160 protein-coding genes, 2 pseudogenes and 1 riboswitch (2 of these 163 only partly in view) are annotated in these 230686 nt (G+C 51.3%); of the genes and pseudogenes, 34 read left to right on the top strand and 128 right to left on the bottom strand.

Features of this window, described 5'->3' with window-relative positions; all coding sequences use genetic code 11:
* Positions 1-537, bottom strand: the 5' portion of a protein-coding gene (locus EV294_RS08280; RefSeq protein WP_132305713.1) for a S16 family serine protease. The gene continues 264 nt to the left of window position 1, outside the view; 537 of the gene's 801 nt are visible here — the first part of the coding sequence; the start codon lies at positions 535-537; its stop codon lies beyond the left edge, outside the window.
* A 124-nt stretch (positions 538-661) separates the two neighbouring features.
* On the opposite strand from EV294_RS08280, the gene EV294_RS08285 reads away from it, so the two are divergent.
* Positions 662-1885: a nucleoside recognition domain-containing protein gene (locus tag EV294_RS08285; protein ID WP_132305715.1), complete on the top strand. Its 1224-nt coding sequence runs from the start codon at positions 662-664 to the stop codon at positions 1883-1885.
* A gap of 6 nt (positions 1886-1891) precedes the next feature.
* On the opposite strand, the gene coaD is transcribed toward EV294_RS08285, so the two are convergent.
* Both coaD and rsmD read right to left on the bottom strand, forming a co-directional pair.
* Positions 1892-2407, bottom strand: a complete 516-nt coding sequence (coaD, locus tag EV294_RS08290; RefSeq protein ID WP_132305717.1) for a pantetheine-phosphate adenylyltransferase — start codon at positions 2405-2407, stop codon at positions 1892-1894.
* Positions 2394-2984 carry a 16S rRNA (guanine(966)-N(2))-methyltransferase RsmD gene (gene rsmD, locus EV294_RS08295; RefSeq protein WP_132305719.1) on the bottom strand — a complete coding sequence of 197 codons (591 nt, stop codon included), beginning with the start codon at positions 2982-2984 and terminating at the stop codon, positions 2394-2396. The genes coaD and rsmD overlap by 14 nt, the downstream gene beginning before the upstream one ends.
* 357 nt (positions 2985-3341) lie before the next feature.
* On the opposite strand from rsmD, the gene EV294_RS08305 reads away from it, so the two are divergent.
* Both EV294_RS08305 and EV294_RS08310 read left to right on the top strand, forming a co-directional pair.
* The gene (locus EV294_RS08305; protein ID WP_165930613.1) at positions 3342-3872 is read left to right on the top strand and encodes a CcdC protein domain-containing protein; all 531 of its coding nucleotides are present in this window, start codon (positions 3342-3344) and stop codon (positions 3870-3872) included.
* Positions 3873-4001: 129 nt separating this feature from the next.
* Positions 4002-4340 (top strand): L,D-transpeptidase, encoded by a 339-nt coding sequence (locus tag EV294_RS08310; RefSeq protein ID WP_132305725.1) that lies wholly within the window; start codon positions 4002-4004, stop codon positions 4338-4340.
* Between the two features lie 92 nt (positions 4341-4432).
* Here the strand turns inward: EV294_RS08310 and EV294_RS08315 are convergent, their stop codons facing one another.
* The 6 genes from EV294_RS08315 to EV294_RS08340 form a co-directional block, all read right to left on the bottom strand.
* Positions 4433-5149: a glycoside hydrolase family 73 protein gene (locus EV294_RS08315; protein ID WP_132305727.1), complete on the bottom strand. Its 717-nt coding sequence runs from the start codon at positions 5147-5149 to the stop codon at positions 4433-4435.
* 144 nt (positions 5150-5293) lie between these two features.
* A complete protein-coding gene (locus EV294_RS08320) occupies positions 5294-6094 on the bottom strand; it encodes a TatD family hydrolase (RefSeq protein ID WP_132305729.1) in 801 nt (266 codons plus the stop codon).
* Between the two features lie 21 nt (positions 6095-6115).
* The gene (locus tag EV294_RS08325; RefSeq protein ID WP_132305731.1) at positions 6116-6865 is read right to left on the bottom strand and encodes an ABC transporter ATP-binding protein; all 750 of its coding nucleotides are present in this window, start codon (positions 6863-6865) and stop codon (positions 6116-6118) included.
* Positions 6862-7638: an ABC transporter permease gene (locus EV294_RS08330; RefSeq protein WP_132305733.1), complete on the bottom strand. Its 777-nt coding sequence runs from the start codon at positions 7636-7638 to the stop codon at positions 6862-6864. Before EV294_RS08330 ends, EV294_RS08325 begins: the two co-directional genes overlap by 4 nt.
* Positions 7628-7930, bottom strand: a complete 303-nt coding sequence (locus tag EV294_RS08335) for a thiamine-binding protein (RefSeq protein ID WP_132305735.1) — start codon at positions 7928-7930, stop codon at positions 7628-7630. Before EV294_RS08335 ends, EV294_RS08330 begins: the two co-directional genes overlap by 11 nt.
* A 33-nt stretch (positions 7931-7963) precedes the next feature.
* On the bottom strand, positions 7964-8998 hold the full coding sequence (locus EV294_RS08340; protein ID WP_132305737.1) for an ABC transporter substrate-binding protein: 1035 nt from the start codon (positions 8996-8998) through the stop codon (positions 7964-7966).
* Positions 8999-9141: 143 nt separating this feature from the next.
* A riboswitch (TPP riboswitch) is annotated at positions 9142-9254 on the bottom strand.
* A 191-nt stretch (positions 9255-9445) separates the two neighbouring features.
* On the opposite strand from EV294_RS08340, the gene EV294_RS08345 reads away from it, so the two are divergent.
* Entirely contained in the window at positions 9446-10759 is a 1314-nt protein-coding gene (locus EV294_RS08345; protein WP_243711600.1) for a glycosyltransferase, read from the top strand.
* A 59-nt stretch (positions 10760-10818) separates the two neighbouring features.
* Here EV294_RS08345 and EV294_RS08350 read toward each other — a convergent pair whose 3' ends face one another.
* Positions 10819-11772 carry a GDP-mannose 4,6-dehydratase gene (locus tag EV294_RS08350; protein ID WP_132305739.1) on the bottom strand — a complete coding sequence of 318 codons (954 nt, stop codon included), beginning with the start codon at positions 11770-11772 and terminating at the stop codon, positions 10819-10821.
* Entirely contained in the window at positions 11769-12821 is a 1053-nt protein-coding gene (locus EV294_RS08355; protein ID WP_132305741.1) for a mannose-1-phosphate guanylyltransferase, read from the bottom strand. Before EV294_RS08355 ends, EV294_RS08350 begins: the two co-directional genes overlap by 4 nt.
* A 299-nt stretch (positions 12822-13120) precedes the next feature.
* Here EV294_RS08355 and EV294_RS08360 point away from each other — a divergent pair, with 299 nt between their 5' ends.
* Positions 13121-13699, top strand: coding sequence for a hypothetical protein (locus EV294_RS08360; protein WP_132305743.1), 579 nt, complete (start codon positions 13121-13123; stop codon positions 13697-13699).
* Positions 13700-13754: 55 nt separating this feature from the next.
* Here the strand turns inward: EV294_RS08360 and EV294_RS08365 are convergent, their stop codons facing one another.
* The 3 genes from EV294_RS08365 to EV294_RS08375 are packed head-to-tail and all read right to left on the bottom strand — an operon-like array spanning position 13755 to position 16480.
* Positions 13755-14774 (bottom strand): GT-D fold domain-containing protein, encoded by a 1020-nt coding sequence (locus tag EV294_RS08365; RefSeq protein ID WP_132305745.1) that lies wholly within the window; start codon positions 14772-14774, stop codon positions 13755-13757.
* Entirely contained in the window at positions 14743-15519 is a 777-nt protein-coding gene (locus tag EV294_RS08370) for a glycosyltransferase family 2 protein (RefSeq protein ID WP_132305747.1), read from the bottom strand. Before EV294_RS08370 ends, EV294_RS08365 begins: the two co-directional genes overlap by 32 nt.
* Positions 15488-16480 carry a glycosyltransferase family 2 protein gene (locus tag EV294_RS08375; protein WP_165930614.1) on the bottom strand — a complete coding sequence of 331 codons (993 nt, stop codon included), beginning with the start codon at positions 16478-16480 and terminating at the stop codon, positions 15488-15490. Before EV294_RS08375 ends, EV294_RS08370 begins: the two co-directional genes overlap by 32 nt.
* A 350-nt stretch (positions 16481-16830) precedes the next feature.
* On the opposite strand from EV294_RS08375, the gene EV294_RS08380 reads away from it, so the two are divergent.
* The 3 genes from EV294_RS08380 to EV294_RS08390 are packed head-to-tail and all read left to right on the top strand — an operon-like array spanning position 16831 to position 19817.
* Positions 16831-17514 carry a class I SAM-dependent methyltransferase gene (locus EV294_RS08380; protein WP_132305751.1) on the top strand — a complete coding sequence of 228 codons (684 nt, stop codon included), beginning with the start codon at positions 16831-16833 and terminating at the stop codon, positions 17512-17514.
* Between the two features lie 5 nt (positions 17515-17519).
* Positions 17520-18614, top strand: coding sequence for a glycosyltransferase family 61 protein (locus EV294_RS08385; protein WP_132305753.1), 1095 nt, complete (start codon positions 17520-17522; stop codon positions 18612-18614).
* Positions 18615-18644: 30 nt separating this feature from the next.
* A complete protein-coding gene (locus EV294_RS08390) occupies positions 18645-19817 on the top strand; it encodes a glycosyltransferase family 4 protein (protein WP_132305755.1) in 1173 nt (390 codons plus the stop codon).
* Between the two features lie 3 nt (positions 19818-19820).
* Here the strand turns inward: EV294_RS08390 and EV294_RS08395 are convergent, their stop codons facing one another.
* Positions 19821-21725, bottom strand: coding sequence for a DUF4214 domain-containing protein (locus tag EV294_RS08395; protein ID WP_165930615.1), 1905 nt, complete (start codon positions 21723-21725; stop codon positions 19821-19823).
* 188 nt (positions 21726-21913) lie between these two features.
* Here EV294_RS08395 and EV294_RS08400 point away from each other — a divergent pair, with 188 nt between their 5' ends.
* Positions 21914-22561 (top strand): acetyltransferase, encoded by a 648-nt coding sequence (locus tag EV294_RS08400; RefSeq protein WP_132305759.1) that lies wholly within the window; start codon positions 21914-21916, stop codon positions 22559-22561.
* Between the two features lie 32 nt (positions 22562-22593).
* Entirely contained in the window at positions 22594-23712 is a 1119-nt protein-coding gene (locus EV294_RS08405) for a DegT/DnrJ/EryC1/StrS family aminotransferase (protein WP_132305761.1), read from the top strand.
* Positions 23713-23963: 251 nt separating this feature from the next.
* Here EV294_RS08405 and gmd read toward each other — a convergent pair whose 3' ends face one another.
* Positions 23964-25079, bottom strand: a complete 1116-nt coding sequence (gene gmd / locus EV294_RS08410; RefSeq protein ID WP_132305763.1) for a GDP-mannose 4,6-dehydratase — start codon at positions 25077-25079, stop codon at positions 23964-23966.
* A gap of 369 nt (positions 25080-25448) precedes the next feature.
* Between gmd and EV294_RS08415 the strand changes: the two genes are divergently transcribed.
* Entirely contained in the window at positions 25449-27017 is a 1569-nt protein-coding gene (locus EV294_RS08415) for an FMN-binding glutamate synthase family protein (protein ID WP_132305765.1), read from the top strand.
* A 128-nt stretch (positions 27018-27145) separates the two neighbouring features.
* Here EV294_RS08415 and EV294_RS08420 read toward each other — a convergent pair whose 3' ends face one another.
* Positions 27146-27640, bottom strand: coding sequence for a GNAT family N-acetyltransferase (locus EV294_RS08420; protein WP_347813052.1), 495 nt, complete (start codon positions 27638-27640; stop codon positions 27146-27148).
* A 200-nt stretch (positions 27641-27840) separates the two neighbouring features.
* On the opposite strand from EV294_RS08420, the gene kduI reads away from it, so the two are divergent.
* Genes kduI through kduD form a run of 3 tightly spaced genes read left to right on the top strand, consistent with a single transcriptional unit; the run spans position 27841 to position 30197 of the window.
* A complete protein-coding gene (gene kduI / locus EV294_RS08425) occupies positions 27841-28674 on the top strand; it encodes a 5-dehydro-4-deoxy-D-glucuronate isomerase (protein ID WP_132305767.1) in 834 nt (277 codons plus the stop codon).
* 2 nt (positions 28675-28676) lie between these two features.
* Positions 28677-29444, top strand: coding sequence for a DeoR/GlpR family DNA-binding transcription regulator (locus EV294_RS08430; protein WP_132305769.1), 768 nt, complete (start codon positions 28677-28679; stop codon positions 29442-29444).
* Between the two features lie 3 nt (positions 29445-29447).
* Positions 29448-30197 carry a 2-dehydro-3-deoxy-D-gluconate 5-dehydrogenase KduD gene (kduD, locus tag EV294_RS08435; RefSeq protein ID WP_132305771.1) on the top strand — a complete coding sequence of 250 codons (750 nt, stop codon included), beginning with the start codon at positions 29448-29450 and terminating at the stop codon, positions 30195-30197.
* A gap of 190 nt (positions 30198-30387) precedes the next feature.
* Here kduD and EV294_RS08440 read toward each other — a convergent pair whose 3' ends face one another.
* Positions 30388-31407 carry a YheC/YheD family endospore coat-associated protein gene (locus EV294_RS08440; RefSeq protein WP_132305773.1) on the bottom strand — a complete coding sequence of 340 codons (1020 nt, stop codon included), beginning with the start codon at positions 31405-31407 and terminating at the stop codon, positions 30388-30390.
* Between the two features lie 239 nt (positions 31408-31646).
* Between EV294_RS08440 and EV294_RS30260 the strand changes: the two genes are divergently transcribed.
* Complete coding sequence (locus EV294_RS30260) at positions 31647-32204, top strand: hypothetical protein (protein ID WP_165930616.1); 558 nt, start codon at positions 31647-31649, stop codon at positions 32202-32204.
* Positions 32205-32378: 174 nt separating this feature from the next.
* Here the strand turns inward: EV294_RS30260 and EV294_RS08450 are convergent, their stop codons facing one another.
* The 10 genes from EV294_RS08450 to EV294_RS08495 form a co-directional block, all read right to left on the bottom strand.
* Positions 32379-33215: a carbohydrate ABC transporter permease gene (locus tag EV294_RS08450; RefSeq protein ID WP_132305775.1), complete on the bottom strand. Its 837-nt coding sequence runs from the start codon at positions 33213-33215 to the stop codon at positions 32379-32381.
* Positions 33216-33219: 4 nt separating this feature from the next.
* Positions 33220-34113 (bottom strand): carbohydrate ABC transporter permease, encoded by an 894-nt coding sequence (locus tag EV294_RS08455; protein WP_132305777.1) that lies wholly within the window; start codon positions 34111-34113, stop codon positions 33220-33222.
* A 143-nt stretch (positions 34114-34256) separates the two neighbouring features.
* Entirely contained in the window at positions 34257-35591 is a 1335-nt protein-coding gene (locus EV294_RS08460) for an ABC transporter substrate-binding protein (protein WP_132305779.1), read from the bottom strand.
* Positions 35592-35708: 117 nt separating this feature from the next.
* Positions 35709-37268, bottom strand: coding sequence for a response regulator transcription factor (locus tag EV294_RS08465; RefSeq protein WP_132305781.1), 1560 nt, complete (start codon positions 37266-37268; stop codon positions 35709-35711).
* On the bottom strand, positions 37265-39025 hold the full coding sequence (locus EV294_RS08470) for a cache domain-containing sensor histidine kinase (protein WP_165930617.1): 1761 nt from the start codon (positions 39023-39025) through the stop codon (positions 37265-37267). The genes EV294_RS08465 and EV294_RS08470 overlap by 4 nt, the downstream gene beginning before the upstream one ends.
* 132 nt (positions 39026-39157) lie before the next feature.
* Complete coding sequence (locus tag EV294_RS08475; protein WP_132305785.1) at positions 39158-40630, bottom strand: rhamnulokinase; 1473 nt, start codon at positions 40628-40630, stop codon at positions 39158-39160.
* A gap of 12 nt (positions 40631-40642) precedes the next feature.
* Positions 40643-41902 (bottom strand): L-rhamnose isomerase, encoded by a 1260-nt coding sequence (gene rhaA, locus EV294_RS08480; RefSeq protein ID WP_132305787.1) that lies wholly within the window; start codon positions 41900-41902, stop codon positions 40643-40645.
* Positions 41903-41921: 19 nt separating this feature from the next.
* Positions 41922-43991: a bifunctional aldolase/short-chain dehydrogenase gene (locus EV294_RS08485; RefSeq protein ID WP_132305789.1), complete on the bottom strand. Its 2070-nt coding sequence runs from the start codon at positions 43989-43991 to the stop codon at positions 41922-41924.
* 150 nt (positions 43992-44141) lie between these two features.
* On the bottom strand, positions 44142-45194 hold the full coding sequence (locus EV294_RS08490) for a Gfo/Idh/MocA family protein (protein WP_132305791.1): 1053 nt from the start codon (positions 45192-45194) through the stop codon (positions 44142-44144).
* Positions 45195-45207: 13 nt separating this feature from the next.
* Positions 45208-46095, bottom strand: a complete 888-nt coding sequence (locus tag EV294_RS08495; protein ID WP_132305793.1) for a sugar phosphate isomerase/epimerase family protein — start codon at positions 46093-46095, stop codon at positions 45208-45210.
* A gap of 123 nt (positions 46096-46218) precedes the next feature.
* On the opposite strand from EV294_RS08495, the gene EV294_RS08500 reads away from it, so the two are divergent.
* Positions 46219-47148 (top strand): helix-turn-helix domain-containing protein, encoded by a 930-nt coding sequence (locus tag EV294_RS08500; RefSeq protein ID WP_132305795.1) that lies wholly within the window; start codon positions 46219-46221, stop codon positions 47146-47148.
* Positions 47149-47164: 16 nt separating this feature from the next.
* Here EV294_RS08500 and EV294_RS08505 read toward each other — a convergent pair whose 3' ends face one another.
* The gene (locus tag EV294_RS08505) at positions 47165-47812 is read right to left on the bottom strand and encodes an SGNH/GDSL hydrolase family protein (RefSeq protein ID WP_132305797.1); all 648 of its coding nucleotides are present in this window, start codon (positions 47810-47812) and stop codon (positions 47165-47167) included.
* A 62-nt stretch (positions 47813-47874) separates the two neighbouring features.
* Positions 47875-48612, bottom strand: coding sequence for a DUF4184 family protein (locus EV294_RS08510; protein ID WP_132305799.1), 738 nt, complete (start codon positions 48610-48612; stop codon positions 47875-47877).
* Positions 48613-48723: 111 nt separating this feature from the next.
* Between EV294_RS08510 and argC the strand changes: the two genes are divergently transcribed.
* Positions 48724-49728 carry an N-acetyl-gamma-glutamyl-phosphate reductase gene (gene argC / locus EV294_RS08515; RefSeq protein WP_243711601.1) on the top strand — a complete coding sequence of 335 codons (1005 nt, stop codon included), beginning with the start codon at positions 48724-48726 and terminating at the stop codon, positions 49726-49728.
* A gap of 45 nt (positions 49729-49773) precedes the next feature.
* Here argC and EV294_RS08520 read toward each other — a convergent pair whose 3' ends face one another.
* From EV294_RS08520 to EV294_RS08570, 11 genes are all read right to left on the bottom strand, one after another.
* Entirely contained in the window at positions 49774-54699 is a 4926-nt protein-coding gene (locus EV294_RS08520; protein WP_243711602.1) for an S-layer homology domain-containing protein, read from the bottom strand.
* Positions 54700-55024: 325 nt separating this feature from the next.
* A complete protein-coding gene (locus EV294_RS08525) occupies positions 55025-57415 on the bottom strand; it encodes a WD40/YVTN/BNR-like repeat-containing protein (protein WP_132305801.1) in 2391 nt (796 codons plus the stop codon).
* 203 nt (positions 57416-57618) lie between these two features.
* On the bottom strand, positions 57619-59814 hold the full coding sequence (locus EV294_RS08530) for a cadherin-like beta sandwich domain-containing protein (protein WP_165930618.1): 2196 nt from the start codon (positions 59812-59814) through the stop codon (positions 57619-57621).
* A 146-nt stretch (positions 59815-59960) separates the two neighbouring features.
* A complete protein-coding gene (locus EV294_RS08535) occupies positions 59961-60461 on the bottom strand; it encodes an LURP-one-related family protein (protein WP_132305805.1) in 501 nt (166 codons plus the stop codon).
* A gap of 183 nt (positions 60462-60644) precedes the next feature.
* Positions 60645-61100, bottom strand: a complete 456-nt coding sequence (locus tag EV294_RS08540; RefSeq protein WP_165930619.1) for a GyrI-like domain-containing protein — start codon at positions 61098-61100, stop codon at positions 60645-60647.
* 15 nt (positions 61101-61115) lie between these two features.
* Entirely contained in the window at positions 61116-61913 is a 798-nt protein-coding gene (locus EV294_RS08545; RefSeq protein WP_132305809.1) for a class I SAM-dependent methyltransferase, read from the bottom strand.
* 135 nt (positions 61914-62048) lie between these two features.
* Positions 62049-63098, bottom strand: a complete 1050-nt coding sequence (locus EV294_RS08550; RefSeq protein WP_132305811.1) for an ABC transporter substrate-binding protein — start codon at positions 63096-63098, stop codon at positions 62049-62051.
* A 39-nt stretch (positions 63099-63137) separates the two neighbouring features.
* Positions 63138-64100 (bottom strand): galactofuranose ABC transporter, permease protein YjfF, encoded by a 963-nt coding sequence (gene yjfF, locus EV294_RS08555; protein ID WP_132305813.1) that lies wholly within the window; start codon positions 64098-64100, stop codon positions 63138-63140.
* Entirely contained in the window at positions 64093-65133 is a 1041-nt protein-coding gene (locus tag EV294_RS08560) for an ABC transporter permease (RefSeq protein ID WP_132305815.1), read from the bottom strand. The genes yjfF and EV294_RS08560 overlap by 8 nt, the downstream gene beginning before the upstream one ends.
* Positions 65134-65137: 4 nt before the next feature.
* Positions 65138-66643: a sugar ABC transporter ATP-binding protein gene (locus EV294_RS08565; RefSeq protein WP_132305817.1), complete on the bottom strand. Its 1506-nt coding sequence runs from the start codon at positions 66641-66643 to the stop codon at positions 65138-65140.
* A gap of 75 nt (positions 66644-66718) precedes the next feature.
* Positions 66719-67780 carry an ABC transporter substrate-binding protein gene (locus EV294_RS08570; protein WP_207918117.1) on the bottom strand — a complete coding sequence of 354 codons (1062 nt, stop codon included), beginning with the start codon at positions 67778-67780 and terminating at the stop codon, positions 66719-66721.
* A gap of 245 nt (positions 67781-68025) precedes the next feature.
* Between EV294_RS08570 and EV294_RS08575 the strand changes: the two genes are divergently transcribed.
* From EV294_RS08575 to EV294_RS08585, 3 genes are read left to right on the top strand one after another with little or no spacing between them, the layout of a single operon-like run.
* Entirely contained in the window at positions 68026-69819 is a 1794-nt protein-coding gene (locus tag EV294_RS08575) for a sensor histidine kinase (RefSeq protein WP_132305819.1), read from the top strand.
* Between the two features lie 14 nt (positions 69820-69833).
* The gene (locus tag EV294_RS08580; protein WP_165930620.1) at positions 69834-71381 is read left to right on the top strand and encodes a response regulator; all 1548 of its coding nucleotides are present in this window, start codon (positions 69834-69836) and stop codon (positions 71379-71381) included.
* A complete protein-coding gene (locus tag EV294_RS08585) occupies positions 71378-72331 on the top strand; it encodes a sugar ABC transporter substrate-binding protein (RefSeq protein ID WP_132305823.1) in 954 nt (317 codons plus the stop codon). Before EV294_RS08580 ends, EV294_RS08585 begins: the two co-directional genes overlap by 4 nt.
* A 44-nt stretch (positions 72332-72375) precedes the next feature.
* Here the strand turns inward: EV294_RS08585 and EV294_RS08590 are convergent, their stop codons facing one another.
* The 9 genes from EV294_RS08590 to EV294_RS08630 all read right to left on the bottom strand — a co-directional run bounded on the left by EV294_RS08590 (position 72376) and on the right by EV294_RS08630 (position 90679).
* Positions 72376-73656 carry a glycoside hydrolase family 27 protein gene (locus EV294_RS08590; protein WP_132305825.1) on the bottom strand — a complete coding sequence of 427 codons (1281 nt, stop codon included), beginning with the start codon at positions 73654-73656 and terminating at the stop codon, positions 72376-72378.
* Between the two features lie 138 nt (positions 73657-73794).
* Positions 73795-74685 (bottom strand): helix-turn-helix transcriptional regulator, encoded by an 891-nt coding sequence (locus EV294_RS08595; RefSeq protein ID WP_132305827.1) that lies wholly within the window; start codon positions 74683-74685, stop codon positions 73795-73797.
* A gap of 14 nt (positions 74686-74699) precedes the next feature.
* On the bottom strand, positions 74700-77291 hold the full coding sequence (locus tag EV294_RS08600) for a winged helix-turn-helix domain-containing protein (protein WP_165930621.1): 2592 nt from the start codon (positions 77289-77291) through the stop codon (positions 74700-74702).
* A gap of 114 nt (positions 77292-77405) precedes the next feature.
* Positions 77406-83960, bottom strand: coding sequence for an OmpL47-type beta-barrel domain-containing protein (locus EV294_RS08605; protein ID WP_132305831.1), 6555 nt, complete (start codon positions 83958-83960; stop codon positions 77406-77408).
* 228 nt (positions 83961-84188) lie between these two features.
* Positions 84189-85361, bottom strand: coding sequence for a serine hydrolase domain-containing protein (locus EV294_RS08610; protein WP_132305833.1), 1173 nt, complete (start codon positions 85359-85361; stop codon positions 84189-84191).
* An 86-nt stretch (positions 85362-85447) separates the two neighbouring features.
* Positions 85448-87820 (bottom strand): glycoside hydrolase family 95 protein, encoded by a 2373-nt coding sequence (locus tag EV294_RS08615; RefSeq protein ID WP_132305835.1) that lies wholly within the window; start codon positions 87818-87820, stop codon positions 85448-85450.
* Between the two features lie 41 nt (positions 87821-87861).
* Positions 87862-88695 (bottom strand): amidohydrolase family protein, encoded by an 834-nt coding sequence (locus EV294_RS08620; RefSeq protein WP_132305837.1) that lies wholly within the window; start codon positions 88693-88695, stop codon positions 87862-87864.
* Positions 88696-88712: 17 nt separating this feature from the next.
* A complete protein-coding gene (locus EV294_RS08625; RefSeq protein WP_132305839.1) occupies positions 88713-89729 on the bottom strand; it encodes a zinc-binding alcohol dehydrogenase family protein in 1017 nt (338 codons plus the stop codon).
* Positions 89730-89743: 14 nt separating this feature from the next.
* Complete coding sequence (locus tag EV294_RS08630) at positions 89744-90679, bottom strand: aldo/keto reductase (RefSeq protein WP_132305841.1); 936 nt, start codon at positions 90677-90679, stop codon at positions 89744-89746.
* 136 nt (positions 90680-90815) lie between these two features.
* On the opposite strand from EV294_RS08630, the gene EV294_RS08635 reads away from it, so the two are divergent.
* Positions 90816-91679 carry a helix-turn-helix domain-containing protein gene (locus EV294_RS08635; RefSeq protein WP_132305843.1) on the top strand — a complete coding sequence of 288 codons (864 nt, stop codon included), beginning with the start codon at positions 90816-90818 and terminating at the stop codon, positions 91677-91679.
* A gap of 260 nt (positions 91680-91939) precedes the next feature.
* Here the strand turns inward: EV294_RS08635 and EV294_RS08640 are convergent, their stop codons facing one another.
* Both EV294_RS08640 and EV294_RS08645 read right to left on the bottom strand, forming a co-directional pair.
* On the bottom strand, positions 91940-92857 hold the full coding sequence (locus EV294_RS08640) for a nucleoside hydrolase (protein WP_132305845.1): 918 nt from the start codon (positions 92855-92857) through the stop codon (positions 91940-91942).
* An 87-nt stretch (positions 92858-92944) separates the two neighbouring features.
* Complete coding sequence (locus tag EV294_RS08645; RefSeq protein WP_132305847.1) at positions 92945-93769, bottom strand: AraC family transcriptional regulator; 825 nt, start codon at positions 93767-93769, stop codon at positions 92945-92947.
* Positions 93770-93886: 117 nt separating this feature from the next.
* On the opposite strand from EV294_RS08645, the gene lacZ reads away from it, so the two are divergent.
* Positions 93887-97000 carry a beta-galactosidase, LacZ type gene (gene lacZ, locus EV294_RS08650; RefSeq protein ID WP_132305849.1) on the top strand — a complete coding sequence of 1038 codons (3114 nt, stop codon included), beginning with the start codon at positions 93887-93889 and terminating at the stop codon, positions 96998-97000.
* Between the two features lie 44 nt (positions 97001-97044).
* Here the strand turns inward: lacZ and EV294_RS08655 are convergent, their stop codons facing one another.
* Both EV294_RS08655 and EV294_RS08660 read right to left on the bottom strand, forming a co-directional pair.
* Positions 97045-97728, bottom strand: coding sequence for an HAD family hydrolase (locus EV294_RS08655; RefSeq protein ID WP_165930622.1), 684 nt, complete (start codon positions 97726-97728; stop codon positions 97045-97047).
* Positions 97725-98528 carry an excinuclease ABC subunit UvrA gene (locus EV294_RS08660; protein ID WP_132305853.1) on the bottom strand — a complete coding sequence of 268 codons (804 nt, stop codon included), beginning with the start codon at positions 98526-98528 and terminating at the stop codon, positions 97725-97727. The genes EV294_RS08655 and EV294_RS08660 overlap by 4 nt, the downstream gene beginning before the upstream one ends.
* Positions 98529-98667: 139 nt before the next feature.
* Here EV294_RS08660 and EV294_RS08665 point away from each other — a divergent pair, with 139 nt between their 5' ends.
* Complete coding sequence (locus tag EV294_RS08665) at positions 98668-99540, top strand: dihydrodipicolinate synthase family protein (protein WP_132305855.1); 873 nt, start codon at positions 98668-98670, stop codon at positions 99538-99540.
* A gap of 44 nt (positions 99541-99584) precedes the next feature.
* Here EV294_RS08665 and EV294_RS08670 read toward each other — a convergent pair whose 3' ends face one another.
* The 20 genes and pseudogenes from EV294_RS08670 to EV294_RS08760 form a co-directional block, all read right to left on the bottom strand.
* Positions 99585-101555 carry a glycoside hydrolase family 127 protein gene (locus EV294_RS08670; RefSeq protein WP_165930623.1) on the bottom strand — a complete coding sequence of 657 codons (1971 nt, stop codon included), beginning with the start codon at positions 101553-101555 and terminating at the stop codon, positions 99585-99587.
* A gap of 42 nt (positions 101556-101597) precedes the next feature.
* Positions 101598-102380 carry an HAD family hydrolase gene (locus tag EV294_RS08675; RefSeq protein ID WP_132305859.1) on the bottom strand — a complete coding sequence of 261 codons (783 nt, stop codon included), beginning with the start codon at positions 102378-102380 and terminating at the stop codon, positions 101598-101600.
* 22 nt (positions 102381-102402) lie between these two features.
* On the bottom strand, positions 102403-103443 hold the full coding sequence (locus EV294_RS08680) for a Gfo/Idh/MocA family protein (protein WP_132305861.1): 1041 nt from the start codon (positions 103441-103443) through the stop codon (positions 102403-102405).
* Positions 103440-104477 carry a zinc-dependent alcohol dehydrogenase family protein gene (locus EV294_RS08685; protein ID WP_132305863.1) on the bottom strand — a complete coding sequence of 346 codons (1038 nt, stop codon included), beginning with the start codon at positions 104475-104477 and terminating at the stop codon, positions 103440-103442. The genes EV294_RS08680 and EV294_RS08685 overlap by 4 nt, the downstream gene beginning before the upstream one ends.
* Before the next feature lie 63 nt (positions 104478-104540).
* Positions 104541-105551: a LacI family DNA-binding transcriptional regulator gene (locus EV294_RS08690; RefSeq protein WP_132305865.1), complete on the bottom strand. Its 1011-nt coding sequence runs from the start codon at positions 105549-105551 to the stop codon at positions 104541-104543.
* 105 nt (positions 105552-105656) lie between these two features.
* Positions 105657-106490, bottom strand: a complete 834-nt coding sequence (locus tag EV294_RS08695; protein WP_132305867.1) for a carbohydrate ABC transporter permease — start codon at positions 106488-106490, stop codon at positions 105657-105659.
* Positions 106487-107392, bottom strand: coding sequence for a carbohydrate ABC transporter permease (locus tag EV294_RS08700; protein ID WP_132305869.1), 906 nt, complete (start codon positions 107390-107392; stop codon positions 106487-106489). The genes EV294_RS08695 and EV294_RS08700 overlap by 4 nt, the downstream gene beginning before the upstream one ends.
* Positions 107389-108846 (bottom strand): ABC transporter substrate-binding protein, encoded by a 1458-nt coding sequence (locus EV294_RS08705; protein ID WP_132305871.1) that lies wholly within the window; start codon positions 108844-108846, stop codon positions 107389-107391. The genes EV294_RS08700 and EV294_RS08705 overlap by 4 nt, the downstream gene beginning before the upstream one ends.
* Positions 108847-109149: 303 nt before the next feature.
* Positions 109150-110310, bottom strand: coding sequence for a MalY/PatB family protein (locus tag EV294_RS08710; RefSeq protein WP_132305873.1), 1161 nt, complete (start codon positions 110308-110310; stop codon positions 109150-109152).
* 150 nt (positions 110311-110460) lie between these two features.
* Positions 110461-111420 (bottom strand): chitinase N-terminal domain-containing protein, encoded by a 960-nt coding sequence (locus EV294_RS31085; protein ID WP_481856068.1) that lies wholly within the window; start codon positions 111418-111420, stop codon positions 110461-110463.
* A gap of 12 nt (positions 111421-111432) precedes the next feature.
* A pseudogene (locus EV294_RS08715) lies at positions 111433-115089 on the bottom strand (Ig-like domain-containing protein); the annotation flags it as partial.
* Positions 115090-115416: 327 nt separating this feature from the next.
* The gene (gntK, locus tag EV294_RS08720; protein WP_132305877.1) at positions 115417-116955 is read right to left on the bottom strand and encodes a gluconokinase; all 1539 of its coding nucleotides are present in this window, start codon (positions 116953-116955) and stop codon (positions 115417-115419) included.
* Between the two features lie 50 nt (positions 116956-117005).
* The gene (locus EV294_RS08725; protein ID WP_132305879.1) at positions 117006-118367 is read right to left on the bottom strand and encodes a GntP family permease; all 1362 of its coding nucleotides are present in this window, start codon (positions 118365-118367) and stop codon (positions 117006-117008) included.
* Positions 118368-118394: 27 nt separating this feature from the next.
* Positions 118395-120014 (bottom strand): response regulator transcription factor, encoded by a 1620-nt coding sequence (locus EV294_RS08730; RefSeq protein WP_132305881.1) that lies wholly within the window; start codon positions 120012-120014, stop codon positions 118395-118397.
* Positions 119999-121789 (bottom strand): sensor histidine kinase, encoded by a 1791-nt coding sequence (locus EV294_RS08735; protein WP_132305883.1) that lies wholly within the window; start codon positions 121787-121789, stop codon positions 119999-120001. The genes EV294_RS08730 and EV294_RS08735 overlap by 16 nt, the downstream gene beginning before the upstream one ends.
* A gap of 5 nt (positions 121790-121794) precedes the next feature.
* Positions 121795-123117, bottom strand: a complete 1323-nt coding sequence (locus EV294_RS08740; RefSeq protein ID WP_132305885.1) for an ABC transporter substrate-binding protein — start codon at positions 123115-123117, stop codon at positions 121795-121797.
* Between the two features lie 271 nt (positions 123118-123388).
* Positions 123389-124504, bottom strand: a complete 1116-nt coding sequence (locus EV294_RS08745) for a GerAB/ArcD/ProY family transporter (protein ID WP_132305887.1) — start codon at positions 124502-124504, stop codon at positions 123389-123391.
* Between the two features lie 243 nt (positions 124505-124747).
* On the bottom strand, positions 124748-125998 hold the full coding sequence (locus EV294_RS08750) for a Ger(x)C family spore germination protein (protein WP_132305889.1): 1251 nt from the start codon (positions 125996-125998) through the stop codon (positions 124748-124750).
* Complete coding sequence (locus tag EV294_RS08755) at positions 125955-127469, bottom strand: spore germination protein (protein ID WP_243711603.1); 1515 nt, start codon at positions 127467-127469, stop codon at positions 125955-125957. Before EV294_RS08755 ends, EV294_RS08750 begins: the two co-directional genes overlap by 44 nt.
* Positions 127470-127607: 138 nt before the next feature.
* Positions 127608-128507 carry an ArsR/SmtB family transcription factor gene (locus tag EV294_RS08760; RefSeq protein WP_132305893.1) on the bottom strand — a complete coding sequence of 300 codons (900 nt, stop codon included), beginning with the start codon at positions 128505-128507 and terminating at the stop codon, positions 127608-127610.
* 139 nt (positions 128508-128646) lie between these two features.
* Here EV294_RS08760 and arfA point away from each other — a divergent pair, with 139 nt between their 5' ends.
* Positions 128647-130158 carry an arabinosylfuranosidase ArfA gene (gene arfA, locus EV294_RS08765; RefSeq protein ID WP_132305895.1) on the top strand — a complete coding sequence of 504 codons (1512 nt, stop codon included), beginning with the start codon at positions 128647-128649 and terminating at the stop codon, positions 130156-130158.
* 30 nt (positions 130159-130188) lie between these two features.
* Here the strand turns inward: arfA and EV294_RS08770 are convergent, their stop codons facing one another.
* Genes EV294_RS08770 through EV294_RS08780 form a run of 3 tightly spaced genes read right to left on the bottom strand, consistent with a single transcriptional unit; the run spans position 130189 to position 133969 of the window.
* Entirely contained in the window at positions 130189-131280 is a 1092-nt protein-coding gene (locus tag EV294_RS08770; protein ID WP_132305897.1) for a GerAB/ArcD/ProY family transporter, read from the bottom strand.
* Complete coding sequence (locus EV294_RS08775; protein WP_132305899.1) at positions 131277-132446, bottom strand: Ger(x)C family spore germination protein; 1170 nt, start codon at positions 132444-132446, stop codon at positions 131277-131279. The genes EV294_RS08770 and EV294_RS08775 overlap by 4 nt, the downstream gene beginning before the upstream one ends.
* Complete coding sequence (locus tag EV294_RS08780) at positions 132443-133969, bottom strand: spore germination protein (RefSeq protein WP_132305901.1); 1527 nt, start codon at positions 133967-133969, stop codon at positions 132443-132445. Before EV294_RS08780 ends, EV294_RS08775 begins: the two co-directional genes overlap by 4 nt.
* A 199-nt stretch (positions 133970-134168) precedes the next feature.
* Here EV294_RS08780 and EV294_RS08785 point away from each other — a divergent pair, with 199 nt between their 5' ends.
* Complete coding sequence (locus tag EV294_RS08785; RefSeq protein WP_132305903.1) at positions 134169-135446, top strand: epoxide hydrolase family protein; 1278 nt, start codon at positions 134169-134171, stop codon at positions 135444-135446.
* A gap of 75 nt (positions 135447-135521) precedes the next feature.
* On the opposite strand, the gene EV294_RS08790 is transcribed toward EV294_RS08785, so the two are convergent.
* From EV294_RS08790 to EV294_RS08855, 14 genes are all read right to left on the bottom strand, one after another.
* On the bottom strand, positions 135522-136100 hold the full coding sequence (locus tag EV294_RS08790) for a hypothetical protein (protein WP_132305905.1): 579 nt from the start codon (positions 136098-136100) through the stop codon (positions 135522-135524).
* A 33-nt stretch (positions 136101-136133) separates the two neighbouring features.
* Positions 136134-138308 (bottom strand): Hint domain-containing protein, encoded by a 2175-nt coding sequence (locus EV294_RS08795; protein ID WP_243711604.1) that lies wholly within the window; start codon positions 138306-138308, stop codon positions 136134-136136.
* Positions 138309-138327: 19 nt separating this feature from the next.
* Positions 138328-146529 (bottom strand): Tc toxin subunit A-related protein, encoded by an 8202-nt coding sequence (locus EV294_RS08800; protein ID WP_132305907.1) that lies wholly within the window; start codon positions 146527-146529, stop codon positions 138328-138330.
* 34 nt (positions 146530-146563) lie between these two features.
* Positions 146564-153997 (bottom strand): SpvB/TcaC N-terminal domain-containing protein, encoded by a 7434-nt coding sequence (locus EV294_RS08805; RefSeq protein WP_132305909.1) that lies wholly within the window; start codon positions 153995-153997, stop codon positions 146564-146566.
* Between the two features lie 172 nt (positions 153998-154169).
* On the bottom strand, positions 154170-155093 hold the full coding sequence (locus EV294_RS08810; protein WP_132305911.1) for a glycoside hydrolase family protein: 924 nt from the start codon (positions 155091-155093) through the stop codon (positions 154170-154172).
* Positions 155094-155124: 31 nt separating this feature from the next.
* On the bottom strand, positions 155125-156048 hold the full coding sequence (locus EV294_RS08815) for a carbohydrate ABC transporter permease (protein ID WP_132305913.1): 924 nt from the start codon (positions 156046-156048) through the stop codon (positions 155125-155127).
* Between the two features lie 14 nt (positions 156049-156062).
* The gene (locus tag EV294_RS08820) at positions 156063-157019 is read right to left on the bottom strand and encodes an ABC transporter permease (RefSeq protein ID WP_132307149.1); all 957 of its coding nucleotides are present in this window, start codon (positions 157017-157019) and stop codon (positions 156063-156065) included.
* 74 nt (positions 157020-157093) lie between these two features.
* Positions 157094-158833: an extracellular solute-binding protein gene (locus EV294_RS08825; RefSeq protein ID WP_132305915.1), complete on the bottom strand. Its 1740-nt coding sequence runs from the start codon at positions 158831-158833 to the stop codon at positions 157094-157096.
* Positions 158834-158949: 116 nt separating this feature from the next.
* Positions 158950-160401: a response regulator transcription factor gene (locus tag EV294_RS08830; RefSeq protein ID WP_165930625.1), complete on the bottom strand. Its 1452-nt coding sequence runs from the start codon at positions 160399-160401 to the stop codon at positions 158950-158952.
* Positions 160376-162139 (bottom strand): cache domain-containing sensor histidine kinase, encoded by a 1764-nt coding sequence (locus EV294_RS08835; RefSeq protein ID WP_132305919.1) that lies wholly within the window; start codon positions 162137-162139, stop codon positions 160376-160378. Before EV294_RS08835 ends, EV294_RS08830 begins: the two co-directional genes overlap by 26 nt.
* Positions 162140-162234: 95 nt before the next feature.
* On the bottom strand, positions 162235-164619 hold the full coding sequence (locus EV294_RS08840; protein WP_132305921.1) for an alpha-L-arabinofuranosidase C-terminal domain-containing protein: 2385 nt from the start codon (positions 164617-164619) through the stop codon (positions 162235-162237).
* 320 nt (positions 164620-164939) lie between these two features.
* On the bottom strand, positions 164940-165479 hold the full coding sequence (locus EV294_RS08845; protein WP_132305923.1) for a GNAT family N-acetyltransferase: 540 nt from the start codon (positions 165477-165479) through the stop codon (positions 164940-164942).
* A 142-nt stretch (positions 165480-165621) separates the two neighbouring features.
* Positions 165622-169497, bottom strand: a complete 3876-nt coding sequence (locus tag EV294_RS08850) for a discoidin domain-containing protein (protein WP_132305925.1) — start codon at positions 169495-169497, stop codon at positions 165622-165624.
* Positions 169498-169794: 297 nt separating this feature from the next.
* Positions 169795-172614, bottom strand: a complete 2820-nt coding sequence (locus EV294_RS08855) for a GxGYxYP domain-containing protein (protein WP_132305927.1) — start codon at positions 172612-172614, stop codon at positions 169795-169797.
* A gap of 318 nt (positions 172615-172932) precedes the next feature.
* On the opposite strand from EV294_RS08855, the gene EV294_RS08860 reads away from it, so the two are divergent.
* Positions 172933-174447, top strand: a complete 1515-nt coding sequence (locus EV294_RS08860; RefSeq protein ID WP_132305929.1) for a cobyric acid synthase — start codon at positions 172933-172935, stop codon at positions 174445-174447.
* 249 nt (positions 174448-174696) lie between these two features.
* Here EV294_RS08860 and EV294_RS08865 read toward each other — a convergent pair whose 3' ends face one another.
* Complete coding sequence (locus tag EV294_RS08865) at positions 174697-175668, bottom strand: AraC family transcriptional regulator (RefSeq protein WP_132305931.1); 972 nt, start codon at positions 175666-175668, stop codon at positions 174697-174699.
* Between the two features lie 182 nt (positions 175669-175850).
* On the opposite strand from EV294_RS08865, the gene EV294_RS08870 reads away from it, so the two are divergent.
* Entirely contained in the window at positions 175851-177260 is a 1410-nt protein-coding gene (locus tag EV294_RS08870) for an MFS transporter (protein ID WP_132305933.1), read from the top strand.
* A 54-nt stretch (positions 177261-177314) separates the two neighbouring features.
* Here EV294_RS08870 and EV294_RS08875 read toward each other — a convergent pair whose 3' ends face one another.
* The gene (locus EV294_RS08875) at positions 177315-177542 is read right to left on the bottom strand and encodes an alpha/beta-type small acid-soluble spore protein (RefSeq protein ID WP_132305935.1); all 228 of its coding nucleotides are present in this window, start codon (positions 177540-177542) and stop codon (positions 177315-177317) included.
* 100 nt (positions 177543-177642) lie between these two features.
* Positions 177643-179580, bottom strand: coding sequence for a glycoside hydrolase family 127 protein (locus EV294_RS08880; RefSeq protein WP_132305937.1), 1938 nt, complete (start codon positions 179578-179580; stop codon positions 177643-177645).
* A gap of 153 nt (positions 179581-179733) precedes the next feature.
* Between EV294_RS08880 and EV294_RS08885 the strand changes: the two genes are divergently transcribed.
* A complete protein-coding gene (locus EV294_RS08885) occupies positions 179734-180570 on the top strand; it encodes an AraC family transcriptional regulator (protein WP_132305939.1) in 837 nt (278 codons plus the stop codon).
* A 28-nt stretch (positions 180571-180598) separates the two neighbouring features.
* Here EV294_RS08885 and EV294_RS08890 read toward each other — a convergent pair whose 3' ends face one another.
* Together EV294_RS08890 and EV294_RS08895 are read right to left on the bottom strand one after the other, a co-directional pair.
* Positions 180599-181198, bottom strand: coding sequence for a hypothetical protein (locus EV294_RS08890; RefSeq protein WP_132305941.1), 600 nt, complete (start codon positions 181196-181198; stop codon positions 180599-180601).
* A 110-nt stretch (positions 181199-181308) separates the two neighbouring features.
* Positions 181309-181554, bottom strand: coding sequence for a hypothetical protein (locus tag EV294_RS08895; protein ID WP_132305943.1), 246 nt, complete (start codon positions 181552-181554; stop codon positions 181309-181311).
* A gap of 348 nt (positions 181555-181902) precedes the next feature.
* Here EV294_RS08895 and EV294_RS08900 point away from each other — a divergent pair, with 348 nt between their 5' ends.
* Entirely contained in the window at positions 181903-182493 is a 591-nt protein-coding gene (locus EV294_RS08900) for a YjgB family protein (RefSeq protein WP_132305945.1), read from the top strand.
* Between the two features lie 61 nt (positions 182494-182554).
* Here EV294_RS08900 and EV294_RS08905 read toward each other — a convergent pair whose 3' ends face one another.
* The 12 genes from EV294_RS08905 to EV294_RS08960 form a co-directional block, all read right to left on the bottom strand.
* On the bottom strand, positions 182555-182740 hold the full coding sequence (locus EV294_RS08905; protein ID WP_207918118.1) for a hypothetical protein: 186 nt from the start codon (positions 182738-182740) through the stop codon (positions 182555-182557).
* 2 nt (positions 182741-182742) lie between these two features.
* A complete protein-coding gene (locus EV294_RS08910) occupies positions 182743-183423 on the bottom strand; it encodes a serine/threonine protein kinase (protein WP_132305947.1) in 681 nt (226 codons plus the stop codon).
* A gap of 583 nt (positions 183424-184006) precedes the next feature.
* Positions 184007-184528, bottom strand: a complete 522-nt coding sequence (locus EV294_RS08915) for a hypothetical protein (protein ID WP_132305949.1) — start codon at positions 184526-184528, stop codon at positions 184007-184009.
* Positions 184529-184552: 24 nt separating this feature from the next.
* Positions 184553-184810, bottom strand: coding sequence for a hypothetical protein (locus EV294_RS08920; RefSeq protein ID WP_132305951.1), 258 nt, complete (start codon positions 184808-184810; stop codon positions 184553-184555).
* A 156-nt stretch (positions 184811-184966) separates the two neighbouring features.
* Positions 184967-186007 carry an AI-2E family transporter gene (locus tag EV294_RS08925; RefSeq protein ID WP_132305953.1) on the bottom strand — a complete coding sequence of 347 codons (1041 nt, stop codon included), beginning with the start codon at positions 186005-186007 and terminating at the stop codon, positions 184967-184969.
* 245 nt (positions 186008-186252) lie between these two features.
* Positions 186253-187395: a GNAT family N-acetyltransferase gene (locus tag EV294_RS08930; RefSeq protein ID WP_132305955.1), complete on the bottom strand. Its 1143-nt coding sequence runs from the start codon at positions 187393-187395 to the stop codon at positions 186253-186255.
* A gap of 177 nt (positions 187396-187572) precedes the next feature.
* Positions 187573-190695 carry a glycosyl hydrolase family 95 catalytic domain-containing protein gene (locus EV294_RS08935; RefSeq protein ID WP_132305957.1) on the bottom strand — a complete coding sequence of 1041 codons (3123 nt, stop codon included), beginning with the start codon at positions 190693-190695 and terminating at the stop codon, positions 187573-187575.
* A gap of 11 nt (positions 190696-190706) precedes the next feature.
* Entirely contained in the window at positions 190707-191582 is an 876-nt protein-coding gene (locus EV294_RS08940) for a carbohydrate ABC transporter permease (RefSeq protein ID WP_132305959.1), read from the bottom strand.
* A gap of 15 nt (positions 191583-191597) precedes the next feature.
* Positions 191598-192530 (bottom strand): ABC transporter permease, encoded by a 933-nt coding sequence (locus tag EV294_RS08945; protein ID WP_132305961.1) that lies wholly within the window; start codon positions 192528-192530, stop codon positions 191598-191600.
* Positions 192531-192615: 85 nt separating this feature from the next.
* Entirely contained in the window at positions 192616-194256 is a 1641-nt protein-coding gene (locus tag EV294_RS08950) for a type 2 periplasmic-binding domain-containing protein (protein ID WP_132305963.1), read from the bottom strand.
* A gap of 217 nt (positions 194257-194473) precedes the next feature.
* Complete coding sequence (locus tag EV294_RS08955) at positions 194474-196864, bottom strand: helix-turn-helix domain-containing protein (RefSeq protein ID WP_132305965.1); 2391 nt, start codon at positions 196862-196864, stop codon at positions 194474-194476.
* Between the two features lie 168 nt (positions 196865-197032).
* Positions 197033-197620: a spore coat protein gene (locus EV294_RS08960; protein WP_132305967.1), complete on the bottom strand. Its 588-nt coding sequence runs from the start codon at positions 197618-197620 to the stop codon at positions 197033-197035.
* A gap of 212 nt (positions 197621-197832) precedes the next feature.
* On the opposite strand from EV294_RS08960, the gene EV294_RS08965 reads away from it, so the two are divergent.
* On the top strand, positions 197833-198744 hold the full coding sequence (locus tag EV294_RS08965) for an ArsR/SmtB family transcription factor (RefSeq protein ID WP_132305969.1): 912 nt from the start codon (positions 197833-197835) through the stop codon (positions 198742-198744).
* A gap of 136 nt (positions 198745-198880) precedes the next feature.
* Complete coding sequence (locus EV294_RS08970) at positions 198881-200383, top strand: glycoside hydrolase family 43 protein (RefSeq protein ID WP_132305971.1); 1503 nt, start codon at positions 198881-198883, stop codon at positions 200381-200383.
* 44 nt (positions 200384-200427) lie between these two features.
* Here the strand turns inward: EV294_RS08970 and EV294_RS08975 are convergent, their stop codons facing one another.
* The 3 genes from EV294_RS08975 to EV294_RS08985 all read right to left on the bottom strand — a co-directional run bounded on the left by EV294_RS08975 (position 200428) and on the right by EV294_RS08985 (position 204502).
* The gene (locus EV294_RS08975; protein ID WP_132305973.1) at positions 200428-200904 is read right to left on the bottom strand and encodes a GNAT family N-acetyltransferase; all 477 of its coding nucleotides are present in this window, start codon (positions 200902-200904) and stop codon (positions 200428-200430) included.
* 124 nt (positions 200905-201028) lie between these two features.
* On the bottom strand, positions 201029-202258 hold the full coding sequence (locus EV294_RS08980; protein ID WP_132305975.1) for a multidrug effflux MFS transporter: 1230 nt from the start codon (positions 202256-202258) through the stop codon (positions 201029-201031).
* Positions 202259-202417: 159 nt separating this feature from the next.
* Complete coding sequence (locus EV294_RS08985) at positions 202418-204502, bottom strand: alpha-L-rhamnosidase-related protein (protein ID WP_132305977.1); 2085 nt, start codon at positions 204500-204502, stop codon at positions 202418-202420.
* A gap of 99 nt (positions 204503-204601) precedes the next feature.
* On the opposite strand from EV294_RS08985, the gene EV294_RS08990 reads away from it, so the two are divergent.
* On the top strand, positions 204602-205501 hold the full coding sequence (locus EV294_RS08990) for an AraC family transcriptional regulator (protein ID WP_132305979.1): 900 nt from the start codon (positions 204602-204604) through the stop codon (positions 205499-205501).
* Positions 205502-205593: 92 nt separating this feature from the next.
* On the opposite strand, the gene EV294_RS08995 is transcribed toward EV294_RS08990, so the two are convergent.
* Genes EV294_RS08995 through EV294_RS09005 form a run of 3 tightly spaced genes read right to left on the bottom strand, consistent with a single transcriptional unit; the run spans position 205594 to position 208266 of the window.
* Positions 205594-206757 carry an MFS transporter gene (locus tag EV294_RS08995; protein ID WP_132305981.1) on the bottom strand — a complete coding sequence of 388 codons (1164 nt, stop codon included), beginning with the start codon at positions 206755-206757 and terminating at the stop codon, positions 205594-205596.
* Positions 206758-206783: 26 nt separating this feature from the next.
* The gene (locus EV294_RS09000) at positions 206784-207179 is read right to left on the bottom strand and encodes a (R)-mandelonitrile lyase (protein WP_132305983.1); all 396 of its coding nucleotides are present in this window, start codon (positions 207177-207179) and stop codon (positions 206784-206786) included.
* Between the two features lie 37 nt (positions 207180-207216).
* Positions 207217-208266, bottom strand: coding sequence for an NAD(P)-dependent alcohol dehydrogenase (locus tag EV294_RS09005; protein WP_132305985.1), 1050 nt, complete (start codon positions 208264-208266; stop codon positions 207217-207219).
* A 220-nt stretch (positions 208267-208486) separates the two neighbouring features.
* On the opposite strand from EV294_RS09005, the gene EV294_RS09010 reads away from it, so the two are divergent.
* Positions 208487-209044, top strand: coding sequence for a TetR/AcrR family transcriptional regulator (locus EV294_RS09010; protein ID WP_132305987.1), 558 nt, complete (start codon positions 208487-208489; stop codon positions 209042-209044).
* Positions 209045-209113: 69 nt separating this feature from the next.
* Here EV294_RS09010 and EV294_RS09015 read toward each other — a convergent pair whose 3' ends face one another.
* The 9 genes and pseudogenes from EV294_RS09015 to EV294_RS09055 all read right to left on the bottom strand — a co-directional run bounded on the left by EV294_RS09015 (position 209114) and on the right by EV294_RS09055 (position 223677).
* Entirely contained in the window at positions 209114-209830 is a 717-nt protein-coding gene (locus EV294_RS09015; RefSeq protein WP_132305989.1) for a 3-ketoacyl-ACP reductase, read from the bottom strand.
* A gap of 201 nt (positions 209831-210031) precedes the next feature.
* On the bottom strand, positions 210032-210985 hold the full coding sequence (gene mraY, locus EV294_RS09020) for a phospho-N-acetylmuramoyl-pentapeptide-transferase (RefSeq protein ID WP_132305991.1): 954 nt from the start codon (positions 210983-210985) through the stop codon (positions 210032-210034).
* 209 nt (positions 210986-211194) lie between these two features.
* Complete coding sequence (locus EV294_RS09025) at positions 211195-211665, bottom strand: NTTRR-F1 domain (protein WP_165930627.1); 471 nt, start codon at positions 211663-211665, stop codon at positions 211195-211197.
* A gap of 175 nt (positions 211666-211840) precedes the next feature.
* Complete coding sequence (locus EV294_RS09030) at positions 211841-212665, bottom strand: carbohydrate ABC transporter permease (RefSeq protein WP_132305995.1); 825 nt, start codon at positions 212663-212665, stop codon at positions 211841-211843.
* Positions 212662-213552 (bottom strand): carbohydrate ABC transporter permease, encoded by an 891-nt coding sequence (locus tag EV294_RS09035; RefSeq protein ID WP_132305997.1) that lies wholly within the window; start codon positions 213550-213552, stop codon positions 212662-212664. The genes EV294_RS09030 and EV294_RS09035 overlap by 4 nt, the downstream gene beginning before the upstream one ends.
* A gap of 96 nt (positions 213553-213648) precedes the next feature.
* Positions 213649-214996: pseudogene (locus EV294_RS09040) on the bottom strand (ABC transporter substrate-binding protein).
* Positions 214997-215155: 159 nt separating this feature from the next.
* Positions 215156-216226 carry a helix-turn-helix domain-containing protein gene (locus EV294_RS09045; protein WP_132305999.1) on the bottom strand — a complete coding sequence of 357 codons (1071 nt, stop codon included), beginning with the start codon at positions 216224-216226 and terminating at the stop codon, positions 215156-215158.
* Complete coding sequence (locus tag EV294_RS09050; RefSeq protein ID WP_165930628.1) at positions 216223-218016, bottom strand: sensor histidine kinase; 1794 nt, start codon at positions 218014-218016, stop codon at positions 216223-216225. Before EV294_RS09050 ends, EV294_RS09045 begins: the two co-directional genes overlap by 4 nt.
* 342 nt (positions 218017-218358) lie before the next feature.
* Positions 218359-223677 (bottom strand): S-layer homology domain-containing protein, encoded by a 5319-nt coding sequence (locus tag EV294_RS09055; RefSeq protein ID WP_132306003.1) that lies wholly within the window; start codon positions 223675-223677, stop codon positions 218359-218361.
* Between the two features lie 319 nt (positions 223678-223996).
* Between EV294_RS09055 and EV294_RS09060 the strand changes: the two genes are divergently transcribed.
* On the top strand, positions 223997-224881 hold the full coding sequence (locus EV294_RS09060; protein WP_132306005.1) for a M15 family metallopeptidase: 885 nt from the start codon (positions 223997-223999) through the stop codon (positions 224879-224881).
* Between the two features lie 152 nt (positions 224882-225033).
* Here the strand turns inward: EV294_RS09060 and EV294_RS09065 are convergent, their stop codons facing one another.
* The 5 genes from EV294_RS09065 to EV294_RS09085 all read right to left on the bottom strand — a co-directional run.
* The gene (locus EV294_RS09065) at positions 225034-226734 is read right to left on the bottom strand and encodes a sensor histidine kinase (RefSeq protein ID WP_132306007.1); all 1701 of its coding nucleotides are present in this window, start codon (positions 226732-226734) and stop codon (positions 225034-225036) included.
* A 110-nt stretch (positions 226735-226844) separates the two neighbouring features.
* Positions 226845-227726, bottom strand: coding sequence for a carbohydrate ABC transporter permease (locus EV294_RS09070; RefSeq protein WP_132306009.1), 882 nt, complete (start codon positions 227724-227726; stop codon positions 226845-226847).
* A gap of 15 nt (positions 227727-227741) precedes the next feature.
* Positions 227742-228632, bottom strand: a complete 891-nt coding sequence (locus EV294_RS09075) for an ABC transporter permease (protein ID WP_132306012.1) — start codon at positions 228630-228632, stop codon at positions 227742-227744.
* A 95-nt stretch (positions 228633-228727) separates the two neighbouring features.
* Positions 228728-230407, bottom strand: coding sequence for an extracellular solute-binding protein (locus EV294_RS09080; protein WP_132306014.1), 1680 nt, complete (start codon positions 230405-230407; stop codon positions 228728-228730).
* 96 nt (positions 230408-230503) lie between these two features.
* On the bottom strand, positions 230504-230686 hold the final stretch of the coding sequence (locus tag EV294_RS09085) for a response regulator (RefSeq protein ID WP_132306016.1). 1362 nt of this gene lie beyond the right edge of the window; the window shows 183 of its 1545 coding nt (coding positions 1363-1545); its start codon lies beyond the right edge, outside the window; its stop codon occupies positions 230504-230506.

Below are 230686 nucleotides of genomic sequence, written 5' to 3' on the forward strand. Positions count from 1 at the left end.
CAATAGGAGATTAAGAGACTGCAGCGCAAACATCAGACCGGCAGACGGTCCTCCGACGTCGTTTGCTGCGATCATGATTTTCTTTCTGTCATCGTCCGGCTGAAGCCCCGCAGGCGATAATTTGTACGGTATGCCCGCATAGCGATAGGCAGCCTCAACCGCGCTGCTCTGCGAAGCAAGCATGTCCTTGGACATCCGAGCCAGATAATCCTTCTGCGACAACCCCTTCATGACCGAGTCTCTGCTAACTACTTGGAAGTCCTTGTTCCAGACCGATTGGATAGCCTGCCAATACTTCGCGTCCGTCAATTTAACGGTTGTGACCAAAAAAGCGCCCCGATTGCCCGCTTCCGAAGTGGTCTGCCGGATTCCTGAGCTGCCGCTGCCATCCTGCACGAACGGCTCAGTCTCGAACGCAAGACCCGGCTCATAGACAACAAGCGGTGTCGGAGCATACACAATGACCCACAGCATTACGGCTATCAAAAAAATCCCCGCCGCCTGCCTGGCCCTGCCGCTCAGCCTAAGCTTGCTCATTGAACTCCCTCCCTTCGCAAGGGCTTGGTCTATCCCGCCCGAGTCGAGCGTACAATGGAATAGACCCCGGTTCGTCCGGCCTCTTGCTTAATCGATAATCCTATTTTCAATGGAGTTGATAGATATGGCACGAACGATTCTGTACGCAGCAATCTCGATCCTGATGGTTGCCGCTATCATACGCCAGCCGGATGAAGCGTTCCAAGCTTCCCTTCAGGGGTTGACCATCTGGTGGAATATCGTATTCCCCGGTCTGCTGCCCTTCCTCGTCTTGTTTGAGCTCATAGCCGCCTTTGGGCTAATTCACGGAATTGGCGCGCTTCTCCGTCCACTGATGCGAGGCTTGTTCAAGCTGCCCGGCGAAGCTGCGCTGCCATTGCTTTTTGGGTGGCTGTCGGGGCATCAGGCAGGCGCCGAAGCAACGGCTGCTCTCCGCCGGGATCAGCTGGTCAGCAGACGCGAAGGACAAAGACTGCTGGCCTTGTCCCATATGCCCAACCCGCTTTTTATGCTGGTCGTCATAGGTGCCGGCTTCCTGCATCGGCCTGAGCTTGGCTTATTTATCGCCCTAATGGTCTGGCTATCCGCGCTTTGTACGGCGGGATGGATCTCGTTGTTCAGCCGGCGGAGGTCCCCTTCGCATCAGCCGATCCCCCCTCATGCAGCGGTTGCATCCAGAGGATTGATGGAGAATGTGGCAAATGCGATCACCACAAGCCGCGACCGTGACGGCCGCAGCTTTGGCAAGGTGCTTGGCGATGCGGTCTCTTCAGGCGTTCAAAAGCTGCTTGTCGTTGGCGGGTTCATGATTTTCGCGGCCGTAGCAGCCCGGCTGGCGTTACCGCTCATCCAATTCGCGATGCCAAACGGTATTGCCGAATTGCTGCTGCCGGCCTTGCTCGAGAGCCATATCGGCGCCTACGGAGCTGCCGTATGGCAGGGTCCCGGCATCACTACAGCGATAAGCGCCGCCGCTGTTGCGGCCATCCTTGCCTGGAGCGGCTTAAGCGCGCTGCTGCAGTCAGGCTATGCCATTACCGGCACGGATTTGAAGCTGCTGCCGCTGATCGGCGTGAGATTACTGCATGCGCTGCATGCCGCTGCGTTAGCCTTGCTGCTGTGGAAGCCGGCGCAGGCTGTTCTTGCGCTGCTGCCAAGCCGTTTAACCGGCGCAACGGCAGCCATGCTGCAGAACGGCGCCGACTGGCAGCGCCCTTCCAACGCATACGAGGCCGTCACCGCACTTGGCCTCCCGTCGCTGTGGCCGTATGCGCTGACGGCCGTCGCCGTTCTTGCTATTGCGCTGCTGTTGATGCGGGCAGCCGCCCCCCGTACCCCCAACCTGTAGGAGCGTTTATTGTCCGCTCGACTGCCTCGCTTTATATTTTTCATCGAGGCGAGTCTCGACGGGAGCCGGAACAAGCTCATGAACCGGTCCGCCAAACATCGCGATTTCCTTCACTATGCTGGAGCTGAGGTACGAATATTTCGGGTTCGTCATCATAAAGATCGTCTCGATCTCTTCATCGAGCAATTGATTCGTCGAGGCAAGCGTCAGCTCGTATTCGAAGTCCGTCACCGATCGGATGCCGCGGACAATAACGCTGGCCCGGCGCGATTTCATGAACCGTACGAGCAGGTCGCGGAAGCTGTCGATCGAAACGTTCGGAATATCGGCCGTTATTTCGCGAAGCATCTCCTTCCGCTCGTCAAGCGTAAACATCGGACTTTTGCTTGTATTGTTCAGCACCGCCACAATGACGTGGTCGAATTGCTTGGCCGAACGGCGGATAATATCGAGATGGCCCAGTGTCGGAGGGTCGAAGCTCCCTGGATAAACCGCTACTCTTCCGTTCTCATTCATCTGCATCGCTTGTTCCTCCATCTGTGCTGCCGGGCGAATAGCGGTAGATTGTTACCGCCGTATCGCCATATTTTTGTTTTCGCAGTAAAATAAAATGTTCCATTTCGTCCGGATACTCATGCCCGGCATCATGCTCAACCACAATGGTCGCCCCGTTGGCAAGCAGCGACCGCTGAGCCAGATCGGCCATCAGCTCGTCCATATGGGTCAAGCGGTAAGGCGGGTCGAGGAAGACGATCGAGAACGCGATTCCCCGCTTCTCCAGCAGCTTCAGCGCGCGCTCCGCGTCGTTGCGGTAAATTTCCGCATGCCGGCCCATCCCTGCCGCTTCGGTATTTAATTTAATGATATCAATGCTTATTTTTTCCCGGTCGATAAAGATCGTCCGCTCGATGCCTCTGCTCCAAGCTTCTATACCGAGTCCGCCGGTGCCCGCGAATAAATCGAGTGCCAGTCCACCGTCGAAAAACGGCCCAATCATGCTGAATATCGCTTCCTTCACCTTATCGGTCGTCGGGCGAGTATTCATTCCTGGAACCGCCTTCAGCGTGCGGCCTTTTGCCGCTCCCGCAATGACTCTCACTGCTTATTGCTCCCTTCGTCTACTGTCGATGCCTATAGTACCACACTTTCCCTTGGATTATAAAGGCACCTGAAATAGATGAAGAAGATCCGAAATATTTTTTTTGGCGTAAAATGTATAATCGCCCACAAACCGGACAAGATAAAATCATCGGCGTCGGAAGATGCCGTAGACAACCGCGGAGAAGACTTACGTTTCCCCATAAGCTCTTCGTCCGGTTTCTCCTCTCCCATGAAAGGACGCTCAGAAATGAGCGTCCGATTTTTTTGTAAACAAGCTATTTCCCCACTGCTAATTCCAGTCCATTTGGTATATAGTTACAGTACCACTTTTAATAGACGGGAGGTTTATGTCCCTATGAATCAGATCGGCAGCTATATCATTCCCCTGCTTATTATTCTATTTGTCGTGTATCGGCGCTTGAAGCGTTCGGTAGGCTTTCAGCCTTTCAAGCCGAGAAGGCTGAGAATGCGCATAGGCATCTTCGGCGTCATTGGCATTTTGCTGCTGGCCTCCGGCTTCCCGCATCCCGCCATCTACATCTCCGATGCCCTCGGTGTCGCCTGCGGCGCTGTAATCGCTTATTACGCCATCAAGCACAGCCGTTTCGAACAGCGCGAGGATACGTTGTATTACCGGACGCATGTCGGCATCGAGACCCTGGTCGTCCTGCTGTTCATCGGAAGAATCGCCTTCCGAATCATCGAGATGTTCGGCACAGGAGGCGTTACGGCCATGAATCCGGCGTTAAACAACGAAACGGCCCAGATGCAGCAGTATACGAATGATCCGCTTACCGCGGCAACATTCTTCCTGCTTGTCGCTTATTATATAGGCTACTATACGTTTATCCTTCGCAAGAGCGACGAGAAAACGGCGGTATCCTAGCTTATCATTTCAATGCGGCATTCAGCGTTCCTTAGGGAGCGCTTTTTCATTTTCCCGTATTCGTAACCTCGCGGCTTGTCAGGAATATCATGGCATATGCAATAAAATTGATGACGAGGGGATTGCAACATGGCCGTTTACCGCATAATCGTCGATTTGTCGGACCGGATGCTTCATCTGCTTGATGGAAATGTTGTCGTGAACTCTTATCCCGTTGGCATAGGCAAGATGGTTACGCAGACTCCTTCGGGAGAATACAAGATAATCAATAAACAGGAAAATCCGGGCGGGCCGTTTGGCGTCTTGTGGATGGGATTGTCCAAGCCTCATTACGGCATCCACGGTACGAACGACCCTTCCTCGATCGGAAGAATGGTCTCGCATGGCTGCATCCGGATGTACAACGAGGACGTGCTTGCTTTATCCGCTCTAGTACCGGTTGGAACCCGGGTCACGATCCGCCCCTAATAGCAGGGAAAAGCGGCAGTCTCTTAAGGGAGAACTGCCGCTTTCAAAGTGACCGTCTGGGTTGCCTGGTCCCAAACAGCCTTCCGGTTTAATCAAGCCGCGAGGTCTCTTACCGTTACATAGCCGGTGGAAATATCGAGCCGGGAATCAAGCGGTTGGCCATTAACCGTTACCTTACCTCCCGTCCAGCCAATGGCTGCTCCCAGCGATTCTCCAAGCACCCGGGCTGCAACCCAGGTTGTTCCTCCGTCTAAGTATCCGACCGCGATAACAAGACCGTCTGCCAGAATGGGAACCGTCTGCGCGGAACGGAACATCGTCGTCGAAGGCGCGGAGGCGAAAGCCGTATCGTACTGCTTCAAGGAATATTGGTTAATAAGCGCTACCAGCTTACCGGGATAAGCGGGATCGGTCGCATAACCGCTTACATACAGCATGGAAGCCTGCTGCTCCGGCGTTACGGCGGCTCGGACCCGGACATAGCGCGGCGTTGCAAACAGCAGATCCTGATCCTTCATGAAATGATACACGCTGGTATAAGCGCGGAATGAGGAGTTCATGCTGATCAATGTTCCGTCAACCACTTCCCATGTTCCCTTCACTACCGCTTCGCCATGCCAATAAGCATTGGGAGTGCCCGAGCCTACTTTAATCCCTCCGAGGTTGTACCAAGGATGAATCACTCCGCCAGTTTCCAGCATACACTGCGCAAGCCGCACGGAAGGAAACATCGTTGATCCTTCGCGTCTGACCTGAAGCACGGTCGGGACAAGCGCCGCAATAAATTGCGATCTTGTAAGAGTCGCCATCCTAATTTCCTCCTTTCCTGTCCAGAAATCATACAAGCTCCTCCCTAATGTATGGGGTTCCGATCCGGTTCGTAACGGTGCCTGTCATGCGACAACAAAAAAACTCCGTTACGCCCATCTTCGGGACTAACGGAGTTCCTCTGCTTACAAGTTGTAAAATTCGCGCGTATTCAATAGCAGCCGCTCCCGCGTATCCCGCTCCGGAAGCTGCTTGATCGCGGCGATATGCGCGCAAACATCATGAACCATCTGAGGCACGGTCGCACGGCCTTCGTAAGGCCCTTCAAATGGCCACGGCCCGTCGGTTTCCACCATCATTTGCTCCAAAGGATATTGCTCCACCAGCCGCCTGATCTCTTGCTCGTAGGCCACGTCCGGCGTCACCGAAATCATATAGCCCAGGGAGATCATGCGGCCGATCGTCGCCTCATCTCCCTTAAACCAATGGAAATGGACCTTCTTTACCCGATGCCGCTCCATGATCCGGCAAGCCTTGGCTCCATCTTCATATACCGCATGCAAAATAATGGGACGGCCCAATTCCGCTGCAAGCGCGGCAAACCGGTCCAGTATATCTAGATAAGGCGCCTCGTCAAAAGGCTGCCCTTCCGCTTCCGCGGAGGTTCGGGAATAATAAGGCAAACCAACCTCGCCAATGGCGAACGCTTCTCCGTTCCCATGTCTGGATCTTATCCAGGCAAACAGTTCATCTTGTTCGCGTTCCGAAGGAACCGGCTGTTCGGGATGATAGCCGTACGCGGGAAACACCCGGCCCGGGAACGACTCGGCGAGCGCTGCGTTTGTCTTGCTGGAATCCAAATGCATCGACACCGCCACAACCGCTTCGATCCCCTCTTCAAAAGCCTGTTCAAGCAGAGCTTGGCGATCCGCTTCCTCATAGGAATCCAAATGAATATGCGCATCGATCGCCTTTTTCCGTTCCATGATGATTGTCCTCCTTCCCGCTTAATGAAGCAGCTCGTGAATCTTCTGCTTCAGCTCGTTAAACAACGGTTCCCGCCATAGCTGCGGGGAGCGTGGTCTTTCGAAAGGCACTTTAATCTCTTCCAAAATAACTGCCGGCGCCGCCGACAATACGATGATCCGGTCAGACAGGAGCAAAGCTTCCTCGATACTATGCGTAACGAGGAGAACCGACCGCTTGTTCTGCTCCCAGATCGACATCAGCCATTGCTGCATCTGTTGTCTCGTTAACGCGTCAAGCGCGCCAAACGGCTCGTCGAGCAGCATTAAGGTCTGGGGGGATAGCAGCGCCCGCAGAAAGGATACCCGCTGCTGCATGCCGCCGGATAGCACATGGGGATAAGAGTCCGCGTACTCCGCAAGGCCGATGCGCTCCAGCCATTCACGCGCCTGGCGGCCCGCCTCCTTGCGCTCCGCTCCCGCAATTTCAAGTGCAAGCTCAATATTGGCCGAAACCGAACGCCACGGCATCAAAGAGGCTTGCTGAGGCATATACGAAATATGCCCCCGGCTGCCGGTTACCGGCTTGCCTCCGATCCAGACTTCACCGGCCGACGGCTTTTCCAATCCGCCAATCAGCTGGAACAACGTTGTTTTCCCGCTGCCGGAGGGACCGATAATGGAGACGAATTCGTTCTCGGCGACGGTGAGCGACAAGCCGTTCAGAACGTTTTTCCGGCCGGATTCAAAGCTTTTGCTGATCTCTTTTAGTTCAAGCGCCGGAGCTGTCATGCCATTCCCCCTCCTTTCGACGGACGCCACCGGATGACAAGCCTTTCGATGAGAGCAACCAGTCCAAATAAAGCGAGGCTCAGCGCCACGATCAGAAAGACGGATGCAAACACCCTTGCCGGCTCATAGCCCTTGGATGACAGAATCATATAATGGCCTAATCCTTTGTCCGCCCCAAGCCATTCGGCAACTACTGCGCTAAGAACGGCATAAGAAGAAGCGATTTTGAGGCCCGAGAATAAATGCGTAACGGCATTGGGCAATTCGAGCCGGATAAACAGCTGCCAGTCACCCGCTCCTATCATCCGCATATAATTGCGAAGAGTCGGATCGGTGTCCTTGAAGCCGTTCAGCATGGCAACGGATACCGGGAAGAAGCATACGATCCAGACCAGAATAAGCTTCGGCAGAACGCCGTAACCAAGCCATATCGTTAGAATCGGGCCAATCGCGATAACCGGAACGTTTTGCGTGACGACTAGCAGCGGGTAGACGGCCCTCCGGACAAAAGGGATAAGATGCAGAATGGCGGCTAGAACGATTCCGGCAGCCGCGCCACCGCCGAATCCGATAAGCGCAAGCTCTACCGTTGCCCAGGCATTGTCCATTAGGCGAGGCCAGACGTCAAACGTTTCTTGTACAATCGTCGTTGGCGAAGGCAGCTCCCATTCGGGAACAACCCCTCCGTCAACCGACAGCTGCCATGCGGCAAGGATTAGAATGACGAGCAGCAGAGAAGGCCAGACCGCATGATACCAGCCTTTATTGCCCATCCGGATACTTCTCCAACAGCCGGCCCATGGAAGCTCCGTTCGCCGGATTGAAATAGACTTTCACCTGCGAAATGACGGACGGACAGCCCATCTCGGTCATGGCTTCATTCATGGCCTGCACGATTTGAAATAGTTGAGGGAGTTCGCCCTCCATCGTAGTCTCCAGCGGAGCTACCCGGTAAGGAACGCCGGATGCCTTTATAATCTCGATAGCGCGGTCCACATACGGAATAACGCTTTCCCCGTTTGGCGTCGTTGGCAGAATTTGAATACTTAAAAGCGCGTTAGCCATCATCGTCAGCTCCTTTTCTCCTATGGTTTGATCCTAAGCTTTCGGCAGGAAGTCGTTCGTGAAGGCCTTATCCGCGTCGAGCTCCTTCTCCAGCAGCTTGTGCTCGAACATCCACTGTGAATAATTAACCCATACTTCCTTCTTCTGCACGCCCCACTGCGAAGCGTCATCCGTATATTTCGGGCTGAGCCACTTCTGGCTTGCGCGAACGAGATCGGCATTCAGATCCGGCTCAGCCTTGATCAGCACCTCCGCCGCATCCTCCGGATGGTCAATCGCAAACTGATAACCTTCAGCGGCGCCGGCAACAAACGCCTTTACGATCTCAGGCTTCTCGGCGATCATTTTTTCGCTGGTTTCCAGAAGAGGCGTATAGTAATCTAGCTTGTCGCTGTAATCGGTCAAATAAACCATATTCAGCTTCTCGCCGCGCAGCTCCGCTTCAACGCCGGTCCAAGCGTAATAGATCCAGGCAAAATCAATGTCCCGCTTCACCGCCGTGAAGAAATCCGTGTCGCCGATGCTGAGCATTTTCACCTTCTTCACATCCGCTTTCTCCTCCTGCATGAGAGAGCCGATAACCGCCTCTTCTACCGGAGCACCCCAGCCGCCGTAGGTTTTGCCTTCGAATTTTTTCGGAGAGTCGATTCCTTTGGACGCCGGCGAAGCGAAGCCCGAAGTATTATGCTGGATCACTGCGGCAACGGATACGAGGGGCACGCCCGCGATACGCGCCATAGTGAGCGACTCCTGGTATCCGACGCCAAACTCCGCTCCGCCGGAAGCGACCATTTTATCCGCGCCGTCCTGACCGGGTTGAATAATCTCGACATCAAGACCCTGCTCCTTGAAGTAACCTTTATCCCGCGCCACGTACAATCCGGTATGATTCGTGTTAGGCGTCCAATCCAGAACGACCTTCACTTTGGTCAACGGCTTGTCCGCTCCGTTACCCGCCGGCTCGCTCCCCGCATTCTTATTGTTGTTCGAGCCGCATGCGGACAGCAGCACGACAACCGACAGCATGGCTGCGGCAATAGCGCTCCTTCTCTTTGCACCTGATCTCATCTTTCTCTCCCTCTCTCTTTTTGACTATGACGCTTGCTATTATGGCCGGACTACCTTCTGAACATAAAAAAAGCCCTCCGATGTCCGGAGAGCCATACAATTCGTCAGCTTTATTACAGGTCTGCCCCACCCTTGCATGGAAGGCACACCTAAATAACAATTCCTACGCTGGCATTATCCAGATCAGGTATAAGGGTCGGAATTTTCTTCGGAATTCCCTCTCAGCTAGCCTCAACCAGCTCCCCGGTGCTATTCACTTACGTCAGTAACCCCCATTATACCCTTTCTGCCCGAAAAAGCCAGCCTCGTTTTTAAGAATAACAAGGATTAGGGTTAGTCATACGCCGTTTTTGCGGCTCGTAGGTTGTTGTCCTTATAGCCATGTGACGGGGATGAATAGTATGTAGTCGAGTGCATATCCGCTAATATCGAGAGGATTGAACCGGGGTGAAAAAACGACACAAGACGGGCAGGAAGTCCAAACAGCCGAGAAAGGCGAAATCTAGAACACGCAAATCCGGAGCCCGCTCCAGACCATCCGGCAAACGAACCGCTAAGCGCAAGTCAAGGCGAAAGCATCGTCGGCTCTTCAAAAAACGCAGAACCCGGCAGCCTGCTGCGGAGCGGGCGACGCTTCAATCCGAAGCTTCCCTTCGGGAACCAGGCGTGAATATTATCGGCTTCGTTCATGCGGAGATGGGAATCGGGGAATCCTCGCGGCTTGCAGCGAAAGCGATCGATACGGCGGCCATTCCGTTTGGCCTTCTTAACTTTCCGCTTGCCGTAGCCTCGAGAATGTCGGATTACAGCTGGTCTCACAAGCTGCTGGACAAAGCCCGGTACAACACCAATATCTTTCATATGAACGCCGACTTTATGCGTCCTGCCCGAGAGCATTTCGGAAACGAGTTGTTCAACGGCCGTTACAACATCGGGTATTGGCATTGGGAGCTGCCGGAGTTTCCGGATGAGCATGTGGAGGGTTTCAGCCATGTCAACGAGGTCTGGGTCAGCAGCAAATTTGTTGCCGAGTCCGTCTCCAAACGGGCATCCGTTCCCGTTATAACGATTCCGCACTGTATCCAGGTACAAGTCGCGCCGAATATTAACCGCTCTTCCTTTGGTCTGCCGGAGAACCGGTTTCTTTTTCTAATGATGTACGACGTGCAGAGCTCTACCCTGCGCAAAAATCCCCGCGCGGTAATTGAAGCCTTCAAGCTGGCCTTTGACAAGAACGATCAGCGTGTCGGTCTTGTCCTGAAGGTAAACAATCCGGACTTTCGTCCAAACGAGCTTGCCGAGCTGAAGAAGCTGATTGCCGAACGGAGCAATGTGCATTTAATGGATAAAGTGTTAACCAGGTACGAAGTAAATGCCCTGCTGCAGTGCACGGACAGCTATGTCTCCCTTCACCGAGCAGAGGGATTTGGACTCGGTCTCGCGGAAGCGATGTATTTAGGCAAGCCCGTTATCGCTACGAACTGGTCCGGCAATACGGAGTTTATGAATGCGTCGAATTCTTGTCCGGTATCCTACCAGCTCGTTAATATCGGACAGGATTGGGGACCTTACAAGAGTCATCAGATTTGGGCGGAGCCTAATATCCGCCATGCATCGGAATACATGCAGCGTCTCGTTACCGATACGCGCTGGCGGGAGTCGATTGCGGCAAGCGGCATGAGGACGATTCACAACGAGTTCTCTCCTGCCGTCATCGGCCAAAGGATCAAGAACCGGTTAAGGGAGCTTCGTCTGATCTAGACAAATACAAAAGCCTGACCCGGCATCGGGATGGATCTCCCCTGCCGGGTCAGGCCTTGTTAAGCCAGCTCATTGCGCCAATAATCCAATAAATCCTTCATTGTTTGCTCAAACGGAATTTCCGGCTTCCATCCGGTCCGCTCGTAAAACTTGCCGTAATCCCCCACAAGCACCTTCACATCGGAGGGCCGAAGCCTTGTTTTGTCTTCCTCTATCGTAATATCCACGGTGCTATAGCTAAGCAGGATTTGGATCACTTCGCGGATTTCATGGCACTGGCCGGATGCGATATTATAGATTTCCCCAGCCTCGCAATCGTTCAACGCCATCCGGTATGCTCTAACCACGTCGCGGACATCCGTGAAATCCCGTTTGGCTTCCAGATTCCCGACATGCAGAACCGGGGGTTTCAGCCCTTTCTCGATTTCCGCGATTTGCTTGGCAAAATTCGAGCTGACGAACTGCGCGCCTCTGCGGGGACCGTGATGGTTAAAGGTTCGTGTTCGGACGATATGCTGCCCGTACGTTTTGAAATATTGGTAGCCCAAGTAATCCTGGGCGATCTTGCTCACAGCGTACGGACTGATCGGGCGAAGCGGATTGGTTTCCTTAACCGGCACCTCGTCCTCTTCCACATGCCCGTATTCCTCGCTGGAGCAGGCAATCAGCACTTTGGAGGCTAAACCTAGCTTCCTGACCGCTTCCAGCAGGTGAACCTGCCCAATAATATTGTTCGTCATGGTCTCGGCAGGCGATTCCCAGGACAGCGGCACAAAGCTTTGCGCCGCCAAATGAAAAATCAGATCCGGCCGAATGTCCGCCATCATACGCTCAACCGCTTGAGGGTCCATCAGCTCGCACTCATACAGGCACATATCCGGCAGCAGATGGCGAATATGGCGCAGCGAACTGTGACTCCTCATGGTTCCTGTCACTTCAATCCCCTCGCCGAGCAGATGCTCGGCAAGATGACTGCCTACAAAACCGGTTATCCCTGTAATCAATGCTTTCATCCCTGCCGGCCTTCTTGATCGGCAGTGAGCACGGCGATGGCATGCTTGACGTTTTGTTCGTCCGCTTTGCGGCAAATAAGAAGGCCCTCTTCGGTCGAAACGATAATCAGATCTTCAATGCCGATTGTAACAACCTGCTGCTGCTCCGAATAAATAATCGTGTTGCGGGTAGCAAACGGAAATACTTGGCCCAGCAGCAAATTTCCGTCGCCGTCCGTCGTGAATATCCTTTCAAGCGAGGTCCACGTGCCAACATCGTCCCAAATAAATTCGATAGGGATCGTATAGAGACGCTCCAGCTTTTCTACCAAGGCGTAATCGATAGAAAGCTTTTGCAAACCGGCATACGACTGCCTGAATTCTTCATCCTTCTGATCAAAGATGGACCACATCCCCGGCTGATACTTCATCATGTAACCGGCGATGGTAGATGGCTTCCAAATAAAAATACCGCTGTTCCAATACATATTCGGAAGCTCTATGAGTTTCTCGGCATTTTCCTTGGTTGGCTTCTCGATGAAAGCTTTAACCTCTTTGATTCGTTCCCCGAACTTCTCCGCGTGATCCTCCGAATCTATCGTTTCGATGTAGCCGTAACCCGTTTCGGCTCTTGTCGGGACGATGCCAAGCGTAACGACAACCCCGTCCTTCTTGGCCGCCTGTTCCGCCGCTCGCAGCGCATCCATCAATTCCTCCGTATCCGGAATATATTGATCGGAAGGCGCCGTTACCAGCACGTCATCCTGCTCCAGCTTCATGAAATAACTGGCTGTCAATGCGATACATGGCGCAGTGTCTCTCTGCTCGGGTTCTATAATAATACGATTTTCTCCCAGCTCGGGAAGCTGTTCCTTTACCATTGGCAAATAGTTTTCGCTTACGGCGACATACACGTTTTCTTCCGGCAGACAGGAACGGAATCGAGCGTAGGTTTGCTGCAGCATCGTTGCCTCTTCCGAAGCTAATGTCAGAAACTGCTTCGGCTTGGCAACCGTGCTTCTTGGCCAAAACCGCGTTCCCTTACCTCCTGCCATAATAACAGCGATCATTGATTTTCACCTCTAAACGGCAAAACTCCTACTATTAAAAACTCTCTTCTAGTCAAGCCGGAGCTCCTTCCTTAACCGGTGCCGGATTGATAACTTACATATCTTCAACTTATGCTTTAATAGAGCAATCCTAATGGACGAATAGCCAAAAGGGACGGAAATCAGGCATATGACTCCGCCCAACTATCGCGAATGACCTATTCTAGCAAAAATAGACAATCGTTCACGGCAGATACCGTCTTCTCTATGAATCTCTGAACATATCATGTGGTATATCAATTGAAAGGAGAGGATTAGATATGGGAGAAACAGGCTTGACAGGTCTGACTGGTCTGACTGGTCTGACTGGTCTGACTGGCCCTACTGGACCTACTGGACCTACAGGACCTACTGGCCCTACGGGTCCTACTGGCGCTACCGGCCCTGCCGGTCCTGGTGCTGCGGTATACGGTGCTAACGGAGGAGTCTTCCCGCTTGGCGCAATCGGTATCATCGGAACAGTCATTCCGCCGGTTGAAATTCTTGCCGTGCCCGTTACGGTTACTACGGCTGCAGCCAATAAAGTAAAAGTTGACGGGGTTGTCGATGTTGCGCTTTCCGGTACGATCGCCGGCGTATTGCTCAACCCAACGATCACCGTGGATTTGCTTCGCGACGGCGTAGTTGTAGCTTCGGTTACAAATACAACTTTCGCAACGGTTGCTCTAGCGACAGTTCTTGATCTTGAAGTAACGATTCCGATCACTTACTTCGACACGCTGACTGTCGGCGCTCACGAATACACGCTTGAAGTTGCCGTTAACTCGATCTCGGTAGCGATCACTGGCGCTACTGCAGCAGTTCAATACTCCTCGCTTGCAGCTTCGGTCGGCGTCTAACCAAACCCAAACAGCCTTTTCGCGTCACGAAAAGGCTGTTCCTCTACATATGCGTTTAAAGAGGAGCTTCTCCCTTAATGAGCGCATTGGCAAGATGGCCGAAATCAACGGCCACCTTACCGGTTATCCGCGCAAGCTCTTCGGTAATCAACACGGCAGCAATTCCGGCGGATACAAGAGCAATGTCAAAATCATACAGTCTGGCTGCCGACACAACTCTTTCGGCATCCCGGGCGCCATTAACCGGCGCGACGACACCGGCAATGGTTATGCCGCGCTGGGCAAGAACGGCGGACAAAGGTTCCGCCATATTTCCGATTAGCAGCACGCTTCTGTTCTGAAGGACAGGCAGGAGGCAGCCTGCTTGACATAAGCTGTAATTAATAAGGGAATCAGTCCAAAGCCGCTCCGTGAATGACAAACCGTAAGCTTGAAAAACCGGCGAAACAAGCAGCTGGTAATTAGGCATCCTGGTTCTCGGCAAACCAACAATGTCGGCTCTTGCAACCGCCTCCGCCAGCTTGTTGCGGGTATCCAGATCCGGCACCTTTACGCCGGCATAGTCCAGAAACCTGCCTTCCTTTCGCACCTGATCAACCGGCATTACGATTTCTTGCGCCATGGTAAGCAGCTCACCGTCGCCTAGCCGCACAATAGACAAAGGCTGCTTCTCATCCATAGCCTGCAGAATCGTATCTCTAACCTGTTCCGGAAGCAGAAGAGGAATAGCGTGTTCCTGATACCGGCTTATCCCGGCGGCAATGATTTGCTTTATCGTAAGGTCCGGAAAAATCATGTTTGGCGGCAGCAGCTGGTCGACGACTTCATCGCCGCCCGCGTATTTCCCCTCTCGATACCCTTTCTCGTAGCCCTCCTGGTAGCCTTCCTGCTGAATGGACTCCGGCTTGTCGCCATCGGCGACTGCTTCATGAACCGAATCCACAGGGATTAATAAACCGGTGGTTGGTGGATTTCCGGAGCTTTTGGGCAGTGCAGGACTTGCTCGCCGCTTTCTGTTGACCGGCTTCTTGCGTTTCCGCTGTTTACTCTTTTTCCGGGACATCCGAATGCGCATGAAGTTCCCCCCTGTCATCCATTTCATGTATTTCGAGCGGGTCAATCCCCCATTTATCCTTAAACAGCCTCCTGTTTCTTCGGAGAAGCTCCTCCAGCTCATCGCTTGCATAACCGCCGAAGGAAGCACTGCCGCGATGATAGACAAAAGCGTCTTTGGCAATTACAACCTTGAAGCCTGCTTGGTTTGCCCGGTAGCAATAATCGTCATCCTCGTAATGCCCCGGCGAGAATCGTTCATCAAGAACGCCGATTTGCTTCATCAGACTCCGGGAAAACAGCATGCAAAACCCGATGATCCGGTTGACGGATTCGTGCTTTTTGTTCTGATCGGCTCCTAACCGCGCGGCGAACCCTTCATAATCGCCGTCCATGGCTATTTGCTGCTTGCCGCTGGCATAATTCGTCATTGGCCCCACTATTCCGACAGCAGGATCCGAATCAAGCGTCCGGTTCATTCTTCTTAGCCACCCGGCCGTAACGAGAACATCATTGTTAAGAAGAAGCAGCCGATCGCCCCTGGCCAGTCTCAATCCCCAGTTGCATGCAGCGGGAAACCCGGTATTGACCGGCAAGGAAATCGTAATAATCCGCTGCTGCCTCAAGTATTCAAGCGTTCCGTCGGTCGAGCCGTTATCAATGACAATAAGCTCGTAAGGGTCCTTCGTATGCTTCCGGATCGTTTCGACGGTCTCCCGCAGAAGGGAAAGCGCGTTACAGGTCGGGATGATGATGCTTGTTAACACCTTTCGCACGCTCCCTTTTGCGCAAATGATCGGTATATTTCAATCTTGGGCTTTCCTCCCGCATCGCCCAGCCCAGCGCTTCCAAGTGATCTCCCATAATCAGCTGCGAGACCGGATTGTTGGCGCCGACATTGTCTTTCCGATGCCTGTTTTTCTTAAATACGTTGATGCTTCCGCCCATCCCCATGCGCAAGCCTCTCTGCAGGGCAATGGCCTGCGCTTTGGGCGGTACTGCCAGATTGGCGGAGCCGATTATTTCAATCGCTCTTCGGCTTAATGCATGTGGCACCGCCGTCATGGAATTGATCTTCAGATCGTCCCTGCGATTCGAGCGGTTCAGAAAGTACTTCATGATCGTGATTTCGTCCCAATCGGAGAACACTCCAACGTAACCGGAAAGGTCGTTCAGAGCAACATCCAAGCCCCGGTTCGTCGCTTTCACAAAGCTAAGGAGCTGTTCGGCAGCAACCGGAATGTCCGCGTCAAGAAACAGCACGATGTCGGAGGTTGTAATTTTCGCTCCGATCGCTCTCCCTACATCATGACCCAAGGCTTCGTTATAATGGAGAATAATCGCCTTGCCGCTTGTTCTGGCCATCATCAGGCTGGCGTCCGTCGATCCGTTCACTACAACGATAATCTCATGCAGCGGCATCCGCTCCAGCTCCTGTATGGTGGACATGATGGACAATTCCTCATTCATGGCCATAACAACGGCTGCTACTTTTTTATCGGTAGGAAGCAGCACCCAATCGGGAATCGCGCCGCTCGGCAACACGGAGAAATAACCGTCAACAAAAGCTTTCATAACGATCATGTATTTGTTAACGGCCATTGCTTTTCTAACCAAGCCGCTTTCCCTGATCCACAGCTCCTGCACATGCTGCAAGATATCTGCGTCATCTGCAACGGGCGCCGACCGGGCAGCGCTTCTTCCAAGCTTCCAGGCCAGTATTTTCAACGGTCCTCTCTTAACGGGCCTGGATGGCCTTGTGCCAGCCGGAATCGGACGCCGCCTCTGCCGGGATGACACCGGTTTGGAAGAGTAGGCTTTTTTTCGTTTTCTGGCGAGGCTTCTCATATTCTCACCTCGTTTTCGATTGTGTCTTTCTATGTTCTTGCCAATAGAATCCTCTTAGGTCTGCCTCTGACATTGTATGTACGGACGATAGGTTCGTAACGGCTTATGTACGTGACCCCGCTTCATAAATGTGTATTTCACCTGCACGTTTGTCCCTGACCTCTTATAGCAAACGAACATAAAATATTTCAATTCTTGTGCTTCCATAACGATAGATGGGGAGTTGACATATGGATTGGAAGTTTTATAGGCCGGAATTCGCAGCCGACCACGCACCGGAAATGCCGGCGGGCATGATGACGGAAGGAGCTTGGTCCGGACACCGCCGCTTCGCTTACGACCTTGTCCGTTTTGCCAAACCGAAAGTAATCGTTGAGCTTGGCACCTTATACGGAACTTCATTTTTCAGCTTCTGCCAGGCCATTAAGGATGCCGGTCTCGATACCACCTGCTATGCCGTCGACACTTGGCAGGGCGACCCGCACACGGGGATGTACGGGCAAATCAATGACGGTATTTATCAAACGGTTCAAGCGGTCAAAAACAGGGATTTTCCGAATGTCGGCACCTTGTTACGAACCACCTTCGACGAAGCGCTGTCGAATTTCCCGAATAAAACGATCGATATTCTTCATATCGACGGCTATCACGCTTATAACGCGGTGCTTCATGATTATGCGAGCTGGCTGCCAAAGCTCGCGCCAAACGGAATCGTCCTTTTTCATGACACGGCAGTCAAAATCATGAATTTTGGCGTTCATATTTTGTGGGATCAGCTTCGTGCCATTTATCCCCACATGCAGTTTCAACATTCGAACGGCTTGGGCGTGCTCTTTCCGAAAGGCGTGCCGGACAAATTCCAGGATGTGCTTGCCCAGCAGCAGAAGCTCATTCTCCGTTATGCAAGAGGGTAATGGCCATGAAGTATACGATACCGAAAGACAGTTACAAGAAAGCCAAGGACTGGGTTAATTCGCTTCCTGCAATTGAAGCCAAAGCACGTTACCAAGTGATCTATCCGGCCGAAACAATCCAGCTGCCCGCTCCAAGGAGCGTTGATCCCCACCGCTGGGTTTCAACCTGCCATTATGAGGAAGCCTTCGTTGTCCGTATTCCTGAAGGAAGGCTGATGACAAGTCACATGTACGTGATTACGCCGGACAATAAACGGTTGGGCGATCTGGAGCTGTACGATGCCGGTTATGAAAAAATGATTCTGGATGAGCCGGAGTATTATTCCTGCACCGTTGCCTCCTTGTTCTGGGGCTGGAACTTCCCCCAGCCAAAGAGCGAAGGTACGCACACTGTATTCGGGCATTGGTTCTTTGACCTTCTGCCCCGTATTCATCTGCTTGAGAAAAGCGGGATGCCGATTGATAAATACGTGTTGCCCAAACTGACCTTACCGTTCCAATACGAGTCGTTAAAGCTTCTTGGGATCCCTTTCAGCAAAATCATTCAAGTGGACAAAACGGATTTCCATCTGAAAGCAAAAACGTTGGTTGTCCCGGCCGTACCGCTAATGATCGGGAAATGCCCGCCCTGGGCCTCGCATTATATCGCGGATCAAATGAAGAACAAGCGAAAAATCCGCAAACGCAAAGGCTACGAACGCATTTATATCACCCGTGAGGATGCGAAAGCCCGGCACGTGGTGAACGAAGACGAGGTGCTTCGTTACCTGCAGACAAAGGGATTCAGGAAAATCGTGCTTACCCCCATGACGACAGAGGAAAAAATCGAGGTTTTTGCCTCGGCCAAGGTCATCGTGGCGCCGTTTGGCAGCGGCAGCATCAATGTAGCCTTTTGCGATCCCGGGGCCTCCCTGATTGAATTGGCTCCCAAATCCTTCGTCGACAATTACTTCTGGAAGCTGTGCTGTCATGCCGGGCTTGATTATTACGAGCTGTTATGCGAGGTTGAACCGAAAGCGCATGTCGGTGCGGACGACATCATCGTAAATCTAGGAAAACTGGATCATTACATGAGGTTGAACGGCATTGTTCATGCTTAAACGCATTCTTAAATTACAGGAGGATAAAGCATGAATATCCTGATATGGTCTAATCAATTCTCGATCGGCGGAGGGATGCGCCTCTTGTTCAATCTGACGGCAGCCATTGCCCGCCAGCCGGGAGTGGAGCGGGTCAGACTAGTCGTCGCACCAGATTCGCAGCTGCGAAATTACGTCGAGCTTCAAAAAACGGGGAATATCGAAATCTGCTACAACAGCAATCCGATCAACCATCCCCAGAGCAGCCACCTGCTCGCGAACATGAACGTGGTTTATTTCTTCTGGCCGCATACCGAGCAGTTCCAATTCATTGACCGCCCTACGGTCTGCACCTTCCATGACACCACCATCTTTGATTTCGTTCCGCCGTTTATGAAGGGCGAAGAATTATCGTTTCACTGGAGGCTGTCCAAGAAGTGGATCGATCATACGGCTTCGGTTGTCGTATCCTCCCAGCATGTCAAGAACAGGCTAATCGCTCATTTCGGCAGCCGTTCGGAGCAGGCATTCGTCATCCCGCATGCGATCACTCCAATTGCTAATGTCTATAACCGCAAGGTTTCGCCTGAGCTAAGCTCCCGGATTCCAGCCGACTATATTATTTATCCGTCGAATACTTCCCCGCACAAAAACCACAACAACCTGCTTGTGGGCTTCGCCAAGTCCCGGTACAAAAGAAAATACCCGTTAGTATTAACCGGGTATTTGACCGATAAATTGCGAATCCCGTTCCCGGACAGCACGTCCGAGGTGAGCTGGATCCCAACGCTTGTATCCACCATGAAGAGGACCGGTCTTCTCCTCGACCGGCAAGTCTATCCGCTTGGCTTCGTCGGGGACCATGATATTCCCGCCTTGATCAAAAACGCAAAGGCGCTTATCATGCCCAGCCTGTCGGAAGGCGGCGGCAGCTATCCGGTGGAAGAAGCCCTTCGACTCGGCACGCCGGTGCTCTGCTCGGATATTCCGGTTATGCGGGAGCATCTGTCCAGGCATAGCGCCAAGATTGCCTGGTTTGACCCGCATAACCCGGATTCCATTGCCAAAGCGCTGGATGATTTGTTTGACGATTACGACACCTACAAATTATCGGCTTTGCACGGTGTCCATGACGCCACGCAAACCTGGGACGATATTGCCAAGCAATATATCGAAGTATTCCGGATTACCTTCTGGCGCTACTATGGCAAGACTCTTTATTAAACCTCAAATCCGGCTGATGATTGCCGCATAATCGAGGGCAACATCCGCCCATCTCCTATGCAGGAGGCCGCTTGCGGCTTCCTTCTGGGCGGGAACGACCGATTTGCCCTGCAAATACAGTCTGCCGATAGATTCCGCTATTTCAACGGGGTTATAAGGATCAAACGTTGCAAAGCTGCTCATATCCGGAATAACCTCCTGGACAATCGACAGCCGGCCAAAGGCAACCGGGGTTTCCATCAGCAACGACTCGACGATCGGGAACGGACAGCTGCCTTCGAACAAGGTTGGCACAACGACCCCTTCCGCATATTTGTACAGCGATGGCAAGTCGGCAGAGGGGATACGGCCCATAAAGATGATCGATGCGCGAATAACGGGATCGGCGACCGCGTTCAACGCTTCCGTAATTTCCTGTTGTCTCGGACGGTTATTCAAGTCATCCGTAAATATAAGCTTTAATCCGGATGCCCTTCCCAGCTCGGTAAGCCGGAATCGGTGGAACGCGTCAATGAGGCGCTCATGGTTTTTGTGCAGGCGGATGACGGACGGGAAGGTTAAATAAGGACCAAACAAGTTGTATTTCACTCGGAATTCAACCTCGGTCTTGATGCCAAAGGATGAGTATTCCTCATGAGGCGCAGCGAATCGAACCACTTCCGTCTGATGCACCGGAAGCTTCAGATACTCCAGGCCTTCATGATTGCGGATATACTCGGAATCAAAGACGACAATCGCGGCATTCCTCGTAATCTTTTCCGCCAAAGAATGAATGTATTGATAATGATCCATATCCTTTGAATACAGATCCGGAAAATGCATATAGACCAAGTCATGCAGACAAACGATATATGGCCGGTGCAGGTATTGAGCCAGACCCATGCCGACGTAAGGCACGATCCAGACATCCGCCGGCACAACCCGATTAATCGTCGCCATGCTGTCGGAATGGTAAAAGTGCATACGGCTCGGATACATGGCCTTAAGCGGCGCAAAGATCGTTTCCGTCTCTTTCACGTTGGCTCCCGTTGTCGCGATATGAAGATTGTAGCCGTTCGGCAGACCTAGCAAGCCTTCGGATAGACGGACGAAGAAACGACCGATCCCTTCTCCGTCCATTGCGATTTGGGCGCCGAAGCAAAGGAATAGGCCGATATTCTGATTACCGGCAGCCCTGGCGTTTAACGCGGCTCGAGCCATAGCGGCCGGCGGATTCGGAGAACGCAGCAAACTCTGCGCCTCTTCGGACATGAGCAGCCTTGCCATCAGCGCTTGCCTGGACACCCCTTGATGGATAGCCGCAACTTCGTTTGCCACATTCGCGTCATCCGGTTCGCGGCCTAATAATTGAGCATAGATTCCATGAATAAAGTCCAAGGTATGGGCTGGGAATAAGCCTTGTAAATTAAAGGCCGAAGTGTTGTGGTCTCCGGAAGGCTTTCTGGTGAACACCTGCTCGGCTTCGCCGCTTTGCATGACGGATGCCGCCACCGCGGCTCTTGTCATCGCGCCGGCTTCCAGCCTGCCTTTAAATTCGTAGAAACCGGCCGCATCCGGCTCGCGCTGCAGGAATTGCCGGTAGATCTCCCAAATAAAGTCCTCATTATCCAGCTTGAATGCAAAATGCAGGTAATCGATGATCCGGCTTCCCTCCGCCAGACTTGCCCGCACTATCGCATTGTTGGACCTTAATCGGGCTGCATCCTCCGCCGATATGGAAGCTTCATCGGTAACGGCTGCATGCGGTACGGCTTTCTTTTTCCTTCTGCCCGTTTTTTTGCCGCGCAGACGTTTCCTGCCTTTTCTTCTCGAAAGTCTCTTCGGCTTTCCGTTTTTCCGCCGTTTGCTTCGTGCTGTCCGGCTGCGCAGGCTGCGTCTGATCGACCTGCGCTTCTTCTTCCGCTTCATTGGCTGGCCTCCCATCACTATTCGTCTGTAGATAGAGTATTGTCACGGCCCGAAAAAGCAACGGCGTACGCCCTAGCCCTCTGGGGATTTCGACCATATTTGCCGAATTAGACGCCTGTCTAGCCGGAATTGAAGCATTTTGTTTCCGCTTGAATATGATGGGATATGCGTAAAAGGAGACGATCGTTTTGTTTCATCATGCCCTGCCTAACAAAACCGTAATAATTGGTGCCGGCGGTCATGCCAAGGTGATCGCGGATATTTTGCGCCATGATCCGCATGTCGAGCTGATTGGCTGCATCGGCCATGATTCATCGGCAACCGTTCTTGGCTTAACCGTGCTTGGCGGTGACGAGCTGCTGCCGGAGCTGCATGAGCAAGGAGTCCGTCATGCTTTTGTCGCCATCGGCAACAACGCAAGGCGGCATGCTCTTGCGAAGCATGCGGAAGCTCTCGGGTTCGAGCTCGTCAACGCGATTAGTCCGCGTGCCTATTTGGCTACCGGCGTTACTCTCGGCACGGGAGTGGCGGTTATGCCGGGATGCGTCATACAGCCGGACACTCGAATCGGCTCATATAGCATCATTAATACCGGAGCTACCGTTGACCACGACGGAAATATCGGCAATGCCTGCCATATCGCGCCGGGCTGCCATTTGTCCGGCAACGTTACGGTGGGCGACGAATCCTTTCTCGGCACCGGTACATCGGTCATCGACGGCATGCGAATCGGGGAAGGCTGCATGATCGGGGCCGGGGCGGCCGTTATTTCGCCCATTCCTTCGTTTTCGCTGGCTGTTGGCGTTCCTGCCGTTGTCAAACGGACTTTAGCTTAAGAATGAAGGTAACTCGGAGGGAGGCATAATTCATGGACAACAAATTTTATCCGGTTGCCGTACCCGTATTTAACGGAAACGAAAAGAAATACGTCATGGATTGCATCGATTCAACCTGGATTTCTTCAGCCGGAAAATATATTAACGATTTCGAGAACAATTTCGCCGCTTATTGCGGCACCAAATATGCGATCTCCTGCAGCAACGGCACTACCGCCCTTCACCTGGCGCTGCTGGCGTTTGGCGTTGGACCGGGCGATGAGGTCATTGTACCTACCGTCACTTTTATCGCTACCGCGAACGCGGTTGTGTACTGCGGGGCAACGCCAGTCTTTGTCGATTGCGAGCCCGAGACGTGGAACCTCGATCCCGATAAGCTTGAGAGTCTGATCACGCCTCGCACCAAAGGCATTATTCCCGTGCATCTCTATGGCCACCCGGCCGACATGGAGGCCGTAACCGGCATTGCCAGGAAGCATGGCTTGTTTGTCCTCGAGGATGCCGCTGAAGCGCTTGGCGCGGAATACAAAGGGAAACGAACGGGGTCGCTTGGCGATATCGCAACCTTCAGCCTTTTCGGCAACAAAATCATTACGACCGGCGAAGGCGGCATGATCACGACCGACGATGAGGAGCTGGCGAACAGGATGCGTACGCTTCGCGGCCAAGGCATCGATCCGGTACGCAAATACTGGTTCCCGGTTGTCGGTTACAATTACCGTCTCACCAATCTGCAGGCTGCTGTCGGCTGCGCCCAACTCGAGAATGTGGATTGGCATATCGGTGAAAGGAAAAGAGTCGCCGGCCTCTATTACGAGAATCTCAAAGATGAGCCTTCCCTCACGTTGCCTGTCGAAATGCCTTGGGCGAAAAACGTGTATTGGATGTTCAGCGTTGTTCTGAACGGTGCAGATGAGGCCCGGAGAAACGAAATTATGGCGCAGCTCAAGGATGACGGCATCGAGACACGGCCTTTCTTTTACCCGATGCATGTTCTTCCGCCTTATCAAGGCTTGCAGCCGCATGAGGATTTCCCCGTTGCAAACCGCATTACCGCGCAAGGCTTTAACGTCCCTACTTACGGCGGACTAACCAAGCAGGATATCCAGCATATTTGCGACCGGATTAAAGCGCGCGTTCGCGGCGTGTAACGCGTATATAGAATGAAGAAAGCCCATCTAATTATCCTTCATTACGAGGATTGTGGATGGGCTTTGTTATGGAATCAAGGTTTCACTCGGATCCGGATAAGCAATCCGGCTTGCGATGATGCTTAGCGAAGCGCCGGCAGACTTAACGCCAAGCGCCGGCAAATCGCCGGGTCGGCACCTTGAAAAGCTCCCGCAAACACAAAAAAGCTGTCTCTATGCGAGACAGCCGAGACAGCCTTCAGCGTACCTGCTTATTCCATATCCAGACTTACGTCGTAACCCAGCTTGCGCAGATCGACAACCCGCCGCGCTTCCGCCAGATCGCCCGCCACCATCTCGCCCACGAGATCCTTCAGGCTGCTTACGGGCTGCCAGTTCAGCTTGGTCCTTGCTTTGGTCGAATCCCCGATCAGAAGCTCCACTTCGGACGGCCGGTAGAATCGAGGGTCTACTTTGACAACGGTCGTGCCTTGCGGAATCTGGTAATCCGGATTGCCGCAGGCTACCACGTAGCCGTATTCCTCCGCCCCTTCTCCGTCGAAGGCTACCTCGATGCCCGCTTCCGCAAAAGCAAGGCGCACGAACTCCCTGACCTCCGTTGTTTCACCCGTGGCAATCACGTAATCCTCCGCGGTATCCTGCTGAAGAATCCGGTACATCGCATCGACATAGTCGCGCGCATGACCCCAGTCGCGTTTGGCCGACAGATTGCCCAGCGCCAGTACGTCCTGCAGACCGTGAGCGATCCGCGCGACGGCACGGGTTATTTTCCGGGTTACGAAGGTTTCTCCGCGGACCGGGCTTTCGTGGTTGAACAAAATCCCGTTGCAGGCATACATATTGTAAGCTTCCCGGTAGTTCACGGTAATCCAATACCCGTACAGCTTCGCAACCGCATAAGGACTTCTGGGGTAAAACGGCGTCGTTTCGCTTTGAGGCACAGCCTGCACCAAGCCGTAAAGCTCGGAGGTAGAGGCCTGGTATATTCTGGTCTTCTCCGTCAATCCCAGAATCCGGACCGCTTCGAGCAGCCGCAAGGTTCCGATGCCGTCCGCGTTAGCCGTATATTCCGGCGAGTCGAAGCTGACATGAACATGGCTCATTGCCGCCAAATTATAAATCTCGTCCGGCTGAATCTGCTGGACCAAACGAACCAAATTCGTGGAATCCGTCAAATCTCCGTAATGAAGCACCAGCTTCTTCCCGGTTTTATTCGCTTCATCGGCGAGGCGGTCGATCCGCCCGGTATTCGCAAGCGAGCTTCTGCGTTTAAGTCCATGCACGACGTATCCTTTGGCAAGCAGCAGCTCTGCCAGATACATCCCGTCCTGCCCGGTAATCCCTGTAATGAAGGCGACCTTATTCATGGTTCCCTCCGTCATCGTCATATTGAGCAGGTCGGTCCCCTGCTATCTTCCATATGGTATGACAGGACAAACTGCCTCGGCATCGGACAAAGAACTATTTTCAGCCAAAATGAAAAACTGCGCTTAAGATCAATACTATTGCCAGAACTACATACAAAATGAGGGATATCAGCAAAGCTGTCCGTCTGTTCATAGCATCGTCCCCTTCGGCATTGATATACGGTTCATTATATGCGGGCGGGACATTCGCTGAGATTGTACGGCGGTTAATTTCTGTACGGGTTGTATGTCCCTGGAAAGCATACCCTATTAGGCTGTGATATAATGGAGCCCTATGACGTTATTTCTCCACCGGGAGGTTTACTATTTATGCTGCTTTCCATTCTGCTTATTTTGGTTGCCGTAATCGCGCTGCCTCCAATCATCTTCTTCAGCTACATGTACGCATTGTCGAAGAAACCGAAGCATTCCATTATCCGTTCCCATCCGTTCCTGGGCTGGCTCCGCTACCTGCTTGAGAAGCTCGGGCCCGAATTCCGCCAATACTGGTTTGACAACGATACGGAGGGCAAGCCGTTCTCAAGGGCCGACTTCGTTGGCGTCGTGTACGCGGCCAAATACCGGACGGACCTGATCTCCTTCGGTGGCCGCCGGGATTACGAGAAGCCCGGCTTTTATTTGTCCAACGCCATGTTTCCGAAGCTGACGAGCGAACTCAAAATCGATAACGATACCATGCTGCCGGGCAAAAAATATGTCATTACGGGCGAAGGCGTCTTCACGCGCCAGGAAAAATTTATTTCCGAGCAAGTCAGGCCTTGGCTCCTTCATGATGATGATGCGCTAATCGTGGGAGAAAACAGAGACCAGCCGTGGAAGCTGAAGGGGTTGTTTGGCGCCTCGGCTACCTCTTTTGGCGCGGTTGGGGAGAACTACATTCAATCGACGGGCAGCGGTGCCAATATGGCCGGCGGCTCCTGGATTAATACGGGAGAAGGCGGCGTGGCCGATGTCCATCTGTCGACCGGGGTTGATGTCGTGTCCCAAATTGGGCCCGGTCTCTACGGCTTCCGGGACGAAACGGGCAAATTCTCGATAGAAGCCTTTAAACGCAAAGCCAGCCATTCCAACATCAAAGCCTTTGAGCTGAAATTCCATCAAGGCGCCAAGATCCGCGGCGGACATCTGGAAGGCTCCAAGGTGAACGAAAAGGTTGCCGCGGCTCGCTTAGTTCCGGTCGGCAAAACCGTCAATTCCCCGAACCGCTTCGAGTTTTTGACCAGACCCGAGGAAGCGCTGGAATTTATTCAAACGCTGCAGCGGGAAGGCGGCAAGCCGATTGGCGTAAAAATCGTCGTTGGCGATCCCAAGCGGCTTGAGCCGTTCTTCCAGGCCATGATCGACATGAATATCTATCCGGACTTTATTACGGTTGACGGCTCCGAAGGCGGCTCAGGCGCTACCTTTAAAGCAATGGCCGACGGCATGGGACTTCCGTTATTCGCCGGCCTTCTGATCCTCGACGACACGGCTCGCAAATTCGGCGTCCGGGACCGCTTCAAAATTTTCGCCTCCGGCAAGCTTATAACTCCGGATAAAGTCGCCATTGCGCTCGCACTTGGCGCGGATGCCGTCAATTCGGCCCGCGGCTTTATGATGGCGAACGGCTGTATCATGGCGCTGCAGTGCCATACCGGCAAATGCCCCGCAGGCGTGACAACGACGGACGATAAGTACCAGGAAGCGCTCGCGCCGGAAGAAAAACAATGGCGCGTCATGAACTATATCCTCCAGATGCGGGAAGGCCTATTCTCTTTGGCCGCCGCTTGCGGCTTGAACAGCCCGCGGGAATTCCGCCGGGAGCATGTCGTGTTTATGACCGACAACGGCCATACGGACCGGGTCGTCGATTTGTATCCGTACCCGGAAACGGTATAACGAAGAAACCCGCTGGAAGCTCTAGCGGGTTTCTTCGTTATACCGGTCTCCCATCTTCGCGAGGCCTCGGCAAAGGTTTGCTCATGTTGTAATAGTGGTAGCTCTCATCCTCGATTTTAATCTTCTTCTTAAAACGGAATCCGCTCTTCTCGATCACCCGCATGGAGGCCGCATTGCGGATATGGGCCAGCCGCGACCAAACTGTCGATTTTCGTATGCTGAAACAAGTACTCCACCATTCCTTTCACGGCTTGCGTCGTATAGCCATTATTCCGGTGCTTATGCGAAATCGCGTACATGATCTCCCGCTCAGGTACGGGCAGCTCTTCTTTTACTCCCGTGCAGCACCAGCCAATAAATTCATCGCTCGATTTCTCGATTATCCCGAGCCTTAATCGCAGGCCGCCAACGTCTCCGCCCTCGGATACGGCGTGAATGAACCTTGCGTTCTCCTCCAGCTCATAATGAACAAACCATTCTTCCCTTTGTTCCCTGGACACGTTCCAACCCGGCAGGAACTCGTAAATTTCAGGCTGCCAGGTCAAGGCATGCAGGCGGTCCAAATCATCTATCGCGTATTCCCGTAAATAAACAGCCGGACAATCGATTCGGATTTGGCTCATCGTTATCTCCCCCCAATATCTCTGCTTTCCCCACTATAGCAAGCCCGCAGTGGCTCCACAGCACCCTCTTTCATTAAAAACAAACTTTCCCGCTCAAATTTAGGGTTGCAAATCCACATTCTCCGCCTTAAAATGAACCTATACGAACTTAAATAAACTTATTTAAACAACATTACTTAAACAATGGAGGTTATTTAAACATGGAAATCCGTTACGCTTCTCATCCGCAAGAGGTAAAAGCTTTTGACACCACACGCCTTCGCCAAGAGTTCCTGCTCGAGACGCTTTTCGTTCAGGATCAGCTGACTCTTACTTATTCGCACGTTGACCGCTTTATTATCGGCGGCGCCGTACCGGTTAACCAGCCCGTCAAGCTTGAAGCCGATACCAAAACAATGGGTGCCGCAACCTTCCTGGAACGCCGCGAGATTGGCATTATTAACGTTGGCGGCCGCGGTACGGTTACCGTTGACGGTACGGCTTACGATATGGAAAACAAGGACTGCCTCTACATCGGCCTTGGCGCGGCGGAGGTTGTATTCACAAGCACGGACTCGGCTAATCCGGCGAAGTTCTATCTGAACTCGACGCCAGCTCATAAAAACTATCCTACGGTGAAAGCCTCGATCAGCGAAGCTTCCCCTAACCATCTCGGTGCTCTTAACACAAACAACGAGCGTACGATTTACCGTTACATCCATACCGGCGGCATCCAAAGCTGCCAGCTGGTAATGGGTCTAACGATGCTGAAGCCGGGCAGCAACTGGAACACGATGCCTTGCCATACGCATAACCGCCGCTCGGAGGTCTACCTGTACTTCGATATGCAAGCGGACGGCAATGTCTTCCACTTCATGGGCGAGCCGCAAGAAACACGCCATTTGGTCGTGCGCAACGAGCAAGCGATTCTGTCGCCAAGCTGGTCGATTCACAGCGGTGTTGGCACAAGCGCTTATACATTCATCTGGGGCATGGCCGGCGAGAACCAAATCTTCGAGGATATGGACGCCGTTGCGCCTCAAGATTTGAGATAACAATGAATGCGATTCGCAGGCATGAATTAATTATGGAAGCCTTGCTGGCGAGCCGCGAGGTCACCGTTCAGGAGTTAAGCGAACGACTGGACGTGACGGGCAAAACCATTCGCGAGGATCTGGCAAGGTTAGAGGAAAAAGGACTGCTCCTTCGTATTCACGGGGGAGCAGTCCTTGCCCAAACGGGCCAGCTTGGGATCTTGTCTCAGCAAGAGCCGCTTGCGCGGCATGCCTCGGAGAAGACGGAGATTGCGGAGCTGGCGCTTTCTTTTATCGAGACCGGCGACATTATCGCCCTGGACGGCGGCAGCACAACGCTTGAGATTGCGAAGAAGCTTCGCAACCAGCCTCTCACCGTCGTAACCAATGACGTGCATATTATCGCCGAGCTCTCCCGCAAGGACGAGATTCAGCTTGTTGTACCCGGAGGCTACCGTGTCCGCAATATGCTGGCAGGCGCTGAAGCCGAGGCTTACATCCGGAAGCTGAATATCAAGAAAGCCTTCCTGTCTGCAACGGGTGTTCATGCGGAATTTGGCTTTACGATTTATACGGGCGATTTGACCGCATTCAAAAGAGCTTTGCTGGATACCGCTCAATCCTCTTACGTGGTTGTTGATCATCACAAATTTGGCCAAGGCGCCTTATTTACCTTTGCCGGCTTTCATGAAATTAGAACGATCATTACCGACTCCGGGATCTCAACGGAAACGGCTGAGCAGTACCGGCAGGCCGGCGCCAATCTTACGATCTATGAAAGGATGAATTAATCCATGCTATTTGATCTGACAGGCAAAACAGCAGTTGTTACGGGTACATCTGGAGGCCTAGGCCAAGCCATGGCGCTTGGTCTTGCGGAAGCGGGCGCATCCATCGTTGCGATCTCTTCCTCGAACAGCAATGCCACTGTCGAGAAGATTCGTGCTATCGGAGGACAAGCGGAGGAAATCTCGGCTGACCTCAGCAATGCGGATATTCTTGAGGACGTGTTTAATCAAGCCAGGGGATTCTTCGGCAAAGTGGATATTCTCGTTAACAACGCGGGCATTATCCGCCGTACGCCCGCTGCCGATCATTCCGCCAAGGACTGGCATGACGTTATCGACCTGAACCTGAATTCGGTCTTCTTCCTCAGTCAGCTCGCTGGCCGTCACATGCTGGAGCGCGGCAGCGGCAAAATCATCAATATCGCTTCGATGCTCAGCTACCAGGGCGGCATTAACGTGCCCGGTTACACGGCAAGCAAGCATGCGGTTGCAGGCGTAACCAAGGCGCTTGCCAATGAATGGGCTGGCCGCGGCGTGAACGTTAACGCCATTGCACCGGGTTACATGACAACGAACAACACCGCCCCAATCCTGAAGGATGAAGCCCGCACGAACTCGATTACCGAGCGGATTCCTGCAGGCCGCTGGGGTACGCCGGATGACCTGAAGGGTCCGGTTGTATTCCTTGCTTCCGCTGCTTCCGACTACTTGAGCGGTCACGTTCTCAACGTGGACGGCGGCTGGATGGGCCGCTGATAACAAGAAAAACCTCCTGAATGCGAAACGAGCCTTAGAAGCGATTCTATAGGCTCGTTTTTTCGCAGTTTTTTCCGTTATTAGCAGTAGACTTTGAAGCGGACTCCTCTTGGAATCCAATCGTGTTGCGTCACTTACAGACGAGTAACCCTGTCAAGCCCCGCCCCATAAATTAAACCAACGGTCAGGCTCAGCGCTTGCACAAATACTTCGCATATTGAATCGGTCGCATATAGACCGCGCTTTGGTTGCGAATGCCGGCATAAAGCGATTTTTGAGGCTTTCCGTTTAGTTCAATGATCCATGCGTGCTCATTGTTGTCCAACGCAAAATCTACGCTGAATTCTCCTAAATGATAGGCGGTGTTTTCGTCCATGATTTCCGCGCTTCTTAAACTGATATCGTAAATCGAGCGAATAATACGAGCTGCTTTATCCGGTGGATACAGACGGTCGAGTATTTGTTGAGATAAACAAACTTCGTCAAAGATGCTAGTGTTAAAGCTGTCTTTCGTTGCGATTCGGCTGACAAGGTTTGTGACCGACCATAAGCCGTTTTCGTTTTTTTGTACAAGCGCCCGGATATCGAAAACTCGGTTATCTACTTGTTGAATAGGGATTCCTTCTTGCATGATATAGGGGGTGGAGCCGAGTATCGATTCTATGCTCTCTTGAAATTGCTGTGTGTCTTGAAAGATGATTTCAGGCGAAAAATAGTGATGTCCCAAATGGATTTCACCCGTAGCTTGCATTTCTGCACGAATTACACCTTTTCCTTGATGGCCATAACAAGGTTTAAAGTATACTTCTCGGTGAGCCCTTAGCAAATGAACGGCATTCTCCTTGTCGAAGGGAACGGTTGCCGGCAAATAATCGGAAAGCCATCTGTTTAAATTCGTATAAATCTCTTGTTTATTGAATTGATTAATATGATTGAAGCATTTATTGATGCCGATAACTTTCCCCAAACGTTCGATCAGTTGTTGATCGGTATTGTAACAACGGTTGTACACGACTTTGGGAAATGGAAAATCACCGATCACCCATCTGCCGTTGGATTGATGAAGCCCTATTATACGCTTTCGCTTCCAGTTGATAGATGACGGAGTAAAACAAAATAATTTCAGATTCATGGTATTGGACTGAAGATATTGCTTAAGAACGTTCTTCCGCTGCTTACGGTTTGCAACCAAAATGCCTACGAAACTCATTACTTTCCTCCAAAAATCTCATATAGAAAATCATATAAACAATGTATGTGAAGAAGCTGAACATGCATGGACAACAATACAACCGAGGAGAAAATTATTTGTGTACATGCAATTTAGTTTATCTACGGAATATTTTGTTTTGTGGCCGCTATGGAAGGAAGCATTTCGTAGTCACGCACCATCGGGCCTCATAGTCTTCATGCTCGCTAAAATAGTTAATAAGGAGTGTGCATACAAGGATGGGTAGATTACCAGGTCCACCGGGACCTCCCGGGCCTCAAGGGCCAGCAGGACCGCAGGGGCCAGCAGGTGCACAAGGGCCAGCAGGTGCGCAAGGGCCAGCAGGGCCAACAGGAGCAACAGGACCAACGGGACCAGCGGGACCACCTGGAGCACCAGGGCTATTAACTGGATTTGATTGCGCACAATATGCCGGAACGCCTCCAATTACCTTGACCTTGGCTGCGCCAACTGCCACCGTTTTAACGGTTGCGGCAACTGTAGCTGCACCTACCAACACCGTTTGGTTGACCGGCTACGTAACATGGACACCGAATTCTAACAATTTAACTTTAACGGCGGAAATCGTCCGCGATGATGGAGTTGTCATTGCAACCGCCATTGATACGGGATCGATGGCTATGAGTCCGTTTACGCTTGCTCTCACAGCCTGTGATGAAGCGCCGTTGACCGGCACTCATACCTATTCTCTGCGCGTTACGGGGAATATGGTGACTGGCGGGCAAACCATTATAATCAACTTTGCTGGCCTTACGGCAGCCGTTTTATCCACGTAATCAGAAGCCATCCGGCGGCAATACAAGTTACGATTAGGGCTAGAGTTCGAGTGCCCTTCAGACGACAACAAACCCAGTACCGTGTCGGTACTGGGTTTGTTGTAACCGATTAAAAAAAGAATACAGCGATTCATCTTCGGCATACTGCCGGACGTCCCCGCCAAGCCGATTGTATTATTTCAAACCGCTTGTACTGATTCCTTCGACAATATGCTTCTGGAAGAAGAAGAAAATCGCGAACACCGGAATCAAGCTGACAATGGACATCGCGAACATGGCGCCCCAGTTGGATAGCGTCTCGGCATCGAGATACATCTTAAGGGCCATGGATACGGTGTACATCGAAGGCTTATTCAAGTAGAGCAGCGGACCAATCAGGTCCTCCCAGCGCCAGTAAAACGAGAAGATTGCCGCGGTTGCCATGGCCGGAATAATAAGCGGCAGAATAATGCGGTAGAACAGTCTGAACTTGCCGCAGCCGTCAATGGTGGCCGCTTCGTCAAGCTCACCCGGAAGCGTCCGGATAAATTGCACCATCAGGAAGATAAAGAACGGTGCCCCGAAGTACGCCGGAATAACAATCGGCTTAATGGAATTGAGCCAATGAAGCTTGGAGAACAAAATATATTGCGGGACAAGCGTGACGTCATGCGGCAGCATGAGCGTCACCATCATTATCGCAAACCAGAATTTTTTGCCCCGGAAATTCAGCCGGCCGAAGCCAAACGCTACAAGTGCGGAAGACAATACCGCGCCGATTGTTGCGAGCACAACAAGCACTAACGTGTTGGTAATGTAAGTTCCAAACGTATGGCCGCCAATCCCTGCCCAGCCGTCCGAATAATTCGTCCAGATCCAGTGGTCCGGAATCAGTTGATTGGAAGTGGTGAAGATGGTTTCGCTTTTCTTGAAGGAGCTCATAAGGAGCCAGATCACGGGATAGATCATCAAGAAAGCGCCGCCTGCGGCTGCAATATGATAAATCGGCCATTTCCACTTTTTCGCTATCATGCGCTTATCCCTCCTTCGACTCGTAATGAACCCAGTATTTGGATGACAGGAACAAGACGGCTGTCAGTACCGATACGATGACCAGCATAATCCAGGCCATTGCCGACGCGGTACCCATATCGAAAAATTGGAAGCCCTGACGGAACAGGTAAAGCGAATACAGCAAGGTTCCGTCGAGCGGACCGCCTGTTCCTTTGGAAATAATGTAAGCTGGAACAAACGTCATGAAAGCTCCGATTGTTTGCATAATAGCGTTAAACAATATGATCGGTGTCAGCATTGGCACCGTAATTTTAAAAAATCGGTTAAACCCATTTGCGCCGTCTACGCTTGCGGCCTCGTATAAGCTGATTGGAATGTTCTTCAGTCCCGCCAGGAAGATCAGCATCGAAGAACCGAACTGCCAAGCCGACAACGTGATAAGCATCCAAAGCGCCGCCATCGGATCGGCAAACCATCTGACCGCATCCAGGCCTACGGCTTCAAGCAAACCGTTGATAATCCCTTTATCGCCGTACAGGTTGCGCCACATGATGGATACGGCTACGCTGCCGCCGATAATGGATGGAAGGTAAAACAAGGTCCGATACACGCCGACCGCTCTCGAAGCGGTATTAAGCAGCATGGCAACCATAAGGGCAAAGAACAAACGAAGCGGAACTCCGATAAAGACGTACAGGAATGTTACCTTTAACGATTTCCAGAACTTCTTGTCACTCGTGAAGAGATCATGGTAATTGTCGAAGCCAACCCAATTCGGGGTGGTAAACAGGTCATAATCGGTAAACGACAAATAAAGGGATGCTAAAATCGGAACAAACGTAAAGACAAGAAAGCCGACAACGAAAGGGCTGATAAACGCGTAACCCGTTAAATCTCTCTTAAAAACCGCTTTCATATAAGACCAACTCCTGCACAAGATTCGCTACCGGTGAAACGGCCGGCGCCCATGAGGAGCAGCACGCGTTTCGCGGTGAAATATAAGCCTTGTTATAAAGGATGGCCGGCCGTTCATGGCCAGCCATCCCTGCCTGTCATCTCTTATTTGTTCTTGGCTAATATCGCATTGGCTTCTTCGCGGAATTGCTTGGCAGCGTCTTCCGGCGTAATTTGCTGGAAGTCCATTTGCTCCGCAATCGAGCTGAACAAGGTAATAATCTCTGCCGCGCCGATTGGATCCGGCGGATCCATTGGCGAGCTATTCTCTTGTGCCCATGCCACATAATCGAATACTTGCTGCTGAGCCGGCTCAAGCGTTGGTTTGATAGCTTCAATGACTTTGCTGTTTACAGGTACGCCGCGGTCGCCTTTAATCAGCTTGTTTGCCTCGATATCATTCACGAAGAAGTTGATAAAATCGGCAGCAGCTTCTTTTTGCTTGGAGTTCTGAGCGATCGAGAAGTACATGCTTGGCTTCAGGTAGAGACCCTTCACGCGGTCAGGATTCGGCATATTCGCCATTTCAAGCGGACGGTTAGCAACCTGCTGAATGCCCACGAACTGATTGGTCCATTGCCAGATCCCCACTTGCTGTCCTTTAACAAGGAGATCGTCTTCCAAACCTTTAATTTGCGCTTTCACGTCCGGCGGAGGCGTATCCCCGTCTTTCACGAGCTGTGCCAGCGGCTTGAAGAAATCAACGAACAGCTGGTCGTCATCGTATCCGAGCGCCGTGCCTTCCGCATTGTAGAGATGCTGGCCTTTCGTACGCAGGTAGTAGCCGAAGAATACTTCCGGACGGAAGCCGTTATCGAAGTAGAGTCCCGCTTCCTTCGCTTTCGACGCAAGAGCGAAATAGTCGTCCCAAGTCCAGTCATCTGCGGGCTTGTCTACGCCAAGCTTCTTCAGCAATTCAGGATCATATTGGAAGTTTACGGTGTTTACGCCAAGGTTAAAGCCATAAAGCTTGTCGCCTAATTTACCGCCGGAGATCGCGTTCTCCGAAATATCCGTTGTGTCGATCTGTTTGTTCAGGTAAGGCGTAAGATCGGCCAGCTGGCCCTTGGAGCCGTATTGCGACAGGTAGGAGATATCCATCTGCACGATGTCCGGCAGCTCGCTTGCAGCGGCTTCGGGAGCAAGCTTCTTCCAGTAATCGTCAAAGTTGGCGTATTCGGACTCGATCTTCACGTTTGGATGAGCGGCCTCATACATTTTGATAACTTCCAGCGTGTAATCGTGTCGAGGCTGCGAACCCCACCAAGCGATACGGAGCGTAATGTTTTTCCCCGTGTCCGTTTTCCCGGCATTTGCATTTGCCGAAGTGCTTGCCCCCGTATTGGCGGCTTGATTTGCGTTGTTATTGTTGCCTCCGCCGCATGCCGTAAGAGTCGTAGCCAAGATGAGTGCGATTGCTGCTGATAGCTTCTTTCCCATGTTTCTAGCGCCCCTTCCTCAAACCATGTAAGTGTTTACATTTCCTATAGTACAGTTAAAAAGGAGAGCCCGGAATCGAATAACCAGTGATTTTTCGTCAAAAAACAGACATCTTGTTTAAGAGAATTTCTTGAAATCCGATGGTGACTTTCCGGTATATTTCTTAAAGACCTGGCTGAAATAATGAGGATTGTCGCCGAATCCAAGCTGCTCAGCCAGTTCAAATACTTTAACGTCGCTGCTTGCCTCGATTAGCTCGAGCGCTTTGTCCATTCGCGTTTTCATGACATAATTCGAAAATTTATCCCCAGTCTCTTTTTTGAACAGCTTGCCTAAGTAATCCGCATTCATGTACAATATCTCGCTTGCCGCCCACTGCAGGGAAAGCGCCGGATTGCTCAAATGCTCGCTGACGATATTCATCATTTTTTGAATGATTCCCGAATGCCTGCAGGATTGTATCTCGTAGTTCTCCTGGCAAATCCGCTTTGCGGCCTCCTCTACAAAGCTTTGCAGCGCCTGCAAGGTGCTGAGGGATTCAAGCTTGGCCAGCAGCTGCAAATATTCGTTCATCCGCTTTGGCTCCGCCTGCCGGATTAACGCTACGTACAAGGGAATCACATACGATTTGGCCGTGGAGTTATCCAGCCTAAGCTCCGCCAGAATCCGGAATGCTTCCTCAAGCTCCTTGTTCACCTCTTCCCAGTTGCCTGATTTGGCCGCCATGCAGAGCTGCGTATCGTCAAACAGAAAAGCCTGCTCCTCTTGCTCATCCTGCTGCTGGATGTCCCGAACCGTGATGAGGCTTCCCCCGCCTAAATAGAAGCGATGATTCAGACAGCTTCGCGTATCCATGTACATTTTCCGGGCTTCCGCCAGCTCGCCGGCATCACTGATCGCTATGGTTGTATCCAGCTTGAAATACCCCGTGAAAGTCCGTTTGACATCCGCCAAAATGCTCAGCAGCTCGCTTTCGGGATACTGGTCCCGAATCAGGATCAGCAGCTGACTGCCTAACGTAGTGCTGAGCAGAATGGTAGGCTTGCCGATTATGTCTTCTGCGATATTTTTCAACGCAAACAGATGATCGAACTCGAAAGGACCCTCGAGCTGACACAAAAGCAGCCGGGCTTCCAGATTCTCGAGCTGAATGCCGAACAGCCTGCCGTACTCGTCCCATTCGCGGCGCCCGTAGCGCTTGTTCGTAACATACTCCTTCAGGAATTGCTCCTTCGCGCTGGGCAGCACCTTCTTCAGCTCCTCCTGCATGCGCTGCAGGAAGGCATCGGTACTTCGTTCCTGATCAAGCTGCTCTACGACCGACACTATCGCTTCGGCAATCGTATTTTCGTTGCAGGGCTTCAGCAAATAATGCTTGACCCCGTACTGCATCGCTTGACGGGCATATTCGAAATCGCCAAAGCCGCTAAGCATAATGCACGCGATATGCGGATAAGCCTCCTTCACCCGCTTCACCAGACTAAGGCCGTCCATCCCCGGCATGCGGATATCGCTGATAATAATGTCCGGCGGCTGCGTCTCGATAAACTGCAGCGCTTCCAATCCGTTGCGCGCCGTACCGGCAAGCTGCGTCCCGTATTTATCCCAGTCCATGAGAGAAGCGATACCCTCCAGAATAATCCGTTCGTCGTCAATCAGCAGCACTTTATGCTTCATATTCTCTCCCCCATTTCGATTGGCAGATACAAGATAATCCGTGTGTCCTGCTGCGGAACGCTTTCTACCCGAATGCCATAGGCTTCTCCAAACAGCATCTTGATACGGTCCTCAATGTTGCGCAGACCGATTCCCGTTCCCCTCGGCTCGATTTCTCCGTTTCTAAGCCGTTCAATGACATCCGGCGCAAGCCCCGGACCGTTATCCGCAACGGTGATGGCAATGCCGCCTTCGTATTCTTCGGCCGTAATCGTGATGACGCAAGCTTCGATCATTTGCTCCAGCCCGTAATGGATCGCGTTCTCGACCAGCGGCTGCAGGCTGAGCTTCGGCACATAGACGCCTGACAGACGGTCGGGGATCCGGTTCTCGAAGACAAGCCGCTCTTCGAATCGGATATGCTGGATCGCAATGTAATGGCTGACCAGCCGCATTTCATCTTCGAGAGTCACGGTTGGCTGCTTGTGGCTGATCGTGCTGCGAAGCAAGTAACCCAGCGATTCGACCATAATGGAGATCTGCTTATGCCCGGCGATTTTGGCTGACCAGTTAATGGATTCCAGCGTATTGTACAAAAAATGCGGATTAATCTGCGCCTGCAGCGCTTTGAATTCCGTATCCTTGATAGTCAGCTGCTTTACGTAATTTTCGTTGATCAGCTCGTCAATTCGTCCCACCATCATCCGGAAGTTGCGCTGCAGCTGGCCGGCTTCATCCTTCGCGAGATTGCGCTCCTCCGGCTCTTCCGCAAATTCGAAATGTCCAAGCTGAATTCGCTTCATTCTCTGATTCAGCCGTTCTATAGGCCCCGTTATGGAGCGGGAGAAGCTGAGCGCGGCCCCCAAAATTAGAACCGAAAGCAGAATATACACGATAATAACGGTATTTTTAGCCGATTCCGTTGTATGGAAGATCTGATCGTAAGGCATTACGTTTACGTACACCCAATCCAAATAGCCGGAGGAATAATAAGTGATGAAATATTTTTTGCCCGACAACGATACTATCTTGAAGCCCTGCTGTCCGGTTAACGGCAAGGAGGTCAGATTCATTCCGTTAGGCTGATCATGCGGATAGACCAAATTGCCGCCCTTTTGCATGATGGCAAAATACGCTTTGGAATTGTCTGCCGAGGTTACAAGATCGCTATAAAGGCGGTCAATGTCGATTCTGACCGCCATATTGCCCAGATGATCCAGCTCCAGCCCGTCCACCCTGCGGATTTCCCGGCCCGCAATCAGCGCGTTATCTCCGTAATCCGGAAAGACGAACTGTACGCCGCCGTTTGTTTTGTTGGTTTCGTTTACCACTTGCGCGTTGCGCTCGGTTGACAAATTAATCATCTTGTAACCGTTTCCATATTGCTTCTTGAAAACATCCATCACATGAAACGACAGTATATATTTCTCGTTGCTGGTGAAGGTCAAGAGCCTCTGCCGTATATTAACCGCTGTCAGATAATTGCTGTATTCGGAGCCGCCTGCCTTGATCTCGCTCAAATAATCCTGAATATAACTGTCCGTCGCGATCTTGAAGGAGATCTTCTCCATATTGCGGAGCTCCTTCTCGACGCCTAGCGAAGCGCTGTTCAGGGCGCTGGCCGACTGCTTGTAAATTTCCTTGTCGTAGGCGTGAAAGGCATACTTCATGACCGCAAAGGTTGCAATGCCGATAACCGCCATCATAAAAGCTAGCAGGACGATTATTTTATACTTGATGCGCAAATTATAATAGAAAGCTAATATCCCCTGCCTCAAAACGTGGTCCCCCCAGTCATCATGCGCAAGCATCGGAAATGAAGAAAAGGCAGCAAATACAGCGAGTTAATCCCCGCAGTACCGCTGCCCGTAAATACTTGCTTTTACGCTAGGTCACTGGTGGATAGACTCTTAACGGAGCGCTGTAATCTCCAGGAATCGTCCGTATCCATCATACCATGCATCCCCTTGTTCAGGGTCGTAAACCGTAACCGGGAAAGAATCCCTGATAACGCGGCGGGCTTCCCATATATCCGCGAATTCGCCTCCGGCAATCCATTGAACCGCCAGATTGCCAATCGCGCTTCCTTCCGCGGGTCCAGCCCATACCGGCTTGCCGATCGCATTTGCCGTCCATTGGCACAGCAGCGTATTATGAATGCCGCCGCCTACCATATGAAGACCGTTAAACTGCTGGCCGGACAACCGTTCCGTCAACTCCAGCACGTAACGGTATTTGAAAGCCAGGCTTTCCAATACGCAGCGGACAAGCGTGCCTGCATCCTCCGGAACCGGCTGATTCGTCTTCCGGCAATAGGCCTTGATTCTCGCCGGCATATCGCCTGGCGCCATAAACACGGGATCGTCCGGGTCGATAAAGGCCGTAAACGCAGGAGCTTCGCCCGCAAGCTTAACAAGCTCGGGGAAGCTGTACTCCTGTCCGGAACGCTCCCATTCCCTCCTGCTCTCCTGCAGAATCCATAAGCCCATGATGTTCTTCAACAGACGGTAAGTACCGCCAAAGCCGCCTTCATTCGTAAAATTAAGCTGCTCCGCTTCCGCCGTCATAATCGGCTCTTGGATCTCCGTTCCGAGCAGCGACCATGTTCCGCAGCTTAAGTAAGCGAAGGAGCGTTCAAGCGCCGGTACGGCGACAACGGCCGATGCCGTATCATGCTCCGCCACGGCATGAACCGCAATCGGGCCAAGTCCAAGCTCCTCTTGAACGGATGGCTGCAAATACCCGGCTCTCGATCCGGGCTGAAGCACTTGTCCGAACAAGGACTCCGGCAAGCCAAGATGCTTAAGCAAACCCTCATCCCATTGCCGCTTGAGCGGATTGTAGAGTTGAGTGGTCGTTGCGTTGGAAAACTCGTTGTGCATTTCGCCGGTCAGGAAATACCGAAGCAGATCCGGAATCATCAGGAAACGCTTCGCTGCGGCAAGCTGCGGAGATTGATGAACTTTGGCTGCATAAAGCTGATAGATCGTATTAAACGGCAGGAACTGAATGCCCGTCCGCTTGAAGATTTCCGCAGGCGTTAATTCATCCTGAAGTCTCTCCATCATGCCGGCGCTTGAAAGGTCGCGATAATGAAGAGGATTGCCAAGCAAACTTCCGTCTGCGGCGATAAGTCCGTAGTCAACCGCCCAGGAATCAATGCCGACGCTTTGCGGCACTACCCCTTTATGCTTGGCTTTAAGCAGGCCTTGCTTGATCTCATGGTACAACCGCAGAATATCCCAGTGCAGACGGTCGCCCGTCTGCACCGGATCGTTAGGAAAGCGGTGAAGCTCTTCGGTTACGATCTTGCCGTCCTTCAGACGGCCAAGGATCGCTCTTCCGCTGCTTGCACCGAGGTCAAATGCCAATATGTCCGACAAACGGTCGCCCTCCTAATCGCGCTTTTGCAATACGTTTCGTTCGTATTCTTTCACTTCGCTGATCCACTGCTCGCGCACCGGAACGCCTTTTGTCGCGCAATAGTAATCCCAGATCGCGCCAAACGGATACGATTTGAACTCTTCGGTGAGCGCAAGGCGCGTCGTATAGTCGCCTTCCAGCTCGATTTTTTTCAGCGTTTCCACCGGCTCGAGCATCGCGCGTAGCAAAGCCTTGATAGTGTTGCGCGTGCCAACCACCCAAGCGGCTACGCGGTTAATACTGGCATCGAAGAAATCGAGACCGATATGGGTTGTGCCCAGCAGATCATGACGAACCAGCTCTCTGCCGATCTCAAGCAGCTCATCGTCCATGATGACGACATGGTCGCTGTCCCATCTCATCGGACGGCTCACGTGAAGAAGAATGCCGCTTGTGAACAGAGCAAGAGATGACAGCTTATTCGAGATGACCTCCGTCGGATGGAAATGACCCGCATCCAGACAGATCAGCTTGTTATTCTGCAAGCCGTAGCCCATATAAAATTCGTGGGAGCCAACGACATACGCTTCCGAACCAAGCCCGAACAGCTTGCTCTCCACCGCATCCAGGTTGTATTTAGGATCAAGCGGCTCCGCAAACACTTCATCAAGCGAAGCTTTCAGTCGTTTGCGCGGAGTCATCCGGTCTACGGGATTATCCTTGAAGCCGTCCGGAACCCAGACGTTGGTCACGCAGGTCTGGCCCAGCTGCTCGCCAAAGTAAGCGCCGATTCGGCGGGAAGCCTTGCAGTGGTCAATCCAGAACTGGCGGATCTCCGGATCCGGATGGCTCAGCGTAAAGCCGTCGCTCGATTTCTCGTGAGAGAAGCAGGTTGGATTAAAGTCGAGTCCAAGCCCTTGCTCCTTCGCCCAGGTTACCCAGTTTTCGTAATGACGAGGTTCAAGCTGATCCAGCTCAACCTTCTCGCTCGTATCCGTATAGATCGCGTGAAGGTTTACTTTATGCTTGCCCGGAATGAGGGAGAAGGCTTTCTCCAGATCGGAGCGAAGCTCCTCCGGCGTTCTTGCCGCGCCCGGATATTGGCCGGTAACCGAAATGCCGCCGGTTAATTCCTGGTCCGCGTTCAGGAAGCCTTTTACGTCGTCGCCTTGCCAGCAATGCATGGAGACTTTGACCGTCTCCAGCTTGCGCAGTACTTCATCCGTATCAATCCCATGCTGGGCGTACAATGCTTTCGCCGCTTCATAAGCTTGCTTTACATTTTGGTCCATCGGTATGGGGGCCTCCTTCTCAGCGTGTGAATGCAGCCGGTACGCCGCCGTCAATCGTCAGCATGCAGCCGGTTGTTTTGTCCGATTTCGAGGATGCGAAGAAAGCAATGCCTTCGGCGATATCTCTCGGATAAATATTGACGAGCAGCGTAGTCCGTTTGCGGTAGTGCTCTTCCAATTGGTCCGGCTCGATGCCGTAAGCCGCGGCGCGTTCGTTGCGCCATGCGCCATTCCAGATCGCGGAGCCCTGCAGTATCGCATCCGGCAGAATCGTATTGACGCGAATGCCGAATTCGCCGCCTTCCGCAGCGATGCAGCGTGCCAGATGAGCTTCCAGCGCTTTCGCCGAGCTGTAAGCCGTAACGCTTTTGCCTGCGAAGATCGAGTTTTTGGAGCCGATGAACACCATGTTGCCGCCAATGCCCTGCTGCTTCATCAGCTTGAACGCTTCGCGGGCAACAAGGAAATAACCGGTTCCAAGGACGTTAATATTCAGATTCCATTCTTTGAGGGAGGTTTCGTCAAACGGGCTGGATGTTGCCAGGCCAGCGTTGTTGACGATAATATCCACGCCGCCGTAGACGAGGGCTACTTCCGCATAAGCTGCCTGTACCGCTTGCTCGTCCGTAACGTCCATTTTCACGGCATAAGCGCGGTTCTCGCCGTATTTGTCGTTAATTTCCTGCGCAACCTTCTCCGCGCCTTCCAGATTCAAGTCGGCCAGCACGACATGCGCGCCTTCCGATACGAGGCGGCGGGCCGTCTCGCTGCCGATCCCGCCGGCACCGCCCGTAATAAAGGCAACCTTGCGGGAGAATTCGGCTTCAGCCGGAGCCAGCGACAGCTTGTAAAGCTCAAGCGGCCAGTATTCCACGTTGTACGACTCGTTCGCGCTCAGCGACACGAAGTTGCCAAGCGCCGTCGCGCCGCGCATAACGGAAATGGCACGGTGGTACAAAGCGCCGCTCACTTGCGACAGCGCCCAGCTCTTGCCCGTGTTGATCATGCCAATACCAGGAATCAGGATCACGCGCGGAGCCGCTTCGAACATCACGTCGCCTTCATTTTTGTTTTCCTCGAAATAAGCTTTGTATTGCTCTTTATAAGCGGCAACGCCTTCAATCAATTTCGACTTCAGGCCATCGATATCCTCCGCGTTAGGCGTCCAATCGATAAAGAGCGGAACAACCTTCGTGTGAACGAGATGGTCGGGGCAGGCTGCGCCTACTTGCGACAGCTGCGGAGCGTCCGCGCCGCCAACGAAAGCCAGCACATCGTCTTGATCGTCGAACGAGAGAATCATTTTCTTCACGTCGGATACGGCTCCGCGGATCGTAGGCATTACCTGCGATACGATTTGACGGCGAATCTCTGCCGGAAGCGCTTCATGCTTCACGCCCCCGAACAATTTGGCTTCGTTGACGCGGGCTTCGATGAAAGCTTCCGCTTCATTAATAATCTTGATGGTCTGCGCGTAGCATTCCTCGGACGTTTCGCCCCAAGTTACGAGGCCATGCTTCTCCATCAGAACAAGCTCGGCATTCGGATTAGCCAGCACGCCTTCCGCGATCATTTTCGATAGAGTAAAGCCAGGACGCACGTAAGGCACCCATACGAAGCGGTTGCCGAAAATCTCTTCCGCCAGATGGCGGCCGTTATCCGCGCAGCACAGGCTGATAATCGCATCCGGATGCGTATGGTCCACATGCTTGAATGGCAGGAAGGCATGCAGCAGCGTCTCGATCGAAGCACGCGGATGCTTCGCGTCGATCATGCAATTGCCAAGGTAAGCAACCATCTCTTCGTCTGTCATGGCATCGCGTTCGAACAATGGACGGATATCCTCCATGCGGAGACCGGTGAAGTTCGCCGCTTTCATCGAACCAAGGTCCGAACCGCTGCCTTTCACGTACATCACTTCAATATCGCGGCCGCGGAAATCTTTTACCGTTGTTTTCGTGGAAGTATTGCCGCCGTAAATGTTGCACACGCGGCGGTCTGCTCCGATCAGGTTAGAGCGATAAACCAATTGATCGAGTCCGTTCGTAAATTCAGATGCTTTAGATGATTGCCATAAGCTTTGTACCATTTTGTTTACCTCCGAATACGTTGTTTTATCTTTATGTTTTGATAGTAACATGTTTGTTTATATTTGAAAACAAAAATATTTCGGGCATAAACAAATATATTCAAAAACAAAAGAGCGGGACAGCTCCCGCTCCCCGCTCCTTGCAATCCGCTACCTTTGAATAAAATCCTCAATCGTTACTTTTTGCCCGGTCCGCGCGCTTTCCAGTGCCGCATTAACCATAGCCATGCTGTATTGGTTATCCCGGCTGTCGGTTTCCGCCCTGCGGTTTTCCTGAAGAGAAAGGAACATTTCGTCCAGACAGCCCGGATGCCCGGTTCTTTCCGAATGGGCATCCATGACTCCAGAATCGGCGTCTATCCTCACAAACGACTTGATGAATTTCCCATCCTGCGGTTCCGGCGCGACGACTTCCGCATACGGCGCATCATGCCCATTCCATATCGCCGTACCCTTCTCGCCGGTGATTCTCCAGTCCGCTTCCCAAGACGTATTCGCGCCTTCCGCACACCAGGAACCCCGGTAATTGAACACCGAGCCGTCCGACATTTCGAAGATGCAGACAGCGGCGGCTGCCCCTTCGTACCAAGAGCCCGGCGGGTTAAATTCATGGCAATAAACCGACACCGGGTCCGCTCCCAGTATAAGGCGGGCTTGGTCAAACGTATGGATCGCCATATCCAGCAGCAGCGGGCTTGCCATCGTTTCCCGGAATCCGCCGAAATGCGGCCCCAGGAAGAAATCCGCGTTCACGAATCCCGGCTTGCCAATCGTACCCGTTTCCAGCAGATGCCGCAGCGCGCGAATCCGGGGATCAAACCGCCTGTTCTGCATGACGGCATGGGATTTTCCCGTCTCCTCCGCAATCCGGATCAGATCCTTGCATTCCTCCGCCGTTTCCGCGAGCGGCTTCTCCCCAAAGATGTTGCAGCCAAGCTGCATGGCCGTGCTTGCGATTCGGTGATGGCTTGCCGGTATCGTCACGTCAAAGACGAGATTAGCGCCGGTCTGCTGAATAGCCTCTGCAAGATCGGTAAAGGTAGGGCAGCTCAGGCTCTTCTTCTCCCTCATTTTCTCGGCAAACTCCTGCTTAATATCGACTAAAGCTACAATCTCGGTATCATCGCGCTCGATGGCCGTATCGATCCAGATGTTCGACATGCCTCCGCAGCCCGCTACTACAACTTTATACGTTGCGCTCATTCGCATGCACTCCCTATTTCGGATTCGGCACAAACTGTCCGCCGCGGCATTGCTTCAAATAATTTAAGGCATGGACTTGTCCCGTCATTTCCAGCTCGTCGCGGTAAACCGGATCATGCCAGCCTTCGATATCGATCGTTCCTTGATAGCCTGCTTGTCTGAGTATCGTAATGATATCGGTCCAGTTCGTATCGCCAAAGCCCGGCGTCCGGTGCCAGACGAACGGTTTTGGACCATGAATGCCGTATTCCTTTACGATATCCCATGCGATGGTTGCGTCCTTGCCATGGACGTGGAACACTTTGTCCACCCATTTGCGTAGCTGCGGAATCGGATCGATCAGCGAGACCATCTGATGGCATGGCTCCCACTGCAGACCGATATTGTCGGACGGAATCGCGTTAAACATCATTTCCCAAGCCGTCGGGTTATGCGCGATGTTCCAATCTCCGGTCTCCCAAGTGCCGCCCATATCGCAATTCTCGAACGCAATTCGGACTCCCTTATCCGCCGCCCGCTTGCCCAGTTCTCCGAACACCTCCGCGTACCGCGGAATAGAGCTGGCAATCGACTCGCCGGTCAATCGCCCGGTAAAGCCGGACACGATGTCCGTCCCGAACAAATGCGCATGATCGATCAGCCTTTCCCAGCTGGCAAGGGTATCCGCGTTATTACCCGCACCGGTCAACGGATTGCCAAAGATGCCAACCGTCGATATAATGAAACCGTATTCATCCGACAGCTCGCGAACCCGCTTCGCCGTCTCAACCAGATCCGTGCCGCCCGTTGTTTGCCAGAACGTCAAGCTATACGATTCGAAGCCGTGAGGAGCAATCTGAGGAATAACGCGTACCGCGTCGCCTCCGCCAACCAATGTTCCGATCCGAAGTATGTTCGTCATATCATTACCACTCCTATTTTGGTGGATTAATTTTGAATGCACCCTCAGTATAGCGCGGGAAAATGGACGATTCTCGACCATTCTTGTGTTTTACTAGTCCTATATTGTGGAGTTGAGTCTTTCATGAGTTATCCGAAGGAACTGCGCGAGAATACTCGCATAGACGAGAAAATGCACCCGGTTCAATTTTTTTCGAACCGCGCTCTTCAGAAGAAGCCGGGCGAGCTGATTCTCTATTTGCATTGGCATGAGCATTTCGAAATTATCGTCATGCAGCAAGGCAGTGCCGTCTTTCATATCGACAGCGAATCGTACGAGGCATATCCGGGGGATGTTTTATTTGTGCCGGCCGGTGCGCTTCATGTCGGCTACAGTCTATGCGAAGGGGATATCTCGTATCTGGCTATCGTCTATAACAGCTCCCTCTTCCAGAATTGGATGCAGGATTCCCTTCATACGAAATATGTTCTGCCTTATTTGGAGGGCCGCGTTCAGCTCCCGGTCAAGCCAACTCTGCTCGATCCGTCCTGCGCGGACAATTATTACTTGCTGGAGCAGGCCAATTCGGAGTTTAAGGCGAAGCAGCCCGCTTATCAGCTGATGGTGAAGTCCCAGCTTCATATGCTGCTCACATTGCTGTCCCGCAAATTTCTTCCGCAGCAGCTTCCGGAGCAGGCGACCAATCGATACGTGCATAACCGCGAACAGTTCAAGGCATTAATCGAGTACATAGAAGCCAGCTTTGCGGACAAGCAGACGGTCGCCGATGCGGCAAAACGGATGAACCTGAACGTCCATCATTTCTGCAAAATGTTCAAAAAGCTGACCGGCCGCACCTTTATCGACTACGTCAATGTATGCCGGGTAAATGAAGCGGAGCGGTTGCTGCTCGCCGGCGAACTTTCCATTACCGAGATAGCGGGCCGCGTCGGCTGCGACAACTCCAATTATTTTACGAAGATGTACAAGAAGTACAAAGGCGTTGCCCCTTCCCAGCTTAGAAAACAGCTGTCCGACGCAAACAAAATCCCCTTAAGCGTGCCAATCGCCTAAGGGGATTTCCATCGGGTTAATGAATGGCAAACGGGCTGTTTTGCACCGCCTTCAGCCACTCGGATGCCATTAAATAATGGCCGGCCGCCGTTGGATGCACGCCGTCAAACAGCCAATAATCAGGCTCAGCTTTTTCCGCCGCTTGATCGAAAGCCTGCTGGAAGGGCACAAATACCGCCTGATACTCTTCGGCTAATTGCTTCACAACCTCGCTCTGCCTTTCTACTCTATCGCGCCAGCCGTTCCACTCCCGGGCGGTTACGCCTGTCCGCAGCACGAACGGTTCGCATAGAACAAGCCCGGTATGCGGCAATACTTCCTTCGTCTCCTCCAGCAGAACGCGGTAAGCCCGCTCGAAACGGTCCGTTGCGCCGCTAGGCAGCTTGTCCATGATGCGCCATGTATCGTTCACCCCGATCAAGATGCTGAGCAGGTCCGGCTTAAGCGCAATCGCATCTTCATTCCAGCGCGCATACAGATCGGATACCCGGTTCCCGCTAATGCCCCGGTTAATGAATTGATGACCGGCCTCCGCTTGCTCGCAGCCCAGCCGACCGGCGATATGATACGCGTACCCTTGCCCGAGCAGCTGGCCCGCATACCCGTCCCTAGAACGTCCGCAGTCCGTGATGGAATCGCCTTGGAACAAAATCACTTTCCCCATTCTAAAACTTCCCCTCCGCATATGAAGTAAATATAAAGCTTTCCCACCCATTTTATAGAAGACTACGATCTTCTGTAAATCATGGAAGCGGCCACGAGACCAACGCAAACTCCCGAGACAGGGGCAACAGCCAAAATACTGATAGCCGGCAGACCGCTGGCATTTAATTTCAATACCGTGAGCAGCACTACCCATAGAAACACAATCATCCAGTACAACCACTTTTGATAGGAAGGCACGGCAAAAATATCGTCATTCTTGGGGTTGCTTTTATACAGCCTGATAAGGATCGTTATCGTTATGGTTGACAATCCCAGCAGAGAGAAGCTGTACTGCAGCATTTTAAATAGAGGCAGCTTCAGAAAAACAATCCGGTTCAGAATATCCAAATGATGAACAAAATAACCCCTCTCATGCGTAAACCCGTCGACCAGGATATGCGTATAGAACCCGATAATCACGGATAGCAGATAGAAGAAGCACGCCTTAAAGCTTCCCACATCCCACCTGTCGATCAGATGATAGGCGCGTTTATCGAGATCAAACAACGACGGCAAATGGAGCGCAAGCGAGGATTTGACCACATAATGAAACAAAAGTCCAAGAACGAGGCTGAGAGGAATAACCTGCAGGAACAAGCCCGCTGCCGTATGCCCGATGGACTGATATGGCTCGAGGCGCACAAAATACTCCATGTCCGGCCCCATGCTGCCCAGCACCAGGCCCGTGACGCTCAAAAATTTTCTATTTATCATTTTTAACGGATAAGCAAATATCGGATGAGCTAACGTATAAGGCATCCCTTCGGGCTCCAATCTATACTTTATTTCTAAAGGTTATAGACGAACGGAAAAGCAAAAGGTTACAAGATTTTCATAAATTTAAAAAGACTGGTCATCCGCAAAAACTACGTGTATATTTATACAAGTAAATGTATTTATATTCTTACTTGGAGGTTGCTTATGACGCACACTATATTTGTGGATGGTCAAGAAGGGACAACTGGCCTCAAGCTGCTTGATTATTTGACCCGTTTTTCATCGATTGAAATTCTAAAAATTGATCCCGCGAAAAGAAAGGACCCCAAAGAACGGGAAAAACTACTTAATGATGCGGATCTCGCATTCCTCTGTCTTCCCGATTCGGCTGCCAAAGAATCCATCTCGCTTGTCAAAAATGACAAGACGAAATTAATCAACGCAAGCTCATTATTCAGAACGGACAAAAACTGGGCATATGGGTTGCCGGAATTGAAACACCAGCGGGAACGGATAAAATCCTCATCGAGAATTTCCGTGCCAGGCTGCCATGCCACCGGCTTTATCCTCTCGGTTAGACCCTTAATAGAATCCGGTGTCCTTCAGAAGGACTATCCCGCTTCCTGTTATTCGATCTCGGGCTATACGGGGGCCGGAAAAAGCGGAATTGACGAATACGAGCATGCAGACTCAGCTTCCATCACTAAACTCCAGGTTCCGAGACCTTATTCTTTGCTGCATAAACATAAGCATTTACCCGAAATGGCCATGTTCTCAGGACTTGAGTATGAGCCATTATTCACCCCTATCAAAGCAAATTACCCCCAAGGACTGGCAATGACGGTTCCGTTAACAGGAAGAAGCATGGCTAAAAAAGCATCCGCAAAAACAGTGCATGAAATATTGGCCGCCTATTACGAATCGGAACGATTTGTTCAGGTCATGCCCTACGATTCGGAAGCCTATTTGGAGGACGGTCATTTTCTGATTGGCGAAGGCATGAACACGAACCGGCTAGAAATTTTTGTTTTCGGACAGGACGATCATATTACGATTGTTTCGAGATACGATAATCTAGGCAAGGGAGCTTCGGGTGCTGCTATTCAAAATATGAATTTGATGCTGGGATTTGACGAAGCGTCCGGTCTGATCCTCTAACAAAAAGAAGCCGGCTATCCATGGGATAGCCGGCTCTGCTGTTTATTAAACTTGAACCGTTGAAATCAGTCTGTACAGGATCGTTGCCGCTTCCGCGCGCGTTGCCGTTTTATCCGGGTAATAGCAGCCTTCCGGCGTCCCTTTAATCAGTCCGGATTTCAGCGATAACGCCACCGCGTCGGCTGCCCAGGCTGCGATTTCGCTGCCATCCTTCAAGGCCGCAAGCTGATCTGCGCCGGCTGCTTGCGACTTGCCCGCAAAAGCAAGGGCATTAGCCGCGGTTACGGCAAGCTGCTGTCTTGTGATTTTGTCATTCGGACGAAACGTTCCGTCCGTAAAGCCTTGAATGATACCCGCTTCTGTTGCTGCCTCTACCGCGTCGGCATACCAGGCATTCGCGGTTACATCCTTAAAGCTGCTTGCCGGGCTGCCTGCTGTCAAGCCAAGAGTCCGCGTCAGCATCGCCACCCACTCCGCACGGGTTAACTGCTGCTCAGGAGCAAATCGATCGGCGGTTTCACCATGCAGAATGAAGCTCGAAGCAAGAGCGCTAATCTCTTTTTCAGCCCAATGCCCTTTCGTATCGGCAAACGATTTGTTTATTGCCAATACCGCGTAGACGCTGTTATGATTCGTGCGGATTACCGCGGTAACGTTACCGTTTGCATCGGTAACAAACGTTGTTGGCACCGGAGTTGCCGAGCCGTCCGAACCGATTACAACAGCTGCGGTTGGCTTCAAGGCGGGTTTGCCAAGCGGAATCGTACGGGTTACGTACTGCCTGCCAAAGCTCTTAACCTCCTGCCAATTCGAATGGCTGCCTGCCCATACGTTAAATTGAACGGGAGTTCCAACCAATGTACCGTTTTGCTGCTGCAAAGCCAGCTCGCCTGCATGCTTAACGGCATCGGATACCGGACTGATTCCTACGCGAAGCTGTTGTTCGTTTGTTACGGAGATGCTAAGCAGGGCCTGCAGAGGAAGCTCATACGTTCCCAGACCGGTTTTGACGGTGATTGTTAACGCCTTGTTATTCTTCAAAAGCTCGGCAAGCGCAGAGACAGGGAATTCTGCATGCCGGTTGCTTTGCCCGTTCAGTTCAGTCAAATCGACTGTAATCGAGTGCGCTTTGCCCCCTTGAGCTGCGCTTGCCAGAATTACTGCGTCTACTTTTACAACAGACGACGACTCTCCGTCAGGAGCTGTTTCCGTAATTGCCGTAAACCCGCCGATGGTGGATCCGGTGCCGGAAGTCGTGACGACTGGGCCGGTCGCTACTCCTCCGCCAGCGGATGGAGTCGTTGTTGAGCCGCCGCTTGTTACGTTCACGGTTGCTGTAGCCGTGAAGCCTCCGTCCTCCGTTGTAACGGTTATTTGAGCCGTACCGGTACCTTTTGCCGTTACCACGCCATCCGCTACCGATGCAACCGATGAATTACTGCTGCTCCAGTAAAGGTTATGGTTCTCCGCATTGTCCGGATGAATCGTTGCGGTGAGCGTGCCCGTCTTGGTGCTGGACAGATCGAGGGCAAGCTGAGCTTTATCCAGCGTTACGCCTGTTACGCTTACGGTAGCATCCGGATAACGGTAGATTTCGAAATCGTCGATCGCCGCCCAGTTGCCGGCTTTCGCATCCGAGAAGACGCCGACTTGCAGCTTGCCGCTTGTTACCTCGATACGGTCGATCGCATACGCAGTATATACGCTGCCGCTTGCGCCTCTCATGTCTTTCGTCAGCTGCGGCGCGTTCTCGCCGTAGCCCGATACCTCAAGCTGGAACTTGTTTTGTCCGCCGCCCGTCCTTACCCACACTTGAACTTTATACAAGCCGTTTGGAACGGCAAGCATCTGATAGTTCGATTGCTGGTAAGCCGAGCCGGACCAATGAGTCATTTTATATTTGCCGCGCGGGTTATCGTTGTCGATTGACGAAGCATTCGACTGCGTACCCGGATGCCACTCCTGCCATGGGGCAAGGGTAGGCTTGCCATCGCTGCCCGTTGTCTCGAAATCGAGATTGCTCTCCGGAAAAGGCACCGGAACGCTTGCTACCGTAGGCGTCTCGGTGACCGCATTGCTTGCCGCCGATTCGTTGCCAGCCTGGTCTACCGCTTTTACAGTAAAGCTATAAAGCGTGCCTGCCTTCAGGTTTGTCACCGTATAGACGGATGACGGAGCGGGATCAACCGATGCCCGTTTAAAGCCGTTGACATAAATGTTGTACTTCAGGAAATCGCTCTCGACGTTTGGCTCCCAAGCCAATTTAACCTGTTCGATTCCAGGCTCCGCTGTAAGGCCAACCGGTGCCGACGGTGCTGCGGAATCCGAACCTGCCGCTGTAGTTGCGTTTGCGGAAGAGCTTGCCGCAGACTCGCCGTTTGCGTTAAATGCCGTAACGCGGTAGGAATAGAGCGTACTGCCTCGAAGACCTTGATCCGCATAACCGGTCGCCTCTCCGGCCGCGAGTCCAATCAGACGGTAATCCGGATATACCCCGTTTGCCGAGGTTTCCGAATCAGCGGTAGAGCGGTAGACTTTATAACCGTCCACATCCGGGACTTCTGTCCAGGACAGCTTGATATTATGACCGCCGTCCAGCTCTGCCTTGACGCCTTGAGGTGCCTCCGGAGCGTTCGTGCCTTGTGCGGCAGCTGGAGCTTTTGCAATAACCGGAATCAATTCCACGTCGTCAAATGCAGCCCATTCGCCGCCCTTATTGAGAGAATGGATACCCAGCTCCACTTGTCCGTTTGTCACCTGAATTTCCGGAATAACGATTTGCGTCCACGACCCTACGTAAGCCGTTGTTGCCGCTGCCACGCTCAGATCGGCGCCGCCGTATTTCTTCGCTTCCAGGCTTACGTTCGTATCGCCGCCCTTCTGATACCAGACGGATGCTTTATACGTCCCGTTAGGAACCTTCACCGTGCGGTAAGTGGTCTGTTCATATGGCGTGCTGCCGCCTAAATAATGCGTAAGCTTGAACGACCCGGTTCTCGGATTATCCCTATCCGCTTTTTGGGCGGTTGCTTGACCTTCCGGTGTCCAGCCATTCCATCCGGCAAGTCCGCCTTCTTCAAAGCTGCCTCCGATGCTCAAATAGTTATAGCTGCTTTGCACAAAATCATAAGAGAATTGAAGCCAGTTCAGATTTACCTTGCCTCGGAATACGACATACAATTTGTGTTTGCCGCTTACGGCTTCCGCTTGAGCGGCTTTTGTAATCCATGCACCGCTTGTTTCCGTGAGATCAACGCCGCCGGCATATGCGCCGTCCGGACGGTCGAGACGGAACTCGATGCCGCCGTCGCCCTGCGATTGCGCTCTCACCTTTACGCTTGCCGTTCCATTCAGAAATTCAACGCTGTCAAATGCGATGTAGCTGCCATCCCCCGTTGCATGGACAGAAAGGCCGCCGCCGGTGTCCGTGGTCACTGCGGTTGTTACGCCGTTCATTTCACTGTAATCTTCAGCCTGCAGGGCCGCATAAGGGCTGATTGAAGCCGCGCTGTCCTGCGTTCCGTTCCATACGAAGGTGACTACGGCGCCGGCAGGAAGCGTATACACGAAGCTTTTGGACCCCCAGCGTACTTTAAAGTCCTTCGGCTGCTTCGACGAGTTCAAGGCTACCAGAACTTTGGAACCGTCCTTATTGACGAACGCAACATCCTCGATGCTGCCCGCGCCGAATGTATTGGACTTAATCCGCTGTGCTCCCGGCAGAACAAATTTGCTGGCCTGCCCAAAAGCATAAAACTCTTCATTGTATTTGACTTCATCCGTGCCGCTGTCAACCGTTACGATACCGCGGCAGTCCGAGCATCCGCCGACATACGGACCATTATTCTCGTCAAGCGCAATATTCCATTTGAGCGATGTGCGAGCCCAGTTGCGGGCAGCGCCAATAATCAGATTCTGAGTATCCCACTGCACGTTGCCGGCAAAATCGGGCGCGAATTCACCGCCGGAGCTTTCCGTAAAGTAGATATCTTTGTCCGGATGCTGGTCATGAACAAGCGATTGCGCGCTGACATTGCCCGAATAGCCATGGAAGGCGGAACCGGCAATATACTTTTTCGCGTCCGGGTCGTTCAGAACCTCGATCGGGTAGTCCGGCTCGCTCCAGTTATGATCCCAGACGACAATTTTGGTATCGATTTGAGCCTCTTCAAACGCAGGTCCCAGATAATCCTTCACGAACTTCGCTTGATCCTCCGGTTCCATTCTCATCCCCGGGTAATCGGCCGGTTCGAAATGCGGTTCGTTCTGAAGCGTGACGGCGTCAATTGGAATTCCTTCCGCTTCATAGGCTTCAATGAATTTAACGAAGTATTGCGCGTAAACCCCGTAATATTCTTCTTTCAGCTTTCCTTTAACCGATGAGTCCGTTGTTTTCATCCAGCCCGGCGCGCTCCAAGGCGTGCCCATAATTTTTAAATCCGGGTTGATTTGCAGCGCCTGCTTGAGGAACGGAATAATGTATGCGCTGTCATGAGCAATCGAGAAATGCTCCAGATCCGGATCCGTCTCTCCCGGGGGCATATCGTCGTAAGTATAGATGCTGGTTGCAAAATCGCTTGCGCCCATCGGCAGTCTCATATAACTAAAGCCTACGCCGTCGCCTTCGCGGCTGAACAGCTTATTCATCAAAGCGTCTTTCGCCTGATTATCCATTCGGGAAATGACATACGCCGAAGAATCCGTTAGAGCGCCTCCGAAGCCGTCAATCGTCTGATACTTCGTTTTCTCGTCTACGTCAATCGTCAGCTCCGCCGGCGCGCCGCTTGTTTCGAACGCGACATCCGGCTGCTTGGTTAACAAATTACTCTTGTCTCCGGTGGTCATCCATACATTCACCGGATCACCGGAATCTGCCGCTACCGCCGGCAGCGCAATGCCGGTAAAGCTGGAGACAACAAGACCGGCGACCAGGGTCTGCGCGGCCATCCGTTTCCACAGGCTTACTTCCATGCTTCAAGCCCCTCTCAAGAAAGTTTTGTAATATTGCGGTTACTAGTGGATCAACTATTGAATAAGCCTTGCTTCCTCCTCCCCTTTCTTTTTTGATTCCCATGATGTATGTCTTGCTGCTTTCCTGAATTGGATAATATCATCAATTGAAATCGATTTCAATAACTTGTTTAGATAAAATGAACCGCCTTTAAGTTAAAATCGCCATTTTATAGCGTTAAATATATTAAACTCCCTATTGCAGCATGGAGCGATATTTGAAATCGATTTCAAACTGCAAATAATAAAACATCCGGTACATCACCGTACCGGATGTTTGCGCACACTATTTCTTTCTCTTTTGATCCGCGATATCCCCTCGCACAATGCCATAACCGTTCGTACCGATATACACACGCCCGTATACGCGCGGATCGCCTGTAATGGCTTGAGTCGCATTCGCATATTGATGAAGGTCATCATTAATCCGAATCCAGCTGCGGCCCGCGTCATCCGACCGGTAGAATCCAAACTTGCCGTCGATACGCCCGTTCATGTATAACGATAAATACGATTTACCCGGTGCGGCTTTGCCAAAACCGATCATCGCCGCTTCCTGCACATTTTTCAACTTAGCAAAGGTAGCGCCCGAATCGGTAGAATGGAAAATGCCGTATTCGCTTTGCGTGTTTGTGTTATCTTTCGCCGCAACAAGCCAAATATCGCCTTCAACACCCGGTACCGCCTTGAACTTGCTGTTCAGCTTTGACGGCAGGTTAACCGCTTTGACGGATTTAGCGAAGGACTCCCCGCCATTCTTGCTCACATAAAAAGCCCCGTCTGCATAAGCGTAAAATGTGGAGGAGTTTACGCGGTCCGACGATACCGTTGCCCCATCCGGAATACCGGCCGAAGCTGTCCAGGACTTCCCTTGGTCTTTCGAGTAACTTACCGGTCTGCTTATGTCTGCCGAAGCGCTTTTTGGAGCCCATACGATCGTATTTCCGTTGGCGCTAAGGGCAACCGTTCCGCCTTGCGTTTTATCCCCGTCCGCATCTGCCCACGCATTGGAAGCAGGCGTCCAGGTTACCCCATTATCCGTAGAGAGGCCTAACCGGGCATCTTTATTCTCCGCATTGCCTACCCGAACGATCAGATTCGGATTCAGCTCGGCATAATCCAGGTCCGTGCTTGTGCCAAAGTACGGATTCGTGATCATGGTTGGCGCTTTGTCCAGATCCTCATGCCGGAAGCCGCCAATGTCGCCCATTGCGCTGATGAGGTGCGCGCCTTCCGGAGGGCTGATCAGTCCGAGAACCGCCGTTTCTTCTATTCCTTCGGCATGAACGGAAACCTTCACCTTATCACCGTTATCGCTGTCCAATGCCGTCAAATGATCCGCAGCGAATAGCGTAGCGCCCGTACCGTACAGAAGACGATCCGGATTAAACGGATCAATCTCAAGATCGCCGATCATCCAGCCCAGCTTCGGATTTTGCTCGACATCCGTTGGACTAGACGTTCTGCCCCAGTCCAGCCAAGGAGATTGCGAGTAATCCATGTCATACTTGTTCACCCTCGACCAGCCTTCCCCCATCGTCCAGAAGGAGGTCCAGGTCGCTCCACCGTCCGTGCTGCGGAAAATATGCTCAGCCGGCCACCACATATTCATCGTTGCGACCATTACCGTATTGGGATTGGACGGATCTACGGCGAGTCCCCCAAACGGATAAGATGGTACGCCGCTAACATCGGTTGGAGCAATGACAGCCGGACTGATATCCGTCCATGCTCCGGTATTCGTATCGAGCTTCCAGACCGAACCGGCCTTCGTTCCGTTCCAGGCCGGACCGTCGTAAGGGCCAATCGCGCTGTTATACGTTATATACAGCTTCCCGTCAGCCGTAAGAACGCCATGATGCGGAACAAACCCTTCCTTCGGCTGTCCGGCAACCGGTGCCCACGTAGCGCCGCCGTCCGTACTCTTGTAAATGCTCTGAACCGTGTCCGCAACGCCCACGTAAATCGTTTGTGTCGTTTGCGCCGATTTCTTATGCTTCGAGTCAGCCTTTTTCCCGGTTGCTGCATCAAAGGCGATCCATACCGGTCCGACCTCCCCGCCATAATAATCCTTTACGTTTTGCCCTGCCGTAAAAGAGGTAACTTTGCTCCAGGTCGCGCCGTAATCGGTGCTTCGCCATAATCCGTTGCCGTTACGCGCGCCAAAATACAGAACGCTGTTATTATTCGGATCAACCGTCAAGCGTTCGCCCATGGAACGGCCGGGCATATTGCCGCCGAATTTGAACGGCATAACGGTCTTTTTCCAAGTCTCGCCTTTATCCGCGGAGCGAAGCATAACCCCGTTCTGATCCGTAAAGTCATTCGAATACGTGCCTGCGGCGATGTAAACCCTGTTCGGATCTACCGGATCGGTCGCTAGGCTCTCCACGCCGGCCATATTCCAATTGTCATAGCCTACCCAATCAAGCAGCTGATTCCAAGAATTCGTCTTTTTGTCCCAGCGGTAGGCTCCGCCAATATCCGTTCTGGCATATACCAGATCCTTCTCCGAAGGATTGTAGATGATTCCGGGGACGAATCCTCCGCCAACGGTCTTTACTCTCCCCCAGTCGTAGTCCTGCGATTTGGTGCCGGTTGAAGCCATAACTCCATTGCTGAATAAACCTGCGACTAGCGCGATCATTGCAATGATTCCTGCAGCCTTTTTCCTCATTACACCTTCTCCTCTGTTGGAAGTTTGGTTTAGCACATGAATTGAAAACGCTTTCCTATGTGCCGCTGTTATCGTACAACGAAAGCAATTTCCACGGATACCCTTGGATTTATATGTAAATTCAGTTCAAAATTAGTGGTCATGAACAACTGACAGCACATAAAAAAGCTTCTTCGAATCGAAGCATTCGAAGAAGCTTTCCATTATTTCGATTTGTTGTAATCGATCAGATGAAGCACCATGGTAACAGCCTCCGCGCGCGTAGCCGTAGACATAGGCATAAATTCATTGTTGCCTCGTCCGTTTACGATTCCGGATTCGCGGGCAGCCGATACATAAGGCTTTGCCCATGCAGGAATGAGACTATCGTCCTCAAAACCGGTAGGAGCCGATACCGCCTGCTCTCCAACCGTACGCATGAGAATAACCGCCATTTCCATTCGGCTAATTTCCGCATTGGGCTGGAAGCTTCCGCCCTCATAGCCTTTAATCAATCCCTTCTGATAAGCAAGATTTACGGCATCTGCCGCAAATGGCGCAATCTCCGCTTGATCCGAGAAGGTATGGCTGCCGGCTTGCGCATCCGGCTTCAGGCCTAATGCTTTCGTTACGATAACGGCAAATTCCTGACGGGTCACCGCTTGATCCGGTCGGAAGCTTCCATCCGGAAATCCGCTTATCCAGCCTTGCTTGGCTCCGTCAACAATCAGCTTCTCTGCCCAATGCCCCGCAATATCGTTAAAGCCGACGGGCTGAGCTGGAGGATCCGGTGTTAGAACCGGAGGCGGCGTAGTTGGCGCATATCCTCTGTTGACGATAATCGAATAGAGTTGTTCAGCCCCGTTTTGGGCGGTCACCTTAATTTGTATCGTATTGCTCCCTTGATTCAAGTGAAGCGGAACACTGTTCACCCCGCTTGCAAGACTGGTATACGCACCTTGATTCAAACTTATTTCCGCGGTAGCGTGAGACTCGGCGACAACGGGCTTTAGGGTAATCGAATCAACGGTATAATCGACGCTCGTGTCGTAGGCGAAAGTATTTTCGGCAAATGCAGGGTTTAATGTCCCTGCAGATAACGTCAAGCCGCTGAGCTTGGCATTGCTGCTTTGCCGCTCGATGCGGATCGTATAGGTTTTCGCGTTGCCTTCGTCTGCCGTTACTTTGATATGAAGGATGTTTAATCCTTCCTGCAGCGGAATTTCGGGGCTGTCCGTATTGTCGGCCAGGCCGATATACGAGCCGCTGCCGATTTGCCATTCTACCGCGGCCAAGGAATCCGCAAGCTTTGGCTTAAAGGTCAAGCTGGCGGCAGCGTTTGGCACCTTAACATCGTATTCCGTCGTTGAGCTGTTAAAGGAAGGCTCCAGGTTGCCTGCCGATAGGCTCAAGCCGGACAAATCAGCATTCGAGCTGCGGCGATGAAGGCTGATGCTATAGGTTTTTACGGTGCTGCCATCCTGTGCCGTAATTTGAACTTTAATGAGGTTGTCCCCGACAGCGAGCGGCAAATTCGAGCTTGCCGTACCGCTAATAACCGATTCGCCGGTGCCACCGTTAACGCTCACCTGAATAGTAGAGTGGGCTTCCGCCGATGTTGGCGTTACGGTCGTTGACGCTACGCTGTTGGAAACCTCGGCTGCATAGGAGGTTGTGCCACTGGAAAATAACGGAAGAAGAGAACCGGCGGACAGATTCAACTGGGATAGATCGGCATTTGTGCTAGCCGCTGCACGGATTACGTTTACCGTATAGGTTGTTACCGTGCTGCCATCTGCCGATGTCGCTAGGATGGGAATATTGTTGCTTCCGACAGTAAGATTAATGGCATCACTCGCCTGACCGTTTATCGTAACTAGGCCATTTACTGTCGCTGAAGCATCCCCATCCGTGAGAGTCGGGGTAAAAGCAATGGATGAAGTCGTATAAGGAACGTTCACCGTATAGCTTGTACTGGCGGAATCAAAGCCCGGCGATAAAGCCCCTTCCGACAAGCTTAATTTCCTGACGGAAGAATCGTTTGGCTGCGGCCTATGTACATGAAGGCTGATGATTCGGGTTACCGTATTATCGGCAGAGGTAATTTTTGCCTCGATGAGGTTCAGCCCCGGGTTCATGAATAAATTTCCGCTCGAAATCCAATTAGGGATCGGATTCCAAGTACCGTTATTTACCCGGTATTCCAACTTCGTTTGGTCATCGCTTACCATAAGAGCAAGATAAGTGTTAGGATTAGAGCTATTATCCATGAATACATCATAGTCCGACACTTCATTCGAGAACGCCGGATATAGCTCTCCTCCCGTCCAAATGGCCAGGACATTGACATCATTCCCCGCGGCGGAAGCATGCCTAATGGATAATGGCAGCAGGAGACTGACAATCCATATCATTGTCATTATTTTTCTAAGCTGCATGTTGGATCATTCCTTTATGTATATGATTTTCGACATAATTCTACCAAATTATATGACAAAGATTGACGTATGGATAGAGCTAAATAACAGAAAAGACGCCCCAGATTGGAGCGTCTTCTATTTCAAGGTTAGGTTCCTGCGGTTCCCGCGCTGCTCACGGCCTTCTGCATGGCATGCATGCCGATGATTACGGCGATGAGCTCGTAGGAATCCAGAAATTCGCACTGATTATCAAGCACGAAAGCACCGGATGAGAACCAACCGTTAATTTGTTTGAACTGGGCGACAACGTTACCGGATTCATCTATCACATCATATTCTCTCGAAAAGGCGGGCGAAATAATCTCGTAATCACCGCGTCCTATCGTCTCATAGGAATATTTCTTGGAGAAAAAAGCTAGTCTGCTTCTCAGCACTCCCGCTTGCTCTCCATCGGCTCCGCTAATTTCCCATTTGCCCGAGAAGAAAGGGAACCTCCCGTTATAGAGCAGTTCTCCGTTAACGCCGTAGATATCAGTGGCAGAGCTGAACGCGCTTCTCATGTCCAACTGACCAACCTGCTGTTCTTGCTCATTTAAAATCTCCGTCACACCGGCATTCCAAAAATTCTCACGAAAATATAATTGCAATTCAGTCGCCCCTTTCGCGTGCCGTGACCTTTCCTATTTATGTTATGTATAACGCGGGTACCAGTCAAAATGTTTCATTTTTCCCGCAATTCCGACGCCTTATGGGTGTCTATCGGCAAAAAGAAGGCTGCCCGGCTGCCTTCACTCGCATTGCTATATAAATTATAAGAATGGTCTAAGCGGCTAAAGAATCGGAACAAATACGTCCGCATTGCGAACATGCTGCTCTTCCCCGAAGCGGAATACTTCAAGCGCTAGAGATCTCGTATTGTTTTTACGGTTCATCGCTTCCAGAGCGGCTTTGATTAACGCATAAGGATCCTGCTCGGTTGACCGTACCTTTGCGTAGCTCTGTCTCGGAACGGAAAAACCGATCATTCCTTCGGGAACTTCGTCATATCGCGAAACTTCCATGCTGTAGATATACGTGAACAGAAAATCATTGGCAAAATGAGGACAAACATAACAGTCTGCATTTATCACATTCGGAATCTCTTTTATCCTGGACAGAAACAGGTCATTGACCTCCCGTATGCTTTTAGGATTAACTCGCTTGAAAGCATTCGTAACCGCCACTCCCACAAAATGCTTCTCTTCCAATGTAACAATCTCAACTTGCTCCAATTGCTTATTGGTCACGCGAATCACTTCTCCTCATTTTGGATTTGGATAAAGCGGCTCCACAGCGATATCGACCTTGTCGGCAACTAACGTATAGAACTCGGGGACATTGGGGTTTGAGGATGCCGGAATCTCTTCAAAGGTACGTATGAATAAACCGGCAGTCCCAGCCGCCGTCAAAATATCGCCAATCGTCCAGCTGCAGGCCAGCACCTTGCCAAGGCCTTCTCTTTCTTCCTCCGGCAGGAGCTTGGCGAAGGCCACATCGCTTTCCTTAATCCCCTTGTCGAAGTAATTGCCGCTTGGCTCAGCGTGATTGCTCGTGGTTAACCAAGCTCTCGCAAAGGGATGGAAATCCGTCAACAGAAATCTCCCGTTCGTACGCAGCCTCCTGCGAACAACAGCGAAAATCGCATGCAGATCGGTGAAGTAATGCAAGACGCCAAACTCCATCAGTACAATGTCGAATTGTCCCAGCTCTTCCTCATCCGGTATGCTCAGGGCATCCGAGCAGACGTAATCCAGCTTAATCCCGGCGGCAGCCGCAACATCCAGCGCAAACCGCTGATTTTCCGCCGACAAATCCACGACCGTAACCTCTGCTCCCCGCATCGCAAGCGCGATTGCTTTTCTGCCATGCGAACCCAGCAAATTAAGCACCCGCTTCCCCGCAGGATCTCCTATGTACTTCAGCCAATAACGCAGATTATGGCTGCCCGTCTGTCTTAAAGTTTCGGCCAATTCAACCGGAGTGCCGTATTGCCGGACCCATGCCTCGTAAGCCTTCGTCTCCCAAGCAATCTTGTTCGCTTTCACCAACCGTTCCTGCAAACCAACCTCTCCTTCCCCGATAGACGGCTTCGAACAACTTCCAAAGATACCCAAAACTATTATATACGACACGGTACTCGGCCAAAAGAAAAAAATCCGCCTTGAGCGGATTTCCGTCTGATTAACCTATAAATGCTAGAATTTACGTTTGCTTATTTCCTGCGCCGCTCTCTCCTGCGTAAAGACATCCTCCGGCGGCACCATACGCTTGGGCAGCGTCCTTCCGGCCATTATTTCTTTGACCGTTTGCATAAGCTGAGGCCCTAGCAGCGGATTGCATTCCACCACGGCGTTTAGCTTGCCCGCCGCAAGCTGCTGCAGCGCCTTGCGGGAGCCGTCGACCGAAATGACGGTAATATCGACACCGGGTCTAAGACCTGCTTCCTCAATGGATTCAATGGCGCCAAGAGCCATATCGTCATTGTGAGCGAATAAGACTTGCGGACGATCCTTTTCCGGAACCTCCAGGAAGGTGCGCATAACCTCTCTGCCCTTCTCTTCCGTGAACTCGGCGGGAGCGCTTTGCGTAATGACCATATCCTTTCTTGCCTGAATAACGCTGCGGAACCCTTCACCCCGCTGTATGGACGGCGTGGAGCCTTTCGTTCCCTGCAGCTCCGCGATCCGGATCGGGCCGGGCTGGCTGCGCATGAAGTCGAGAAGGTACTTGCCCGCCCTTACGCCTTCTTCATACAGGTTAGAGCCAATCGTTGTAACAAATAGGGATGTATCCTTTACATCAACCGAGCGGTCCAAGATGACAACCGGAATCCCGGCCTGCTTAATCTCCAGAAGAATATCCTCCCAGCCGGATTCTACGACCGGAGCAATCGCGATGACATCTACTTTCAATTGAATGAAAGAGCGGATGGCATCGAATTGCTTGGTTTGGGACTGCTCCGCGTTTTTCATAATCAACCGAATGCCGGACTCGGCGGCCGCATCCCGGACAGAGGCCGTATTGGCGAGGCGCCATGCGCTTTCGCTTCCGAGCTGGGAGAAGCCGAGAGTAATAGGTTTTCCCGGACTGATATTGGAGGCCGAGCTCTTTAGCCATTCGCTGATGGCAGGCGGCGCTTCGCTGTCTATTGACGGCGAGGGGACAGGTGCTTCCTCCCGGGAAGAGCAGCCTTGGAGCAGCACGATGATGAACAAACCAACTAACAGATAGATTAGCTTCCTCATGCACGCCCCGCCCCCTTGAAATTTAGGTAAAATGGAAACTTATGTCTTTAACGTGACCCTCCGGTCGCTAAGCAGCCTCTGGAAGAGAATAAACACAAACAATAACAAGCCAATCACGATCTTTGTCCACCAGGAGCTGAGCGTTCCTTCGAAGCTTATTATAGTTTGGATAACCCCCTGTATCAATACGCCAATTAAGGTTCCCGCGACGTAGCCTACACCGCCGGTTAGCAGCGTTCCGCCAATAACAACAGCCGCAATCGTATCGAGCTCCAGTCCCATGGCATGCAATCCGTATCCGGATAACATGTAGAAAGTAAACACCACCCCCGCAAGAGACGAGCAAAAGCCGCTGAACGTATAGACGAATATTTTCGTTCTGGCCACCGGCAGCCCCATTAAGAGCGCGGACTGTTCGCTTCCCCCAATCGCATACACATTGCGGCCAAATCTCGTATAATGCGCCAGATAAATAGCGGCAAGAACAACGACCAACGCGATGATGACGTTAATCGATATATTGCCGCCGGGCAGCGGTACCTTGGTTTGGGCTACCCTGGTGAACAAGCCGTTTGTTACCGTAATCGTATCAATACTGATAATGTAACAGATCCCTCTGGCTAGGAACATTCCGGCAAGCGTAACGATAAACGGCTGGATTTTGAAATAATGAATAATGGCCCCAAGCAAAGTCCCGAATAAAGCCCCAAAGATAAGAACCATCGGAATAACTAGCGCCGGTGACCAGCCATGCCGCTCTACCAAAGTGGCGCAAATCATCGTGGTGAGGGCAATAACGGAGCCGACCGACAGATCGATGCCGCCGGAAATAATGACGAAGGTCATCCCTACGGCCGTAATAATTAAAAAAGAATTATCAATGAGCAGATTATACAGCACTTGTGCGGAGAAAAATCCGGTGTAGCGGAATGATCCCGCGGCGAACATGACCGCTAACAAGCCAAAGGTCACAAGAATCGGAACGTATTTACGGTTAAGCATGGCGGGTAACCTCCTGTTCTGCAGGGTAATTCCTCTTTTTCCAGCGGGTAATCAACGTCTGGCGGAACGCCTCGGATTGAATGAGACATACGGCTAGCACGACAAAGGCTTTGACGACAAGCGTAATCTCGGGCGGAACGCCAATCATATAGATCGTGGTAGTCAAAGTCTGAATGATCAATGCGCCAACAACCGTTCCCATCAAATAGAACCGTCCGCCATTCAGGGAGGTACCGCCGATTACGACAGCCAGAATGGCATCCAGCTCATACCATAGACCGGCGTTGTTTCCGTCCGCGCTGGATACATTCGAGCTTAGAATCAGTCCTGCTATTCCCGCGCATAAGCCGCAGAACACATAGACAGTCAGAATAACGGTTCTGGAGCGAAGGCCGGCAAGCCGGCTAGCCTCCGGATTACTGCCGACGGATTCAATAAACAATCCGATGGCTGTTTTTCGTGTCAGCAGCGAGGCAAACAACAGAACGGCCGCAACGATAAAAATAGAAAACGGCAAGGAAGCAAGCGAACCCGCGCCGATATATTCGTAGTTCGAATTGGATACGGTTATAATTTGCCCGCTGGTAATTAACTGCGCAATACCGCGCCCGGCAACCATTAAGATAAGAGTCGCAATAATAGGCTGAATACGCGTGACCGTAACAAGCGCGCCATTCCAGAAGCCAAGCACGATAGAAAGCGCGATGGAAGCCAACACGGCCCCAATTACAAGCAGCATGGTGCTTTGATCCGTGCCTTTGCTTATAGTCAGACAAGCCATTGCACCGGAAATCGCAACGATGGAACCAACGGAGAGGTCAATTCCTCCCGTTGCAATGACAATAGTCATTCCGATAGAGACCAGAATTAAAGGAGCCCCGAAATTAAGTATATCAATCAAGCTGCCGTATAAGTTGCCTCCTCGAATCACTAGAGAGAAGAAATCCGGCGAATAGATGAGGTTAAATAACAGCAGCGCCCCAAGCACAACTAACGGCCAGAACAAATGATGCCGGTACATTTTGCCACCCATAGCCTTATCCCCCTGCCATCGCTTGCATAATTTGCTGCTGGTTCACTTCGCCGCTGCCAAGCTCCTTGACTTTGGAACGGTCTCGCAGTACAGCCACGCGGTCGCTGACGCGGATAACTTCTTCCAGCTCCGAAGAAATAAAGAGAACCGACATTCCCTGCTTCGCAAGCGAGAGAACCAGCTTCTGAATCTCCGTCTTGGCTCCGATATCGATCCCTCTCGTTGGTTCATCCAGAATCAAAAGGTCGGGTTCCGTCAGCAGCCAGCGGGCAAGCAGTACCTTCTGCTGATTGCCGCCGCTCAGGTTCTTAATCAGATGTTCGGGGTTCGGAGGATTAATGTTAAGCATCCGGATATACCGGTCTGCGATTTCATCCTGCTTCTTGCGGGAGATCGGCCGGAGCCAGCCTCTTGTTGCCTGCAGCGCGAGAATAATATTTTCACGGACAGTCAGGTCGTCTATAATACCCTCGGTCTTCCGGTTCTCCGAGCAATAAGCAATGCCAAGATCAATAGCGCTTCTTGGCGATTTCACCGGACTGCCGGATTCCCCGGCAAGCAGCTTCCCTTGATCAGGCCGGTCTACGCCAAAGAGCAGTCTTGCCATCTCCGTCCGGCCGGAGCCCAGCAGGCCTGCTAATCCAACTACTTCTCCCTTACGGATCTCAAGATCAAACGGGTTAATCGCTCCTTTTCGGCCAAGCGAGGTTGCGGTAATCATCGTGTTCCCCACTGTATCCCCGGCCTCTTCAGACAGCTTCGGCAGCTCTTCCAGCAGCTTAAGATCCTTGCCAATCATCTTCAGAACAAGCTCTATGCGCGACAGCCCGGCTGCCAGGTACTCTCCTTCCAACTCTCCGCCCCGGAGAACGGTAATCCGGTCGGACATTTCATAGACCTGATCAAGGAAATGGGTAACGAACAAAATAGCCAGTCCGTCGTTTTTCAACTTGCGCATAATGCTGAAAAGCTGCTGTACCTCATTTTGATCCAGACTGGAGGTAGGTTCGTCGAGAATAAGCACTTTAGCCGAAATGCTTAGAGCCCTGGCAATGGCAATAAGCTGCTGGATAGCGACGGAATAGGCATGAAGCGGCAGCGTAACGTCGATGCTCAGATTCAGCCGTTCTTTCAGAAGCTGCGCGGCTTCCTTGTTCATCTTATTCCACAGAATTCTGCCGAATTTTCTTGGCTCCCTGCCTATATAAATGTTTTCCGCCACTGTCAGGTTCGGACATAAATTCACTTCCTGATAGACGGTGCTGATCCCGGCTCTCTGAGACTCTAACGGACCGCCTATCGAGACCGTCTGATTCTCGATCGTAACCGTACCTTCATCGATCGAGTAGACACCGGTTAACACCTTAATGAGGGTCGATTTGCCTGCGCCGTTCTCTCCCATCAGCGCGTGAACCTCGCCGGGGAACAGCCGAAAATCCACATTGGACAAGGCTTTTACGCCGGGGAACCGCTTGGTAATTCCGGTCATTTGAAGAATAGGTGCTTGCATGCTGCTCTCTCCTTTCCAAGAGAAAAAGCCGCCCAGCGGCAATCTGGTGCTCCAGGCGGCTTTTCATTCTTTTTGTTAGTACTGGCGGCTCGGCAAAGCTTCCTTCGCCTGCTCGGATGTAAAGGTTGTTTCGTTCGTTACGATACGCGCATCAATCTCTTTGCCGTCTACGACCGCTTGAGCAGCTTCCATCAGCTGAGGTCCAAGCAGAGGATTGCATTCCACGATAAAGTTGATCTTGCCGTCTGCCGCGGCTTGCATCCCGTCCTTAACAGCGTCTACCGAAATGATAATAATATCTTTGCCCGGCACAAGACCTGCGGCTTCAATCGCTTGAATAGCACCTAATGCCATGTCGTCGTTATGCGCGTAGAGAACGTCGATATCTTTATGCGCCTTCAGAAAAGCCTGCATAACTTCCTTTCCTTTGGCACGAGTGAAGTCGCCGGTCTGGGAAGCGATAATTTTGAGTTTGGGATTCGAAGCAATCGTATCCTGGAAGCCCGCTTTACGGTCATTCGCCGGTGCGGAGCCCGTTGTTCCTTGCAGCTCGACGATATTGACATCCTCCTGCGTATCTTTGTATTGATCGAGCAGCCATTGACCGGCTTTCTTGCCTTCTTCAATAAAGTCCGAACCGATAAAGGTCTTATACAGCGACGTGTCAGCCGAATCAACCGCACGGTCCGTCAGAATGACCGGAATGCCTGCATCCTTCGCTTCCTTCAGCACCGTATCCCAGCCCGATTCCACTACCGGGGAGAAGGCGATAACATCAACCTTTTGCTGAATGAAGGAACGAATCGCTTTAATCTGGTTTTCCTGCTTCTGCTGGGCGTCCGAGAACTTCAGATCGAACCCGGCTTCTTTCGCCGATTCCTGTATCGACTTCGTATTGGCCGTACGCCATCCGCTCTCCGCCCCTACCTGCGAGAAGCCAAGCGTAATTTTCTTATCGCCCGCTCCCGAGCCGCTGGCCGTTTCTTGAGCCGCAGCCGTCTCGGCCGGCTTATTGGTTGCATTTGCCGTATTGTTCGAGTTGTTCCCGTTGCTGCCCCCGTTACCTCCGCAAGCGGTTACAATAGACACCATGACGGCAAGCGTTACCGCAAGTCCCCATCTTTTCTTTAGCTTCATCAGGTTAATCCTCCCTTTTCGTTCACCATGTTTGGCGTGATTCAAGTATAGAACCGTTCCGGTGAGCGAAAATACGGAGTCCGTTTGGAGAATCGTTGAATCCTTTTGGCATCTTCCGGGCAACCGGGAGCGTAAAGTGTAATTTTTTACGCAAAAGGTGCACTATACCGCGAATCTCTTAAAAGCATAAAGTTTCATGCTATAATGAGAAAACAAATTTCATCCTCAATTGGAGAGAGCAGCCAATGAAGCTCATCAAATGGATTACGTCGAGCCTTAGGGCCAAATTGCTGAGCATGTTTATTATTCTTACCGCGGTTCCTTTACTGGTGGTTGGCCTCATCTCCTATCAGAAATCGTACAACACGGTCTCCGATCATAGTAAAGCCTCAACCCAGCTGGTCGCCGATCAATTAGCACGCAATATGGATATATTGTTCGGAGATACCGAGAGAATTCTCGAGATGGGGAAAGATCCGCAAGTGCTGCAATTTCTCTATTCGCAATCCGAGACGTATCAGGAAGCCAAATCCATTCTTCAGACGTTCAAGTTCTACCGCGAAACCTATAAGTACGACAAAGTGCTGAACATATCGATGGTCAATTTTTACGGAAAAGGCATCAGCGAACGGAAAGGCGTCTTCCAGCTTGACCGAAATCCTCTTCGCAATCCGTATTTTCAATATTTGACGCAATATCCCGACGCGGTCCTTCGAATTCCGGAGTCTTCCTCCTCCGATTCCAATCGGCTAGACGGTTTCACTTACCCGGGACAGAATGCCTTGTCCATTATTGCAGCGATCAAACAACGGATTACCCATGAGGTAATCGGTTTTATCGTCATTGACCTCAATGAAGCGATGATTGACGATTTTCTCCAAAATACCGTTATCGGCAAAACCGGCTTCTTCTATATTAATGACCAATACGGAGCAACCGTGTTCCAGCCTCAGTCCCCTGCGGCCTCGCCTGCCATTCTGGAACTGATCGACCGGGAGCCGATGACCGCGGCAAGCGACAGCTTTGTTCTCTCCACCAAAGCAAAGCCTCAATTCATCGTGTACAGCACTTCTCAAATAACCGGTTGGAAAATAGTCGGCGTTGTGCCGTTTCAAGAAATTATCGCGGAAGCGAACGGAATCCGTCAGCTAATTATCGTAAGCGTTGCGCTTAGCGCGGTCTTTGCGTTAACGCTGTATTTCTTCCTGACGAACCGCCTGACCCACCCGATTCAAATTCTGATGAACAAAATGCGCAAAGCCTCCAGCGGGTACCTCGATGCGAAGGTCACGCCAAGCGGAACCGATGAAATTGCCGACTTGGGCAACAGCTTTAACCGGATGATTGAAGAAATCAAAAGCCTGATGGAGAAGAACCGGCGGGAACAGGAACAGAAGCAGATAGCGGAGCTGCGGACCCTTCAAGCCCAGATTAACCCCCACTTTCTATACAACACCCTGGACTCGATTATCTGGATGGCGGAAGCGGAGAAAAAGGAAAGCGTTATCAAGCTTGTCAAGGCTTTAGCGCGGTTTTTCCGGTTAAGCTTAAACAAAGGCCGGGATTGGATTTCCGTCAAGACGGAGCTGGAGCATGCTCACACTTACCTCGTCATCCAGCAGATGAGATATCACGATATTTTGCGATACGAGATTCAGGTGGATCCCGAGCTGCAGGTCTACCCGATTCTGAAGATGAGTCTTCAGCCTTTAATCGAGAACGCCATTTATCACGGCATCAAAAACAAGCGCGGTCAAGGGATGATCCGAATCAGCGGGCATGTGGAGGAGCGCGATCTGGTTCTTACGGTCGAAGACAACGGGATTGGGATTCCCCCGGAGCGGCTTGCCGAGCTTCAAGCGGAACTGGAACAGCCGGTCGATTCGATTGCCGTCAAGCAGGATGACGGCGAAGGCGGCTTTGGCCTGCAAAACGTGCATCAACGAATCCGGTTGTATTTCGGCCAGCGGTATGGGGTTGAGATCGAAAGCGTCTACCGGGAAGGCAGCAAAATTTCCGTTCGTATTCCAAAAAAATAAGGATGGTCATAACGATGAAAAAAGTGATGATCGTTGACGATGAAATATTGATCCGCGAAAATATCCGGAGCTGCGTCGACTGGACGAAGGAAGGCTTTATCTACTGCGGAGACGCCCCGGACGGAGAACTCGCTTTGCCTCTCATCGAGCAGCAGCAGCCCGACATTCTGATTACCGACATCAAGATGCCATTTATGGACGGTCTTGAATTAACGGCCATTGTCCGCAAACAGATGCCTCATATCAAAGTCATTATTATGAGCGGCCATGATGAATTCCGTTACGCCCAGAATGCGATTCGCCTTGGCGTCGAGGACTACTGTTTGAAGCCGGTCAGCGCAGCCGAGCTGATTGAGCTTCTACGCAAGGTCAGCGTTAAAATTGATGAGGAGCAGAAAAAGCTTAAAGGCCAGGCAGTCACGAAAGAAAGGCTGCTTGCAGACTTGTGCGGCGGTTTAATGGGCGCTTCGGAGGCGATCGAAACGGCCAAAGAGCTGAATCTATCCCTCGCCTCTCGCTACTATGCCGCCGCTATTCTGGATGTCAGACCGGCTAATTCTGCCGATCAGCAGCTAGTAACCAGCGTCAGGAACGAGCTCGATCGACGGCTTGAACAACCTATCGAATGCTTATCCTATTACCGCAGCAAGACAGAGCTCGTCTATATTTTCAAGTGCAATTCCGCGGAAAGCCTGACAAGGTATCTCCATACGTTTCACACCGATGTCAGGCTGCAGCTCGAGCGGCAGTTCGGCTGCGAAATTTACGCCGGACTGGGCAGTCTACACGAGCGGATTCAGGGCATTCATATTTCCTATCTGGAAGCGGAGGAAGACAAATACATTAGCCGGCTTACCCGGCTTAACCAAGCTTCGCTCCACGGCATTCACGAACCGATGGACATTGTCATCAACCGCAATCAGTTTCTTGAGTTTGCGAAGATCGGCATTCCCTCGGAGCGGGATGCTTTTGTAAGGGAGTTTGCGGCTCCGTTAAAATCCCTTCCTTTTAAGAGCAGCTACAGCTTCTATCTGTTCAACGACCTGACCTTGGAGGCGCTTCGATGCGCGAAGCAAACCTTCCGTACCGGCGCGGATCCGGGCTGCAGCGCTCCCCGGCTTCAGCAAGAGATTAAAAAGATAGCCTCCTGGGAGGACTGCTGCTTTTATTTGAACGTTCTGCTGCAAGAGCTCTGGCAATGGCGGTCGGAATCCTCAGACAAATATGGCGATGTCATCAATCAAGTGAAGGAATACATTCAAGCCCATTACAATAATGAGCAATTATCGCTCAAGATGATAGCCGGCCAAGTGAGAATCAGCCCCAGCCATCTGAGCAAAGTTTTCAGCCAGGAAACCGGTCAGACGCTTACCGAATACTTGACGCAGATCCGGATCGGCAAGGCGATGGAGCTCCTGAAGACGACCCGCAGCAAGTCTTTCGAGATTGCATTCGAAGTGGGTTATAACGACCCTCATTATTTCTCCAACCTGTTCAAGAAAATGACGGGCATGACACCCAAGGAATACCGGAACCAGGGAGAAAAGGATGAGACGGCATGAGACGGCTCACGAGCTTGTTGATAATATTCACCCTGCTGCTAGGCGGCTGTTCCAACAATGGGACAGGAGAGCGGTCATTGCCGGCTGCACAAGGCTCCCCTTCGCCAAACGGCGGCTTTACCAAGGAAAAAACCTTTGGCATTATTTATCCGATGACCTATCCGACTTATGAGCTAATTACGCTTGACGCTAACGAAACCGCAGCAAAAAACCATGTGGCGTTAATCGTTAATGCGCCGGATGAGGCCAATACCGAGCAGCAAATCCGCATCATGGAATCGATGATCAAGCAAGGAATTGACGGCATAGCCATATCCCCCGTCGATTCCGCGGCGCTGACTCCCGTCATAAATAAAGCGGAGGCAGCAGGGATTCCCGTCGTTACCTTCGAATCGGATGCGCCGGGCAGCAAACGTACCGCTTACATCGGTGCGGACAACTTTATGACCGGTCGTCAAAGCGCCATGACGGTCAGCCGTCTTCTCGGGCATAAAGGCATGATCATTGTAGAAAACGGCATGGAGGAAATGCTGGGAATGAAGCAGCGACTGGAGGGCTTTCTCGATTATCTGGCTCAGGAATCGTCCATCGATGTGCTGGAGGTTCATCATAATAGAGGCAGCGAGGAGCAGGCGATGAGCGATATCGAGACGATGATTGATGCCCATCCCCACTTTGATGCCTTGGTGGGACTAGACTACATCTCTGCTTCCGCATCTATCCTCATCTGGAAAGCAAAAGGGTTGAACAGGCTGGCTATATCGATGGGGGTTACCTCCACAAACAACGATGCCTTGATTAACGGGCAGCTAGCCGCCGTCATCTCGCAAAACGAAACCATTTGGGGACGGACGATTGTGGAGACGCTGCTCCTAGCAAGCAATGAAATGAAGGCGGATTCCATAATAAATACGGGGATCGCTGAGCTGCGTGCAGACCAATTGCAATAATAGTGGAAGAAAAATGGCGAACCCCATTGGAGTTCGCCATTTTTTTATACCGTATCGAGTCTGTACAAAACGGCACCATGAGGTGCGATTACGGAAGAGAGCGAAGAGCTTAAGGTACCTAGAACCTCGCCGGTCCACAGGTTCTTCACGCTTGCATCTCCGTCCATCCCCAAATCGCCGAAGGATACGGATACTTCCGTTGCTTCTTCTCCGGTATTAAACATTGCCGCATATCTTTCCCCATTGCTTCCTTCCGCTGTCCAGACCACTCGATCGCCAATTCGCGATACTTGCCTTGCGCCAAAGCTGGCGCGGTGCATATGCAGCACATCCCGGTTCGTTAAGAGAGACAACGTCCATTCGTCATTATCGCGCATTTCGCCGCCCATCATGAGCGGAGAACGGAAGATCGACCACAGGGTCATCATCGTCAGCTGCTCGTCGCGGGTGAAGTTCGTCCTGCGGTCCGGGTGCGAGCAGCGTACGCCGATGCGGCCAAGTGGCAGCATATCGCAATCCGGCCAATTGCCCGGCTTTGGACGTCCCTCCCAGGTTTTGCAGCGGTCGAACATGTCGAGCAGCAGCGGCCAGCGATCCCAGAAGTCATCGGTCATTCGCCACAGATTCGCGTTTTGTTCCAGGAAATCGGCATGCTTCACGGGTGCGGGACCCGGCGACAAGCTAAGTACGATTGGACGACCAACATGATCAATCGCTTTGCGAATCAGTTCAATCTCGCCGAGATGCGCTCCGCCATGCAGCCAGGAGTCGGCGATATCATCCACTTTGATGTAATCAACGCCCCACTCGGCGTACATTTCGAATAACGAATTGTAGTATTCCTGCGCGCCCTCCTTCTTGGCGTCCACCCCGTACATATCCGTATTCCAGCCGCAGAAGGAGCAGGTATGCGCGATATCGCGGGCTGTCACCGAAGTGCCTTTGATTGGCGTGTTATCGTGAACAGCCTGGCGCGGAATCCCGCGCATGATATGAATCCCGAACTTTAAGCCAAGGCTATGCACATAGTCGGCCAGCGGCTTGAAGCCTTTTCCGCCTTCCGAGGACGGGAACCGGTTCACCGCCGGAATAAGCCGGGAGTAATCATCCATTTCGAGCCGCACGAAGGGGCGGTAGAGATCCGATACGGCTCCCGGCTCGTACCACTGAATATCGACAACGACATATTCCCAGCCGAAAGCCTTCAGATGCTCCGCCATATAGTCGGCGTTACCGCGTACTTCGTCTTCCCTAACGGTTGCGCCGTAGCAATCCCAGCTGTTCCACCCAAGCGGCGGTGTTGGGGCAAATTCAAGATGCTGCATAATGACCCTCCTGTATTTGAAGCAAGAATAGGAATGAATTGCTGCTATATTCCTATATTAATTCCTATCGGATGCGGCCATCTACAGTAATCTAACGTCATTCATAGTAAAATATTGCGCTTTTTCAAGCGAATCCATCTAATCGAAATATACGCGGTTATAGACAAGCTGGCCTTCACCCTGACGGAAATTACCGGGCGTCTCCCCCGTGATTTTTCGAAACCATTTGATGAAATAACTTCCGCCTGAATAGCCTACCTGCTCCGCGATCCGCTCCACGCTCCAGTCGGATTCCTTCAGCAGCCGGATCGCCTCCTTAATTCGGACCTGATTCAAATAATCGTTAGGCGAAACGCCTACCGTTTTGGTAAATTGACGGAGCAGATGATATTTCGACAAGCTAAGCTGATCGGCCAGTTGGTCAAGACTGATCATATTTTCGTAGTGCTTATCGATATAAGCGACGGCCTCTTTCACCTTTATCGGCCATTCCCTTGTATCGTCCTGAGGGGATAGCGCGAAGCGGCATAGCTCGGAGATGAATTGGTACACATAAGAAGAAGCCGTATAGGGCTCCTTGATCCGGCCGGCATAGGCTTCTTCGTACATGCTTTGCAGCAGCCGTATCGGCCGGCTAGCTCCCGGCAGGAACGGAGTGTCGCCGAGCTGCTTCTTCACTTCCTCCCAATTCGGGAGAATGAGGGAAGGACGAATCAATACGAATATAAAGGACCAATGCGATCCGCCGGGCGGAAAATAATAACGGTGATCACCCGGAATTTCCGTCATAAACGCTTGTCCGGCCTGAATACGGATAGTCTCCGCTCCCCTCTCGTAAATCCCTTCCCCGTCAAACGTATATTGAAACAACAGCAGCGGTCCGTCGTTCCGGGTCCAACCGTCCCATCGGTAATGCTCATCTCGAATGACATCCGTTCCGATAGCGAACAGGTTGCATAAAGCCAGATGCTCCGGCATAGTAAAACGGAAACCAAACGTGCCCGTGCCTGTTAATTGACCTGCATTCATGCTTATACCCCGCTTTATTCGGGCAGCCCGATCAACTGGCGGGCTGCCGCAAGTGCCTGCGTCCGGGAAGATACGCCAAGTTTGGCGTAGATCCTCGACAGGTATACCTTTACCGTGCCTTCCTTTAAAGCCAGCTTAGCCGCGATTTGCTTGTTAGGGGCCCCTTGCTCCAGCAGCTGCAGAATAAAGAGTTCTTGCTCGGTTAACGGCTCGATTAACGACGGTTGCGGTTGAGAGGGATTCTCCTGCTCAGGGAAGCAAGCCAACAGCTTCTCCACGTAAACAAGCGAGACATCCTGCCAAATCGCTTGAGCCGTCTCTCGCTGCCGATGCTCCGCGTACGTATGCAGAAGCTTCTTCATTTGAATCCCCTCGTCAACAAAGCTGCGGATATAACCGTTCGATTCGCCCATGACAAGCGCTTCATGAAGCAGCTGCAATGCCGCGCTGCGATTGCCGCGCTGATATTCCGCCAAAGACTGAACAAGACTAATCTCCGTCCGCAAAAGAAGACAAGAGTCCTGCTCCAGCGACGATTCAATAAATTCCAATTGTCTCAACGCCTCGGTTGTTTTCCCCTGCGCGGTCAGTATTCGGGCATAGACCGTATATTCGATCCAACGGTTGGATGCCGGTTGAATGCGGTCCGACAGGCGCAGTCTGGAAATTTCGGCTTTCGCTTCCGCAAGCTTGTCTTCCTTCACGTAGAGGTGGGCACGGCTTGCGCGCAAAGGATACAGCCAGTGATACTCGCCTTTTTGTTCCGCCATTTGAACAGCTTCGTCGATGGCTTCATGGGCCTTCAGAAACTGGCCGGAAGCGGCATAAATGCGCGATAGCGTAATCCGGTTGGGAACAAACAAGCCCGCCGTCTGCCTGGCCCTGTCGGACAGCCCGATTTTGCGCGCCAGCTCCAGGCTGTCGCTTGGCCGGTTCCACTCGTAATACCCTTCGCATAAGGCTTGAACGACGTACAAATTAATGAGCGATTGCCCCCACCCGTGCTGCTCCAGCACGGATACGAACCGCTGACCGATCCGTTCGGTATCGGCCGATAAGATTCCTTTCAAGCCAAACGCCGTCCGCCTGACGAGCGGCTCCATCATGTTGTAGTTAAAATTGTAGAAGATGGGATCCTCCGGCAGCACCCCTTGAAGCCGGTATCCGACAAACGAATCCCATTGCTCGTAACGCCCCGTATAGAAGAGCAGGTTCGACTGGAGGAACAACATGCCTCCCTGCAGCGGTTCAAGCTCGGCCGCGGTCTCTGGCTGCTCGTATCTTTTCTCCAGCTTCTCGACGGTCTCGGCGGAAAAATGCATTTGCCCCATCAGCAGATAAGCAAATGCCTGATACATTAATAAATTCGAAGGCATCGGAATGTGCTCGGAGACCGCCTCAATACGTTCAAGCAGCGAAGCAAGCTCGCCTTGTTTGAGCGCATCGGGAATATATTCTTCCAATCTATCGGCAGCTTCCTTGTAGCTCTCGCCGGCTATTGCATGATCGATCGATTTATCAAGCATCCTTCTGGCAGCGAACGCCCTGCTTGCCGCAAGATGATATTGCAGCCATTGCTCTCGGCTCCGGGAGCGGAGCAGGCTCTTCAGAAATTCCGCAAAGAGCGAGTGATACCGGAACCAGCCGTTGTAATTATCCAGCGGAATAACAAACAAATTGAGCGCACGAAGCTGCTCCAGCATCTCGCGGCTGTCCGTGCGGTTAAACGCCTGATTGCAGACCTCCGCATCCATTCGGTCGAACACGCTGGTCTGCAGCAGGAAATCCGTCACGTCAGAAGGAAGCTTGTCGAGCACCTCCTGGAACAAATAAGAAGAGACCTTCTCATTGCTTCCGCCAAAGCCGGCGATAATCCGGTCTATATCCTGCTGATCCTGGAGCGTGATGGAAGCGAGCTGAAGGCCGGCAACCCATCCTTCCGTTTTCTCGAGCAGCTTGCGGGTATGTCTTTGCTCCAGGTAAACGCCTGCGGATCTGCAAAATTCATCGATTTCCTCTTGCGTGAAATGAAGCTGCCGCAGCCCGATTTCCGTCCGCTCTCCTCTCGCCAGCCATTTGGCCGCATCTAAGGAAATTTCGCCTCGGCTTGCAATAATGATCCGGTGACGGAAAGGCAAGTACTCTATAAAATATGCCAAGCTGTCATGGATCTCCGCGAGCTCAATATGATGATAGTCATCCAGCACGAGAGCAATCGGTTCTTCGAGAGCTGCCAATTCGTTTAGTAGCGTATCGATAATCGCATTCACCGTTGTGCCCGTTACAAGCGCTCCAACTGCGGCAAGCGGATCTGTCAAGGAGGACGGCCCCGCTTCCATATAAGCATGCAATACGTACCGCCAAAATCTTGCTGTATCATTGTCTCTATCATCCAGGGACACCCATGCCGTCTGCATGCGTGCGGAATGTGCCCACTGCGCGATCAGCGTGGATTTTCCCGAGCCCGCAGGAGCGCAGACCGTTACCATCCGGCCCCGCATTCCTTGCTCCAGCGAATCAAGCAATCTCTCCCGGATGATCAGATTCTTTTTAACGACAGGAAGCCGTATTTTTGTTTTTAACAGAATAGGTTGAGAGAATAACATACGATCTCCTTTTAATTCCGACATATGATCTCTATTATACTGAATTTTCGACATGTATTGCTCAAAAGAAAAACCATTGCCCTTAATGCCGGCAATGGTTTTCTAACTTATCTTTTAAGTATGGTAGAATTCGATCATGCGCAGCAGCAGCACTGCCGCCTCCGCCCGGGTAGCTTCACCCGACGGCTCGAATCTGCCGTCTCCTCTTCCCTGCAATAAGCCTGCTTGCTGCAATGCGGCTACATAGCCGGCTGCCCAAGTCGGAATATCCGCGGCATCGGTAAACAAATCCTTCGCCTTCTCTGGCTCTGAAGGCTTAATACCCGCCGCTTTGGCCAGCATGGTCACAAGCTCCGCGCGGGTAACCTGCTCGTTTGGCCGGAACGAGCCATCCGCATAACCGTTTACGATCCCGAATTGTTTCGCTCTGTCTATCGCTTGCGACGCCCACCCCGGGATGCCTTCCTTATCCGAGAACTCCGCTCCCGTTCCTGCAGGCGTTGACTTATCGATCACCGCATTCATCAGCATGGTGACGAATTCCGCTCGCGTGACATGCCCTTCCGGACGGAACGTACCGTCATTAAAGCCATGCACCACTCCGCAGCCGTAGGCTTCCTTAACCGTCTCTTCCGCCCAATGCCCGGTCATATCGCCGAATCGGGATGAGCCGCCAGAGTCCGGTGTGCAAGCGATAAGCTCAAGCTTGCCTGGCTCATCCGGCTCCACCGGAGGCGGATTAACCGGATTGTATCTAGTAACTTTTACGGTATACGTCCGTACGGTTGTCCCATCCTGGGCAGTAACGCGAACCATAATGGTTTGTGTACCTACCGGCAAATCAATGATTTCGCCCAGCGGCTCTCCTTTGTCATTCAAAATATCGACTTTAGCGTTCGAATCGCTTGGACCGGCCGTTACCTTTGTTTTCGAAACCGAATAGGTAACTCCTGTATAGTTCAGCATTGCTTCTTGGAACGGCTCATTCAAAACGATGTCGCTTAGCTTGAGCGCGCTCAAATTCGCGTTGCTGGATACAAGCTCAAAACGATACTCCGGAGAAAAATCGCTTTCGTTGCCTGCAGCATCCTTTGCTTGAGCCTGAACGACATGTCCTCCAATAGCGAGATCCTCCTCCGGAACAAAGCTCCAACTTCCGTTATCATCGGCTTCCGTCTCGCCAAAAAGCTCGCCATCCAGCTGAATGGTCACTTTAGCGTGTTTTTCGGCTGTTCCTGCAATTTCGGGCTTTGTTTGGTTCGTTATCGAATCTTCGGCCGGCTTATTGACCAACGGCACCGATGGAGCCGTCGTATCAATTACGAAATTCAGCCGCACAGTGTCTTCACTCACGTTTCCTGCCGAATCCGCTGCTTTGATGCTAACCTGATGAGCGCCGTCATGCAGACCCTCCGCAGGCGCAAAGGTCCATTCACCTTCTTCATTTACTTGAAAAGGCTCCATTGCCGTTTCGTCCAGCGTTAGTTGAATCCAAGCTCCCGGCTCCGCATTTCCGCGGAGGACCGGCTTGCCTGTACGGAGCAGAGCCCCTTCGGCTGGTGAGGATACCGTAGCCGATTCGGGAGCGGCTGTATCTATCGCAAATGTCACTTTTTCCGAGCGGGCTCCCGTATTCCCTGCTTCATCCTTAGCTACGGCATAAATCGTATGCTTGCCATCGGGCAATGCTTCAAGAAGCGTAAACGACCATGCACCCGATTCGTTGGCTTTTCCTTCTACAGCCTTAAGACTATCGATAAAGACGGTGATGGCTGCGCCTGCTTCCGCCGTTCCGGATATCGCCGTATTGTTCATCCTCGTAACCGCCCCTTCCGCCGGAGCAAGAACAACGGGCGCTTCCGGCTCTGCGGTGTCTACCGTCCACGAGACCGAAGACGAGGCTTGACTCGCATTGCCCGCGGAATCCGCGGCCATTGCCTTCACCACATGAAGCCCATCCCTCAGCGCTTCGGTTACCGAATAGCTCCAATTGCCGTTTTCGCTTACCGTTACGGTTGTGAGCGTTGAACCGTCCAAATCTATAGTAACCTTCGCGCCAGCCTCTGCTTCTCCTTTTAACACCGGCTTGCTGCTGCCCGTTACTGAACCGTTAATTGGCGCTTCAATAACCGGTGCTCCAGGCGCTGTAGAATCAATGGTGAACGCCAGCGCAACGGACTCTTCTGCCGCATTTCCTACCGAATCTTCGATCGACACCTGCACGTGGTGAAGGCCGTCCGCCAATACGGAAACCGGCTGGTACTTCCATTTCCCTTGACCGTCGGTAGTGACAGCCGGCAGCTTTTGGTCATCGATTGAAATCGTAACTCGGGAATTTGCTTCGGCAGTTCCCGATATCTCCGGCGTGTTATCGCTTGTAACTTTACTGTTCTCCGGCGTTAATACGACAGGCAATAACGGCGGAGTCCGGTCAATGCGAACCTTCGTTTCTGCGATAAAACTGCTATTACCCGCTTTGTCAATCGACCTTGCGCTGACCGTACTCTCTCCCTCCGCCGTAACCGACAGCTCTCCTTCATAGTTCGTCCAATCCTTCGCGCCAGCCCCCGTTATGCGGTATTCGGTGCGGTCAAGGCCGGATTCACCGCGATCGGAGCCTGCTGTAATCGTTACCTTTACGGAGCTTGCAGAAGTCCAATCCTCCGTATCGGGTACAACCGTCGGGGCCACAGGCAACGATCGATCGATTTGCACCTTTTCTTCCCTTACCTCTCCAACATTCCCTGCTTGGTCAATGGTCCTTGCGCTGATCGTCGTCACGCCCTCGGCTTCAATGTCAACCGTTTCGGAGTAGATCGTCCAATCCTTGGTTGTTGCCCCGGATAATCGGTACTCCGTTCGGCTTTCTCCCGATCCCCCTTGGTCTTCGCCGGACGCTATCTCGACATTCACCCGATCCGCCGAAACCCAACCCGGTTTATTAATAACGATTTCCGGCGCGGTTGGGGCCGTTTTATCGAGGTAAACGTTTTGTTCCGCAATGTCGCTTATATTGCCTGCCTGATCCAACGTTCTTGCTTGAATCCTCGTCTTGCCTTCGGCAGTCACCTTAAATTTGCCGGCATAAGTCGTCCAATCCGCGTCAACCGCGTCCGTCAAGCGATATTCGGTACGGCTTATCCCGGATAAAGAATCGTTCCCCGGCGTAATCGTCACTTCTGCGGCAGAATTAGACCAGTTAGATGGGAAGACCTCAATTTCAGGCTGCCCGGGAGCACTTCGGTCAATCTGAACCGTCGCTTTAGAGACTGTTCCTTTGTTGCCCGCTTTGTCTATCGTTCTTGCATACACCTCGGTTTGACCTTCCCCGGTTACGATAACGGGTCCCGTGTAAGTCACCCAATCCGAATTGGCAGCTCCCGTCAGGCTATACTCCACTGCATTCACTCCGGATCCTCCGTTATCGGTTCCGGCCGTTGCGGTCACCGTCACACGGTCTCCCGCATTCCAGCCGGCTGCGTCAGGAGTCAGTAACGTTGCTCCGGGCGGCGTGAAATCCAGCCTCTGGATTTCCACCGCCTCCTCGCTAATGTTCCCTGCCTTGTCTACCGTCCTGGCTGTAACGGTTGTTTCGCCTTCCTTCGCAATCGGAATAGGTGCCGTATACGCCGTCCAGCCCAGCGTGATTGCACCGGACAGCTTATATTCGACCCGATCCGCCGATGAGGCGCTGTCCGCGCCGGCCGTCAACGTTACGGAAACGGATGCTCCGGACCAGGTTCCGCCTGCAGGGCTTATAGCGGGAGCCGCGGGCGAGGTTCTGTCCAGCTTCACGATCCCTGTCGTAACAGGCCCTATATTGCCTGCCTGGTCTATCGTTCTTGCGCTTACCGATGTCTCGCCTTCGGCGGATACGGAAATCTGGCCCGTATACGTTGACCAAGCAAGCGTAGTGGCACCGCTCAAGCTATACTCCGTACGGCTGGCGCCCGAACCGCTATCGGTTCCCGCGATAACGGTAACCTTAACGGAAGCTGCGTTTGTCCAGCTTAATGCATCCGGCGTTACGGCCGGAGCCGCGGGCTTTGTTTTGTCCACTTTGACTGTCACCGGAGCCGCCGTGCTTGTGTTGCCGGCTTGATCGATTGTTCTTGCTTCAACGGTTGTCTGTCCTTCCGCGCTTATCGATACTGTTCCGGAATACGTTGTCCAGCCTTTAACGGTTGCTCCGGACAGCTTGTATTCCGTTTTGTTCACGCCCGATCCGCTGGCGTCGGTTCCCGGAGCAACGGTTACCGCCACATCCGACGATCTCCAATCCGTTGCCGAAGCCGCAATTACCGGCGCGGTTGGCTTTGTCTTGTCTATGGATACGACGGTCGTTCGTTCATTGCTTATATTGCCTGCTTGATCTATCGTTCTGGCGTGAATCGTTGTCTGTCCTTCCGAACTGATCAGCACAGTCCCCGCGTAGGCGGCCCAATCCGCTGTTGTTGCTCCGCTTAGGCTAAACTCGGTCCGGGCAGCGCCCGAACCGCCGCTATCCGTTCCGGCTGCTATTGTAATCGTTACGTTGGAAGCCGACCATGTTCCGCTGGAAGGCGTTATGACGGGAGCCGCTGGTGCCGTTCGATCGATTTTTACGACGGTTGCCGTTACCGAGCTTATGTTATTGGCATTATCCACCGTTCTTGCGCTTAGCGTGGTCTGCCCTTCCGCGCTGACCGTAATCTGTCCGGTATAGGTCGTCCATCCAAGCGTCGACGCACCGCTTAAGCTGTATTCGGTTCTATTGACGCCGGAGCCTCCGTCCGTTCCTCCGGCGACCGTTACTTTGACGGAAGCCGCATTTGTCCAGCTCGCCGTATTCGGTGTTACGGCTGGAGCAGTTGGCTGCGATTTATCCACCTTTACGTTTACCGTACTGCTTGTTCCAATATTGCCGGCGTTATCAACGGTTCTTGCTTCAACGGTCGTCTGTCCGTCCGCCCCGATTAGGATGGGACCGTTGTAGGTGGACCAATTCAAGTTGGACGCGCCAGTCAGCCTGTATTCGGTCCGGTTAACGCCGGAGCCTCCCGTATCTATTCCGGCAAGGGCGGTTACGGTAACGTCCGTACCGCTCCAACCGCTCGAGGCTGGCGTAAGGCTAGGCGCTGCAGGCGGTGCTTTGTCGATCATAATGACGGCAGTTCCTTCAGCGCTTGTATTGCCTGCGTTATCGACAGCCCTTACATGGACGGTCGTTTGTCCTTGGGCGAGTATCGAAAAACCGGCGGTATACGGTTTCCAATCCTGGGTAACGACGCCGGACAGGCTGTATTCAATCCTTTGGACGCCGGAGCCGCTTGGGTCCGAGGATGACGAGAACGAGGCGGATACGGATTTCGAACTCCAGCCTGTTTCCGACAAGCTGATTGTTGGCGTTAAAGGCGGCGTCCGGTCAATCTTCACAACCGCGGTTGTAATAGTGCTTGTATTCCCGGCATTGTCTACCGTTCTCGCGGATACCGTTGTTTGTCCCGGATTCGAGATTCTTATAGGATCGCTGCCATTGTATGAAGTCCAGCTGACGGAGGTAGCGCCTGTCAGACTGTACTCCGTTCGGTTAACCCCCGTTTCCGTATCCGTTCCCGGCACTATGGATACCTCTGCATCGGAAGGGCTCCATTCGCCGCTCACTCCCGTAATGGTTGGTGCTGTAGGAGGATTAAAATCGAAGGTCAGCTTGTACATCTTGGTATTGTCCGTATAGTCCCTGTCATTATAACCGCCTACGATATAAACGTCAGATCCAATAGGGATAAGACTGGTATTCGTCAAATGATTCGGATTCTCAACATCGCTTGTCCAAGTATTCGTCGCCGGATCATACAAATAGAAATTGTAATTGCCCATGACCAATACTTTACCGTTGGGAAGCGTTACTTGCGAATGCCTGAAAAAGATGTCCATTCCGGAATAGGGCAGACTTGCCACCTTGGTCCAGGTATTGGCTGCAGGATCATAGATATAAGAATCAAAGGAATACACATATCCGCTAAGCCCGCCTGTAAGCAATACGCGTCCGTCCTTTAGAGTACTCTGGGCAGCGCCGTATATGCCCCTCGGAAGAGGAGCAGCCTCATCCCAACGGTCGGCTGCGGGATTATAAATATAGGCGTTGTTGTACAGAATCGAGCCTGAACTGGCGGAATAAATCTCGTTTGCTCCTCCTACGGCTAACACGCGGCCGTCAAGAAGCGTGCTCTGGGAATGTCCCAGCACCGTATGAGGGAATTTCGCGGCATTTGTCCAAGTGTTTGCGGAAGGATTATACATGCGTACAGCATCGTTATAGACGTAGCCTACATTATTCATAAACGCATTTCCGCCAATGGCAAGCACGCTGCCGTTTGGCAGCATGGATTGCGCATGATAGGCGACAGGCAAAGCTGGCGCATTCGAAGACCAGGTTTGAGTAGCCGTATCGAAGACGTACGCGTTCTTGGAAAAAGAATTGTTTCTTGCGTTCTGTCCCCCGGTTAAGAGAATCTTGTTCCCTCCAACCGCGCTTGCCATAGCTCCGGGAAGCAGCTCCGGCGGGTTAAAAGCCGAGGGCAGCTCTTCCACCGAGACGGCGGCAAATGCCGTTTTTTCACCTCCCGTCGGCAAGAATACAAAAGCAATTGCGATGAGCAATAGCATAGAGCTTATTTTACGAAACACAATCTTCGTCCTCCTCTAACTGAATGAGCAGGACAAGCTTAGCAAATATCATTTTCGGAACCAATTAACTTTAGTTAACTGCATGAAATATTTTTTTGTTTTTCCCTTTCCGACTCGCGGTATTGCGCCGGTGTAAGCTACGTGGATTACATGAATCGGACTTATCCGGATATTATGCAATGGCACTAAAAAACGCTGCCGCGCCAATGCGCAGCAGCGTCTTCCTTCTTATAACGTGCTCATCACAATATTACGGAGCTTCCGAGTCAACGGCGTTGTGCCCGCATCCTTCTTCTGAATCATAAGCAGAATCGTCAATCCCTCTTGCGGGAAATTGCCGAAGTATGCACCTAGCCAGCCATCCCAGCCATACTCTCCCGGACTTGCCAGAATTCCCGTAATCTTCGTGTCCGTGACAACGCGCATCAAATTCCCATAGCTGTGGCCGGACATTGTATGCCAGGCGTCAAAGGCAGGCTGCTGACGGTCATTTAACGTTCCCGACGTTAAATATTGAACCGTTCTTGGACGCAAGATTCGTATGCCGTCCAAGCTTCCTTGGTTTAGCAGCATGGTCGTAAATTTCGCCGCGTCGTCAATCGTGGAGACAAGTCCCGCTCCACCGGATTCGAAAGCCGGCTCACGATCCATTTGATGAATAATGCCCAGATGATTGCCGGTAAAGAGGCTCATTCCGCCTTGCTCGCTTGCGTACGTCTTGACAAGACGCCCTCTCTTCTCTTCCGGCAGCCAGAAGCCCGTATCCTTCATGCCAAGCGGGCCGAAAATTTCCTTCTGCAAAAACTCGCCAAAGCGCATGCCGCTTACCACTTCGACAATTGCGCCAAGCACATCGGCCGATGTGCCGTAAGCCCAGGAAGTTCCCGGCTGGAAGGCAAGCGGGCCTTCGCCAAGCTTGTTCATCGCTTCTACGGTGCCCAACGGAGCTTCCCCGAGCAGCCGCTCGCCAATCTCTCTGAACAGAGCCTCCGTTGCTTGTCCGGCCGCGTTGGTGCCGCCGTATACAAGGCCGCAAGTCATATCGAGCAGGTCATGAATATTCATTTCCCGCTCCACGGGCACGAGCCCGCCATTCGCCTCGGCATGCTGATTTTTGAAGCCGGGCAGGTATTGACTGACCGGATCGAACAAATCGATCTCTCCGCGCTCCAGCAGAATCATGACAGCCGTTGCCGTAACCGGCTTCGTCATCGAGTACAAACGGAAGATCGTATTCCGTTCTACCGGGCGTCCCGTTTCGCGGTCGGCCAATCCGTCCTCATGATAAAAGATTTCTTCGCCGTCTTTAATGACCATAAAGCTGGCGCCTGCTACCTCGTTGTTTTCGATGCTTTTTCTAAGCGTTGCCTTGATCTGGCTGACTGCTGTCTGATCCAACATGATGAATAATCTCCTTTTTTCCAATCGCTTCCTCTGACCAAAAATGTATTCGCTAAAGGAAGGGCAAACTCCTCTTCAATCCCTCGTTACGCCCTGCTCAATTTGTATCGACCGCCTGCAACAGTCTCGAAAGACAATAATCCTTGCTCATCCAACGTTCCTGTAATGGCTATGCCGCCCGATTCTATTTGAAGCGCGGCTGCAGACCGAACACGGCAGATTCCGCCCGAGTTGGATACGACTTCCGCGGCTTTAACCGTTCCGTCTTCCCACTGGAGCGATACGTCGAAATGGCCTCTCGCACGCAAACCCTTTACGTACCCTTGCGGCCAGGCATCCGGGAGGGATGGCAGGAGCTCCAAGTAGCCCTTATGGGATTGCACAAGCAGCTCGGCAATCCCGGAAGTCGCAGCGAAGTTGCCGTCAATCTGGAATGGCGGATGGGCGTCAAACAGATTGCCGTATACGCCGCCATGATGATAATTGGTGCTGCCTTCCTCGACTAGAGTCAATAGATTCGACAACAGCCCGAGCGCTCGGTTGCCGTTGCCGAAACGCGCCCATAATCCGACCTTCCAGCCCAGACTCCAGCCCGTTCCGCCGTCTCCTCGAATTTCGAGGGAACGCTGAGCCGCTGCCATCAGCTCCGGAGTCTCCTCCCACGACAGCTGCCGTCCCGGATATACGCCGAACAAATGAGAAACGTGGCGGTGGAATTGATCCTCGTCTTCGAAATCCTTCGACCATTCCTGTAGTCTTCCGTTTTCGCCGATTTGCAGCGGGTGCAGCCGGCTGCGCGTTTCGACAAGCCGCTCCCTAAATGGTTCATCCATGCCAAGTATGGTTGAAGCCTCAATCAGATTCGTGAACAGATCCCAGATGAGCGACAAATCCATGGTGGAAGCAGCGCTGACCGCAGCCAGGCCTTCAGCCGTACGGAACTTATGCTCCGGGGAGGTGGATGGCGACGTGATCAATCGTCCTTCCTTGTCTTCATGCAGCCAGTCCAGGCAGAATAGCGCCGCCTCTTTCATGACCGGGTAAGCCTTCTCCCGCAGAAACGACTCGTCTAATCCAAATGCGTAATGCTCCCATAAATGCTGGCAGAGCCATACGCCGCCCATCGGCCAGAACGCCCAGCCCGGATCCCCGTGACCGTAATCGCCAGCAGGCGAAGACTGGCACCAAATATCGCTGTTATGATGCGCGGTCCAGCCCGCAGCGCCGTAGTTCATGGCAGCGGTTCTCCGGCCGTTCTTGGACAGGTTCTCAATGAAATCCAGCAGCGGCGTATGACAATCGGCCAGGTTGCAGGTTTCCGCAGGCCAGTAATTCATCTCCGCATTAATGTTAAGCGTATAATTGCTGCTCCATGGCGCTCTTGTCTCTTCGTTCCAAATCCCTTGCAGGTTGGCGGGTTGGGTACCTTTGCGGGAGCTTCCGATCATCAAATAGCGGCCGTAATGATAGAGCAGCTCGACAAGACCCGGATCGCTTGCCCCGTAATCCCGGATTCGCGCGTCTGTCGGATAATCTGGCGGCGCAGCCGATTCGCCAAGGCTAAGCTCCACGCGATTAAACAGCCCCTGATGATCCTCCACATGTCTTTGCAGCAGCGATTCATAGGAAAGCTTCTGTGCCTGCTCCAGATAAGCGGAAGCTGCCGCCGACTCATCTTTGCCTTCGCTTCCCGGTAAACGGTCATAGCCGTTAAAGCTTGTTGCCGCGCTGAACATAAGGGTGACAGCCGTCGCGCCCGCAACGCGTAATCCGTCATGTCCGTAAGATACTTGTCCTCCCTCCAGCCGGGCTGCCAATCGGCCTTCAAAGCGCATTGCGTTGGCACTGCCCGGCTCGCCATACCTAACAGGCATGTCCGTGTCGTAGTAACTCGGGTCCACATGCTCCGGCGCGTCTCCGCGCAATATCAGGCTATGCTTGTCAAAAGCCGTCTCGTAACGCAGCGGGCTCTCAAGCCGGGCAAGGAAATTCAGCTTCCCCGGCTGACTCGCTTCAATACGAAGCACAACGACCTGATCCGGATAAGATACAAACAAACGTCTAGTATAAGTCACGTTGCCGATTTGATACTCAACCGTTGAGGTCGCATCATCAAGATGGAGCGCTCTCCGGTAATTTTTCATCGTGTTCCCGTGCAGGAACTTTATATAAAGATCTGCCATCGGCAAGTAGGATTGCGTATAAGTCCCCATCATCTGTTTGCATAATCGGTCGGCTGCCGCAAATTGTCCCTCTTCGATCAGCTTTCTGACTTCGGGAAGCAATTTGACAGCGTTATCATTATCTCCGTAGCGGGGACCGCCGGACCAGAGGGTATCTTCGTTTAACTGGATGCGTTCCATTTCCGATCCGCCAAACATCATCGCTCCAAGACGTCCGTTGCCGGTTGGCAGCGCGTCGGTCCATCTGACCGATGGACGGTTGTATTGCAGCTTCATAGCAGTCATGCTCCTTCTTAATAGAAGATATAAGGTAAAATCTACGAGCTTATTCCGTAAAATCTTATACAGTTCCCGCCTAATACAAGAGATCTATCTTCTTCCGAAAAATCTTTAAGGTAATTCTTAACTATAGTTATCGTCTGCTCATACGTACCGCTTAAGGTGCAGACCGGCCAGTCCGAGCCAATCATCAGCCTTTCGGCTCCAAAGCATTGAAACACGGTATCCAGATAAATTGCGAAATCTTCTTCCTTCCAATTGCCCCATTCCGCCTCCGTTACCATGCCGGACAGCTTGCAATACACATTCGGATAAGCTGCGAGTCTCGCCAGATCCTGTGCCCAAGGCTCAAGCCCTTTATTCGCGATATCCGGCTTCGCGATATGATCAAGCACAAAGGGCTGCTTAGGGAATTGCCCTGCGAGCTCGGCAGCATAAGGAAGATGCTTGGGAAACAGCAGCAAATCGTAAGTTAAGCCGTACTTTTCCAGAGAGGCTATGCCATTCCTGAAATCCTCCCTCAAGAGAAAGCGATCATCCGGTTCGTCATGCACCACATGACGGACCCCCTTTAGCAAAGGGTGATTGCCATATTGCTCAAGCTGCCGATCAATTTCCGGCGAACACAAATCTACCCAACCTACAACGCCTTTTATCTCGGAATAACGTTCGGCCAAGGACAAGAGCCATTCCGTTTCCTGAAGAGACTGCCGGGCTTGAACGGCAATGGATCCGTCAAAGCCGTTTTGCAAAAGCAAGGGCTTCAAATGCTCCGGCAGAAAATCCGTCTGAATCGCCTTATGCTGCCCGGACATCCAACCATAATCCTGCTCGTTGTATATCCAGAAATGCTGATGGGAATCTATTCTCATGAGCCGCCTCCTTGTCTCTAAGGCCATTCTATCATCGCTTTGATCACTTTGTTAGCGGGATCCAGCCAAGATTCGAAATGATCCGCCATTTCGTCAAACGGCACAAGATGCGTCACGTAGCCGTCAACATCAATCCCACCGCCGCGGATAACCTCCAGTACATGCCGGCAATCTTCCTTCGTTGCATTGCGGCTTCCCATTATCGTTAGTTCACGCTTGTGGAATTCGGAATCATCGAATGAAATATGGCCTTTCACTAATCCCACATACACAAGGGTTCCGCCATGAGCAGCGTAACGGACGGCCGCGGACATCGAATGGGTATTTCCCGTCGCATCGAATACGATCGTTGGATAATCGCCATTCGTCAAAGCCTCGAGCCGAGAGAAAGGTTCATCCAGCGCGTTAACGGTATGATCCGCCTTCGCCCATTCCTTGCAGAATGCCAGACGCTCGTCATTCACGTCCATCGCAATCACGTTTGCCCCGGCATGCTTGGCGAGAGCCATGATGCCCAATCCGATTGGACCGGCTCCGATCACAAGCACCGTATCGCCTGCGGCCATTCCCGACCTCCGGACGGCATGCGCTCCGATACTGAACGGCTCCACAACGGCGGCTTGCTCCAGGCTTAAGCCGTCCGCTTTCAGCAGATGCGTTACCGGGACCGAAATTTTTTCCCGCATGCCTCCATCCGCATGCACGCCCAGCACCTGAATCGATGAACAGCAATTTGTTTTTCCTTGCCGGCATGCCGCGCATTTCCCGCAATGCAAATAAGGAATAACACTAACCTGATCACCGGCTTTGAAGCCTTCCTCGTTATCCGCGATATGTTCGATAATACCCGACAGCTCGTGGCCGAGAATACGCGGATAGGTGAAAAACGGCTGATTTCCTTTATAAGCATGAAGGTCCGTTCCGCAGATGCCGACCCTTTTAACGGATACAATCGCTTCACCCGGAGTAAACACCGGCTCCTCCAAATCCGCGTATCTGAATTGCTCAACTTGCTCGCATACAATCCCCTTCATCGATTGGCCCTCCCTTATCGCTCATTGTAAAACGGTATACCGCTCGCCCATGTCTCGTTCATAATCGGCGCAAGAATGAATCGCACTTCCTCTAGCAGCTCCGTGTTTACCGGCTCATCCACCCACATCGCGTTTTTTACGATATTCGAAGGATTAGCCGTGCTGACCAGCGTGGTCGGGATGCGCTCGTTCATGGTAGAGAATTGAACCGCAAGCTTGGCGATATCCTCGCCCTGCGCGGCGCAATGCTCCGCTGCCCGTTTGCAAATCTCTTTTACCTCCCTGCTGGCGGGATGCCAGTCAGGCGTGCCGCGTGTTCCGAGCAAGCCCATGGACAAAGGCGATGCATTGACGAGCCCGATTCTCTTTTCTTCGATTAAAGGGAGAATCGTCTCCAGCGATGTGTCGTTCAAGGAGTAATGGCAATAAGAGATGATAGCGTCAATGTCAGCGTTGGGCAGGAACTCCTCGAACAAGCTGAGCGGCAGTCCGCAAATGCCGGTATGTCGGATTTTCCCCTCGGCTTTTAACCGCTGAATGGCAGGAATTGCCTCCTCGTAGATAATAGCCGGATCTACGAATTCAATATCGTGAAGGAACAGAATATCCAGATAATCGGCATGCAAGCGCTGCAGGCTCTCTTCCACGCTTGCTATAATAGTTCCGCTTCTGAAATCGAACGCGTCCGCCCCATACCTGCCCGCTTTTGTAGACAAATAGTACCGGTCCCGGGAAACGCTCTTCAGCGCTTCACCCAGTACGGTTTCCGCTTTTGTCAGCCCGTAGTAAGGCGATACGTCGATCAGGTTTATGCCAGCGTCTAATGCCGCATGAACCGTGCGGATGCTTTCGTTGTCATCCGTTTCGCGGAATACGGAGCCTAGGGAAGATGCGCCAAAGCTAAGTGCCGATACTTCCAGGCCGGTCTTGCCAAGCTTTCTGTATTTCAAAGAGTCTCACTCCCATAAAAGAATATAATCACATTTTACATCAGCATAATCAGGCATGATAACGCTCTAATCCTGTTAATTTATGCTCTAATTTGCTATCATCGAAGTAACTATCGGGAGGAGGGAAGAAGAAGCCATGCAAACCATACACAAACGCTTCGAGGAATCGGATCAATTTCCATTCAGCCTTGTCTATCGGGATACGAAATCTCCTCAACGGGAGCTGCCCGATCATCTTCATGACTGGTACGAGATTGTATTTGTGTACGCCGGCAAAGGGACCTTCTTCATTAATCACAGCTTCTACGAAATGAACCCCGGCGACGTGTTTCTAATCCCCGGCAACACGGTACACCGAGCGTTCCCGGATGAATATGCGCCCGTGACCTCCAGTGCCATCTTCTTTGCTCCCCGGTTCATTCAGCCAATGGAATTCGGTGAGTCCCATTCGCTGCTGCGCTGCTTCGAGCAAGCCCGGAAAAGCAAAAGCTATAAGCTGGAGACTTCCCCTGACGGGCGCCTGGCCTTCTCCGGCTTGATTGACGGGATGAATGAAGAATGGCGTAACCGGCTTCCGAGCTATCGTGCGGCAATCGCCGTTAGATTGTACGATTTTCTTATTGGCTTGAACCGGATGGCCGTGACGGAGAGCGAGCATCCGCGCAGCTCCAGCTCCGAACCCGCCTGGATCCGGACCATTCTGGATTATATAGATGCCCATATCGGTTTGCGGGAGATGAGTCTTGCCGACTTGTCCTCGAGAGCCTCCGTTACGTATGCCCACTTCTCGAGAGTGTTCAAACAGCATACCGGCATGAACGTTAGCGAATATATTCTGATCAAAAAAATCATGTTAGCCAAGGAGAAGCTGATGTTGACGGACGATACCATCGCCTCCGTTTGTCTGGCGTGCGGTTTTGAAAGCGAATCCTATTTTTATAAGAAGTTCAAGCTGATCACCGGGATGACACCCGTGGAATACAGACGCAGCTGCCGGTAAACAGCGGCGCCTAGCCTATATGCTAAGGATGAAATCACGCGATTGGAAAGGGTGAACGATGATGCTAGACAGGACGAAACTGTTGACCGATGAGCAAGTACGCTACCGGAGAACGGATTGGTTCAAATCGATGGCATGTTGTCCGCGGAGGAAGTCGAGGAGCTTCGGGGTTACCCCGAAGAGACCATGGCGGTACGGAACGGGAGATCCGCTCAAACGGCAGCTTCGGGGGAGCTTTATTACTCTGAGCTGATAGGAAATCAACGGAATTGTCTGATCTTCAGGAACAAATCCTTAAACACCGCATCGCGGTCGATATAACGCACGTAACGAATGAGATGCCTCGACGGATCGGTACTCCACCGGAAATCATCCGATATGCGGGGACTAGGAAGCAGCTGCGACGGCGCCCAGTTCGGATTATTGAGCCATGCGATCGTGGATATATCCCAGATAACACGGGAGTAGGCGTAATGGTCATCCGCGCAATCCCTGTAAGTCTCGTACAAATACTGCCCAAGCTCCCCCTCCGGCTGCACGTAATCCCGGATTTCGGATAACGTGGTCCGCAGGTTCGAAGCTACTCCCATGCAAGGGATAAGAATTAGCGGTACCCCACTGTCCATAATTACTCTGGACGCATGCAGGTCCTGGGCCAAATTGAATTCCCTCGTATCTCCCCACTCCAACGTATGTCCGCCTAGCCACACCACTACAATCCTTTCGATAATCCCCGGCTTCGTCAGTATGGCGCTGGCCACGTTCGTAATCGCGCCTATAGCCACGACATACAGAGGATCGTCGGCTTCATGCTGCATCGCTCTCTTGATCAGATCACGGGCGGCATCGCTTTCAACGGGCAGGTCGGCCCCGGGCAAATATTGCTCCGAGCCGCGAAAGGCCGGAACGTCCTCGCGCTTCAGCAGCTTCCGTATTTTCATTATCTCGCTATAGCTTTTGTCCATGCCGTCGCCGGGGCTGCTCGATAACTCATTGAAGAACGGCGCGGCGTACAGAGCCTCTACTTCCATTCTCTCATTCGAAAGCAAGGAGTAGGCTACGGCGAATTGGTCGTCGATTTCGTTAAACGTATCGGTATCGAGTACCATACGAATTTTACCTGTCGGCGGGGCTAATCTTTGAACTACAAACGATTCGGACAGCTTCGGATACAACATTCCCTATTCCTCCATTATCAACAATCCTTTTAGTGTAAGCCCTTACGGAATTAACTTTAAGCCGCTGCTCTCCTATCGTCAATGCGATCAAGGAACCAATCCGTGCAGCTTCTTGAACGCTTCGGGGTTCATCCCGTTCAGCTTGCGGAATACGGCGCCGAAATAGCTCGAGCTCTCAAAGCCAACCCTGCCCGCTATCTCGTACATCCGCATCGCCGGGTGCTGGAACATGAGCTGCTTGCTTCGTTTAATGCGCTGCTGGTTAATGTATTCCATCGGTCTTATATTCATCGTCTGCTGAAAAATTCTGCATAGGTATTGCGGGGTAACGGCAGCCACAGCCGCGAGCTCGGTAAGCGTCAACGGTCTTTGCAGATTGTTTTCTATATAATGCAGGACTGGCTTTACCCGGTCAAATTCCTGATCCGAATAGGACGGAGACAGCAATTGATACTTGAGATCGATGAGCAGGCCGTATAAAAGCTTCGAACGTTCAAGGCTAGCCTCCTGGTCATTATCCATCGCCAAAGTCAACATCTGTTCCAGCGGCTTAATCAGCTGATTCGTCTTTAATCTTCCAGTCCCCGATTCGCTGATTCCGGCGAACAACAGCATTTGGTCCGCTTCGCGCCCGTTGAACGATACCCAAGATACCTTCCATTTCTGATTCAGAGGCCTATAGGAATGAGGGGTGTCTGGATAGAGGAAAAACACGTCGCCGGCCTCTACTTTATATACCTTGCCGTTCACGACAACCTCTCCAACCCCCTCCAAAACTTGATGCATCTGATAATCGGGGAAGCCTTCCGGGCGTTCGGTTTCCATTTGATGCTCCCAGTAGCCAACCGTCGTTGCAAAGAGCGGAAGGCCGGAGGTTTCATCCTGCGAGCAAAAGAAATAATTACCCTCCATCCGGATTACCTCGTTTCATATTTTTAGAGATCAATGCAATATCCTTATATTTTATAAGTATACATTCCTCACTATAATATGAATATACTATCATTGAATTTTAGGAGATGAAAAATTTTGCGAGCCAAACTTAATTATCAGCCACCTGCAAACGGTTATCCGGAATGGAACAATAACCCCGAAATTTTTCAAGTCAACCGCTTGCCTGCACACGCATCCATGATGTCTTACCGCTCTGTGGAAGAGGCGCTGATCGGTGATAAAACGGCTTCGGAGCGTTATTTGTCGTTAAACGGGGTTTGGAAATTCGCCTTTGCCGAAACTCCCGCCGAGCGCATTCAACGTTTCTATGAATTGGATTACGATGCCGGCGGCTGGTCCGACATGCCCGTTCCCTCCCATTGGCAGTTCCATGGCTTCGACTATCCGCAATATACAAACATCCGTTATCCGTGGATCGAATCGGAGCCGGAATTGCGACCGCCTTTTGCCCCGACCAAATATAATCCGGTTGGCTCATATATCCGCAGCTTTCAGATTCCGGAATCCTGGAACGGCCAACCGGTATACCTGAGCTTCCAAGGCGTTGAATCTGCCTTCTACGTCTGGGTAAACGGCGAGCTGGTCGGATATAGCGAGGACACGTTTACTCCGTCGGAGTTTGACATTACCCCTTATTTGACGAACGGCGAGAATAAGCTGGCCGTAGAGGTGTATCGCTGGTGCGATGCGAGTTGGCTGGAGGACCAGGATTTCTGGCGACTCAGCGGAATTTTCCGCGATGTGTATTTGTACACGAAACCAAAGGTCAATATCTCGGATTTCTTTGCGCGTACCAATCTGGATGAAGAATACCGAAATGCCGAATTAGCGGTTACCCTTACGCTCGAAAACTACTTTAACGAAGCCGCGGAAGGCATCCGCGTCGAAGCCCAATTGTACGATGCCAATCAACGGGCCATATGGACGGAACCGGTTGCTGGGACGCATTCTTTCTCGGGCGAGGGAGAGCATCGACTTTCATTGTCCGGTCATGTGGAGAACCCGCTCAAATGGAGCTCCGAGGCTCCTCATTTATATACGCTCGTATTATCGGTCAAGAATGCGGCCGGATTAATCGAAGCGCATAGCAGCAAAGTTGGTTTCCGCACATTCGAGCTTAAGGACGGTTTGATGCGGATCAACGGCAAACGTATTATTTTCAAAGGCGCGAACCGCCACGAATTTTCCTGCGATACCGGCCGGGCATTGTCCAAAGAAGATATGATCCGGGATATCAAACTTATGAAGACCCATAACATCAATGCAGTTCGTACCTCCCATTATCCGAATCAATCGGTATGGTATGAGCTTTGCGATGAATACGGCTTATACGTCATCGATGAAACAAACCTGGAAACGCACGGCTCCTGGACCTACGGCCAGCAGGATCTTCCCGCGCATACGGTTCCGGGCAGCCATGCGGAATGGAGAGCCAATGTACTGGATCGCTGCAATTCGATGTTCCAGAGGGACAAGAATCATCCGTCGGTTGTCATCTGGTCGCTTGGCAACGAATCCTTTGGCGGCGATAATTTTATCGCTATGCATGATTATTTAAAGGAAGCCGATCCTACCCGGCTCGTGCATTACGAGGGCGTATTCCATTACCGTCCTTCCGAAGCCGCGTCGGATATTGAATCGACGATGTATATCCGTCCGCACGAAGTGGAGCGATATGCCCTCAATCATCCGAAAAAGCCTTATATACTATGCGAATACTCCCATGCGATGGGCAACTCTTGCGGCGGGCTTCATAAATACACGGAGCTGTTCGATAAATACGAGATTTTGCAAGGCGGGTTTATCTGGGATTGGGTGGATCAGGCGATCCGGACCAAAACGGAAGACGGCGTGGAATACCTGGCTTATGGAGGCGATTTCGGCGAATCGCCGCATGACGGCAATTTCAGCGGCAACGGCCTGCTGTTTGCCGACCGCTCCGTTACGCCAAAGCTGTATGAAGTGAAGAAATGCTACCAGAACGTTTCGATTTCGGATATCAATCTCGCGGCTCGGACGATTCGCGTCAAGAATAATAACTTGTTCACGGATCTTGGCGTATACGATCTGAAATGGGAAGTGCAGTATGAAGGCAAATCCGTTCAAAAGGATGTTCTGAAGTTGTCCTTGGCACCGGGCGAGACGACGGAAGTAACGGTGCCTTACAGCCCTTCGTTCTGCGAGCAAGAAGCGGTTCTGACCGTTTCCTTCGTCATTCCGGAGGAATCGAACTGGGCTGAAGCCGGTCATGAAGTCGCTTGGGAGCAGTTTGTACTGTCGCCGCGCGTGGCGGAGGTTTACAGTTACGTTACCGATGCCGTACATGCTCCCCTGCAATTAAACGAACAATCAGACGCGCTGCAAATTAGCAACAACGTGTTGTCGGTTGCCTTTAACCGTCATACAGGGGATATCGTATCCTATCGTTCGGGAGACAAAGAGAATTTGCTTGAGCCGATTCGTCCCAACTTCTGGCGTGCAGCTACCGATAATGACTTCGGCAACAAAATGCCGGAGCGGTGCTCGGTATGGAAAGAAGCGGGAAGCACCAAACAGCTTATTCAATTTACTTGGACCGCGGCGCAGGACCGCTGCCATGTCACTACGGTGCATCAGTTGGCAACAAGTCCGGTCTCTCTGCTAACGATCAGCTATACGGTTCATGCAAACGGATCGATTCACATTCACGAACAGCTGCAGCCAGGCGGCGACAAGCTTCCCGAAATTCCGGAGTTCGGCATGCTGCTCGTTCTTGACGGCAGTCTGGATACCCTGTCGTGGTATGGCTTGGGACCTCATGAGAACTACTGGGATCGTAAAACAGGCGCAAAAATAGGAACGTACAGCGGTTTGGTTAAAGACCAATTTGTCCCTTACCTCAGACCGCAGGAATGCGGCAATAAGACCGATGTCCGTTATGCCGAGCTTACAAACGGCGCCGATGGAAAAGGTGTTCGCTTTGACAGCTCCGCCGTTATGGAAATCAACGCCCTTCCGTGGAAGCCGGAAGAGCTTGAAGCAAGCGACCACCCGTACAAACTGCCCTTCTCGTCGAAAACCGTCGTACGCGTAAACGAAAGACAAATGGGCGTTGGCGGCGATGACAGCTGGGGTGCCCCTATTCATCCGGAATACAAACTTTTCGCCAACCGGCCTTACAGCTTATCGTTCACCCTTTCTTTGATCTGAATATAGCAAACAACAAGACCATCCTGGCAGGATGGTCTTGTTGTTTAACGGGCAATCAGCTCGATTAATTCGGCCGGATGCGTAAGCTTCGGATATTCCGTTATTTTGCCGGCTCTGTCCTCCGGGAGGAACCAGGTGGCGTGATAAGCCTGCAGGCCGTAGTCCGATGCGCCGTCCAGTTCGCTGGAACCCCCATCTCCTACAAATACGGAGTCAGACGGCGATACCCCAATACGCTCGCAAGCAAGCTGGTAGATAAGAGGCTCTGGTTTAGCGCTATGTACCGCATAAGAGAATATAGCTTCATCAAAATGAGGGGCTAATTCGCTGCTCTCCCAAGACGCTACTTCTTCCCGGGTGCAATTACTGATAAGACATACCTTGACTCCCGCGGAGCGGAGCTGACCCAGCATCTCCAGAATAGCTGGCTCTATCCGGTTGAACGGAATAGCCTTAGAGGCGACCCGATCATTATGGATGTTATCGATGATTTCCTCAGCAGCTTCATATCCTAGCGTGCTCAGAATATCTCTTAATACCGATGGAAAATCCGGAAAAGTTCCGTTCATCCTCCGCTCCTGCCTCTTTTTCCACTCCTGCTCGAACAGCTTGGCATCTACCCCCAGCTGTCCCACAAAATGATTCGAACGCGGCGCTTTCCGTACGCCGTTCTCAAACTCGGTAATCAAGGTCTCGAACAAATCAAAAAATACGGCTTGAATTTTCAACGGGATCCCTCCAGGCCGGCATGGTAAGCGGGAGACAAATAGTTTAAGCCTATTTTATTTAGATACAACAGACGCTTTTCCAGCTCCTTAACTACAGGAGGCGAATCGCCTGTCTTGATAGCAGGTTCAAGATTGCTGACAAACAACAGCATGTCGGGAATGGACAATCTCGAAACCTCTTTAATCGTCATTCCATTTACCGTAACAGACAAGCATTCCGTGTCGTAATGATTCCTTTGGCTGCAATCCGGGCAATGAACCGGACCCGAAAAATAATCGATAGCTCTTAGATTGCCTTTGCTTGTTGTGCCGGAGTCTCTCAAAAACTTAACATCGTTTACGCAACCCCGGTAGAAACCGCTTTTTATTTTTGATTTATGCTTATAAGTTAAGAGTTCTTTCCTATAGCCGTACAATAAAATCTCGATAAAAGCTGGATCTTGCCCTGCCAACGGACGATCGTAGCGGATGTCCAGCACCTTGGCCAATTGCTTAATCATTTCGACCGGTCCACAGTTTGCGCCAGCCCATAATAATACGGCTCCGCGCTTAAGCGATAACTCCGGGGCAATCATGCGGCGGAGATCGATATCTATCCTTGCGGGATTACCGCTGCATGAAGAGCATCCTCCATTTATCAAGCGTTCAGAGAAATGGTCCGCTTCCCATCTCTTGCCGTCATCCCTTTGATTCCCGCTCCAAGCATATAGTTGCTTTAATCTTTCCTGTACGCTTACGATTATGGCAACAAGAGAGCTGCGGGAATTAAACCTGTCCGTTACGATCGAGGCTTGCTGCATGCTCAGCGCCCCCTTTCCTTATACTGGAAACGAGTATCTATCTCCAACTATAACGAATCCTGGCCTTCCTATCAATCATCCAATATGCTAGTATAGCGAAAAGAATCCGTTTTTGCTTCATAAAGGATGGCGCAGCAAAATGTCCACATTCCGTTTCTCCCCGTATAGCGTAGCTATCATCACGCCTTTCCGTCAGGACGACACGATTGACGAACAAGGAATCCATCATTTGGTTCGTTACTATTGGGAACATCAGGTCCCCGCCCTGCTCGTCGGAGGATCGACCGGTGAACAGCACTCCTTGTCCTTGGAAGAGAGAAGAAGTCTCTATCGTCTGACCAGACAGGCCGCTTCAGCAGAGTTTCCTTTGTACGCGGGAGTGGCAGCGATTCGAACTCGTGACGCCGTCCAACTGGCGTTGGAGGCTGAAAAAGCTGGACAAACGGCGATTATGCTTGGCTTTCCGCCCTATGTCCGCCCAAGCCAACGCGAAGCCGCAATCTATGCTGAAGCGGTATGCTCAGCGACGGCTCTGCCCGTTATGCTTTACAATAATCCGGTACGAACGGGATTTAATCTGGAGCCTCAAACCCTAATAAGTTTGGCGAGGAGGTTCCCTCAAATAAGAGCATTAAAAGAAGCGGGCAACCCGGATGTCGTCAAAGGGATTAGAGATGAGCTTGGAGAAGACTTTCAAGTGTTATCCGGAATCGACTCGACAATCGTTGACTATTCCGCCAAAGGATATACCGGTCTCACAAGCGTTGCGGGAAATCTGTTTCCGAATGAATTAAAAGAAATCGTTGGCCTCCTAGGCTCGGGGCAACTGGAAGAAGCAGCGTTAATGCTAAACCCTCTCCGGCCTAAGCTGGAGCTGCTCGGAAGCATCGGTTGGGTCAGAGTTATCCGTCACCGCCTTGCAGCTCAAGGAATCGTCGCCGGAGGCTTCCGCGAACCTCTCACTCCGCTAACGGCTGAGGAAGCAGCAGCGGTCACCAACGTCTTGCATTAAAAACGGAAGGCGCCATGCAAAAATTGCAAGGCGCCTTCCGCGTACTATTCGATTATGCGGTACAGCTTATTCTCCCAGCCTTCCTGGCGGACGGTATGCTCATGCTTGAGCCAGAGAACCATTGTTCCCCGGGAGCGGTTATTCCAGTAGGGATAAGGAACCGCCGTAATGGGACGGCCGTCCGCATCTGTTGTCCGGATAAGAACGGCACCATCGAAGAAGCCGTCGTCATGCTTCTTCTCGAATACCGGCTGAAGCGGCAGCTTGCGGTCCATATGATTAACTCGCAGCGCTTCGCGGGAATAAAGAATAGTGCCGTTTTCCGCCTTTTCATTATCTACCGATTCCAGACAGTACAACACCGGCCCGCGCCGGATGGCCGCTTTATCGGCATGCGTCTTTACATTCGGATGAACCTCCACCAAATGAACAGGCATATCCAGCTCAAGCTGAATCCGATCCCCCGGAGACCATACCCGGTTCAAGACGGCATAGCCGTTTTCCAGCTCAGAGTCGGCTGCCTGATCGTTCACTCGGATAACATATTGCCCGCACCATTCCGGAATGCGCAGCCGCAAGTCAAACTGGGCTTTCCTCTCCGGCGTAACCGTAATGCCAACCGCGCCTGACCAAGGATAATTCGTCTGCTGCTTGATCGTTACCGGAACATCGCCGATTAGCAGCTCGCTTTCGCTTCCAATATAGAGATTGACGAATGCTCCTTTTCCGTCATAGGCGTAAATATACGAAGCAAGCTCCGGCAAAAGCTTCATAATCATCGGCGGACAACAAGGGCAGCTATGCCATTCCCACCGGTTATGACCGCCTTTGCTGACCAGCGGATTCTCGTAAAAGTATTTATGACCGTCCATCGAACGCCCAGCCAATACGATATTGTATATAATCGTCTCCAGCTTGTCGATATAACGGCTTTCTCCGGTAGCAAGGAACAGATTCCAGCTGAAGAAGCCCATGCCAACGCCAGCGCAAGTCTCCAAATAGCCGTTATCCGGCAATTCATAGTTTGCGCCAAACTTCTCGTCATGGTGAACCGCCCCCACACCGCCGGTAATATGAGATTTCTGGTACGAAATATTATCCCACAGCTTCCTCGCCGTCTCTAAATAAAGCTTCTCTCCCGTGCATAAATAAAGAGCGGTCAGACCCGTGTACAGCAACGTGGCGCGAACCGCATGCCCTACCGCTTCCTCCTGCTCCAGAACCGGTTTATGGTCCTGCGCATACTCCCCGCCATGCGAATATCTGCCTTCATGATTGCCCCGGTTGCGAATCCAGAACGTAACAAGTTCAAGATAATCCGAAGCGATGAAAGGAACCTGCATCGCCGCGCCAAGCTCCGGCTCATCCAGAGCCAGCTGATACAGCTTCAGAACCGCCTCCTCCGGCAGCGAGTGGGCAGGGACAATATTCCGTTTAGGCGGAGGCCCCATTATGCCGCTCATATGATTGGCGAACCGGACCGCTGCTTTGAGCAGGGATGTTTTACCCGTGGCTTTATAATGATGAACAGCTGCTTCGATCAGACAACCGGCATTATAAACATCATGCTGCCATCTTAAGAATCCTCCGTTCTCGCCCCAGCGCTGGCCGGGACGGTCAAGCTGCGTATAGGTGTTGATATAACCGTCGCCGCCAGCTTCTTGGGCACGGACGATTTTTTCGATAATCCCATCGACTTTACCATCCAAACGCTCATCAGGAGAAACGGCCAGTATATCGGAGATCCCGCGGATGGTTTCGTAGACGAGTCCATCGAACCAAGGCTCTCCGGAATGGAATCCGACGGTTCCCTCCGCTACGAAATCAAAATTTCGCAAAGCTCCGTCATTCTCGAATTTGTGAAGCACATCATAGGCGGTTACTTCATGCAGCACCTTTAATTTGGGCTCCCAGAATGCATCCTGGATGCGGACGGCTTGAACGGGCACATTGTTCACCGTCTGATACTTGTAGGTTGTTGTCTTCTTATTAAGCCGGGTTGCTTCGAAAGTCAAACTTGGACACCCCTTCGCATGGAATGGAATTGTATTCATCCGTCATACCGCGATCAAATCATATATAGCTTGAGCAACGGTGTCAGCCCGATGGGTGGCCGTTGTCAGAACAGTGCCATGGGCATGAGACATGGCAAAGCTGCGGGAGCAAATGCGGAACATCGCCAAATCATTAAACGAATCGCCAATACAGGCCGTCTCTTCCCTGCGGATATCCAATAATTGCATGAGAGCCTCAACAGCCGCACCTTTATCAACGCCGCCGGGCATGACATCAATGCCGTCAGGGTCGGAGAACGATGCCTTAATCCGGTCTGCAAACCGTTGATCCAGAGTCTCAAGCATCTGCTCCAGCAGAGGAACCTCGCCATAGATGGAAAACTTCGTAACCGGCATTCCGTTTGCCATCTCTTCAATGACTTGGCGGCGCTCGATTAACGGTGTCAGGAAGCGCGTGCCTACATGCTCCGTCTCCGCCGTTTGCTCGGCAACGTAATTGCCCTCGCTGCCGCAAATAACGGTAACCAGCTCGGCCGGTTCTGTCATCCGCTGCACCGCAAGCGCCAGATCAGCCTGGAACTTGCTGGCCCGAATGACGGTTCCATTCCGGTCCACAATGGTTGCCCCGTTCTGGCAAACGGCATAGCAAGGGATGTCCAGGAGCTCCATAACGACCTTGATCTCCTCATACATCCTTCCGGAAGCCAGACAAATATGAACGCCCTGCCGGTAAGCCAAGCGTATAGCGTCTATATCCTCCTTGCGAATCTGCTTGCTTCTGTCCATCAACGTGCCGTCAATATCCGATACAAAGAGCTTAATCAACGTTCAACCACCTCTTCGCCTTTTACTTCTCAACGCGTACTCTGCGTCCAAGCTCATAGGATTGGATTGCGGCTTCCGCAATCAGCAGCGCCCGGTAACCCGCCGAAGCATGAACCGGAGGCGCTTCGCCGTTGCGCAATGCCTGAAGCAATGCATCAACATGGTAATCAAACGTACGGTGAAAATCACGGTCAACGTCGTTGAAATAACCGGCCTCCCAGCTTTCCCCGACCTCATTGCCTGCGGCGTGGAATGTATATTTCTTCACCGTATCCTGTATAACGCAGCGGCCAAGCGAGCCGTTAATCTCGATGCGGTGCGTATCCGGATATGCATAAGAAGAATCATAGCTTCCAACCAGACTGCCGACTGCTCCATTCTCGAAGCGCAAAGCAAGCGATAAGGTCCGGTAGCCGCCGCCCGTCATGTCCGTCATTTCCGCCATAACCGATTCAATCGGACCGCATAAATACTCCAGCATATCAAAGCCATGGCACTGCGTTTCGATGAGATTGGCATGCGGATGATCACTGCTTCCTTCTCCGCCGAAGCGCCAGGTTGCGAAGGAAAGCTCGCCGAGCCTTCCTCCCTGAATGGCAACATGCGCCAGCTGTACCGGCTTGGCGAACCGGTGGTTGAAATTGATCGCGAAAAATACGTTGCGCTTAGCCGCTTCATTAAGCAGAATGTCAGCTTCCTTCAGGCTGAATACCAGCGGCTTTTCGACCAATAACGGAAACCCCGCCCGGATTACTTCCAATGTTGCATCGAAATGGCCCTGATTCGGCAGGCACATGCTGACCAAATCCGGCGTTTCTTTTTCAAGCATATCGGCAATACGCGTATACCCTTTGGTTCCGAACAACGCCGCTTTTTCCTCTGTCCGGGCAGCGTTGCGTCCCACGATTGCACAGAAGTCCACATCCGGTCTTCCTTCCCAAATCCGTGCATGCTGCAAGCCCCAGCTGCCAGCCGATTGGAAGCCTTCCGATCTTCCCCGGCTGCTTACCGCTCCCCCGGTGCCAATTAACGCTACCCTCAGCTTTTTATCCGCATTGTTCATTGTTCGATTAACACCTTTCCGGTATTTCCTTGGAAGAAGAGCTCGTAAGCCTCCTGAATTTGATCCAGGCCGTATCGATGCGTAATTATCTGCCGCAAGTAAGGAAGATGCTTAAGAATAAGGGCATGATTCTCGGCCAGCTCGTTAAATTGGAAATACTCGCTTCCTAGCACGGCGCGTTCAGGGGCAATCAGATCATTCGATACGCCGACATTCAGCTCTTGCCCATGACCGACGCAGACCAGCACGCCGCGCTGGTTAAGCGCTTCCAGTGACGTACGGCGGCCGGAGGTTTTGCCGCTTGTATCAATGGCAATATCCGCGCCTTCAAGACCGGCAGCCTTGATGACCTCCTGAACCGATTGAATCGCCAGCTGCACCGGAATAGCTCCCATCTTCTCCGCAAGCTCCAGACGATAATCGACGTAATCCATAATAAAGACCGGAGTTTCTTCGCCAAGCAGCAGCTTCGCCATGGCAAGCACGCCAAGACCGATAGGACCGGCTCCCGCAATAAGAACGGACCGAATATCCGGATGAACCAGCTTTGCGCGCTTAATAGCGTGTCCGCCTGTGCCCATAATATCGAGAAGCATCGTTGCGTCAGCCAGCGGAATAGAAGGATCAATCGGGAAGAAGACGTTCTCATTAACAACGATATAAGGCGTATAACCACCATCATGAGTAAAGCCGTAATCCGCTCTCTTATTCAGACATTGGTTCGTGAAGCCCAGCTTGCAGCTGCGGCATTCCCCGCAGAAGTCCATCAAGAACACAACCCCAGGCGTCCCGATTGCCGTTGTAACGCCATCACCGGCACCAACGACAATACCCGCCGCTTCGTGACCGGGAACGGTCGTGCTTCCTTCATAGTACTGGCTGCGGTCCGACCCGCATAGAGCGTTCGCTTTTACCTGCAGCAGCAGTTGTCCTTTGCCCGGTGCGGGTACCGGCTTTTCGCCGTATTCGATTTTCCCTTGCCCTACAAAAAGCGGAATGTTCATTGTTTGTGGCACTTGGATGACTTGATTCATCTTCTTCCATCTCCTTAACCGTTCACATTATCGTTCATGTTATAAGGTAAAAAGGGCCGCATCCTATCTGGTGCTATCCCTTAAGACCAACTTGGTATCAATAATCTCGTTAAACTTTTGCTTCGAATCCGGATGGTTGATCTTGTGCAACACAATATCAACGGCCCGCTTGGACATTTTACCCTTGGAATTGCTGACCGAGGACAGCTGGAACGGGATAAAAATCCGCGACTGGATGTTGTCAAAGCCGATGACCGAATAATCCTCCGGCACTTTAAAGCTGTATTTGCTTAATACATATGCCGCTTCCCAGGCGATTACATCATTGAAAGCAAAGATTCCGGTAAATGCCGTCTGCTGCTCGATAAGCTGCTTCATAACCTGCCGTGTATCACCAGCGGAAGCTCCAACCTCAATAATCAGCTCCTCAAGCACGGGCAAGCCCGCTTCCTCATGTGCACGCCTATACCCTTCAAGCCGCTCCTGCGCACTGGAAATCCGGATGGGACCGTTCAGGAACAACACTCTTTTATGCCCGCTGTCAATGAGATGCTTGGTTGCGAGATATCCGCCCTTGCAGTCATCGCAAATAACGTAATCGAATTCCGGCTCATCCTTGAACCTTCGGCCGATCAGCACGAACGGCACGCCGTTCTTCTGCAGAAACCGGATGTTATCGGCTCCCCGCTGGGAAGGACAGATGATGATCGCATCCACATTTTTACCGATGGCGGTGTAGATGGCCCTCTCTTCCATCTCGTAATCATCTTCCGTGTTAATGACAAAGATCGTGTAATGATGTTTGCGCGCCGACTTCTCGATTTCCTTCACCATAATGCCGAAGTGCGGGTTGGCGACATCGCTGACGATAACCGCAATCGTTCGGGTCAGACCCGACCGGAGCGAACCGGCAAGCGCGTTGCCGACGTAACCCATTTCCTTGGCTAAATCCTTGATCATCTGCCGGGTGGAGGCCGCGATATCCTCTTTGTCCTTCAGAGCTCTTGAGATGGTGTTGACCGAAAGCCCGGCTTTTACGGCCAGATCCTTCAGTGTCACTTTCCTGCCTTCCATGCTTTCTCCCCCAGCTACTAGTATGTGTTTGCTAGACTCTCTTGTTTGTTAAATAGATTAGCACTTGCCATTTTTGGAGTCAATTATCCAGAGGAGAACAGCTTATTAACCTTTTAATCCGGTCATGACGATGCCTTCCACAAAGTATTTCTGCCCGAGGAAAAAGACCAGCATCGCTGGCAGAAGCACGACGGTTGTTGCCGCCATCATTAAATGCCACTGCGCATTATACATGCCTTTGAAGGTTTGCAGCCCAAGCGCTAAGGTATACAGCTTCTCGTCGCTCAAATAAATGAGCGGTCCCATAAAGTCGTTCCAGCCGTTCAGGAAAGAGAACAATCCGACTACGACAAGAGCAGGTACAAGCAGCGGCAGCATGATCCGGCTGTAGATCCGGAAGTACCCCGCTCCGTCAACCAGTGCCGCTTCATCCAGTTCTTTCGGAATGGTCATAAAAAACTGTCTGAGCAGGAATACGTTAAATGCTCCTCCGCCGAACCATGCCGGAAGCGTCAATGGGATAAACGTGTTGGTCGCCCCTAGCTTCGCCCATCCGACGTATTGAGGGATTAGCGTCACCGCTCCGGGAAGCATCATGCTGGTCAGGATGACCATAAACACGAGGTTTCTCCCCGGCCACCGCAGTCTGGCAAACGAATAAGCGCAGATCGAGCTCGACAGCACCACCCCGGATACCTCCAGCACAACTATGATCAACGTGTTCAGAAAATACCGGTTAAACGGCAGAATCGTCAGCGCCTCCCGGTAGTTGCTGATCAACCAGTCTTGGGGAATCCAGATCGGGGGGATAACAAATATATCCGACTGATCCATAAACGAACTACGCAGCAGCCAGTAGAAAGGAAACAGGCAGAGACAGGTTCCGGCAGCGAGCAGCAAATAGATGAGTGATCGGGATAACAATCGGCCTCTGATCATCGTTTTCCCTCGCTTTCGCTGTATACCCATAGGGCGGATGTTTTGAATACCATCATCGTCAACGCCAGAATGATCAGGAACATCACCCAAGCGATTGCCGAAGCGCTGCCCATGCTGGAGAATTCGAACGCTTCGCGGTACAGATAATAGGAGTAGAATAGCGTCGCATTGTTAGGTCCGCCTTGCGTCATGATGTAGGCCTGCCCGAATACCTGAAAGCTTCCGATGAATCCCATGATCAGATTAAAGAAAATCGTAGGCGTCATAAGCGGGATTGTAATCGAGAACAGTTTATGCAGCGGGCCGCCGCCGTCAACCTCCACCGATTCGTACAGATGCTTCGGAATGCCTTGAAGCCCGGCCAGGAAAATAACCATTGTGCCGCCAATCGTCCATAAGCTCATCAATACCAGGGACGGTACGGCAAGATTTTCGGAATAAATCCACTGCAGTCCGGGAATGCCGAATACTTTGAGCAGCTGATTGAGCAGTCCCAGGTCCGGATCAAAGAGCCACAGCCAGATCATCGACGAAGCTACGGCAGGAACGATCGTTGGCATGTAAAAGACGGTGCGAAAGAAAGCTTTTCCTTTAATGGGATGATTCAGCAGCAGCGCCACCATAAAAGCCAGCAAGATCTGCAAAGGCACGCTCAGGATGACATAATAGGCCGTAACGCCAAGCGACTTGTAAAATAGCGGATCCGTACCGTCGAACAAGTCGGCATAGTTGGAGAAGCCGATTATTTTCAAGGGAGTGATGACGTTGTATTCCGACAAGCTGAATATAAAGCTGGCAATCATCGGCCCCAGGACGAAGATCAGAAAACCGGCAATAACCGGTGACGCAAACAGAATGCCGGCCCGGGCCTCTTTATTCCAAAGCTTCCTCCCGGTGATCATCGCTCCGTATAAACCCCTTTCAGCTCTTTCTCCACTTGGGGCTTGATCTTGGTTAATGCTTCCTGCGCCGTTGTCTTGCCGAGCCAGACCTGCTCGAGAGCCGGATCGATAATGCTGTTGATTTTGGACAAATTCTTCACGTAATAAGAAGTATTCGGGAAGCCGTTGTCAAAGGCGTTTCTCATCACCGCATCCTGGTAGCCATCCGGATGAGCCGGATTGCCGGCTGCCCACTTCGCAACCAAATCCGCATTCTCATACCATTTCTTCAGAACCGGCATCCACAGTCCGCTCGTTTGCAGCTCCAGCGTATTTTCCGGATTCATCATCCACTTGTACAGCATCCAGGCTTCTTCCGGGTGTTTGGTATCCTTGAAAATCACGATCGGCTCTCCTAAGGTCATCGTAGCTTTGCTCTTCATGACGGGGGTGACGCCAATTCCGAAGTTCAGCTTTTTCGCTGCGCCAAGATCAACCAGACTCCACTGGCCGTCAAGCGTCATGGCCACCTTGCGGGAGGATAATGCATTGGCGCCGGAAGGAATGTTCTTCGACTGGGTTGGCGAAGGGGCAACATGGTATTTGTTAATCAGATCGGCCCATTGCTGAATCGCTTCGGCCGCTTCCGGATCAGCCAGCTTGAACTCGGTACCCTCCTCGTTCACGAACTGTCCCCCGTTTGACGTTACTCCGTTCATGTACGCCCAGAGAGGCATCGTTACCCCGAATTGCTTGATCGACTTCGGATCGAAATCCGGATCAAGCGCATTCCGGCCTTTTTGGTCCAGCGTCAGCTTTTGCGCCGTTTCCACAAATTGCTCCCACGTATACGCTTCATCGGCTTTAGTCGGCGGGAGCGGCAAACCGGCATCCGTAAAGGCTTCCTTATTGTAGAACAAAGCGAAAGCTTCCAGCGCTCCGTTTACTCCTGCCAGCTTTCCTTCCTCCCAGTAATACATCGTGTTAGGCAAAATATCGTTTACGCTGACATCCGGATCATTCGCAAGGAAATCCATAATGTTGTAGATTCGGCCCTGCGAGGCCCATTCCAGCGCGACATCGCCATTCAGAAGTCCAATGTCGGGCATCTGATTCGAAGAGGCCATCGTTGTCAGCTTGGTCGTATAGGAGTCCGGTATATGGAGAGTATTAACCTTAATCCACGGATATTTCTCCGTAAAGGATTTGATCGCCGCTTCCTGAACCTTCTTCTCGTTTGGGCTTCCCCAGAACGTATACTTAAGCGTCACCGGATCATGCTTCGCCGGCTCTTCCCCGCCCGCGTTACCGGCCGGAGTATTTGACGTTGATGCGGTATTGCCGGAGGTCTCTTTTACTTCCGAGTTACCGGTCGTACCGCTATTGCCGTTATTCCCGTTGCTGCTGCCGCAGCCGGCCATCATGACCGAAAGCGCTAACAAAGTTACCGATGCCATTCCTACTGTTTTTCTCATCGACTTACCTCCCTGGAATTGGTTAAAGATCCCCACTCTCTTTCTTTCAACCAATGCTGCAAGTCATGATGTTTGCACTCTGATTTTGCTTGTTCACACCTCCATTTTCGTTAACATTATCGTTAATGTAGGTTACAGCGTCATTATAAAAGGATTGTTAAGGAATGGTCAATTATAGAAATCAGACAATTCAGAGTAATTATTCAACAATAATCCGTCGTAATTTTGGAGTGATTTTCCAGGATAGCCAATACAAAAAGCCGGCTCCAAAATTGGAACCGGCAAATGACACTGCCCGACAAATTATTTAATTGTCTTGATTACATGTTCGAGTCTGTTCAGGCCTTCTGTCAAAATCGCGCGCGAACAGCCGATATTAATGCGAATAAACCCGTCTCCGGCTTTTCCGTAAGTAGATCCCTCGTTAATCCGAAGGCCTGCTTCGTCAAATAATTTGCGGCTTAGCTCCTCGGATCCGATCCCTAGAGCTCTGCAATCCAGCCACATCAAATACGTCGACTGCGGTGCAATAACCTTGAGATTCGGAAGCCGTTCCCGGACAAACGAGAGGAAATAATCGCGATTCTCTTTCAGATAGACCAAGAGCTGATCCAGCCACTCTTCCCCTTCGGTATAAGCAGCGATAAACGCTTCAATCCCGAATACGTTCGGATCGTGAATGCCGCTTGCGAGCATAACCTGCTTCACTTTTTCCTTGTAATCCATGTTAGCGGTAATGATGTTCGCCATTTTTAATCCGGCAATGTTAAAGGTTTTGCTCGGAGAGGTGCAGGTGATGGAGTTGTTCGCGTCAATCGAAGCATACGGCACGTAAGGCCGACCTTCAAACACGAGATCCCTGTGAATTTCATCGGCCACAACAAGGACCCGATGCTTTCGGCAAATGGCGCTTAGACGCTCCAGCTCCTCCCTGCTCCACACTCTTCCTACCGGGTTATGGGGATTGCACAAAATAAACAGCTTAACGGACTCGTCCGATGCCTTCTTCTCGAAATCCTCAAAGTCGATTTCATACGACTCGCCCGTATTAACCAAGTTATTCTCAACGATCTCGCGGCCGTTGCTTTTTATAATGCCGTAAAAGCTGTTATACACCGGGGCTTGAATAAGCACCTTATCTCCCGGACTCGAAAAAGCTTGAATAATAGCGGCCAAAGCCGGAATAACGCCGGGAGTAAAAGCGATCCAATCTTTTTCGATCAAGCAGTCATGCCTCTTCTGCCACCAATGGATCTCCGCCCCGTAATAAGCCTCAGGTAAATGGGCATAACCAAATACCCCATGCCGCAGCTTGCTCTCCAATGCCCGAAGGATTGGATCGGCAGCCTTGAAGTCCATATCCGCAACCCACATCGGTACGATATCTTCTTTATCCTTTGCCGAATCCCACTTGAAGCTGTTCGTATTTTTCCGGTTAACCACTTCGCCAAAATCATACTTCATCTTGCATGCCACCTTTTCTGTTCGCAAACTTCTGCCTAACCTATAATAGCACAACTCCCGCCAGCAATGCCCATAAGGGAACGTCAACACGCGTATGGCAAGCAAAAAAGCAGCACCACGATGAAGTGATGCTGCGTCGTAATTTTCTTTTTACTTGGTTACGCGAACCAGCAATTTATCGCTTGAAGTAACTCCTCCCGCATTGATTAGCTCGATCCTGTAATCATATTCGCCAATCGATTTACCAGAGAGCTTGATAGAGGCGCTTTGCGCGTTTGGGGTAGCCGCGGTTAACGGCTTCGACTCAATCAGCTTATCGTTTTCGTACAGCTTGTATTCCGTTGCATTGGTGCCCCACCACATGTTAAACGTTAACGTGAAATTGCCGTCTCCATCCCAATTATCATGGGAAAGCACCGGTTTGCCTGGCGCAGCATCCGTTACATCTACAACAAGCGGCTGGCTGACGGTTGATCCGAAGGTATTGATTAGCTCGGCCGTATACGTGTAGGTTCCGTTCGCTTTGCCATTCACTTTAACATTCGCGACTTGAGCGGACGGGGAGTTTTCCGTCAACGTCTGGGTGGAAATCAGGATGCCATTCTCGTACAGCTTCAATACGTCGCCGTTGTTTCCCCACCACATATTCATCGAAACGGTATAGTTCCCGTCCTTCAGTCCGCTATATCCGTTATCGCTGGACAGAACAGGCGTACCGGGAACGCCTGTATATTTAGGCTTAGCTACTTGGATCGTGAGCTCGCTCGATTTTACCGTCCCGTTCAGATTTACCGTAACTTTTATCACTGCCTTACCATCGGTAACCGCGGTAATGACGCCTTTTGAATCAACGGTTGCTACCGAAGCCTTGTTGGAATTATACGTGACGGAGGCGCCAATCAACGATGCTGGCACATTGCTGCTTAATTTGGCTTCTAATTTCGTAGTGGCCGTATCGCCCGGCCGCAGCGATGTTTTACTTGCTGTCATGATTAACTCGCTGAGCTTATTAAGCGGCGAAGGATCAAGTACCGTAACCCCCGTATCCGCCCCAACGATATCGCTTGACGGCTGCTGTATATTCACTGGCAATGTCGAATAAGGCCCCATCCGGTCAATCACATTGTCGGTAAAGGTCACATGCTCCGAATTGCGGACAAAAATAACCGACGTAGGATCAATCCCTTTGTCCGCGCCATTGTTGCCCGGATCCTCGAGGTGAGTATTCAGGAACTTGTTGTCCTTAACGATCGCGTTCGAGACGCTGCTGAGATTGAGATTCAAGCCATTTACGGAGTCAAACGTGTTGTTCTCGATCAGAATGTTGTCAAAGGCTTTCATGCTGGTAATATTCCCAGCCGCGAAGCCGATTGCGCCTGCTTGATCGGACCATGGCATAAAATGATGGTACCCTGTGCCGATAATTTTGTTATTGCGGATAATCAGATTTTGCGCAGCGCCTGCATGCGAATCCGTTACATCCTCCGGAGATACCATAATCGCCTTGTCGCCTCCGCGGAACGTATTGTTCTCGATAAGGCCATCGCCGGCTTTCAGCAGCATTCCGCGTCCAGGGCTGTAGACTTCGTTATTCCGGAATATGAATCCGTTGCCCATCCGGTCGGGAGAAAAGATAAAGTCCTCTACCTGGAATGGAGACGGACGATCCAGTTTGATCTTGTAATACGTCTCTTCCGTAAATCTCCATGGCGTCCAATCGGCGGCACTATTGATTTTCTGCAGTAAAGCAGGGTCAATGCCGGCGTCAGCCTTCGTCACTTTCTGCACAGCTGTTACGATTGCTTCCGGCGAAGAATTAAACCGCTTCAGCCTGTCTCCGACCTCAAGCTCCTGGCTTCCGTCGCGGAGCACAATCGTAATCTCATCATCGGCCACCTTCACGACGCCTATGTCGCCCGACTGAATGCTAAAGGAGTCGTCCCCGGCATTGTGAATGACGGAGTTTTCAACGATTGGACCTTTTTTAGCCGTTTTGAATTGGATGCCATCCCACACTGCCGTAAGCAATGGCTTCTCTGTTGCGCCTTTCGGAGCAGGACCGGGAATAAGCTTGAAGCCGTCAAGCACCGTCCCGCCTTCGCTGCCTGCCTCTAGGTAGCCAAAGCCCGGCGCCGTATTCAGCGTTACATCCTTAAACACAATACCGCTGCTTCCCCCAACCGTAATGCCATGCGGAATGCCGTTTCCTTCGGGGCCGCCGGCCATTGTCACCGGATCGCCTACATCCACGTTGGAGCCAACGCCCTGTAACGAAATTCGCATTGTACCGTCCGGATTCCAGGAAGCTTTTGTTCCCCATAAATGATTTATGCGGTGCTTCTGGAATTTGGTCGCAGGATCATACACGGTCAGCCTTGAATAAAGCTTGCGAGGGTAGCCTGCGTCCAGTTCGATATCCAGGTAGGACAGATCGGGGGCTATCGCCTTCACATGACCTTGAGTAAAAGGAAGCGGATCATAGTTAATCGTCATCCCTTTGACCGTAACATTGGAGCTGTTTGAAATGGAAAGCGCTCTGGTTAACGTCGTACCGATTACCGTTACGCCGTCAGCGACAATTTCCAGATCGTGGGCACCGCTGATCGGAATAAGCACGCTGCCGCTTTTAAGACCGATCCGGTACGTATTGGGCGGAATCACGACTTTGTTTTTATGCTCGGCGATCGCTTTATTGATCATTTCTTGCATGTCCATCGACAGCAGCAATCTTTGAATCATCTCAATGGCCTGGAATCGGGTAAAGGTTGCCTGCGGATCAAACTGGGCCGGATACGGGTCGTTCGGTTGAACAATGCCAAGCTTGCTGTCCGCCTGCACGTATTTGATGGCCCACTCGCTGATTGCGTCTTTATCCTCCAAATTGCCGATATCGCCAAGAACGGCATTCTGTTCCATGGTGTGGTTATATCCGTTAATAAGAATCGATGCTGCTTCTTCTCTTGTTAACGGCGCTAGCGGATGGATGCTGCCGTTATTAAGCAAATGCTCATCTATGATACCGTTATCGTAGGCGCCTTGCAGTAAATCGGCGGAAGCATTGCCTTGCGCCACGTCGTTGAAAATGCCCTGATACGGCGAGCCTGACAGCTTTAAGGCTTGAGCGAGCATAAAAATGAGCTCGACTCTCGTTGTGGCGCCATTTCCGTCTACGTCGACTTGGGCTTGATCCATAAAACCTCCATCGGCTGTCGTTACGGTTATGGTTGCTGTACCTGGGCCGACCACCGTAACAATTCCGTTCTTGACAGCTGCAACTTCCGGATTGCTGGATTTCCAATACAAATTGGTGTTCGTGGCATTTGCCGGGGAAATGGCGGCGTGAAGCTCAATCGATTCGCCGATTCCAGGCGTAAGCTCATGCTGGTCCAATGTGACTTGCGAAGGGGAGATAGTATCTGTCACATCGGTGTATTTCAGCGTTGGGTCCCATGTAATATCGTCAAATCCGTTCGCGTGATCCGCACCGCTGTTGGCTATGAAATAAATACGGTCTCCCTTCAAAACTTGCGTCGATACATCCGGGAAGTTGATTGTTTCCTTGCTGCCAATGGATGCCCATTCTCCGCTCTCCGGCCAAATCTGGCTATCGTTCTTCATAACCTTTAATCTTGCGCCGCCGTATGTATCCGGATGAATGGTAATCGGCTGAGCGGCTTTAATCGTCAAGGTTCCTGTCGCAGGCGCGATAAAGGTGCGCGCCGTATCGGACTGCGTGCCCGGCGTCACAAGATTGCCCGATAATTTGCCGTAATCCCAGTTGTTGCTTGTTTTCCACCAGCCTCCCCCGCTGAATACGGGTAGATCTTCAAATTCGGAAGAACCGAAAAGACGGTATTGGTAACGCCAGTTATCTGCGCCCTGTTGGCCCGAGAAGCCGGCCGATGCCTTGTAAAGCGGGTATCCGATCGCGGTAATCGAGCAGCTATCCGTTAATCCGCCGTCTTGCGTCGTCACGGTTATTACGGCCTTGCCGCTTGACACGGCCGTCACGACACCGTCTTTCACAGTAGCTACATTCGGGTCGCTGGATGACCAGATCAACCTTGGATTGGACACGTCGGCAGGAGCGATCTCCGCCTTAAGCGTTGTCACATCATCCACGTTTAACGTCAATTCATGCTGATCCAGCGTAACCTGGGTTGGCGAGACGGAATCGGTGACAGAGGAATACGTTATGATTGGGTCCCATTTAATATCATCCTGCCCATTCGAATGATCTGCCCCGCTGTTCGCGATAAAATAGAGACGGTCCCCTCTCGCCACGGTTGCCGTCAGATCATTAAAGCTGATCGTCTGATTCGCGTTGATCGCTTCCCAATCACCGGCTTGCGGCCAGATCTGCGTGTCGTTCAGCATGATTTTCAGCCTGGCACCGCCGTAGGTGCCCGGGTTTATCGTAATGGGCTGGGCAGCCTGAATGACCAGGGTTCCGGAATCCGGAGCAACAAAGGTGCGGGACGTATCCGCCAGCGAGCCCGGCGTGATTTCATTGCCCGCAACCTTTCCCCAATCCCAGTTGAAGCCCGATTTCCACCAAATATTGCTCGAGTAAACAGGTAGATCTATAAAATCATCCGAATCAAATGCCCGGTACTGATAACGCCAATTCTGATTTCCCTGTTGACCGGAATACCCAATTGAAGCCTGATAAACGGCCGATGAACGATCTTCGGCAAACGCAAGATTTGCGGGGAGTATACCCGTAAACAATAACAATACGGACAAAACAAGGGGCCATTTTCTGCTGCCTCTCTTCATTATAACCTTACCTCTCTTTCGGGCTGATCGCCCAGGAATATTCGCTTATAAGCACATTCCAAGCAGTAAAGCTCCCAAGCAATACGCATATCCTTCTGTTCAATGAAGCGCTTACATTTATCTCGGTCATCACCCCCCCGTTATTTGAAGCAGCCCTATCCTCCGCCCAGGCGAAGAACAAACATGTATGCTTCGAGCTTCAACCTTATCTTACTTAATTTTAGTTTAAATCACAACATTAAATTTAGCTAAATTATAGTTTAAAACACTAAAAGATCTGTTGTGATTACAAATAAAAGAGCCCGCTCTCGCAGGCTCTCCCGTATTCTAAGTCCACTTTTTCTGATAAGCGGCAATTTCCTTGTATTCGGACGTAAGCAATCTGGAAATCCGGGCGTAGATCCGGCTCAGCTCCTTATAACGCTCCACGTTGGCTTGTTCGGGCAAATGCTTGTGGGAGGTTCCCATCATGCCCGACACGACATGAAGGGAATCGACTTCGCCGATACTGTACAGGCCGAGAATCGCGGCGCCAAGGCATGAGCTTTCGAAGCTTTCCGGCACATGGACCTCCTGCTCGAAGATATCGGACATCATCTGACGCCACAGCTCCGAGCGGGCAAAGCCGCCGGTTGCCTGGATTTTCGTCGGGTGGCCAATCAGCTCCTCCAGTGCCATATACACGGTAAAGAGGTTAAAAATCACGCCTTCCAGCACCGCGCGGATCATATGCTCCTTCTTATGCTGCAGGCCAAGACCAAAGAACGAGCCTCTTGCATGGGCATCCCACAGCGGAGCCCTTTCGCCCGCGAGATAAGGATGGAATAACAATCCGTCCGCTCCAGCCGGCACGCGTGCGGCAATTTCCGTCAGAATATCGTACGGATCCTTGCCAAGCCGTTTAGCGGTTTCGGTCTCCGCGGCGCAAAGCTGATCTCTCAGCCAGCGGAATATCATTCCGCCGTTGTTGACCGGACCGCCGATCACCCACATATCTTCGGCCAACGCGTAACAGAAGATCCGCCCCTTCGGATCGGTCACCGGCCGGTCCGTCACAGCCCGGATTGCTCCGCTTGTCCCGATCGTTACGGCAACGGTACCCGGTTCTATCGCATTCACGCCAAGGTTGGACAATACGCCGTCGCTTGCCCCCACGATGAATGGCGTTGAAGCCGGCAGCCCCATCTCTGCAGCCCATTCCGCCTTTAGGCCTTCCACCGCATAGGTCGTAGGCACGGGCTCGGATAACCGCTCCGGCGTAACGCCAGCCACCCGCAAAGCTTCGGCATCCCAGTCCAACTGGGATAAATTAAACAGCCCGGTCGCCGACGCAATCGAATAGTCAATCACGTACCGGCTGAACAGCTGATGGAACACATATTCCTTGATGGAAATAAACTTGCGCGTGCGGGCGAACAGGTCCTGCTGCGTGTTCCGGAGCCATGCCAGCTTGGACAACGGAGACATCGGATGCAGTGGCGTACCCGTACGCAAATAAATCTGATGCCCATTCATCTCGTTCTTAATCCGTTCCGTCCACATCGCGCTGCGATTGTCCGCCCAAGTGATGCAGCGCGTCAGCGGGCGGCCTTCGCCGTCAACCGCTATAACGCTATGCATCGCGGAGCTGAACGATACGCACAATACGCCTTTCTCGCCAACCCCGCCTTTGGAAACAACCTGCTTGATCGTGCCAACCACCGCGCGGAAAATCTCATCCGGATCCTGCTCCGCTACGTCAGGCTTCGGCGAGTACAGCGGGTATTCGATCGTATGCGTCGCGATAACATGTCCAGCCTTGTCAAACAAGACGGATTTCGTGCTTGTTGTTCCGATATCCGTTCCGATTACGTAAGAGGAAGCCATGACTGCTCACTCTCCTTTCTCTCTTTCCAAACGAACCATACCTCTAACCTTTATACGATCGTATTCAGCGCCATAATGAGCACAAGCGCAACAACGGAAATAATCGTTTCCAGCGCCGTCCAGGTCAGGAGCGTCTCCTTCACCGTCATGCCGAAATATTCTTTGATCAGCCAGAAGCCGGAGTCGTTCACGTGGGACAAAATAAGCGAGCCTGCGCCTGTCGCCAGTACAAGCAGTTCCACGTTGGTTCCCGGCATTGCCGCCGCGATTGGAGCCACGATACCCGCAGCCGTCATCATCGAGACGGTCGCGGAGCCGGTTGCGATCCGGATCATCGCCGCAATGCCCCACCCCAATAGAATAGGCGAAACATGCGAGGAGGTGGCTAGATCAGCGATGTAATCGCCGATGCCGGAATCCAGCAGGACGCGGTTAAACGCGCCGCCCGCGCCAATAACCAGCAGAATCGTTGCCGTAGGCGCAAGGCAGTCGTTTGTGAACTTCAAGATTTTCTCGCGGCTGATACCGCGGGCAAAGCCTAAGCTGAAGAACGAGTACACCGTTGCGATCAGAAGCGCCACAACCGGGTCGCCAACAAATTTGGCGGCAAGGAACAGGGTATCATCCTTGGCAAGCGAGCCGCTTTCCACGAATACGTCCGCGAACGTAGCGATCAGCATCAGGAATACCGGAATCAGAATCGTGATGAGCGTATTGGCAAAGCCGGGCAGTTCACGGTTCTCGTCCGTTTCCGCAAGCTGCTCTCCCATTTCCTTCGGTACTTCCTTATGAATCCGTTTGCCAATCCAGCTGCCGTACAGCGGTCCGGCAACGATTGCAGTCGGAAGACCAACGATGATCGAATACAAAATCGTCTTTCCGATATCGGCATTAAAGATGCCAACTGCCGCCATAGCAGCGGGATGAGGCGGAACCAGACCGTGTACGACGGATAAGCCCGCTACCAGCGGTACGCCGATTTTGACAAGCGAAAGACCGGTTTGCTTCGCAATGGTGAAAATAAGCGGTACAAGCAAGACGAAGCCGACCTGGAAAAAGACCGGAATGCCTACGATAAACGCAACAAACATCATCGCCCAATGGACTCTCTTCTCTCCAAACAATCCGATCAAGGTCCGTGCGATCCGCTCGGCGCCACCGGATTCGGCCATCATTTTTCCGAGCATCGTGCCAAGTGCCAGCACAATCGCCAGGAAGCCTAGCGTATTCCCCATCCCTGTCTTAATGGAATCGATAATGCCGGTCTGATCCCCGGTAGCCACGAGGGGCATTCCAGCCGCAAGCCCCGTCACGATCGCCGTGATAATAAGCGCGACAAACGGGTTCAGCTTGGCAACGGTTATGAGCAAAAGCAGCACAACAATGGCCGCAAGTACGATAAATAGCAACATGGTGTAGTTCCTCCTAAAAAGAATATTTTATTGCGGCTGTCCGTCGCGGTATTCCTGCGGCGTCATGCCGAATGCTTTCTTAAAGGCGCTGATGAAGGAATGCGGCCGCTGATAGCCAAGCTTGGCGGCAATGACGTAGACCTTCTCGTCGCTGCGAAGCAGCATGGACTGCGCTTCCTCCATCTTCGCGCGTTGGATGTAATCACTTAAGTTTTCGCCTGTTTCCAGCTTGTACACCTTGGATACATAGACCGGATGCAGCTTCACGCAATCGGCCACCGATTGAAGCGAAATATCGCCGGTTACGTTGTCATCGATAAAGCTTCGAATTCTTTCAATCAAGGAATGTCGGTTATCCTTGGTTTCCTTGGCCATATCCTCCTGCAGCGCTTTCAGCGTGCGAAAGGCCCATTCCTTAAGATGCTGTACGGTCCGGAACGGCATGCCGGTCGTCATCTTGTTGTAATCGGTACCAAGAGTTTCGTTCAGAAGACGTCCGTTCTTATGAGCGATATAGGCATAGGCCGAAGCCATCGTGAAATAAATTTCAAGCAAATGCTCTTCGGACACGGCTATCCCGCTCTCCACACCCGTGAAGATCCGCTTATACCTCTCTTCCACCGCTTCCCATCTTGCGGCTTCGAGCAAATGAATCAATGCCGGCGGCTCGTACAGGTAGTCCAGCGACCGTATCGCTGCCGGCTCGCTTTCCTTCTCTTCCAAACGCATGAACTGCTCCGGCTCTTGCCCGATCCGGTTACGGAATGCCGTGACCGACCGGTTATAGAAGCCGGGAACGTCTTCCGGAAAAGCGCCCGCGCCGCTTACCATCATGGATACCTTTCCTTTCAGGTAGACGCCTACGGCGGATTGCAGCACCGATGCCGTGCGCTCCAGCCAGCCCGGATCATCTCCTTCCGCTGTGTCCTTAGGAGTCAGCAGGAAGATTAGATAATCATGAGCGTCCTTCGCATGCCACAGCGAGTATCGACCGCCGAACAGCTCTTCCGCCATATTGGCGACCGCGTATTCCTTCCATGACATATCCGCGCCGGCAAGCTCCGCGAAGCGGTCATCCAGCCGAACGGCCATCAGCGAAAAAAGCTGCCAATCCTGATCGCCAAGCTCTAACCGCGACATTTTTTCCAGAAGCGTCTGTCTGCTCCACAGCTTTCCCTGCAGCAGCTCCTGCAGCAGGTTTGCCCTTAAGAGCGGCAGATGTTCCTTCAGCGTATACGTCATCCGCTGGGCGGAGATAACCTCCTCCCACTCCTGCTTCAGCTTGAGAAGCACGCGTTCCACCGTTGACAGGAGATCCGCGGTCTTAACCGGCTTGAGCAGGTAGTCCTCGGTCTGGAACTGCATAGCCTGCTTCGCATAGGTGAATTCGGAGTAACCCGAGAGCAGGATGCTTTTGGTCTTCGGCCATTGCCGCTTAATCTCGGAAATAAGCTGAAGCCCCGACATACCCGGCATACGGATATCCGTAATAACTATATCGATGGAGAATTGATGAAGCTGCTCCAGCGCTTCCTGGCCGGAATACGCCTTGTACACCTGATCGATGCCGACGGATTCCCAATCGACCGTTGTGGCCAGACGGTCCACGACATGCGCTTCATCATCCACAATCAAGAGCTGGGCCATACCGCTTCCCCTTCCAACCGATTTTCGTCCAACGCTTTGGCAGTTGCCTCACTCTTCAGCCACGCAATGGTAACGACAAGGCCTTCTCCATCCGCTGCATGCCGGAAACGAAGCCCCGAGCCTTTACCGAACCGGCCTTGCAGCCGCTGATGCACGTTCCAGGTACCGCATCCGATCTCGTCGCCCATTTCCTTCTCGGCTAACAGCTCTTCCAGCCGAAGCTTTTCCTCACTGCTTAATCCCGCTCCGTTATCGGCAATCTCCAGAAGGTTATAATCTCCTTCCTGCCTTCCGGTAATGACGATGCATCCTCCGCCAATACGCCCTTCAATTCCGTGCACAATCGCATTCTCGACAATCGGCTGCAAGGTAAGACGCGGAAGCGGCTCCTCCAGCATGGCATCCGGCACCTCGATCTCGAAGGCCAGCCTTCCCATCCTCAATGTATGGATGTTCAGGTAATGCCGGACGAATTCAAGCTCCTCTCCCAAGGTCGACAGCTGATTGTCCACCTTGGTCGTGTACCGATAAAACTCAGCCAGATTTTCCGACATGGATATAACCGAATCCCGGTCTTCCATCATGGCGGAGTTGATTATAAAGAACAGCGAATTATACAGGAAATGCGGATTAATTTGTGATTGCAGCTGCTTCAGCGTCGCTTCCCTGGATCTTAGTCTTTCGCTGTAAATATCTTCGATCAACCGCTGAATCTGGCCGGCCATTTCGTTGTAATGCCGAATCAGCTCGTCAAATTCATTGTTAGCCTTATAGCCGATCCGCCAGGACAAATCGCCGCCCTTCATCCGTTTGACGCCGGCGATCATCTTGGACAGCGGGATCTGGACATTGCGGTAGAGCAGAACGGAAGCCAGCAGCCCGAGCAGTATCAGAAAAGCGATAGAGCCGTAGAACCAGTTCCTAGCCTGAATGATGGGGGCTACAATCCGTTCGACCGGTACGTAATCAACCAAATACCAGCCTAACTGGCGCGATTTCGAATAACTGACCAAATACGTTTGTCCATCCATCTTCAAGAGCCGTTGGCCGCTTTGCCCAAGGCTCCCGTGACCAAGCTCCCGAATGACCTTGGCGGAGGCCGTCTCCTCATACGTGCTGTTGCGGACAGGCTGCTCATTAGAGCGGAACAAGAACGGGTCGCCCCGGTTTTCCTTCTTGTACACATCAAGCATGTCGCTAATATTCTGGATGGGAAAACGGACCTGGATAACGGCCTCCGCCTCCCCAACCTTGACTGCGGCAGCCGGAACTCCTGTCTCGCGGACAAACGTGTCGATCGGATAACCGCGCGAGCTGTCCCGCTCATACGTCCAATCGTTCATGATCTTCCTGCCTGGCGACTCGACTTCGCTGCCGTTTAAGTAAATATTGGAAGAGAGGACGAGATTTTTCCGTGGAAAAGCAAAGGTTAATTCGTTGGACCATGAGCTGGATACGCTTTGCAGTCCCAGCTTTTCCGTTACTCTGGCCTGCTCCTTCAGCAAGCCGCTTTCCGGCTCGCCTGAAGCCGGGGACAGAAAATCGCGAATATGCGGATCATCGCTTAAGATGACCGGAAACATCGACAGATTTTCCATCGTTCCATCCATTTGATCCATAAAGAAGACAAGCTTGCTCAAGCTGGACGAGCGCATTTGCTCTTCCACAACGCCGGTCGCAATCCGGTTCGAATAGCCGTATAGCAGCACAACGGGCACAAGCAGCAGGATGATGGTAAAGGCAATCTTGTTGAACATCGACAGTCGGCGCGGCATTCCGGTTATTCCGCCTCCTCATCAAGGAGGGCCTGCAGAGCGGCATTGGCCTGATCGGCCGATTGCCGGATGTCCGTCTCTCCCGTGATGACCATCTGTACGATTCTTCCTACCTGCTCGCGTGCCGCCGCTACGTCAACGGTCTGAGGCCGGTCGTGATCGATGCCTCCGTTAACCGTTTGTTGGAACACGGCTGCCAGTTCCTTCGGGAAGCCAATCGTGCCCCTTGGATCCCTCCATACCGACGTCCTTGGTCCGGGATTGCCCGCCTGCTGGGTAAGCAGCATGACGGACTTTCCGCTTGCCCATTCAATAAACGCCCAGGCCGCCTCTTTATTCGGCGATTTCGGGTTGATGGCCAGCCCCCAGGACGTAATATTGTACGGCATGGAACCTTTTGTCCCCGAAGGGAACGTCGCAAAGCCGACATTTCCCCGAACCTTCGCTCCTTCCGTATCAAGCACTCGGTAGATCGAATTGGCATCGGTGTATAGGGCGGCCTTCCCTTGCGCGAAAAAAGCACTCGCCTGTGGCCAGGACATGTTGATCGCATTAGGCGGCCCGTAATCCCGAAGAAGTTCGCCATAGGTCTCGAAGGCTTTAATCGCTTCCGGAGAATTAATCGCGGCTTTACCGTTCTTGATAAAGTCGCCGCCTTCGGAATAAAGAAAAGACGAGACTTGCGTTACTAGCGGACTCCGCTGTCCTCTTGCCACAAAGCCGTAGACGCCTTGCTCCGGATGATTCAGCCTCTCTGCCGCCGCTTCAAGCTCATCGATGGTAGCGGGAACCTGAATCCCCGCTTCCTTCAGCAAATCTTTGCGGTAATACAATATTTGTTGCTCCGTCACGATCGGAATGCCGGCCAGTTTGCCGTTCACCGTTGAAGAGCGGATCGCTTGCGGCGAGAAATCGCCCAAATCATATTCCGCATCCCTCCCGGCGTAGGCATCAAGCGGTTCAAGCCAGCCGCTCTGGAAGAACAGCTTACCTTCCTGCAGCGGCCGGTACATGAACACATCGGGCGTCTCCGAGCGCGCCGTGAATTGTACCGTCAGCTTCTGTGTCAGCTGATCCTCAAAATAGCCCTGGATCCGCACGTTAATGCCGGTTTCCTTCTCGAACTGGGGAATTAACGGCTTAATGACGTCAACCCATGGGTGGGATCCGGTCACGAACGTAATCGTTTTGCCTTCCAATCCCTCCCCGGGCTTTGCTTCACGGTCTGCGTTACCCGGCTGTTTCCCCGGACTGTTACTGCATCCGGTTAATGCTGCAACGACCAATAATCCGGCCCATCCGGTCTGTAAGAGCTGCAGCTTTTTCATGCCTTACTCTACTCTCCTTCAAGCGGAATCGGCCTTGCCTCAAGAAGCAACGTCGATTTGCGTCGAAAAATTTTATTAAGCATCTTTAACATTACTGGATCGCGGGTTTAGGCGATATAACGAATACTTAACATTGATAACGAATCCTAAAGATCGGCTTTAGCTTTACCTATTATTGTCTATTCGCGAAATATCATGTTATTTAAGTTTGCAAACTATAGAAAATTAAAGGTCCGGCTTATCCTCCCGCACGTCAAAATCAGGCAGCCGATCATGTCGATCGGCTGCCTGATTTTGACTTTATCCAACTATGCCTAACCATTGCTGTCAATAAAAACAGCAGCGGCAATACGAATCCGAAGATGAACGCACAAATCGTCCAGACGTATCTGTCAAATGAAATGAAGTATCCCATATCTGGAGCAATGATGATGGACGCCGCAAGAATGAGCATGCCAATCGGGAATATAAGCGGATGGTATTCCCCCAGCTTGAAGCTTTGAGAGAAGGTTTGAATCGTCATATAAAAACAAACGATCAGCTTGCAATAAATGGTGACGAACCAAATAACCGCTATGATCACTTCAACCCTTTGCAGGAACTCTCCGATTTTAATGATTTTAGCCAACTCGAAGCTGGCATACAAATTATTTGCCGTCATCTCCGAACCCATTACGAGCAGACATAGTGTTGTAATGGCAAGCAATACAAGCCCTCCAAGAAGCATTCCTTTGACGAATGCTTTACCGCCTTCCCTTGGATCCTCGACATGAGGCAAAATCATAAGAAATAATACGTATTCGAGACAGGGAAAGCTTACGTAGGAATAAGTCGCATTGAGAATCGGCGAAATTCCGTTGCTTAATACAGGTTGTATTTGATTGAATTTAATCTCCGGCATGAGCAAAATGACGAATATAATAAACAATATGATAATAAAGGGATAAAAAATATCCATTGTCCTTGCTAGATTAGATAGGCCATATCGGATACCTATAGCAACGATCAGCAGATACACCAAATGGATCGCCGTAATAGGCGTTTCCGGAAACATGGATGCTGTTAGAAAGTCGCCAAGATTCCGCAGGACGAGCGTAGTTAAGAGAAAGGAATACAGAAACAGGGAAAGGGAAAAAAACATGCCTATCCATTTCCCGAATAAAACCATGCATATCTCCACGATCGTTTTTCCCGGAACCAGACGAGCCAACGCAAGATAAAGGCCGATTAGAAGCAGTGCCGCCACTGTCCCGAGCAGAACCGGTATCCATGCATCGTTTTTTGCATCGGAAGCCAGCGCGCTCGGAACAAGGATAATGGAGGTTCCAATCGTAAACAAGAAAACCATTTTTTTGAACTGAGTGGCTTTAATCTTCGCTTCCCCCATTTACGATACCTCACTCTCCTCGTATTGCCTTACCCATGGGTTCGAATAGGATTCTAAGCGGTTCTGCCGGGCCCGGAACTTCGATTCCCGCAAAAATGCAAATCATTATCCCTAACCCGATAAACAGCATAGTGAAAAAGGCGACTATCGCCCGTGCAGAACCTTGCTTTCTCAATCCGGGCCATTCATAGGCGACAATAACAGCACTGACTGCTATGACAGCTGTTATACCAAACATGACCACTACTCCTTCATCCGTTCGCTGAATGATTTGGTTGTCTTGAACATTTGTTTCACATTGACCTTCGGTTGAATCTTAATCTGTATGGTGGGAAACACGCTATCCCATTCGCTTTTTGCTTTTTTCCAATACTTCGGGTATTTACGCTCGAATAGTGCGCCAAATCCAAAAATGTCGGAATTGTACCGGCTGCTCTGCATCTTCTGAACGGCCGATGAAATATAACTTTTTATTTGGGCGTTGGAATTGTTCTCTATTTGCGTGATCGTTTCCGGTTTCGTAAAATCCAGCGGACACTGAGCGTCCGTTACGATTCCGTCAGCTTTGACGTCAATTTGGACCAACGGTTTCCCGTCCTTGATAAAGGCTTTCATCTTGGACTTCGTGCGCACCAGCTCAACCGTCAACTTACGGTCACTATCCGGACATGGTTGAAGCAAAGATGTGCTGGTAATTTTTCCCTGAGTGAAATTGTAGCCGAAGCTTTCTTTTTCGTCTAACCAGCCAATTAACTTATCTTTCTTAAAGACAGCAAGCCCTGCAAACACAAGGCGAGCGCTTGGAAAGACCTTTGTTGTATTGCTCAGGTTGTTTCCTTTTTCGAAGGAGCCCTCGAGCCTTAGCCCGGTCAGAACCGCTTCTCTGCTCTTACTGATCAGGTTGGAAGTAAAATCGCGAAACTCTACGGCTGTAGTCCCTCCCCATGCTTTTGCGGATACTTCGAGTGAGTTTTTTAGTTTTGTCGCGGGAGTTTTCTCCAATGGCGTGGAAATTCTCAAGACATCCCGTGCTTCCGTTTCTCGAGCCACGATGACATAAAAATCGCTTCGGTATTCATGATCTCTCGAAATATGATCCAGCACTTTGGTCACCCCTTCTCTGGCAAAATCCTCACCTAATATCAGCATCTGCAGCTGCCCGACATATATTTTCCTCGTACTTCTTCTTGTCATTTTCCTTGCCGCTTCTTGAAAACTCCCCCCCGACTCCTGAAATAAGTTAACCGGAGCGCTCGTTGAAGAACGGTTGCTTTGCCCGGATATTGCGCCCGCATTAAGGATTTGATCGGAGAGGATTATTCCATCCCCTTTTTTGTCCACGCCAACGGCTACGGATACGGCTAATTCATTCAGCTCACGCCGGTTCCAGCATCCTGAAAGCATAAAGCAGCTCATCGCGGCTACCAGCACAATAATGACTGTTCTCAATTTACTCCCCTTCCCTTTTCGATGTAGGAGTGTCCCTATCAACATGATTACCGCCAGCGTTTTCCTTCAAATTGGCCATGCTCACCTTTTTCCGCATGATCCACCAAGGAGCACGCAGCAATGTATCTCTTTTCATGGAAACATTCACCGGAGCAAATGGCGACAAGTAAGGAATCCCGAAAGATCGCAAATGGCATAAATGCTGAATGATAAAAATCAGCCCAGCCACAACACCGAATAAACCAAAACAAGCCGCAATACCCATCATCCCGAATCTTAACATCCTAATCGAGATTGCCATGTTATAAGCGGGCATGGTAAAACTTGCAATCGCCGTGATGGATACGACAATAACCATGGCAGCCGATACGATACCTGCTTGAACTGCAGCTTGGCCAATGACCAGCGCCCCTACAATCGAGATAGATTGGCCGACTGCTCTAGGCAGCCGTATCCCGGCTTCGCGCAGTAATTCAAACGTCAGCTCCATCATCAAGGCCTCGATAAAGGCGGGAAAGGGAATGCCTTCCCGCTGCGCCGACAAACTGATCAGTAATTGGGGCGGCAGCATATCATGGTGAAATGTCGTAATAGCGATATATAGGGAGGGCCCAAGCAATGCGATTATAAATGCAAAGTAGCGAAGCCAACGGATGAAAGTAGAAATGTCAAAACGTTGGTAATAGTCTTCGGCAGCTTGAAAAAAATGCGTGAATAAAGCCGGAACCATCAGCACGAATGGTGTACCGTCCACAATGATTGCGACGCGACCCTCGAGCAGTCCGGCGGAAATGACATCGGGTCTTTCACTGTTGAATACGGTCGGAAAAACCGTAAATTTATTATCTTGAATCATTTCCTCGATGTATCCGCTCTCCAATATCCCGTCGATCTCAATCCGTTTTAATCTTTCTCGGACTTCATCTACCACCTTGTTGGAAGCGATGCCGTTAATATAAATAATCGCAACCCTCGTCTTCGTAACCTGACCGATGCGGTAGTGTTCAGACCATAGATTTGGATTGACGATTCTCCGCCGTACCAAAGCGATATTTGTTGTCAAGCTTTCTGTAAAACCATCCTTCGGTCCGCGAATCACGGTCTGGGAGGTTGACTCTTCTACGCCTCGCTCTTCCCATCCTTTAGATGCAATCAGCAACCCGCGGTCGTACCCATCGCATAGGAATACGGTATCCCCGGATAACAGACCAGTTAATAGAGTGTTTAGGTCGTCGGTCTCCTGGATCCCTCCTATGGGCAGCCGGTGTTGCTTGAAGATATCCATTAAACGATCCTCTGTTGCATCCGAAAAAGGGACCAAGGGAGACATGATAAACTGATTGATGAATTGGTTATCTACTAGTCCGGCTACAAATATTAAAGCAGCTTGACAGGATCCGAAATTCCATTCGCGAATGATGATATCCGGACTAGAGTTGGTTTCTTTTTTGAAAAAATCCAAATTTCCCTGAAGATCGGAATGCAAAGTTATCGGAATCCCATTTTCCGGCGGCATGCTTGAAGACCTCATTTGTTTCACCCCAACTAACTGCAGTTTTAATAGTGTTTCCTCTAATTACCATTATTTATGCAACAAAAAAAGACGAACCCCGGGCAGGTCCGCCAACAATTATTCAGTCAAATATTCATAAATTCACACATAAAAACTTCTAAAAACAATATCCTGATCGTAGTTGCCAAAGCCCTTTCCGTACAGGGTTAGTCCTCCCCGTCCGCGCCCCGTATCTTCCGCCGCAATGCGGAATGTCCAGTTGATCGCGCCCGTTCCGATATCTTTAAGACCTACGTCCGATATTTTCAAACCGTCGATATACGAGCCGCTCTCCTTGACCCGGAGCACCTTCAAGAGGCCGTACTGATTAACGTCGCTGGACCACCAATCCGGGGTGAGCCTTCCCCTTGTTTTCCCGAAATCTCCCGGGCTTGTCCATACGCCAAGCGATCTGCCGTTGAGACTGAAATGGATATCCGACGGCCAATTCTCGTTTACGCGGGGAGACTCGGAGCCGATTTCGAAGGAAATCTCAATCTCGTGCAGCCGTTGATCCTTATACAGATAATTAGGAATTTTATATTCCACCCAGCCTCTTGCCAGCCACAGGATTCCCGCGTTTACCCTCTCCGGGTCCATGAAGCAGGCCGGATTATCGTACTGCCCGATCATCTTCTCCGTGGTTGCAACCCCGCAGGTTGGCCATGCCTCGTAGTCGGTGTAATGGCCGATTGGCACGGACAGCCCATGAAAGCTTAACGACGAAGAAACATTGGGAGACAGCTTGATCTGCAGAAACTCGGACTTGATATAACAATATTTATAAGTGCCTCCGTCAATCCGCTTCATCTTGCTGCCTACAATTCCCGCCTGCTCCAGCTTGCGAATATGGCCGCTGATGACCGCGCTGCTAAGAAACATCTCGGAGGCGAGCTCCTTTACATGGCGCTCCCTCTCAAATAATTTATCGATAATTTTTAAACGCACCTCGCTCGCCAGCGCTTCATAAACCATTAATGACTCCGCATTGGTGGACAGCATCTTATCACCTCAGTAGGATTTTGTTTTTACAAAATCCTAAAACTTATTGTTGTTTGCTATTACCTATTATGTTACGAATAATATAGGATTTCAACCCATACGGATTTTGTTTTTCCCTAATTCTAAAGGAGGCTTTTCCATGACTATTCGTTCCAGCATGCTTATTGACAAGAACTTTACCGTCTCCCCCGTTGATCCCCGTGTATACGGTTCCTTTATCGAGCATTTGGGCCGCGCCGTATACGGCGGCATTTATGATCCGGGACATCCGACGGCTGACGAGAACGGCTTCCGGCAAGATGCCATTGAAGCCATCAAAGCTTTGCAGGTCCCTATTATCCGGTATCCGGGCGGCAACTTTGTATCGGGCTACAATTGGGAGGATGGCGTTGGGCCGAAGAGCGAGCGGAAACGTCTGCTTGAGCTGGCCTGGTGGACGACGGAAACCAACGAGGTAAGCACCAACGAATTCGCGGATTGGGCCAAGCTGGTTGGCACCGATGTCATGATGGCGGTGAATCTCGGTACGAGGGGAATGGATGCGGCTAGAAATCTGGTTGAATACTGCAATCATCCCGGCGGTACTTATTGGAGCGACCTGCGGATTTCTCACGGCTACAAGGAGCCTCACCGCTTCAAAACCTGGTGCCTGGGCAACGAAATGGACGGTCCGTGGCAGATTGGCGCCAAGACGGCCGTCGAATACGGAAGGCTCGCCAATGAGACCGCTAAGGTAATGAAATGGGTTGACCCGTCGATTGAGCTTGTAGCCTGCGGAAGCTCCAGCAGCGGCATGAGTACCTTTGCGGACTGGGAAGCAACCGTACTAGATCTTACTTATGATCAGGTGGACTACCTGTCTCTTCATACTTACTACAATAACAATAATAACGATACGGCGAACTTTCTTGCCAAATCGCTCGATATGGACCAATTTATCGACAGCGTAGCCGCGATCTGCGACTATGTGAAAGCGAAGAAACGGAGCAAGAAGACAATCATGCTCTCGCTCGACGAATGGAACGTATGGAACACGATCGGTACCAGCCGCGCCGACGAACGCTGGCAGATTGCTCCTCCGGAGTTTGAAGATGTGTACACGCACGAGGATGCTCTTGCGGTCGGCTGCTTCCTGATTACGCTGCTTAAGCATGCGGACCGCGTCAAAATGGCTTGCATTGCCCAATTGATTAACGTTATCGCGCCAATCATGACGGAAACGAACGGCGCGATCTGGTTGCAAACGACTTACTATCCGTTCCTGCATGCGTCGAACTTCGGACGGGGTACGGTGCTGCAAGCGGTCATCTCTTCTCCGAAATATGATTCCAAGGACTTCACCGACGTTCCTTATCTCGAAGCGATCAGCGTCCACGACGAGGAGCAAGGTCTGATTACGGTCTTTGCCGTTAACCGCCATCTGGAAGAGCGAATGGAGCTGAGCCTGGACCTCCGCAGCTTTGGCGAGGTCAGCGTTATCGAGCATATCGTCATGGAAAGCGAGGATTTGAAAGCAACAAACACCAAGTCCAATCCTCGCAATGTCGTTCCGCGTGCCGGAGGCCGCACTACGGCAGATAACGGCAGCGTTCAAGCTATCCTGGGTAAAGCTTCCTGGAACGTGATTCGCTTGCAGACGAAAAAGGGATAATACGAAAGGCAGCCGCAGCGGCTGCCTTTTTTATGCCTTTTGCATGCTTTTTTTACGGATAGAGCCTATTATGAGCAGCAATAATGGAACTCCAACGAGATTGATGGGAAAGATCCAATCATGCCAGATCGTTTTCGCATAATCCATCGTATCGTTTGTGTTCCGGGGCAGAAGCGACAGGACAAAGACGATTGGGGCAATCCACCATATCGTCCGTTTCCAATTGTTAATGCGGAACAGCTGCGCAGTGCCGTAGCTGGTGATAAACATATAAAGAGACAACTTAGTGAAGATGCTGATGATCCAGAGCAATACAATTAAAATATCCAAGTTTTGTATAAATTCCATCACGGAAATAAAGGAGACGACGGAACAAAGAGGGTAAATAAATTTAGCCGGAAGGTTGGGTCCCATAACCATGATTATAGTCAAGGTCATGCTTAATATTGCGATTGAAGCGGCAATTACGCCAAGCATTGAGCATTTCAAGAGCTGCTGCGGTTTCTTCATAAAAGCTACAAGCATGACGACCATAAAGGATTCCGCCAGAAAAGAGGCAGGCGTTAAGCTTCCTTTAAGAATAGGCAGTAATCCCGTGTTGGAATATACCGGAAGCAACCTTAACCAATCCCAATCTTTCATGCTAAATAGAATAATAAGGACACTGCCTGCAGCGCTGACAGGTCCGATTATTTCACTGCTGCGTGCAATACTTCTGAGTCCGCCGCTATAGGTAGCATATACAACAACCAATAACATAATGAGAATAACCACCCAAAGCGGTGTCGATGTGAATAAGGTAATAAACACGAAATCTGCAAATTCCCTCAGAATTACCCCTGTAACCGTAAACCACATAAAAAAGTATGGAAGCAATATCAGCTTCCCGAGCCATTTGCCAAGGATCGTTTGACTGGATTGGATAAAGGTCTGCCCCGGATAGAGCAGACCAAGCTTTACGGCGATATAAGTGACTGCCAACGCAAGCAAGGACGCGAAAATGATCGATATCCAAGTGTCCTGCTTAGACTGAAAGACGGCAGGAGATAGAGTAAAGATGGCCGTCATTCCGTATTCCATCGTAAACATAAGCCAAAACAGCTGATACCCGGAAATTTTCATGATCTGATCTCACTTTCTTTATATTGAAGCGGAGGTCCAACCAGTCCCACATATTTCAGGTTGATTTTGACCCGAACGTGTACCTCGATTTCCGGAAAAATCGTATCCCATTTCCCTTTTATTTCATTCCACACCGTGGGATGCTGGCGGTTCACGATTTGATTAAAGCCAAGTACATCGGCTTTAAATTGCTTCTGAACCTTGTTAACCATCGCTTGTACATGTTCGCTCATCCGCTTGTTTATTTCGGCTTGGATAAGCTTTACGTTGTGCGATTCGTTCAGGTTAAGTGTGGTGTTGTTTTCCGAAACATGTCCCGCTCCTGTCAATTCGATATCCATCTTTATCTTATTTGGTTCTATTATGCTGCTGGTTAACTTGCTTCCAAAGTGATGGAGAACGACCCCGACGTCCCCTCCCGCCTCTGGAATCGTTTCCGAAAAGTCTAGATAGCTTATCCTCTGAAGGATCCATTGCCGGTAAGCGCCTTCGACGAAATTCAAATAGCCGATCATCTTAAAGTCATGGTTAAAAATCGCGCGGCCATAAAAACGAATCGTTTCTTGCGGAGCATCTTCCTGGACAATATCAACAACCGGCAAGGTCGGGCTGCTGCCCTCTTCGCTTGCCGCCATCATAAAATCGATATAAGAGGTGCCTGTCGTTCCTCCCACCGCTTTGTGAATTTTGACGGATGCGACAGAAGGGATCTTCTCCAAAGGATATTGTACCTTTAAGGCATCCAATCCCCGTCCCCCCTTAACGACCCAAATATCCAGCCGGATCCGATTGCCGGGATCACGGGAAAATCCGTCTAGTAGGTCCTTGATCCCGCGTTTAGCCAGCTCCTCGCCAATATAATAATTTCTTCTGTGACCGCGGGTAATGATGCGTGAAAGCTTCTGCCGCGTTTTTTGAATGGCTTCAGTAAGCGATTTCCCGGTGCCCGTTTCGATAAAGTAAGGCTTTCCATTGCTGGATTGTCCGGAGACTCTCGATGGAATGATGAATTGACCTGCAGATAAATAGGTGCCGTTCTCCAATAAATCGGTCGAGGCAGCAAGGTCAAATGCCCTGTCGGAAAGCTCTTCCCGGTCCCAGCATCCTGTAAGAAGAAGGGCGAAACAAAATAACAGACTAAGACAGACTGAAAGGCGGAATTTCACTGCGCGTCGTCTCCTTGGGTGCCAGGTTGTTGACCTCTGGGAAAGCGTCGCTTATGGCGCTTTGATCCCGATAACGGCAAGGAATGCATGCTCCATCTGGGTGCACGGATGAGAACATCCTTGAGTTCCTCTTTAGATAAGGGAGATATCGGACTTAAATAAGGCACTCCAAACGACTCCAAATTCGTGAGGTGAATATGAAGCAATAACGTGGCCATCGTAATGCCGTATAAGCCAAACATACCCGAAAAGAGAAGCATCGGAAATCGAAGCATTCGAAATGCGATCCCCATGCTGTAACGAGGAGTTATCAACGAAGCGATACCCGTTATGGAAACCACGATAACCATCGGAGCCGATACAATCCCTGCTTCAACAGCTGCCTGTCCGATCACGAGAGCACCTACGATGCTGATAGCCGAGCCTGTGGGACGCGGCAAACGGATGCCGGCCTCCCTCAGGCCTTCGAACAGAAATTCCATGAGAAATGCTTCAATAACGGCGGGAAACGGTACTCCTTCACGCGCCGAGGTAATGCTGAGCAGGAAATTCGCAGGCAGCAATTGCGGATGGAAGGTGGTAATGGCGACATACATGGAGGGCATGAATAAGGAACCGATGATCAAGATCATTCGCAGCCAGCGAATCATGGTGGCATACAGAAATCTCTCGTAATAATCATCTGCGGATTGGAAGGCATTCCATAGCGTGCATGGTGCGATAAGGACAAAAGGAGATCCGTCCACGAATATCGCTACCTTCCTCTCTGCAAGATAAGCTGCTACAATATCCGGCCGCTCCGTGTTCTGGATTTGCGGAAAGAAAGTGAACGGATGGTCTTCAATAAATTCCTCGATAAAATTGCCGCCAAGCACGGTATCGATTTGAATTTCGCCAATTCGCTTGCGAACCTTTTCGACAACCGATTGATTTGCGATACCTTCCAAATAACCGATTACCACGGTTGTTCGGGATAAGCTGCCCAATGTCACCGATTCCATCTTAAGCTTTGGACTTTGGAGTTTCCGGCGAACCATGCTTGTGTTAATGTTAAGGTTTTCCGTAAAGCCTTCTCTTGGTCCCCGGAGCGTAATTTCATTGGAGGGCTCCTCGACAGCTCGATGCTCGAAGCCCTTCAAATCCGCAATAATCGCATTTGCCGCACGTTCTGCTAGAATAACGACGTTCGCAGTTAGGATGCCTTGCACGATCGTATCGATATTTCTGGCAGTTGCAGTCTTGGAGACGGCTACCAGCTGCTGCTCCAGGATAGCGTCTACTTTGTCTGTATCGTTTAACTTAATAGAAGGAAATCCAAGCATCCAGGGCTTCAACAGGATTTGATCCAGGGCTATGGTGTCTACGAGACCATCCATATAGATTAATAAAGCATTGATTTGACCGAATATTTGTATACGCCGAAAAACGATATCATAGCAGTTGCTGAATATCCCCTTAAGCGTCTGTTCATTTATTTCTAGAGATTCATTTAGCTCTGATTTGGAGCTAGCTTCGATAAACATGCAGCACCTCCCCAACTAAGAAAATGAATATGCTCATGTTTACCTTCTTGCCGGGGTTTTAAACGTTCGATAGAGTTGCGACCAAAGAGCTTGCAAACAGGTCGTAAGAATAATAACTGTCAAATTGATGGAACATAATGGTTATGGTCAATCCCCCTGTACTTCGATCTGTACTTCGATCTCAGAAAGGATTTTACTCATGAACAAATACGGTTTTATAGTGACCATAATGGTGGTTTTGACCTTAGGAAATGCGCAGCTCGCTAATGCTAACCGGCCTCAGGCAGTTTCCGAACCTTCCCAAGCGGACTCCATCCGTTCATTTCAAGCGCATATACCGGAAGCCGAGCTGAGCGAGCTTCGCAGACGCATTAACGAAACCAAATGGCCAGATCGCGAGACGGTTAAGGATCAATCGCAGGGCACGCAGCTGGAGACGATGAAAGAGCTGGCGCGTTATTGGGCGAAGGATTATGATTGGCGCAAATTCGAAGCGAAGCTTAACGGATATCCTCAGTACATTACCAATATCGACGGACTAGACATTCATTTTATTCACGTCCGTTCGAAGCATAAAGGCGCTCTGCCGATCATTCTTACGCATGGTTGGCCGGGCTCCTTTGTCGAGATGATGAAGATTATTGATCCGCTCAGCAATCCGACGGCTTATGGCGGAAAAGCCTCGGACGCCTTTGATGTCGTGATCCCCTCTCTGCCGGGCTACGGATTCTCAGAGAAACCAACGGAACCTGGTTGGGGACCGGACAGGATTGCAAATGCCTGGATTGAGCTGATGAAGCGTCTTGGTTATACGAAGTATGTGGCGCAAGGCGGAGATTGGGGGGCGATCATCACCGACTTGATGGCGGTGAAGGCGCCTGAAGGATTAATTGGCGTCCACTCCAATATGCCCGGAACGGTTCCTGCCGATATTGAAAAAGCGCTCCATTGCGGCGATTCGATGCCCGACGGTCTCTCTCCCGAGGAAAAACGCGCATACGAACAGCTGCAATTCTTTAACAAGCATCTTGGTTATGCCGAACTGATGGGGACTCGCCCGCAGACGTTAACCGCATTGGCCGATTCGCCTATCGGTCTGGCAGCCTTTCTGCTAGATCACGATGAAAAGAGTTTAAAGCTAATGTCCGACGCCTTCAGAGGAAAACCCGGAGGATTATCGCGCGACGAAATCCTTGATGACATTACGCTTTATTGGCTGACGAACACCGCCATTTCATCGGCTCGTCTCTACTGGGAGAACAAGTATCCTTTCTTCGGCGTCAAAGGCGTCAAGATTCCGACGGCGGTCAGCGTCTTCCCCGATGAGCTTTATGAAGCGCCAAGGAGCTGGGCCGAGCAGGCTTATCCCAAGCTCTATTATTACAACGTGCTGGATAAAGGCGGACATTTCGCCGCTTGGGAGCAGCCGGCGTTATTTACGAATGAATTAAGGTCTGCGTTCAGGAAGCTGCGTTGATCAAGCAAAACCACGAAAGCTGACGCCGGTTAAATACCAGCGTCAGCTTTCCGTTTGTACGAACTATAAAAAGAATCAGACGGTAATAGGCTCTTCCCAACGAGTCATTCCGGCAAGCTCCGGATGATTGTCCGGACAGGATTCCGTTGGCAGCTTGGTTTTCTTGGATAACACGCAGCCGCATTTGCCGCAGATCTTCTCGGCAGTTCCGTCGCTTGCCGCTGATTTGGACAAGGCGTTGTATAGCAGCTTATCCGGTTTGCTCTGACTGTGCGGACATACCGTACAGGCATCCATCCGCTTGCGGTATATTTCGTCCTCTACCGTAGCAAAGCCCGCTTTGGCCCATTTCCACAAGGCATGGCCAACCTTCTTGGCGAGTACCATATTGGAAGGGGTTCCTTCAGCGGATTTTGCCTCCGTCTCCGCTTCCGACGCCGAATCCACCTTAGGAGGATTACTGAGCAGATAATTCAGAAACATCTCCGATCTTCTTGCGGACAATAAATTATGCGCATAGCTGGGATCATGAACAGCCGCGAACAATACCTCTTCCGATACCGGGCCTTCCAAACCCAGGATACTGCCGAATTGCCTGCACTGTTCTTCAATCGTCCCTGTGAATGCTCCCATCTCTGGAGCGGCTGATTCCATCTCTTAATCCCCTTTCTCGTTGTTATTAAGCTGTTATTTCAACGTAACTTCTGCCGTCGAGGAGTTCGGATCCAAGGTTGATCCGATATCCGAAGTTAATGCTCTGGAGACGGACACGGTATACGTGACTCCCCGCTCGAGAGAAACCTTCAGCAATACCGACGAATTGCTCTTGCCCGGCTGCGCATCCGTAATAACGGCGTTAGGCGTAAACGAAAAATCGTCTTCATCGGCCGCATGGATCGCTTTTACAGTCGTATTGAAATGCAGTTCAACGGTGGATGCGGCATGCAGCAAGACATAACGGACCTCTTCCGTAAGCAACGTCTTGATTTCATCCGTCTGATCCGCGAACAAGAACGATAAATCCGTCGCTACCGTGAAATCCGCTGCAATCAAGCCCGCCGCATCCACAATGTTCTTGTCCTGCAGCAGCTTGAACGCCGCCGCCGCAAGGTCGGCGGTAATATCCGCCGTCACCAGCGAAGCTGCGCTGATCGCAGGCCCCGTTACCGTTGCTCCGGTAACCTTCAGCCCGTTCAGCTCAGGGCCGCCAATCCCGTTCGGAGGGAAATTCATGCCGTTGCCCGCTTCCACCGCATCCATTCTCGTTCCCGTCGTCGGCTGGAAAGGATCGGTCTCGAAGGCATCGTGCAGCGAGGCGTTAATGTTGCCGAAGATCACGTTTTGAATCTGCTCCAAACCGCTTGTCATCAACGGAGCATAAAGATTGCCGAAGAACATATTTTGCAGGATCGCCGGCGTATAGTAATCCGCCATGCCAACGGTCGTGAAGCCGTCCGCGTTCAGCGGGGCGCTCTTCTGAAGACGGCTGACCATATTTCCGAGGATAAAGGCCATTCCTTCCATGCCGAGACCTTTAATGCGGGTCAATCCGCCCGAAAGAACAATGTACTGTTTGCCATATTGGGTGAAGGCGTAAGCGTTTGGCTCCAGACGGCCAATGTCATGGTAGAAGGTAATATCCGGGTAGAAGCCCTGGAACAGGTTCACCAAATATTTCACCATCGCATTGCCGATGCTCACTTCCGTAAAGCCCCATCTGTCCGCTTTATCGTTTACATCGATGGCTTGCAGAGGGCTGATGAAGCTTGCCGCGTTGTCCGGTATAAATGCCACGTTGGAACCATGCACGTAGAACTTACTGCGCTGCGCTGCTGCTTGGGCAGTTGCAGCTACCGCATGCGTATCCTCGCCCGCTTTAAGATTTGGAGCGCTGAACGACAAATAATTTCCGGCAACCAAGTGCGAGTGAGCCGCTTCGTATTCTTTTGTGCCTACTATCGGAAGATCCTCGGTATCCTCGAGCAGACCACTTCCCTGAAGCTCTCTTTGATGGATCTGCAGATTGAAATCGCCGGATACGAGTCCCTCTGACAGCAGCAAGTGCCCGTCAAGCGTTCCGTCAAAAGCAACATCGGTAGCGATATGATGCACGCCGCCTCTGTATTCGCCAACGCTGATTTCGTTGATTTCTACATGCGTATTGTTGTAGGACACGAGCAAATCCTTGCCCGGCACAAGCCGGTCAGCGCGCTTCAGCTTGCCGCTTGGCATAAGGAACAGATGGTCCGGCGTTACGATGATGCTGCCATGACCGCCGAAGCGGATGTAGATCATCGCGGGCTGATGACTCTCGGGGCCGGTACCGTTACTGAAATTCAGCTTGGCTTTCTTCCACTCCAGCTGCAGCCCTTCCGAGCTTTGCTTCAAGCTGGCCGTGATCACTTTATCCCCAACGCTGAATTTCTCGATCGCTTGAGAGCCCTGCGGCGTGCCGATTTGAGTACCGTGCGCGAAGCAGGAGCAGCAGCAATAGCAGGTAACGACATTCCAGGTATCGCCCAGGCTCATGCAGCCTCGGTTGCCAAGCGTGGCATGGCTCAAATCGGATGGATTGCTGGTATTGAAGCATATTTGAGCCGCATACGGGTACAGGTAGTCGTGCGGGGAACAGCCCGGAATCGAATGCCCGTTAATGTCCGTACACTGGCACAAGCGGTGAGCTTGAGGCGTGAAATTGACGTTATCCTGGCAATGCTCCCCGGGACATACCAGGTAGAACGGCTTTCCGAACTGAAAGTTGTTGTTGTTAATATCTTGAATATTCACTTGGGACCAGTTCACGTCCGTCAAATTTTTCGCCTCGCCCAAGTTGATTTTAAGAGAGTCTAAACAATCCATCATTCATAACCCCTTTATTGGTTTAGTTGGTTGTGCTTGTTTTCGCGAATACATTGGATTGATAAGTAATAATGACCGTAAGCCCTGCTAACACATCCGGATTTAATGCTCCATTAAGCAGAAGAGCCGCCGGCGTATTGGATAATTGGAATTGCAGGACGGCATTGAAGCCGGTTCCTGCGATATTGCTTAAATCGCAAGTGCCCGAGTTGTTCGTGACGCGGATCGGCGCCGCTGGATTATCCCCAAGCTTCAAGCTCAAAAACGGCGTATTCGCATCCTTATCGGACACGATTGCTTGATTGGACGTCTGTACCAGAACCGTGGCTGACAATAGGCTTACATTCGATAAATGAGTCAAAATCGTCCGGTCCGTGATTGGGAAGCTGATCTGCTGCACGCCTTGAGCCGCAGGCGGACTAAACAAAGCAAACCATTCGCTTGGGAAAGCTTGCTTCAGGTCGATGATTTTCGCCGGCGTATACGGATATGGAGCGTTGTCCGCATGCAGCAGCTGCCGCACCTGATTGGCAAAGTCTGTCCCGCCGTCTTTGGCCGTGTACTGGATCTTGACGATTACATCCGAGATATTGGCGAAATCGAATCGGTTCGTCTCCGGCGGTAGACTCAGCGTCCACGAGGATACGGCTCCCGTCCCTTCGAACGGCAAATACCGGTCGTCTCTGAAATCGAGAACAAACAGCCCGGAATCATTCATCCCCCTGGTTACGGCAACCTGCTGCGCGAGACGGCTTTGCCTTAATACGTCCGTTCCCGGTAACGGATTAGCCGGATCGAGGAGATATTTGACCCCCGAGATTTTATCGTCCGATTGAACGACAACCGAATTGCGGTTTTGAACCAGTATTGCGTTAATGTTCTGGTACGGTCCGACAACAGCCGGAATGGATATCGCGATGGACTTGATCTTGCGGCAATAATGACCCGGGAAGTCGAAATCGAACAGCTTCTCGCTGAATTCGAAATCCAGCTTGCCCTGTGTCCCCGTGCCGCCCTGCATCCCCCCCTTAAAAGCCATAAATTTGACCGGATCCAGGCTGAGCAAGGAAACCGTCTTCTCCAGCTCCAAATCTCTGGAATTGTTGAACAGGTAAGCCTTCTCCATCTGACTCAAGGCAAGCAGCAAGCCTTCTCCGGCAAGCAGTCCGCGGTGAAGATTATCCCAATAGTCGAACTGCAGGAATTCATCCTGCCGCTCCAGCTCGTACTGGTAAGCCGCTTGCGCAGCCATCGCCATGTCCATTGCAAGCTGATAGCATTGGAAGTAGGTCGTTGACAGCCGGCTGATCATCCATTGGTACAGCTCTTGGCCGGTAAACTTGCCGCGCAGGAACTGCTCGACTTCATCCTGCTGCTTCATCGATTGTTGATGAATGTCCAGCTCCCGCTGCAGCATGTCCGCCCGGACGTTTGAACCGGCAATTTGCTGATCCAGCTGCTTCACCTCGGAAGCCGCTATGTCCCGCTGCAGCCCCCACTCCTCCCGGCGGCGCACGTACTGTGCTCCGGTGCTGATCAAGCCGGCGGCTTTATCCAATCCGTTTGCCGTTCCGTCCACCATGGCGGCGCCCGCATTTACCGCATCGCCGAATTGCATGCCGCCGTCCGCCAATCCGAATATGTTCGGTGCCAGATAAGCCCCGACCGACAGCCCGTGAATGGCAACGGAAGCCACCTGAAGATTCGCCGAAACCCCTCTTAGGGTCAAATCGGTAATCTCAAGCCCGTTGATGTTCTCGTTATACAGGGAGCTGTAATGATTCTGACGGAACAAGGCATTTGCCCGGCTCTCCGTCAGGGACGCAACCGTATCCGCAATCTCCTCCAGTTGCTTCTCCTTGATCATTGTCGTGAGATTAAGGATATTTTTCTCGTGCGTGCTCTGCAGGAGCGCCAGACCTTCCGCATCGTTCCTCTCAAGCGCGGCGAGCAAGCTTCCGCCAAATTGAGTCAACGTGCCCGCGATCGATTTGGCTCTATCCAGCAGGAAGGCGAACCGGTAAGGAACCCCCTGATCCACCGGCGACAGGGCAGACAACGGATTTACGCCGGAGCTCGCCATGCGAATTAATTGAGCGGGATCAATCGGCGGCTCGAATAAAGCGAGAGATTGCGGTATGCCCTGGATGTTGAGACAATGCCGGATCTTGAACAGACGGTCCTCCACCCGGTCCCAATACCCGATAAATTGCCGGTTCTCCGGTACGCAGAAATAGGTGTCCAGCGCATTGAACGGAGAATACGCCATTAATGCGTCGCCTGCAGGCGCCTCCTGCTCCAACGCAATGAAAAATTGCGGAATGTCCTTCTGGTACTGCGCAAGAAGATCGTTAAACGTTTTGGGCTCCGGTTCCGGGAATTTCCCAAGATCCTCCGGTCTTTGCCCCAGCAGATCATAAGCGTACACGTACATCATCGTAGCCGTTACAATCGACTCCCAGGTGTACTGCGCAAAGTAGGAATCGCCCCATTGCAGAAGGTTGTCGATATAAGCCATTACAACCGCTTTTTCATAAGCTCCAATACGCAAGCCGGCGATGGCGTCCGGATCAAACGGATCCATATTGTAGGCGTCAATCTCCTGCGGATTGGTCAATTGATCCTTAAGAGCTTCCAAAGTGTGATTCCGGAAAGGATTAAACTGCCAGAAACGCGCATTCGAATTGCTCAATTGGTCGTTCAGAAGCCGGTTTCGGACCGAATCGATCTGCTTGTCGTCCAAGAAAGCGAACAACTGGTCAATCGGCGTGGTTTCCGAGAAATCCGTGCTTACGGCCCCTTCGTCCGTAATAATCTTCTGATCGACCAGAATCTTGTAAATACGCTGCGAGCTTGTCAGCCCAATCGTCGATGTCTGGAAGTCACCCGGACCGATCTGCAATGGCTGCAACGTAGGGTTGAAAATATACTGATACCACTTCTCTGCGTCCTGATAGCTTTGATTGGTCTTGAGCAGGTCGGCGATCAAATACGGCGCATGGAAGAACAGCTCCCAATAATACGTCTTGTAAGCTCCGTCAAAATCAACCTGCGCCCCGTCCGCCGCCGCCGGCGCTATGACAAAATGGCTGTCGAACCGGAATCGCTTGAACAGCAGCTCCGCTTCAACCGGAATTTGCTGCGACTCCAGACTGAGCAGCGCGTCGATTCCGCCGGTGAAGAGGGCCGAGCTAAGCCGGTGAACGGCTGCTGTCGTCAGGCGGAATGCCGTGAAGTTGTATTTCATGCTGCCGATGCCGTCCTTGTTCCGGTCCAGGAAACCGACGGATACCGGAAACGGCCATTGGTACAGCGTATCCATGACATGACGGACCTTCAGATTCTCGTTTGGCTGTCCGTCCAGCAGCCCTTCCACGAATTCGTTTAATTCATAGAAATCGATATCGGCCATAATTCTGCCGTTAGGGTCCAAATACCCCGATTTGACGAGCTGCTGGTACACGGATTGGGAGCCGGAAGCTTCAATATCAATCGGCGCCGGCGCGACAAAGGACTGTTCCATGAACATGGGACTGTTCATCAGGATGTTCACGACTGCCGAAGTATTGGCGACGAGCTGCGGCTGCAGATACTCCGTCAGGCTCTGGGCATCCGAGTCATTTTGCAGGACCCCGTCCTCATCCAGGAATCCTCCTTGCACGAGCAGATTGTAGATCGATTGGGAACCGTCTGCGTTAATGTTGAGATTGGACGAAATAAAGGACGCCGGCGTAAAAATCGTATCCGGGTTCAGCAGCGCTTCGCTAATGGCGGGCACATGCAGCTCCTCATCGATATCCATCAGCAGGAAGGCTTCTTTATCTCCTTTGAACAAAAAGGCCGCAGGATGGTTCTTTACGGTAAGCACTTCGTATTCATTGCCCCTCATATTGCCGGACAGCGATACCGTTCCCATTGCTCCGCTGATCTGCTGCAGCACATAAGACGTTTTCGCCGGGATATCCGCCTGTCCGGACAGATAGCCGGCCACGTCCTTTCCGAGCTGAGCAAAACGGAAGGAGCCCTGAACGAAGCCTCGCTCATTGATATAGCCGGATTTCATAAGCCCGTTCCAAACCGCCGTCGACTGCCCGGCATCCAGGCCAAGCGATGACGAGACAAAGGATGCTTCATTCAACCGGGATGCCGCAACAACCGGCGAAGGAGTCCGGATCGAATCAGCCGCATAGTTGTCGTATACGATTTGATTCGTGTCAATCAGATTCAGCCTGCCGGAGCTGCGGTCAATTTCCGGCCGGAAATAAGTCTGGCTGATTAATGCCTCTTTCCCCGCTATGATGTACTCGTCCGGGTTTACGATAAAGCCGGGCTGCAGGTCATCGTTCATTACGATAGGACGGAACACGGGCAGGAAGCCGGTGTGCCCGACATTTTTAGCCAGGACGAACTGATGAGTCACTTCGTATAAACGGTCCTCGAATTGCTGCAGCGCGTCTGTAGCGGACTGCGGGGCCGCCGGCATCGCGAATGCGGACAGACCGCCAATATCAATCATGGGACCCAGGAAAATGACCAGCTTCTCGAATGGGTTGGCCCCGACATTAGGCGTTAGATAGTTATTTCTTTCGATCTTAAGCGGATAGACCTTGTTCCACCAAAGCTGAGAGGCATCAAATTGACTAGCGTCGAACAGCGTTTTGACTCCATTCAAATTCATAAAAGTGCTGTTGTCCGCCGAAATGACCGTATCCTCCGACAGCGTTTGCGGGGCAACCCAGGTACCGCTGAAGTTGTAGAACGTATACCGGATCGTGGCTCTTACCGAACGCTGCTGTGCCGAGCCGGTGCCGTTATCCCTTACGGATTTCTGCTCGACCCAAAACAGGAAGAGGCGGTTGAATACATATACGGGCGAGACGGTATCCGAATTGATCGAAACTTTAATCTCGTTCCATTCCGACCACACGTTGCCTTCATCCCGCGTCATATAGTAATACTTGTAAGGCTGCGTTTCCGTCCGGGCAAAAAGATACGTCACCTCCGCGTTATTATGCGTCTCATCCGTCACGCGCGTATGATAGGTGTCGACAACCTTCAGCTTGGCAAGCTCGGCGAAGCTGTCCAGGTACCTGCGAAATGCGGCCTCCACGGTCCCCTTCGTAATATCGCCCTGCTTCAGCGTATTCTGCAAATCGGTGAACAGAGAGGTCCTGTTCTTCCGGTAGGACGGATTAATATAGTTTTCCGGATATAAGAACACTTGGCGGTTCGCTTCCCAAAGACGGTAGTTGATCATCCAACTCCACCAGGCCTCAGGAATATTGAATTGAACGACCCCCGGCTCCAGCCGCTCCCTGCATCTCTGGAGATACAGCTGAATGGCGTTCAACGCTTCTTTGATATAAGAGATAGTCGCGCAGCCGCTCATTTCCACGTCGATTAACAAATATTCATACAAATTCCGGCTGTTCTTGATCCATCCCAAATCATCCTTTTGCGACAGCGCATGGAGCGCCGTTGGAATCAATGCCGTCCTCTGCTTCTCCTGAACGGCACCGTTCACCTGAAGGAACAAGCTGTCCCAATCGTCGCCTCCCAAACGCGCTCTTAACGCCAGCAGCAGATTATCCGCCGCTTTCGCGTAGTCCGTCCAATGCGTTGCGGCATCCTGTCCGGCAATCTCGCTAACACCTAACAAAAGACTAAAGCCGGCGCCGGTTGCATGCATGATCCCCGTCACCTTCTGCAGCAAATATAGACGGTCGATGCGGGATAACTGCGGGAACAACCCAAATAGGGAAGCCAATTCGGTATCCGTAAGCCCGGCAACCGGGGCGATAGCGGCGGATGCGTCACTTTCCGAGGAAGCGCTGAGGTATCCGGCAACCGCTCCGTTCACATCGCCAAAGATCGCTTTCAATTCCTGATAAGCGTAAATGTCAAGTACATTCGAGGCACTGAGCTTTGCCGGGTTAACAATGCCAAGTGCGGTGAGGCTGTTCTTGATCACCGCAAGATCATCGTTTGTCAGCCCGAACCTCTTCGCCAGCACAAGCCACTGCGACAGCTGCTTTATTCTTGCTTCCGCCGTGGATCGCTGCTTCGGATCGGTGAACACGGCGATCATATCGGTGTAGCCGAACAATAGAATCAAGCTGCTTATTCGTGCGGTTTGCACATGGAAGAATGCCGCAAGCTGTCCAATCAGCTTTAATTGCTGATCCTTCAACGCCATGTCGGCATCCTGATCCGAACCCGCGCTTGCGATAAGCTTGGGCAGATTGCCGAGCCAACCGTCCAGATCCGCGGAACGGTACAGCGGATCGACGTAGTCGGATACGTTCCCGTTCACCACGTAGTCCAGTTCGTAGACGTTAAGTCTCGACCTCTTCAAGCGGTCCGCGTTCTTTCTCAATAACATCCACGCATCCATGGAGGGGACGGGCGTAAAGGATTGAAACAAGGCAAGCAGCATAACAAATTGCGCCATAGGCATTCCGAGCATGCCGGCAAACAAGGAATAACGATAGAGAACGGATAATTGACCTACGGTTAACGCTACCTTCGCCTCGTTGCCGAACAGCGCTGTCGCGAGCTGCTCAAGATCGTTTTGTTTCAGCTTCAGGGCCGCGGCAATCCGGGCGGCGAGCTTCATATTGTCGGCATCTGCCGCACCTATCATCCAATATAAAAGGTTGTCCTTAAACATCGTATTAGAGGAATAGCTGCTTTTCCCTTCGTCAGCTGGATGATAGGAGGCGGATTCCGGTCCGTTAAAAAGCTTATCGAACACCGTATTCGATACCGCGGAATCGCCCTGCCCGTACGTCTTCACATCGAAGATAAGCGCGCCGGCTTGCAGGACGGACATGTTCCATTGCTCCATCGCAGACTTCAGCTTCGCAAGACCGGCCAACGCTCCGGCGTCCAGCTTCGGAGCTCCGGCGTTGACGCATTGCAGCGCCCAGTCCAGATCCGCATAGCTCCAGCCCAGCTTGCTGCTCAGCCTCAGGAACCGGTGGATCCGGTCCAGAGCGTCATTGGTCAGATAATCGATCTTCAAGGCCGCACCTTGACTGTTGACCTGAAGGGGCTGGGAAAGCCCATAGTTAATGAAGAATGATTTCATCAGCCCGGCTTCAATCTCGGCTGCCGAAAGATCTTGGTTTAACAACGTCTGAAGCTGCACCAGCGTTATGCCGGTTTGCCCGCAGAAGGTCTTTACGTCGGACAGCGTTGCAAGATCGGTTACGCCATAAAAGGTCTTCAGCTGCGTTTCGTCCGTTGCAGAGGTGCCAATCAGATGGAATTCCTCCGGGGACAGGCCAAGCGTTTCAGCAGCCGTTCCCTCGTCAGGTGCGCCAAATACCGCAAATAAATCCTGGAGTCTTACGTTCATCCGGGACAAATAAATCCTGATCTGCTCCAACGGATATTGAAAAGGCAAATTAAACGGAAATACCTGTGCTGCCAGGGTCTGATACAGATCCCCCTCGATTTCCATTGCCGACCTGACGGTCGCCTCGAGTCGCTCGTTAACAATCTGCAGATAAGGCATCGTGGTGTTCGTATTCTCGCAGGTAAGCGCTAGATTGGCCAAATCCGGGCGGCGAGCCGCCAACGCCATATTAGCCGGAATAGCCGATTGGTTTGGCACCGTGATGTTCTGATTCACAATACGCATCAAATCGACCAGGTACGCGGCCGGGCCAAAAATGGATTTGCATTCATCGCACTCGCAGTAGTTCAGCGTACCGAAGATCTTCTGATAATCGGGGAGCTCTTCATAATGCTGAACAATTGCGCCCGATATGGAGTTAGCCGCGAAATTTCGCGTATAGGGCGCAGACAGCTGCGACACGGAAGCCCATTCATGCATCAACTGAGCTTGAATATGCCTAGCTTTCTCATGAATGACGGTTGCTTGCGCCTCCCCGTCATCCCCTAGCAGCGGTCCGTAGGAGCTTACAAAATGCTCCGGATTGACCGCTGCAATCTGAATCGCCGAATGCAGCGGAGGATGTCCGTTGTCGCTGCCGGCCAGCAATACGCCGGCCGCCTGCGGATTATCGGTGAGTCGGAGCAGCCTTTGGTAGCCGCCAAGCAAATGCAGCGCCTCCGCATGTTGTTCGCCCGTTCCGTTTAAAGCTTCTACCGATGCCGCGTCTGCGAACTGGAAGCTGGTTACATCGAACTTCGGGTTATTGGCGTAAAATTGCGCCACCGACGGATGAGTATCGCTCAGATACGATCGAATATCCATGTATAATATGGTCCTCCTTGGTTCCCGAATGGAGTTAATAGCCGAAATGGCTGTTCAAACTCTTGGTCGCTTCCGTCTTCTTCTGCTTCTGGAGCGTATCCGCCCGAAGAATATCGGCTTTGAACTTGGTGGCGTAAACTTGTTTGCCGCTCAAGTCATAGATTTGATAGAAGAATTCATCCGCAATATGCGTGATTGCGCCGTCAGCCCTAAGCCGCACATTGGCGCCTACCTTAATGAGCACCTTCTCGCCCGTTGCGCTGACAAAATCTTTAATGGCGAGCTCTATTCCGAGCTGCACGAGGTTGGAGCCTTGGCTTCCCGCCACGAGATTGTTGGAGGCTTCCGGACCGCCCAGGCAGTGAGCGATCAGGTGGCACCAGGCCTCGCCCAAGCCGCCAAGCTTGGTATCATCCCTGCTGGAATACAGACTCGCCGGCAAGTTGTTTGTGCTGTGGAAGGCGCTTGCCTTGCCCATCGTGTCGTTGGTGGAATCGCGGCCGTCCACGTTTAGACTGGATGGGGAAACGATATGCTGTCTCTCGATGTAGTCGCGTTTGCCGAAGAAGAAGCCTCCCTGCACGCCTGTCGGGTCTGCTACCTTTACCGGCAGGGCTTTGCCCGAGCTTGGCGGCACGTCGAACTGGTCCAACTCCACCTGCGCCTTATCCGCTTCCTTATGAAGCACCTTGCGGACAAAAGACTGTCTCGCCAAAGTTACCCGGAGAGGTCTTCCCCTCAACTGCGAAATGGTCTGCGCTTTCGTCGCGCTGTCGCCGTTAACAAACTTCGTTAAGTCGTTTTTCCGCTGCTGTGCCTTCATCTTGGCTGCCAGCTTTTTCTTGGCGACGCCATTGCCGGATTTCTTCTTCTTCTTCCCCATTCCGTTCAGATCAACGAAACGGATCGGGTTGCCGCTGACAAACGCGTACATGTTCGGATCATCCGCCGTGCCTGCCGGGTCCGGATTCAACCAACGTCCCAGCCAAGGCGGATAATACCGTGCTCCGTAATAATACAAGCCGGTGCAGTCATCCCGCTCCCTGCCGCTATAGCGGTACTCCTTCAGCTGGACCTCCACCTGATTCGGTCCGGTCAGATAAGACGTCCCGCCATATGGGAAATATTCCTCGTAGCTGATCAAGCCGGCGTCCTCGTCTACCTCCATGGTGGAGGAACCGAGATAATCGCTTAATTGATACCGCAATTGCCGTTTGCCAATGGCATCGGTCTCGCGTCCCGGATCGTCCTTGGTCCAAAAGTTTACGATGGCGGCCATTCGTTCATCCTCCATGACCCGGTAGGTGTACCGCTCAAGGATGATGGATCGCACCCCATTCTGAACCCGGGTAACGCGTTTGATTTCCAAACGGCCCGCGTAGATTTTTTCTTGAATCTCGGTTATGCCGTCGCTGATTTTGCGCTCCAGCACCTTTCGGACCCTGTGTCCGCTGCTTTCGTAGATGAAGTAGGAGCAGTCCGATTGGTCCCCTTCTCTCGCGATGACGGTTGCGCTTGCCAGGTTGTTCCGGTAATTCCATTGCAGGGAGCTTAAATGCTCAAGCGCGAGCAGATTGCCGTTACCATCGTATTGCAGCTGTACCGGAAGCCCCGACTGCGTGCCGGTTGTCATTTCCTTCAGCCGGTTGGAGTCCTCGCTTACCGTCAGTGCTCGCGTCCAAGTGGCGGAAGCTGCGGCATGCCGGGTTCTGACGAGATTGCCCGCTTCGTCGTACGTATAGGTCTCCGTATAATTTTCCAGCTTGTCCCCGTCATTCAGGTGAGGCGGCGCTGCAGGCAGCCACATGCTTTGCTTGAAGCCCGTTGCGTGCGTATCCGGCAATATCCCCGGATGCTGGCGTCCCGAAGCCTGAATCAACCGGTAAAGGGCGTCATAGGTGTAGTCGCTTAGCGGCTCCACAATCTGCTGATTCTGGAATACCGTATCGAAGCTGTCATCGCGCATCCTCGTTATGTTGCCGACAGGATCCATCGTGTAAGAAAGCTTCTGCAGGAGCGTGCTTCTTCCCGCCCCTTTGCCGTCCGCAGCGGACCGGGTTGTTGTTATCCCAAGCAGCCTGCGGGTAGTCTCTTCGTAAACAAAATCCGTTATTGTCCCGTTGCCCCGGATAATACGCGAATGCTGGCCGTCCGCGTCGTATTGAATGTCTTGAATGAACGGCACTCCGGCTTGCTCCGCAAAGTCAACCGTCACCTTCTGCAGCTGTCCGGCCAAATTATAAGCGGTCCTGTACACCGTTTGATCGGCGGAGGTTTCGGCGATCTGGCGTCCCAGACCGTCATAGGCATAAGAGGTAATGAAGGATTCCCCGTTTAGAGCGGGCTCGTCTTCCGCATCCCAATCCGGCTCGGCCGCGTAATCAACAAGCAGGAGCTTTTCGGTAGCCTCTATATGTCCTTGCAAGCTATATAGCTGATAATGCGTGACGCCAGACTGGTCATATAAGGTATACAGCTTGCCAAGAAGATTACGGTTTTGGGCATCGGCCAAGTTAAGTCCGGCATTATCCCCGTAAACGTATTTTTCAACCGTATTAGCCAGCTTTAGACCGGAAGCAGGATCTGACCCGTCCACGCGAATCCGGGCCGTTCTTTGCAGTCCGTCATAAAGGGTAGCGGTATGAAACCCCCGGCTGTCCCAGGTATGCGAAGGATCGTCAAACATGTTGTTTATCCCAAGGCGCACGCCTGCGTCCTTGCTGTCCGTGCGTAACAGACGGTTCTGCATATCATAGGTAAACTGCACGTCCTTCAGCAGAGCGCCTTGCGCAATGCCCGCATAATAATGCTTCGCGTTGATCTCGAATTTGACGTTGCCCTTGCTGTCATAACCCGTGTATTCCGGCAGACAGCTCTGTCTGAGTAGCACGGCAATCCGATCCGCGAAAGGCTCATATGCCGGGCCTACCGCAAGCTTGAAGCCTGGGGCATAGGGACGGAACTTTGCCGTTGCTCTTCCGCTTCCCGAGGCGTCATTCGTCATCTCCACATATCCTTGCTGAACCAGTTCGTTCCATACATCCGATGCGTTTATGCTGCTTCCTTGCACCATAGCAGAAAACAACCCGCTTGACGTTTCGCCCAGATTATCGCGCAGTCTCAGGAAAACGCGTCCCAAGTTATCTTTCACTTGCACAAGCGGCGTGTTACGGAACCGGTAGGCCTTGAGCAGAGCGTCCTTCTCGTCTGCCTGGCTTTGATTCGGCTGGCTTGGGTAACTCTGCATGAACTGCTTGTAATATTCGGAATCCGCAATCGTGTCATTTGAGTCGTACTGCGCTTCCTCCCAAGGCGTAAATTCCGTTTTCGCATAAAACCCTTTAGGCGAATCCACGCGGTACACGCGGGAAAGCGGGTCATAAGAGGTCCTTGTCGGCGGAGGCAATACTGCCTGTGAATCCGCATCCTTCTCATAGACGGGAACGCTGGAATAATAGGGCAAATACTGCTCGACAGGTCTTCCTTTGTTGTCGTAGACCGTGCGGCCGGAGACGAGCCAGCGTTCATCGCCCGCGGAATCCGCTCTTTTCCTCGTTTCCATAACCCTTCCTAGTCCATCGATGTAAGTGACGTTGACGAGAATACGGGTTGTTTGGCCGTCTGACTCCTCCGACACGCTCGTTTCCCGGAAAAGCTCGACGGTACGGTTCGGACCTCTGCCTTGTCCCCAGGCAAAAAGATCGTAGTAAGTAAACGACGATGCCTGCTGAAGGTAACGTTCCGGGTGGGCTAGCACATCCTCGAATGAGCCTTCCGTGACGGTCTGGTACGCGTTAAGATCTCCGTCTCCCACCCTCTTGCCGAGCAAAGTACCGAACAAGGAGGACACCGTGACCATGCCCAACGGATCATAGAGAACCTGAGCCGTATTCCCGTTAACATCCGTCGTGTATTTCGGCTGGATGACGTTGTAATCCAGAACCATGGACATCGAGGTGGATACCGTTTCACTGACATATTGAGTCGTATTCGTCGGAACCAGACAATAAGGATCGTAGCCGAACTGCGTCCGGTGGAAGAGATTCGTGTTGCCGGCTAGCAGCGTATTCTCGATTTTCCAAGGCAGATAGAAACGGTTATCCGTACTCGACGCGTAGTGCTGGACCAGCCCCCGATTCCACCAATACCCTTCATTCAAAACATAGCCGCAGTCGTCCGTGATTTCTTCGTTTGTCAACCTGGACGCATAGAGGCTGCTGACTTGGTCCGATGCAAGAAGCGCATGCTCGCTATGATGGTGAAGCGCTATTCCCGTCGTTTGACCAAGCGGCAAAGCATCCGTCTGAGCCAAATTCCAATAGTAATGCCGGGTCCAGGAAAGCAGCTCAGCCTGAACCAGGCCTGCTGTTGGAAGCGATCCGTAAGGTATGACCGGAGGCAGCGAGTCTTTGAACCGGAATTGCAAATCTGTCACATTGAAATAAAAGGCTGCCGGCTGCCCGATCCCCGACAACGCGTAAGCTTGGCTCTCGCATTCCATGCCAAGCAGACGAAACTCGGCGGTTTCGTTAATATAGGCATTCACTTGAAGCAGCATTTGCAGCTGATGCTGTTCTGGCAGGGAGAGCTCCGCCTCTGACCGGCGAGGATAATAAATTTGAATCTCCTTCGTCGCATGTCCGAACTCATCCGCCGCAAGAACCAGATCATGGCGCACGCGCGGATCGTGCGGATCCCGCTCATACTCGTAATCTATCGATTCCCTGGCCTGGACGAGCAGCGATGCAAACATGGCGGATGGCCGCCGTGCTTGGATCAGCTTCACGGTGTAATTGCTCTCGTGCACGGTATACGGATGCTCGGAGATTCCTCCCGGTTGATCTAATCCGTACACCTCTTCGCGAAGCGGCATACCCTTCAAGGCAACATAGCATTGGCGCAGCGTCTCTCCATCCGCACCCGTCAGCGCCTCGTCAAGAGAACTGTCCGGCATTGCATAAGCGAATGCGTCCTGTTTATAGTACTGATCGTAATAGCGGCGGGACAAAGCGGCTGCGTTTAGCGCGGAGCCTGTATGGTACCAACGCCTCCAATACACAGGTGCCGCTCCGGTTCCCGTTGAACGTTCCTCGGCGTCCCATTGCTCCACGAAGCCAAAGCCTCTGAATTCCTTTTCCGCCGGATCGTAATACCCCTCATGATAGCCGTACCGGGTAGTGAGCTGATTGCCCGTGCATTCCTCTGTCACGCGAACCCGCTCCACCACGTGGACGGGAAACGGAAGTACGGTCTGCCAGCGGCGGCCTGCCTTTTTATCCTCCAGATAAAACTTGACCGAGCTTGCATATTCAATTTCGGTTATGGCGCCTACGCCGTTGTCCGTCCGGTTCATTAGGTTGGGCTTCTGTCCGCCGGAAAAATCATAGTAATAATGCTTGACCGAATCCGTGCTGACCTTAGAGAAGAGCAGGCAGTCACATCCATTGCCAAGCACGTCCGTAAGCTGAATGCGATCCGTCTCCGCAAACGTTTCGGGCAAATAGACCGTTACCGGTTTGCTCCACGCATTGCCGCCCTGATTGAAATACAAATCCGCCCGGTCCGGGTACACGTAGACGATATCCGTCAAGCCTGATCCGTTCAGATCGCCAAGAAACAGGCGAGAGGCATTAAATTCGTCTTCAAAGCAAGGGGCTTGCTCCATCCGGATAACCGGAGCGAACTGTCCGTATCCGAGGTTCGGCCAGCATTCTATACTGCCGTTCCGGATCCTGACCCGGTGCGGCAGACCGTCGCCTATAACATCGGCAAACGTCACCACTTCATTCGCGCTGTCCGTTGAGCCAAGCGGAAATGCTGCAGGGTACAATGCGGTAATCGGATTCCCATAGCCTCGTTCATACCCGGAAGGGTAGATTTTGATTTGGCGATCCTCAAATACAACCAAGTCGGGAACGCCGTCTCCTTGCATATCCGCCAGCTCTTTCGGATTGGAGCTTTGCAAATACTCCAGCGGGAAGCTTTCGAATGGCCGCAAGCCATTCCAGGATCGCCCGTACTCGGTTTCATAGAAACCTGCCCAATGCGTATCCGTTACGACCAAATCCATGACGCCATCGCCATCGAGACTGGTTAAAGTAAAGGTCCTCGATCCCGCTGCAGACTCCTCCGTCACGGGAAATGAATCTGCAACCCGCACGCTTCGAAAATTTCCGTTTCCTTCCGGTTCCCAATAGGCTGCCGAATTGGAGCGGACTTGCAGGATACCGGGCAATCCTTCGCCGTATAAGTCGGCAAATTCATAGGAAGTACCGTCCAGATATCCGGGGATGGTATGTCCTCCCTCAATCTGAAGGAGTTGAAATGCTTGGTGTTTCGGTTGAAAAGAAGTGTAAGTAAATTCTAAAGGAGGTGTGGAAAGGGTGATGTAGCTTCCATTCTGTTGTCTCTGACAGCCAATCATCTCGACCGAAGTCAGCCGGTTCAATTGAACCAAGGGATCGAGAGAATAGGAGAACCGCGTCATGCGAACGAGACAAGGATCCGGACCAAGCTCCGCAAACCGGTGAAACATGAGAACCTGACGGCAAAGACGGTGCGTTCGCACCTCGAATCCGCTTCGGTAGGTAGAGAATGAGTCCACTCGCGTTGGCCAAGATGTCTGGGGGACGTGGGGGTTGCTGCCGGCCTGATTTAGCGACTCTAAGGAGATATCGTATTCTCCGTAATCAAATACAATCTGATAGGCAAATTTCTCTTCCTGTTGTTCATCGAAGTAATTGCCGTAATCGATGCTGTGCAAATAAACGGCAGCCAAACGCTGCCTGTTCTGCCCGGACAAATCGAGCGGAATATTCTCCCCGTTCTCGGGAACATACGAATAGGCTCGCTTATTGCCTTTAGCGTCGGCATCTTGCTCTAAGCACCACTGAAAAATCCGTTCCGGACGGGCCGGATCGGCTATGCGGGCCGTCGCGCTCTGGCCGTAAACCGAGCTAACGTTGCTGCCGGATTGCAGCCTCCAAAAAGAAGCTCCGGCGGTCTGCCAGAATTCGATTTTCGCGAAAGAGCCCTCCAGCCTATGGATAAAGTCGGTAACGGTCCAAAGTTGATTACCTTCGTTTTCTGTTCGGATCAACGGATTGCCGGTGTCGGGATCAAGCTTGGGAATAATCTCTTCGCCGTCCAGCAAAAACCGGTCCGTACCGTCGTATTTCGGAATTCCGGTATCCGTTCGCCTAGAAATCGATGAGACGGATAAGGAAAAGCCGAGTCCAAACACACCGTTCCCGCTGCCCGAGCTGTATTGAAGCCGGAGCTTCGGTTCAAACTCCCTGCAGGGCGACGAATAGACAGGTATACTCATATGCATGCTGCCCGTGAATAAATCCGGCTCGTAAGTCTCGCCCATTCCTCTGACGGCTCCTCCACCTTTCGGAAGAGTGAGCTCAGATTTAATGAATGACGCGGACCGTTCCTGCTCGTCATTCCATGACTTGCGTTGCATTAATTCCCTCCCATATCGTTCAAATAATATCCTTGTCACTCCATAATAGAGCGTCCATGACTTTTATCGGCATTTGGAAAAAGTTATTGAACCCAGTGTAAGGTTTATGTCAGAATTGTTTTAATCATAAAAAAATAACCCGTCCGTGATCGACCGGGTTATTGAAGGTTATTTATTCAGCTATCAAGTTCATCTCAAACTCCTCGTCCCGGTCGCATACGAGAATTCCGTCCCGCACATCGAGCCGTGCTGCTTGAACGGATGAACGGCGCTGCTCGTATCCTTCTTTTGCGCCCTCTTGCATCCCGTTACGTCCCGGATGGGTGAAATAAAAGACATACGCCTCGTTCCCAGTGACGACTACATCCGCATGATGGCCGATCCATGCGTCATCCTTACGGACGCCCGGAGTTTCGAGAATCATCCCGTTCCGCTCCCAATTGTCCAGATCATCGGAGCGGTAAACGCCTTGCCCTCTCCATTCATCGATAATCATCCAGTAGCTGCCCTTGAACCGGAAGACATTAGGTCCTTCATGCCCGCGGTGCGTAAGTACAGGTCTGGGATTATGCCAATGGTACAAATCCTCGCTGTCTGCCGCGTAGGTAGCCGATCCATGCTCTTCATCCTTGTACCACATCCGGAAGCCGCCTCCCGGAAGCTCATGGACGCATGCGTCAATCACGCGATTCGAGCTGAGCGGCAGCGGTCCCTCCAACTTCCAGTCGATCAGGTTCTTGCTCGTATAATGAATAATCCGGCGTTCTCCCGTCCATTCAATCTGGATGCCTTGAATATAGCTGACGTACATATGATAGACGCCTTCATGCCAATAGATTTCCGGCGCCCAAAACGTATTGCGCCCCCACTCGAACTCAAGCCCTGGCAAAGTCCCCCGGTAAACCCAGTTCCGTCCGCCATCCGAAGACGTCGCGACTCCGAAATCGGAGCCATGTACCCAAGCCACTCCGGGACCTTCCGCGGTTGCCCGCCTGCTCGTATAGACCATCCACCATTCCTTCGTTTCCCGGTTATAGACGACGGTAGGATCCGTTGCCCCGTCATAGATCGGATCTCTGAATAAAGGTGCTTTCATAGCCGCTGTTCCTCTCCGTTTCCTGTTGGAATTAACCTTTTACCGACCCAAGCAATACGCCCGAAATAAAGAACCGCTGCGCAAACGGATACATCACAATCATCGGAATCGATGCGATGACCATGGAGGCTAACTCGATCGTTCGCGACGTAATTTCGCCTTGTCCCTGCGCGAGGGACAGCAGCTCGGATACCGCGGGATTGGACAGCGATGCCGAGCTTGACAGCTGCTCTACCGCCGAGCTTGTCTGAAGCAGCTTCAGGATCAAATACTGGAGGGTCTGCAGGTCATTGGACTGCGTAAAATAAAGCGTTGTTCCGTAATCGTTCCAGATCCCGACCGCCGTAAAGATCGACAATGCCGCCAATACCGGCTTGGACAGCGGAAGGACGAGGCGCAGGAAGATCGAGAACTCGCTTGCCCCGTCCAGCTTGGCGGATTCAAACAAGGCATCCGGAATCGCTTTATAGTTCGCGTTCAGAATAATAACGTTCCAGAAACCGCCAAACAAAGAAGGAATAATGTATACCCAATAATGATCATAGAGATGAAGCCAGTTGATCAAAAGAAACGAAGGAATAAGTCCGCCGCTGAAATACATGCTGGTAAATCCAAGCGCCATATACCATTTTCTCCATTTTAAATAAGGACGAGAGAAGGCATAAGCGAACATCGCCGTATAAAAGATCGAGATAATCGTTACAAACGCGGTGCGGGATACCGTAATCCAGGCTGCGCTTAGCAGACCCGGATCGGCCAGAACCGCGCGCCAGCTCGCCCAAGTAAAAATGCGAGGCCATAGAAACACCGGTCCGCGCTGCAGATCAATCCCGCTGTTCAGGGAACTGATGATGGCGTACCAAAAAGGATATACGGTCACAATCATGATCACGACCATGATCACTGTATTCGTAATGGAAAATGTACGGTCTCCTAAAGACTTTCCTCCAACCATACCGGGATGCCTCCTTAGAACAGACCTGATTTTGTTATTTTTTTCGAAGCATAGTTAGCTCCCACAAGCAGGACAAGCGCAAGCACGGACTTCATTAAACCGATAGCCGTCGCGACGTCAAATTGGAAGTTCAGCAAGCCCGTCTGATAGACGTACGTATCGATAACCTGGCTGGCTGGCATGTTCAAAGAGTTTTGCAAGACATAGATTTGCGTAAAGTTATTGTTCAGCATGCCGCTTACCGCGAAAATAATCATGATCATCAAGGTTGGCATGATGCCGGGCAGCGTAACATGGAACATTCTCTTGAAACGTCCCGCTCCGTCGATTGCTGCCGCTTCGTATAACGATTGGTCGACGCCGGCCATGGCGGCCAAGTACAGGATCGCTCCCCAGCCGAGATCCTTCAGCAGATTCGTCACGATGGCCAGACCCCAGAAATAGCTTGGATCGGACAGAAATTGGAGAGGCTCTTTCACCAGATGCAGATGGACCAGCAAATAGTTGATAATCCCTTCCTGCGGATTCAGAAGCGTAATATACAAGCCGCCGTAAATAACCCAGGATAAGAAATGCGGCAAATAGGTAATCGTCTGAATAGCCGATTTAAACCTCGTACTGACGATTTCGTTAAGCAGCAGAGCGAAAATAATCGTAACGGGTATGCCGACAAGCGACCCGATCAGATTAATGCCAAGCGTATTTTTGACCATCGGCCAAAATTGAAAGTTATCGAAAATAAGCTTGAAGTTATCGAAGTGGTTCCACGGGCTTGTGAAAATCCCTTTAACGCCGCTGATGGGGTCATAATGCTTGAAAGCCATCAGCAGGCCAAACAGCGGCAAAAAGCTGAATACGATGATGGAAATCACGCCCGGCCCAATCATAACCGCTAGCTCGGTCTGCGTTCGCAAGTCGGATTGCAGCGCATAGCCTTTTTGTCTCTTCCTTTTTTTATCCGACGGATTCATCAATAGACTCCCTCCTGCTCAAGGGCGGATCGTGCCGAAGCACCCGGCTTTGACACGATCCCCTTCTTCGTTGCTTAAGAATTGATGCCTTTAATCGTTGTACCGTAACTTTCCTGCTGCTTATGGAACTGTTCGTTGATTTTCGCATTGATATCGTCCAGTCCCATCTTTTTCACCTGGGCAATCATATCGTCATAGAGCTTATCTCTTGATACCTCGTCTTTTGCCAAAATCATTTTGGATATTTGAGCCTCGAGATAGGTTTTGATTTGCAGCTGATCATTGGCCATCTTGCTGCCCGCCTCAATAAAATTGCTAGGCATAATCAATGCCGAAGAATCGTAAATCTCGGAATTTTTGCCAATCGTCGTCTGTACCTGCATGGCCATTACGCTGTCCGCCCCTTTGTTCGAGGTTGGAGCTACCGTTGCATGGTCATGCCAGGCAATATTATGGAATGGCCAGAAGGCAAATACGCCGGTCTTGGAATAATCCGCGGCATCCTTCAGCCCTTGCTCGGTTTGCACGACAAGCCCATTGGCATCAAGCGTATAGTCGGTTCCTTCGAAGCCGTAATAATTAAGCAAGAGTCCCTCGTCGCTTGTCATGAAGTCCAGCCATTTAGCGATTCTCTCCGGGTTAGGCGCATCCTTCGAAATAAACGTGTTCATCCAGCCTGTGCCTGCCTTCAAGGAGCGGCCTGCTACCGGCTTTGTCCCCTCATTCGATAACATCGGACCTGGCGTAATCCATGTACCGACCGCATTCTCGTCCGTAAATCCGGTATTCGCGGAGTTGCCGATGAAGCTGAATACCCGACCGGTCTTGACGGATGCTTTTGTGGATGTATCATCCACGGTCATCTGGCTTGGATCAAAGGCGCCTGCCTTTGCCGCCTTGTACAGAAAATCAAGCGCATGCTTCGTTTCCGGAGCCAGGATGACGTCGCGGTAATTGCCATCCTTGTCGACCGGCATGGCGCCAAACATCGCTTCCAGCGTGCCCAGGGTGCCGCCATGTCCTGTTCCGCCAACCGATAAACCTTGATAATCTTTCCCGTTAATCATCAGCGGAACAACGGGTGCTCCGTCGATTTTCAGTCCCTTCACTTTCTCGAAAGCCGCAAGCACGCCGTCTTCCGTCTTTAGCTCATCTTCCGTAATGCCCGCCTGCTGCATAATCTCCTGATTGAACATAATCGAGTTATTGTTCCGATATTTGGCCGCGTCGGAGAAATATTCGCTGGACGGCGGGTAAATCTTGCGCGCATCCTGCGTATCCATATGGCTTGGATAGGCATACCAACCACCGTCACGCTCGATTAAAGCCTGCTTTAAGTCCTGCGGAAAATGGGTTAGCAGCGGGGAGGAAGGATCATACTTTTTCAGAAACTCATCCAAGTCCCATACTTTTCCGGCATCAATCAGCTTCTTCTCCAACGTGCCGTCCGTCAGCGTCATAATGTCCGGCAGCTTATTGGACGAGACAAGCATCAGGCTTAATTTCGTGCCCGCATCCTGTGCCGGAATGTTGAACTCGAAGGACAGTCCGGTCTTGCTCGTAATCGTCCCTTCTACCGAATCGGGATCCGAATTCCAAGGCGAAGGCGGATTCCAGCCGCTAACATCGGAGAACCAAGTCAATTTGACCGGCGCCGCATCCGCGGGCGCTGCGCTCGCCGACGGCTCTGCTGAGCTAGCTGCGGCGTTATTCGTCCCTTCCTGGGTGTTATCCGGTTGATTCGAGCTGCAGGCTGAAAGCGCTATCGAACAAGACAATAGCATGACCGTCCACAAGCTGTAATGCTTTCTCATACCTTTGTTCCCCCTTAAGACTTGTAATGGCTTTTGCCTCTTTCATGATAGTCGGATTCGGCAATCGGCCATATGTTTATAATTTTGCAAATTGGTCTGAATTGTAGATAGCGCTTTCATATTTTCCTGTATTTGCTTGGCGTTAACCCGACATGCTTCTTGAACAGCTTGTTGAAGTGAAAATAGTCTTTGTAGCCCACCCGCTCCACGATTTCATGAACGGATAATGCGCTTTCCTTGAGCAGCTCTTTGGCAAGCGCGATTCTTTTGCCCGTAATATAGTCCGAATAAGAGGTTCCCGTCTCCTTCTTGATCAGGAAGCTAAGATAACTAAGGCTCAAATGAAACCGTTTTGCTACGGCTCCCAGCAGAATATCCTCCGTAAAACTTGAATCGATATAAGCCATAACCGCTTTCACCTGTCCGCTCATAACCGGGAGATCAGGCATTCCCTCCAGCTCGAAGCCCGACTTCAGCCTTTCAAACACGGCATCCAGCGATGGGTAAGCTCTTGCCAGCTGATCGAAGGTGAGAAATTCGATGTCCCGTTGCGGGCTTGTCTGGCTGTAATATTTATGAATAAGGGAGATGATCTGATTGTACACGCTTGCGACCTGATCCAGCTGCATGCCAAAGCACTGCTCCGCAAGAAGCTGAAGGCATTCCAGCATCCGCGCCAGCTTGCGCTCCCTCATGCTCAGCTCCAGCTGCAGCATAACGCCCGAGATCCCGGCGACGCCAGCCTCCTGCTCTTTATAACGAACGATGCGCTGGTCCGGATAAAAGCATGACGTGAACAATGCGACATCCGCCGCATGAAGCATCTTGGAGAGCGGATACGACAAATGAGCGGGCATGCCGATACCGATATGGCTCGCCTCTTGAAGATTGCCGCTTATAAACTCCAGCAGTTCATTGGCATGCGAAGCTTCGTCGTATAGGAGAATATAGGTCAGCTTGTTCGAGCCTGTTCTAATGACATAACCATCCATCGCGTTCACTTCCCTAAGCCTGCCGGAGGAATCCGTCATTGCGGCATAAGGAAATAGCGCATTGAGGAGCAAAGCATTCGGATGCTCCGACTTCATACCCCGATTGCTCAGATATTGCCCAATCGGGGTATGGCCGTCGGCATCCAGCAGCTCGAACAACTCGTCCAGCGGCGCATCGGGGTCGCCGGCAGACCTCTTTTTCTGCTCCAAATGGCTTCTCAGCCGACGAACCGTTTCCAGCAGCTGATCCTTCTCGATTTGCTTAAGCAAATAATCGAAAGCGCCAAGCCGCAATGCTTGCTGTGCGTATTCGAATTCGGAATACCCGCTTGCCAGAATGACTTCCGTATCCAGCTTCTGCTTGGCTATTTCATTAAGCAGTTCAATCCCGTTAAGGCCCGGCATCCGGATATCCGAGACAACCGCCTCGGGCTGATGCTCCTCGATAAGCCGCAATGCCGACGAACCGTCATAAGCTTCGCCAATAACCCGAAACCCCTCCGACTCCCAGTCGATAAGCTTCGATATGCCGTAAGCTACCCAAGGCTCATCATCCACGATTAACACGCGATACATAACCGGCTCCTCCTTCGATGGCGTGCGGCGGAAAAGTAATGCTGACGCTCGTCCGTTCATTTAACACGCTGTCAACCTCCAGCGAGGCAGCTTCCCCGTAGAACAGATGCGTCCGGTTATAAATATTGGAAATTCCGATCCCCTTCTGCTTCCCCTGTTCCCCTGAGGCAAATTCCTGGTTGCCTTTCAAGCCTTCCCTTAATTCCTGCAGCTGGCTTTCGCTCATGCCGTAGCCGTTATCTTGAATAAGAACCCTGATCCGCTGATCGGCGAGTTTATGGATATCGATCAATACTTCGCCTTCGCCGAGCTTCCGCTCGAGCCCATGAAATACCGCGTTCTCCACAAGCGGCTGCAGAAGCATTTTGAGCATTGTCTCCTTCAACAAATCCTCTTCGCAGCGGATAACGATCTTAAACCGCCCCCTGAATCGGAAATCTATGATTCTCGCATATTCCCTAATATGAGCCAGCTCCTCGGCTATCGTCACAAAGTTGCTTCCTTTCACGGCATAGCGGAACATACGCGACAGTGACTCCGAAAGATCGGCAATATCGCGGACATCATGGTAAAAGGCCATGGCGCGGATGCTTTCCAGCGTGTTATAGAGAAAATGCGGATTGATCTGGTTCCGGAAGGCCGAGATTTCCATTTGTTTTTTGGCCAGCTCAATTTCCAGCATTCGGATTTGGGTAGAGCGGACTTCATCGCTTAGCTCGCTGATATCGTCCAGCATATTATTCAGCTTTTGGCCAAGCACCCCAATCTCGTTTTTGTGAACGACCTGATAACGGCTATCCTCTCCGTTTTTCGGATAGGACTTGATGAAATCCATCAACGATTTAATAGGCTTAAGAATTCGGGTGAAGAAAATAAGCAAAAACATACACAGAATGCCGAACATAATGGCGTAGGTCGTAACATTAATCCGTTTGACGGTTCCCAACTCATTAAGCAGCTCGCTCTTGGGGATAATGCTGATCAGCTTCCAGCCGGAAGGACCTAGCGTAATCGACTGGACGATAAATTTAGGATTCGCCTTCCACTTGCCGACGTTAACCGAGTCGCTGCTCGACACCTTTCCTTCGCTGGTTAAGATATGATCATTCCGGTCCAACAGCATCACCCGGGAGTTGGCCGTAACTTTCGCGCTTCTCAGAATCGGGCTAAGGTTAGAGACATCCATCACGTAACGGCCCGTTCCCCGGTATTCCGTTGCGATATGGTTGCTGTCCAGTCCATATACCGGAGCCGTAATGATGTAAAAATGCTCTGTCGGACGGTCATCCAAATTAACCAACCCGGAGTAGGACATCGTCTGTACGGGGGCTGTCGTCTCGTCCTGGCCCTCGCCAAGTCTTGTCATCAGCTTCCCGCTGCGGTCGTACAGCTGAATTCCCCTTATATTGGATTTTATGGACATCGTGTTGGCAAACACCGACAGCACTTCGCGGTTCATCAGTACCCGATCCAGCATATCGTCGGTATTGATATAGGTCTGCACGCTAGGGCTGTAAAACAAGAAGGTGGATATTCCTTGCATGTCGCTGTCAAAGCTCGTCATCTTCTCATTCACCTGCTGCAGGATAGTATTGACGGATGCGGTTACCTTCCGTTCGATAATTTGCTGGGCTATTCGGTTCGTAATGATGTAAGTAATAAGCAGCGTGAGCAGCATAAGCGCAATCAGAATCAAGATTTGCCTCATCAAGCTGGGCTTCCATATCCGGTTCAGCATAACGATCTCCTTTTCGCAATAACGGCTGACTGATCCTCCAAATAAAAGAAACAACAAAAAAACCGCTTTTTAAGGCGATTTTTTTGAATCTTGCTTTATTTCACTCTGAATACCGTAATCGAATGCTTGGGAAAATCGTACGCAAACCGGTTGCCTTGGACACGGATTTGGTTCCGCTTCGGAGATACCCGATCAGGCGCATCGAAGAAATTCTCGTCATCCAACGAATGGCCGGACATCTCGTGGACATCAATGTTCAGAAGCGGCTTCCGCCAATCCTCCAGCACGACGTCAACGTTAACCGGGCTGTCCTGCACATTCACAACCTTTACGATGGTATCGCCGGTTGTCCGGTCATAGCTTGCGGAATAATACAATGGCTCGATGACCGGCAGCGTATCTTCCGTCACATTGCAGAGCCTGCCGTTAATCCAGGTGCGTATCCGGCGACCCGACACTTCGAGCTTCAAGTCGTATTCTTTATGATCTTCTACGTTAAAAAGACTTTGGGTGAGGACGGAGCCTCTTCCATCGATATGGGAGGCTATAATGGAATCCTGATTCTGCCAGCCGCCAAACTCCCAGATCCGCTTATTCTTCCCGTCCGTTTGACCGAACGCGAGATTAAAGCCTTTAGGCCCGCTGATTCTTTGAGCTTTCAGAGTGATCGTATAGTTCTCCCAATCGGTCTCCCCTAGATCAATTGCCCGGACCTTCGTCCCGTTACGCCGGTCTTCTTCCGTATCGGAGAGCGTGCAAGGCAAGCCTCCGTTCAGCTCTTTTAATTCCCCGTTGTCGTCGTTAACCAGCGCGATATCCCAATAACGGAATGAGCAGCGGTCCGTCTCAAGGGTCAACGCTCCGTTGATCGGCTTCTTAGCGTTGGACGGGGCGGCGTCAAGACCACTCGCTTCTATGGCTAACAGCTGATGCCCTTGATGATGCATAAACAGCTTCTGCACATAATAGTTAGGCGTGCCGTACGCCTCGTGATTGTTGAACCAGATCATATCCGGCTTCCAGTTCACGTAATCGGCGTTGCATAAGAGCGGTGCGTAACAGGCAAGCCCCACGGCATGCGCGTTTTTCTCGAGCCCCGTCATATAGGCCGCTTCTGCAAGGGCGTTATAATACGTATTCCCCCAAGAGGCGTATTCGCCCAGGAAAACTTTCGGGTCATCCTCTTTAAAATTGTCGTATCGGTGGTAGTTGGCCAGGAACCATTCCGGCGAACTGTAATAATGCTCGTCCACCAGATCCGATCGATGCTCTCTGGCCGATTGCCAGCCGCGTTCATATTCCGTTCCCGCGGCAAAAGGCCCCGAGGAATTAATCACTTTCATGGCCGGATACTTCTCTTTAATCGCGCGATGGAAGTACGGGTAACGTTCAAAGAACGGCTCTCCAACCTCTTCATTGCCGATGCCGATATACTCTAGGCCAAACGGCTCCGGATGACCCAGCTCCGCGCGAATCGCTCCCCACGTAGTCGAAGCATCGCCGTTAGCGAATTCGATCAAGTCAAGCGCATCCTGAATCCATGGCGACAGCTCTTCAATCGGAACGATTCGGTTGTGATGCGGATCGTATCCGCCCGGCAGAATCGGGATGGGCTTGGCGCCAATGTCTTCGCATAATTGAAAATATTCATAATAACCGAGGCCCAGCGTCTGATTGTAACGCCAATTGTTCCTTCTGGCCGGTCTTTGCTCAACGGGGCCTATCGTGTTTTTCCACCGGTACATCGAGTTCCGGTCATCCGGATTCAGGGAACCGTCATGCACGAGGCAGCCGCCCGGGAAACGCATAAACTTCGGCTTCAGGTCGGCGAGCAGCTTCGCAATATCCTCTCGCAATCCGCCTGGCCGGTTGAGATACGTCTTCTCCGGGAAGAGGGATACCATATCGAGGTACAGCTTTCCTTGCCCTTTTCCCAGCAGGACAAGACGGCTGTCCGTATCCGCTGTATTTGACGTTATTACCGCCTCGTATTTGGTCCATTCCGCCGACTTCACCTCAACGACGGCTTCGCCGTAAACGGTACCGTCTTTCCCTTCGATCGTTACGGTTAGAGGTTCATGGAAGCTGGCATCGCGCCGCGCAAATACGGAGAACAAATAACGGTCGCCTTGCTTGACGGAAATACCGCTGTTGAACCCCTGGTTCATAAGCCCGACCCCGCTGCCCTCCGCGACAATTTCAATAACGGCGTAATGAGGATTTCGCCCGTTTAGAGGATGACTTTCGCCAATGGAAATTTCTGCCTGGCTGCCGCCTCTCTCTACCTTCTCCCAAGCCGTAAAAGCATGGTAATCGGGATGGTCGATGGGATCAAATTCAAACGATCGGTTCCGAACAAGCTCCGCGTAAAGTCCCCCATCCGCCGCGTGATTCAAATCCTCGAAAAATATGCCGAACAAATCGCCTATTTCCGCGCCCCGTTCTTCCGTGCGTACCGTTAATGCCGGTTGTGTGCCCATGTCGATTGGATCTCCTTTTTCCTCGTTTTCTTACGATTCTAAGGAGTTGAGCCTGCGAAAACAATTCATTATCCTGCCTTATAACTGACCTATCCTGCTATCCGGTTGCCTAGGGATGTTCGGGTTAACTAGCAACCTACGCATTATAATGTTCTTCTACTCCAGAATCAAAAACAGAATAAAAACGAGTAATAGCGTTGCAGATAGCTCTCTGCACGCTATTTTTCATGAAAATCATTTCTATCATTTACTGATGCAAGCCGTTTCTAAAGCGGGCAGCCTCTTTCGAGACGGCACCGGCAGATCAATAACGGCTTTGATTACGTGGCAATCTCCTGCTTGATCGCATGGCTGTTAACCAAAAAGGCAGAGCGCTCTACCTGATACAAATCATAGATTTGCTCGGCGTAATTAATACGTGCATGCATATACGGATTAAGATCGTTGGCAAGGGTGACGTAGGACAGCTTCTCGACCGCTTTTTTTGACCGGATGTTTTGCTTGCGGATTTTTAAGAATACCGTTTCAATCTCGTGCTCCAGAAATAGCTCCGAGAAAAAAGCCTCTTTAGCCAGCCGGTTATAGCCTTTGCCGAAATAAGGAATGCCGATCCACGTAGCCAGGAAGCCTGTATGATTAACGATATCGTAAAGGTCGATACTGCCAATGGGTTGTCCCGTCTCATTCAGAATCGTTCTTGAAAGGCATGTCCCTTGTTCTTCTTCGACGATCAACTGTTTAGTTGCGAATAAATACTCTTCATACGACTGGGGCTTGTAACGGATGTACGGGAAAACAGCGGGATCAACCAATAAATGATACAAAGAGTGGCATTCATGCAAATCTCGTTTTTTAATCATCGTATCTATCACCCTGGTCCTTGAAAGTCGTCTTCTCAAGTATATAAAAGGACATGAGGGATTGTATGAACGCCACGTTTTGTTTGTGTAAATGGCGGTTGAAAAAAGGACCACTCCAAGCTAACCGGAGTGGTCCTGTTCATTAGTTAAAGGTTAACGCAAATCCGCTTTGCACATAGTTCACGTTCGGGTAGGCGATATTTCTCGTGATCAGATTATTAAACGTTGCCGAACCGTTCCCCGTATAAGTGTAGATGGCCGCGCCCAGATGAGGGCCAGAGAATCTCGACGTCGTCACCCCGTCTTTGCCGGTACCGTCAATGGTAACATTGTTAAAGACGATATTCTCGAAGCCTCCTCCGTAACCGAACTGGATCGCATCACGCTGCGCATTAATGATATCCATGTTGGTAAAGGTTACATTTTTGATCGAATCGTTGGAAGCCTCCAGGTCGATCGCTCCCCGCTCCCCGTTGTACAAGTCCTGACTTGTGCCGCTATTAATGATCGTCGTGTCCGAGACCGTAATCCCCGTATTGTTCTGGAAGTGGTAGCCCGGGAAGACCGTATTCAGACGGACGCCGGACCCGCCAACGGTATCGATAATCACGTTGTGATCGGCTTTGTGTCCGCTGCCGCCAAAGAAGGCAATCCCCGCTGCGCGCCAGTTGTTCTCAATGGTGTTATAGGAGAACGTATTGTTTACGCCTGCGGGAGCGCCGTTTGTGTTACTCGTCCAGACCGCCAAGGCATCGTCTCCGTTATTGCGGAGATTGCTGTTGCGAACGATGGAATTGCTGGTGCCCTGCGAGAAGTTAACGCCGTCAGCCAGGTTATTGCGGATACGGCTGTTCTCGATTGTCAGCCCGTTCGCGTAAATCGCAGGCGTGTGGGCATAATCCCCCACCCAGAAGCCGCATTCGAAATGCTCCACCCATACGTCATGGATTTTGGAGTTGGTACCGAAGTTATCCATGAAGCCTTTGTATATCGCATTTTGCCCGTAACGGGATCGAAGCTTCGAATTCAGGTAGACGTTGCTGAAGTCCAGCTTGCCGGTAATCCGCAGGGAAATCCCTCCGCCAGCCGCATTGGGGTTCGTGAACTGGATATTCGTATACCAGTAGCCCGCTCCCGTAATCGTCAGGTTATTGATCATATTGCTGACCGAACCAATTTCCCACATACTGCCCAAATGGAATGTGCCAGCAGGGATATACAGGGTCTTATTGGCGGCAACGGCTGCCGTAACGGCAGCTTTAAAGGCAGTCAGGTCATCTTGGCCGTCATTGGCAATCGCGCCGTAATCGGTAACGGATACCGAATTGGACGGCTGGGCAATAGCGGTCGGAACCTGTTCGATTTCAATAAAGTCTACGCCGTATTCAATACTGTCGTTTCCTTTCTGAATACGAATGGTGTCGCCAGGCTGAAGCGGCGTATCCAGCTTCCAGTGCACTTCGTCAAACCGGAACAGCGGACGTCCTCCGCCAGGCGCGTCTGCCGGCATATCGCCCGAGAAATATTGCCAGTTATAATAGGAGGTTAAGGCAACGGTCTTCACCTTCACATTGTTGACATAGACGTCCAGTGAACCGTTCAGTCCCATGCCATCGGCCGAATCCGGCATAGTAAAGCGCATGGTTACGCCCGCTCCGCCTTCACCCTGCCGGACGGTCCATTGCAGATAAGAACCGCTCGATGGCAGCGAGATATATTTCTGGCCGGAAGCTTCCGAAGCTATTAAGGCTTGGTCAAAGGTTGGCGCGGATAACAGCGTTGCTCCGCCGCCGCGTGATGCGTCATCCGTATCATAGCGGGTATAGGGTACGCTTGCTCCGCGGATTGAGTACACGACCAGATTGGCGCTGCTGACGTTATTTCCTTGCTTGGATACCGCTTCATTGGCATCCGCCGCGATGGTTGTCGTTACGGTGTAATTACCGTTAACAGCCGTCCAGTTGCCCGGAATGCTTACGTTAGCCGAAGCACCCGAAGCCAAAGCACCGTTATAAGTGCCGTTGAACGTTTGAATCGTGGAACCGGCCGAATTTTTCAAAGCAACGGTAATGGCATGGGAGCCGCCTGCCGAAGCCACGCTACCCTGGTTTTTCAAATTAACCGTAAAGGCAATCGAATTGCCGGCTACCGGATTGCTTGGCGTCCATGATGTTGTTCCCACAAAATCGGCGCTTGCAATTGGCGCAACCACTAATGCCGCAACGTTGGTGTAGCTGTTATTATTGTCGTTAAGCTCGATGATGGCATTGTTCTCGTCTACTTTTGCGCTAGCCGAATAGTTCGCCGCTGTCTTGCTTCCGACATTTACGGATACCGGAGCTGAAGCACCCGCAGCTAATGCTGCAACCGCGGCGGAACCGGCAAGCTCGTTGTTCAGGTAGAAGTTGACGGTAGATGCGGCGGAGCCGGCACTGCCAGCGTTCTTAACCGTAGCGTTTAGCGTAATCGCGCTGGACTCGTCCGGGGAAGCCGGCGACCAGGACAAGCCGGTAATCGTCAAATCCGGATTGGCCGCAGGCGTGCCGAATACCTGGAACTCCGCAATTTGGCCTGCAGGAGCGCCCGAATTGGACGTTATGTTTAATTGAAGCCGTTTCACGGTTGCCGTAACCGGAATCGTCACGGTATTGCCGGATGCCGGATTAAAGGTATAAGACTGCGATGAAACAAGATTGCCGAAAGTTGTGGTCGCCTGATTGTGGCCAAGCACTTGAATCGTTTGGGTGCGCGTGCTCCACTCGCTTGCCGGATTCAGCTTTAACACGATGGAAGCGACATCATAGTTTTTGCCGAGATCAAGCGTCAGCGTGCTTGGGTTGCTGCCGCCTTCCCAATACGTGCTTGTATTGTTATCGTTGGCATTCGAAGCGGCGTACGTTTGCGTGCTAGACGACGCCGTTATCGTTTTGCCAATTGCGATATTATCGGTTGCCGGCGGTGTTGGCGTTGGCGTTGGCGTTGGCGTTGGTGTTGGCGTTGGCGTTGGCGTTGGTGTTGGCGTTGGCGTTGGCGTTGGCGTTGGTGTTGGCGTTGGTGTTGGCGTTGGTGTTGGTGTTGGCGTTGGCGTTGGCGTTGGCGTTGGCGTGCTGGAAGCCGTTACTTTGATCTCGTCGATGTTAATGTTGGCGGAGTCGCCCGCATCGTACTTGTAGCCAATCGTGTTGTTGCCCGCGTTAAGCGTAAGGGTCTCCGTCTTGGTCCCCCAAGTGTCCCAATTCGCCAGATTAGGCAGCGATGTTTGACGGATTTTTGTGCCATTGACATAAACGCTCACCGTTCTCGAAGCGCCGTTGGCATTGGCGTATTTCAAAGCGACATCATAGCTTCCGGCGGAGGTTACGTTGGCTGTAAAGGCCGTTGATGCCCCTTGCGTCCAATATCCGTCTACAAAACCTGTACCGGAGAAGCCCGCATGATCGGTATTCACCTTTGCTCCGCCCGATAAAACAGCGGCTTCCGCTTGATATGTACCTGGCGTTGCAGGAGAGCTCGCCCCATAAATCTCGAACTCGGATAACTGTGCCGCAGGCCATCCGGTGTTAGCCGTAACGCTCAAACGGACATAACGGGTGCTAGCCGCCGCAAAGTTAATCGTAACCGTGTTGTTCTGAACGGATGGATCGAATACATAACCGGTTGAAGCAACGATGTTTGTAAAAGTCGAGCCGTCCGCGCTTCCTTGGACTGCCAGGGTTTGCGTCCGCGCGCCCCAGCCTGCAGGCAGCTTCAGCACAATCTGGTCGATGCTCGTAATGGCGCCCAGGTCAACCTGAATCCATTGCGGGAACGCGTTATTCGCGCTTTCCCAATAAGTGGCCTGATTACTGTCTTTAACATTGTCGGGCGAATACGTTTGCGATTGTCCGCTTGCGGTAATGGTCTTGCCAAGGGTTAAATTCGTTCCTCCCGCAGCGGAGACGGGCTTTCCAATGGATACGAGCAGGCTGGTGATCAGCATCGTGGCAATCAGCAGCCATGCGACATGCTTGTTGCGCATTCTATTCCTCCTCAAATGATAACTCGGATTGGCCTTTCCCCTGGAAGCGATTACAAGTTGTCCCTTAACGGTCCTCCTTTCATTGGCATATCTCTAATTATAGGAAGGATAAGGCGCTGGCAATAAGATGCAATACTACGGAAAATGTATGTATTTCCAAGATGATCAAGCCGGAGTTTCCCTATTCGAACCAAAAACAGCCCCATAAAGGGGCTTCTTCCAAGCTATCGCCGCAGTTTATTTTATGAAATAAAAAATAGGGACGCATGTTTAACATACGCCCCCAGCTTTCGCAATCTAGTTAACTGTAAGGTTATCCACCGTTACCGTCGCCTTATCCGCATACCATACTCGAAACTCGAGATTCCGGTTTAGAGTCTGGTTGAAGGATAACTTGAAATCCTGGTACTGGTTCGCCGACGCGAACTGCTGACGAGAGATCTTCGCTTGTTTCACAACGGATTTTGATGCCGCATCCCAAACATCTATAACGGCTACTACGTCTTTGTCTGATGTATTGTTATCGATTTTCATTCGATAAGTAATCGTATGCTTCCCCACCGGAACGTTTGTATCGTTAGGACCGTGCAGCATATATCCCGTTCCATCAAGCGACGGCGTAGCCTGCCAGCCATCTCCGCTCGCACGTCCCTGCTCATGCCCGACAACGGCACCTTCCGCTTCATACTTGCCATTGCTTTTTGTTACCGTTACCTTATCGATGCCAATTGTTGCTTTATCCTGGTAATAAGCCTTCAATTCCAGGCTGCTTCCTCGCGGATTGTCAAAGGACAAGTTGAAGTCCTGATACGTATGGTTCGTTTTGAACTGATTACGGTACACGTCAACCGAAGCAAGGGTATGCCCGGTTGCGTTATCGCGAACTTCAAGCGTAACGACATTATCGTTAGCACCTGCGTTGGAATCGATCTTCATCTTGAAGGTCGCCGTATTGCTGCCTGCAGGAATGGTGTTGTCAGCATTGCCGGACAGCATGTAGCCTGCTTTGTCCGCGCTTACGCTTGCCGACCAATCGCTGCCGCTCGCCGCGCCTGTTTCATGCGAGAATGCCGTTTCCGCCTCATATTGCTTTACGACTGCGGACGGATCGATAGGAAGCTGGTTATTTTCGCGCATTAATTGGAAATAAGTATCCGGTCTGACAAAAACAATATCGCTGTTGCTGCTAAAGTTATTTACCGCGTTGACAATCATCTGGTACGAAACATCCCACGGATTAGATTGAATGCTCACAAAACGAGGAGCTGTTCCATCCCAGCCGGCAATCGCGTGATTAATCTCGGAAATAATCGTTGCCTCGGAGTAACAATACGTTGCGCTTAGTCCCTGCGTAGGCAGCGAGTTGCCGTAGATGGTAATCGGACTGCCGGCGTTTTGGCCCGTTAAACCCAATAAGGACGGCGCATATTGGGCAAAGCTTTCTCCCACGTTCGGATTAATGCCGCCTGTGATGGTATTCCAGATGGTGGCGACCTTTAATCCCGCACGATTCATATAATCGTTGGATAGTGCGACGAATTTATTCAAATAGGTTTGATTCGCCCATGCGTTCGGATACGTATAGCCAAAACCGGACGGTCCTGCAATAAGCGCGTCATTTGGCGTAGCGGAATCGTACAAATAATTCAACACGCCAGGCATCGCATCGAGCATGGCCGGCGATACCGTCCAGCCGAGCGGTACCGTTCCGCGGTTGGGTGAATCCCAAATTTTCTTAAAGCGGTGTTCCATGTACTGCAGATTATCGCCGTCGCTCAAAATAAGCGAGACATAAATTTTGTTCTGAAGCGGCGGTTTATTCGGCACCGGCTTCACGTTTACATTTCTGGAAGTGCCTCCGAATACCGTGAGGTTGGAGGACCAGTCGCTGGCAATCGTTGAAATGCCATATTCGGAAGCGGCTTGTACGCCGATTGCCTCATCCGGCCACCAGCCCATGTAAACTCCGCTGCCTGCTGGCATATCGGCGAAGAAGCTTTGCAGAAGGGTCTTCTCCGCCGGGACAGAAGGATTCAGCCAGATGACAGCCGCGCCGGTTGCCGTCGCATAATCGCGGAGAGCGCCTTTAATGCCCGGACTTAATCCAATAATGAGATTATGGGACAGCGAGGACCAATAATGATCATGCAAATATTGATACACTTCAAGCTTCGTGCTGAAATCCCCGCGCAAATCGTCAAGGATCGGCAGATTGTACGGTGCGGAGGTCAGTTTGCCAACCAGGCTTGGCGGCGCAACAATGGCTCCGGACTGCGCGGCGATTGTTGTAGCCAGGTTTACCGTATCCGGCAAGGCATCGTCATAAACGACGATTCCGTTAATCTCGCTGGCATATTTGGTAAGCAGCGACCAGTTGTCCGCCACATCTTCATGTCCCATTCCCAGGTCATTCAGCCATTTATCTTTTCCGTCTTCGTTTCTGACGTTGTCATCATACGTATAGATCCTTGGCTGCGTTTTATTGACAAGCCCCTTGAGTGTCGTAAATAAGACCGTTTCATCCGATTTCCCTTGCTGGATGGAGCCCACAGCATCTACTTTGGTGTAAGCCCGGCCATACCAGTACACCCTGAATTCTAACTCATGGCCGATGGCCGGGTTATTGTAGTTGAGCGTAAATCGCTCGTATGTTCCTACCTTCGTCCATTGCTTCCGGGTAATGTCACGGCTTGCCAATACCTGCCCGGTCGTGTTGTCTCTGACATCAACCGTAACAATGAGATCATCGTTAGCCGTATTATTATCGATAATCATATCAAAATAAGCCTGATTTTCACCTGCCGGAATATCTTTAGCATACGGCCCGTAAACCATATGCTTATTCGGAGCATCGATTGATGTTTGCGCCAGCCAACCATTGCTCTCCAAACGCCCGGTACCATGTCCGATCTGTTTTCCTTCCGCCTCATATCGATATTCCGTAACCAAATTCATAACGTCGAGCGTGGGAGCCGGCGCCGAGAAAGACGGCAGGATTTGCTCTGAGGGCCAGCTTAATCCGGCCGCCTCCGCTTTGGGAAGCCCCACGAATGGAGAAGATGCAGCCATGATAACGGTTGCAAGCAAGACTGCGCCAAATTTCCTATTCCATTTCATCTTTAGTCTCCTTTTCCTCTTACGGTATTGGGTTTAACTTTTAGGCAAAAGCCTTACCTATCGCCGATTTCCTCTTCCTATCACCTGCCTTCGCTTTTACCTGCCATGCAACGCCATACAACAGCGAATAAGCGGCCCACAATCATTCCAATTGCCCCTAAATATGTAAGCGCTTATTTCGTTGAAGATTATAACACCTATATTATTTATATTCAATATATCATATTTTCTCATTCTTCCCCTAACCTATGACATGGTTTATATTGAGAGACAAGACTATTATCGACTTACGAAGTTGCAATCGAAGGGGGCACAAGCTTGAATAAGGCATCCACCATTATGGTGCAGGGCACCGCATCGGACGTAGGAAAAAGCGTGCTGACGACGGCGTTATGCCGTATTTTCTTACAGGACGGACGGAAAACAGCGCCTTTCAAATCGCAAAACATGGCTCTTAATTCCTATGTAACGCTTGACGGCAAGGAGATCGGCCGAGCGCAAGGCGTGCAGGCGGAGGCTTGCGGGATTGCGGCAACGACCGATATGAATCCGATTCTGATCAAGCCTACCGGAGAGATGAAGGCACAAATCGTCGTACACGGCAGACCGCTGGAGGAAATGAGCGCCTGGCGATACCGCGAGGAGTATATTCCTCTAGCCGAAGGCATTGTACGGGAGGCATTGGACCGCCTTCGCGCGGAGCATGATATTATCGTGCTGGAAGGCGCGGGAAGCCCGGCCGAGATTAATCTGAAGGACCGGGATATCGTAAATATGCGCATGGCCCAATGGGCCGATGCCCCCGTCGTGCTGGTCGCGGATATCGACCGGGGCGGCGTCTTCGCCTCTATCGTGGGAACAATGGAACTGCTGGAAGAGGACGAACGAAGCCGGGTAAAAGGATTTATCATTAATAAATTTCGCGGCGACATCAGCCTGCTGCAATCCGGTTTGGATTGGCTGGAAGAACGTACCGGCATACCCGTGCTTGGGGTTATCCCCTATCTGCCAAGGCTGGATATTGAAGCGGAGGACTCGGTTGTGCTGGAGAAGCTGGCGGATCAAGGTGCGGATAAAAACAAGGAAATCGACATCGCGGTTATCCGGCTGCCCCGTATTTCCAACTTCACCGATTGCGATCCGCTGGAGGCAGAGCCGGATGTCTTGCTTCGTTATGCGGGGAGCGTGGACGAGTTGGGGCATCCCGACATCATCCTTATTCCGGGCTCGAAGAATACGCTGGAAGACCTTCTGTTCTTGAGGAAAACCGGCCTGGCAGACGCTATCGCCAAGCATGTTGCGAAAGGACGCTGGCTTGCCGGCATTTGCGGAGGCTACCAAATGCTCGGACGTAAGCTGCATGATCCTTATCAAGTCGAATCCACGCAAATCGAAGCAAATGGCCTTGGCTACCTTCCGCTTGCCACAGCCTTCTATCCGGAGAAGAGGACGGAACGAGTCAGCGGCGCTGTTGCCAAGGGGCATCCCGATTGGCCGGCCATGCAAGGTTTCGCCATCGAGGGGTACGAGATTCATATGGGACAGACCACGCCTCTCGCTCAGGTTCATCCCCTTCTGACCATAAACGGTCAACCGGAAGGAGCCGTCTCGGAGGACGGCCTGGTCTTCGGAACATACGTACACGGAATTTTTCATAACGACGATTTCCGCAGACAATACTTGAACATGGTGCGCGCGCGTAAAAATCTGGCTCCAATCGAAGAGATCTTGCGGTTTCGCAGCAGACAGCTCGAAGCTTTTGACCGGCTGGCCGCGCATGTCCGCGCTCATCTGGATATGGAGAAGGTTTATGGCATTCTGAACAAAGAATAGCCAGCAAAAAATCTATTTATTATATTGAAATAATATAATATATATCCTATATAACAAATTATTTTGTTTGTTTCATCCTAATGCAAAAAGAAAAAGAGACATCGACCGATGTCTCTTTTATCGTAAGTTCTTAGGCTATTATTTCGATGCTTTTTCGCTTCGGTGCAAGCTCTGCCGCCTGGCGGAGCGCTTCCTTGAGGCTTGGTCGCCCGCTCTTCAAAGCTCTATAATCGCTCTGGCATCATCTTCTTATATAGGATCCTCGAATTCCGCGCCGCCCGACGCTTTGCGCAGCGTCTTGATATCCTGAAGAGGCGGCTGGCCGAATAGTCTACGGTATTCCCGGTTGAACTGCGACGGGCTTTCATAGCCAACAGAAAGGGCCGCTGTCGTAGCTCCTACCGGACCGCTCAGCATTAATCTCCTCGCTTCCTGCAGGCGCAGCTGCTTCTGATACTGCAAAGGCCCCATCGTCGTGATGGCTTTGAATTTATGATGAAGTCCGGAAGTGCTCATATTGCACGATTTCGCAAGCTCCTCGACTGTAAAGGAGTGGGTGTAGTTCTCCTGGATCCATTGAATGGCCTTGGCTATTCCGTCCGCCCGTTGGTCAAACAACACCTTTTGCATAAACAAATGCCCAAAATCCCCTGTCAGCAGGTTGAATATCATTTCCTTCTTCAGCAGCTCGGACAGAAACCGGGCTTCCTTCGGTTTGTCGATTAACTTCAGCAGCCGGTAGAAAATATCCAGCAGATCGGCATCGGATTTCCCGATAAAAGCGGCGGAAGACAAGTCCTTTTCTTTGGGCTCCGCGGCAATCTCGGCCTCCATGACGACGGAAGCAATTTCTTGCGTCGTGAAATCGACCCGCAGTCCGATATAAGGATGTTCTGCCGTTGCTTCCACCACCTGCCCAAATGCAGGGATGTCGAGCAGCGATGCAACGTAATCTCCCTCTCTGTAATGAAAGATATCCTGACCCAGATACAGCTTCTTCTCCCCTTGGAGAATCAGACAAAAAGATGGAGTCAACACGCCTGGACATCGAACCGTATCGTGACTGCGTTTGACGATGGACAGGAAAGGCACGATCGTTGTGTTCCGCCCTTCCTCCAGCGTCATCCGTTCCGTCATCGCTATAAGCTGATCCAGCGTTTTCTTGTAAATCGAAATGCTTTTCCCTCCCGTTGTCCGGGAATCCTTTGTTTGCTCCGGCATATCCGTTTTCCCTCCCGCCTTGTTCCTGATTATATAAGCATTCTTGACGAGTGGAAAGCAAAAGATTAGCTGAATTGCAGGTTTAGGCAACTTTTAAGCAGGAAAGATCTACTTCGCGCCGCCGATTCCATTCATAATAGCTTTCAGAAACACTATTCCGGAGCAAAGAAAGGAACGTGCACATGCATCAGTCCAAATGGATTATTCTCACGATTATTATCGCGTGCCAGCTTATTGTCGTGCTTGACGCGTCCGTTATGGTAACGGCTATTCCCCAAATCGGCAGGGCTCTTCACATGTCGACAACCAGCTTGACTTGGGTTCATAACAGCTATATTCTCGCCTTCGGAGGCTTCCTGCTGCTTGGCGCCCGGGCGGGAGATCTGCTCGGGCGCAGACGAATGCTTGGCATAGGAATCGGGCTCTTCTCCTTAACCTCATTCCTTGCGGGCATAGCGCCAACGGCTGAATTCCTGCTTATCTCTCGGGCCCTTCAAGGCTTCGCCGCCGCACTCGCCACGCCTGCTGCGCTTGCCCTGCTGTCTGCAACCTTTGTCGAGGCGAAGGAACGCTCCCGGGCGATTTCCATGTATAGCGCCGTCTCGGCTGCAGGCGGCAGCATCGGCCTTATTCTTGGCGGATTTTTCACCGATTTTGTCTCCTGGCGCTTCGGTATGTTTATTAATGTACCCATCGGAATCGCTTTGCTGTACCTGGTTCAAAAATTTATTCAGCCGACAACCATCAGAGCCGGCCGCTTTGATCTTGGCGGTGCGCTAACCTCCGTGATCGGCATGACGTCCTTGGTTTACGGCTTGGTGCAGGCAGCGGATTATGGCTGGGGCAATCCCGCCACATGGATTCCGCTTGCGGCCGGAATCGTCCTTTTGGCGGTATTCGTTCTTATTGAATCCCGGGCGGCGGAGCCGATTATCCCGCTGCGATTGTTTGCGAACCGCCAGCGCTCGGGGGCTTATCTGGGCAGATTTCTAATGGTAGGCGGGAATTTTTCCCTCTTTTTCTTCATACCGCAATATTTGCAAAATGCCCTCGGGTTCAGCTCTTTCGAGGCGGGTCTTGCGTTCCTGCCGTTCACCGTTGCGCAGTTCGGAATTATGTACCTGATCCCCGGACTGGTTCGGCGGTTTGGCAATATCAAAGTGCTGTCTGCCGGCTTGATCATCGCGATTATCGGTACTCTTCTGTTAAGCCGGATCGTCTCTGAACAGACTTCGTTCTTCCCGAACGTATTTATTCTGCTCGCGATCATGGGCATAGGCGCAGGAATGGTCTTCCAGCCGCTTACGGCGATGGGTCTGGCCGGCGTGCAGCCGCAGGATAGCGGTGCGGCTTCAGGCTTGGTCAATGTCGCCCATCAGAGCGGTGCTTCCTTGGGTCTTGCGGTTCTTATTACGGTGTTTAATACCTCGAGCCGCGCGGAACATCCTTCGGTAACGGAATTTACGCATGCGGTCTCGAATTCCATCTTGGGATCCGTCTTCTTTATCGTTTCGGCTTTGCTGGTGACGTTTATATGCTTTGCATCCGTTCGTCAGGTAACCGGCAAACGGGCTCTGGAGGCGAATAAATAAAAACGGCAAAAAAGGCTGCTTACGCGAGTAGGCAGCCTTGTCTGCGTGCTATTTCTAACGACGGAAGTTATTGGATGCGCCGCCGAGGCTTTGCTCAGCGATTTCAACCAAACGGCGAGTAATCGATCCGCCAATTTTTCCGGCATTATAAGTTGTAATATCACCGTTGTAACCATCACGCGATAAGGAAATACCGAGCTCTGAAGCCACTTCGAATTTGATTTGATCCAAAGCTTGCGCTGCTTGTGGTACCACTAAAGTGTTGCTGTTGCTTCTAGCCATTGAAAAGCCCTCCTAATGTGTTGGTTTGTATTGTAATTTATGGTGCTGAAATTAATTTCTCCAGCTGCAACCACATTATGCAAGATGCCGGAAAACTTTTTTAATAACGGAGCCACACGTTCATTTCGCCGGGCTCCCGATTGCCCCACAGATAGTAAGGAATCGCTTTGAAACGCACGGTCTCTCTCTTCCTGATTAACGGCTGATAAGGCTGTCCTTCCGTCCAGCCGGAGCTATCCAACACAACTCCGTTCCCTTCCACAACGATGCAGCCGCCAAGCAGCTCCGAAGCAATGCTTGCTGTCAGCTCCGGTTCTTCCGCAAGCGACAGGGAGGCCAGCGGCTTGCCATTGTCCGCTTCTTCCACGCAGTAGACGAGCGGACCGCGCTGAATGGCGGCTTTTCCCGCGTCCGCGCGAATCAACGGATTCGCGGCAATCAGCTGCGTTTCGATTGGCAGCAGCCATTCTGCCTGATCGCCGTCTTGCCATACGCGGTATACGGTAGCATAACCCTTCTCCACGTGGTAACGGACTTGCTCTCCGTTTATTTTCAACACGGGCTCTTTCGCATGGAACCAGTTCGGAATCCGGAGCGCAAGGATAAACGGAGCATCGTTTTTGTTTTCCTTCACGGATACCTTAAATTCTACAAGGCCGTTCCACGGGAGCTCCGACTTTTGGCTTAGAACGATCTTCCGGTCACTCGTCTCGAATGCGGCCTCGCTTCCGATAAACAAATGGACATGGACGCTTGAGCCATCCTCCGACACATCGTAAATGTATTCGTCCAGCGAACCAAGCAGACGGGCTACGTTAGGCGGGCAGCAGGAGCACCCGAACCATTTCTGCCTAACCGGCTTCACATGGAATTTATCCGGGTTCTTGGCGCTCGCTTCCGGCCATACCTCAAGCGGATTCACGTAGAAGAAATGTTTGCCGTCCTTCGCCATGCTTCCAAGAACGTTATTGTACAAAGCCCGCTCCATTACGTCGGCATATTCGCTTTTGGCTTCCAGCCGAAGCATGCGCCGTGCCCAGAAGATCAGGCCGATTGACGCGCAGGTCTCCGCGTATACGGTATCGTTGGGAAGATCGTGGTCGAACGTAAAAGCTTCCCCGAGATGCGTCGCTCCAATTCCCCCGGTAATGTACATTTGCTTGCCCGTCGTATTCGCCCATAGCCGCTCGCATGCTTCTCGAAGCTTGACGTCTCCGGTTAAGCGTGCGAGATCCGCCATTGCGCTATACAGATATACCGCGCGGACGGCATGCCCTGCGGCAACCGGCTGCTCTCGAACCGGAAGATGGCTCTGGTAAACCTCCAGATTAGGCTCCCCTTGTGCCCAAATCGTTGTCCGACCGCGGCGCTCCCATTCCTCGAGAAAATAACTCGGCTTGCTGCCGCGTTCATCGATAAAGTACAAGCTTAGATTCAGATAGCGCTCATCTCCGGTTGCCTGATACAGCTTGACTAATGCAAGCTCCACCTCCGGATGTCCGCAATAGGCACGTTTTTGCCCCGGCTTCGTACCGAACAAGCTTGCGATAAGGTCGGCAAAACGACGGGAAATATCGAGCAGCTTGCGCTTGCCCGTTGCCCCGTAATAAGCAACAGCCGCTTCGAACAAATGACCAGCGCAATACAGCTCATGCGCTTCGTACAGGTTGGACCACTCTTTGCCCGGCTCCTGGATCGTGAAATAAGTGTTTAAATAGCCGTTCTCCCGTTGGGCTTGTCCAATCAGATCGATAGCTTCATCCGCTATTTTTTCCAGCTCCGGATCGGGCTGACGTTGAAGCGAATAAGCAACTGCCTCCAGCCACTTGTACAGATCGCTGTCCTGAAAAATCCATCCGCCGAACTCGCCCTTCTCCAGGCCGGCGGCAATCCGGAAATTACGGATCGAATAGCTGGGCTCCGCGTCTTGAACCCGGTCGTTCAGAGCCTCCCACTGATAAGGGATAACGGTTTCGCGCACTAGCTGTGTATATTCATTCCAAAAATCATCCTTGATGGTGATCAACGTGTCCTTCATCGAAATCCTCCTTCACATGAATGCCTAGCTTTCATAAAACGATAAAAATTGACTCCTCGTAAGTTCGAGTATATGCTTTATTCGTCCTATTCAACAGGAACGGAATGAACTTTTTCTTATACAAAATGACACAGTCCGGGATGTGAAATTTCCTTGAGCAAAGACAACTTCGTGGAACTGCAAACCCCGCCCCTCCCTTACTATTGGGAGTCTGGACGCTCCGAATTTCGGGTTGGCGACCGGCATCCCAATCGGAGAAGCTTTGGCATATTCGACTTGATCATTGTGGCTGAAGGAGAGCTGTTTATTGGGGAGAACGGCCGGGAATGGTCGCTTGGCAAAGGGGATACCCTTCTATTGCTGCCGGACGACGAACACTATTCGGTGAAGCCTTGCGAGCAGCATACCGTTTTTTACTGGGTTCATTTCGAGCATCTGATCTGGAGATCGCATGCCAAAGAAGGAGCTTCGGCAAAATCCTTCTTGAATCCTCACCTCATCCGGATTCCAAAGCAGATCTCCCTGAATGATCCCGAGAGTGCCTTTAAGCTGATGCGTCAGCTCCTCGAGCTGACTGTCGGGGATTCCTTCTGGGAGGAGCAAAGCTTGTTGGCTCGTCTTCTCGCGCTGCTCGAAAGCGAAAGCTTGAACAATACCAGCACGCCGGCAACCCGTCTCGCGGAAAAAGCCGCCTTTTATCTGCAGCAAAATTTTCGGAAAGACATTACGAACGAGCTGCTTGCAGACGAGCTGCACTTCCATCCCAATTACATCGTTCGCTGCATGAAGAAGAGATACGGCATGACGCCTAGCGGCTACTTGCTGGAATTCCGGCTGGATCGGGCGAAGAAGCTGCTCGTTTCCTCCGAGTGGTCGATTGAACGAATTGCCGAAGAGGTCGGCTTCCGGTACGCCCCTTATTTCACGGCCTGCTTCAAGCGCAGGGAGGGCATTTCCCCGCTGCGTTACCGCAAATCGATCCAGCAATGAAAAAAATCGAACAAAAAAAGCCGATAGCTTATCGGCTTTCTCTTTGCTTGAGCAAATTGATTATTCGTTCATAGTCATAAATGTTATAGGTTTTAAACGCTAATTTATGCATGCTGCCGCCTTCCGTGAATGGAAAGATGACATAATCGTCATCCCTCTCGAAATCCAACGAAAGACTATCCTTGCCGATTTCCTTAATGAGCACGGCTTCCGACTCCGCCTGGAACAATGATTTTTTCATGACTCTGACTGCGTCGTCCGTAAAGACAAAAAAACCTTTGAACCGCACATCGTCTATCAAAATCGTCAGATCCTTAATCTTGGCATCGGCTGCTTCAGCAATCTTCTTCTCTACGCTGCTGGATGAGGTTGACTGGAACATCGACAAAATGCCGGATTGAACCGGTTGATCAGCATTAAATCTGTTCACCAGCTTCTGCAGCAGATTAACCATCTCCGATAAGCCTATAAAGATAAAGCCTGCCGTAACCCCCGACAGCCACCAGTACAAGGCCGTGATCAAGTGAAAGCCATCATCGTTTATTCCAAATAGGAGGCCTGTAATAAATCCAATGGCAAGCAGCAAAATTCCGATACCCATCAACCATGTTGAAATAACATTTCTCATTTATGAGGACTCCTTGTCAGGCGAAAATTTTCCTATTGGCATCATAGCAAAATTCAGTAGATTGGACTAGTTATTTCTTCCAAATAAGGAGCCTCTTTGATATTTCTGCCTTAACTATACACTCTTTCGATTTCTTTATTAAACCAGTGAATATAACCGCAGCGGTCACAGATCAATAGATTTGCAGAACGGTTAGCAAAATCAAGATTAAGGAAACTCATAAAAGCAGTGTTTAATTGCGCGTAACTCTTTTCGAATTTATTATAGTGGCAATGCACGCAAAGAACCGTAATGCCATTCGCGCTATATTCACCAGGCCCCTTGGCTTCCTTGAGATTTTTGGCAAACAACTTCATAAATCTTTTCGCCCCGGCTATTATCCTTCATCCTCTCTTGGAACCTTCTATTCTTTCAATGCCAAATTAATAAGCTTTGAAGCTCTTCGATCTGTTCCTTCAAGAAATCACCTCGTTTCCGCCTCCTATATACGATAAGTTGAATCCTTCTTCTGCCTTTGAATTTACCCGTAAGATTAAATCACAGCGATATTATTTGAATTGTACCATAAACTGGAATGCCCTCCTCTAATACGAGGTAATTATTTACAACAAACTTTATTTGCAACAATTAGAGATGTACATGCGTCAAAGCTAATGCAACTTGAACGGGGAACATACCCCGACATCCCGAGGAGGTAGAAAATAATGAAATTTTATAAATCCATGAAAAAAATTGCGGTGGCTACCGTGGCTGCCGGAACTTTAGCTTTGACTGCCGTAGGAACCGTCCCATCCCAAGCAGCTGCCGCTCAAAGTGCCGCTCCCGTCGATGCGCACGCGAAAGCTTTCCAAACGTTAATGAGCTTCTATAAGCCTGCCCTTAACGGCCAGTTCCCTAACTTCCACGGCTTCACGATTGGTTCAACTACGCATGCGTCGGTTATCAAAGCGATCGGAGAAGCTGAATCTCCCGCGAAAGATTCCGACGGCTTCGATGTTTACCATGCCGAAATGGGGCATCCCGGATATGCGATCAGCTATAAGCTAGGTAAAATCAAGGAAATGCGCTACTTCGGAACAAATGTTGAGCGAGAGACCAACTTGGGGGGAATTACCGTCAAGATGCTTACTCAACACTGGGGTACCCCCGATGAGTCCGTCCTGATTAAGTCGGGCAAAACCGTGCAAAAGAAAATCACCTATGTTCGTGGCAAATACCAACTTGAATTCATCTTTGACGGCACGAGCGGAACAGGGTTAAACCATATTAACCTTGTAAACAAAACAATTAAGTAAAGAAAAATTAAAGGCAGATGGTCTACCTAAGACCATCTGCCTTTATCCAAAACTAAGCCTATTAATCCGGGAAAATAATTTCGCCTTCGTCACTACTGACATCAAAAAATCCTGCCTTGCATTCTACGGCTAACTCTCGCAAGGCCGAATACGCTTCATCGGCTACGGAATAGGCGAAAGCCGAATAGATGACGGCTGAGCCCAACGAGTAATCGGTTAACCGGTTATCCGTTCCGGCTTCCTCCATGTTTATTTACGCTTACCCAAGAAAAGTTGACTAACCCGTTTAGAGAAGTCTTCTATTCCAAAGCTTGCCGTATCTATCCGGTTGTACCAATTCGTTATCGTTTCCAATATCCATAAAGGGATCTGCACTCCGCTAATCATAGGGTAAAAATGTTTGTATGACCATACCAAGTGCTCCCAGCGGCTATCGTTTCCGTCCTTGCAATACTCCGATACATCAAGAACTTTTCCTCTCCCGTCCTGCAGGAGTACATTTTTAAGATGAATATCTCTTGGGTTCATTCCTTGGCTGCGAATAAACTCACGGGCATTTTCAACGTCCCGGATCACTTGCTCCGGAACAGGGATCCCTTGCAGAAGACAGTCATACAAAGTAATTCCTTGTTCAAAGCTTAATACCAAATAGTTCGATCCGGTACCATAACAACGGGGAAAATAGGGAGATCCTTGCAGACGTTCATAGATGCCTGCTTCCACGTCCTTCTTCTCCAATGACTGGGCGGTGTACACTTTATATGCATAATTAGGGGTCTCCGAGTGATAAAAAACCGCTGCATCCGTTCCTATGCCGATGCAACGCAAATCTTCCGAGAAACCGACAACGGAAACCGGTTTATTATTTTCATATCCAACAACCTCGATGCTTTTTAATGCTTCTTCAACTTGTTTCCAGTCTTCAATCACAAGATATGCTCCTTCTTTCACTTGGATATTGATAATAGTTTTACGTTCACCATGCGATAACTGTTTCAACTATATCCTGGCATAAGAAAAAACGACTGTGCGAATGCACGGCCGGTTGTTTCAATTATGGTTATTACTTGCTTTCGCTGTGACTCAACTCTAGCAGGGATGACTACCCCAAATCTAATGTAGTCCAACCATGTTTGGTAAGCGAATCGTTCGTTTTCCTAAATTGGGCATAAGCCCTTCTACTTCTTAGGTTGCCTATTATCTTCAGAAAGCTACTCCTATAAGGATATACGAAACGCGTCCTAGGCTCCGTAAACAATTCTATGTACATAGGATTATCGAAAGCATCCCTCAAACCAACGCAGCTTGATGAATGGATGCTTCGATCTTCTCCTTCAAATAAGTCAGAACGATTTAAATAAAGGACCCCGTTTTTTCTGCATTCCATAAAGTCGATTAAAACTTCCGCGTGCTGATCATTAAAATAGGCTAACCCGCATGACGTTATGTTCTTGATTCTGGAATGGTGAATAACGATCAACATCTTCTCCTCCATTCAACGAGACATAATAACTCATTCCAAGATTAACTTTCCCCTATAGACATACTTGTCATCGGAGGAAATTTCAATACTGGTGCTCCCTAGCTTATTGTTGCGGTTGTATGCCGTAAACTTGATTATAGTTTTATATTGCACTTTATTTTCTTCCGTTAAAGGCGACCAATAGATCGTTTCACCTGGCTTCACTTGGGCTTTGTTCCCTTGCGCATTTACTTTACCATCCGAAGATTTCCAAAATAACAGCTCCCCTTCAGAGGAGCGAACTATAATCCGCGTTGCTTCATTATTAGAGATTGTAATTGGAAAACCCGGTACACTGCTCATAAACAGCGTGTATTCGGCGAGAGGAAACGCAACCTCAGGCGGGTGAAACCTTTTATTAGGAGTCCCGAATTGAAAGATAAGCATGATCCCGATAAGAAGGATTAAGCTAAACATACTGACCGCAATAACAACCGTTAATTTCCCGGAGAATCTATTATTTCTGTGCGACCGTGAATCATCGAGATTTTTTATTGCTCCCATATCGCTCATTCTTCCAATCGCACCTTCCCCCTATTAAACGATAACGCCTATAATGCTGAAACCAATAAACAATAAGAGCATCCCTGCGCTGAAGAAAAGCGGATGAAAGCTCCCTTCTTCCGTTACCCTAAAAGCCCTCCGAATGCTGCCGCCGCCTAAAGTAACGATTACAGAAGTCAGCAGGACTGCGGCTATATGAGATAAGTGAATCCGTCCTATAACGATAAAAACAATGGCGCTGCTGCATACTCCGGCCAAAAACCAATATATATTCTGTTTGTTAGGTCTCAATTCATCAACGCTCCTCACCAGAGAAATTTCTTCGAGTATTGGCTTAAATATATACGCTTCCAGCGTTTGGAATGTTACGTTAACCCGCTCTTAGAAGAAAAAAGACAGCCGGTCATCATGACCAACTGCCTCCATGCAAGAATGAAGAGATGATGATTATCGACCGCTCTTCGCCCGTTCCGCCTGCTCTTCCAATGAATCCGCCTGCTCCACCTTCAGCACGTCCAGCATAAACATAAAGATCGGAATACCGATCAACAGCCCCCAGATGCCCATATAATGCTCTGATAAAATGAGAATAAAGAACGTGTAAAACATCGGCAGGTTTGTTTTGTGCGAATATAACCTTGGGTTTAAGAAATACGTTTCAAGAGCATGAATAAGCAGCACCAGAACGATCACCCAAATGACGGTTTTTATTCCGCCAATCTGGTAGCCGATAATGCCAATCGGAACAAAGGAAACGACTACGCCCGCAACCGGAATCAGACTAAGCAAAAACACCATGATGGTGAGCGCGAACAGGTACGGGAATCCCATAATCCATAAGCCGCCTATCGTAAGCGCAGTGTTGAATACGGCAATCATCAGCTGTACTTCAAGCACCTTGCCGAAGGAAGCAATAAACTTGCCGCCGAAATACCGGAATTCGAGATACAGCCAGCCAATCGAGCTTTGGCTGAATTTCTCGGTAAATTGAACGATCTTGCGTCTCTCGAGGAGGAAGAAATAGCTAAGCAGGATAACCAGCAAAATAATCTCGAGCCACCCGCCAATCTTCTTGGCGTAAGCGAGCGCGCTGTTCAAAAAGGTTTTGTATTCGATCTTGTCGAGCGTATCGGCGACCACTTGAGCAATCTGATCGTTTTGGGAAGACCCTAAGAACTTTTGCACGTTGTTGACGATATCCACGATCTCGTTAATGAGCTTCGGCACGTAATTGACCAGACCATACACAAGGCCGAAAATAAGCGCGACGTACAGGACCGAAGTCACTACAACGGGCGATACCGGGATCACCCGCCGAACCTGCTTCGTAATAAAGCTCTGCAGGCGCATCATCACAAACGTGACCATAAACAGAAGCAGCAGCAAATTCAGCATATCGCGGAGACTATAGAGCAGAGCAACGACCAGCAGGACAAACACCATTCTTTTGATAATCGGATGAGTAAAAAAGGTTCTGAGCGTTTCCAAAGAGTTCCCCCGCAAAATTCGATTTATTTATTAAACGTTTATAATTAATATACCTGTTTTATGAATAAAACGCATCTTTTACGGTTTACACAAGGTGAAACGTCCATCACAGCCCTTGGCAGCGGAGTTTCAAGCCGGAGAATCTTAAGCCATTTTATAAGATTAAACTTGTAAATTTTTAAAAACAAAAAAACAAAGCTGCCGGCATCGGCAGCTTTGTTCAACTATTCTGAGGTTTAGCAGCCTTATACAAAGCACAAACCTGACGTATACGGAACCGGAACCGGGAATAAATCCTGGTAGGCTTGGGCTTCAGCGGGCAGATGCAAAGTATCCGTTCCGGCACGATCGAACAGCAATTGGACTAGCTCCGCATCGCTTAGAGCAACGGAAGGCCGGCCTGCAGAGTCGGTCATTCGCCAGCTGCCGTTATCCCTCCGTTCAAGCCGGAGACCGCTTGCGGGTTCTTGCTTCTTCAGCCAAGGCGATAATTGGTCCAATAAAGCCTCGCCGCTCAGAATACTGACGGTACCTGGTTGCCCCTCCTCCGATGAAGGAATTGCTGCTAACCGGGCATGAATGTCTTTCTCATGCCATGGCACCGGAATCTCCAAGGACTGCAGTCCAAATCGGTCTACCGCGTTGGCGAATAATCTGACAACCTGAGCCGAATCGCCGGCAAATTCGAGAACCGCCCCGTTTGGTTGCGTATCCGATAACCCAATTACCGCAAAGCCGACAACCTTCCCGCGCGACTCCTGCACCAGTACCCGTTGACTCATCCGCATCACGCTTGCGATGGCTTCCGCCTTGAGCAGCGCGCCGAATTCATTTATGCCCAACTGATAGCGTACCTCCCGGGCTTCCGCAGTCTCCTGAACGCCGAACAAATCCTCCGGGCGCATCTCGCGGATTTCGCCTATTGCTTCCGCATTACCCAACAAAGATTCTGCCTGCAACGCATTCATGCGGTATTTGCTTATTCTTCCGAACAACGAGCAGCCTGCCCTGGTGTACAACGAACGGTCACCGGATACAAGCAGCAACGAAGCTCCTGCATCCCGCGTGAAAGACTGCACTTGCTCGAGCAGCCGGCTAGCGTAGCCTTTGCCTCTTGCGGACGGCTCCGTACAGACCGAACCAAGCGAGGCTACGCGCAGCGCAGCCTCGCCGATTCGAATCGTCCATAGGACAACGCCCATAAACGATGCCAATTTTCCGTCTTCCTCAAATGCGCCGTAGGATAAGTGCAACGCCGCATCGGAGAAGAGGAACGGAAATATTCGGCCCATGGACGTCTGATTCCCGTCCCGGAATGTTGCGTCTGACAATCGAACAGCCTCTTTCATTTCAGCATCTGTCAATCTTCTAATCTGCACCATTACCATTCCTCCGTTTTGCGTTCTCTCGCCAACAAGCCAAGCATAGCTATTCTTCTTTTACTGTAACCTTGAAAAGAGCTTCCTTGTCAGACTTCTTCGCCGTTATGCCTAGCGATTCCTTCACATGCAGTAGTCTCCCGGCTGATATTCACCTAAATGACCTCCTCTTATCGGGATTGTCTTTTACAAATACGCGTAATTTCGATTGATAATCAGCAGATTAACCCGCCACGGCAGCCCTTCGCAGGAACGGAACCGCAGCGATGCGCAGCCATCCTTTTTTTGCGTAATCGGAATTATTTCCGTTGCGTATTCCCCTGCTGCGAGCGGTTTCTCCGGCTTCCACTTCAGCTGTCCGGGGATTTCAAGCTCCGTGCAGGAAGGGGCCGCTTCATCTCCGGTTACCAGGAGCAGGTCGTATCGGCCTTTGGGCAGCTCGATCCTAAATACCGCTTCGCTTGCTCCGCCAATGAAATCCCGCCGAAGCAGGTCGGGGGCTCCACGGTCGAGAGCTGCAAGCTCATCCGGCCGCTCCCAGCCAATCCCGCTGCATGCCGTAAAGAGCGTATCCGGTGATATTTTGCGGAATGCCTGACCAAGCACCCCTTCAACATGGATCTGGCGGGGCAGGACTTCCGAATAATTTTTGCCCGGCAGCTCTTCCTTGACGCCGAAATCGAGCCGATACGCCGCAAGCCTCGATACCCTGCTGTTTCCCGCGTAATAATCGAAGGTAAAGTGATCGATCAGCCGGTAATGCTCCGTATCCCGGTTCTTCCCCAGAAATATGCGCCGCCTTGTGTGCGCTTCATGAACATGCGGTCGACTGACGATATTGTCATCCTTGATCCCCCTCGCATGAGCCAACGGCCAATCGGATTGTAAACTACCTTCCGCAAAATTCGCATAAACGAGATAATCACCGCCTTGAACCGTATCGAAAACCAGGCATCCTTCATCCCAAGCATACTTCTTCATCCGTAAGGAGCATCCGGACAAATTCCATACCTTAACGTTCTCGTTCTCTTCATCATAAAAAGGATTCCGCAGCATTACCCTGCACCCGGCAAGGCTTCGTATATGAACCCATTCCGTTCGTCCTTCCTTACGTCTGGCACTCACTTCAAAGCCGCCGACCGCAAGCAAGCCCCGGAATGAGCAGTCCTTCCATTTACCATAGGAACGCTCTTCTAATTGATGGTTGTATCCTCCCTTTGTCCGTTCCGGCTCCATGGTTCCTTCCGGAACCGCCGGGAATGCCTCGATTACGCCGTCATAGCTTTGCAGCAGCATCTCGTTTACGGCAGCGACAAGCTCGCCGGAAGCTTCCATCATAAACGGGTGGTACAACGGTTCGTTGGTAATATTGCAGTAATTCATCCACCTTTCCGTCTCCTCCGCGAACAACCCGTTGCAACGAAGCGACAGGTCGATTCCCTGTTCATACAGAATCCTAAGCGCATCATCTCCCTTGCCCAACCGGGAAGCCGCGCAGGACAGCCAGCCGAACTGGAACATGCCGAATTCCGTATTCTCTCCCGCATAACGAAGCGTATTTTCCGCCTGCCTCCGGAGCGGCGGCTTGGATTTTCTATCGATTTCTCCAATCGGATAGATAGGCATTAATAGCGACGGATGCCGCAAAGGAAGATCGAGCGGCGCCCATTCGGAATCGAGCCAAATGTGCCCGTAACGCGTTGATTCCGCGCCGGGATAAGGAGCCAGCTTCCCCGCTAGTTCCTCCCATTTGCTGCGCTCCTCCTCCGGCTCGCCTAGCAGCATGCTTGCTTCTATTGCCATGCGGAATAAATAATTGACGGATGCCAGCGTACAGGTGGAATTACGCGTAAGAGGTCCTTGCTCCGGCGAAATATCCGGAAATACGTTATACAATCCGCTCCCGGGATCAAATAACAATAAGCCTTCGAAAAATCGGGCGATCTTTCGGATCAGCGGATAAGCCTTCTCCCTCAGAAACGTCTCGTCCATGCTGTACCGGTAATAATTCCATAAAAACTGCGCGCACCAAGGCCAAATGCTGTAATACAACGCATGCGGATAGTCCGCGGCTATCCCGTCCAATCCATAGAATTGCTTCGCCATTCGTTCGGCGCTGCCGGCATACGAGAGCAGTCCTTCATTAAAAAGGCTGGCCAGCTCCAAGTGATTAGCCGTATACAGCGGCCAAAAAGCAGCTTGAATGTTGACATCCCAATACCACATGCTGCCCCACTTGGTCGGTTGTTTGATATCCCACAGACCATTTAATCCGCAAGCCTGCTCGGGCATTGACCCTCCCCGGCCGCTGCTGCAGGAAAGGGCATACAGGTTGATCCTGTACAAATCCTCAAGCAGCTTATCGGGAAGCGTAACGGATGAACGTCTCCAGAAGCTCCTCCAATAGGATTGATGACGTTCCCTTATCGCGGCTAATTCGGAAACGGATTGCCGCATGCGCTCAAATGCGGCCTGCAGCGGGTGGTCTGCTTGCGCTTCCGTTACAACCGTCGTCAGCAAAGTCAGGTTATCCTCGGCATCCTCTAACCGAATTCGGATGGAGCCGGTGCTATTTACCGCTGTTCCTTTCGCGCCAAGCAGTTTTGTCATAACAACAAAGGAAAAGGGAGGATGGTTTTCCTTGTCTTCCCCATCCGGGTAGAAGGAGCCTATATAGTAAAAGGTTGTATCATCATGCGAATGGTAGGACGCTTCAATATCCGCATATCTTCTTAACGGCAGCGCAAGTTCGATTTCGCTTAGCAGATCGGCGTCCGTTTGCCTGATATCCGTGACAATGAAATCGCCATCCTCGGCTGCTATCGTAACAACCTCCAGCTTCTTGTCCTCCTTCCTGATTCGCAGCCGGACTTCCGCCTTGATCAAGTCAAGCTGCAGCTCGTAATGCTCCGGATCCTTCAGTTCCGCAGATGGATAGAGCATAATCTCACCGGTCGGGTAATGGGAGTTCCCCCCGGGCAGCTTGCCGTATTTGCGGTACATGCTGCTGTCGCTTAGGGCATCGCCATACAGAAAAAGCGGTTCTTCTGAAGGGCTGCGGTACATTTCCCGCGCGTGCTCCCGCAGCTCTTGAAACGTCCGGCCATACTGCAAACGGAAATTTGGTCCTTCCCCTTGCCGAAAAGCCGTGCTGTAACGGTGAAGCTTGCGGTAATACACCTCGTAATGGTTAAGCGCCACGGTCATGCACTCATCCTCGTAATAGACCATTCCGCCAAAATGCCCGTTGCCAAGCGGCAAGGCTTCGTTCCAGCCGCATGGCGCTTTATCGTACGTCACGGTTCTCACAGGACTTCCTCCTATCCTTTGATCGCCCCGATCATAACGCCTTTAACGAAGTACTTTTGCAGGAACGGGTACAAGCAAATAATCGGCAACGTCGAAACGATTATCGTGGAATATTTGATGGTCTCTCCGATGGCGTACTTATCATCGCTGGCCGCACCGGTCATCATCGAATCCGTGCTGTTGGCGATCAGAATGTCGCGTAGCACGAGCTGAAGCGGATACTTCTGGGTGTCGCGCAAATACACGAGCGCATTGAAATAAGAGTTCCAATGGCCAACCGCGTACCATAAAATCATGACGGCGATGACGGGCATGGACAGCGGAATGACAATCCGGAACAAAATCGTCCATTCCCCCGCCCCGTCCATTCTGGCCGATTCCTCCAGGCTCGCCGGTATGGTCTGGAACGAAGTTCGCATGATAATCAGGTTATACGTATTGATCGCGACGGGAATCAGCAGCGCCCACATCGTATTCATCATGCCAAGCTTGTTAACGAGCAAATAACTCGGAATCAATCCACCGTGAAAGACCATCGTTAATACGATAAGGAACATCAGAAAATGCCGGAAATATAAATTCGGCCGGGACAGCACGTAAGCGCCTATAGCGGTCATGACGAGGTTAATCGCCGTTCCGAGCAGCACGTAGAGCAGCGTATTCTCGTACCCCTTCATCATCATCGGGTTGCGGAAAACCGCCTTATAGGCGCTTAAGTCAAATCCCGCAGGCGCCAGCAGCAGGCCGCGGTTCTGCAGAAACGCCGTTGCATCGCTGAACGAAGCGAACAATACATACAGAAACGGATAAAGCGTCACCACGCAAAGACCAATCATCAGAATGACATTGATCCAGCCGAATACCCTCTCTCCCATCGTTCTTCTCATAGCCGCTCTCCTCTATCACCACAATTTGGTTTCGCTGAACCGTTTGCTGATTTTATTGGCTGCCACGATCAGGATGAAGCTGATCACGGAATTAAACAAACCTACCGCGGCGGTAAAGCTGTAGCTGGCTTCCAATACCCCTTTACGGTAAACGTAGGTGGAGATCACATCCGCCGTCGAATAGGTAAGCGGGTTGTAGAGCAGGAGCACCTTCTCGCTGCCGACGGACATCATATTGCCCATTTGCAGAATCAGCAAAATAACAATCGTAGGCATAATCCCGGGCAGCGTCACGTTTAGCGTTTGTCTCCAGCGCCCCGCTCCGTCGATTCGCGCGGCTTCATACAAGGTTGGGTCAATTCCCGAAATCGCGGCCAGATAAATAATCGATCCCCAGCCCACGCCTTGCCAGACTCCCGAGGAAACGTACAAGAACCGGAACCAGCCCTCCTCCATGAGAAAGTCGATCGGCTGGGCGCCAAAGGATCCGAGAAGCTGGTTTACGAGACCGGTTCGGCTAAGAAAATCGACCATCATTCCCGCTACTACAACAATCGATATGAAATGCGGCAAGTATGAAATGGACTGCACAATCCGCTTAAATGAGCTCTTCCGGATCTCATTCAGCAGCAGCGCCAAAATGATCGCAGCCGGAAATCCAAATAGCAGCTCGTAGGCATTAAGCAGAATGGTATTTTTGATTAATCGCCAAAAGTAGATCCCGTTAAAGAAGTTTTGGAAATGCTCGAATCCTACCCATGCGCTGCCCCATATCCCTTCGGAGGGCTGAAAGTCCTTGAACGCGATCTGCAAGCCGTACATGGGCCCATAATGGAAAATAATATAGTAAGCAACTACGGGAAGCGCCATCAAATAGACGCCCCAATGCCGCTTCATATCCGATTTTATCGTGCGCAGCAAAGCTGGATTTCCGGCGTTTTTGGACATCGATCCTTCCTTCCTCTCTGTTCAAGGTGTTGCCATCGCGCTGGTGGAGACGAGATCGTTCGCCCCCGCCCAGCCGATGATCCGATTAGCGCTTCGAGAAGCGTTCGAGCGCAGCCTGCTGAATTTGGACGGCATCGTCGATTCCCATGCTCTTAATCTTCTTCACGTAGTTGTCGAATTGATCGATAGGCTCCACGCCCATAATAAATTTCAACAGCATCTCGTCCTTGTAGGTATTAATATCCGTCATAATGGAGGCGAACTTGCTGCTCTCGTCCTGCGTTGGCGTCACAAGCGGCATCTTGCGCTCAACCGTCGGCTTGGACCAGATCTCAAGGGCATCCTTCTGCTGCGGAAGCGCGAGATATTGCAATTGGAAGTTGTCGCTGAGCACAAACGGCGCACTCCATGTGGCACGGTTATACTTGGCAATGGCTTGCTGGCTGCTAACCCCGTTAGGCGGAGTCAACAATTCAGGCTTCAGGACAGCTCTGCCGTCCTGCATGGTATAACTTTCGCCCTCAATACCGTAGTTGAACAGCAATTCGCCTTGCTCGCCGTAGGCGTAATCGAGCCATTTAACGGTTTCGATCGGATTTTTATCGCTTGTTGTAATCGCGGCGCCAATCCCGTTAAAGGCAAAATCCTTCTGTCCCCAAATCGCCGTGTCGCCCGGATTCAATACCGGATAAGGAGCCGCGACAAGCTTGAAGCCAGGATCTTTGTCCTTCATGAGACCGGCATATTTGCCGATTCCCCCGCCGTTATAGGTAGCCGTGGCGCCAAGCAGATTCGTTGTCATTTTATTGTCCAGCAGTTTCGCATTGGGCGCGGCGAAATCTTTGTCCAGCAGCCCTTCCTTATACCACTTGTTCATCGTCTCCAGGAACTGTTTAAATTCCGGCTGAATCGGGCCAAACTTGACGGTACCGTTATCCTGGTAGAAGCTGTTGTTGATTCCCCATGCGCCTAGGAACGGTGCATCCACATTCAACAGGTCTTTGTCCAAATAAAGCGGAATTTCGTCCGCCTGCCCATTGCCGTTGGGATCCTTCTCCTTAAAGGCTTTCAAAACGTTGTACCAGTCGTCAATGGTTTCCGGTTTTCCGAGGCCCAGCTTATCGAGCCAATCCTGGCGGATCGCAGGTCCGAAGAACACCCTTACTTTATCGTCGCCGCGGAGGAACGGGAAGGCATAGATACTGCCGTTATCCGTCGTGATTTGCTTCTTCCAGTCCGGATGCTCGTCTAGCAGCTTCTTCAGATTAGGCGCGTATTGATCGATAAGCTCGTTAAGCTTGATGATTTTCTTATCCTGAATCGCCTTCTCCGGACCGCCCAGATAATCGTTCCAGTTGTACTCGATTACATCCGGAAGCTTGCTGGACACGATCATGAGGTTAAACTGCTCCTTCGCTTGCGCAGGGTCGAGCGGCGGGTGCTGGAATTCAACCTTTACGCCCGATTCCTTCTCCCTCTCCTGATACATGCCCATTTCCGCGTAGGTTTTCATTTGCGCTGCGGCTGCGGCATGATTCGCCACCCAATAAGTTAGCTGACTAAGCTTTGGCGTCTGCGTCTCCTTGCTGCCTGCCGTTTCCGCTTCGCTTGTCTGCTGCTCGGCGTTCCCCTTGCTCCCGTTATTCCCGCTGCTGCATGCCGCAAGCGATACAGCTAAAGCCGATACGGTCAAAATACTGCCGGACCATTTTAAAGTTTTGTTCATGCGTGTGAACACTCCCCCTGAATTAGTGGTCATCATCTTGCAAGCGCTTACGATTCCAAGTGTACGTTCGGAGGCCAGGATGCGCCTATGCTCTACTTTTCATCTGCGCTGCCTTTTCATAAGATTTCGGCACATGCAAAAAACAAGTCAGTTCAACCTTAAAACCGGTCAGTTCTCGATTTGAAATGAAAAAGACAGCCTCATGGAGACTGCCTTGCTATTCACTGAAGCTAATGGCATCCGGTACAATGGTCTCCCGGTACTTACCGGGCGTAATCCCCTCCAGCTTCTTGAAGCCCCTAATAAAGACTACGTCATTGTTGTAACCGACCAGCTGCGCGATTTGGGCGATCGTCAGATCCTTGTTGTCCATCAGCTGCTTAGCGGCCTTCATCCGCTTCTGGGTAATGTAATCGATCAAGTTCTGGCCTTGATTTTTCTTAAAGAACGTTGAGATATACGGCGGGGTCATCCGGAAATGCTCGGCGATCATCGCAAGCCCCAGATTCGAATCGCCAAGCATCTGCTCTACGTAATCGAGAATATCCTGAAGCAGCTGAGTGCGGTGATCGGATCGTTCCACGTTGAATGACCTGGTAAGCGTGTCATACAACTCCTTCGTCTTGCGTTGCATTCCCTCTGCCGTTGTATAGGTAAACACAGCTTTTATCGGATCAAAGTCCTCGCCAAGCTCCTCCAGCTGATTCATATTGGCCGAATTCATGATCTTAAGGAAGGTGCTGATAATATTGAAAAACAAACATTTTCCCATCTCCGGGGTGAAATGGCTGGACGAGAAATTCATTTCGTAGATTTTGTCCAGCAGCTTCCCGGCATTGTCGGTATCCCCGCTTCTCACGAAATTCGTCAGCTGAATCTCGCTTTCAAGCGGATAGTAATAATGCTGCTTGGTGCTGGCAAGATCCTGGAAATAAATAATGGCGTTTTTGCCCAAAATCAGCCTGTATTCCAAAGCGGCCAATGCTTCTGGATACGAATTCCGGATTGCTTTCGGACCTTCGTGGATGCCTCCGGTTGCGATCGTCACTCCGATTCTGAATTTCTTCGAAAGTATCTCGTAAAGGGACTGCACGATATCGCAAATGACGGCTTCCTCGCTCCTTCGCTCCTTATCCAGATTAATCAGGAAAGCAAGCCGGTCCCGTTCGAGCTCCACGACATATCCCTTCTGCGGAGAGACGATCAGATCGATTCCAATGTTGGATACCACGAATCTGGCTCTTGCCCATTTCTCTTCATCCTCATCGGAGAAAAGCTGCACATCCTCGATTTTCACAAGAAAAACGGCAAACCGGTCGCTAATAAAATTCAAATTCATGAAATGCAGGGACTCTTCGCTCTCGGAGGACAAATCCACATCCATATAGCCGTGAAGCAGGCGGGACAAGTAATTCGCGCGAATGAACGGTGTCTGCCTGGTCAGCGTGTTCCGCAAATGCTTTTCTTCGTGGATGGATCCCTCAAACGTCTGCCTTATGAACTCGTATTCATTGTAGAAGGAGCGTCCGTTTATGGCTTTGCCGCGCATAATCGCATGTATGGTGGCATGCAGCGGCTTATAGCTGCGGTATACCCCCACTATGACGGCAAGCAGGCCGGCGATCAGGCATAAGAGAAATAATCCAAGCGACCAGCTTTGAATCTGATTCACCTGCTTCATGAACACATTGTTCGGGGTAATCGATACATAACGGAAGCTCGCTTTCTGAGAGCTGACGAACGATACCATCTGATCCACTCCACCCATCTTGTAAGCGAAAGGGGCATTGGTCTGATCCATTCGCTTAAGCAGATCCGCGGGGAACAACGCAGAGCCGGTGCTCATTATCGTCTGTCCTTCGTTATCGAGAATATAGATGTCGCTGTTGCTTGCCGATTCAAGCTGGGCGAACATGGCTTTGATCTCGTTCACATCGATCAGAACGATAAAGTTCCCCAGATGATCCGACGGCGAGCTGACGGGCAGCGTCTGTTCGTACACGATGACATCGCCCGGAATAACCTCGAGACTGGCGAGCGGATTTAGACCGCGGGAGAGCGAAGCAACCGGCAGGTAGGCCGATTGATGCGTGCTTTCCAGCATTCCGGTTTTCCACTGCTCGTAGGATTGATCTTTAAAGGTATAATTTGTTTCGTAAAACGTATGCGAATCCGTAAGCTGATCGGATTTAATGATCGTATCGCTTCGAGAGAAATAAACGAAATAATCAAAGATAAAGCTGCTGGTCATATTTCGGTACCGAGCCAGCTTGTCCCGCATGAATTCGACGAACTGATACCGGTCCGCGCTGCTTGGATGTCCCTGTATCTTCAGCATGTAATCCAGCTTGGGATCAAAGACGACCTGACGGGCGAGCAGATCCACTTCCGACAATTTATTGTCGAGCGTGAGCCTCAGCTGCTCCAGCATCGCTTCATTGGACCGATTCGTGCTTTTCTCGAGGCTGTTCTCAACCTTCGCGTACAGAAATACGCCCATCGCGAGAGGGATAAGAAGAATAAAAAGATTGGAGACAATCATGGTTTGGAGCGCTTGGCTTCTATTGCGGAATAACCTCTTATGAATCGGCAGATGCAAGCTAATCACGTCCCATCCTGAAGTGATCTTGCGGATGCTATACTTCTGAGCCTGATAGGCATGAGGAATAATTTACTTACATATTCGCCTAATTACAAAAAGTTCCTTTAAGCTCCTTAAGAATAAAAAAGCCGGCTCCCTGTAAATCGGGACCGGCTGGCACTGTTCTTCAGGTTGTTATTGACGGAATGGAAACGTTTCGTTAATCGGTTGGCTCATAGCGTTCGCCGCAGGCTGATACGTCTGAAGAATCGTATTGGTCGTCTCTTCCTTCATCGTTGGCACTTGATAATAGCCCATGCGATTCATGTATTGCCATACCTCGTAAGCTTGCTCGGCACAATTTACGGAGCCTTGCTGAAGCATGCGGCGAACCTGCGGATCCGCGCATTCCAAGGCCGCCATCATTTTTTTCGCTGCCGAATTCTTATGACAGAGCAGCATTGCGGTCGCGATGGCGCGGTCGTCAAACGTGCTGCCTGTAAGATTCGGGCTTTGCGGCGCCGGATGATCCAGACCGTATTTTGGCGTTTGATTTTCCATCGTTCTATACGGTGTCATTTGCCCCGAGCCTTGCTGATTTAAAGACTGTACGGCCGTTTGGTACTCGCTCATCATCATTTGAGCGTGGCGGTCTAGAATTTGCGATAATTGTTGATCCGTAACCATGGAACGATAGAGTTGAAAGTGGTTAATGCCGTTGATAGCCGAGGTTAAAATTTCATGAATCTCCATGGTTTCGTGAGCGCCTAAATGTGCAGCCATTTGTAGATATCCTCCCTTAAATTGAGTTGCGACCGCGTTATTATATCCAAGTTTCCCAGACTCATCCTCACTTGGTTCCGATGTCACAAACTGGTATATTGCATGGAAGGCAATGAAATCTATAGTGGGTATACGGGCGGCTTGTTTAAAAGCAAAAATTCCTTTATGGTGAAGGAAACATGGCAAGCTATAAAGAGCGTAGGAGTCATACAATGATCAAAGCTAATAGAGATAAACATTTCCTGCCCTTATACGAAGCGCTGGCAAGCGAGGTCAGGTGGGGAATTATGGAGCTGCTCGCCGAAGAGGAAATGAACACGAAAGATATTGCCGGCCGCATGCAGCTTAGCCCTTCCATCATATCGATGCACATCCGCAAGCTTGAACAAGCCGGACTGATCGGCAGCCGAAGAGTTCGCCGGAACGGCGGTACCCATAAACTATGCTTCCTGACGGAAAGGCATATCGAGATTGAATTGCCCTTCGCCAGCAAGCCCCGGCCATTCAGAGAGCAATCCATCCCGGTCGGCCATTATACCGCCTTTGAGGTCTATCCGACCTGCGGGCTTGGAACGCGGGAGATGGAGATCGGCGTCTGGGACGATCCCCGTTATTTTCTCGATCCGGAACGGGTCAATGCCTCTATTCTCTGGTTTGGGAAAGGATACGTGGAATACAAAACGCCTAACTATTTGCAGCCGGAACAAGTCGTCAGCGTCTTGGAAATTTCCATGGAAATCGCTTCGGAAGCACCCGGTCTCAGCGATTATTGGCCTTCCGATATTGCCTTCGCTTTTAACGGAATAGACCTCGGGACCTGGACAAGTCCGGCCGATTTCGGGAGGGCCGCGCGCGGCAGGTATACGCCGGATTGGTGGCACCGCAACGTGAATCAATACGGGCTATGGAAGACGATTCGCGTGGATAAGGAAGGCACCTTTATGGATAACGAACGAATGTCTGATGTTTCCATTGCCGATCTTCGTCTGGCGGAGCCGTTTTGGACGCTTCGTTTTACGGTAGACGAATCCAGTCCTAACGTTGGCGGACTGACGCTGTATGGCGCGGGCTTTGGCAATCACGATAAGGACATCGTGATCCGCGTTTATCCCGAAGACGTGTAAATTAAATTCATATAAATATGAATTCATCTAAAATAGTTCGCCGCCTCCCTCTTACACCATTGAACGCTTGGCGCTTATGTTGTTTAATTTCCTTATTGGCGCCATAACCAACATTCGATGAATTAGAGGTAGCGGTATGAAATTCAACAACCCGGTTATTAAAGGCTTTTATCCCGACCCAAGCGTGTGCAAGGCTGGAGACACTTATTATCTGGTGTGCAGCTCCATGCAGTATTTCCCCGGCGTCCCGCTGTTCGAGAGCAAGGATCTCGTGAACTGGCATCAAATCGGCCATTGCCTGACCAGAAAAAGCCAGATCCAGCTCGAAAAAGTGAATAGCTCCGGCGGCGTCTTCGCCCCTACGATCCGCAACCATAACGGACGCTTCTACATGACAACGACCAACGACACTACCCGTCAAAACTTCTATGTATGGACGGATGACATTTACGGCGAATGGTCCGAACCGGTCTATGTCGATCAAGGCGGCATTGACCCGGATTTATTTTTCGAAGACGGAAAAGCCTATTTCATGAGCAACGGAGCCGATGATTTCGGAGCAGGCGGGATCGTGCAATGTCAAATCGACATTTCAACCGGACGCAAGCTGACTCCGAGCCGTACGATTTGGCAAGGTACGGGAGGCCGTTTCCTTGAGGCTCCCCATATGTACAATATTAACGGACTATACTATCTGGTAGCGGCCGAGGGCGGCACCGAATTCGGACATATGGTTACTTACGCGCGAAGCGAATCCTTGCATGGTCCTTTTGAGGCTTATCCCCTCAATCCGGTCCTGACCAATCGCGATTTAGGCGGCTATGAAGTACAGGCTGTGGGTCATGGGGACCTGATTCAGGATCCTGAAGGAAATTGGTGGATGCTTCATCTGGGCTTCCGACAAAGCGGCCAATGGCTTGCTTATCACCATCTTGGACGGGAAGTGTTCCTTACGCCGGTTACCTTCGGAGTGGATGGCTGGTTTACGGCCGGCCATAACGGCACTACGCTGAGCAGCTTTGACACCGCGTTAATTCCGGATCGGATTGTGCAAACCGAGAAAACTAGCTTCACGTTTGAAAATACGGACTGGAGCAAAGAGTGGTGTTATCTCCGCACCCCGGAGCCAGGAAACTATCTGCTTGAACGGAACAAGTTAACGCTTAAAGGTACGGAAATATCCCTGGATCAGGCGGACTCCCCGACCTTTATCGGTATTCGTCAAAAGGACTTTATCGCGGATATCTCCTGCAATGTTTCCCTAACCGGCGGCGAAGCAGGCCTTACTCTCTATATGGATGAAAATCATCATTATGACTTCGCCATCCGTAAGACCGAAGACGGGTACAAAGTGATTCAGCGCCTGAATATCGGCGATATTAAAACCATTGTGCACGATGTGAATTTGAAGCAAATTAATCATGCGTCACTGCTCATCAAAGCTAGCCATTCCCGCTACAGCTTCCATCTCTTTACGGACGGCGGGTTGATTGACTTGGGATCGGCACAGACGAAGTACCTCTCATCGGAAGTCGCCGGTGGATTTACAGGCGTTATTATCGGGCTTTATGCCCAAGGTCGTAACTCTCAAGCAGAGTTCTCGAATTTCAAATGCGATTATTCTCCTAACCCTTCATAAACAAAGCCCCACCGATGGTGGGGCTTTGTTTTTATGTCAATCCTTTAGTTGTAGGTCATCCAAACCGTACTCCCCACGACTTCGAACTGCTGTTTGAACCAAAAGTTTTGCGATTTATCGAGCGAATAGACATACATCTTTTTATTCGGGTATTTCGCTTTCAGCCAATTCATGAAGTACGCCGCATACCCTTTTCCTTCATACTCCTTCAGCACATCCAAGGCTTCGATAAATATAAAGTTCGTCTCGTTCTTGATATCAATATAGAAATCCTTCTCCAGGTACCGTTCATCCGGGTGAAAATAATCCTTCTCCGCCTTCTGAATCAATTGGTTACCTTGCGCGTATTCCCGCACGACTGCGTATCCAACCATTTCTTCATCGTTCTCAATCAAATAAATCTCTTCCGGTAATTCCGACGGCTCCTTCCGGCTCAATTCTCCGGCATGATAACCCGAGCTTAACCCGCCTAACAGATCTTGTATTTCCTTATCGAACGGCTTTGTAATAATTGAAGGCATTTGTATCTCCCTTTTGCTGTTTCATCGTTATATCAGACTATAGTACGCAGCGATTATAGTCAAATCCTATCTGGTTAGCATATAAAAATCCCGATCAATCAAGATCGGGATGAATGCTTGGCTTTTATACGGCTTTTTGTCCTACCGTGTTTAGCTTAGGCGCACTCGTTCCTCCTCTGACGAGCAGGAAGTACGCGAGCATGGCCGCAATGCTTGTGATTAATATAATAATCCCCAGCGGAACCGCCGTATCTTCACCGGCGATGCCAACCAGCGGAGCGACAACCGCTCCCAGCAGGAAAGGAATAACGCCAAGCAGCGCAGCCGCGCTGCCCGCCTGATTAGCCTGACTCTCCATGGCAAGCGGGAATGCTGCCGTTGAGGTAATGCCAATCGAAGCTACAAAGATAAACAGCGGAATAACAAGCGTGAATAGCGGTCCATGAACAAGAGTGACCACTACAACGATCATGCTTGCCAATAAGGCAAGACACAGACCAAATAACAGCAAGCTGCGCTCAGATACGCGATGCGCCAGACGTCCGACGATTTGGGAGCCGATGATCAGGCTGACCCCGTTCGATCCGAACAGAAGAGCAAATACGGTTGGCGATACTCCGTAAATATTTTGGTAAATAAACGGCGTTCCGGATACATACGCAAAGACCCCTGCGATCATAATGCCTTGCGCCAGCATATAACCGACAAACTGGCGGTCCCGCAACAGCGAACCATAGTTGCGCAGCTGCTGCCCGAAATTCGAAGGGCTGCGGCGGTCGACCGGCAGCGTTTCTTTCAGGCTCCATTTGGTCACGGAAAGCAGGTAGATGCCAAGCACCGCCAGGAAGATAAAGACGCCAATCCAGGAGGTAACCGATAATACCCCGCTTCCGGCAACGGGAGCCACGAGAGGTCCCAAATTACCGACGAGCAAGAGCAGCGAGAAAAATCGGGTGAGCTCGTGACCGCTGTACAAATCGCGTACGATCGCGCGGGAAATAACAATGCCTGCCGAAGCGGCAGCGCCTTGAATAAAGCGGAATAGAATCAAAAGAACGATATTCGGCGAGAATGCGCAAGCGAGTGAGGATGCCACATAAAAGGCCATCGAGATAAGCAGCGGAATACGTCTGCCATAGACATCGCTTAGCGAACCCATCACAAGCTGGCCGATGCCAAGCCCCAGCAGGCAGGCTGTGAGACTGAACTGAACAAGCGAAGCTGACGAGCCGAGCTGTTCCACAATTTCCGGGAACGCCGGCAGATACATATCAATCGTAAACGGGCCTAGCGTCGAGAATAACCCGAGCAGCAAGGCTTGGCGAATGAAATTCGATTTTTTGTTTGCATTCATTGCGAATAAGAATCTCCTATCTCCCTAGTCTGTTTTCTCTGTCTGTATCAAATGTGATTATACAACCAGGAGTTCACTCCAAGTCAAGAGAAATAAAAGTAAAGCAATCGCCGTGCACGAAAAGAAATTCCCGCCTGCGGGAGTTTCCACTTTCAAATCCTATGCCCGATATGTTACGCGGTAAGGCTTACCCGCCTCTACGGATATTTCAAAGGTCTTTTCCCCAATGCTTCTAATTTCGGCGTCCGGGCATTCGGGAGTATGGCTGCTTGCAAAGGTCAGCACGCCAGAGCCGCTTGTGCTTTCCACTCGAATGCTGGTCGTATCCATCTTGACCGTGATTTGCCCTTCTCCAATCGGAACAGTCCCCTGCATATGCCGCAGCCCGCCTAGGTTCGGGCTGATGCGATAGGTTTCATAGCCGGGTGATGACGGAGTGATGCCCAAATAATATTTTCCGATCAAATAGATCGGGCCAGCCCCCCAGGCATGGCATAGACTTTTGCCAAATGGCATGCCATACATGCCGTAATGCTGATCGTCGGCAAGCGAAGGGTCGTACTCCTCCCAGAAGGACGTTGCTCCCAAATCCATCATGCCGCCCCAGTAAGACAGCATTTCCTTGCGCACCACATCCTGCTCGCCGCTTTCGCATAACACGGCTAGCTCATGGAACCGCATATAAGGAGTCCGAATTTGCGGAACCTCGGGATTTAGCATCACCTGACGAATAACGCTCGAACGTTGTTCTTCCGATAAATAACCGAAGGTCATCGCAAACATATTCGCATGCTTCGTGAGCATCGGCTTGGTTTCCCCATCGACCCGGTGATGCAGCAGCCCGCCTCTTTCGTTATCCCAGAATAAGGACAGCGTCTTATCCTTAAGCTCGGCCGCCAAGCGACCGTAATGGGAAGATGCTTCACGATCGCCTAGCAGGCCGGAAAACGCGCTCATCGCTTCCAGGCTCCGGGCCAATAAAATTTGCAGCGTACTTACGGCGCCCGTATTGGTCAAATCCGCCCAATCCACAAATACCCAATCCTGCGGCCGGCCTTCGATAAATCCTTCTTCATTTCGCTGGTTTAAGCAAAACTCCATCAAGGTTGCGGCACGATCGTAATTTTGGCGGACGAAGGAAAAATCTCCCGTATACAGATAATAGTCGTAAAGAGAGACGAACCAATAGAGAGAGTAATCGACGATGGTGTTGAGATGCATAGTTAGTGGATCTTTCCCTCTCAAAGCGACAAGCGTCCTGCGCGTGACATCCAGATCGAAAAAGCTGTAGTAGTTCATCAGGAAAGCTTGGTAAGCATCGCCGGACCAGACCCAGCGGTCCCGCTTGATTCCGTCCAGGAAAAATTCTCGCGTATTCAAGTGCAGCGTATACAGCGACATTTTATAAATGTCATTTAGTTTAGCATCCGAGCATTCGAATGAGCTTCTGTATTGAACCGGCACATATTCGTATAGCATCGATACCCGCTCCCACGTTACGCCCGGATCGGCGTGAATCCATACATACCGGAACGCCTTCGGCTCCTCCAGCGTGAATACGCCATCCACTTGCAATCCTCCCGCCTCTTCCGCCTCGAAAGCATCCAAGGTCACGCATTCTTCCGGCGAGAGCGCCTCGGCGATGGATTCACCGTAATAAACCTTTACACAACCGCTGCCCGTCAGCTTATGAAAACGGAGGTAGCCGAAGGTTTCTTTGCCAAAATCAAAGAGCGGAGAGCCATCTTTCTCCATAACCGAGAGAGGCTCTTGGGGAGTAACCGCCAGTCGGAAGGCGGACGGTCTATTCTCCGGGGTATCAAACTTCCAGAAGCCGGCCGGCAGCCAATCATTCTGATAAGACGTCACTTCCCAAGTGGAATCCGATTGGATGGAGCGTCCCGCTACATAAATCGCCGGTATTTCCGTATCGTTAAACACGCTGACCGAAATTTCATGGCGGCCCGCAGGAAGCGTTATCGTTGAACCGCTGTAGCGGTAATTGTCTTTGCCGTCCAGGTAGAGAGAAAAGACGCCTTCCGCGGCAATCGTAATTTCCTCTTCATGTTCCAATTCATAGGTATATCGGAATTTAACATTGGAATAATGCCGGTCAAGCCGCCAATAAGCGGGATACGCAACCCCTCGGGCGGTGCGCTTTGCGGACATTTTCTCATGCAGCCTAATCTCGAAATCTCCGGGATACCAGATCCAGGCAGCCTTTTTCTTATCTTGCGAAACCATCGGTTAGCTTGCCCCTTTCGAATCGTTTACGTAAATTGTATAATAGGCAAGCCATCCGCAAAGCAGGAACAAATGACATGATGCATAGGGGAAAATGACATGTTTGCTAACGATCGCAAAAAGGCGGGAAAAGCTCCCGCCCACCACTCCTCCATCGAGGAGCATTTCCATAATCAATTTCCTGTCTTTATTAACCGCTGGGAAGAGGGCTTCGATCTTAGGGAGCATGATCATGCCTATCTAGAAATCGTGTATGTCCTGTCGGGCGAGGGTTATCATTATGTGGCAGACGAAGTGAACAAAACGAGCAAGGGCAGCCTCTATATCATTCCGATAGGTACTTCCCATATTTTCCGGCCCAACGGAACGTCCAAAAGTCTACTCGTCTATAACCTATGCATCCGCCCCGATTGGATCGGAGAGCTTAACCTATGGCTGTCTCCCTATTGCAGGGACACCGACGTTTTTCATATTCTTGACGGCAAACCTGGGACGTATCTGTTTCTCCAGGATACTTCGTTGGAGTTTGCGCCATGGTTTGAACAGCTGCACCGGGAATTTACGGAGGAATCTTGGGGCTTTGAAACGACTATACTTGCCGGCCTGCTTCAGCTGCTGACTCGCATATCCAGGAAACTGAAAATGCAGGATGCCACTGGCAATCATACATCCGGCAGCACGAGACAAAGCGGGCTAGCCAGCTTACTGGACCATATTAATGAGCACCTGGCTGAAGCACTAAAGGTGGAACGGTTAGCGCAACAAGCCGGTATTAGCCAGCGGCACTTCATCCGATTGTTCCGGCAGCAAACCGGGATGGGGTTCTCCGAATACGTGCAGCACAAACGCGTAGAGTGGGCTTGCAGATTGTTGAGCGGTACCCGCCAATCGGTAGGCGAAATCGCCAAGCAGGTCGGTTACCAGGATCCCGCTCATTTCCGTGAGGTATTTCGGAAGGTTATGGGCATGACTCCAAGTCAATATAAACAATCAAATTAAATGTTTCCTGTAGAAATAAGGATCGCCACTCCTTTGAGAGACGATCCTTTATATTCGTGCCATGACGGCCGCAGCAGCGTCCTCTATTCTCTTTACATCGCTTTCGCCAAAGAGGAGGAGCTTCTCAGAAATACGGAAATAGAGCTTAACAGCAAAAATAGTAGTCCGCCAAACACAACGTATGGCGTACCGATTCCGGTAATAAAGAGGCCGCATATCGTTGCTCCAAAGGTTGTGCCTAAATTGGCCGATGTCAAAAATAATCCATTGGCGAACTCTGGCGCCTCCGGAGCAGCGGACGTTATCCAGTATTGATTGATATTCGCCCCGATACCCGCCACTATTCCCCAAGTTACAATAATGAAGAACATGGAAATGCCAAGCTGTCCCGCGGAAAACATAACGATATAAACCGCTCCTAGCGCGAAAGGGAAAATCGCTGCGCATTTATAGGCGTATGCTGCAAGAAGCTTTCCTGCCAGAAAGTTCCCGACTATATTGGCCGCACCGTAAAGGAATAACACAAGGCTAATGGTGTTCCAAGCCATATCCGCAACGGTTTCCAGATACTCGGCAAGATAACTATATACCCCGTACACGGCTCCGTTCATAAAGATAACGGCGGCGATAGACAGCCAGATGACCGATTTTTTCAGCACCCTCACTTGCGCCCCATAGGATGTTTTTTCTTTAACCGGCATAGCAGGCACAAAGAGCAGGGTTGCTAAAAACGCGAGCGTATTCACGACAGCAAGAAATATCATGGCTATGCTTAAGGACGCGGCATCGGCAATTAGACTAGTGACAGGCACGCCAAGAACCATGCCTGCCGATACTCCGATAAATATTTTTGAAACCGCCTTGGGGGCTTCTTCCTTGCTGACGGATGAAGCAGCTGCCGTAAAGGCTAGCGACACATATACCGGATGAAAAACGGCCGGAAACACCCGAGCAATTAATAACAGCGTAAAGTTGGACGTTGCCGCGGAAACCGCATTGCCCAGGATAAAAATAGCGAGCACAAGCAGCATCGTCGTCTTGCGATTCACGCGAGAAAACAATAATGGCGTAATCGGACCGGATACGGCAATAGCCAGCGCAAAAAGACTAACCGACAGCCCGGCGGCGGCGATGCTGACATCATAACGTTCGGCAATTAACGGCAATATCCCGATAACGCCCATCTCCGTGTTTAATATCCCAAAGACGCCTAATGCCAAAATAATAATCAGCCATTTATTCGGGTTTTCGGGCAATAGAAATCATCCTCATGTCGACCCGATCAGCCTTGATACTGATCATCGCTTACTTTTTCCAGCCATTCGACCGCCTTGCCGTCAAGACGTTCTTGAATGGCCATATGAGTCATCGCTGTCGTTGGGGAAGCGCCATGCCAATGCTTCTCGCCCGGCGGAAACCAGACGACGTCACCTGGATAAATTTCTTCAATCGGTCCTCCCCAGCGCTGAATTCGTCCACTGCCCGCGGTTACAATCAGCGTCTGGCCAAGCGGATGCGTATGCCATGCCGTCCTTGCTCCCGGCTCGAACGTCACGCTTGCTCCTGCAACGCGCGCAGGATCCGGTGCCTCAAACAGGGGATCGATACGTACCGTTCCCGTAAAATAATCAAAGGGTCCCTTCCCGGAAGGCTGAGAGCCAATTCTTTTGATTGTCATTTTTATAATGCCTCCATTGCTCTGTTTAATATAAGCTTTACTCGTTCATCATCGTGCCGATATCAATCACAAAACGGTACCGGACATCCGAAGCCAATACGCGCTCCCAAGCTTCATCAATCCGATTGGCCGAAATAACTTCAATTTCGGGAGTAATATTATGTTCAGCGCAAAAGTCCAGCATCTCCTGCGTTTCGCGGATTCCGCCGATTGACGAACCGGCAAACGAACGGCGCTGAGGGATCAGCGAGAATACTTGAACCGGCAGCGGCTCCGACGGAGCGCCAACATTAACCAAAGTACCGTCCACGGCCAGGAGCGAAAGGTACGCATTGATATCGATCTTCGCGCTTACCGTATTTACGATAAGGTCAAACGAACCGCTCAATTGCTTGAACGTCTCCGGATCGCTTGTCGCATAGTAATGATCCGCGCCAAGCTGCAAACCGTCTTCTTTTTTCTTCAGGGATTGCGATAACACCGTTACCTCTGCCTCCATGGCATGAGCAAGCTTCACGGCCATATGTCCGAGGCCGCCAAGTCCAACAACAGCGACCTTTTTGCCGGGACCGGCCCCCCAATGGCGCAGCGGCGAGTACGTTGTTATGCCTGCGCACAGAAGAGGAGCCGCAGCGTCAAGCGCCAACGCGTCGGGAATTTTAACCACGAACTCTTCTTTTACGACGATATGCGTAGAATATCCGCCTTGCGTATATTGCCCGTATCGGTCGATAGAGCCATAAGTGCCGGTCATTCCTTCCAGGCAATACTGCTCTTCCCCCTTGTGGCAGTTTGCGCATTTCCCGCAGGAATCAACCATGCAGCCTACTCCCACCCGGTCGCCAACGTTATGCCTGGTTACCTCCGAACCAACCTTCGCGACGATCCCGGCAATCTCGTGCCCGGGAACAAAAGGATATTGAACGGGTCCCCATTCGCCCCTGGCCGAGTGGATATCGGAGTGGCAAATTCCGGCATACTTAATTTCAATGAGGACATCGTGAGGCTGAAGCTCCCTGCGTTCGATAGCCATCAATTGAAATGAACCTTCCGAACTAAATGTTGCGCGTGCATTTACTGTAATCATGTTTAACCTCCCGGTAGATTGGATTCATGTGAAATTGGTATTTAAAAACAAAACATTCAACATGAACTGGATAAACAAAAATAATTGTTTAATCAACTCATGTTCATTATTATATAGCTTAGAGAACCGCATTCAATGGTTAAAAAATCGGGATATGTTGATATATCAACATATAAACCAAAAATGTTAATTATCTTGCAAAGGCCAGGTGACTATTGTCATGCCCAAAGTAGATCGGAGAATTCTAAAAACGCAGGAATCCTTAAAATCCGCGGTTATCGATCTAATGTCCGAAAAAAGCTTCGACGAAATTACGATTCAGGATATCGCGGACCGGGCAAATCTAAACCGCGGAACGATATACCTGCACTATCAGGACAAATACGACTTATTGGATAAACTCATTGAAACGCATCTGAACGAATTGGGAGAAATGGATAAATGGGCATGCGAAATGGCTTGGACCGATGCCTTGGTGCCTTATTTTAAATATTTCGAGGAAAATTATTTGTTTTTCTCCACTATGCTGGCGAGCAAAGAAGCAAAAGGCGCTCCTTCGTCCTTCAGAACCCGGCTTCTCGACTCTTTTATGGAGGGCTTTAAAGGCGAGATTGACAGAGAAAGCAACAGAAATGCGGATTTAAGCGATGAAGTTATGCTGCAATACGCCGGCACGGCCTATGTAGGGATAATTGAGTGGTGGATCAGGAATGGAATGCCTCATCCGCCGGAAGTTATGGCGAAGCAGGTTGGGGTTCTGCTGGAACGAAGTCTCTAGAAGATTGCAAAGAACATTAAAAAAGCCCCTATCGGGGCTTTTTTAATGTTCTTTCGCTTTGCGCCGGTTTTACGGATTTGTCGACCACAGCCCGGCATGCTTCAATACAACGCGAGGGTGCAGCTTCAATTGCGCGACGATCAAGTCCGCCAAGTCTTCCGGCTGCATAACCTTCTCCGGGTTGCCGTCCGTCAGCTTGAGCTCCAATGCCATATCCGTTGCGACTGTGCTTGGAGTTAACGTCGTTACGCGAATGTTTTTCTTCCGAACCTCAAGCATTAAAGATTCGCTTAACCCAATAACGGCGGCTTTCGATGCGGTATACGCGCTTGTGAGCGGTGCTCCTCTTTGACCCGCCGTGGACGCAATGTTCACGATATCGCCAGTGTTCCGTTCCATCATTTCCGGCAATACCGCGCGGGTGGCGTAGTACACGCCTTTAACGTTGACATCGATAATCTTCGTCCATTCTTCCGGCGTCAGCTCCATAAAGCCGCCGAATTTGCTGATTCCGGCATTGTTAACGAGAATATCGATGGCGCCCAGCTCTCCGCGGATGGATTCGACTGCCGCAGTAACGGAAGCCAGATCGGCCACGTCGGCTGTCGAAACCGCTGTCTTCACGCCGTACGGCTTAAGCTCTTCCGCTACCTTTTGCAAGTTTTCCAGCGAGCGTCCTATTAGTCCGACGTGAATGCCCTCTTGCGCAAACGCAATGGCTGTCGCACGCCCGATACCGCGTCCCGCTCCGGTGATTATTGCTACTTTTCCTGCTACGGATTGCATAGTTCTCGCTCCTTTAATTCCGGTATGTAAAGTTCGCTACACACCATATTTTAGCACAGCCGCACCTGTTTAACGAACCTGATACCGCAGCTTTTGGAATGCTTGTTTTCATGATCCCGGTTGCAGCGCGAAAGACTTTCTTTCGAAACGGTGCATCCTTGGCTAATTTCCTCGAAAGTCTGGCTTGATTTCTCAAGCTCTTCATCGCAGGTACTTCCATAAGATCCAAGAGAGCATTGCGGATATCCAGGATACAAATCCGAAAATCATGACGATCTTATTCTCGCTCCAGCCATATTTCAAGCTGAAATGGTAGTGAATCGGAGCCATCCGGAGTAGTCTTTTTTTCGTTCTCTTGTAATACCAGACCTGCAGCATAACCGAAAGCTGTTCCGCTAAATAGACTGAAAATAATAGCGGAATAAGAATTTCAACCTTTTCGATAACAGCTAGAAAGGTTAGCGAGCCCCCAATCGCAAGCGAGCCGGTATCGCCCATAAAAGCTTTGGCGGGATAAATATTGTACAAGAATAACCCCAGCAGGCAGCCAATCATGACTAACGAGAAGGTCTTGATTTCTGTTTTGTCCGAAATCATAAAGAAGAAAAAATAGGTTGGAATCGAGACGTTAATCAACAGCCCGTCGAGCCCGTCCGTAAAGTTGATCGCATTCGCGGAGCCGACAATAAACAGCATCGCGAGAATCAGGTATACCCACACCGGCAGGTGAATCGCTAAGTCATAAAACAGCAGAATATCGGAGCTCAAATGAAATTGAGTCAATAAAATATACAGTAATAGAATCGTAAACGCAAACTGGAATACCAGCTTTGTTTTCCCCGAAATGCCTGAAGGATCTTGAAAGGCCGCCTTCTTCATATCATCCATAAAGCCTACCAGGCTAAACAGCACAAACGTTGCTCCCAGAAACAGCACAAGCGGACTTGGATAAAAATAGACCGAGGTAAACACGCCGGTCAGCAGAATGAGTCCAGCCATTAGAGGCGTGCCGCGTTTAGCCTGGTGATCCGCCGGCAGCTCAACCCGAATAGGCTGAAGCAGCTTCAGGCTGCGCAGCCCCCATATCAAGACAGGAGTAAACACCGTCACAAAGACAAACGAAATACTTAATGCAACAAGTAACGAAGTATCCACCGCAGTCTCTCTCCCCCAACCGCTTACATGCTTATCCAATATTTTACTCCTGCCTCTTTTCCTCTACAATGACTCGTCAATGATAATTGCATTATAAAAACTTCTACGCAAATAAAAAGGGAAGAACAGGACGCACCTGTTTCTTCCCTTTTTGCTTGCGCGGCCCTGTTTAGGACAGGATGCATGTCGCATTTGATTTAGCAAGATATTCAAAGACTGTTGAGCAGCTGGACATCATCGACGAGCAGGTCCGCCGAATTAGCCAGCAAACCGGTCGTAATGAAAATTTGAGCCACGGTCGCTCCCGGGAAGGCAGGTTCCACATTGAAGTAGGCGGTCTTCCAGTTATTCGCCGTGCCGTCCGGCAGACGGGAAGGAATCGTGGCTAAAAGTCCCGTATTCTGATAGACGAGCCCGGTCGTGAAGTAAAAGACCCCGATAATGACGGACGGTCCGAGACCGGAGCCGTTCTTCGACAGCGAGACCATCAGCTCGAAGTTGTTGCTGTCGGGTACGCTAACGAGCTTATAGATATAGGAGCCGGACGTCCCTCCCGCAACCTGTGCGGAGTTCGAGCCGGTCTGGCTGTAGGTCGAGTTGAGAGTTACTGTCCCGGAGGTCACCCACCCCGTAAGTCCCGATTCGAATCCGCTGTTCGCGACGTAATTTATGATACTCATCGCCTGTTTCCCCCTCATAGATGGATTGTGAAGCTATCTCATTCTATGAGGGCTTGTTCGCCTTGGTTCTTCCAATGGCCTGTCCGGAGGCCCATTTCATAGAGTTACAAGAAAGAAATTTTCCGCATCATTCTTGTTTATTCAGGGCTTTCTCTTTGTATTTGCATCATTCGTTTTACCCTTTGACCGCCCCTTCGGTAATGCCTTGGATGATCCACCGCTGGAAAAACGCGAAGATCAGGACGATCGGAATGGACGAAAGAATCAGCGATGCAAGAATCAGCGCCCAGTCCCGGCTGTATTTGCCGAAGAACATATTGATCGTCAATACGAGCGTATACTGGCGATAATCGTTCAACAGCAGCACCGGCAGCAGGAAGTCGTTCCACAGCCAGAGTAGATTCAGCACAACGATGGTAAACGTGATCGGCAAGAGCAACGGAAAAATGATCAGGAAGAACCCTTTCCATTCGCCGCAGCCGTCCATGCTGGCCGATTCGTCCAGCTCCCGGGGAATGCCTTTAACGAAACCGTGATAGAGGAAAATGGCCATGTTGACGCCAAGCCCCGCGCATACGACACCGAGACCAAACGGTGAACCCTGAAGCCCGAGATCGCGGGCCATCTTCGTCAGCGTAACCATGATCGTCTGAAACGGAATGAGCATGGACGCTACGAACAGCATGAAGATCCAGCTGCTGAGACGGCTTCGCGTGCGCGACAGCTTATAACCAGCCAGGGAACTGCACGCAACGATGCCGACTATGCCCGTTACGGTCACAACGACGGTATTCCAGCCGCTTCGGAGCATATTTGCCTTCTTGAAGGCATCGGTGTAATTATCCAGTTTCCATGCTGACGGCAAACCTAACACGGAGTTGTATACCTCGCCTTCCGTCTTGAACGAATTGACGATGGCCATATAGATGGGAAAGAGGAAGTAAACAGCCAGTACCGCAAGCACGAACCAGGCCAGAACCGGATAGAGTCGTCTGCTCATGCTTCCACCTCGCGCTTCTTCATGACCGACACTTGAATCATGGTGATGACGAGAATAATCAGAAATAGAATGATCGCTTTGGCGCTGGCATAGCCGTATCGGTTGTTTCCTTGGTACGCTTCCTCGAGAATGTTCATCGTAATAACCTGCGTTCCCCGTCCCGGGCCTCCGCCGGTTAAGGCGTAGACCAGATCATATACCTTAAACGAGCTGTTTAAGGTCAAGAAGATGCAGATCGTCAGCGCGTGGGCGATTAACGGCAGCGTGATGTACCGGAGCATACGGAAAGGCGTCGCCCCGTCGATGATGGCCGCTTCCTTCAGATGCGAGGGAATCCCCTGGATCGCCGACATGTAAATCAACATCAGAGTGCCGACCCCGCCCCATAAGGACACTAGCAGAATCGACCAGAAGGATACCTGGGGATCGCCAAGCCAGGACAGATCGAGGAATTTAAATACGGCGTATTCGGATAGGGCCGGAATAACCTTCGAGAAGACGAATACCCACATAAACGTACTGATAATGACGCTGATCATGTTCGGCATAAAGAAAATGGTCCGGAACAGCCCTTTGCCCCGCGTACGGGATTCGATGAGCATCGCCAGCAGCAGGGCGAGTACGTTCTGGAAGACGACCGCGAAGATTACGTACTTGGCGGTGAACCAAATAGCCGAGCGGAAATAGCGGTCATCCCGCAGCGCCTCGACGAAATTTTGAATGCCCACAAAATCGTAGGTCTTGTTCAGTCCGTTCCAATCCGTGAAGCTGTAGTAAGAGCCTTGGAGCATCGGAATAACCAGAAAAAGCAGATAAAGCACGAAGGCGGGCAGCACGAACAAAATGAGCGACAAGGTCGCTTTAGCTTTATAGCGTCGGCTCGTCATGATTGCATTCACTCCTTGGGAAGACATAGCCTGCTCCCGCCTGACCCAAGGGGCCTTGCGGAAACAGGATACGCTCGTTTTGATCCTGGCTTCGAGTTACTTGGCGGCTGCCGCGTTAGCTTCCTTCCATGCCTTGTCCAATTGCTTGATAACGTCTTCCTTGGACAGCTTCTTGTCAAAGTAGGATTGCAGCGCTTTGCCCGACTCGTCTTTAACCGCGGATGGAATCGCAGGGTCCCTGTAGGATTGGCCTTTGTTCACGTAAACGGCGGCGTCTTCTACCCAAGGGTAAGGTTTAAAGGTATGGTTCTTGGAAACCGGATTGAATTTCAGGCTTTGGTACAGATCGTTTGATGCTTGGTCGTCGAGAATGAAGTTGAGCAGGTCGATCGCGACCTCCTTGTTCTTGCTGGTCGGGGGCACGGACAGTGCCGTAGACACGGATACGTTAATGCGCAGCGAAGCCGGATCGTCGTTAATCGGCAGCGGCGCGACGCCGAATTCTGCCTTGTCATTCATTTTCAGGATGCTGTCCGCATCCCACGGGCCTTGCACCCACATTGCCGCTTTGCCATTCGCGAAATCGGCAGCGCCATCGTCGTTGCCTTTCTCGAATGCCCGATCCGTGCCATTCGCGTTGACAAGATCAATGATGTCGAACATTTCCTTAATGTCGGCGAAGCTGCCTTGGTCAGTGTTCATTTTATCCATGAAGTCCGGGTGGCTGCTGTTGACGAGCCCGCCTACCGTCAGCGGCAGGAACAATTGCGGAATCCAGCTTTCCTTGTAGCTGAGCAGGAACGGCGTCACCTTGTTGTCCTTCAGCTTCTGCACAACCGCTTTCATTTCGGTCAGCGTGTTAGGCGGCGTGATGCCGAGATCGCTAAAAATCTTCTTGTTATACAGGTAGCCCCACGACAAACTTTCCATAGGCACCGCAACGACCTTGCCGTCCATGGAAACGAGCTCCTTGATGCCGTCGATAAGCTTGCCCGCCAGCGGCTGGTCGGACAAGTCCGTCAAATAGCCGGCCTTGTAGGAAGGTAGGCATATCATTGCCCGCATGAAGGCTGAATACATCGGGTACGTCACCCGTGGCGAGACGGGTTTTCAAGATTTGAGGAGCGTTGTCCGCGCCCGGATACTCGGAGTTGAACGTGACTTCAATGTTTTTCTCGGCCTTCTCTTTCTCCGCGAATTTCTCGAAATAGCCGTCGAACTGGTCGCGGAATCGGTCTAGACCGCCGAGGAAGATCTTCAGCTCTACTTTCTTCGGAGCTCCCGAAGGTTTGTTGTCGGCCGCCGTATTTGAAGGAGCATCATTCGCCCCGCTTGCTTGCGTGTTCCCGGCTCCCTCTCCGTTATCCGAGTTGCCTCCACCGGAGCAGGCTGCCGTTAGTCCCAATATTGTAACCGCTGTCAAGATCGAAATCGTTTTCTTCATTTCAAGACCTCCCTAAGTATGGATAACGCTTACATCATGAGTATAACGGGAGACAGCACCTTTGGCATTGGACCGCATTTGCGTGATTTTATGGACGATATTGATATTAGAAGGTTGATCGATGCGCTATATGACCCTGTCCGGCCTACCAGTTCGCCATCACGGCTCCTCCGTTTCCCGTCTCGCCTGCGCAGGCGTTATACCCGTCACTTTTTTGAAAATGCGGTGAAAATAGGTCAGGTCGGAATAACCAACCGCTTCCGCCGCGCTTTTGATCGAAACGGAGGACCGCAGCAGCCGGTTAGCCTCTTCAACCCGCTTCATAACGATGTAGTCCATGACCGTTGAGCCTGTCGCCTGCTTGAATGTCCGCGCCAGATGCTCCTTGCTGACGAAGTAGAGGCTCGCGATCGACTCCAGCGTAATCGGCTCCGCGTACGAACGGTTGAGGAACTGGCGGATATGCTCGATATCGAGACGATGCTTGCTTTGGCGCGACTGAATCGTCTGCTCCAATACCGCTCCGTACGAGGAGCGGAGCATGCCGATCCACTGCTCGAGCGGCGTGAAATCGGTGACGAAGAACGATGCTGCCTGCTCCGGAAGCGCCGTGGCGGAATCGATGCCGGCTTTCGCCATCAGTTCGTCCAGCAGCAGCATGAAATGCTTGTAAAGTAAATGATGCAGACCCGGGGCGGGCGTTGCCTGCGATCCCAGCAGTGCTTCAAGCGCCTCGAACGACTCGCGGACAGCCTCGGCCCGCAGCTCCTGAAACTGCCGCGAGATCTGCTCCTTATATTCGGTCACGACGTTCATGACGTCCTTGTTCATGGGCTGCGCGGCATGAAGGCCCCGTGCGATTCGCAGCTCCGATACAGCCTTTTCCAGCGCCCGGTTCAATTCCTCCGCCTGCACGGGCTTCAGGATATATTCATCCACTCTGGAGAGAATCGCTTGCTTCGTGTACGCGAAATCGTCGAAGCCGCTGATGACGATTTTCCTTATGAAGGGATAATCCACCGTCAGCTTCTTCAGCAGCTCCGCGCCGTCCATACCGCGCATTCGCATGTCCGTGATCACGATGTCCGGATGGATCTGATCGATAATCCGCAGCCCGCTTAATCCCTCTTCCGCTTCTTCCACCTGATTAATCCCGAATCGTTCCCAATCCGCGAGCCGCTTAATGCTGTCGCGCGTCCAGAATTCATCGTCGATGATAACCGCCTTCATGTCTTCTCCCCCTCTTCGTGTGCGGGAATGAGCAGCTTAACGGTTGTTCCCGCCTTCCATTCACTTGAGATAAACAGTCCGTATTCGTCGCCGAACAGCAGCTTAATCCGAGCGTTGACGTTGCTTATCCCCATACTTTCTCCGTTCTCCTGCCCGTCCGCGGGCTGGCTGAGCTGACGGCGGATATCGGCCAGTCGCGATTCTTCGATGCCTATTCCGTTGTCGGCGATGCTGATTTCAATCTCGTCCAGCACCTTCTCTACCCGAATCGTTATCGACCAGGCATCCATTTTCCCCTCCAGCCCGTGAAAGAAGCAGTTCTCCACGATCGGCTGAAGCGAGAATTTCGGAATTGTGCAGCCCAGGCATTCCTCGTCCGCGTCGATCCGAACCTCGATCATGCTCTGGAAGCGCAGCTTTTGGATCTGCAGGTAGTTCCGCGCATGCTCCAGCTCGTCCGCGACCGTAACGAGGTCCGATTTCATTCGGATCGTATAACGGAACAAATCGCTAATCGCTCGGACATGCTCATTGATCTCCGGTACGTTCCTGGACAACGCGATGCCTCCGATTGCCTGCAGCGCGTTATGCAAAAAATGCGGATTGATCTGCGCCTGCATCGCTTTTACCTGAGCCGTTCGTTTCTCAATCGTGGCCTTGTACTCCGTCTGGATCAGCTCTTTGATCCGGCCAAGCATCGAATTGAACCGGCGCTCCAGCGTGCCGATCTCGTCGCTTCTCGGTTCCCGGATGTCCACCTCAAAATTTTGAATTTCGACGGCCTTCATCGACTGCGTAAGTCTAATGATCGGCCGGGTCGTGATGTACGCGATCAGCACCGAAGCCGCAATCGCGACGATCGCGAACGCCAGCGCCGTGATCAGGCTGAAATTCAGCGTTGAAGACGCTCCTTCGGTTACGTATTCCATCGGAATAAATTTTACGATCCAGACTTGTCCCGACACGCTTGGCTGATAGAACAGGAAGCCCCGCTTCGATTCCTTATAGCCTTGACCGCCGGGTCCGGCAAGTGCCGCCTTCACCGTCTCCGGTTCGGTGGCGATCCGTTCGGAATACGGATTGTACATGACGTTGCCGTCCGCATCCGCCACGAACACCTCGCTGTTCGACTCCGAGTGGACCATGTCGAGCACGCTGTTCATCATTTTCCACCGCACCTCGAGCTTGACGCCCCCTAGCACCTCCCGGTCCGGGAACCGGTTCATGCTCCTTACAATGGAGAAGGTGTTCTTCCCGTTGTTAAGCAATAAATTCAAGCTCTCGTGCGACCGCCCGATCGCCCCCCAATCCACCTGCGGCGTCTTCAAACGATCGGTCGAGATACCCGCGTCCTTATCGACGACGTAGAGGCGATTTTGAGATTTCAGATACAGCGCAACCTGCGCAATGTTCTTGTTGTTGGCGCTGTACAACGACTTCAGCCTGTCGATCGTATATTGGTTTACGAACGAAGGCGTGCCCTCGCTCTGAACCGCGCCGTCGTTCGCGTTCGGGAACAACGTGCTGTCAAGAAGAAGCGAATAGGAAACTGCCTGCAGCTGATCGAATTTCTCGTCGAAATATTTAGCCGCCCATTCCATCCGGGATTCATTCGACCGGATGACCTCCGAGGCGAGCGAATGCTTGGTCGTCTTCGTGGCGAACAGCGTGACGAGCGACAGCGGCAGCACGGCGATCAGCACCATGAGCAGCATAAGCTTGTACCGAAGGCTGATTTGAAACGGGCGGACGATTCCCCGCAAAGCATGATTGACCCACTTGATCCTCATCGGCATCCCCTCTTGTACGTATGATGGCATCTACAGTTTGACCTCGGCCTCGCCAAGTTGTCAACGCTTTCATTATTCGAGACTCCGCATCCCGCAAAACATCCAAAAAGCGCAGCATCGCCGAATTCACGGTAGATAGCCTTTCGCTCCATGAATCTCTACACCGTCAAACGCTAAAAAATCCGTCTGATTGCTTCTCCGAATTTCTTGTTTAAATCCTCGATTCCGGAATCCAGTAGCTAGTAAACTTGCAAAAACGATCACTCCCCGGCAGCCGAAATGCCGGAAAGCGATCGTTTATTGTTTGTGTCTTCGTATGAACTTGCAACGACTTAATTCATTTTACTTTTCCATGGCTTTGAGCAAGGTCGCTAGCATCTTAGCCGCTTCTCCTCTAGATGCGCTTTTCTCTGGGGAGAATTGATTATTAGGCATGCCGCTTACAATCCCGGCTTGCTGCGCCTTTTTCACAGCCTCGCGCGCATAGGAGGAAATAGTGGCTTCGTCCTTGAAATGAACGGGCTGGGCGTTGGTCTCCAAGGTGTATCCGAGCAAGTCGGACAGTCGTACAAGAATAACCGCCATTTGTTCCCTCGAAATTTTCTCGTTGGGAGCAAAAACATTTGGTTTTACTCCAAGCACGATGCTATTCTTCTTCGCCCATTCAACGTAAGGCGAGTACCAGGCGTCCGGCCTGACGTCCGCGAACGAGCTGTTCGTGAACCCGGACACGTCCGCTCCGGCCGCTCCGGCGATCAACTTGACGAATTCACCGCGCGTGATCGTGTTATTCGGCAGGAACTGGCTGTCGTTAACGCCGCTTATCATGTCCTTGCCAACCAGATAATAGATGTCCGCTTTGGCCCAGTGAGCGTCGGCGTCTTTGAAATCCAAGATCTTCTGCGACGTTAGCACGTACTCGACCGACGTCGAGGAAGTGAAAGGAATCGCTACGTTTCCGTTTTCGTCGGCGGTAAGCTCGGATACGAGCACAGGCGCTTGATCGGCGGAATTTACCGCGTAGAAGAAGAGCTTTTTGCCTGCTTGATCTTTGCTCGTCGGGATTTCAAGCGTCATTTTCCCCGGAAGTGCTCCGTTCTGATTGAGAGACAAGCCCATAACGACTTTCTTTCTATTCAGTTGAACAGGGGTCGAAACCTTCCCTACGGGAGCTTGATTTTTGACGTTAACGCCTAAGTCTGCGTCAGCGTTAGGATTCGTGATGTCCGCGCCAATGACTTTCCATTTGTAGCCGTTGCCCGCGAACGTCATCGTTGCGTTCTTGTCTTTCGCGAGTTCCGCGAAGACGCCGGCTTTCACGACGCTGTCCTTAGTCAAATCGACATCCGGTTTAGTCGCGACCGGACCGCCATTGTCTGGAGCCGGAGGCGTAATCGGCTTGGCAACGATTTTCGCGATGGCCGTCGCCTTCAATCCGCTGAACGTAACCGTGATCTCTTCGTCGCCCTCGGCATCTGCGAGGATGACTCCGGCATCTTGCATGTGTGCCTTTCCGTTCTTGAAGCTGAAGGTAACGTCCTTCGCGTCAAGGGCGTAAACCGCGCCGTAAGCGTTAGTCGCTTTGATCGTCGGGATGAACGTACCGCCCACTTGAGTGGATTCAGGAACGTACAAGTTCAGCTTGACAGGCGTGACGTCCGTAGGCTTGACCGTCTCGACCGTGACGGAGCTGGCTTTTCCTCCGGAAACTCCCGTAATAACCGCGGAACCGCTGGACTTGGATGTGACTGCGCCATTCTCGTCCACGGAAGCGACCGCTTCATTACTCGAGCTCCACTTGATTCCGACCAGATCGTGATTGTTAATTTGGGTCACATAATTGGCAGGATACTCTCGGAAATCGCCGAACATATCCAATTGGACCTTGGAACCAATAACCGCACTCATCTTATTGCCGATGATGGCTTCGTTTTTAATGTACGTTTTCGTGAGAAGCGGGTCGTAAGTAAATTTCATCTTGCCGTCGGTAAGCGTTATTTTGCCGCTTCCCAACATATCCCCGTCTCCGTGCGAGACATAGGTTTTATCCGCGCCATTGCCGGTGATGATGTATTTTACTCCGTCTACGTCCCATGTTTGAAGCGTATGAAGGTGTCCGAACAAACTGTAAATCTCGGTGTCCGGATGGGCCTTTTTATACTCGCCGAGAATAGATTCGTATCTCTTCGCATCCTCTGCGTCCATTTGGTGAGCCGTACCGAACGAATCCCTTGTAATAACATGGTCGAATACGAGCACGTTCTTCTTCGTGTTTTTGGCTAGAACGTCCTCCAGCCAATGGAACTGGGTGGAATCCGATTCGGTAATGCTTTGAATATAAGCCGAATTCAACATAATGATCTGCGTGTCTCCGTATTCGAAATGCTGCGTCGGAGAACCGAATTTCTTGTAAAAGATGTCGAGCGTGTTCTTAAAGGCCTCATGGTTGCCCGCGAGCACGAAGAACGGCTTGGCACCGAACAGCTTGGTGAAATCGTCCGCCTGATCGTACTGCAATTGCGAGCCGTCGTCGACGATGTCGCCCATGTGCATGACCAAGGAAGTATCGTCGGCTGCCGCGCGGCTAAACAGCTTTTGGGTAAAAGCGTTGCCTTGCGTATCCGGAATAACCGAGATGCTGAAGTTATGGCCGTCCGCAGGCTGGGCGACGGCTTCGAGCGTCAATTCATCCTTATAGGTTGGCATGGCATTCCCCGCATTATCCCGGGCATTGATGCTTAAGGTATAGTCGCCATTCGCCAAGTTGCTTGCCGGTTCGGCATAGCCCCAACCCGTGTTGGCATCGTAATACACAGGCAGCTCGATATCATTCATCCTAACGGAAATGCTCGCCGGATCCACTTGCGATTTGCTATCCAACAGCTTGAACGTTACCCTAGGCGTCGGAATTTTCACCTTGACATCTTTCGTCGGCGTTACGTCCGTCATCGTCGGAGCTTCTTCGTCCGGCGTCAAATCCACATGGTACGTTTTATCGATCCAAGGAACGGACTGGTTGCCTGCTCCGTCCTTTGCTTCAACGTATACCCTGTAATCCCCTTGAACCAGATTTTCCAGCTTGAAGCTGAGACGACCCGTATCTTTGTCGTAAGTATAAGTCTGAGGCGCGTCGTTCACTTTGACGATAATGCTGTCCTCTTTCACGCCCGAGAGGTTATCGGTTATCGTCGTCGAGAAATCAAGGGTGCTGTCGAACCAGCCGTCCGACGATGGGAGCGTATTGGTGAATACGGGACCGCTGATGTCTTGAACGTCGTCGGTATAAATAAATTTCATATCGTCGAAATAGATCGAACCGGAATAGTTAGGCTTCGTTTTCGTTGTCTCGGCCATGTACACGTAATTCAGCCGTATCGGCAACGCCCAGCCTTGAGGAATATTGAGTTCGAGATATTTCCAGCCTACCCAATCGATATCTTGGGTTTCGGTAGTCAGATCGAGCGTTTTGTTCGTGTTGGTACCGTCTTTAAAGATGACCCTGAGCCAAGGAGCTTTGCCGTCTCCGTATACCCAAATCCCAAACTTCTTCGGATAGATATCGGTTTTATAGGATTTATCCATCGAATCGGCAAGGTCATCGCTCCAATTGGGGCTCTTATACCAATGCGGAATCCAATTCAAAGTGCCGTTTGCGGCTTTACTCCAATTGGCCATGTCGTAATCCATTTTAAAGCTTCGGTCTCCCGAATGCTTGATGGTCGTTGAGAAACTGAAATAAGGGCTGCTTGCGGCATTCGTATTCGCAGGATAGGCTGTTCCGCTATAATGGTAACCTTGAATCGGGTAGTTGCTCGGATGGATTCCGACACTGTCCGAAACGGTATCGAAGTTGTCGATGATCTGCTCTTTGGGTCCGACCGTGACATTGGTCGTTATCGTATACGATCCGAACGTTGCGGTAAGCGTGCCCGTGCCGCCGTTCTCGTTCGTCGTGACGAGACCGCTTGCGTCTACGTCCCCGATGCCTCCGGAAAGGCTCCAAGTCGCGACGGAAGGATCAATGTACACCTGATTTCCGGATCCGTCGACCGCGGTGAATCCAAACTGCTTCTTCTCATTGTTCATCATAACCACGTTATTGCTGGTAAAGGCGGCATTGTTGACGGTATCCACGACCGTTACCTTTGCGCTGCCTTTCACCCCGTCCACCGTCGCGGTTACTTCCCCTGCACCGATTCCTGCATTCGCGACATAATGGCCGGCCGGGTCGACGCTTCCGATGGTCGATGCCCAAGCGGCGGGACCGTTGCCGCTGGAGATGGGATTGCCGAATTCATCAGCCAAACGATAGGAGAAATCGTATTTCGAGCCGGTATAGAGCGTCACATTCTTGTCGACGACCACGTTGCCGACCGTCGCGCCTTTCGTCGCCGTGCTAACGAATAACAAGGAGCTGGAAACGAGTCTGGATCCGTTGACATCGCCAGGATGGCTTATCGTTACCGGACGATCGCTGCCGGCTTGGCGCACGATCATCTCCGTTGAACCGCCGCCGTCCAGATTAAGCGCATTGACCGCTCCCGCTTCTTGCAAATATTTCGCAAGATCGTCAAGACTTGTCCCGATGCTGCCGGTATAACTGGAACTTGGTTTGTCTACGGTAACCGCGATTAAGCTTCCGTCCGCCTTCATGCCCAATGCCGTATGGGCGTTGGGAGCCGTATCTCCGGTCGACAGCGCTACGCCGTCACGCACCAGCCAGGTGTTAAAGGTAATTGACGTCACGATATCATTGTTCATCCTATCGTTGTTGTTCGCATCTTTGCCTGCGTACAAATCGTATTTAAAGCTAACCTCGGCGTTGGTTTGCAACGCCTCGACGATCGGTTTCGATGTGCCTACGCCTTCCAGAACGACGGAGTCGTCGGGAATATCGAAGCCTTCCGTGGAAGTTACGTTAACGACGGTACCCGTGTAATCCTGCCCCGGATGAACGCCGTCGAAATTGCCGTTGACGCGAATCAACGCAAAAGCCGATTTGCCTCTGTCGGCAGCGTAGTTATGCGTCATTTTACGCGTTTTCGTAATTTTGCTCGTGTGGATGACCAAACCGTTCGTCACTTTTTGGTTTCGGTTAAGCAGATTTACGTCGTACTGGGCCCCCGCAACCGAGATTTTGCCTTCCGCATGAATTTGGTTAATTCCCGGCTTATTTGCGTTGTCCATGTAAAAGCTGGTGCGATAATTCGTTGCATTTTCGTCTGGCGCCTGGCTGATAATCAGCTCGCCGTCCTTCATCATCAGCCCAAGCGGACTTCCGGAGGCAGGATCGATATCGTAAAAATCGCCGTCGATACCGGCAATGACTTGATTGCCTTTCAACATTTCCCGGTTTGCCTGGTCGCCGATCGTTTCCACGGCGCTTATAGTGTCGTACGCCTTGGCAGTGATGATCCTCGTATTCGAATCAGCCGGGTTAATATCCAGACGGTTAACGACTACTCGATTGTTCTCTTTATAGTAGTTACTGTACTCCTCCGAGGTAAAGTGGACGCCGGAGGAAATTTTCTCGCTTTTCAGGACATTTACGCCTGGCGGAGCTGCATTGGCTGTGAAAGCGCCAATATTGGATAAGTTCAATACCGTTGCGAGTGCCAGCACCATCGCCGGCAACTTTTTGTTTCTTATAAACCTTCTCATGATGACTCTCCTCTTATTTCGAATAAATGATTGTTTTGTGCAGGCCTCCTTAGATCAGCAATTTATTTTATCGATGAAACATTATCCAAACTCGAGAGTAAATCGCGCTTTTTGTTAAAACTTTCATATGTTATTGTAAATTTCCACATGGTTATAGATCTCGTGCTGCTTAGGTTCATTAAAGTGCTCAATATGATATTAAACAATCAATAGCGTTGGAGCCGGACGAAAGGTTTTAATAAATCTTTAAGATTTTCAACTGCTTTATTTTAAATTTGTTTCCTTAAGCTAGAAAAGAGAGAATGAGGAGGGACAATTCATGAGAAAATGGTTTTTACTGCTTACGGCATTGTTGTCGGTGATAGTGATCTATAATCGGTTCATGAGGGCAGATGACGAGCTTCCGATTCAACAGGCTGTGAAGGGCAGCCCTTCGGAATCGTTCATTTCGGAGAGTGGACCGCATAAAGACAAGCTTGTGATCCGAGTCGGGAAGAATCAAGTACACGAGGGGAATTTGCTTCTCATCAACGAGGAACTTGCTGTACCGCCTAATCATGCGGATGCCGAAGCGGTGAACTTGTTTGAGCACAAGGAATTGCGAAATGGCTTCGGCTTGCTGGACAGAACCGTTAGGCTTTCTCCCGATTTGACAAAGAAATTCGCTTCGATGATCAAAGACGCCGCCGATGACGGTATAGATCATTTTCTTATCAGCAGCGGTTATCGAAACAACAAGGAGCAAAACGCGCTATACGAAGAATTGGGACCGGATATCGCGGCAGTTCCTGGACATAGCGAGCATAACTTAGGGCTTGCATTAGACATCGGTTCGACGACGGCGCAGATGAAAGACGCACCTGAAGGAAGATGGTTGAAGGAGAACTCCTGGAGGTATGGGTTTATCGTTCGTTATCCTGAGGATAAAACCACAATTACGGATGTCGTGAACGAGCCTTGGCACATTCGGTATGTCGGGCTTCCGCATAGCGCAATCATGCAAGAGAATCATTGGGCGTTCGAGGAATACTTGGATAATTTAAAAGAGCGCAAATCAATCACGACGGTTGTCTCGGGCATAACATACGCCGTCTACTATTTTCCGGTATCTTCGAATACGACGCTCCACGTGCCTGCTGCCGGAAACTACGAAATATCTGGAAACAATTCGGACGGCGTGATTGTGACCGTTATGAAATCATAAGCTTAATCGGCTGTATAAACTTAACGATTTCGGTTTAACAATTAATAACAGAAGGAGCAGTCTGCCAGGATTGATGGCAGACTGCTCCTTGATTGCTTTGAACGCTAATGAAATCTTCATCATTCTAAGTTTCTATCTATTCCTGCCTTTTCCTAATCTTTGGGTATCGTAACGCTCACCCGCGTCCAGCACCCGGGCTCGCTAGCAATGGTAATGCCGTATGGGCTTCCGTATTGAACCCTTATCCGCTCGTGAACATTGCGGAGACCGTACCCTTTAGACTGTTGGGTCAGCAGGGCATCGGCTATGTCAGGCTGAATCCCCGGACCGTTATCCTCGACAGCGAATACAAGAGTTTCATCGTCTTCCCCCAGCTTTCCGCTTATTCGCAGAGCCCCTCTTCCGGTTCGCTTCTGGTCGATCCCGTGCTCGATCGCATTTTCCACGATAGGCTGCAGAATGAGCTTAATGATTTGCTGTTCGACGATTCTCTCATCAATCTCGTACGCGACGTCGAAATTGTAATCATGCATGATTAATTGCATCTCGAGATAAGATTTCGTGTTCAGAAATTCGTCCTTGACGAGGATATGATCCTTCCCCTGATTCAGCGTCGTGCGATAAAACGTGGACAAGAATCCCGCCACCCGGCTTATTTCGTCAGCCCCTGCGTCAATCGCCTTCCAATTGATAACCGACAACGAATTATAAAGGAAATGCGGATTTATCTGGGCCTGCAACGCTCTCAATTCGGCCTCTCTTTGGGTAATCTTGTTCTGGTAGCCTTCCTCGATTAACAGGTTGATACTCGCCAGCATCTTGCCGAAGCGGGATTCCAGCTCCCCGATCTCGTCGCTTGCATGAACCTTCAAGTTGATCGTAAGCGTACCTTCCTCAACCAATCTCATCTTATGGTTAAGACGCTGAATCCTTCTTACAAACCCGCGGGTGAATAGGCCTATGATGAACAATAACACGACTACGCTGATGCCTTCGATAATCAAGGTTGCGCGAATGATTTTCCATGGACTGACCGTTAATGCCTCGACGGGTACAATCAAGGACAACGTCCAGTTGGATTCCCTAAGCTTGCGCTGGAGCAAAATATATCCCGGAAGCTTTCTACTCCCTCCCTGAAGCTGCATCTCCGCAAGCTTGCCCGCATCGAATCCATTATTCGAGTCCGGCTCCGCCTTGTATACCACGTTTCCCTGGGGATCGGTGATGACCGCTATCGCTTGCTTGATGTCGGACAGATCCAAAGAGCTGGATAAAAAGTTCGGAACCAATTCTACATAAACAAGGTTCTTTTTCTCGTAATTGATGTCCCCGAATATTCGCCGTACGCCGAAAATCTTGCCGTCTCGCGCATACCAGTGCGTATCAATCGTCTGCATGGCCTCTTTATACCAATCTTCGCGCTCCACCGAAGCAATCGGCATGATGGAATTCATGCGTTGCGTCAGGTTGTTTTCCGTATATATAACAATCCGCTCTATATCTTTGTTTAAGGATGTCGTCGTATTGATAAGCGGGTCGACGGTCTCCTTCAGATCCACGTACATCTCAAAATAGCTATCGTATTCCTTGTTGAAAATTTGCGAGAAATTCGGGTTATAACTGATTAATTCGATGGCCGAGTTAAATCTCTGAAGTTTATAGCTCAGGTTATCGTCGATTTTTCTCAAATTATCTTGCAAGACAATATGGGCCTGCTCCAGCTGCAGCTTTTTGGATTGCTGATAAGAATAGATTCCCAGAATCGTAAGCGGAATTAAAATCACGGCCATGTAAGAAACAAACAGTTTGTGCCTTAATTTCATGGAGTTGAACCAGTTCGCAAGCAACGGCATATCCGCCCTTTCCCTTTGTGCATGATCCTGCTTCGCAGATTCCGATGCACGCTGCTTAACGGCTTCGCCAATCCGACCATCCTATCTTCCACTTTAAACGCCGATTTCCTCTATTCTTTTACCGCGCCAAGCACGATGCCGTTCACGAAATATTTTTGCAGAAACGGATAAATCAGCAAAATCGGGACCATGGACACCATCACTTTGGCAGAATTAAGCAGCTGGCTTGACATATTCGTCAACCGCCTTATTTCTTCGGGGTCCGTCGTATTCATGATCGAGCTGACGCTGATGATCAATTGCTGAATATAGGTTTGAAGCGGCCAGTGCTCTTTATGATTAATGAGAACCATGCCGTCAAAGAAGGCGTTCCAATGCCCAACGATCGAAAATAGCGTTACGGTAGCCAAGGCTGGCAAGGAAATCGGGACAAAAATGACAAAAAGCATTTTCCATGGTCCCGCTCCGTCCATACTCGCCGCTTCCTCCAATTCCTTCGGAATGCCCCGGAAAAAATTCATGAGCAGGATGACGTTAAAAATAGGGACGGCCGGCGGCAGCACCAGTGCCCAGATCGAATCCAGCAAACCAAGCGAAGATATGGTCATATACCAAGGAATCAACCCGCCGTTGAACAGCATGCAAAAAATAACAAACCACATATAGACATTCCGGCCGGGGAACAGCTTAGCCGATCTGGACAAAGGATACGCCATCAATATCGTAATGATAAAATTGATTGCCCCTCCAAGCAGCACCCTTTGAATCGAAACGCCAAAGGATAAGAAGAAGCTGCGGTCTCTAAGGATCGACTCGTATGCGCTAAGATTAAATTCAACCGGCCAGAAATAGACTTGCCCCGACATGGCCGGTATTTTGCCGCTAAACGAAATGGCCAGCGTATTTATGATCGGCGCGATTGACAAAAAGGCGATAACGCCCAAAATGAGATAGATTGTCAGATCAGCATACCGGTTTGTTCCACGAATCATATCAATCGTCTCCCGTCAAAAGATGCGGTAATTGGCAAAGCGTGCGGCAAGCATGTAAGAGACAGCGATCAGGAGAAAGCTGACGAGAGATTTCAGCAAGCCGACAGCCGTAGCCAAGCCATATTGGATTTCCTGCAATCCCGCGCGATACACGTAAGTATCGATAATATCTCCCGTCTGGTAGACGATGGGATTATACAGGTTCAGGATCTGTTCAAAGCCGGCGTTCAACACGTTCCCGAGACTTAAGGTCGCGAGCAGGATCACCGTTGGCAGCAAGCTGGGGATCGTAATATAAAGCAATCGTTGAAAACGGCCGGCTCCGTCAATGGCAGCCGCTTCGTATAAATTCGTGTTAATCGAGGTAAGAGCGGCAACGTAGATAATCGTGTTGAAACCGAACTCCTTCCACACGTCGCTGGCAACCAGCACCACCCTAAACCAACTATTGCTCTGCAAGAACATAATCGGTTCTCCGCCGAATACATGAACCACTTGGTTGACGACGCCATCGAGGCTAAGCAAATTGATCATGATGCCGGACAGGATAACCCAGGACATGAAATGCGGCAAATAGACGATCGTCTGAACGATCCGTTTGAATTTCACGTTAATAACTTCATGAAGGAGCAGAGCGAATGTGAGCGGAACGGCCATGCCGAATACGATTTTCAGTGAAGCAATGATAATCGTGTTGACAAAAACAACGCGGCTATCCGGCAAGGCAAACATATATTCAAAGTTTTCCCAGCCTACCCACTCCGAACGAAATATACCAAGCGTCGGTTGAAAATCCTGAAACGCAATCACGATGCCGAACATCGGAATGACACTGAACACGAGAAGCAGCGCAATCCCGGGCATCAACATGATGTGATAATTACGGATAAAAGTGCGGTTTCTCATTCCATCTCCACCTACGCGAAAAATTTGAATTCATGAATACGGGGCCACCTCATCTTCCTGGCAGCCCCTGACAGCAACTCGAATAGTCGGCTTGATTACTTCTGTTTGACGATTTCCCCAATTTCTTTCGCGACCTGATCTCCGCCAATGGATTTCCAAGTGGAGACGAATTTGTCGAACTCATCCAAAGGCGCTGAGCCCGTAATAATTTTCAAGAACGTTTCATTCTCCAGCTTATCGAGGTTTGCGCCTCTCTTCAGCATCGTTTCGGTATTGCCGTAGAAAACGGGATCAATGCGTTTCAATTCCTTGGCGCCGGTTACGGCAGCCGCGGTATAGAACGCCAGCGAATCCGCGTACGCCGCCATATCCTGCTTCGGATTATCGTGATTTTTCAGAAGCGACTCGACGCGAGGCAGGATGCGTGCCGGCAAATCGGTCTTATCCTTGTCTTGAAGGACTTTGTCGTAGATCGGTATGTCTCTGGCAAGCGAATCCTGGAAATCAAGCTGCAGGTTGAGCGGGTAATTGAGCCAACCTACGCCCTGCCCCTTGTAAAGCTCCTGGGTTGCGGGATCAATCAAGCGGATGCCTTCATACTCCACATTCAACACCTTAAGGACAGCCTCGGGATTTTTCGCGTTTTTGTTGACGACAAGGAACGAGCCCGAAGGAACGGACGGTACGATGTTGCGCTGGCCCACGTCATCGAGCGGTACGGCGAGCGGTACCCAGTCGGCGTTTGCGTTGGCCTTCACCGCATCGGACATGGCCCAGCCGGCGAACCATGGCGCAAACAAAATGCCCGCGCGTCCGCTCGATACCAATCCGGCGTTATCTTCCCATTTCCGCGTCAGGAACTCCTTGTCTATTAGACCGTTTGCGTACATGTCGCGCAATACACCAAGAGCTTGCTTGGTTTCCGGCGTCGTAGAGCCGTAGAAGATGTTGCCCTCTTCATCCTTGAACCAGCTCTTAGGATAGGAATGATAGGCGTTAAAGATAGGATCAAAGGTGAAGAATCCACCGTCTCCGACAATTGTAGGATCTCCCAGAAGTCCGGTTGTGTCTTTCGCGCCATTGCCGTCGGGATCCTGCTCGACGAAAGCTTTGACGATGCCTTTAACGTCATCCACGGTCTTCGGAAGCTGGAGCTGAAGCTTGTCCAGCCAATCCTTGCGAATCCAGAGCAGCTGAAAATTCCCGTCGATATTCGTGTTCGGAAGCGCATACAGCTTTCCGTCGATTTTGCCGGTGTTCAGGACCCGGTCTCCGGTATAGGAATTATAGTACTCTTTAATCAACGGCGAAGCGTAGTCCTCATAGATGTCGGTTAGATCGGCCAGCATATTGGCTTTGGCCAATTGATGGAACTGCTGCTCGTCGACGATCATCACGTCGGGTATGTTGTTGCTGGCAATCGCTAAGGTGACTTTCTGATTGTAGGCCTTCAAATCCTCAACCGAGAACTCATACTGGACATCAACGTTTAGACGTTCCTCCACGTATCTCAGATATTCGTTGTCCTCCAGCGTGTCGCCGGCAGGCAAGTTGTTGCCGGACACGCCTTGCCGTCCCAGCGTAATCTTGACGGTATCCTCATACTTGGCGAACGGTCCGTCTGTCGCGGACGCGTTGCTGGATTCGGCGGACGGCTGAGAATTATCCGGTTCTGTCGCCGTATTAGGCGATGGACCGTTATTCCCGCCGCTGCAAGCGCTCACGCCGAGGAGTGCCGTCATGCTAAGCAAGATAAGCCATTTTTTTCTGTTCATGCCCCAACCTCCAATGATTTAACTTGTAACGTGTCCATCATACCAGCGTTTCGCAAACGCCCTCTATCTCATATATTTATGATTTGCGCCATTTTTTTACGGAGTTCTTTCCCTGTATTTGGCCGGAGTTACGCCATAATGCTGACGAAAGGACTGGATGAAATAGTTCGAGTTTCTGTACCCCAGCTTTTGGCAAATATCAACGATTTTCATGTTCGTATCCCTCAGCAGCACCACGGCTTTGTCCATGCGTACTTGCGTAATATACCGGATCAAGCT

Source organism: Paenibacillus sp. BK033 (assembly GCF_004345425.1).
GTDB lineage: Bacteria > Bacillota > Bacilli > Paenibacillales > Paenibacillaceae > Pristimantibacillus.

Bases quoted from the DNA above. Each gene is read 5' to 3' on its own strand.
- EV294_RS08865 (WP_132305931.1), bottom strand. From the start codon at position 175,668: ATGCCGGAGCAAACAAAGGATTCCCGGACAACGGGAGGGAAAAGCATT.
- EV294_RS08790 (WP_132305905.1), bottom strand. From the start codon at position 136,100: ATGGAATCAGCCGCTCCAGAGATGGGAGCATTCACAGGGACGATTGAA.
- gntK (WP_132305877.1), bottom strand. From the start codon at position 116,955: ATGGCTTCCTCTTACGTAATCGGAACGGATATCGGAACAACAAGCACG.
- EV294_RS09045 (WP_132305999.1), bottom strand. From the start codon at position 216,226: ATGAAGGCGGTTATCATCGACGATGAATTCTGGACGCGCGACAGCATT.
- arfA (WP_132305895.1), top strand. From the start codon at position 128,647: ATGACTATTCGTTCCAGCATGCTTATTGACAAGAACTTTACCGTCTCC.
- EV294_RS08565 (WP_132305817.1), bottom strand. From the start codon at position 66,643: ATGCAAGCACCTATTCTTCAAATGACCGGAATTACCAAGCGGTTCCCC.
- EV294_RS08785 (WP_132305903.1), top strand. From the start codon at position 134,169: ATGAACAAATACGGTTTTATAGTGACCATAATGGTGGTTTTGACCTTA.
- EV294_RS08440 (WP_132305773.1), bottom strand. From the start codon at position 31,407: ATGAGTTTCGTAGGCATTTTGGTTGCAAACCGTAAGCAGCGGAAGAAC.
- EV294_RS08760 (WP_132305893.1), bottom strand. From the start codon at position 128,507: ATGCTGTCCACCAATGCGGAGTCATTAATGGTTTATGAAGCGCTGGCG.
- EV294_RS08830 (WP_165930625.1), bottom strand. From the start codon at position 160,401: ATGTATCGCGTGTTAATCGTGGATGATGAGCCTTGGGTAGCTTACGGC.
- EV294_RS08335 (WP_132305735.1), bottom strand. From the start codon at position 7,930: ATGGCTAACGCGCTTTTAAGTATTCAAATTCTGCCAACGACGCCAAAC.
- EV294_RS08635 (WP_132305843.1), top strand. From the start codon at position 90,816: ATGCAAACCATACACAAACGCTTCGAGGAATCGGATCAATTTCCATTC.
- EV294_RS31085 (WP_481856068.1), bottom strand. From the start codon at position 111,420: ATGGGGCCTTATTCGACATTGCCAGTGAATATACAGCAGCCGTCAAGC.
- EV294_RS08330 (WP_132305733.1), bottom strand. From the start codon at position 7,638: ATGGGCAATAAAGGCTGGTATCATGCGGTCTGGCCTTCTCTGCTGCTC.
- EV294_RS08450 (WP_132305775.1), bottom strand. From the start codon at position 33,215: ATGATAGCGAAAAAGTGGAAATGGCCGATTTATCATATTGCAGCCGCA.
- EV294_RS08685 (WP_132305863.1), bottom strand. From the start codon at position 104,477: ATGAATCAAGTCATCCAAGTGCCACAAACAATGAACATTCCGCTTTTT.
- EV294_RS08485 (WP_132305789.1), bottom strand. From the start codon at position 43,991: ATGGTACAAAGCTTATGGCAATCATCTAAAGCATCTGAATTTACGAAC.
- EV294_RS08965 (WP_132305969.1), top strand. From the start codon at position 197,833: ATGATCAAAGCTAATAGAGATAAACATTTCCTGCCCTTATACGAAGCG.
- EV294_RS08940 (WP_132305959.1), bottom strand. From the start codon at position 191,582: ATGAGAAGAACGATGGGAGAGAGGGTATTCGGCTGGATCAATGTCATT.
- EV294_RS08780 (WP_132305901.1), bottom strand. From the start codon at position 133,969: ATGTTTATCGAAGCTAGCTCCAAATCAGAGCTAAATGAATCTCTAGAA.
- EV294_RS08325 (WP_132305731.1), bottom strand. From the start codon at position 6,865: ATGACAGCTCCGGCGCTTGAACTAAAAGAGATCAGCAAAAGCTTTGAA.
- EV294_RS08365 (WP_132305745.1), bottom strand. From the start codon at position 14,774: ATGCGCATTCGGATGTCCCGGAAAAAGAGTAAACAGCGGAAACGCAAG.
- EV294_RS08530 (WP_165930618.1), bottom strand. From the start codon at position 59,814: ATGACAATGATATGGATTGTCAGTCTCCTGCTGCCATTATCCATTAGG.
- EV294_RS08705 (WP_132305871.1), bottom strand. From the start codon at position 108,846: ATGAGAAAAACAGTAGGAATGGCATCGGTAACTTTGTTAGCGCTTTCG.
- EV294_RS08840 (WP_132305921.1), bottom strand. From the start codon at position 164,619: ATGGGCACACAACCGGCATTAACGGTACGCACGGAAGAACGGGGCGCG.
- EV294_RS08950 (WP_132305963.1), bottom strand. From the start codon at position 194,256: ATGAACAAAACTTTAAAATGGTCCGGCAGTATTTTGACCGTATCGGCT.
- EV294_RS08415 (WP_132305765.1), top strand. From the start codon at position 25,449: ATGCTGCTTTCCATTCTGCTTATTTTGGTTGCCGTAATCGCGCTGCCT.
- EV294_RS08960 (WP_132305967.1), bottom strand. From the start codon at position 197,620: ATGGCTGCACATTTAGGCGCTCACGAAACCATGGAGATTCATGAAATT.
- EV294_RS08820 (WP_132307149.1), bottom strand. From the start codon at position 157,019: ATGAATCCGTCGGATAAAAAAAGGAAGAGACAAAAAGGCTATGCGCTG.
- EV294_RS09010 (WP_132305987.1), top strand. From the start codon at position 208,487: ATGCCCAAAGTAGATCGGAGAATTCTAAAAACGCAGGAATCCTTAAAA.
- EV294_RS08710 (WP_132305873.1), bottom strand. From the start codon at position 110,310: ATGAAGTATGATTTTGGCGAAGTGGTTAACCGGAAAAATACGAACAGC.
- EV294_RS08870 (WP_132305933.1), top strand. From the start codon at position 175,851: ATGCATCAGTCCAAATGGATTATTCTCACGATTATTATCGCGTGCCAG.
- EV294_RS08520 (WP_243711602.1), bottom strand. From the start codon at position 54,699: ATGGAAGTAAGCCTGTGGAAACGGATGGCCGCGCAGACCCTGGTCGCC.
- EV294_RS08845 (WP_132305923.1), bottom strand. From the start codon at position 165,479: ATGATTAAAAAACGAGATTTGCATGAATGCCACTCTTTGTATCATTTA.
- EV294_RS08575 (WP_132305819.1), top strand. From the start codon at position 68,026: ATGAAGCTCATCAAATGGATTACGTCGAGCCTTAGGGCCAAATTGCTG.
- EV294_RS08495 (WP_132305793.1), bottom strand. From the start codon at position 46,095: ATGACGAACATACTTCGGATCGGAACATTGGTTGGCGGAGGCGACGCG.
- EV294_RS08360 (WP_132305743.1), top strand. From the start codon at position 13,121: ATGGGAGAAACAGGCTTGACAGGTCTGACTGGTCTGACTGGTCTGACT.
- EV294_RS08645 (WP_132305847.1), bottom strand. From the start codon at position 93,769: ATGGAGGGTAATTATTTCTTTTGCTCGCAGGATGAAACCTCCGGCCTT.
- EV294_RS08735 (WP_132305883.1), bottom strand. From the start codon at position 121,789: ATGCCGCGCCGACTGTCGATGTTCAACAAGATTGCCTTTACCATCATC.
- EV294_RS08380 (WP_132305751.1), top strand. From the start codon at position 16,831: ATGGATTGGAAGTTTTATAGGCCGGAATTCGCAGCCGACCACGCACCG.
- EV294_RS08740 (WP_132305885.1), bottom strand. From the start codon at position 123,117: ATGAAAAAGCTGCAGCTCTTACAGACCGGATGGGCCGGATTATTGGTC.
- EV294_RS08340 (WP_132305737.1), bottom strand. From the start codon at position 8,998: ATGAGATCAGGTGCAAAGAGAAGGAGCGCTATTGCCGCAGCCATGCTG.
- EV294_RS08350 (WP_132305739.1), bottom strand. From the start codon at position 11,772: ATGAAAGCATTGATTACAGGGATAACCGGTTTTGTAGGCAGTCATCTT.
- coaD (WP_132305717.1), bottom strand. From the start codon at position 2,407: ATGCAGATGAATGAGAACGGAAGAGTAGCGGTTTATCCAGGGAGCTTC.
- EV294_RS08695 (WP_132305867.1), bottom strand. From the start codon at position 106,490: ATGATCAGAGGCCGATTGTTATCCCGATCACTCATCTATTTGCTGCTC.
- EV294_RS08590 (WP_132305825.1), bottom strand. From the start codon at position 73,656: ATGCAGCATCTTGAATTTGCCCCAACACCGCCGCTTGGGTGGAACAGC.
- EV294_RS08825 (WP_132305915.1), bottom strand. From the start codon at position 158,833: ATGAGAAAGCATTACAGCTTGTGGACGGTCATGCTATTGTCTTGTTCG.
- EV294_RS08770 (WP_132305897.1), bottom strand. From the start codon at position 131,280: ATGAAAATTTCCGGGTATCAGCTGTTTTGGCTTATGTTTACGATGGAA.
- kduI (WP_132305767.1), top strand. From the start codon at position 27,841: ATGGAAATCCGTTACGCTTCTCATCCGCAAGAGGTAAAAGCTTTTGAC.
- EV294_RS08890 (WP_132305941.1), bottom strand. From the start codon at position 181,198: ATGAGAAATGTTATTTCAACATGGTTGATGGGTATCGGAATTTTGCTG.
- EV294_RS09000 (WP_132305983.1), bottom strand. From the start codon at position 207,179: ATGACAATCAAAAGAATTGGCTCTCAGCCTTCCGGGAAGGGACCCTTT.
- EV294_RS08320 (WP_132305729.1), bottom strand. From the start codon at position 6,094: ATGGAACGGAAAAAGGCGATCGATGCGCATATTCATTTGGATTCCTAT.
- EV294_RS30260 (WP_165930616.1), top strand. From the start codon at position 31,647: ATGGGTAGATTACCAGGTCCACCGGGACCTCCCGGGCCTCAAGGGCCA.
- EV294_RS08970 (WP_132305971.1), top strand. From the start codon at position 198,881: ATGAAATTCAACAACCCGGTTATTAAAGGCTTTTATCCCGACCCAAGC.
- EV294_RS09015 (WP_132305989.1), bottom strand. From the start codon at position 209,830: ATGCAATCCGTAGCAGGAAAAGTAGCAATAATCACCGGAGCGGGACGC.
- EV294_RS09025 (WP_165930627.1), bottom strand. From the start codon at position 211,665: ATGAGTATCATAAATTACGTCGCGAACAGCGGATTCGAATCGGGACTT.
- EV294_RS09065 (WP_132306007.1), bottom strand. From the start codon at position 226,734: ATGCCGTTGCTTGCGAACTGGTTCAACTCCATGAAATTAAGGCACAAA.
- EV294_RS09075 (WP_132306012.1), bottom strand. From the start codon at position 228,632: ATGAGAAACCGCACTTTTATCCGTAATTATCACATCATGTTGATGCCC.
- EV294_RS08945 (WP_132305961.1), bottom strand. From the start codon at position 192,530: ATGTCCAAAAACGCCGGAAATCCAGCTTTGCTGCGCACGATAAAATCG.
- EV294_RS08570 (WP_207918117.1), bottom strand. From the start codon at position 67,780: ATGAAGCTAAAGAAAAGATGGGGACTTGCGGTAACGCTTGCCGTCATG.
- EV294_RS09060 (WP_132306005.1), top strand. From the start codon at position 223,997: ATGAGAAAATGGTTTTTACTGCTTACGGCATTGTTGTCGGTGATAGTG.
- EV294_RS08610 (WP_132305833.1), bottom strand. From the start codon at position 85,361: ATGTTGGATCAGACAGCAGTCAGCCAGATCAAGGCAACGCTTAGAAAA.
- EV294_RS08725 (WP_132305879.1), bottom strand. From the start codon at position 118,367: ATGTTGCTATTTATCGTACTTGCGGCCATTGTTGTGCTGCTTTTGCTC.
- EV294_RS08805 (WP_132305909.1), bottom strand. From the start codon at position 153,997: ATGCAACGCAAGTCATGGAATGACGAGCAGGAACGGTCCGCGTCATTC.
- EV294_RS08915 (WP_132305949.1), bottom strand. From the start codon at position 184,528: ATGAGCGATATGGGAGCAATAAAAAATCTCGATGATTCACGGTCGCAC.
- EV294_RS08385 (WP_132305753.1), top strand. From the start codon at position 17,520: ATGAAGTATACGATACCGAAAGACAGTTACAAGAAAGCCAAGGACTGG.
- yjfF (WP_132305813.1), bottom strand. From the start codon at position 64,100: ATGCTTAACCGTAAATACGTTCCGATTCTTGTGACCTTTGGCTTGTTA.
- EV294_RS08525 (WP_132305801.1), bottom strand. From the start codon at position 57,415: ATGAGGAAAAAGGCTGCAGGAATCATTGCAATGATCGCGCTAGTCGCA.
- gmd (WP_132305763.1), bottom strand. From the start codon at position 25,079: ATGAATAAGGTCGCCTTCATTACAGGGATTACCGGGCAGGACGGGATG.
- EV294_RS08690 (WP_132305865.1), bottom strand. From the start codon at position 105,551: ATGGAAGGCAGGAAAGTGACACTGAAGGATCTGGCCGTAAAAGCCGGG.
- EV294_RS08395 (WP_165930615.1), bottom strand. From the start codon at position 21,725: ATGAAGCGGAAGAAGAAGCGCAGGTCGATCAGACGCAGCCTGCGCAGC.
- EV294_RS08595 (WP_132305827.1), bottom strand. From the start codon at position 74,685: ATGAATGCAGGTCAATTAACAGGCACGGGCACGTTTGGTTTCCGTTTT.
- EV294_RS09030 (WP_132305995.1), bottom strand. From the start codon at position 212,665: ATGAGCAGACGACTCTATCCGGTTCTGGCCTGGTTCGTGCTTGCGGTA.
- EV294_RS08305 (WP_165930613.1), top strand. From the start codon at position 3,342: ATGAATCAGATCGGCAGCTATATCATTCCCCTGCTTATTATTCTATTT.
- EV294_RS08990 (WP_132305979.1), top strand. From the start codon at position 204,602: ATGTTTGCTAACGATCGCAAAAAGGCGGGAAAAGCTCCCGCCCACCAC.
- EV294_RS08680 (WP_132305861.1), bottom strand. From the start codon at position 103,443: ATGAACAATGCGGATAAAAAGCTGAGGGTAGCGTTAATTGGCACCGGG.
- EV294_RS08895 (WP_132305943.1), bottom strand. From the start codon at position 181,554: ATGAAGTTGTTTGCCAAAAATCTCAAGGAAGCCAAGGGGCCTGGTGAA.
- EV294_RS08430 (WP_132305769.1), top strand. From the start codon at position 28,677: ATGAATGCGATTCGCAGGCATGAATTAATTATGGAAGCCTTGCTGGCG.
- EV294_RS08405 (WP_132305761.1), top strand. From the start codon at position 22,594: ATGGACAACAAATTTTATCCGGTTGCCGTACCCGTATTTAACGGAAAC.
- rhaA (WP_132305787.1), bottom strand. From the start codon at position 41,902: ATGGACCAAAATGTAAAGCAAGCTTATGAAGCGGCGAAAGCATTGTAC.
- EV294_RS08815 (WP_132305913.1), bottom strand. From the start codon at position 156,048: ATGGTTGGAGGAAAGTCTTTAGGAGACCGTACATTTTCCATTACGAAT.
- EV294_RS08420 (WP_347813052.1), bottom strand. From the start codon at position 27,640: ATGAGCCAAATCCGAATCGATTGTCCGGCTGTTTATTTACGGGAATAC.
- EV294_RS08580 (WP_165930620.1), top strand. From the start codon at position 69,834: ATGAAAAAAGTGATGATCGTTGACGATGAAATATTGATCCGCGAAAAT.
- EV294_RS08640 (WP_132305845.1), bottom strand. From the start codon at position 92,857: ATGTTGTATCCGAAGCTGTCCGAATCGTTTGTAGTTCAAAGATTAGCC.
- EV294_RS09050 (WP_165930628.1), bottom strand. From the start codon at position 218,016: ATGAGGATCAAGTGGGTCAATCATGCTTTGCGGGGAATCGTCCGCCCG.
- EV294_RS08750 (WP_132305889.1), bottom strand. From the start codon at position 125,998: ATGTTGATAGGGACACTCCTACATCGAAAAGGGAAGGGGAGTAAATTG.
- EV294_RS08855 (WP_132305927.1), bottom strand. From the start codon at position 172,614: ATGAAATGGAATAGGAAATTTGGCGCAGTCTTGCTTGCAACCGTTATC.
- EV294_RS08625 (WP_132305839.1), bottom strand. From the start codon at position 89,729: ATGAAGGGGATTGTATGCGAGCAAGTTGAGCAATTCAGATACGCGGAT.
- EV294_RS08795 (WP_243711604.1), bottom strand. From the start codon at position 138,308: ATGATGGATTGTTTAGACTCTCTTAAAATCAACTTGGGCGAGGCGAAA.
- EV294_RS08550 (WP_132305811.1), bottom strand. From the start codon at position 63,098: ATGAGGAAGCTAATCTATCTGTTAGTTGGTTTGTTCATCATCGTGCTG.
- EV294_RS08730 (WP_132305881.1), bottom strand. From the start codon at position 120,014: ATGGCCCAGCTCTTGATTGTGGATGATGAAGCGCATGTCGTGGACCGT.
- EV294_RS08460 (WP_132305779.1), bottom strand. From the start codon at position 35,591: ATGGGAAAGAAGCTATCAGCAGCAATCGCACTCATCTTGGCTACGACT.
- EV294_RS09070 (WP_132306009.1), bottom strand. From the start codon at position 227,726: ATGATTCGTGGAACAAACCGGTATGCTGATCTGACAATCTATCTCATT.
- EV294_RS08660 (WP_132305853.1), bottom strand. From the start codon at position 98,528: ATGCAGCAAGCCTCGATCGTAACGGACAGGTTTAATTCCCGCAGCTCT.
- EV294_RS08510 (WP_132305799.1), bottom strand. From the start codon at position 48,612: ATGCCTTATACGTTAGCTCATCCGATATTTGCTTATCCGTTAAAAATG.
- EV294_RS08315 (WP_132305727.1), bottom strand. From the start codon at position 5,149: ATGGCGACTCTTACAAGATCGCAATTTATTGCGGCGCTTGTCCCGACC.
- EV294_RS08900 (WP_132305945.1), top strand. From the start codon at position 181,903: ATGAAATTTTATAAATCCATGAAAAAAATTGCGGTGGCTACCGTGGCT.
- EV294_RS08390 (WP_132305755.1), top strand. From the start codon at position 18,645: ATGAATATCCTGATATGGTCTAATCAATTCTCGATCGGCGGAGGGATG.
- kduD (WP_132305771.1), top strand. From the start codon at position 29,448: ATGCTATTTGATCTGACAGGCAAAACAGCAGTTGTTACGGGTACATCT.
- EV294_RS08490 (WP_132305791.1), bottom strand. From the start codon at position 45,194: ATGAGCGCAACGTATAAAGTTGTAGTAGCGGGCTGCGGAGGCATGTCG.
- EV294_RS08905 (WP_207918118.1), bottom strand. From the start codon at position 182,740: ATGGAGGAAGCCGGAACGGATAACCGGTTAACCGATTACTCGTTGGGC.
- EV294_RS08500 (WP_132305795.1), top strand. From the start codon at position 46,219: ATGAGTTATCCGAAGGAACTGCGCGAGAATACTCGCATAGACGAGAAA.
- EV294_RS08465 (WP_132305781.1), bottom strand. From the start codon at position 37,268: ATGAAGCATAAAGTGCTGCTGATTGACGACGAACGGATTATTCTGGAG.
- EV294_RS08455 (WP_132305777.1), bottom strand. From the start codon at position 34,113: ATGAAAGCGGTTTTTAAGAGAGATTTAACGGGTTACGCGTTTATCAGC.
- EV294_RS09055 (WP_132306003.1), bottom strand. From the start codon at position 223,677: ATGAGAAGGTTTATAAGAAACAAAAAGTTGCCGGCGATGGTGCTGGCA.
- EV294_RS08700 (WP_132305869.1), bottom strand. From the start codon at position 107,392: ATGATCACCGGGAGGAAGCTTTGGAATAAAGAGGCCCGGGCCGGCATT.
- EV294_RS08755 (WP_243711603.1), bottom strand. From the start codon at position 127,469: ATGCCGCCGGAAAATGGGATTCCGATAACTTTGCATTCCGATCTTCAG.
- EV294_RS08800 (WP_132305907.1), bottom strand. From the start codon at position 146,529: ATGGATATTCGATCGTATCTGAGCGATACTCATCCGTCGGTGGCGCAA.
- EV294_RS08585 (WP_132305823.1), top strand. From the start codon at position 71,378: ATGAGACGGCTCACGAGCTTGTTGATAATATTCACCCTGCTGCTAGGC.
- EV294_RS09080 (WP_132306014.1), bottom strand. From the start codon at position 230,407: ATGAACAGAAAAAAATGGCTTATCTTGCTTAGCATGACGGCACTCCTC.
- EV294_RS09005 (WP_132305985.1), bottom strand. From the start codon at position 208,266: ATGATTACAGTAAATGCACGCGCAACATTTAGTTCGGAAGGTTCATTT.
- EV294_RS08985 (WP_132305977.1), bottom strand. From the start codon at position 204,502: ATGGTTTCGCAAGATAAGAAAAAGGCTGCCTGGATCTGGTATCCCGGA.
- EV294_RS08505 (WP_132305797.1), bottom strand. From the start codon at position 47,812: ATGGGGAAAGTGATTTTGTTCCAAGGCGATTCCATCACGGACTGCGGA.
- EV294_RS08835 (WP_132305919.1), bottom strand. From the start codon at position 162,139: ATGCTGAACCGGATATGGAAGCCCAGCTTGATGAGGCAAATCTTGATT.
- EV294_RS08850 (WP_132305925.1), bottom strand. From the start codon at position 169,497: ATGCGCAACAAGCATGTCGCATGGCTGCTGATTGCCACGATGCTGATC.
- EV294_RS08980 (WP_132305975.1), bottom strand. From the start codon at position 202,258: ATGAATGCAAACAAAAAATCGAATTTCATTCGCCAAGCCTTGCTGCTC.
- EV294_RS08745 (WP_132305887.1), bottom strand. From the start codon at position 124,504: ATGGGGGAAGCGAAGATTAAAGCCACTCAGTTCAAAAAAATGGTTTTC.
- EV294_RS08355 (WP_132305741.1), bottom strand. From the start codon at position 12,821: ATGATCGCTGTTATTATGGCAGGAGGTAAGGGAACGCGGTTTTGGCCA.
- EV294_RS08810 (WP_132305911.1), bottom strand. From the start codon at position 155,093: ATGAAAGCACCTTTATTCAGAGATCCGATCTATGACGGGGCAACGGAT.
- EV294_RS08600 (WP_165930621.1), bottom strand. From the start codon at position 77,291: ATGTTATTCTCTCAACCTATTCTGTTAAAAACAAAAATACGGCTTCCT.
- EV294_RS08875 (WP_132305935.1), bottom strand. From the start codon at position 177,542: ATGGCTAGAAGCAACAGCAACACTTTAGTGGTACCACAAGCAGCGCAA.
- EV294_RS08880 (WP_132305937.1), bottom strand. From the start codon at position 179,580: ATGAAGGACACGTTGATCACCATCAAGGATGATTTTTGGAATGAATAT.
- EV294_RS09035 (WP_132305997.1), bottom strand. From the start codon at position 213,552: ATGACGAGCCGACGCTATAAAGCTAAAGCGACCTTGTCGCTCATTTTG.
- EV294_RS08975 (WP_132305973.1), bottom strand. From the start codon at position 200,904: ATGCCTTCAATTATTACAAAGCCGTTCGATAAGGAAATACAAGATCTG.
- EV294_RS08620 (WP_132305837.1), bottom strand. From the start codon at position 88,695: ATGAGAATAGATTCCCATCAGCATTTCTGGATATACAACGAGCAGGAT.
- EV294_RS08665 (WP_132305855.1), top strand. From the start codon at position 98,668: ATGTCCACATTCCGTTTCTCCCCGTATAGCGTAGCTATCATCACGCCT.
- EV294_RS08285 (WP_132305715.1), top strand. From the start codon at position 662: ATGGCACGAACGATTCTGTACGCAGCAATCTCGATCCTGATGGTTGCC.
- EV294_RS08310 (WP_132305725.1), top strand. From the start codon at position 4,002: ATGGCCGTTTACCGCATAATCGTCGATTTGTCGGACCGGATGCTTCAT.
- EV294_RS08560 (WP_132305815.1), bottom strand. From the start codon at position 65,133: ATGGGTGGCAAAATGTACCGGCATCATTTGTTCTGGCCGTTAGTTGTG.
- EV294_RS08615 (WP_132305835.1), bottom strand. From the start codon at position 87,820: ATGAAGCTGCAATACAACCGTCCATCGGTCAGATGGACCGACGCGCTG.
- EV294_RS08930 (WP_132305955.1), bottom strand. From the start codon at position 187,395: ATGGTAATGGTGCAGATTAGAAGATTGACAGATGCTGAAATGAAAGAG.